At 46.7% G+C, this 228,883-nt stretch carries 221 protein-coding genes, 1 tRNA gene, 1 other RNA gene and 2 pseudogenes (2 of these 225 cut by a window edge); 138 read left to right on the top strand and 87 right to left on the bottom strand.

The window, feature by feature from the left end; all coding sequences use genetic code 11:
- Positions 1 to 789, top strand: partial view of a GMC family oxidoreductase gene (locus OCU49_RS01745; protein WP_261843311.1) — the end only. The gene continues 825 nt to the left of window position 1, outside the view; the window shows 789 of its 1,614 coding nt (coding positions 826–1,614); the start codon falls outside the window, past its left edge; its stop codon occupies positions 787 to 789.
- 17 nt (positions 790 to 806) lie between these two features.
- On the opposite strand, the gene OCU49_RS01750 is transcribed toward OCU49_RS01745, so the two are convergent.
- The gene (locus OCU49_RS01750) at positions 807 to 2,588 is read right to left on the bottom strand and encodes a hypothetical protein (protein WP_261843312.1); all 1,782 of its coding nucleotides are present in this window, start codon (positions 2,586 to 2,588) and stop codon (positions 807 to 809) included.
- A gap of 384 nt (positions 2,589 to 2,972) precedes the next feature.
- On the opposite strand from OCU49_RS01750, the gene OCU49_RS01755 reads away from it, so the two are divergent.
- The 5 genes from OCU49_RS01755 (at position 2,973) to OCU49_RS01775 (ending at position 10,686) form a co-directional block, all read left to right on the top strand.
- Positions 2,973 to 3,608 (top strand): TetR/AcrR family transcriptional regulator, encoded by a 636-nt coding sequence (locus tag OCU49_RS01755; protein WP_261843313.1) that lies wholly within the window; start codon positions 2,973 to 2,975, stop codon positions 3,606 to 3,608.
- A complete protein-coding gene (locus OCU49_RS01760) occupies positions 3,605 to 4,990 on the top strand; it encodes an efflux RND transporter periplasmic adaptor subunit (protein WP_261843314.1) in 1,386 nt (461 codons plus the stop codon). Before OCU49_RS01755 ends, OCU49_RS01760 begins: the two co-directional genes overlap by 4 nt.
- Position 4,991: 1 nt before the next feature.
- Complete coding sequence (locus OCU49_RS01765; protein WP_261843315.1) at positions 4,992 to 8,093, top strand: efflux RND transporter permease subunit; 3,102 nt, start codon at positions 4,992 to 4,994, stop codon at positions 8,091 to 8,093.
- A gap of 30 nt (positions 8,094 to 8,123) precedes the next feature.
- The gene (locus OCU49_RS01770; RefSeq protein ID WP_336605361.1) at positions 8,124 to 9,872 is read left to right on the top strand and encodes an ABC transporter transmembrane domain-containing protein; all 1,749 of its coding nucleotides are present in this window, start codon (positions 8,124 to 8,126) and stop codon (positions 9,870 to 9,872) included.
- 154 nt (positions 9,873 to 10,026) lie between these two features.
- On the top strand, positions 10,027 to 10,686 hold the full coding sequence (locus tag OCU49_RS01775) for a hypothetical protein (RefSeq protein WP_261843316.1): 660 nt from the start codon (positions 10,027 to 10,029) through the stop codon (positions 10,684 to 10,686).
- Between the two features lie 197 nt (positions 10,687 to 10,883).
- Here OCU49_RS01775 and OCU49_RS01780 read toward each other — a convergent pair whose 3' ends face one another.
- Entirely contained in the window at positions 10,884 to 11,432 is a 549-nt protein-coding gene (locus OCU49_RS01780; RefSeq protein WP_261843317.1) for an isochorismatase family protein, read from the bottom strand.
- A 108-nt stretch (positions 11,433 to 11,540) separates the two neighbouring features.
- Entirely contained in the window at positions 11,541 to 12,392 is an 852-nt protein-coding gene (locus tag OCU49_RS01785; RefSeq protein WP_261843318.1) for a HalD/BesD family halogenase, read from the bottom strand.
- Between the two features lie 367 nt (positions 12,393 to 12,759).
- Here OCU49_RS01785 and OCU49_RS01790 point away from each other — a divergent pair, with 367 nt between their 5' ends.
- Entirely contained in the window at positions 12,760 to 13,638 is an 879-nt protein-coding gene (locus tag OCU49_RS01790) for a LysR family transcriptional regulator (protein ID WP_261843319.1), read from the top strand.
- A gap of 121 nt (positions 13,639 to 13,759) precedes the next feature.
- Here OCU49_RS01790 and OCU49_RS01795 read toward each other — a convergent pair whose 3' ends face one another.
- Positions 13,760 to 14,644 (bottom strand): LysR family transcriptional regulator, encoded by an 885-nt coding sequence (locus OCU49_RS01795; RefSeq protein WP_261843320.1) that lies wholly within the window; start codon positions 14,642 to 14,644, stop codon positions 13,760 to 13,762.
- Positions 14,645 to 15,010: 366 nt separating this feature from the next.
- Between OCU49_RS01795 and OCU49_RS01800 the strand changes: the two genes are divergently transcribed.
- From OCU49_RS01800 to OCU49_RS01830, 7 genes are all read left to right on the top strand, one after another.
- Positions 15,011 to 15,922 carry a metal ABC transporter solute-binding protein, Zn/Mn family gene (locus OCU49_RS01800; protein WP_261843321.1) on the top strand — a complete coding sequence of 304 codons (912 nt, stop codon included), beginning with the start codon at positions 15,011 to 15,013 and terminating at the stop codon, positions 15,920 to 15,922.
- A complete protein-coding gene (locus OCU49_RS01805; RefSeq protein ID WP_261843322.1) occupies positions 15,919 to 16,713 on the top strand; it encodes a metal ABC transporter ATP-binding protein in 795 nt (264 codons plus the stop codon). Before OCU49_RS01800 ends, OCU49_RS01805 begins: the two co-directional genes overlap by 4 nt.
- Before the next feature lie 15 nt (positions 16,714 to 16,728).
- Positions 16,729 to 18,048 (top strand): metal ABC transporter permease, encoded by a 1,320-nt coding sequence (locus OCU49_RS01810; protein ID WP_261843323.1) that lies wholly within the window; start codon positions 16,729 to 16,731, stop codon positions 18,046 to 18,048.
- Complete coding sequence (locus OCU49_RS01815) at positions 18,045 to 18,935, top strand: metal ABC transporter permease (protein ID WP_261843324.1); 891 nt, start codon at positions 18,045 to 18,047, stop codon at positions 18,933 to 18,935. Before OCU49_RS01810 ends, OCU49_RS01815 begins: the two co-directional genes overlap by 4 nt.
- A 276-nt stretch (positions 18,936 to 19,211) precedes the next feature.
- Positions 19,212 to 20,294 carry an amidohydrolase family protein gene (locus OCU49_RS01820; RefSeq protein ID WP_261843325.1) on the top strand — a complete coding sequence of 361 codons (1,083 nt, stop codon included), beginning with the start codon at positions 19,212 to 19,214 and terminating at the stop codon, positions 20,292 to 20,294.
- Positions 20,295 to 20,303: 9 nt separating this feature from the next.
- Positions 20,304 to 20,660 (top strand): Rieske (2Fe-2S) protein, encoded by a 357-nt coding sequence (locus OCU49_RS01825; RefSeq protein WP_261843326.1) that lies wholly within the window; start codon positions 20,304 to 20,306, stop codon positions 20,658 to 20,660.
- A 78-nt stretch (positions 20,661 to 20,738) separates the two neighbouring features.
- Positions 20,739 to 21,815 carry an FAD-binding oxidoreductase gene (locus OCU49_RS01830; RefSeq protein WP_261843327.1) on the top strand — a complete coding sequence of 359 codons (1,077 nt, stop codon included), beginning with the start codon at positions 20,739 to 20,741 and terminating at the stop codon, positions 21,813 to 21,815.
- Between the two features lie 321 nt (positions 21,816 to 22,136).
- Here the strand turns inward: OCU49_RS01830 and OCU49_RS01835 are convergent.
- The 4 genes from OCU49_RS01835 to OCU49_RS01850 form a co-directional block, all read right to left on the bottom strand.
- A tRNA-Phe gene (locus OCU49_RS01835) sits at positions 22,137 to 22,212 on the bottom strand.
- Between the two features lie 139 nt (positions 22,213 to 22,351).
- A complete protein-coding gene (locus OCU49_RS01840; RefSeq protein ID WP_261843328.1) occupies positions 22,352 to 22,543 on the bottom strand; it encodes a hypothetical protein in 192 nt (63 codons plus the stop codon).
- A 146-nt stretch (positions 22,544 to 22,689) separates the two neighbouring features.
- Positions 22,690 to 24,069, bottom strand: coding sequence for an ATP-dependent RNA helicase DbpA (gene dbpA / locus OCU49_RS01845; RefSeq protein ID WP_261843329.1), 1,380 nt, complete (start codon positions 24,067 to 24,069; stop codon positions 22,690 to 22,692).
- A 154-nt stretch (positions 24,070 to 24,223) separates the two neighbouring features.
- On the bottom strand, positions 24,224 to 26,401 hold the full coding sequence (locus OCU49_RS01850) for a malate synthase G (RefSeq protein WP_261843330.1): 2,178 nt from the start codon (positions 26,399 to 26,401) through the stop codon (positions 24,224 to 24,226).
- A 506-nt stretch (positions 26,402 to 26,907) separates the two neighbouring features.
- Between OCU49_RS01850 and OCU49_RS01855 the strand changes: the two genes are divergently transcribed.
- Entirely contained in the window at positions 26,908 to 27,243 is a 336-nt protein-coding gene (locus OCU49_RS01855) for a 4a-hydroxytetrahydrobiopterin dehydratase (RefSeq protein ID WP_261843331.1), read from the top strand.
- A gap of 4 nt (positions 27,244 to 27,247) precedes the next feature.
- Here OCU49_RS01855 and OCU49_RS01860 read toward each other — a convergent pair whose 3' ends face one another.
- The 8 genes from OCU49_RS01860 to OCU49_RS01895 all read right to left on the bottom strand — a co-directional run bounded on the left by OCU49_RS01860 (position 27,248) and on the right by OCU49_RS01895 (position 32,859).
- Positions 27,248 to 27,799: a GNAT family N-acetyltransferase gene (locus tag OCU49_RS01860; protein ID WP_261843332.1), complete on the bottom strand. Its 552-nt coding sequence runs from the start codon at positions 27,797 to 27,799 to the stop codon at positions 27,248 to 27,250.
- The gene (locus OCU49_RS01865) at positions 27,796 to 28,170 is read right to left on the bottom strand and encodes a DCC1-like thiol-disulfide oxidoreductase family protein (protein WP_261843333.1); all 375 of its coding nucleotides are present in this window, start codon (positions 28,168 to 28,170) and stop codon (positions 27,796 to 27,798) included. The genes OCU49_RS01860 and OCU49_RS01865 overlap by 4 nt, the downstream gene beginning before the upstream one ends.
- 5 nt (positions 28,171 to 28,175) lie before the next feature.
- Entirely contained in the window at positions 28,176 to 29,333 is a 1,158-nt protein-coding gene (gene hemW / locus OCU49_RS01870) for a radical SAM family heme chaperone HemW (RefSeq protein ID WP_261843334.1), read from the bottom strand.
- A gap of 47 nt (positions 29,334 to 29,380) precedes the next feature.
- Positions 29,381 to 29,977, bottom strand: coding sequence for an RdgB/HAM1 family non-canonical purine NTP pyrophosphatase (gene rdgB / locus OCU49_RS01875; protein ID WP_261843335.1), 597 nt, complete (start codon positions 29,975 to 29,977; stop codon positions 29,381 to 29,383).
- A gap of 23 nt (positions 29,978 to 30,000) precedes the next feature.
- Positions 30,001 to 30,462 (bottom strand): DUF4426 domain-containing protein, encoded by a 462-nt coding sequence (locus OCU49_RS01880; RefSeq protein WP_261843336.1) that lies wholly within the window; start codon positions 30,460 to 30,462, stop codon positions 30,001 to 30,003.
- A 175-nt stretch (positions 30,463 to 30,637) separates the two neighbouring features.
- Positions 30,638 to 31,195, bottom strand: a complete 558-nt coding sequence (locus OCU49_RS01885; RefSeq protein ID WP_261843337.1) for a YggT family protein — start codon at positions 31,193 to 31,195, stop codon at positions 30,638 to 30,640.
- Between the two features lie 82 nt (positions 31,196 to 31,277).
- A complete protein-coding gene (gene proC / locus OCU49_RS01890) occupies positions 31,278 to 32,102 on the bottom strand; it encodes a pyrroline-5-carboxylate reductase (protein ID WP_261843338.1) in 825 nt (274 codons plus the stop codon).
- Between the two features lie 52 nt (positions 32,103 to 32,154).
- Positions 32,155 to 32,859: a YggS family pyridoxal phosphate-dependent enzyme gene (locus OCU49_RS01895; protein WP_261843339.1), complete on the bottom strand. Its 705-nt coding sequence runs from the start codon at positions 32,857 to 32,859 to the stop codon at positions 32,155 to 32,157.
- 116 nt (positions 32,860 to 32,975) lie between these two features.
- On the opposite strand from OCU49_RS01895, the gene OCU49_RS01900 reads away from it, so the two are divergent.
- Complete coding sequence (locus OCU49_RS01900; RefSeq protein ID WP_261843340.1) at positions 32,976 to 34,010, top strand: type IV pilus twitching motility protein PilT; 1,035 nt, start codon at positions 32,976 to 32,978, stop codon at positions 34,008 to 34,010.
- Between the two features lie 131 nt (positions 34,011 to 34,141).
- The gene (locus OCU49_RS01905) at positions 34,142 to 35,305 is read left to right on the top strand and encodes a PilT/PilU family type 4a pilus ATPase (protein ID WP_261843341.1); all 1,164 of its coding nucleotides are present in this window, start codon (positions 34,142 to 34,144) and stop codon (positions 35,303 to 35,305) included.
- A 64-nt stretch (positions 35,306 to 35,369) separates the two neighbouring features.
- Here the strand turns inward: OCU49_RS01905 and OCU49_RS01910 are convergent, their stop codons facing one another.
- Positions 35,370 to 35,984 carry a TetR/AcrR family transcriptional regulator gene (locus OCU49_RS01910; protein ID WP_261843342.1) on the bottom strand — a complete coding sequence of 205 codons (615 nt, stop codon included), beginning with the start codon at positions 35,982 to 35,984 and terminating at the stop codon, positions 35,370 to 35,372.
- Positions 35,985 to 36,164: 180 nt separating this feature from the next.
- On the opposite strand from OCU49_RS01910, the gene OCU49_RS01915 reads away from it, so the two are divergent.
- From OCU49_RS01915 to OCU49_RS01925, 3 genes are all read left to right on the top strand, one after another.
- Entirely contained in the window at positions 36,165 to 37,145 is a 981-nt protein-coding gene (locus tag OCU49_RS01915; protein ID WP_261843343.1) for a fatty acid desaturase, read from the top strand.
- 22 nt (positions 37,146 to 37,167) lie between these two features.
- On the top strand, positions 37,168 to 37,479 hold the full coding sequence (locus OCU49_RS01920) for a MocE family 2Fe-2S type ferredoxin (protein ID WP_261843344.1): 312 nt from the start codon (positions 37,168 to 37,170) through the stop codon (positions 37,477 to 37,479).
- 125 nt (positions 37,480 to 37,604) lie between these two features.
- Positions 37,605 to 38,162 (top strand): hypothetical protein, encoded by a 558-nt coding sequence (locus OCU49_RS01925; protein ID WP_261843345.1) that lies wholly within the window; start codon positions 37,605 to 37,607, stop codon positions 38,160 to 38,162.
- A gap of 63 nt (positions 38,163 to 38,225) precedes the next feature.
- Here OCU49_RS01925 and OCU49_RS01930 read toward each other — a convergent pair whose 3' ends face one another.
- Both OCU49_RS01930 and coaD read right to left on the bottom strand, forming a co-directional pair.
- Positions 38,226 to 38,474 (bottom strand): YfhL family 4Fe-4S dicluster ferredoxin, encoded by a 249-nt coding sequence (locus OCU49_RS01930; protein ID WP_261843346.1) that lies wholly within the window; start codon positions 38,472 to 38,474, stop codon positions 38,226 to 38,228.
- A 26-nt stretch (positions 38,475 to 38,500) separates the two neighbouring features.
- A complete protein-coding gene (gene coaD, locus OCU49_RS01935) occupies positions 38,501 to 38,980 on the bottom strand; it encodes a pantetheine-phosphate adenylyltransferase (RefSeq protein WP_261845298.1) in 480 nt (159 codons plus the stop codon).
- A gap of 180 nt (positions 38,981 to 39,160) precedes the next feature.
- Here coaD and OCU49_RS01940 point away from each other — a divergent pair, with 180 nt between their 5' ends.
- Positions 39,161 to 40,453 carry a M48 family metallopeptidase gene (locus tag OCU49_RS01940; protein WP_261843347.1) on the top strand — a complete coding sequence of 431 codons (1,293 nt, stop codon included), beginning with the start codon at positions 39,161 to 39,163 and terminating at the stop codon, positions 40,451 to 40,453.
- Here OCU49_RS01940 and rsmD read toward each other — a convergent pair.
- On the bottom strand, positions 40,450 to 41,094 hold the full coding sequence (gene rsmD / locus OCU49_RS01945; protein WP_261843348.1) for a 16S rRNA (guanine(966)-N(2))-methyltransferase RsmD: 645 nt from the start codon (positions 41,092 to 41,094) through the stop codon (positions 40,450 to 40,452). The two genes, OCU49_RS01940 and rsmD, sit on opposite strands and share 4 nt — an antisense overlap.
- Positions 41,095 to 41,141: 47 nt before the next feature.
- Positions 41,142 to 42,389: a hypothetical protein gene (locus OCU49_RS01950; RefSeq protein ID WP_261843349.1), complete on the bottom strand. Its 1,248-nt coding sequence runs from the start codon at positions 42,387 to 42,389 to the stop codon at positions 41,142 to 41,144.
- A 376-nt stretch (positions 42,390 to 42,765) separates the two neighbouring features.
- Here OCU49_RS01950 and ftsY point away from each other — a divergent pair, with 376 nt between their 5' ends.
- The 10 genes from ftsY (at position 42,766) to OCU49_RS02000 (ending at position 54,300) form a co-directional block, all read left to right on the top strand.
- Complete coding sequence (gene ftsY, locus OCU49_RS01955; protein ID WP_261843350.1) at positions 42,766 to 44,187, top strand: signal recognition particle-docking protein FtsY; 1,422 nt, start codon at positions 42,766 to 42,768, stop codon at positions 44,185 to 44,187.
- A gap of 57 nt (positions 44,188 to 44,244) precedes the next feature.
- Entirely contained in the window at positions 44,245 to 44,904 is a 660-nt protein-coding gene (gene ftsE, locus OCU49_RS01960; protein WP_261843351.1) for a cell division ATP-binding protein FtsE, read from the top strand.
- On the top strand, positions 44,897 to 45,934 hold the full coding sequence (gene ftsX, locus OCU49_RS01965; RefSeq protein WP_261843352.1) for a permease-like cell division protein FtsX: 1,038 nt from the start codon (positions 44,897 to 44,899) through the stop codon (positions 45,932 to 45,934). The genes ftsE and ftsX overlap by 8 nt, the downstream gene beginning before the upstream one ends.
- Before the next feature lie 227 nt (positions 45,935 to 46,161).
- Positions 46,162 to 47,019, top strand: a complete 858-nt coding sequence (gene rpoH, locus OCU49_RS01970; protein WP_261843353.1) for an RNA polymerase sigma factor RpoH — start codon at positions 46,162 to 46,164, stop codon at positions 47,017 to 47,019.
- A gap of 188 nt (positions 47,020 to 47,207) precedes the next feature.
- The gene (locus OCU49_RS01975; protein WP_261843354.1) at positions 47,208 to 47,600 is read left to right on the top strand and encodes a DUF423 domain-containing protein; all 393 of its coding nucleotides are present in this window, start codon (positions 47,208 to 47,210) and stop codon (positions 47,598 to 47,600) included.
- Between the two features lie 10 nt (positions 47,601 to 47,610).
- On the top strand, positions 47,611 to 47,811 hold the full coding sequence (thiS, locus tag OCU49_RS01980; protein ID WP_261843355.1) for a sulfur carrier protein ThiS: 201 nt from the start codon (positions 47,611 to 47,613) through the stop codon (positions 47,809 to 47,811).
- A gap of 94 nt (positions 47,812 to 47,905) precedes the next feature.
- A complete protein-coding gene (locus OCU49_RS01985; protein ID WP_261843356.1) occupies positions 47,906 to 48,700 on the top strand; it encodes a thiazole synthase in 795 nt (264 codons plus the stop codon).
- Positions 48,701 to 48,899: 199 nt separating this feature from the next.
- Entirely contained in the window at positions 48,900 to 49,571 is a 672-nt protein-coding gene (trmB, locus tag OCU49_RS01990) for a tRNA (guanosine(46)-N7)-methyltransferase TrmB (RefSeq protein WP_261845299.1), read from the top strand.
- A gap of 479 nt (positions 49,572 to 50,050) precedes the next feature.
- Positions 50,051 to 53,026 carry an NAD(P)-dependent oxidoreductase gene (locus tag OCU49_RS01995; protein WP_261843357.1) on the top strand — a complete coding sequence of 992 codons (2,976 nt, stop codon included), beginning with the start codon at positions 50,051 to 50,053 and terminating at the stop codon, positions 53,024 to 53,026.
- A gap of 143 nt (positions 53,027 to 53,169) precedes the next feature.
- A complete protein-coding gene (locus OCU49_RS02000; RefSeq protein ID WP_261843358.1) occupies positions 53,170 to 54,300 on the top strand; it encodes a glycerate kinase type-2 family protein in 1,131 nt (376 codons plus the stop codon).
- Between the two features lies 1 nt (position 54,301).
- Here OCU49_RS02000 and OCU49_RS02005 read toward each other — a convergent pair whose 3' ends face one another.
- Positions 54,302 to 55,771, bottom strand: coding sequence for an HD domain-containing phosphohydrolase (locus OCU49_RS02005; protein WP_261843359.1), 1,470 nt, complete (start codon positions 55,769 to 55,771; stop codon positions 54,302 to 54,304).
- A 342-nt stretch (positions 55,772 to 56,113) separates the two neighbouring features.
- Here OCU49_RS02005 and OCU49_RS02010 point away from each other — a divergent pair, with 342 nt between their 5' ends.
- A complete protein-coding gene (locus tag OCU49_RS02010) occupies positions 56,114 to 57,352 on the top strand; it encodes an EAL and HDOD domain-containing protein (protein WP_261843360.1) in 1,239 nt (412 codons plus the stop codon).
- A gap of 62 nt (positions 57,353 to 57,414) precedes the next feature.
- On the opposite strand, the gene ilvD is transcribed toward OCU49_RS02010, so the two are convergent.
- On the bottom strand, positions 57,415 to 59,250 hold the full coding sequence (ilvD, locus tag OCU49_RS02015) for a dihydroxy-acid dehydratase (RefSeq protein WP_261843361.1): 1,836 nt from the start codon (positions 59,248 to 59,250) through the stop codon (positions 57,415 to 57,417).
- A gap of 204 nt (positions 59,251 to 59,454) precedes the next feature.
- On the opposite strand from ilvD, the gene OCU49_RS02020 reads away from it, so the two are divergent.
- From OCU49_RS02020 to OCU49_RS02035, 4 genes are all read left to right on the top strand, one after another.
- Positions 59,455 to 59,697, top strand: a complete 243-nt coding sequence (locus OCU49_RS02020) for a hypothetical protein (protein WP_261843362.1) — start codon at positions 59,455 to 59,457, stop codon at positions 59,695 to 59,697.
- Positions 59,698 to 60,178: 481 nt separating this feature from the next.
- Entirely contained in the window at positions 60,179 to 60,472 is a 294-nt protein-coding gene (locus tag OCU49_RS02025) for a PepSY domain-containing protein (protein ID WP_261843363.1), read from the top strand.
- A 91-nt stretch (positions 60,473 to 60,563) separates the two neighbouring features.
- Positions 60,564 to 61,253: a response regulator transcription factor gene (locus OCU49_RS02030; RefSeq protein WP_261843364.1), complete on the top strand. Its 690-nt coding sequence runs from the start codon at positions 60,564 to 60,566 to the stop codon at positions 61,251 to 61,253.
- The gene (locus OCU49_RS02035; protein ID WP_261843365.1) at positions 61,250 to 62,599 is read left to right on the top strand and encodes an ATP-binding protein; all 1,350 of its coding nucleotides are present in this window, start codon (positions 61,250 to 61,252) and stop codon (positions 62,597 to 62,599) included. Before OCU49_RS02030 ends, OCU49_RS02035 begins: the two co-directional genes overlap by 4 nt.
- Positions 62,600 to 62,618: 19 nt before the next feature.
- On the opposite strand, the gene OCU49_RS02040 is transcribed toward OCU49_RS02035, so the two are convergent.
- From OCU49_RS02040 to OCU49_RS02065, 6 genes are all read right to left on the bottom strand, one after another.
- Entirely contained in the window at positions 62,619 to 63,629 is a 1,011-nt protein-coding gene (locus OCU49_RS02040) for a M48 family metallopeptidase (protein ID WP_261843366.1), read from the bottom strand.
- Complete coding sequence (locus OCU49_RS02045) at positions 63,629 to 64,660, bottom strand: YjgN family protein (protein WP_261843367.1); 1,032 nt, start codon at positions 64,658 to 64,660, stop codon at positions 63,629 to 63,631. Before OCU49_RS02045 ends, OCU49_RS02040 begins: the two co-directional genes overlap by 1 nt.
- Before the next feature lie 71 nt (positions 64,661 to 64,731).
- Positions 64,732 to 66,069 (bottom strand): amino-acid N-acetyltransferase, encoded by a 1,338-nt coding sequence (gene argA / locus OCU49_RS02050; protein WP_376787900.1) that lies wholly within the window; start codon positions 66,067 to 66,069, stop codon positions 64,732 to 64,734.
- Between the two features lie 70 nt (positions 66,070 to 66,139).
- On the bottom strand, positions 66,140 to 67,288 hold the full coding sequence (gene argE, locus OCU49_RS02055; RefSeq protein ID WP_261843369.1) for an acetylornithine deacetylase: 1,149 nt from the start codon (positions 67,286 to 67,288) through the stop codon (positions 66,140 to 66,142).
- 136 nt (positions 67,289 to 67,424) lie between these two features.
- On the bottom strand, positions 67,425 to 68,690 hold the full coding sequence (locus OCU49_RS02060) for an inorganic phosphate transporter (protein ID WP_261843370.1): 1,266 nt from the start codon (positions 68,688 to 68,690) through the stop codon (positions 67,425 to 67,427).
- A gap of 32 nt (positions 68,691 to 68,722) precedes the next feature.
- Positions 68,723 to 69,403 carry a TIGR00153 family protein gene (locus tag OCU49_RS02065; RefSeq protein ID WP_261843371.1) on the bottom strand — a complete coding sequence of 227 codons (681 nt, stop codon included), beginning with the start codon at positions 69,401 to 69,403 and terminating at the stop codon, positions 68,723 to 68,725.
- Between the two features lie 400 nt (positions 69,404 to 69,803).
- Here OCU49_RS02065 and glnE point away from each other — a divergent pair, with 400 nt between their 5' ends.
- Together glnE and OCU49_RS02075 are read left to right on the top strand one after the other, a co-directional pair.
- Positions 69,804 to 72,740, top strand: a complete 2,937-nt coding sequence (gene glnE, locus OCU49_RS02070; protein WP_261843372.1) for a bifunctional [glutamate--ammonia ligase]-adenylyl-L-tyrosine phosphorylase/[glutamate--ammonia-ligase] adenylyltransferase — start codon at positions 69,804 to 69,806, stop codon at positions 72,738 to 72,740.
- 183 nt (positions 72,741 to 72,923) lie between these two features.
- Positions 72,924 to 73,964 carry a DUF2157 domain-containing protein gene (locus tag OCU49_RS02075; RefSeq protein WP_261843373.1) on the top strand — a complete coding sequence of 347 codons (1,041 nt, stop codon included), beginning with the start codon at positions 72,924 to 72,926 and terminating at the stop codon, positions 73,962 to 73,964.
- An 80-nt stretch (positions 73,965 to 74,044) separates the two neighbouring features.
- On the opposite strand, the gene OCU49_RS02080 is transcribed toward OCU49_RS02075, so the two are convergent.
- Both OCU49_RS02080 and OCU49_RS02085 read right to left on the bottom strand, forming a co-directional pair.
- A complete protein-coding gene (locus tag OCU49_RS02080) occupies positions 74,045 to 75,214 on the bottom strand; it encodes a trans-sulfuration enzyme family protein (protein ID WP_261843374.1) in 1,170 nt (389 codons plus the stop codon).
- A 20-nt stretch (positions 75,215 to 75,234) separates the two neighbouring features.
- A complete protein-coding gene (locus OCU49_RS02085; protein ID WP_261843375.1) occupies positions 75,235 to 76,452 on the bottom strand; it encodes an MFS transporter in 1,218 nt (405 codons plus the stop codon).
- A gap of 60 nt (positions 76,453 to 76,512) precedes the next feature.
- Here OCU49_RS02085 and OCU49_RS02090 point away from each other — a divergent pair, with 60 nt between their 5' ends.
- The 6 genes from OCU49_RS02090 (at position 76,513) to OCU49_RS02115 (ending at position 83,951) form a co-directional block, all read left to right on the top strand.
- Positions 76,513 to 77,874 carry an aminotransferase-like domain-containing protein gene (locus OCU49_RS02090; protein ID WP_261843376.1) on the top strand — a complete coding sequence of 454 codons (1,362 nt, stop codon included), beginning with the start codon at positions 76,513 to 76,515 and terminating at the stop codon, positions 77,872 to 77,874.
- A 258-nt stretch (positions 77,875 to 78,132) separates the two neighbouring features.
- Positions 78,133 to 78,666 (top strand): thioesterase family protein, encoded by a 534-nt coding sequence (locus OCU49_RS02095; RefSeq protein WP_261843377.1) that lies wholly within the window; start codon positions 78,133 to 78,135, stop codon positions 78,664 to 78,666.
- Between the two features lie 120 nt (positions 78,667 to 78,786).
- Positions 78,787 to 79,947, top strand: a complete 1,161-nt coding sequence (locus OCU49_RS02100; RefSeq protein ID WP_261843378.1) for an acyl-CoA dehydrogenase family protein — start codon at positions 78,787 to 78,789, stop codon at positions 79,945 to 79,947.
- A gap of 25 nt (positions 79,948 to 79,972) precedes the next feature.
- Positions 79,973 to 82,045, top strand: coding sequence for an acetate--CoA ligase family protein (locus OCU49_RS02105; RefSeq protein ID WP_261843379.1), 2,073 nt, complete (start codon positions 79,973 to 79,975; stop codon positions 82,043 to 82,045).
- Between the two features lie 5 nt (positions 82,046 to 82,050).
- The gene (locus OCU49_RS02110; protein ID WP_261843380.1) at positions 82,051 to 82,836 is read left to right on the top strand and encodes a carnitinyl-CoA dehydratase; all 786 of its coding nucleotides are present in this window, start codon (positions 82,051 to 82,053) and stop codon (positions 82,834 to 82,836) included.
- Between the two features lie 35 nt (positions 82,837 to 82,871).
- The gene (locus tag OCU49_RS02115) at positions 82,872 to 83,951 is read left to right on the top strand and encodes a GlxA family transcriptional regulator (RefSeq protein ID WP_261843381.1); all 1,080 of its coding nucleotides are present in this window, start codon (positions 82,872 to 82,874) and stop codon (positions 83,949 to 83,951) included.
- Positions 83,952 to 84,027: 76 nt separating this feature from the next.
- Here OCU49_RS02115 and OCU49_RS02120 read toward each other — a convergent pair whose 3' ends face one another.
- Positions 84,028 to 85,023, bottom strand: a complete 996-nt coding sequence (locus OCU49_RS02120) for a branched-chain amino acid aminotransferase (RefSeq protein WP_261843382.1) — start codon at positions 85,021 to 85,023, stop codon at positions 84,028 to 84,030.
- Between the two features lie 460 nt (positions 85,024 to 85,483).
- Between OCU49_RS02120 and OCU49_RS02125 the strand changes: the two genes are divergently transcribed.
- From OCU49_RS02125 to OCU49_RS02150, 6 genes are all read left to right on the top strand, one after another.
- On the top strand, positions 85,484 to 87,253 hold the full coding sequence (locus tag OCU49_RS02125; RefSeq protein WP_261843383.1) for a phosphoethanolamine transferase: 1,770 nt from the start codon (positions 85,484 to 85,486) through the stop codon (positions 87,251 to 87,253).
- On the top strand, positions 87,246 to 88,289 hold the full coding sequence (gene waaF, locus OCU49_RS02130; protein WP_261843384.1) for a lipopolysaccharide heptosyltransferase II: 1,044 nt from the start codon (positions 87,246 to 87,248) through the stop codon (positions 88,287 to 88,289). Before OCU49_RS02125 ends, waaF begins: the two co-directional genes overlap by 8 nt.
- The gene (rfaC, locus tag OCU49_RS02135; protein WP_261843385.1) at positions 88,289 to 89,290 is read left to right on the top strand and encodes a lipopolysaccharide heptosyltransferase RfaC; all 1,002 of its coding nucleotides are present in this window, start codon (positions 88,289 to 88,291) and stop codon (positions 89,288 to 89,290) included. The genes waaF and rfaC overlap by 1 nt, the downstream gene beginning before the upstream one ends.
- Positions 89,291 to 89,357: 67 nt before the next feature.
- The gene (gene rfaQ, locus OCU49_RS02140) at positions 89,358 to 90,431 is read left to right on the top strand and encodes a putative lipopolysaccharide heptosyltransferase III (protein ID WP_261843386.1); all 1,074 of its coding nucleotides are present in this window, start codon (positions 89,358 to 89,360) and stop codon (positions 90,429 to 90,431) included.
- Positions 90,428 to 91,561, top strand: a complete 1,134-nt coding sequence (locus tag OCU49_RS02145) for a glycosyltransferase family 4 protein (RefSeq protein WP_261843387.1) — start codon at positions 90,428 to 90,430, stop codon at positions 91,559 to 91,561. The genes rfaQ and OCU49_RS02145 overlap by 4 nt, the downstream gene beginning before the upstream one ends.
- Before the next feature lie 7 nt (positions 91,562 to 91,568).
- Positions 91,569 to 92,669, top strand: a complete 1,101-nt coding sequence (locus tag OCU49_RS02150) for a glycosyltransferase family 9 protein (protein ID WP_261843388.1) — start codon at positions 91,569 to 91,571, stop codon at positions 92,667 to 92,669.
- Here the strand turns inward: OCU49_RS02150 and OCU49_RS02155 are convergent.
- The 4 genes from OCU49_RS02155 to OCU49_RS02170 all read right to left on the bottom strand — a co-directional run bounded on the left by OCU49_RS02155 (position 92,648) and on the right by OCU49_RS02170 (position 96,784).
- A complete protein-coding gene (locus OCU49_RS02155; RefSeq protein WP_261843389.1) occupies positions 92,648 to 93,805 on the bottom strand; it encodes a glycosyltransferase in 1,158 nt (385 codons plus the stop codon). The two genes, OCU49_RS02150 and OCU49_RS02155, sit on opposite strands and share 22 nt — an antisense overlap.
- A 25-nt stretch (positions 93,806 to 93,830) precedes the next feature.
- On the bottom strand, positions 93,831 to 94,832 hold the full coding sequence (locus OCU49_RS02160; protein ID WP_261843390.1) for a glycosyltransferase family 9 protein: 1,002 nt from the start codon (positions 94,830 to 94,832) through the stop codon (positions 93,831 to 93,833).
- Entirely contained in the window at positions 94,829 to 95,953 is a 1,125-nt protein-coding gene (locus OCU49_RS02165) for an O-antigen ligase family protein (protein ID WP_261843391.1), read from the bottom strand. The genes OCU49_RS02160 and OCU49_RS02165 overlap by 4 nt, the downstream gene beginning before the upstream one ends.
- Positions 95,954 to 96,043: 90 nt before the next feature.
- A complete protein-coding gene (locus tag OCU49_RS02170) occupies positions 96,044 to 96,784 on the bottom strand; it encodes a glycosyltransferase family 2 protein (RefSeq protein ID WP_261843392.1) in 741 nt (246 codons plus the stop codon).
- A gap of 254 nt (positions 96,785 to 97,038) precedes the next feature.
- Here OCU49_RS02170 and OCU49_RS02175 point away from each other — a divergent pair, with 254 nt between their 5' ends.
- On the top strand, positions 97,039 to 97,776 hold the full coding sequence (locus OCU49_RS02175; RefSeq protein ID WP_261843393.1) for a glycosyltransferase family 2 protein: 738 nt from the start codon (positions 97,039 to 97,041) through the stop codon (positions 97,774 to 97,776).
- 19 nt (positions 97,777 to 97,795) lie between these two features.
- On the opposite strand, the gene OCU49_RS02180 is transcribed toward OCU49_RS02175, so the two are convergent.
- Positions 97,796 to 98,725, bottom strand: coding sequence for a lysophospholipid acyltransferase family protein (locus tag OCU49_RS02180; RefSeq protein ID WP_261843394.1), 930 nt, complete (start codon positions 98,723 to 98,725; stop codon positions 97,796 to 97,798).
- 98 nt (positions 98,726 to 98,823) lie between these two features.
- Between OCU49_RS02180 and msbA the strand changes: the two genes are divergently transcribed.
- Together msbA and hldE are read left to right on the top strand one after the other, a co-directional pair.
- Complete coding sequence (gene msbA, locus OCU49_RS02185) at positions 98,824 to 100,617, top strand: lipid A export permease/ATP-binding protein MsbA (RefSeq protein ID WP_261843395.1); 1,794 nt, start codon at positions 98,824 to 98,826, stop codon at positions 100,615 to 100,617.
- On the top strand, positions 100,614 to 102,041 hold the full coding sequence (hldE, locus tag OCU49_RS02190; protein ID WP_261843396.1) for a bifunctional D-glycero-beta-D-manno-heptose-7-phosphate kinase/D-glycero-beta-D-manno-heptose 1-phosphate adenylyltransferase HldE: 1,428 nt from the start codon (positions 100,614 to 100,616) through the stop codon (positions 102,039 to 102,041). Before msbA ends, hldE begins: the two co-directional genes overlap by 4 nt.
- On the opposite strand, the gene OCU49_RS02195 is transcribed toward hldE, so the two are convergent.
- Genes OCU49_RS02195 through OCU49_RS02205 form a run of 3 tightly spaced genes read right to left on the bottom strand, consistent with a single transcriptional unit; the run spans position 102,031 to position 104,860 of the window.
- On the bottom strand, positions 102,031 to 102,843 hold the full coding sequence (locus OCU49_RS02195; RefSeq protein WP_261843397.1) for a hypothetical protein: 813 nt from the start codon (positions 102,841 to 102,843) through the stop codon (positions 102,031 to 102,033). The genes hldE and OCU49_RS02195 overlap by 11 nt on opposite strands.
- A 41-nt stretch (positions 102,844 to 102,884) precedes the next feature.
- Entirely contained in the window at positions 102,885 to 103,700 is an 816-nt protein-coding gene (locus tag OCU49_RS02200; protein ID WP_261843398.1) for an aldo/keto reductase, read from the bottom strand.
- Complete coding sequence (locus OCU49_RS02205) at positions 103,682 to 104,860, bottom strand: FAD-dependent oxidoreductase (protein WP_261843399.1); 1,179 nt, start codon at positions 104,858 to 104,860, stop codon at positions 103,682 to 103,684. The genes OCU49_RS02200 and OCU49_RS02205 overlap by 19 nt, the downstream gene beginning before the upstream one ends.
- Positions 104,861 to 105,025: 165 nt before the next feature.
- Between OCU49_RS02205 and waaA the strand changes: the two genes are divergently transcribed.
- Entirely contained in the window at positions 105,026 to 106,291 is a 1,266-nt protein-coding gene (waaA, locus tag OCU49_RS02210) for a lipid IV(A) 3-deoxy-D-manno-octulosonic acid transferase (RefSeq protein WP_261843400.1), read from the top strand.
- A 22-nt stretch (positions 106,292 to 106,313) separates the two neighbouring features.
- Here waaA and OCU49_RS02215 read toward each other — a convergent pair whose 3' ends face one another.
- The 3 genes from OCU49_RS02215 to OCU49_RS02225 all read right to left on the bottom strand — a co-directional run bounded on the left by OCU49_RS02215 (position 106,314) and on the right by OCU49_RS02225 (position 108,827).
- Positions 106,314 to 106,877 carry a D-sedoheptulose-7-phosphate isomerase gene (locus OCU49_RS02215; RefSeq protein WP_261843401.1) on the bottom strand — a complete coding sequence of 188 codons (564 nt, stop codon included), beginning with the start codon at positions 106,875 to 106,877 and terminating at the stop codon, positions 106,314 to 106,316.
- 12 nt (positions 106,878 to 106,889) lie between these two features.
- Positions 106,890 to 107,213, bottom strand: coding sequence for an iron donor protein CyaY (cyaY, locus tag OCU49_RS02220; RefSeq protein ID WP_261843402.1), 324 nt, complete (start codon positions 107,211 to 107,213; stop codon positions 106,890 to 106,892).
- A gap of 93 nt (positions 107,214 to 107,306) precedes the next feature.
- A complete protein-coding gene (locus OCU49_RS02225; protein WP_261843403.1) occupies positions 107,307 to 108,827 on the bottom strand; it encodes a diguanylate cyclase in 1,521 nt (506 codons plus the stop codon).
- A 258-nt stretch (positions 108,828 to 109,085) separates the two neighbouring features.
- Between OCU49_RS02225 and lptM the strand changes: the two genes are divergently transcribed.
- The 9 genes from lptM to OCU49_RS02270 all read left to right on the top strand — a co-directional run bounded on the left by lptM (position 109,086) and on the right by OCU49_RS02270 (position 115,796).
- A complete protein-coding gene (gene lptM / locus OCU49_RS02230; RefSeq protein ID WP_205657636.1) occupies positions 109,086 to 109,196 on the top strand; it encodes an LPS translocon maturation chaperone LptM in 111 nt (36 codons plus the stop codon).
- Positions 109,197 to 109,242: 46 nt separating this feature from the next.
- On the top strand, positions 109,243 to 110,490 hold the full coding sequence (gene lysA / locus OCU49_RS02235) for a diaminopimelate decarboxylase (protein WP_261843404.1): 1,248 nt from the start codon (positions 109,243 to 109,245) through the stop codon (positions 110,488 to 110,490).
- 60 nt (positions 110,491 to 110,550) lie between these two features.
- Positions 110,551 to 111,381 (top strand): diaminopimelate epimerase, encoded by an 831-nt coding sequence (gene dapF / locus OCU49_RS02240; RefSeq protein WP_261843405.1) that lies wholly within the window; start codon positions 110,551 to 110,553, stop codon positions 111,379 to 111,381.
- Positions 111,378 to 112,073 carry a DUF484 family protein gene (locus OCU49_RS02245; RefSeq protein ID WP_261843406.1) on the top strand — a complete coding sequence of 232 codons (696 nt, stop codon included), beginning with the start codon at positions 111,378 to 111,380 and terminating at the stop codon, positions 112,071 to 112,073. The genes dapF and OCU49_RS02245 overlap by 4 nt, the downstream gene beginning before the upstream one ends.
- Before the next feature lie 2 nt (positions 112,074 to 112,075).
- Entirely contained in the window at positions 112,076 to 113,044 is a 969-nt protein-coding gene (gene xerC / locus OCU49_RS02250) for a tyrosine recombinase XerC (RefSeq protein WP_261843407.1), read from the top strand.
- Positions 113,037 to 113,744: an HAD family hydrolase gene (locus tag OCU49_RS02255; RefSeq protein ID WP_261843408.1), complete on the top strand. Its 708-nt coding sequence runs from the start codon at positions 113,037 to 113,039 to the stop codon at positions 113,742 to 113,744. The genes xerC and OCU49_RS02255 overlap by 8 nt, the downstream gene beginning before the upstream one ends.
- A gap of 33 nt (positions 113,745 to 113,777) precedes the next feature.
- Positions 113,778 to 114,290 (top strand): hypothetical protein, encoded by a 513-nt coding sequence (locus tag OCU49_RS02260; RefSeq protein WP_261843409.1) that lies wholly within the window; start codon positions 113,778 to 113,780, stop codon positions 114,288 to 114,290.
- Positions 114,291 to 114,528: 238 nt separating this feature from the next.
- Positions 114,529 to 115,389, top strand: a complete 861-nt coding sequence (locus OCU49_RS02265; RefSeq protein WP_261843410.1) for a VOC family protein — start codon at positions 114,529 to 114,531, stop codon at positions 115,387 to 115,389.
- 230 nt (positions 115,390 to 115,619) lie between these two features.
- On the top strand, positions 115,620 to 115,796 hold the full coding sequence (locus OCU49_RS02270) for a hypothetical protein (protein ID WP_261843411.1): 177 nt from the start codon (positions 115,620 to 115,622) through the stop codon (positions 115,794 to 115,796).
- A 39-nt stretch (positions 115,797 to 115,835) separates the two neighbouring features.
- Here OCU49_RS02270 and nudE read toward each other — a convergent pair whose 3' ends face one another.
- Positions 115,836 to 116,387, bottom strand: a complete 552-nt coding sequence (gene nudE / locus OCU49_RS02275) for an ADP compounds hydrolase NudE (protein WP_261843412.1) — start codon at positions 116,385 to 116,387, stop codon at positions 115,836 to 115,838.
- A gap of 115 nt (positions 116,388 to 116,502) precedes the next feature.
- Here nudE and yrfG point away from each other — a divergent pair, with 115 nt between their 5' ends.
- The 4 genes from yrfG (at position 116,503) to OCU49_RS02295 (ending at position 120,404) form a co-directional block, all read left to right on the top strand.
- Positions 116,503 to 117,153, top strand: a complete 651-nt coding sequence (gene yrfG / locus OCU49_RS02280) for a GMP/IMP nucleotidase (protein ID WP_261843413.1) — start codon at positions 116,503 to 116,505, stop codon at positions 117,151 to 117,153.
- Positions 117,146 to 117,568: a ribosome-associated heat shock protein Hsp15 gene (gene hslR / locus OCU49_RS02285; RefSeq protein ID WP_261843414.1), complete on the top strand. Its 423-nt coding sequence runs from the start codon at positions 117,146 to 117,148 to the stop codon at positions 117,566 to 117,568. The genes yrfG and hslR overlap by 8 nt, the downstream gene beginning before the upstream one ends.
- A 117-nt stretch (positions 117,569 to 117,685) precedes the next feature.
- Positions 117,686 to 118,558, top strand: a complete 873-nt coding sequence (hslO, locus tag OCU49_RS02290; protein ID WP_261843415.1) for an Hsp33 family molecular chaperone HslO — start codon at positions 117,686 to 117,688, stop codon at positions 118,556 to 118,558.
- A 298-nt stretch (positions 118,559 to 118,856) separates the two neighbouring features.
- Positions 118,857 to 120,404, top strand: coding sequence for a phosphoenolpyruvate carboxykinase (locus OCU49_RS02295; protein WP_261843416.1), 1,548 nt, complete (start codon positions 118,857 to 118,859; stop codon positions 120,402 to 120,404).
- A gap of 63 nt (positions 120,405 to 120,467) precedes the next feature.
- Here OCU49_RS02295 and OCU49_RS02300 read toward each other — a convergent pair whose 3' ends face one another.
- Together OCU49_RS02300 and OCU49_RS02305 are read right to left on the bottom strand one after the other, a co-directional pair.
- Positions 120,468 to 123,182 (bottom strand): sensor domain-containing protein, encoded by a 2,715-nt coding sequence (locus OCU49_RS02300; RefSeq protein ID WP_261843417.1) that lies wholly within the window; start codon positions 123,180 to 123,182, stop codon positions 120,468 to 120,470.
- 266 nt (positions 123,183 to 123,448) lie between these two features.
- Positions 123,449 to 124,819 carry a formimidoylglutamate deiminase gene (locus tag OCU49_RS02305; RefSeq protein WP_261843418.1) on the bottom strand — a complete coding sequence of 457 codons (1,371 nt, stop codon included), beginning with the start codon at positions 124,817 to 124,819 and terminating at the stop codon, positions 123,449 to 123,451.
- Between the two features lie 168 nt (positions 124,820 to 124,987).
- Between OCU49_RS02305 and hutC the strand changes: the two genes are divergently transcribed.
- The 6 genes from hutC to hutG all read left to right on the top strand — a co-directional run bounded on the left by hutC (position 124,988) and on the right by hutG (position 132,813).
- A complete protein-coding gene (hutC, locus tag OCU49_RS02310) occupies positions 124,988 to 125,749 on the top strand; it encodes a histidine utilization transcriptional repressor HutC (RefSeq protein WP_261843419.1) in 762 nt (253 codons plus the stop codon).
- Positions 125,750 to 125,861: 112 nt separating this feature from the next.
- Positions 125,862 to 127,532, top strand: a complete 1,671-nt coding sequence (gene hutU / locus OCU49_RS02315) for a urocanate hydratase (RefSeq protein ID WP_261843420.1) — start codon at positions 125,862 to 125,864, stop codon at positions 127,530 to 127,532.
- Between the two features lie 138 nt (positions 127,533 to 127,670).
- On the top strand, positions 127,671 to 129,221 hold the full coding sequence (locus OCU49_RS02320) for an HAL/PAL/TAL family ammonia-lyase (protein ID WP_261843421.1): 1,551 nt from the start codon (positions 127,671 to 127,673) through the stop codon (positions 129,219 to 129,221).
- Positions 129,214 to 130,758, top strand: coding sequence for a histidine ammonia-lyase (hutH, locus tag OCU49_RS02325; protein WP_261843422.1), 1,545 nt, complete (start codon positions 129,214 to 129,216; stop codon positions 130,756 to 130,758). The genes OCU49_RS02320 and hutH overlap by 8 nt, the downstream gene beginning before the upstream one ends.
- A gap of 35 nt (positions 130,759 to 130,793) precedes the next feature.
- Entirely contained in the window at positions 130,794 to 132,008 is a 1,215-nt protein-coding gene (hutI, locus tag OCU49_RS02330; RefSeq protein ID WP_261843423.1) for an imidazolonepropionase, read from the top strand.
- Positions 131,998 to 132,813 (top strand): N-formylglutamate deformylase, encoded by an 816-nt coding sequence (gene hutG, locus OCU49_RS02335; RefSeq protein ID WP_261843424.1) that lies wholly within the window; start codon positions 131,998 to 132,000, stop codon positions 132,811 to 132,813. The genes hutI and hutG overlap by 11 nt, the downstream gene beginning before the upstream one ends.
- A gap of 3 nt (positions 132,814 to 132,816) precedes the next feature.
- On the opposite strand, the gene OCU49_RS02340 is transcribed toward hutG, so the two are convergent.
- Entirely contained in the window at positions 132,817 to 133,650 is an 834-nt protein-coding gene (locus tag OCU49_RS02340) for a helix-turn-helix domain-containing protein (RefSeq protein WP_261843425.1), read from the bottom strand.
- Between the two features lie 174 nt (positions 133,651 to 133,824).
- Between OCU49_RS02340 and OCU49_RS02345 the strand changes: the two genes are divergently transcribed.
- Both OCU49_RS02345 and OCU49_RS02350 read left to right on the top strand, forming a co-directional pair.
- Positions 133,825 to 134,763: a fatty acid desaturase gene (locus tag OCU49_RS02345; protein WP_261843426.1), complete on the top strand. Its 939-nt coding sequence runs from the start codon at positions 133,825 to 133,827 to the stop codon at positions 134,761 to 134,763.
- Positions 134,760 to 135,560, top strand: coding sequence for a phosphate/phosphite/phosphonate ABC transporter substrate-binding protein (locus OCU49_RS02350; RefSeq protein ID WP_261843427.1), 801 nt, complete (start codon positions 134,760 to 134,762; stop codon positions 135,558 to 135,560). Before OCU49_RS02345 ends, OCU49_RS02350 begins: the two co-directional genes overlap by 4 nt.
- A 17-nt stretch (positions 135,561 to 135,577) precedes the next feature.
- Here the strand turns inward: OCU49_RS02350 and uvrA are convergent, their stop codons facing one another.
- Entirely contained in the window at positions 135,578 to 138,400 is a 2,823-nt protein-coding gene (uvrA, locus tag OCU49_RS02355) for an excinuclease ABC subunit UvrA (protein WP_261843428.1), read from the bottom strand.
- 224 nt (positions 138,401 to 138,624) lie between these two features.
- On the opposite strand from uvrA, the gene ssb reads away from it, so the two are divergent.
- Together ssb and rfbD are read left to right on the top strand one after the other, a co-directional pair.
- The gene (ssb, locus tag OCU49_RS02360) at positions 138,625 to 139,221 is read left to right on the top strand and encodes a single-stranded DNA-binding protein (RefSeq protein WP_261843429.1); all 597 of its coding nucleotides are present in this window, start codon (positions 138,625 to 138,627) and stop codon (positions 139,219 to 139,221) included.
- A 38-nt stretch (positions 139,222 to 139,259) separates the two neighbouring features.
- On the top strand, positions 139,260 to 140,192 hold the full coding sequence (gene rfbD, locus OCU49_RS02365) for a dTDP-4-dehydrorhamnose reductase (protein WP_261843430.1): 933 nt from the start codon (positions 139,260 to 139,262) through the stop codon (positions 140,190 to 140,192).
- A gap of 54 nt (positions 140,193 to 140,246) precedes the next feature.
- Here the strand turns inward: rfbD and OCU49_RS02370 are convergent, their stop codons facing one another.
- The gene (locus tag OCU49_RS02370) at positions 140,247 to 140,621 is read right to left on the bottom strand and encodes a SirB2 family protein (protein WP_261843431.1); all 375 of its coding nucleotides are present in this window, start codon (positions 140,619 to 140,621) and stop codon (positions 140,247 to 140,249) included.
- A gap of 169 nt (positions 140,622 to 140,790) precedes the next feature.
- On the opposite strand from OCU49_RS02370, the gene moaA reads away from it, so the two are divergent.
- Positions 140,791 to 141,795: a GTP 3',8-cyclase MoaA gene (gene moaA / locus OCU49_RS02375; protein WP_261843432.1), complete on the top strand. Its 1,005-nt coding sequence runs from the start codon at positions 140,791 to 140,793 to the stop codon at positions 141,793 to 141,795.
- A 233-nt stretch (positions 141,796 to 142,028) separates the two neighbouring features.
- Here the strand turns inward: moaA and OCU49_RS23750 are convergent, their stop codons facing one another.
- On the bottom strand, positions 142,029 to 142,265 hold the full coding sequence (locus OCU49_RS23750; RefSeq protein ID WP_376787887.1) for an AsnC family transcriptional regulator: 237 nt from the start codon (positions 142,263 to 142,265) through the stop codon (positions 142,029 to 142,031).
- A 120-nt stretch (positions 142,266 to 142,385) separates the two neighbouring features.
- Here OCU49_RS23750 and OCU49_RS02380 point away from each other — a divergent pair, with 120 nt between their 5' ends.
- The 4 genes from OCU49_RS02380 to OCU49_RS02395 all read left to right on the top strand — a co-directional run bounded on the left by OCU49_RS02380 (position 142,386) and on the right by OCU49_RS02395 (position 145,819).
- Entirely contained in the window at positions 142,386 to 143,288 is a 903-nt protein-coding gene (locus OCU49_RS02380) for a DMT family transporter (protein ID WP_261843433.1), read from the top strand.
- 141 nt (positions 143,289 to 143,429) lie between these two features.
- Positions 143,430 to 144,557 (top strand): lysophospholipid acyltransferase family protein, encoded by a 1,128-nt coding sequence (locus tag OCU49_RS02385; RefSeq protein WP_261843434.1) that lies wholly within the window; start codon positions 143,430 to 143,432, stop codon positions 144,555 to 144,557.
- Positions 144,554 to 145,033: a cyclic pyranopterin monophosphate synthase MoaC gene (gene moaC, locus OCU49_RS02390; protein ID WP_261843435.1), complete on the top strand. Its 480-nt coding sequence runs from the start codon at positions 144,554 to 144,556 to the stop codon at positions 145,031 to 145,033. Before OCU49_RS02385 ends, moaC begins: the two co-directional genes overlap by 4 nt.
- Positions 145,034 to 145,057: 24 nt before the next feature.
- Positions 145,058 to 145,819, top strand: a complete 762-nt coding sequence (locus OCU49_RS02395; protein ID WP_261843436.1) for a lysophospholipid acyltransferase family protein — start codon at positions 145,058 to 145,060, stop codon at positions 145,817 to 145,819.
- Between the two features lie 48 nt (positions 145,820 to 145,867).
- On the opposite strand, the gene pspC is transcribed toward OCU49_RS02395, so the two are convergent.
- Genes pspC through pspA form a run of 3 tightly spaced genes read right to left on the bottom strand, consistent with a single transcriptional unit; the run spans position 145,868 to position 147,222 of the window.
- Positions 145,868 to 146,275 (bottom strand): envelope stress response membrane protein PspC, encoded by a 408-nt coding sequence (gene pspC, locus OCU49_RS02400; RefSeq protein ID WP_261843437.1) that lies wholly within the window; start codon positions 146,273 to 146,275, stop codon positions 145,868 to 145,870.
- Positions 146,276 to 146,299: 24 nt separating this feature from the next.
- Positions 146,300 to 146,536 carry an envelope stress response membrane protein PspB gene (gene pspB / locus OCU49_RS02405; RefSeq protein WP_261843438.1) on the bottom strand — a complete coding sequence of 79 codons (237 nt, stop codon included), beginning with the start codon at positions 146,534 to 146,536 and terminating at the stop codon, positions 146,300 to 146,302.
- Between the two features lie 11 nt (positions 146,537 to 146,547).
- Positions 146,548 to 147,222 (bottom strand): phage shock protein PspA, encoded by a 675-nt coding sequence (gene pspA / locus OCU49_RS02410; protein WP_261843439.1) that lies wholly within the window; start codon positions 147,220 to 147,222, stop codon positions 146,548 to 146,550.
- Positions 147,223 to 147,420: 198 nt separating this feature from the next.
- On the opposite strand from pspA, the gene pspF reads away from it, so the two are divergent.
- Positions 147,421 to 148,536 (top strand): phage shock protein operon transcriptional activator, encoded by a 1,116-nt coding sequence (gene pspF, locus OCU49_RS02415; protein WP_261843440.1) that lies wholly within the window; start codon positions 147,421 to 147,423, stop codon positions 148,534 to 148,536.
- Positions 148,537 to 148,599: 63 nt separating this feature from the next.
- On the opposite strand, the gene fabB is transcribed toward pspF, so the two are convergent.
- The 3 genes from fabB to ispB all read right to left on the bottom strand — a co-directional run bounded on the left by fabB (position 148,600) and on the right by ispB (position 151,592).
- The gene (gene fabB, locus OCU49_RS02420; RefSeq protein ID WP_261843441.1) at positions 148,600 to 149,817 is read right to left on the bottom strand and encodes a beta-ketoacyl-ACP synthase I; all 1,218 of its coding nucleotides are present in this window, start codon (positions 149,815 to 149,817) and stop codon (positions 148,600 to 148,602) included.
- Between the two features lie 88 nt (positions 149,818 to 149,905).
- Positions 149,906 to 150,421, bottom strand: coding sequence for a 3-hydroxyacyl-[acyl-carrier-protein] dehydratase FabA (fabA, locus tag OCU49_RS02425; protein WP_261843442.1), 516 nt, complete (start codon positions 150,419 to 150,421; stop codon positions 149,906 to 149,908).
- Positions 150,422 to 150,623: 202 nt separating this feature from the next.
- Positions 150,624 to 151,592, bottom strand: coding sequence for an octaprenyl diphosphate synthase (gene ispB / locus OCU49_RS02430; protein WP_261843443.1), 969 nt, complete (start codon positions 151,590 to 151,592; stop codon positions 150,624 to 150,626).
- A gap of 225 nt (positions 151,593 to 151,817) precedes the next feature.
- Here ispB and rplU point away from each other — a divergent pair, with 225 nt between their 5' ends.
- From rplU to proB, 4 genes are all read left to right on the top strand, one after another.
- Complete coding sequence (rplU, locus tag OCU49_RS02435; protein WP_261843444.1) at positions 151,818 to 152,129, top strand: 50S ribosomal protein L21; 312 nt, start codon at positions 151,818 to 151,820, stop codon at positions 152,127 to 152,129.
- 24 nt (positions 152,130 to 152,153) lie between these two features.
- Positions 152,154 to 152,411, top strand: a complete 258-nt coding sequence (rpmA, locus tag OCU49_RS02440) for a 50S ribosomal protein L27 (protein ID WP_261843445.1) — start codon at positions 152,154 to 152,156, stop codon at positions 152,409 to 152,411.
- A 206-nt stretch (positions 152,412 to 152,617) separates the two neighbouring features.
- Entirely contained in the window at positions 152,618 to 153,820 is a 1,203-nt protein-coding gene (gene cgtA / locus OCU49_RS02445) for an Obg family GTPase CgtA (protein WP_261843446.1), read from the top strand.
- Entirely contained in the window at positions 153,821 to 154,948 is a 1,128-nt protein-coding gene (gene proB, locus OCU49_RS02450; protein ID WP_261843447.1) for a glutamate 5-kinase, read from the top strand. It begins immediately after the preceding gene.
- Positions 154,949 to 155,054: 106 nt separating this feature from the next.
- On the opposite strand, the gene rpsT is transcribed toward proB, so the two are convergent.
- Positions 155,055 to 155,321 carry a 30S ribosomal protein S20 gene (gene rpsT, locus OCU49_RS02455; protein ID WP_261843448.1) on the bottom strand — a complete coding sequence of 89 codons (267 nt, stop codon included), beginning with the start codon at positions 155,319 to 155,321 and terminating at the stop codon, positions 155,055 to 155,057.
- A gap of 273 nt (positions 155,322 to 155,594) precedes the next feature.
- On the opposite strand from rpsT, the gene murJ reads away from it, so the two are divergent.
- The 5 genes from murJ to fkpB all read left to right on the top strand — a co-directional run bounded on the left by murJ (position 155,595) and on the right by fkpB (position 162,009).
- A complete protein-coding gene (gene murJ / locus OCU49_RS02460) occupies positions 155,595 to 157,088 on the top strand; it encodes a murein biosynthesis integral membrane protein MurJ (protein WP_376787901.1) in 1,494 nt (497 codons plus the stop codon).
- A 101-nt stretch (positions 157,089 to 157,189) separates the two neighbouring features.
- Positions 157,190 to 158,164, top strand: a complete 975-nt coding sequence (gene ribF / locus OCU49_RS02465; RefSeq protein ID WP_261843450.1) for a bifunctional riboflavin kinase/FAD synthetase — start codon at positions 157,190 to 157,192, stop codon at positions 158,162 to 158,164.
- 33 nt (positions 158,165 to 158,197) lie between these two features.
- Entirely contained in the window at positions 158,198 to 161,014 is a 2,817-nt protein-coding gene (gene ileS / locus OCU49_RS02470) for an isoleucine--tRNA ligase (RefSeq protein WP_261843451.1), read from the top strand.
- A 28-nt stretch (positions 161,015 to 161,042) separates the two neighbouring features.
- Positions 161,043 to 161,525 (top strand): signal peptidase II, encoded by a 483-nt coding sequence (lspA, locus tag OCU49_RS02475; RefSeq protein WP_261843452.1) that lies wholly within the window; start codon positions 161,043 to 161,045, stop codon positions 161,523 to 161,525.
- Positions 161,526 to 161,568: 43 nt separating this feature from the next.
- Positions 161,569 to 162,009 (top strand): FKBP-type peptidyl-prolyl cis-trans isomerase, encoded by a 441-nt coding sequence (gene fkpB / locus OCU49_RS02480; protein WP_261843453.1) that lies wholly within the window; start codon positions 161,569 to 161,571, stop codon positions 162,007 to 162,009.
- A 14-nt stretch (positions 162,010 to 162,023) separates the two neighbouring features.
- On the opposite strand, the gene OCU49_RS02485 is transcribed toward fkpB, so the two are convergent.
- The 5 genes and pseudogenes from OCU49_RS02485 to OCU49_RS02500 all read right to left on the bottom strand — a co-directional run bounded on the left by OCU49_RS02485 (position 162,024) and on the right by OCU49_RS02500 (position 164,325).
- Positions 162,024 to 162,518, bottom strand: a complete 495-nt coding sequence (locus tag OCU49_RS02485) for a hypothetical protein (RefSeq protein WP_261843454.1) — start codon at positions 162,516 to 162,518, stop codon at positions 162,024 to 162,026.
- A gap of 5 nt (positions 162,519 to 162,523) precedes the next feature.
- Positions 162,524 to 162,961, bottom strand: a complete 438-nt coding sequence (locus OCU49_RS02490) for a type IV pilin protein (protein ID WP_261843455.1) — start codon at positions 162,959 to 162,961, stop codon at positions 162,524 to 162,526.
- A 12-nt stretch (positions 162,962 to 162,973) separates the two neighbouring features.
- Entirely contained in the window at positions 162,974 to 163,747 is a 774-nt protein-coding gene (locus tag OCU49_RS02495) for a PilW family protein (protein WP_261843456.1), read from the bottom strand.
- A 42-nt stretch (positions 163,748 to 163,789) separates the two neighbouring features.
- Positions 163,790 to 163,867 (bottom strand): annotated as a pseudogene (locus OCU49_RS23755) (prepilin-type N-terminal cleavage/methylation domain-containing protein); the annotation flags it as partial.
- Between the two features lie 2 nt (positions 163,868 to 163,869).
- The gene (locus OCU49_RS02500) at positions 163,870 to 164,325 is read right to left on the bottom strand and encodes a prepilin-type N-terminal cleavage/methylation domain-containing protein (protein WP_261843457.1); all 456 of its coding nucleotides are present in this window, start codon (positions 164,323 to 164,325) and stop codon (positions 163,870 to 163,872) included.
- A gap of 208 nt (positions 164,326 to 164,533) precedes the next feature.
- On the opposite strand from OCU49_RS02500, the gene OCU49_RS02505 reads away from it, so the two are divergent.
- The 15 genes and pseudogenes from OCU49_RS02505 to thiO all read left to right on the top strand — a co-directional run bounded on the left by OCU49_RS02505 (position 164,534) and on the right by thiO (position 181,627).
- Complete coding sequence (locus OCU49_RS02505) at positions 164,534 to 165,082, top strand: GspH/FimT family protein (protein ID WP_261843458.1); 549 nt, start codon at positions 164,534 to 164,536, stop codon at positions 165,080 to 165,082.
- Positions 165,083 to 165,356: 274 nt separating this feature from the next.
- A complete protein-coding gene (locus tag OCU49_RS02510) occupies positions 165,357 to 165,941 on the top strand; it encodes a GspH/FimT family pseudopilin (RefSeq protein WP_261843459.1) in 585 nt (194 codons plus the stop codon).
- Positions 165,923 to 166,420 carry a type IV pilus modification protein PilV gene (gene pilV / locus OCU49_RS02515; protein WP_261843460.1) on the top strand — a complete coding sequence of 166 codons (498 nt, stop codon included), beginning with the start codon at positions 165,923 to 165,925 and terminating at the stop codon, positions 166,418 to 166,420. The genes OCU49_RS02510 and pilV (OCU49_RS02515) overlap by 19 nt, the downstream gene beginning before the upstream one ends.
- Positions 166,417 to 166,500 (top strand): annotated as a pseudogene (locus OCU49_RS23760) (prepilin-type N-terminal cleavage/methylation domain-containing protein); the annotation flags it as partial. The gene pilV (OCU49_RS02515) and the pseudogene OCU49_RS23760, both read left to right, overlap by 4 nt.
- A gap of 45 nt (positions 166,501 to 166,545) precedes the next feature.
- Positions 166,546 to 167,505 carry a PilW family protein gene (locus tag OCU49_RS02520; protein ID WP_261843461.1) on the top strand — a complete coding sequence of 320 codons (960 nt, stop codon included), beginning with the start codon at positions 166,546 to 166,548 and terminating at the stop codon, positions 167,503 to 167,505.
- A 3-nt stretch (positions 167,506 to 167,508) separates the two neighbouring features.
- Complete coding sequence (locus OCU49_RS02525) at positions 167,509 to 168,006, top strand: pilus assembly PilX family protein (RefSeq protein WP_261843462.1); 498 nt, start codon at positions 167,509 to 167,511, stop codon at positions 168,004 to 168,006.
- Positions 168,007 to 168,022: 16 nt separating this feature from the next.
- The gene (locus OCU49_RS02530) at positions 168,023 to 172,417 is read left to right on the top strand and encodes a pilus assembly protein (RefSeq protein WP_261843463.1); all 4,395 of its coding nucleotides are present in this window, start codon (positions 168,023 to 168,025) and stop codon (positions 172,415 to 172,417) included.
- Between the two features lie 8 nt (positions 172,418 to 172,425).
- Positions 172,426 to 172,821: a type IV pilin protein gene (locus OCU49_RS02540; RefSeq protein WP_272885312.1), complete on the top strand. Its 396-nt coding sequence runs from the start codon at positions 172,426 to 172,428 to the stop codon at positions 172,819 to 172,821.
- A gap of 551 nt (positions 172,822 to 173,372) precedes the next feature.
- Positions 173,373 to 173,918, top strand: a complete 546-nt coding sequence (locus OCU49_RS02545) for a GspH/FimT family pseudopilin (protein ID WP_261843464.1) — start codon at positions 173,373 to 173,375, stop codon at positions 173,916 to 173,918.
- Positions 173,919 to 173,937: 19 nt separating this feature from the next.
- On the top strand, positions 173,938 to 174,456 hold the full coding sequence (gene pilV / locus OCU49_RS02550) for a type IV pilus modification protein PilV (protein WP_261843465.1): 519 nt from the start codon (positions 173,938 to 173,940) through the stop codon (positions 174,454 to 174,456).
- Position 174,457: 1 nt separating this feature from the next.
- Positions 174,458 to 175,447, top strand: a complete 990-nt coding sequence (locus tag OCU49_RS02555; protein ID WP_261843466.1) for a PilW family protein — start codon at positions 174,458 to 174,460, stop codon at positions 175,445 to 175,447.
- Positions 175,448 to 175,456: 9 nt separating this feature from the next.
- The gene (locus tag OCU49_RS02560) at positions 175,457 to 176,005 is read left to right on the top strand and encodes a pilus assembly PilX family protein (RefSeq protein ID WP_261843467.1); all 549 of its coding nucleotides are present in this window, start codon (positions 175,457 to 175,459) and stop codon (positions 176,003 to 176,005) included.
- A 15-nt stretch (positions 176,006 to 176,020) separates the two neighbouring features.
- Positions 176,021 to 179,815 carry a pilus assembly protein gene (locus OCU49_RS02565; protein ID WP_261843468.1) on the top strand — a complete coding sequence of 1,265 codons (3,795 nt, stop codon included), beginning with the start codon at positions 176,021 to 176,023 and terminating at the stop codon, positions 179,813 to 179,815.
- A 12-nt stretch (positions 179,816 to 179,827) separates the two neighbouring features.
- The gene (locus OCU49_RS02570; RefSeq protein ID WP_261843469.1) at positions 179,828 to 180,271 is read left to right on the top strand and encodes a type IV pilin protein; all 444 of its coding nucleotides are present in this window, start codon (positions 179,828 to 179,830) and stop codon (positions 180,269 to 180,271) included.
- Positions 180,272 to 180,529: 258 nt separating this feature from the next.
- The gene (gene thiO, locus OCU49_RS02575; RefSeq protein ID WP_261843470.1) at positions 180,530 to 181,627 is read left to right on the top strand and encodes a glycine oxidase ThiO; all 1,098 of its coding nucleotides are present in this window, start codon (positions 180,530 to 180,532) and stop codon (positions 181,625 to 181,627) included.
- A 64-nt stretch (positions 181,628 to 181,691) separates the two neighbouring features.
- Here the strand turns inward: thiO and nadE are convergent, their stop codons facing one another.
- Positions 181,692 to 182,522, bottom strand: coding sequence for an NAD(+) synthase (nadE, locus tag OCU49_RS02580; protein WP_261843471.1), 831 nt, complete (start codon positions 182,520 to 182,522; stop codon positions 181,692 to 181,694).
- A gap of 180 nt (positions 182,523 to 182,702) precedes the next feature.
- On the opposite strand from nadE, the gene OCU49_RS02585 reads away from it, so the two are divergent.
- Entirely contained in the window at positions 182,703 to 183,188 is a 486-nt protein-coding gene (locus tag OCU49_RS02585) for a TlpA family protein disulfide reductase (RefSeq protein WP_261843472.1), read from the top strand.
- On the opposite strand, the gene OCU49_RS02590 is transcribed toward OCU49_RS02585, so the two are convergent.
- Positions 183,189 to 184,034 (bottom strand): LysR family transcriptional regulator, encoded by an 846-nt coding sequence (locus OCU49_RS02590; RefSeq protein WP_261843473.1) that lies wholly within the window; start codon positions 184,032 to 184,034, stop codon positions 183,189 to 183,191. It lies immediately after the preceding gene.
- A 198-nt stretch (positions 184,035 to 184,232) separates the two neighbouring features.
- Between OCU49_RS02590 and OCU49_RS02595 the strand changes: the two genes are divergently transcribed.
- Positions 184,233 to 186,767 (top strand): CoA transferase, encoded by a 2,535-nt coding sequence (locus OCU49_RS02595; protein ID WP_261843474.1) that lies wholly within the window; start codon positions 184,233 to 184,235, stop codon positions 186,765 to 186,767.
- A gap of 392 nt (positions 186,768 to 187,159) precedes the next feature.
- On the top strand, positions 187,160 to 187,975 hold the full coding sequence (locus OCU49_RS02600) for an AraC family transcriptional regulator (RefSeq protein ID WP_261843475.1): 816 nt from the start codon (positions 187,160 to 187,162) through the stop codon (positions 187,973 to 187,975).
- 203 nt (positions 187,976 to 188,178) lie between these two features.
- Here OCU49_RS02600 and OCU49_RS02605 read toward each other — a convergent pair whose 3' ends face one another.
- From OCU49_RS02605 to OCU49_RS02635, 7 genes are all read right to left on the bottom strand, one after another.
- A complete protein-coding gene (locus tag OCU49_RS02605) occupies positions 188,179 to 188,940 on the bottom strand; it encodes a phospholipase D family protein (protein WP_261843476.1) in 762 nt (253 codons plus the stop codon).
- A gap of 224 nt (positions 188,941 to 189,164) precedes the next feature.
- Positions 189,165 to 191,189 (bottom strand): Fe(3+)-hydroxamate ABC transporter permease FhuB, encoded by a 2,025-nt coding sequence (fhuB, locus tag OCU49_RS02610; protein ID WP_261843477.1) that lies wholly within the window; start codon positions 191,187 to 191,189, stop codon positions 189,165 to 189,167.
- Positions 191,186 to 192,178, bottom strand: coding sequence for an iron-siderophore ABC transporter substrate-binding protein (locus OCU49_RS02615; protein ID WP_261843478.1), 993 nt, complete (start codon positions 192,176 to 192,178; stop codon positions 191,186 to 191,188). Before OCU49_RS02615 ends, fhuB begins: the two co-directional genes overlap by 4 nt.
- Positions 192,172 to 192,933 (bottom strand): ABC transporter ATP-binding protein, encoded by a 762-nt coding sequence (locus OCU49_RS02620; protein WP_261843479.1) that lies wholly within the window; start codon positions 192,931 to 192,933, stop codon positions 192,172 to 192,174. The genes OCU49_RS02615 and OCU49_RS02620 overlap by 7 nt, the downstream gene beginning before the upstream one ends.
- Before the next feature lie 15 nt (positions 192,934 to 192,948).
- A complete protein-coding gene (locus tag OCU49_RS02625) occupies positions 192,949 to 193,686 on the bottom strand; it encodes a siderophore ferric iron reductase (protein ID WP_261843480.1) in 738 nt (245 codons plus the stop codon).
- Complete coding sequence (locus tag OCU49_RS02630; protein WP_261843481.1) at positions 193,676 to 195,832, bottom strand: TonB-dependent siderophore receptor; 2,157 nt, start codon at positions 195,830 to 195,832, stop codon at positions 193,676 to 193,678. The genes OCU49_RS02625 and OCU49_RS02630 overlap by 11 nt, the downstream gene beginning before the upstream one ends.
- A gap of 111 nt (positions 195,833 to 195,943) precedes the next feature.
- Entirely contained in the window at positions 195,944 to 196,864 is a 921-nt protein-coding gene (locus OCU49_RS02635; protein WP_261843482.1) for an AraC family transcriptional regulator, read from the bottom strand.
- A gap of 242 nt (positions 196,865 to 197,106) precedes the next feature.
- Between OCU49_RS02635 and OCU49_RS02640 the strand changes: the two genes are divergently transcribed.
- On the top strand, positions 197,107 to 197,568 hold the full coding sequence (locus tag OCU49_RS02640) for an EVE domain-containing protein (protein ID WP_261843483.1): 462 nt from the start codon (positions 197,107 to 197,109) through the stop codon (positions 197,566 to 197,568).
- 109 nt (positions 197,569 to 197,677) lie between these two features.
- On the opposite strand, the gene OCU49_RS02645 is transcribed toward OCU49_RS02640, so the two are convergent.
- The gene (locus OCU49_RS02645; protein WP_261843484.1) at positions 197,678 to 198,130 is read right to left on the bottom strand and encodes an OsmC family protein; all 453 of its coding nucleotides are present in this window, start codon (positions 198,128 to 198,130) and stop codon (positions 197,678 to 197,680) included.
- 102 nt (positions 198,131 to 198,232) lie between these two features.
- On the opposite strand from OCU49_RS02645, the gene OCU49_RS02650 reads away from it, so the two are divergent.
- From OCU49_RS02650 to OCU49_RS02660, 3 genes are all read left to right on the top strand, one after another.
- Complete coding sequence (locus tag OCU49_RS02650) at positions 198,233 to 199,135, top strand: LysR substrate-binding domain-containing protein (protein WP_261843485.1); 903 nt, start codon at positions 198,233 to 198,235, stop codon at positions 199,133 to 199,135.
- Positions 199,136 to 199,472: 337 nt separating this feature from the next.
- Complete coding sequence (locus OCU49_RS02655) at positions 199,473 to 199,793, top strand: type II toxin-antitoxin system RelE/ParE family toxin (RefSeq protein ID WP_261843486.1); 321 nt, start codon at positions 199,473 to 199,475, stop codon at positions 199,791 to 199,793.
- The gene (locus OCU49_RS02660; RefSeq protein ID WP_261843487.1) at positions 199,790 to 200,074 is read left to right on the top strand and encodes a helix-turn-helix domain-containing protein; all 285 of its coding nucleotides are present in this window, start codon (positions 199,790 to 199,792) and stop codon (positions 200,072 to 200,074) included. The genes OCU49_RS02655 and OCU49_RS02660 overlap by 4 nt, the downstream gene beginning before the upstream one ends.
- 1 nt (position 200,075) lies before the next feature.
- Here OCU49_RS02660 and OCU49_RS02665 read toward each other — a convergent pair whose 3' ends face one another.
- The 8 genes from OCU49_RS02665 to OCU49_RS02700 form a co-directional block, all read right to left on the bottom strand.
- A complete protein-coding gene (locus tag OCU49_RS02665) occupies positions 200,076 to 201,044 on the bottom strand; it encodes a phage integrase (protein WP_261843488.1) in 969 nt (322 codons plus the stop codon).
- A 41-nt stretch (positions 201,045 to 201,085) separates the two neighbouring features.
- Positions 201,086 to 201,772, bottom strand: a complete 687-nt coding sequence (locus OCU49_RS02670; RefSeq protein ID WP_261843489.1) for a hypothetical protein — start codon at positions 201,770 to 201,772, stop codon at positions 201,086 to 201,088.
- A 117-nt stretch (positions 201,773 to 201,889) separates the two neighbouring features.
- Complete coding sequence (locus OCU49_RS02675; protein WP_261843490.1) at positions 201,890 to 202,423, bottom strand: Hcp family type VI secretion system effector; 534 nt, start codon at positions 202,421 to 202,423, stop codon at positions 201,890 to 201,892.
- Positions 202,424 to 202,436: 13 nt separating this feature from the next.
- The gene (locus OCU49_RS02680; RefSeq protein ID WP_261843491.1) at positions 202,437 to 202,844 is read right to left on the bottom strand and encodes a hypothetical protein; all 408 of its coding nucleotides are present in this window, start codon (positions 202,842 to 202,844) and stop codon (positions 202,437 to 202,439) included.
- Positions 202,845 to 202,901: 57 nt separating this feature from the next.
- Positions 202,902 to 203,159 carry a site-specific integrase gene (locus tag OCU49_RS02685; protein WP_261843492.1) on the bottom strand — a complete coding sequence of 86 codons (258 nt, stop codon included), beginning with the start codon at positions 203,157 to 203,159 and terminating at the stop codon, positions 202,902 to 202,904.
- Positions 203,156 to 204,784, bottom strand: coding sequence for a hypothetical protein (locus OCU49_RS02690; RefSeq protein WP_261843493.1), 1,629 nt, complete (start codon positions 204,782 to 204,784; stop codon positions 203,156 to 203,158). Before OCU49_RS02690 ends, OCU49_RS02685 begins: the two co-directional genes overlap by 4 nt.
- Positions 204,785 to 204,864: 80 nt before the next feature.
- Positions 204,865 to 205,152, bottom strand: a complete 288-nt coding sequence (locus tag OCU49_RS02695) for a hypothetical protein (protein ID WP_261843494.1) — start codon at positions 205,150 to 205,152, stop codon at positions 204,865 to 204,867.
- A 68-nt stretch (positions 205,153 to 205,220) separates the two neighbouring features.
- Positions 205,221 to 205,505: a hypothetical protein gene (locus OCU49_RS02700; RefSeq protein WP_261843495.1), complete on the bottom strand. Its 285-nt coding sequence runs from the start codon at positions 205,503 to 205,505 to the stop codon at positions 205,221 to 205,223.
- Between the two features lie 101 nt (positions 205,506 to 205,606).
- On the opposite strand from OCU49_RS02700, the gene OCU49_RS02705 reads away from it, so the two are divergent.
- The 11 genes from OCU49_RS02705 (at position 205,607) to OCU49_RS02755 (ending at position 212,160) form a co-directional block, all read left to right on the top strand.
- Entirely contained in the window at positions 205,607 to 205,840 is a 234-nt protein-coding gene (locus tag OCU49_RS02705; RefSeq protein ID WP_261843496.1) for a hypothetical protein, read from the top strand.
- A complete protein-coding gene (locus OCU49_RS02710) occupies positions 205,840 to 206,082 on the top strand; it encodes a regulatory phage cox family protein (protein WP_261843497.1) in 243 nt (80 codons plus the stop codon). The genes OCU49_RS02705 and OCU49_RS02710 overlap by 1 nt, the downstream gene beginning before the upstream one ends.
- A complete protein-coding gene (locus tag OCU49_RS02715) occupies positions 206,070 to 206,489 on the top strand; it encodes a hypothetical protein (protein WP_261843498.1) in 420 nt (139 codons plus the stop codon). The genes OCU49_RS02710 and OCU49_RS02715 overlap by 13 nt, the downstream gene beginning before the upstream one ends.
- 340 nt (positions 206,490 to 206,829) lie before the next feature.
- Positions 206,830 to 207,141, top strand: a complete 312-nt coding sequence (locus OCU49_RS02720) for a hypothetical protein (protein ID WP_261843499.1) — start codon at positions 206,830 to 206,832, stop codon at positions 207,139 to 207,141.
- A gap of 52 nt (positions 207,142 to 207,193) precedes the next feature.
- Entirely contained in the window at positions 207,194 to 207,502 is a 309-nt protein-coding gene (locus OCU49_RS02725) for a hypothetical protein (RefSeq protein ID WP_261843500.1), read from the top strand.
- A gap of 26 nt (positions 207,503 to 207,528) precedes the next feature.
- A complete protein-coding gene (locus OCU49_RS02730) occupies positions 207,529 to 207,723 on the top strand; it encodes a hypothetical protein (RefSeq protein WP_261843501.1) in 195 nt (64 codons plus the stop codon).
- A 141-nt stretch (positions 207,724 to 207,864) separates the two neighbouring features.
- Positions 207,865 to 208,131 (top strand): major coat protein, encoded by a 267-nt coding sequence (locus OCU49_RS02735; protein ID WP_205657722.1) that lies wholly within the window; start codon positions 207,865 to 207,867, stop codon positions 208,129 to 208,131.
- Between the two features lie 153 nt (positions 208,132 to 208,284).
- Positions 208,285 to 209,421 carry a hypothetical protein gene (locus OCU49_RS02740; RefSeq protein WP_261843502.1) on the top strand — a complete coding sequence of 379 codons (1,137 nt, stop codon included), beginning with the start codon at positions 208,285 to 208,287 and terminating at the stop codon, positions 209,419 to 209,421.
- 2 nt (positions 209,422 to 209,423) lie between these two features.
- Positions 209,424 to 209,783 carry a hypothetical protein gene (locus tag OCU49_RS02745; RefSeq protein ID WP_261843503.1) on the top strand — a complete coding sequence of 120 codons (360 nt, stop codon included), beginning with the start codon at positions 209,424 to 209,426 and terminating at the stop codon, positions 209,781 to 209,783.
- Position 209,784: 1 nt separating this feature from the next.
- Positions 209,785 to 210,672 carry a zonular occludens toxin domain-containing protein gene (locus tag OCU49_RS02750; RefSeq protein WP_261843504.1) on the top strand — a complete coding sequence of 296 codons (888 nt, stop codon included), beginning with the start codon at positions 209,785 to 209,787 and terminating at the stop codon, positions 210,670 to 210,672.
- 231 nt (positions 210,673 to 210,903) lie between these two features.
- Positions 210,904 to 212,160 (top strand): phage replication initiation factor, encoded by a 1,257-nt coding sequence (locus tag OCU49_RS02755; RefSeq protein ID WP_261843505.1) that lies wholly within the window; start codon positions 210,904 to 210,906, stop codon positions 212,158 to 212,160.
- 370 nt (positions 212,161 to 212,530) lie between these two features.
- Here the strand turns inward: OCU49_RS02755 and ssrA are convergent.
- Positions 212,531 to 212,889: a transfer-messenger RNA gene (ssrA, locus tag OCU49_RS02760) on the bottom strand.
- Positions 212,890 to 213,096: 207 nt separating this feature from the next.
- Positions 213,097 to 213,570: an SsrA-binding protein SmpB gene (smpB, locus tag OCU49_RS02765; RefSeq protein WP_261843506.1), complete on the bottom strand. Its 474-nt coding sequence runs from the start codon at positions 213,568 to 213,570 to the stop codon at positions 213,097 to 213,099.
- Between the two features lie 194 nt (positions 213,571 to 213,764).
- On the opposite strand from smpB, the gene OCU49_RS02770 reads away from it, so the two are divergent.
- Both OCU49_RS02770 and OCU49_RS02775 read left to right on the top strand, forming a co-directional pair.
- On the top strand, positions 213,765 to 214,196 hold the full coding sequence (locus OCU49_RS02770) for a type II toxin-antitoxin system RatA family toxin (protein ID WP_261843507.1): 432 nt from the start codon (positions 213,765 to 213,767) through the stop codon (positions 214,194 to 214,196).
- A gap of 45 nt (positions 214,197 to 214,241) precedes the next feature.
- On the top strand, positions 214,242 to 214,544 hold the full coding sequence (locus OCU49_RS02775; RefSeq protein ID WP_261843508.1) for an RnfH family protein: 303 nt from the start codon (positions 214,242 to 214,244) through the stop codon (positions 214,542 to 214,544).
- Between the two features lie 78 nt (positions 214,545 to 214,622).
- Here OCU49_RS02775 and OCU49_RS02780 read toward each other — a convergent pair whose 3' ends face one another.
- On the bottom strand, positions 214,623 to 214,970 hold the full coding sequence (locus OCU49_RS02780) for an outer membrane protein assembly factor BamE (RefSeq protein ID WP_261843509.1): 348 nt from the start codon (positions 214,968 to 214,970) through the stop codon (positions 214,623 to 214,625).
- A 150-nt stretch (positions 214,971 to 215,120) separates the two neighbouring features.
- Between OCU49_RS02780 and fur the strand changes: the two genes are divergently transcribed.
- A complete protein-coding gene (gene fur, locus OCU49_RS02785; protein ID WP_261843510.1) occupies positions 215,121 to 215,546 on the top strand; it encodes a ferric iron uptake transcriptional regulator in 426 nt (141 codons plus the stop codon).
- A gap of 60 nt (positions 215,547 to 215,606) precedes the next feature.
- On the opposite strand, the gene recN is transcribed toward fur, so the two are convergent.
- Positions 215,607 to 217,283, bottom strand: a complete 1,677-nt coding sequence (gene recN / locus OCU49_RS02790) for a DNA repair protein RecN (RefSeq protein ID WP_261843511.1) — start codon at positions 217,281 to 217,283, stop codon at positions 215,607 to 215,609.
- A gap of 357 nt (positions 217,284 to 217,640) precedes the next feature.
- Here recN and grpE point away from each other — a divergent pair, with 357 nt between their 5' ends.
- The 7 genes from grpE to OCU49_RS02825 all read left to right on the top strand — a co-directional run bounded on the left by grpE (position 217,641) and on the right by OCU49_RS02825 (position 224,652).
- Positions 217,641 to 218,237, top strand: a complete 597-nt coding sequence (gene grpE / locus OCU49_RS02795; protein ID WP_261843512.1) for a nucleotide exchange factor GrpE — start codon at positions 217,641 to 217,643, stop codon at positions 218,235 to 218,237.
- Positions 218,238 to 218,399: 162 nt separating this feature from the next.
- Complete coding sequence (dnaK, locus tag OCU49_RS02800) at positions 218,400 to 220,322, top strand: molecular chaperone DnaK (protein WP_261843513.1); 1,923 nt, start codon at positions 218,400 to 218,402, stop codon at positions 220,320 to 220,322.
- A 142-nt stretch (positions 220,323 to 220,464) separates the two neighbouring features.
- Positions 220,465 to 221,607, top strand: coding sequence for a molecular chaperone DnaJ (dnaJ, locus tag OCU49_RS02805; RefSeq protein WP_261843514.1), 1,143 nt, complete (start codon positions 220,465 to 220,467; stop codon positions 221,605 to 221,607).
- A gap of 112 nt (positions 221,608 to 221,719) precedes the next feature.
- Positions 221,720 to 222,535 carry a serine O-acetyltransferase gene (gene cysE, locus OCU49_RS02810; RefSeq protein WP_261843515.1) on the top strand — a complete coding sequence of 272 codons (816 nt, stop codon included), beginning with the start codon at positions 221,720 to 221,722 and terminating at the stop codon, positions 222,533 to 222,535.
- 65 nt (positions 222,536 to 222,600) lie between these two features.
- Positions 222,601 to 223,404, top strand: a complete 804-nt coding sequence (dapB, locus tag OCU49_RS02815; protein ID WP_261843516.1) for a 4-hydroxy-tetrahydrodipicolinate reductase — start codon at positions 222,601 to 222,603, stop codon at positions 223,402 to 223,404.
- 80 nt (positions 223,405 to 223,484) lie between these two features.
- A complete protein-coding gene (locus OCU49_RS02820) occupies positions 223,485 to 223,796 on the top strand; it encodes a YqfO family protein (RefSeq protein ID WP_261843517.1) in 312 nt (103 codons plus the stop codon).
- Between the two features lie 280 nt (positions 223,797 to 224,076).
- A complete protein-coding gene (locus tag OCU49_RS02825) occupies positions 224,077 to 224,652 on the top strand; it encodes a rhomboid family intramembrane serine protease (RefSeq protein WP_261843518.1) in 576 nt (191 codons plus the stop codon).
- Here the strand turns inward: OCU49_RS02825 and OCU49_RS02830 are convergent.
- On the bottom strand, positions 224,649 to 225,212 hold the full coding sequence (locus OCU49_RS02830) for an NUDIX hydrolase (protein ID WP_261843519.1): 564 nt from the start codon (positions 225,210 to 225,212) through the stop codon (positions 224,649 to 224,651). The two genes, OCU49_RS02825 and OCU49_RS02830, sit on opposite strands and share 4 nt — an antisense overlap.
- A gap of 128 nt (positions 225,213 to 225,340) precedes the next feature.
- Between OCU49_RS02830 and OCU49_RS02835 the strand changes: the two genes are divergently transcribed.
- Positions 225,341 to 225,925, top strand: coding sequence for a CoA pyrophosphatase (locus OCU49_RS02835; protein ID WP_261843520.1), 585 nt, complete (start codon positions 225,341 to 225,343; stop codon positions 225,923 to 225,925).
- 44 nt (positions 225,926 to 225,969) lie between these two features.
- The gene (locus OCU49_RS02840; RefSeq protein ID WP_261843521.1) at positions 225,970 to 226,167 is read left to right on the top strand and encodes a DUF1289 domain-containing protein; all 198 of its coding nucleotides are present in this window, start codon (positions 225,970 to 225,972) and stop codon (positions 226,165 to 226,167) included.
- Between the two features lie 53 nt (positions 226,168 to 226,220).
- Here OCU49_RS02840 and OCU49_RS02845 read toward each other — a convergent pair whose 3' ends face one another.
- Both OCU49_RS02845 and OCU49_RS02850 read right to left on the bottom strand, forming a co-directional pair.
- A complete protein-coding gene (locus OCU49_RS02845) occupies positions 226,221 to 227,504 on the bottom strand; it encodes an HlyC/CorC family transporter (protein ID WP_261843522.1) in 1,284 nt (427 codons plus the stop codon).
- Between the two features lie 90 nt (positions 227,505 to 227,594).
- The gene (locus tag OCU49_RS02850; RefSeq protein ID WP_261843523.1) at positions 227,595 to 228,380 is read right to left on the bottom strand and encodes a cytochrome C assembly family protein; all 786 of its coding nucleotides are present in this window, start codon (positions 228,378 to 228,380) and stop codon (positions 227,595 to 227,597) included.
- Between the two features lie 282 nt (positions 228,381 to 228,662).
- Here OCU49_RS02850 and ffh point away from each other — a divergent pair, with 282 nt between their 5' ends.
- Positions 228,663 to 228,883, top strand: partial view of a signal recognition particle protein gene (ffh, locus tag OCU49_RS02855; RefSeq protein ID WP_261845182.1) — the start only. Its footprint extends 1,204 nt past the window's final position; 221 of the gene's 1,425 nt are visible here — the first part of the coding sequence; it begins with the start codon at positions 228,663 to 228,665; the stop codon falls past the right edge of the window.

The following is a 228,883-nucleotide window of genomic DNA, read 5'->3' on the forward strand; positions in this document are numbered from 1 at the left end:
CATAAGATTTCCGAAGTGCAGCATTTGCCCGCTGTTGGGCAGAATTTACAGGATCACTTATGCCTTAGTTATTATTTTCGGGCCAGTGTTAAAACTCTCAATGATGATTTTGGTTCGTTGCTGGGACAGGCGAAAGCCGGTGTGCAATATGTGCTGAACCGGCGTGGCCCGCTGTCGATGAGCGTTAATCAGGCCGGCGGTTTTTTTAAAGGTAGCAGTGCAGAAACACAGCCAAATATTCAGCTGTATTTTAATCCGATGTCTTATCAGATTCCGCCAGACCCCAAGGCGCAGCTGAAGCCGGAACCTTATTCAGGTTTCCTGGTGGCGTTTAACCCTTGCCGGCCAACCAGTATGGGAAGTGTCGAGCTAGCTTCGGCGGATCCGACTGAACCGGCAGCTATCAATTTTAATTATCTTTCCACGGAAAAGGATCTTGCCGAGGTGCAGCAAGGCCATAAACTGGTTCGCGAGCTGATGCAGGCGCCGGCATTGCAGGCAATTACTGTTGAAGAGGTTATGCCGGCAGAAAAGGCGGAAGATGCTGATTCATTACTGGCGTATTTCCGGGAGAATGCTGGATCTATCTATCATGTTTGCGGCACCTGCAGGATGGGCCCGGACAGCGCTGATGCTGTTGTTGATGCCCGTCTGCGGGTACATGGTGTCAGTGGCTTACGGGTGGTCGATGCATCGGTTTTTCCAAACATCACCTCCGGCAACACGAATGCGCCGGTGATGATGGTGGCAGAAAAAGGCGCGGCTATGATCCTTGAGGATCAGGGCTGAAATTCGGTTTCAGCCTGTCAGTTCGCGAGGTGTTTCAGGTACTCGATTTTATCCTCTTCAGCGCGTGCTTCACTGAAAAAACTTAAGGTTTCTATTAGTTGTGTGCGGGCCTGAAATGCTCCAATTTCGCCCGCTTTCACATCAGTTGCGTTGCTGGAGAGGTTGTCCAGTAACTGGCTGCCTACTGTTTCACTGTTTGTCAGCAGTACTCCAACTAAAGCATCAACCTGATCGCCGGCAAGCTCTGTAGCCTGCCAGAATTTCTCTTTCTGTTCTCCGGGCTGAGCAGCTTCGGCCTGCAGCAATGCTGTTGGATTATCCGTTTGTGCAAGGGTGTTAGTGCGCGTCAGGAACCTTGTGAATTGCTGGCTTTGGTCATCTGAATCCTGCAGAGCCAGAGGGGCTGATCCAGTGTTCAGCTGGTTGATGTCCTGTACTAGCTGGTCGCGCTGTTCAGCGTTTAACTCAGAGAAAGTAGTGTTCAACTGTGTACTGCGGCTCATGTCATCCTGATTCAGCCAGGCATCAGTCACCATCAGACGGATCATGTTTTTCTGATCGCGTTTGCTCTGGTAGTCGTCTTTTACTTCGTAGCGTGCTTCCGGGTCACCAGTATCATCACCTAACCGGCTGAGTGAGATACCTTCGCGGGTTTGATGGTTGTCACGTAGCTGATCAAGTGTTTCGATAATCTGCGGATTATCTTCCAGTTCAAGGTTTTCTGCTTCATCTCCGACCAGTGTATCAAGGCCAACCCGGGTAATTTCCAGATAGCTGCGCTGGTGGGTTGCATCCATGTAGCTGAGTTTATCTGTCATGGCGGATAGTTGTTCATCACTGAACTGATACTCAGAAATAAAGCTCATGGTGGTATCAAGCATATCCTTAAGTACCCAGGGCATTTCATTATCGTAATCGATATTCGCCCGGTCAGGTATTTCATAGCCTGTCCAGGGGCTGAAGCCACGTTCAAACCCTGACCGTGCCTGCTCGGTTAAGCCGCCGAGATAATTTAAAAAAGAATCAGTCGTTTGTTCTGAGCGACCTTCCAGACCGCTGACAACATCCTGACCTAACTGGTTATCGGAGCCGAAAATCAACAGTAGGGTGTCCTGTTGGCTGTCTGTGAATGTCTGCAGGGAATCCAGCATGGCATCCGGATCATCGGTTTTATGGATGGCGCTGACGAAGTTGTACAAATTATTAGCCGAAGGTGATGGCTGGGTATGCGGGAGGATCGCATTGGCGGTATAGGTAACATCGGCAGGTCTGCTTATTACCTGTTTGGCATAGCTGGCGGCTTGTTCCAATACTCTTAACTGTGTATCAGCAGATAAATTTGTCAGATCCGCCACGAATTCTTTGGCCAGCCTGGCTGTTGCCATACTGTAGTTTGGGGCCTGGTTAACGGTCGCCGGTGTCTGTAATTTATCAATGCTGCTGGCTAAATGACCGAGTGCTGTATCGTCCAGTGATTCTGCCAGTGTCAGAAAACTATCGTCCAGAATTATTTCGGTATTGATCAACGACTGGCGCTGCTCATCGGTGACTCTGCTTAGCAGGTTTTCAATACGCTCATTTCTCTCGTCACCAATGACGATGTATTGCTTAACAGATGCGGACTGATCCGTTTTTTGGAATGACTCAGCTCGTTGTGCATCAGGCATAGTCTGCTGTTTTTCTATGCTTGTATGGTTTGTCTGTAAGTTACTTTTCAGCTGCTTCAGAGCTGTATTTTCGGCCTGAGGGCGCAGCTGCGCAGTTTTGGTATTTGTCAGAACAGCAGAGGTAAGTTTCATGGTTCCATCCTTGTGGTCTTCAGTAATCTGAATTACCGACATATTGCTACTAATTACTGTTTCGGCCACGGATAGCATTTTTATATGCACAGATAGGGAAAATATTAGCGGTACAGAGGTTTGAGGCTGGCAACTGGCTGGATTCTATGTGTTATCCGACCTATCTGTTCCGCTTATACGCTATGAGCAGGTATCAGAAAGGCAGTGTATTCAGCTAAGGGTCGTTACTTCCTGGCTTTACATTTATTTACAAAAAGTTAACACAAGTTAATCCTAGCTTGAGGAATACTCTTGGCCGCTGTTTTTTAAAAGATAGGTTACAAGCGATAAATAAGTCGCTATTATTAATTTATCATTTGATAAATTAAATATCGGTAACCTCCTATGACTCAACTTTCAAAACCAAAGCGCGGCCGTCCTGCTGATCCTGCATTACAGGAAAAGCGTCGGGAAGATCTGATTGATGCCGCTTTTGAACTGTTACGTCATAAGAGCTATCGCAGCATTACTATTCGGGATCTGGCCAGCGAGGCTCAGACTCAGTCAGCAATGATCAAATACTATTTTGATGATAAGCAGGGGCTTTTTCTGGCGTTACTGGAAAGAATCAGTAAACAGCAACAGAGCAATTTTGATGAGGTTTGGCAGTCTGAGCAGCCTTTAAAAACGTTTATTCATTCTTCGGTAAAATTTTTCTCAGCAAATCAGCCGGTTACCCGGCTGATTGCTGACGAGGTCATTGCCGGGGATAGCGAACTGAAGAAAGCTTTCATTGCTACTTTGCCGAAACGAACCGCCGAAATGCTGCCAAAGCTGATTGCCGCGGAGCAGGACGCCGGTCACATCAGGGCGGATATGAACCCCAAATGGCTGGGTTTTTCGCTGATCAATATGATTATTACGCCGTTTGTCGCGGTACCTGTACGTGAACAGGTATGGCATATCAGTCACGAAGAAATCTCCAGTGATGCCTGGGCGGAACATGTTTATAGAATTTTTACAGAGGGAGCTGGGATATGAGCCAGACAGATAAAAAATCCTGGTTTGGCCGTTTTTGGGCACTTCCGGCAGTGGTGTTGCTGGGTATCGTAATCGCTCTGGTGATTGTGAAATCACAACCCAAAATGCAGCATCAGGTAAGTGAATCTAAAGGTGCTCCGGTGACTACCCTCCAGGTTGCTGAGTATCAGGTAAAGCCAGGCGTTACCGGTTATGGTGAAGTTGAGCCGGATATTTTACTGGATGTTCGCGCGGAAGTGGCTGGCAAAGTTGTTTACGTGCATCCCCAACTGAAACAAGGCGTTATCCTGCCGGCAGGTACTCTGGTTGTACAGGTTGATGACAGTGATTACATGCTGGCGCTTAAAAAAGCTGAAGCTACCCTGGCACAAAACCGTGCAAACTTAGCCGAGCAGGACATCACCCGACGGGATGCAGAGCTGGATCTTAAGCTGGCTAAGGATAAATTAACCTTAACGTCTAAGGAGTTGGTGAGGTTTGAGCAGTTGCTCAAGAAACGCTCGGTTGCTCAGTCGCAGGTAGATAGCCAGAGAAACGCGGTGTTGCAGGCACGTCAGGAAGTACAGAGCTTACAGAATAGTCTGGATGCTCTGCCCTATAGCACGGAAGTTCTTCAGGCACAGTTAGATATTGCTGAAGCTGAGGTGGCTGCTCAGGCGCTGAATCTTGAACGGACACAGGTACATTTACCTTTCGATGCACGTATTGCCAGCCAGTCTGTCGAGACTAACCAGTATGTAGGTTTAAATGCATCGCTGTTTTCTGCACAGACTATCGATAAGGTTTTGGTGAATGCTCAGTTTGCCTTACCGCAAATGCGCTTATTATCCCGAGGATTTGATTTGCCAACGGATGATGCTGAGGTGTTTTTGCAGGAAGGTCAGGATGCTGAGAACCTGATGCGTCGTTTAGGCCTGACAGCAAGTGTTAGCCTGGTAGGCCACGATGCGAGTGTCTTCTGGGAAGCTAAGGTTGAGCGAATCAGTAATAATCTTGATCCGGTATCCCGCACGGTAGGCGTCATTATCAGTGTAAGCAGGCCTTATGAACAGGTTGAACCGGGTATTAAACCGCCCTTAATCGATGGCATGTACATGCAGGTTGAATTGCAGGGGCGGGCTCAGCCGTTTTTGGTCGTGCCACGTACAGCGTTACATGAGGGTGAACTTTATCTGGTAGATGCAGAGCAAAAGTTGGTGAGGCAACCAGTTGAAGGGTTCCCGCAGCAGCAAATGTTACTGCTTGATCCACAGCAGGTGAGTTTACTGTCTGATCAGGTGATCACTTCGGACCTGTTTCCGGCGGTGAGCGGCATGCTACTGGAGACGCAAAAGGATACAGCAAAGCAGCAAGTGTTAGCCGACTGGCTGGAGGCGCACTGAAATGATTCGATTTTTTGCGGCTCACCCGACTGCAGCCAACTTACTGATGGGGCTGTTTTTGTTGGCGGGGATTTTAGCTTTGCCGGATATCAAACGGGAAACCTTTCCTGAAATTGATAAATATGAAATACAGGTAACCGTTGCGTATCCCGGGGCTGCTGCCACCGATGTTGAGCTGGGTATATGTAAACCGTTAGAAGATGCAATGGATGGCATCAGTTTTATGGAAGAAAAGCGTTGTGAAGCGCGTGATTCCAGCGCAATCATGACGTTGAAAATGCTTGAATCCGGTAATTTTAGTGAGTTTCTGGAAGACGTTAATTCTGCCGTCGACGGTGTGGATAACTTTCCACAGGACAGCGAAACGCCAATTGTTGCTGAAACTGGCCGCACCCAGGATGTTGTGACTGTTGCACTGACCGCAGATTTACCCCGCCGTGATTTAAAAACACTGGCAGAGCAGCTAAAGCAGCGAATGCTGCAAGCGCCGGGTATTCCGCTGGTTGAGATTCAGGGATTCGGTAAACGGGAATTTCAGGTTCATGTAGCACAGCATAATCTGCGTCAGTATGGCCTTAGCCTGCAGGATATAGCAGACAAGATCAGCGGTCAGAATGTTGATATGCCGGCGGGTGAGCTGAGTGGTCGGGATCAGGAATATCAGATTCGCTTCAGTGATGAAAAACGTACTACCGATGAATTAGCGCAGCTGATAGTCATCCGTGGTGATCAGCGCAGCGAACTCCGTTTAGGAGACATCGCGACTATTCACAGTGGTTTCGACACAGATGCCAACAAGGTGACCTACAACGATCAGCCTGCGGCGTTTCTTAAAATCAGTAAGAACACGGTTGATGACAGCCTGGATGTATTGACTGCTGTTGAGACCTTTATTGAAACCGAACAGCAAAAATTACCAGCAGAAGTACAGTTAGCACTTACTCAGGACTCCACCAGTATTATTGAGGACCGCATCAGCATGCTGGCGAAGAATGCCTGGCAGGGGCTGTTGCTGGTGTTTGCTGTGATGTGGCTGTTTTTCGGTACCCGCTATGCATTCTGGGTGGTCATGGGATTACCTGTCTCCTTTCTGGCCAGTGCCTTTGTACTGGGTATGCTGGGGATGAGTATTAATATGCTGTCGATGGTGGCTTTGCTGCTGGCGCTGGGTATTTTGATGGATGATGCCATCGTTATTTCTGAGAGTATTGGCCAGCAGCTGCGTCATGGCAAAAAGCCACTGCAGGCCGCTATAGATGGCACCAGTCTGGTTGCTAAAGGTGTGTTTTCATCCTTCCTGACGACTTTATGTATATTTAGCGGCCTGTTAAGCCTGACCGGTGATATTGGTCAGATTCTGGTCGTGATTCCTGTGGTGCTGATTTCGGTGATATCCGTATCACTGATAGAAGCGTTTTTTATTCTGCCGCACCATTTGTATCATTCACTGGAGCAGGCAGGTAAGCAAAAGGCCTCAGTGGTACGTCTCAAGGTCGACGAAGTTTTTGACCGGCTCAGGCTGAAAATAGATGCAACGGTAAATGCACTGATCCGTATTCGCTATGCATTTGTCGGTGGGGTAATCGCGTTACTCATAGTGTCGGTCAGTTTACTGGCATCCGGTGTGGTTAAGTTTTCGGCATTTCCGACGGTGGAAGGAGATATCTTACAGGCCAGGGTTCTGATGCCAACGGGAACACCTATCGAGAAAACTGAGCAAGTGGTTGCCCGGTTAAAGCAGCAATTACTGAGTATTACAGAACCGTTAAGTGATGCGCAGGGTGAGCCGGTGGTAAAAGCCGTGACGGTTAACTACGGAACCAATGCTGATGCATTTGAATCCGGTCCGCATCTGGCAACCATCAGTGTGGATTTACTGACAGCGGAAACGCGCAACTTTTCGATTAATACGCTGAAACAAAAGTGGCTTGAACAGGCTGATGCTATTCAGGGAGCCTGGAGTATTGCGATTAAAGAACCGGGTCTTGGACCTGCGGGCCGGGCAATCGAAATTCGCTTGCAGGGAGCCGATCTGGATCAGCTATCCCTGGCATCTCATGAGTTACAGGGTTGGTTGGCGGGGTACCCTGGTGTTAATAACTTGCTGGATGATTTACGGCCGGGTAAGCCTGAATTTACTTTGCATTTGAAAGACGGAGCTTACAGTCTGGGGATGACTGCACAGAGTATTGCCGTGCAGCTGCGGGCGGCATTCCAGGGCAGCAAGGTGATTGAGTCCAGTATTGGTTTAGAAAGTTATGAAGTGATCGTTGAACTGGATGAGGCTTCCCGGGATGAACTGGCCGATTTCGATAATTTTCCGATTATTAATCCGCTTAACGGCGCCGTTATTCCGCTGGGTAATGTGGCTGAAATTGTACCCACACGGAGCTTTTCACGGATTCACCGTATCGATAATCTGAGAACAGTGACTGTGCTCGGTGATATAGATGCCAATCTAAATAATACCAATGCTGTACTGGGTGATATGAAACAGAGTTTTCTGCCCGGGTTTGCCGCGCGGTATCCAGATGTGAAGCTGGTGTTGAAAGGCGAGGTGGCCGAAGGCGGTGAAACTCAGGGGTCTATGGGGACGTCGCTGCTGATGGGGTTAGCGGGTATTTTTATTCTGCTGAGTTTTCAGTTCCGGTCTTATATGGAACCGTTTATTGTCATGGTTAATATTCCGCTGGCACTGATAGGCGTCATTTGGGGGCACTGGTTATTAGGTCTGGATATAACTATGCCATCAATGCTGGGCTTCGTATCGCTGGCGGGCATTGTCGTGAATGATTCTATTCTGTTAGTCGAGTTTGTAAAACGACGTATTGCTGAAGGCATGAGTGTGCATGCGGCGGCCGCCAGAGCCAGTCATGACCGCTTCCGGGCAGTATTGCTGACGTCTCTGACGACGATTGCCGGTATGACTCCGCTGTTATTTGAAACCAGCTTACAGGCGCAAATTCTGATCCCCCTGACTGTTAGTATTGTGTTTGGTATTGCCAGTTCAACTTTGCTGGTGTTGTTTGTAGTGCCATGTTGTTACAGCATTCTGGAAGATTTTGGTCTGGCGAATTCCAGGCAACATGTTGTAGATGCATAACCCGTTAATGACCCGAACAGGACTCTGAACTTGAGTAAAATCCGTAAGCTTTCGACGCTGTTTCAACTGGTACAGTTTATGTTGCCATACCGGCGTCAGTGGCTGGGCGCAATGGTTGCTTTGTTATTTACGGCTGGTATTACTTTGATGATTGGTCAAGGGGTGAAGCTGGTAATTGATAACGGTTTTATTGCCGGCTCTGTGACCCAGTTAAACCAGGCGATTATTGTGCTGATTATCATGGCGCTGTTGATGGCCGGTGGCACTTTTGTACGTTTTTATCTGGTTTCCTGGCTGGGAGAGCGAATCACAGCAGATATACGTCAGGCGGTGTTTAATAACCTGATGGGGCTGCATACCAGTTACTTTGAAGTAAACCGCAGCGGCGAGATTATGTCGCGTTTAACGACTGATACAACCTTGCTACAGGCAATTATCGGCAGTGCTTTTTCAATGGCGCTGCGCAGTATTGTAACGACTTTGGGCGCGCTGGTGATGTTGTTTGTTACTAACGTAAAACTGAGTCTGATCATTGTCGCAGGCGTACCACTGGTCTTGCTGCCGGTGCTGTTGTTTGGTCGCAGAGTACGTACTTTAGCGCGTAAAAGTCAGGACAGTATTGCGGATGTTGGCACCTATGCGGGTGAAGCAATTCAGCAGATTAAAACTGTGCAGAGTTATACCCAGGAAGCGCAGGAAAGCCGCGCCTTTGCCCGGGAAGTAGATACTGCGTTTGGTGTTGCCCGCCAGCGTATCAGTCAGCGGGCATTATTGATGGCACTGGTCATTGTGCTGGTGTTTAGTGCTTTATCAGGCATGCTCTGGATTGGCGGTCATGATGTGATTACCGGCGCGATGAGCGGTGGTGATCTGGGCGCTTTTGTTTTTTATGCATTGATTGTCGCCATGGGCGCAGGGACTTTGTCGGAAGTTTACGGTGAGCTGCAGCGTGCGGTAGGTGCGACAGAACGGCTAATGGAGCTGCTCAATGCCGAAAGCGAAATAACTGCTCCGGCAGCCCCGGTTGATGCCGCGGAACTGGATGCCAGTCTGAGTCTGACGGATGTGACGTTTAATTATCCGTCCCGACCGGATCAGAATGCGCTGAGTGATTTCACTCTGCATATTCCTCAGGGCAAGATTACTGCCTTAGTAGGACCTTCCGGGGCAGGAAAGTCGACGGTGTTTGAGCTGTTATTGCGGTTTTATGATCCTCAGCAAGGCTGTGTCTCTCTGGCGGATACGGATCTGCGTCAGCTGGATCCGCAGCAACTGCGTCAGCAAACGGCTTTAGTTGCCCAGCAACCGTCGCTATTTACAGCTAACGTGCTGGATAACATCCGCTATGGACGAGCCCTGGCAACCGATGCTGAGGTGCAGGCGGCGGCAACCGCTGCTCATGCGCATGAGTTTATTGAGCGGTTGCCAAATGGCTATCAGAGTGATCTGGGGGAGCAGGGTGTACGTTTGTCCGGAGGGCAGAAGCAACGCATAGCGATCGCCAGGGCAATTTTGAATGATCCGCGTATTCTCCTGCTGGATGAAGCGACCAGTGCACTGGATACTGAGAGCGAACATGCTATTAAACTGGGCTTAGATAATCTGATGGAGGGACGAACAACAGTCATTATCGCTCACCGTTTATCGACTATTTTGCATGCGGATCAGATTGTTGTAATGGATCAGGGAAAGGTTGTTGCAACAGGTAAGCATACTGAGCTTCTGGAATCATCTGCATTATATAAACGACTGGCATCGTTGCAGTTCAAAGAGGCCTGATCTTGCCGTTAACTTGCCGCTTGTTGTGCAGGTAATATTATGAAAACAGACGAAAAAGGCGGTTTTCAGGCTGTATTAGAGGCGATATGAGTAGCAGACGGTTTTGGCATTAATTTTGTATATAACCTGTTTGTAACCAATAAGGACATACATCATGCAGGTTTTGACAAGCGCTCCACAAACAACCAGTCAGTCAACGCAGGCGGAAACTGCTGCCAGTAAAACGACGGAGGCCGGTACCACAACGGCTGCTGACAAAGCCACAGCAACGACATCTGATAGCAGTGGTGATAAAAAAGTGTTCAGCTCACGGGGGGAGAAATTTGCCCAGCTGAATAAAGAGTTCGATATCACAGGTTCGGATTTTAAGATTACTAATCAGTTTCTTAGCCGGTTATCTGAACTGGGTATTATTACTGAAAGTGAAGCGTCCAAGCTGACAAGTGGTTTGAATACGACTACCGGATCTACTGATACAGTCGCGGGTCTTAAAGGCGCGATTGATGCGATTTCCAGCCGGGTTAAGGATGAAGATGGCGTCTCCAGCCTGTTGAGCTTGTTGGATAACTCTAAGCAGATTCTGGATAACCTGGATGGATCAAAAAGTAAGACCTTTCCTGTCGATCCTGCCACGGCAGCAGCAGAGTTAGAGAGTTTTTTAAAGAGTGATGATGCCAAGATCCTGACAGACAAAGAGAAGGAATCTCTGAAGGATGTCCAGACCGCGCTGAATATTGCTGACAAACTGAGTCCTGAGCAGCGCACATCAGCGGAAGTCAGTAAGTATATGTCGATACTGAAGCAGTTCGGCTAATACTTCACTGGTTATTATCTTACTTAAGTAAGCTTTTGAGTAAGTTCTTAAGTAAGTTCTTAAGTCAGTTCTTGAGTAAACTTTCTGCGTTCGTCAGGCCTGCTGAGAACAGCTGGCTGACGTATCACATGACATCAGAGTATGAAAAAAACGGTAAGCAGAAAGATTCTGCTTACCGCTGTTGTATGACTGACTGTTTATAGTGCCAGAATCTGTTCGGTAGTCAGGACTTCTGCAAATTCACCCTGCAGGGTAGACAGGCTAACAGAATGAACGGTTTCAGCACTGTGCGTAATACCGTCAGGGCCGGTTACTTCGTAGGCCCATACTCCATCCGAAGTATACAGGGTGTCAAAGCCCAGGTTGCTGGCGGAGCGGGCAGCAGATTCAGCACAGTGATTGGCTGTCGCCCCGCAAATAACAACACGTTCAATATTCTTAGCACGCAGCATCTGTTCTAAATCGGTACCGACAAAGGCGCTGCTGCCCAGTTTGATAACGACTGGTTCGTCACCCTGAGGTGCTGCAAAAGGTTGTACAGCAGCTCCGGGTGCTTCTGAGAAGAATGGATCTTCAGGGTCGGTGCCGTGGTGGTGAACATGGACAATAACATCGCCTTTCTCGCGGAAAGTGCTCAGCAGTCTGGTGATGTTATCTGCGGCAGCAGGATTAGACCGCTTTGCACCGTTATTGTCGTCTTCTAAAAGTGCCATTTGCACGTCAATCACAAGTAGAGCTGTATTCATGAGTTGTCCTTTGTTTTTCAGGATCTGTAGTTATTGGAAAACAGTTAGCCTGCATCTAATCAGTTATGTATTACTTAATTAAGCAACAGGTTACTAAAATGTCAGTTATCAGGCTTTACGCGATTCGATAATTTTCTTAGCCCTTGGGCCGTAAATGCGGATGTTTATATCATCGTCAATGACGACTCCAGGCTCTTCAGCGTAGGTCAGAATAGCACTTATACGAGGTTTTGAACCTTCTATCTCGGTTACGCCGTGAAGTGAGTAGCCACCCCGGAATAAGGTTAAAGTACCGGCACCACGACTGAGTATATTTGCCTTGGAAGTATCTCCGGATAGCAACCGGGCAACGGCTTCATGGTCTTCATCCTCATCGGTACGTGAGTTTGCCAGGAAGGTAAACTCGCCACCTTTTTCAGCGGGTTGCAGTAACAGTGTCACAGTGCATTCAGTGGTATCGTAATGCCATGCATGCCAGCTGCCCGGTTCCAGCCCGACAACATTGAGTGCCTGAAACTCATCTTCGCAGCGGTATAGCGTTGGTTTTTTCTGCACCTGACGAATAAAGTCGGTCAGGATGTCGGACTTATAGAGTTGCTTAATCAGAGTATCAGCAGGTAGCTGGTCATCGGCCAGCTGCAGTGCCCTGTGGGTATATTCTTTACTGGCGGGATTATCTTCTGCCAGAGCGGCATTTGCAGCCCCCTGATAGATATTACGCTTGATAACCAGTTCTTCAGCTTCCGGTAGCAGCTGGTTAGCTTCTCCGGTCAGCGCTTCCAGCTGTTCCGGTTTAATGAAGTCTGCAAAGCTGCACCAGCCTACCTGTTCCATTTGCTGTTGGCATGCAGCCAGGAATTCAGCACCTGCGCCCTGCGTTAAGTCTGCAATAGGGTAACGCTCAAGGTCTACAATATTCAGAACAAAGTCATCTGTATTGATTAAAGGCTGTGCAGTCATACTGAAACTCCTGTTTATGATTATTTTTATGGGGCCGCTTTATTGGAGAGCTTTATGGGACAACCTTATTGGACAGTTAAGGTGCCTGAGTTGATAAATGCTTCACCGGTTATGATTGATACAGTTAGTATGTAAATCTCAGGAAAATATGAACAACGAAATAATCATGGGCTATGCGCATAGTTTTTTTATGGCAGAGCTGTTTAGTTGAGCTTGATAGCGAAGCTTTAAATAGCGCTATAAACAGTGTTAGGTAAGTTGTGCTGAATTGTTCAGAAACAGGTTATGTGGAAGCGACTTGAGAGAGAGCTGGGAAAGAGAACAGTAGTAACTGGACTGCTATTCAGCAAGCTGTGGCGGAGAGAAAATGAACAGAAATATCAACCTGAACTGGCTGCGAACTTTTGAGGCCACTGCACGTTATCTGAGCTTTACTGCTGCCAGTAAAGAGCTGGGGCTGACGCAAACTGCGGTGAGCATTCAGATAAAGTCGCTGGAAACAAAGTTGGGGCAGAAGCTGTTCATCCGGGGGCCAAAGAGCCTGGACCTGACAGAAGTCGGCAAGGCCTATTTGCCTGCAGTACGGGAGTCTTTACGGAGCTTGTCGGTGTCTACTGACGGTCTGTTTAATCCGAATCAGGCGAATACCCTGGTGGTCAGGGCTTCGGTGGCGCTGATTGTCTGGTTAGCGCCTAAGTTGCATGATTTTAAAGCTCAGTACCCTGATGTCGGCATAAAGTTTGTCACATCCATTTGGCCGGATGGTCTGGAAATGGAAGATGTGGATATCGATATTGTGTTGGCCGCAAATAATCAGCCGCATTCAAAACTGGAAAAGTTATCAGCAGAGCGGTTGGTATCAATCAGTGGTCTTCAGGTTGCTAAAGGTATCCATAGCGAAGCTGATTTGCTGCAGTGTCAGCTGGTGCAAATTACAGGATTTGAAGATCACTGGGATCACTATTTAAGCCACTTTAACTTGCGACAGGATACCAGTGCTGTAAATCTTCAGGTTGATACTTCAGTTGCTGCCTGTGAGCTGGTGGCCTGTAATCTGGGCTGTGCTGTCGTGCTTGAACGCTTTGCGCTGGGCGCTATTGAGAGTGGCAGAGAGGTGCTCTTAAGCGGCCAGGCTGTGCCGCTTAACCAGAGTCATTATTTCTCTGCTTCTGAAACGATGAAAGTGAGTAAACCCTACACCGATGCATTCAAGGCATGGCTGCGGGATATTTTTCGGGAAGAATAAGCTGTTAATAGCCCGATGTTTTTCGTTTTAATTATTTCTTGCCGAGCTGACTAGGCGGCGCATCAGATCAATGTGTCTATTGAACTGATATTTCGTTTAGATCAACCCTGTCGTGCTTTATTCAGCTGATTTTTGCAGGCAGATCAAAACGGCTTTCGGCGTCTGCTGAAAGTGTTTTTAGGCTCTTAATGGCGACATCATAGAGTTCAGTTTTGTCCGCATTCTTGCGATACACTGCCGAGACTGGCTGAAGGATTTGGGGTGCGTCTTCAACCAAGTAGAATTCACCGCTTTCAATCAGGCTTTTTGCGCGCCAGGACTGTATATATACCGAGCCTTGCTTTTCTTTCAGGTATTCAATGGCCATAGTTCCCAGCCCCATAGTTACGCCCCGGGCGGTCAGAGATGGCACTAACTCGCTATGGGCAGCATGGAACCCCGGACACCAGCCTATATATACATACTGATCGCGATCCAGCGTTTCCAGGTTACAGGGCTCGGTTGAAATCAGTACAAATTCATCATCAAACAGTTTGATAATTTCAATGTCCAACATGATGCGAGGCTGGTACATCACAGCAATATCCAGCATGTTATCGACAATATGCTGCATCATCGACATCGAATAGTCCGCTTCAATATGCAGGGCGATGTTTGGATAACGTTTGCGCATATCAATGATCCAGCGGTTCACCAGGGTCTCCCAGACACTGAATTGGGTCGCCAGCCGAAGGATGCCTTCATAGCCTCTGGGCAACGATAATTCCTGCTGAGCATGTCGCCAGATATCACAGATCTGTAGTGCATATTGCTGAAATTTTATGCCTGAACTTGTCAGTTCAGCGCCAAACCGGCCCCGGGTGAAAAGCTCGACACCGAGCGACTCTTCAAGGCTTTTAATTCGGGTGCTCACCGCTGACTGAGTTATGCACAGGCTTTCGGCGCTGCGGTTAAAATTGCGACTGCTGGCAACACTCAAAAAAGTCTCAAGCTGCTGATGGTTCATAACCCGTTACCTACTACAAAATAAATATTCAATCATTGATGCAGATCATATCTGCGCAAACAATACATTAAATTTATCTATCTTTTGAAGCGGTATATTTAGGCAATCGAAATTTTTTGTTGATGATTTGATGGCGGTGTTAAGCAAGGATTGCTGGGCTAGGTAATTTTTACCTTTAAAATCAATGAAAAACAGATGTGGCCAGCTGCAGCGACCAGTATGAAAATGATTTTTAAGGCTAGGTATAAAATTATTCAATCAAATAAGGAGATTAATACAATATAAATAATTCGTTTTTTTTATATAAGTCTCCGCTTTATAGTTTTGGCCATTGATAAATAAAAACAATAATGACAAGGCCACACTATGCGCGTATTCATTCGGGAAAAATTGCTACGGGTGATTTTTCTGTCTCTGTTTACCAGCCTGGCGTTTGCTCAGGAAAAGCTCAATGTAGTGACTACCACCGGAATGATTGCTGATCTGGTCGCTAATATCGGTGGTGAGCATGTGCGTATTAGCTCGCTGATGGGCAGCGGTGTTGATCCGCACTTGTATAAAGCAACGCAGGGTGATGTCAGTAAATTACTCAATGCTGATCTGATTATTTATAACGGCCTGCATCTGGAAGGCAAGATGCAGGATATTTTCACTAAGCTTTCCCGGCAAAAAGCTGTGTATGCGTTGGCGGATGGGATCGACCGGAATGGTTTGCTGGAGTCGGCGGATTATGTGGATCTGCCTGATCCTCATATCTGGTTTGATGTGCAGCTATGGCGTGAGGCTGCTGAGTATGTGGCTGGTATTCTAAGCCAGCAATTACCTCAGCATCAGGCTGTAATTGCGGCGAATCATAAAGCTTACAGCCAGCAATTGGTGGAGTTAGATGACTGGGTACGTGACAGTGTTTTTAGAATACCGCCTTCTCAGCGGGTACTGGTCACTGCTCACGATGCCTTCGGATATTTCGCCCGCGCTTATGATGTGGAGGTAAAAGCGTTACAGGGGGTTAATACGGCAAGTGAGTTTGGCCTTCATGATCTGAAAAAGATCCGTGAAGTGATCATTACCCGGCAGATAAAAGCTGTATTTATTGAATCCAGCGTACCGCGTAAGTTTATTCAGTCCTTACAGGAAGGGTTACTGGCAAAAGGCTATCCCATTGTCATTGGTGGCGAGCTTTTTTCTGATGCTATGGGGCCCGCAGGCACAGAAGAAGGCACTTATGTTGGAATGGTAAAACATAATGTTAATACCATTGTGGAGGCTTTGTTATGAGTCGTGCCAAGCTGACGCCGTTACAAACCGGCCGCAAAAAGAATGCTCTGCAGGTAACGGATCTTTCAATTCACTATCAGCAAAAGCCGGTGTTGTCTGATACCAGCTTTGTCATTCCTGAAGGTAAGTCTGTGGCTATTATTGGTCCTAATGGTGCGGGCAAATCAACGTTGCTAAAAGGCATGCTGAATCTTATTCCCAAGACATCCGGAAAGGTGAGTTTTTTTGGTGATCAGCTAAAAAATAAACGTCTGGCAGTCGCTTATGTACCACAGCGGGAAGAGATTGACTGGGATTTTCCTATTAACGTTTTCGATGTAGTGCTGATGGGGCGGTATGGCAAGTTGTCGCTGTTCAGCCGTCCCCGGGCTGAAGATAAGGCCATTGCTATGCAGGCACTGCAGCAAGTCGGCATGCAGGAGTTTTCCCAGCGTCAGATCAGTGAGTTGTCCGGAGGCCAGCAGCAGCGGGTGTTTCTTGCCAGAGCGCTGGCGCAGCATGCCAGTATTTATCTGCTGGATGAACCTTTTGCAGGGGTCGATATTGCCACAGAGAAAGCCATCATTGCTTTGTTCAGAGAGCTGCAGACGGCAGGTAAAACTGTTATTTGCGTGCATCACGACCTGAATACAGTACCGGATTATTTTGACTGGGCGCTAATGATCAACGCGCGATTAGTTGCCGCTGGTCCTACTGCTGAAGTGTTTACTCCGGAAAACCTGGATAAAACGTATAACGGTCGCCTGTCACTGTTAACCGAAGTTACCGAACGTTTGCATAAAGCGGGTTAACCTGGAGACACGACTATGCTGGAGCCCTTTCTGGAATTCTGGAGCCTTTCTGATCCAAATGTTGTCTGGGTACTCAGCGGTGCAGTATTGCTTGGCTCCAGCACTGGAGTAATTGGCAGTTTTCTGTTTTTCCGTAAGCATTCATTGATTGGTGATGCACTTGCACATGCTGCATTGCCGGGGGTTATGAGTGCCTTTATTTTATTTCAGAGCCGTGATCCGCTGGTGATTCTGGGGGGCGCAGTTGTCAGTAGTTTCATCGGTTTCTTTTTCATTGATTACATGAATAAGCACACCAAAATTAAAGAAGACTCGGCGCTGGCGATCGTGCTTTCGCTGTTTTTTGCGATTGGTATTTTCGAACTGACTTATATTCAGAAGTTGGATATTGCGGCTAAAAGCGGTCTCGACAAAATCCTTTTTGGCCAGGCTGCGGCACTGGTTCGGGCAGACGTCATTGTGCTTGGTATTGCAGGGTTACTGTCCTTGGCGATTGTAGTGTTGTTTTACGATAAGTTGCGGCTGATAACGCTTGATCGGCAATTTGCCCGGGCCATTGGGATGAATGTGCTGTTTTATGATCTGCTACTGACGTTTGCGGTGGTGCTGTCAGTGGTAATTGGATTGCAGATTTTTGGTGTTGTGCTGATGGCTGCTGCATTGTTATTTCCGGTGGCGGCCGGGCGCTACTGGAGTGACAGCCTGCCGTGGATTCTGGCTTTGTGTGGCATTATCGGCGCTACATCCGGCGCTGTGAGTGCAAATATATCTTATCTGGCGCCGCAAATGCCTACAGGGCCATGGATGGTGATTATCCTGTCACTGATCTTTCTTCTTTCTTTATGTTTCGCGCCTCATCGCGGCGTTATTAGCCGTTATCTGAAAAACCGGCGGCGTAACCAGCGTATTAACGATGAAAACTTATTACGCAGCTTTTATGTGATAGGTGAGCGACGTAATGATTTTGTGCGGGCGATTGCACCGGAGCAAATTCTTAGTGTCCGCAATATGAGCGGCTGGATACTTCATGAGTCGATCAGGCGCATGCAACGTAAGCGGATGATTGAACACGATAACTTTCATTACAGACTGACAACCAAAGGCCTGCGAGAAGCCGAAAAAATTACCCGTTACCATCGACTCTGGGAGCTCTACTTAACGCGCCAGGCCAATGTTGCACCAAATATGGTGCATGACAGCGCGGAAGATGTAGAGCATTTACTGACGCCTGAGCTGGAGCAGCGTATTAGTCAGGAGCTGGGTAATCCGCAAAATGATCCGCATGGCCGGACGATTCCTAATCACCAACTGGTAGCCGGAGAGCAAAGCCGATGACCCATGAATTATGGATTTTTCTCATTGCCAGTCTGATGGCGACTAGCTGTGCGCTGGTAGGGTCGTTAATGGTGTTACGTAGAATGGCGATGATTGGCGATGCCCTGAGTCATACTGTTTTGTTGGGTTTGGTACTTGCCTTTATGCTGACCGGTGAACGCTCTCTTACGGTCATGTTTGTCGGTGCGACTGTGGTGGGGTTAGTGACGGTGTTTCTAACTGACTTGCTGAACCGAATGGGTAAGCTGCAGAAAGATGCCTGCATTGGTATAGTTTTTACTTTTCTGTTTGCGTTAGCGATCATTCTTATTTCTGCGTACACCGGTGAAATAGATATTGATCAGGAGCACCTTCTTTATGGCGAGATCGCTTTCGCACCTTTTGATACATTTGAGTGGCAGGGGCAGGATGTAGGCCCGCGGGCTTTTTGGTCGCTACTGTTTGTGACTGTGGCGAATCTGCTGTTTATCGTTATCGGCTATCGGCATCTGCAAACAGTTGCCTTTAATGCGAGCCTGGCTACCGCGTTAGGGATGAGTGTTAATCTGATTCACTATGCACTGACAACAATGGTGTCGCTCACGACAGTCGCTTCCTTTGAAGCGGTGGGTGCTATTTTAGTGGTGGCTATGCTGGTTATACCGGCTAATACCGCTTATCTGTTTTGTCGTTCAATACAGGGGATGCTCATTTGGTCGGTTATTTTTGCTATTGCTGCGTCGATTAGCGGCTATTACCTGGCGGTATGGGCCGATGCTTCAATTTCGGCGGCAATTGCGATGATGTCTGGTTTTATATTTATTCTGATATTAATAACGGTCGGTCCTGAATCTGTTATCCAGAAAATAAAATTTCGCTTTGGTTTAAATAGAATGAATCTCTCATAGCGATACAGTGTTTCTTATATTAATCAGAAATATAAAAACTACTCGTTTAATTTATACGAGGGTTTTCGCACGTCAAAAATAAAATAAATTCTCAATAAAAGTATTTAAAATCAATATCTTATGTTTTGTTGCTGTTCTCGGTATTGGTTTTGGTATTGTTTGTTTTTAATCTTGTTTTGCTGTTAATAAGATAGAAATAATTCGTTTTTTTAATCGATTAAAAAAACCTAAGATCGCCTTGTTAAATAAAACAACAATAATGACAGGAGATTAAAAATGATCATCGATGTCGATTGCCACAACTATTGGAGCAGTGCTGAAGTACTGTTGCCATATATGGATAAACATCACCGTGATTACTTTGTTCGCGGTGAACAGCCAGGCCCTCGCGGGGCTTTTCCTCACGGTCATCGTCCGTGGTTACATCCGGAAGGCTTTAAGCGTGCAGATATCAATCCAATGAAGGAAGAAGATAACTACACAATTATGAAGGCCAAGCATCTTGATCATTATAAGATCGATTACGCGGTGCTGACCGGCGATGAAGCGATAGAAGCCTCTACTTTGGCTAACCCGCATTATGCGTCAGCACTGGTACGTGCTTACAACGATTACCAGGTTGAAGAGTGGTTGCCACGTGATGAGCGTTTTGTCGGTTCTATCGTCATCGCGCCGCAGGATCCACACATGGCCGCGGCAGAAATTCGTCGCCTTGGCCATCATCCTCGCATGGTTCAGGTGCTGGCTTCTCATGGTGCGACTCGCCCATACGGCGATCCGTTCTACCATCCGATATATGAAGCTTGTGCTGAAGTTGGTTTGCCGTTTGCCATTCATTTGGGTGGCCAGGGGGGGATTAACTCCAACCCGATTGGTGCAGGTCCTACGACGTATTTCTGGGAAACACACGCTATTTTGCCGCAAAGCGCGATGACCCACATGGCAAGCATGATTGCTCAGGGTGTATTCGAAAAGTGGCCAAGCCTGTACTTCGTTATCATCGAATGTGGTGTTGCCTGGGTGCCAAGCGTGTTGTGGCGTCTTGATGCAAACTACAAGGCATTGCGTAAGGAAACACCGTGGCTGAAACGTTTGCCCAGCGAATATTTTAAGGATCACATCCGCTTCACGACTCAGCCGCTGGAGCGTCCGGATAACCTGGAACACTTATGGTCGGTGCTGGAAGCAATGGACGGAGAAAACACACTGATGTTTGCTTCAGATTATCCGCACTGGGATTACGATGACATCAACAATCTGCATATCCCACCGGCCTGGAGGGAAAAAATTCTTGGCGGTAATGCCATGCAGGTTTACCAGCGATTGCAGGCTCTGGAAGCCAGTAAAAAAGCAGCTTAAGGAGTCATCATGTCTGATAACAAACATCTGGTTTGTAAAACCAACGAAGTATCTCCGGGCAATCAGAAGATTGTTCAGGTAGGCCGAATGAGCATTGGTATTTTTAATATCGATGACGGATACCATGCCATGCTCAACGTTTGCCCTCACCAGGGAGCTGCATTGTGTGAAGGTCCTGTTTGCGGTACTTCAGCGCAGACGGATAAAGCAGAATTTATCTACTGCAAAGACGAAGCACTGGTTCGTTGCGCCTGGCATGGCTGGGAATTCGACATTAAATCTGGCGAGTTTCTGGTTGATCCGAACATCAAGGCAAAGACTTTTCCGGTCAGCGTTGATGGCGACGATATTTATGTCCACATGTAATTAAACAGCCGGACCAGACCCGATATGGACCCGGCACATGCCGGGTTCATATTTTATTTTGATTAAACAGGTGCTCTGATGAATATGACACTGCTTGTGGATAACCTGCCAACCTGGCAAACCGATGAGAAAGCGGCTCGCTGTATACGCGTGGTTAATGAAACCTGGGATGTAAAAACCTTTTGGTTCAGTCTGGCGGATGATCAGCCATTACATTTTAAACCGGGCCAGTTTCTCAGCTTTACCTTTAATATTAAGGGTGAAAATGTCAGTCGTTGTTACTCCATTGCTTCTTCACCAGCACAGCCGTATCAGTTTGGCGTGACGGTGAAGCGGGTACCCGGAGGGCTGGTATCTAACTGGCTACACGATAATCTGTTCAGTGGCAGTGAAACCCGTGTATTACCGGCTACGGGGCACTTTAACTGTATTGATTATAAAGCAGATAAGTATCTGTTACTGTCCGGTGGCAGTGGCATCACCCCGGGTATGTCTATGGTTCGCTGGATACAGGACACTGGCGAGCAGGCCGATGTACATTTTGTTCACAGTGCCCGTAGCCCTGAAGATATTATTTTCTACAATGAATTGCTGGAAATTGATGCGCAGCGAAGTAATTTTCAGCTGTCCGTATTGTGTGAAGAAAAATCTCCCGGCCGTGGCTGGAGTGGCTATCGTGGCCGCCTGAATGCTGCGTTGCTGGAAAACATATGTCCGGATTATAAAGATCGTACCGTCATGTGCTGTGGGCCAGCTCCTTATATGAATGCCGTTAGGCAGATGTTGGAAAGCCTGCAATTTCCGATGCAAAACTATGTAGAAGAGTCTTTTGGTTCACCGCCTGCGGCGTCGCCGGAAATTGCTGAACCGGCGGAACACGACAATGTAAAACTGGCAACTGAAATTAGCTTTAGTAACAGTAATAAGACTGCAGACAGTACGTCGGCAATCAGTGTGCTGGAAGCTGCTCAGGCAAGCGGTGTCTGGATTCAGGCGGCCTGTCGCTCCGGTATCTGCGGTAGCTGTAAAGTATTGAAAACAAGTGGCGATGTCAGCATGGATAATCCTATGGCGCTTTCAGACAGCGATAGGGATGCTGGCTATATTCTTGCTTGCTGTGCGTATCCGGAATCTGATCTCACTATTGAGGCCTGATAGCCGTTTATTCTTCATGCTTTGCCCTTTCACCCAATGGAGCTATTCACCCTCCGCGACCATTTCATAGCGGAAGCTCCAGAGGGTTTTTTCAGAGTTCGAGTTAGATAGGCTTTCGCGTACAGTCTTAATCCGAATTGGTTTTATCTGAACAGATATTAGGGATGAAGAACGGTTTGTAGATCAGCGCATTTGAGAGAAGCGTCAGTGCCTTTAGGTCTGATGCTGCACAAGAGGGATCTTCGACATAAGGAATTTCAGGCATAAAAAATCCCAGTTCTCTTGGTGACAAGAAATACTGGGATTCTTTAAGAAATTCGTTGGTGCCCGGACGCGGAATCGAACCACGGACACGAGGATTTTCAATCCTCTGCTCTACCGACTGAGCTATCCGGGCAACGGCGCACATTAAACACTTGTCGCTTTAAAAAAGCAACAAAATTATCGTCTTAACAGGCTTTATTTCTGGATGTTCGGGTGTGATTACAGCAGGGAAGGAGCAGCCGGTGAAAGGTATTCACCGGCTTAGTTAATCCTTAGTGCAGTGCTAAGGCATCGTATTTTTTCTGAATTGCCAGCAGGGCCGGTTGGGCTTCAAGTGGCGCGTATTCAATGGCTTGTTCAAACAGTTCTTTGTTGGCTTCAGACAGGCGTTCTTCCTCTGTCATGACAGAGAGTTTTTGCATTGCTTCAATAAATTTTGGATGTTGTTGCTTCGCCGGTTTCATAGGATGCCTCCTTTAATTTCGAGCTGTAAAGTTCCGACAGCGTGAGTTGCGTACGTCGGAAAATTTCATGCTGTCGTTCTCAGTATACATGTAGAAATGCTACAGATGCATTACTGAATGTTTCAGTTAAGTCACGGTTTTGGGGATCAGAGCATTCTGACCTTGAACCGACGGCCTTTTATTTTACCTTCGATCAGGCGGCTATGCGCTTTACGGGCTTCGCTACGTTTAACGGCTACATAGGTGTTGTAATCGGTCACGTCGATCTTGCCAACGTCGCTGCCAGGGATGCCTGCATCACCCGTAAGGGCTCCAAGAATGTCTCCCGGGCGGATTTTATCTCTACGGCCTGCCAGAATTGCCAGAGTACGCATGCTGGGCTGAGGCGCTTCTGCGTGAACAACTTCCAATTCAGGAATGCTGAAGCAAACAGGCGCTTTGTTCTGGTATTCACTGATAGCATCTAACTTATACAGTTCAGATGGTTTATAGAGGCTGACGGCAGTACCCTGCTTATCGGCTCTGCCGGTCCGGCCAATACGGTGAACATAAATTTCCGGATCACGTGGCAGGTCATAGTTGATAACCAGTTCCAGGTCGCTGATGTCGAGACCGCGTGCGGCAACGTCGGTAGCAATCAGAATGGTGCAGCTACGGTTAGCAAACTGAACCAGTACCTGATCCCGTTCACGCTGATCCAAGTCACCATGTAATGCTTTGGCAAAGTAGCCAAGGTTTCTCAGGTATTCTTCAATGTCGCTGCACTGAGCTTTGGTATTACAAAACAGTACAATCGAGCTTGCCGGGTGGCGGGCTAGCAGCTTGGTCAGGCCAGACGGTTTATCAACGCCGTCAAGGCAATAGAAAAGTTCTTCAATTTTGCCCTGATCGTGAACCGCATCGACGCTGATCTCAACAGGATCGCGTTGCAGATTTTTACTGAGCTTAAGTATGTTGTCAGGGTATGTTGCTGAAAACAGCAGAGTCTGGCGCTTAGATGGCGTGTAATCAGCCACTTTGTTGATCTGTTCGTTGAAGCCCATATCCAGCATGCGGTCAGCTTCATCCAGAACCAGTGTGTGGCAACGTTCCAGATTCAGGGTGCCTTTGCGCAGGTGATCCTGAATACGACCTGGGGTGCCAACGACAATGTGAGCACCGTGAGCCAGAGAGCCTATCTGCGGGCCGATTGGCTGGCCACCGCAAAGGGTCACAACTTTCAGGTTTGACTGAAAGCGTGCCAGACGACGTAGCTCTTTAGCCACCTGTGAGCTGAGCTCACGGGTTGGGCAGAGTATCAGTGCCTGAGTGCCGAAATCCCGTTGTTTGATACGTAGTAGCAGACCAATGGCAAATGCCGCTGTCTTGCCGCTGCCGGTTTTTGCTTTGGCGATCAGGTCCTTGCCGTCCAGTGCATGCGGCAGGCTTTGCGCCTGAATAGGCGTCATGGTTTTGTAGCCAAGGTCAGCCAGGTTATCCAGCATAGATTGGGGCAGCTTCAGGGAGCTGAACAGATTATCGGTCACAGGTTTTGAATCTCAGAATCAGGGTGCTGTCTGCACCGGGGATATAATTCGGGGATTATAGCGGAAATTCGTGACAATAGGGGGTTAAACAGGAGGCTTAAACGAAAACATCCCGCCGGGGCGGGATGTTGAGATACTGCGGTAAACCTACCGATTAAGCCGGGTTCTTGGCTTTAAATTCCAAACGGCGACGGTGCAGTACAGGTTCGGTGTAACCACTTGGCTGAGTGCAGCCTTCCAGTACCAGCTCCAGAGCTGCCTGGAAAGCAACACTGGCGTCAAAGTCTGCAGCCATTGGACGATAGAGCGGATCGCTATCATTCTGTACATCAACCACTACTGCCATTCGCTTTAGCGTTTCGATAACCTGTTCTTCACTGCAAATGCCGTGATGTAACCAGTTAGTCATATGCTGTGCAGAAATCCGCAGAGTTGCACGGTCTTCCATCAGGCCAACGTTATTGATGTCCTGAACTTTTGAACAACCAATGCCGTGTTCAACCCAACGTACCATATAGCCCAGCAGACCTTGTGCATTGTTATCCAGCTCCTGCTGAACTTCTTCTGCACTCCAGTTTGGATTCTGCGCAACAGGAATGTCCAGAATGTCATCAACATTGGCACGTGGACGGCTCATCAGTTCGTTCTGACGGGCAAATACATCTACCTTGTGGTAGTGCAGTGCGTGCAGCGTTGCAGCTGTTGGCGAAGGCACCCATGCGGTGTTAGCACCGGACATTGGGTGGCCAATCTTAGTTGCCAGCATGTTCGACATCTGGTCTGGGATTGGCCACATACCTTTGCCGATCTGAGCGCGGCCCTGCAGACCACAGCCAAGACCGTTATCAACGTTCCAGTCTTCGTAAGCGTGAATCCACTTAGTGCCTTTCATATCCGCTTTGCGGATCATCGGGCCTGCTTCCATAGATGTATGGATTTCGTCACCGGTGCGGTCGAGGAAGCCTGTATTAATGAATACCACGCGGTCTTTGGCAGCGCGGATACATTCTTTCAGGTTAACGGTTGTACGGCGTTCTTCATCCATGATGCCCATTTTCAGGGTCAGTGGCTTAAGATTCAGCGCGTCTTCTATGCGGGCAAACAGTTCATTAGCAAAGGCTACTTCTTCCGGGCCGTGCATCTTCGGTTTAACGATGTACATAGAGCCTGTCGTGGTGTTTCGACGCTCGCTGTTGCCGTTGATATCGTGGCTTGAAATCAGGCTGGTCACGATACCATCCAGAATGCCTTCAGGAATTTCGTTGCCGTCTTTATCGATAATCGCTTCATTGGTCATCAGGTGGCCAACGTTACGTACGAACATCAGACTACGGCCTTTCAGAGTAACATCGCTACCATCAATACCGCTGAAAGTACGGTCTGGGTTCATGCTACGGGTAAAGGTTTTACCGTTTTTGCTGACTTCTTCGGTCAGGTTACCCTGCATCAGACCTAACCAGTTGCTGTAGGCAACTACTTTGTCTTCGCCATCAACTGCAGCAACAGAGTCTTCGCAATCCATAATGGTCGAAAGTGCTGACTCCAGAACCAGGTCACAAACACCGGCAGGATCTTGCTGGCCAATCTGGCTACTAGGGTCAATCTTGATTTCGATGTGCATACCGTTGTTAACCAACAGAATGCTGTCTGGAGAGGTTGCTTCACCCAGGTAGCCGACTAACTGGCTGTTATCCTGTAATTCAGCGTTGCCATCAGTCAGGGTAACGGCCAGTTTGCCGTCCTGAATGCTGTAACCTTGTGAGTCTTTGTGACTGGCGTCACCAGAAAGTGGCGCGGCCTGGTCGAGAAGTTCGCGGGCGTAAGTAATAACGCGTGCGCCACGTACCGGATTGTATTCTTTGCCTGGCTCCGCACCGCCTTTGTGACTGATAGCATCTGTACCATATAAAGCGTCGTACAGGCTGCCCCAGCGCGCATTGGCTGCGTTTATTGCGAAACGCGCGTTCATGATAGGCACTACAAGCTGTGGGCCTGCCATGGTAGCCATTTCAGGATCGACGTTTGAAGTAGTTGCGGAGAAGTCTTCGCCTTCAGGTAACAGGTAACCGATTTCCTGCAGGAAAGCTTTGTAAGCAGCAAAGTCGAAACCGTTATCACGGTTAGCTTTGTGCCACGTGTCGATTTGCGCCTGAATAGTTTCACGCTTAGCCAGTAACTCACGGTTACGTGGTGCCAGATCATGAACGATGGCATCCAGTTTTGACCAGAATTGATCCTGGCTGACTTCAGTGCCCGGAAGTGCGCGTTCGTTAATGAAATCGTACAGAACTTTAGCGACGTCTAGATCGCCAACCTTAACCCTTTGAGTCATTTGGATGTGCCCCATTGTATGTGTGCCGGTTCCGGTGAGAGGCGGCCGGGTCCGTCGTTATCATTTTTTATTTCAGTGCCTGACGTCGCTGTGCTGGGCGACATAAATGTCTGGTACTGGCGGAGTCATTGTATGTGGCCGGATAGTGCTATTACCGGCATATGATTCCGCTATGTTGCAAGTGCGTAAAGATACAGGAAACAAAGCTTACTGTCCTTACCCGCGATGCTAAGGTATGAGAAAAGTTTCCTATTGTAAAACGTTGTTTCTGATAAGAGTTGCTAAGTCCTTATATTCTGGGGAATTCAAGCGTTTTCATATTATGAAACTGTGCGTTTAGGGAAGGTTGTTAAACATTTTCATAACAGTTTTCCGGTAAAGGGGTGCAGGTACTTGCAGAGGTGTTGATTTGCCTCTTGTATCAATGACTTGCCTAATCAGGGCTATACTTAGGCAGAGAGAATTGTTTTCTACTCCTTGCTGACTAAACATTCGAGGGGAATAAGGTGACGCAAATAACGCTTGAAGGGCATTGTGAGCCTTGTAGCGCAGCCACTGAAGCGTTAACCGCTAAGGCTGCCAACCGTTTGTTAGACGAAGTCTTGCCTGAGTGGCAACTTGATCTGGCAGGGGTGAGTATTTATCGGAATTATCGTTTTAAAAACTATCATCAGACGATGGCCTTTGTGAACGCGGTGGCCTTTATTGCACACCGTGAAGGGCATCATCCTGATCTTGAGGTCGGCTATAACCATTGCCTGGTACGTTACAGCACGCATAGTGTCGGTGGGCTATCAAACAACGACTTTGTATGCGCTAAGCTGGTCGACGGCTTGCTTTGAGTGCTCAGGCCTGAAGTGATTTTTGCATAGACAGGTTGACGAGTGTCTGACCGTGGCGGTGAATACGGTTTTGTTGACCAGGAATAAAGCCACGCCGCCGAAAAAATGTTTCCGCAGACATAGATGCGTCTACTTTAAGAAACTTCGTTTTCTGCTTTTGTGCATGTGCTTCCAGGTGCGTGTATAACTGGCCGGCGATTCCCCGTCCCTGATAATCAGGATGTGTGTAAGTGCAGTCAATATATGCGTAGCTGTTGGCTTGTGGTTCTGGGAAGGCTGATTTATCTGTATCAGTTTTATCAAGCGGCAGGTACTCCATAAAGGCGACAATCTTGCCGTCTTTGACTGCGATGAAAGTCTGTTGCTGATCCGCTGCAAGCATGCGAGCCTTCCAAAAAGCGTAGTCTGGTGGGGTAGGTGCCCAGGCTTCCTGTTGTTCGGGGCTATAAAGTTCCGTATCAATAGAATGCACAGCGGCGTGAAACAGGTCAGCCAGTTGGTGGCTGTCATCCGGGGTAGCCAGTGTGATATGCAGATCATCCAGTGAGTTATTCATCCCTGTATCCTTTTACGTCGCAGAAGTAATAGCAGTAATTTGCGGCCTGAGCGCATCAGCGGATAGCTGAGTCTGGCTCTTAATGGTGAACGAAATAGCCAATGATTGAGGCGGTTGAATATACCTGACTGGCTGCCGAGCAGTGCGAGCATATGTAAAGCCTGTGCGCCGGTATATTGTTGCTCATCCAGCCTTAATACCATTTCGTTATCAATATTTATACCTTGCTGCTGCAGTGATCGCAGCAGCTCAGGGTGCTCACGGGCGTTAATAAGCTCCAGTTGACCGACATCTTCACGAATGCGCAGCAAGTGTGTGTAATGCTCACAGGCGGGGCAGGAACGGTCATAAATTAGCTGAATCAGTGCCATGCTGATCAGTCTGCCAGAAAACTTTCCAGCAGATCATTGAGAAACAGGCGGCCCTGCTCTGTCGGGGCAATGCGCTGCGGATCATCTACCAGTAAGCCACGACTGCGCAGCTGCTGCAAAAGAGGTGTTATCTGGCTGAGTGGCATCCCTGTCGCGGGTGTGTACAGATCAGCACTTACGCCTTCATGTAAACGCAAGGCATTCATCATGAATTCAAAGGGCAGTTCTGCTTCAGTAATTGCCTGCAGGCCGCTGAGAGGATCTATTGCCTGCATATAGGCTTTGGGCTGACGGTGTTTCCAGCGTCGCAGAATCTGATTTTGGTCCGCGAGTGTGACTTTGCCGTGGGCACCTGCACCTATACCTATATAGTCGCCAAACTGCCAGTAGTTAAGATTGTGTCTTGCGGTCTGACCGGGTTGGCTATAGGCAGATATTTCGTATTGTTGGTAGCCGTGTGCGGCTAGCAGTGCCTGCCCCTGTTCCTGAATATCCCAGAGTGTTTCGTCCTCTGGCAGGCGAGGTGGCCGGCTATGAAACTCGGTATTAGGCTCAATAGTCAGCTGATACCAGGATAAATGTTCAGGGGCCAGGTCGATAGCTGTCTGCAGATCATTCAGAGCCTGCTCAGGTGTTTGCCCAGGCAGGCCGTGCATCAGATCAGTGTTGATGTTGGTGAAGCCAATCTGACGTGCGGCTGCGACAGCATGTCGGGCATTTGCACTGTTATGAATACGTCCCAGAGTTTGTAAGTGCTGGTCGTTGAAACTTTGAATGCCAATTGAAAGCCGGTTCACGCCAGCTTCAAGGAAACCTGCAAAGCGTTCCTGCTCGAAGGTGCCTGGGTTGGCTTCCATAGTGATTTCAGCATTTGCCGCCAGTGGCGTACGTTCGGCCACGCCCTGCAGGATGTTTCGCAGGGCTTGCGGAGAAAACAGACTGGGGGTGCCGCCACCAATAAAAATGGTTTCAATTTCTCTGCCCTGTACTGCGTTGAGTTCAGTTTCCAGATCCCGCATCAATGCTGCGGTATAGGCTTTTTCAGGCAGGCCTTCCGTGTCATCGCTTTTGACTGCGTGAGAGTTGAAATCACAGTATGGGCATTTGCGTATGCACCATGGGATGTGAATGTAGAGAGAAAGTGGCGGTAATTGCAGTGGCATGGGAATTCCGGGAGGGCTATGCCTGTCGCTATAGCCCTGGATTGAGGTTACAGATAGGCGGCGATATTTTCGATCAGTTGCCGAACCGCTTTACCTCTGTGGCTAAGGCTGTTTTTTTCTGCAGGAGGTAGTTCTGCAGAGGCTTTGCCTAATTCAGGAATATAGAACAGTGGGTCATAGCCAAATCCATTGTCTCCGGATGGTTTGCGCAGAATCTCGCCTTCCCAGCTGCCCTGGCAGATCAGGGGAGTCGGGTCTTTAGCGTGGCGCATATATACCAGTACACAGCGGAATCGAGCCGTGCGTGGCTCATCACGAACAGCAAGTTGTTGCAACAGCTTCTGGTTATTATCTGAATCGGTGGCATTCGGACCGGCAAAGCGGGCGGAATAAATACCTGGTGCGCCGAGCAGGGCGTCAACTTCAAGCCCTGAGTCGTCTGCCAGTGCAGGTAAACCGGTTATTTCACAGGCATGGCGGGCTTTAATAATGGCATTTTCAACAAAGCTTAAGCCGGTTTCATCGGCATCTGCCACGGCAAACTCAGACTGTGGGACGACTTTTACGCCCAGTTCACCGAGTACTTGGTTGAACTCTTTAAGTTTTCCCTGATTGCCGCTGGCGAGAACGATCTTCTGAGTCATTGAGCAATATTCCCTGGCTGTCTTTAGTCTGCGTAGAAGCGCTGTTCAAATTTGATATTGGCGGCTGCACTGTTTGGGTCAGGCTGAACCTGAACATTAAAACGCAAAACCTGATCATCTGTGAATGCATATTCAGCAATGTAATACAGCGCATTAGTTTCACGGATCTGGCGGAATTCCAGTGGCTGTACCTGCGAAGTCAGATTAGTCGCTTTACCATTCAGCACGGCAACGACAGGCTTAGTTGAACCGTCCGCCTGCTTTTCCAGCACGGATACGTTCAGTAGTCCACGGGTTTTACCGCGTTTTATGCCGTAGCTCTGGGCTACTTTAGGTTGCAGGAAAGTACTGTTAAAAGCGTTGTAGTGAACTTCGTATTTGCCCTGAGTGATCTTTTGTTCCGCCAGGCCCTGCTGGCTGAACAGTGTCATGCTAAGAGCCAGTAAACTGGCGCCTAATGTTTTGAAATAGTTAGAGCGTTTCATGATGTAACCTTTATTCCCGCACAGAAGCTCCCGTGACCGGAGAATTTCTCATGCTGTTCTGATCCGCCGAAGACTAGCTGAGTAACTCTTCAGCTGAAATCCTTTAATCGGTGTATCTTACTATTATAGAGGAGGACGCCGCAGTTGCTGCTACGGCGATTGACCGAAGTGCGTTTTACAGCGCCATGGCTGTAAGGCTTTTTAACTGGGAATTCAGAATCTGAATGATGATAAAGATCAGGATCGGCGAAAGATCCAGACCTCCCAGAGAAGGCACTACTTTACGGGCCAAGTTGAAAACTGGCTCGGTCAGTTGAGTTATTAACTGCGGCCCGGGGTGATAACTGCCAGGCGCAACCCAGCTGATAATCACTGAGCCCAGTACCGCCCAGAAGTAAATGTCCAGGATAGAGCTCAGAACAGTTACACCGGAAATTATTGCTATGGTCGGTAAGTTAGTGCCGACGCCATGGCCTTGCAGTGTCAGTATCAGCAACCAGCCAGCTGCATGAATGATAAAGGCCAGTATCAGTGGCGTGATATCTATATTCGCAATACGAGGTATTGCTTTCTGCAAAGGGGCTAACGGCACTGCTGTAAGCTTAACTACGGCCTGCGAGATCGGATTGTAATAGTCGGCTTTGGCTACCTGAAGTAAAAACCGTAATACGATCATGAAAGCATAGAGTTGTACGATCAACTGGATGATAGAGCTGGTCGGATCCTGTCCCATATGAATTCAATTCCTGTTAAACATATTTGTATGAATACGAGTATAGAGCCTTTATAGCTGTCAATGAACAGAATAGAGGTGTCTATTTGGCTAATTCTTCAGCCATTTCTTCCGCACGGTTATAGCAAGCCTGCATAGCAGTGCCGAACATGTCTTCCAGCCCCTGGCTTTGAAAGCTCAGAATTGCCTGCTCAGTAGTACCTTTTGGAGAGGTAACACGACGGCGCAGTTCAGCTGCATCCACGTCACTCTGACTGGCCATCTTAGCGGCGCCCAGTGCCGTTTGAAGTGTTAGCTCCCGGGCTACCTCTGGGCTCAAACCGAGTTTTTCTCCGGCGGCAGCCATCGCTTCCATGACAAAGAAGTAGTAAGCAGGGCCGCTTCCTGATACGGCAGTGACTGCACTGAGTTCTGCTTCTTGCTGAACCCACAAAGCGATACCGATAGTTTTTAAAATAGCTTCGGTTTGCTGTTTTTGCTCAATCGTTACTTTCTCGTTTGCGTACAGGCCGCTGGCGCCGGTTTGCACCAGGGAAGGGGTATTCGGCATGCAGCGTACAATTGCAGTATTGCCACCCAGCCAGCTATCCATACTGTCGCAGCGAATTCCGGCGGCCACAGATACAATCAGCGGCTGGTTGCTCTGAACTGTTGCTGCCAGTGATTCAGCAACGCCTTTCAGAATCTGGGGTTTAACTGCCAGCACGACGATATCAGCAGCAGCGCATGCTGCCTGGTTGTCAGTGGTGGTTTGCAGGCCTTGCTCATGCAAATAAGCAAGGCTTTCGGTACGGGTGGCGGTAGCCCATATATTCGCAGCAGGGTAACCGCTGTTTAGCAGCCCGCCGATAATTGCCCGAGCCATGTTGCCTGCGCCGATAAAGGCCAGTGTTGGTTGCGCACTCATAATTTTATCCTTGTATCAGGCCTGTATTTGGCGGCCTTATGTTATGCATTCTTCAGGCTTTCTGGCTGTAATCACGGGCACCAAAAATAGCAGTACCAATACGTACCATCGTTGAGCCTTCACTGATTGCGGCAGTCATATCACCGGTCATGCCCATCGATAGAGTATCCAGCCGGGCTGTGGGATTAGTTGCGCGAATTTCATTGAGCAGTGCAGACATCGCTCTGAAAGGTAGCCGTTGTGCTTCAGGATCGCTGCAGGGGCTGGGAATCGCCATCAGACCACGCAGCGAGATATTCGGTAGCTGCAGTATCTGGTTGGCCAGTGCAACTACGTCTTCAGGTAAAACACCTGACTTGCTTGCTTCACCACTGATGTTTACCTGTAGGCAGATATTCAGCGGTGGCATGTTTTCCGGACGTTGTGCACTCAGTCTCTGGGCTATTTTTAGACGATCAACACTGTGTACCCAGTCAAAGCTTTTGCTGATTGGGCGGGTTTTATTGGATTGAATAGGGCCAATAAAGTGCCAGCAAATATCCAGGTCCTGAAGGAGTTCGATTTTATCCAGGCCTTCTTGCAGATAATTTTCGCCAAAGTCCCGCTGGCCCGCTGCATATGCCTGGCGAAGATCGTCAGCCGGTCGGGTTTTACTGACTGCCAACAGGCATATTTCGGCTGCATCGCGACTGCTGTTTTCAGCGCTTTGCAGAATTTGCTGCCGGACAGTATTCAGGTTCTCTGTGATTTTTATCATACGGGTGTTTAAGGAACATTGGCTTGAAAGTTTATATTCTGCTACATATAAGGGCGCGATTGAATAGCTATACTTGTTTTACAAGTGTTTATACCCTGTTGATGTACTGAGGCTTTATGGATATTACCGAATTACTTTCTTTCACTGTTCAGCAAGGCGCTTCTGATCTACATATTTCTGCAGGCATGCCACCGGTAATTCGGGTCGATGGTGAAGTCCGGCGTATCAAGCTGCCTTCCCTCGATCATAAACAGGTCCAAACGCTGATTTACGACATAATGAATGATAAACAGCGTAAGGACTACGAAGATCTGCTGGAAACAGATTTTTCTTTTGAGGTACCAAAACTGGCCCGTTTTCGTGTTAACGCTTTTAACCAAAATCGTGGCGCTTCAGCTGTTTTCCGGACCATTCCTTCTAAAGTTTTGACCATGGAAGACCTGGGGTTGGGTAAAGTATTCTGCGATCTGGCAGAAAAGCCCCGTGGACTGGTATTGGTAACAGGGCCTACTGGCTCAGGTAAAAGTACCACTTTGGCGGCTTTGGTGGATTATATTAATGAGACCCGTCAGGATCACATTCTTACCATCGAAGATCCGATTGAATTTGTTCACGAAAGTAAAAAGAGTCTGATTAACCAGCGGGAAGTACATCGGGATACGTTAGGTTTTGACGAAGCACTGCGTTCTGCGTTGCGTGAAGACCCTGACGTGATTCTGGTGGGCGAGATGCGGGATTTGGAAACTATTCGTCTGGCGCTGACTGCCGCGGAAACCGGTCATTTAGTGTTTGGTACCTTGCATACAACGTCTGCAGCCAAAACTGTTGACCGTATTGTAGATGTGTTCCCTGCGGCGGAGAAAGCCATGGTGCGTTCGATGCTGTCAGAGTCTCTGCAAGGCGTTATCTCTCAGACGTTGTTGAAAAAACCACAAGGTGGCCGGGTTGCCGCTCATGAAATAATGATAGGTACTCCGGCAATTCGTAACCTGATTCGGGAAGACAAAATCGCACAAATGTATTCAGCAATACAAACCGGTGCGGCTTTTGGTATGGTTACTCTTGATCAGTCGCTGACTGATTTGCTTAGTAAAGGCCTGATCAGTCGCGAAGCGGCACGTGAAAAGGCACTTAATCCAATGAACTTCTAGTGATGCTTTGGTCACAGTTTGTAGTAGTTGAACGGTAATTAACTATTTCTTACGCGGGCGCCAGGGGTTTTTAAGCGCTGACAGGCAACGATAGCCGCCGTGTATTTTGCGATTTTTGGTTGGAGAACCAGGTGGATATTACTCAGCTCTTAAAAATTATGAATGATCGCAATGCCTCTGACTTGTTTGTGACCGCAGGTGCCAGGCCGAGTATCAAGGTGGATGGTACGCTTAAACCATTGACTAAAGAGGCGTTAAAGCCTGACCAGGCCAGAAAGCTGACATGTAGTACGATGAATGATCAGCAGCTGGTTGAATTCGAAAGTACCCGTGAGTGTAACTTTGCCATCAGTGCGCAGGGGCTGGGTCGATACCGCGTAAGTGCTTTTTATCAGCGGAACTCGCCGGGAATGGTATTGCGTCGGATTAATACCAGTATTCCGAGCATGGAAGATCTTTCTTTACCGCCGGTGCTGAAAGATCTGGCGATGGCTAAGCGCGGATTGATTCTATTTGTAGGTGGTACCAGTACCGGTAAATCCACGTCACTGGCTTCCATGATTGATTACCGTAATACCAATAGCGGTGGTCACATTATTACCATTGAAGATCCGATTGAATATATCCATGACCATAAGCAGAGTCTGATTACTCAGCGGGAAGTAGGTCTGGATACAGACTCTTTTGAAGTCGCGCTGAAGAATACCCTGCGTCAGGCTCCTGATGTTATTTTGATGGGTGAGATTCGTACATCTGAGACGATGGGGTATGGTCTGACTTTTGCTGAAACCGGTCATCTGTGTATGGCCACCATGCATGCTAACAATGCTAACCAGGCACTGGACCGCATTATTAGTTTTTTCCCGCCTGAAAGTCATGCTCAGGTGTGGATGGATTTATCGCTGAACCTTAAGGCTATTGTTGCTCAGCAGTTGTTGCCAACCCGCGATGGTAAGGGGCGCCGGGCTGTAATTGAAGTAATGATTAATACACCTTTGATTCAAGACCTGATCCGTAAAGGCGAAGTACATGAGCTGAAGGAAGTCATTAAAAAGTCTTCTAATCTGGGTATGCAGACCTTTGATCAGGCGCTGTACGATACCTACAAAGAAGGCATTATTAATTACGATGTGGCGCTGGCGCACGCGGATTCAGCTAATGACCTGCGTTTGATGATTAAGCTGAATGCGTCTGAGAATGAAGTTGTCCCTGATGACGATACAATGAATTTCTCGTTGCAGGATGAAGATGATTACATCGCCAATGAAGGCAATATCCAAGTAAACAAAATGTAATTTATTGCGATTAAAAAAACCGGTCACAGTACCGGTTTTTTATTGTCTGCTGGTTGTGGGTGAATCAGCTATTGAAACACCCCTGAATGTAACTCTTGCACGCCTGTGTGGCATCGTCAGTGCTGAGTTCGTTCTTATTCAGAGCGATATTACTCCACAGGCCATCCAACAGCGCTAATAAGCCGAGAGTTGCCTGTTTCGCGGGTAGGCGCAAATTGCTCTTGATTCCTGAGTGACCAAATAATTGCAGATAAAAAGCCATCATTTGCCGGTTGTTATCCTGAATGATCTCCCGGTAGCGCTCGGTGTAGCGGCTGGCGCTGGTGAAAGCCTGCCAGGCTGCAAGTACATCGGTATCAAAGCCCGGAGGCTGAAAGCTGGCAGCCGCGCAGCGGTGGATAAGTGTGAGTGGGTCACTGGCAGTATCAGCGCCTATCTGACGTTTAATGTCTAATGCGTCACTGAACATTTTACTCAGGCAGGCCGCAAGTAAGTCTTCTTTACTACTGAAGTAGTGAGCACTCATGCCTCTGGATGCTCCCGCTTCAGCACAGATTTTCGCAATAGTTGCGCCTTCGACGCCCTGCTGGGCAACCGTTCTCACACTGGCTTCTAACAGGCTCTTACGCCGAAATTCGCGGTTTTCGACTTGAGTCAGTGGTCGGGAAAATTCTTTCATATCAGTTGTTTGTGCCTGTTTTAAGCGGCAATGGTGATTTTGTTTTAAGCATTATAACCGGTAAAGCATAAAAATTATGTTGCATGAAATAATTATGTTGATTGACATAACTTTGTTATTTGTCATAAGTTTGCAGCTGACTTTACCCCGTAACAAAAATAATAATGCGAGGATATACGTATGAGCACTGAGCAAGGTTGGTATAAACCGGATATTGATAAAAAAGTACTGAAGCAACTGATGCGTCGGGATAATAAACCTGCGTTGCTGCAGTTTGGTTTGTTCTTTGGTTTGTTAGCGGGCTTAGCCGTTGCTGTGCTGCTGAGTTGGAATACAAGCGGGTGGTGGTTGCTCTACCTGCTTTACTGTGCGGTATTCGCATTTGCTACATCAGCTGTGCATGAGTTATGTCATGGCTCTCCGTTTCGAACTCGCTGGTTAAATGAAATAAGTCTGTTTATTACTGGCTGGATGATGCAGATGGAGCCGGTTGCGGCCCGCTGGGGGCACGCCGGACATCATACTTATACTCATTTTAATAAAGGCGACAGCGAGCTGGCGCTGGCAAACCCGCTCAGCTGGAAAGAGTTTTTGGTACAGCTCAGTGGTGTAGGTGCTATGCATCGCTATTACGCTGAGATGCTGATGCTCTGTTGCGGTAAACAGGTAGCACGGATTCGCGGCATTATTCCGCAGCAGGAAATGCGTCAGGCGCAGCGCAATGCCTGTCTGATGGTGTTGGGCTATGTGCTGGTTATTAGCTGGTCTGTGCTTGCTGCCAGCTGGCTGCCTGTCTTATTGCTGATGTTACCGCGAATAATTGGTGGCCCTGTGGTTGGGGTGTTTAGGGTAACTCAGCATGCCGGGCTGGCTATGGATATTCAGGACCACCGCATGACAACCCGGACGTTTTACACGAATCCGTTATTTGAGTTTCTCTACTTCAATATGAACTATCACGTCGAACATCACATGTTCCCGCTGGTGCCTTTCTATAATTTAAAGAAGCTTCATGAGGCCGTGAAGGATCAGTTGCCTGTACCGCTTGAGGGTATGGATGCAGTTATGACTGAAATTATTCATGCCATTCGTATGCAGCGCAGTCATCAGGGCTATTTTATAAATAAGTTGGCCACAGAGTCGGCACAGACAGCAGTTTAATTTTTGAAGACGGAGCCAGAACATGAACTATATCGACGTATGTGACATTGAAGATATCGATGCAGAAGACGTGATGCGGTTTGATTACGGAAATGAAACTTTCGCAATTTATCGGACAGAGACCGACTATTTTGCTACCGCAGGCCTGTGTACCCATGAAGAGGTACATCTTGAGGATGGTCTGGTGATAGATGATGTTATCGAGTGTCCGTTGCATCAGGGGCGCTTTAATGTGCGTACCGGGGAGGCGTTGAGTGCACCGGCCTGCGTGAATTTGAAGACATACCCTGTAAAGGTCGATGGTCGGCGGGTGATGATGGACATTGATGGCTAAGGGCCTAAGCACTGTTAGTGCATGTCTTTGTCTGGGGCGTGATTTTTTCAGAGCGGCGTTGTGATCTTATGTCTGGCGAGGCATAGTGCTGTTCCCTCAGCTAGCACTGGCTTTAGGAATCGGATATGCAGCGCATTATTCTGGCAGATATCTTTGGTTATACCGAAGCGCTACAGACACTGGCGGATCAGTTACCGGGTGATAGCCTGATACTGGACCCTTATGCAGGTCAGCCAATGGCTTTGCTGGATGAAGCTCAGGCCTATGAATGCTTTCAGACATACTGCAGTGTTGAAACCTATGCTCAACAGCTGAGTATCGCTCTGGAGCAATTAGCTGATCCGGTAGATGTCATTGGGTTTAGTGTCGGTGCTGCTGCACTCTGGCATGTGTTAGGGAGTGTGGCACCGGAAAAAATCTCTAATGCGACTGGCTTCTACGGTAATCAGATTCGGCATGCTCTTAATATAGAGCCTCAGGGGGCTGTAACCTTGGTGTTGCCTGATTCGGAAAAACATTTCTCGGTGGCATCATTAGCTGTTTCGTTAGAAGTTTATCCACAGGTAAGTTTAGTGCGAACACCATATTTTCACGGCTTTATGAACCCTGCTTCTGCGAACTTCTCAACGCAAGGTTATGCTGAGTATCTGCTTTGGTTACAGCGAAAAAGTAGCGAAAGATAAAATGAAGACATAAAAAAACCTGCCAATAGCAGGTTTTTTTGCTCGTAAGTAGGCAGTATTTTATTACTGACCAGTCAGCTGCTTGTACTTATCCATCAGCTGATCTTCAGACTCAACGTGATCCGGATCTTTAGGAATGCAGTCTACAGGGCATACTTCAACACACTGCGGAGTATCGTAGTGGCCTACACACTCAGTACATTTCTTTGGATCGATTTCGTAAATTTCGTCGCCTGGAGCGATCGCCTCGTTCGGGCACTCCGGCTCGCATACGTCACAGTTTATGCATTCATCTGTGATGATTAATGACATCGTAGCTACCTCACTAGCTGTTAGTATTAGTGCCCGAAACGGCGTTTCAATGCTTGATTGACCGTTGGGTGCACAAATTGTTCTACATCCCCTCCCAGGCTCGCAATTTCCCTAATAAGGGTAGAGGAGATGAAAGATAAATGTTCTGCCGGCGTAAGAAACATACTTTCGGCAGCAGGTGCCAGATGACGATTCATGTTCGCCAGCTGGAACTCGTATTCAAAATCTGACACGGCTCTTAGCCCACGCAGAATAATATTGGCGTTATGCTGGGTGACTAATTCCGCAAGCAGACAGTTGAAACCTATTACTTCGACATTGTCTAAGTGGCTGGTGACAACTTTTGCTAACTCAACACGCTCGTCCAATGGCAGCAGTGGTGCCTTTTTGGGACTGGCCGCGACAGCAACAATCACCCGATCGAAAATACGGGAAGCCCGTTCGATCAGGTCGTTATGTCCATTTGTAATCGGGTCAAAAGTACCCGGGTAAACCGCAGTATTCATGTTTAATTCACAGCTGTTCTGCATAAATGAATATTAGCAAATCCGCAAGTGCGCGATATTAGCTGAATTGGATGGAGTTCACAAATACAATAATGGAATTGGAAATTGTATATTGGTTATAAGAACTATTTTTTTAATTCCAATGCGAAATAACCATTTTAGCTTTACGGGAATCCCGAAATGAAAGTATTTCAATGTCTTAGTCAAAGTCGTGGTAGAGGCTGCCTGAGAATATTGATGTTGTTGCTGGGTGTGACGACGTTAAGTGGCTGTCAGGTACTGCAAAGTATCGATAAAGGTTTGTATGACGTCGCTGAAGCAGTTACTGAAACTGATCGTGTCACCGGCCAGCGAGCCTTAAGTACGGCAAATCGTAATCAGCAGATTGCGCTGGGTAATCAGTATGTCGATAAACTACTGCAGGATGAGCAGAAACAGGGCCGAAAGGTCGACAGTGCGCTTGATACCCGGCAGTACCGGCGCCTGGTACGTATATTTGACCGTATACATCCTATCTCGCATTTACGTCAGGAACGCTGGAAACCGGTGCTTATAGACCGGGATTCATTTAATGCATTTACAACTGGTGGGACATACATCGTAGTGCATCTGGGGCTTATGAAGCAGTTAAATGATGCAGAAGTTGCTGCTGTGGTTGGACATGAGATTGCACACACTGTAGCGAATCATGTTGCAGAGCGGCAAACCCATCAGCAACTCAGTGGGCTGACATCGTCCAGTGCAGTACGTCGTAAGGGTTATCAGGCCGCTTTTACACATGAACGGGAGCGGGAGGCGGATCGTATAGGTATCCTGTATTCAGCATTGGCTGGTTTCGATCCATATGCGGCAAGTCGTATCTGGCAGCGACAGTATCAACAACAGGGTAATGCCCGCAGCTTGTTTGCGCATGATCATCCGGTAAATGCTGAGCGTTCTGCAGAGGCGAAAGCAGTGGCTGATAAAGTAAAACAGTATTATCGCGCCGGTAAAGTGAACCCTCAGGCGCATGCGTTGCTGGATAATAATACTCTGTGGCAGAAGCGTTCTAACCGGCATGCTGAGAGTGCTGGGGAAGGTGGCGGAGTCGCTGCTATCTTATCGACGGCTGTTGGGGTAATGGCGGAGCATCAGCAGGCGAAGCAGGAAGAATATCGGCAGGCGCAGCAAGCGCAGTTTGTAAGATCTGTGCAGCAAAGTATGCGCCTGGAAGAACAGCGTTGGTTGAATGATCGCAGTTGGCAGACGCGCTGGCACTACACCGGCAATTTGAAACTGCACAGTGTGGTGATGGGCATAATTGCGCGCGATAGCCAGGGTAAAACTTATCGTTTTGTGGGTCATCACAAAGGTGTATTAACGCCGGGCCAGCGCTTTAATGTAAGCTTTATGCTTAATAAAAATATGACGCTGAATCAGTTAGAACGTATGCAAACGCAATACTATCTTGATGATGCACTGCCAGTTCGTTAGACGTCCGGGGCTTCCCGCATATATAAACGGTAAGTGACCTGACCGGCATTCTTTTCTCTGTGCAGATGCCAGTTGTCGGGCACCTGCAGCACAGTCAGCTCAGACTCCGTTTCTACATAAATCATGGCCCGCTTAGTCAGTAATTCCTGTGATTCAAGCAGTTCACAACAGGCTGCCGCCAGCTCTTTACGAAAAGGTGGGTCCATGAAAACCAGATCGTATTGCGGGTCATCGCTGTTTTGTTCACTGCTTTGCTGGCTGAGCCAACGTTGTACATCTGCCTGAATAACGTTGCCATTGCTTGCGTTCAGTGTTTGCAGATTGGCCTGAAGTTGCTTAGTTGCGACCGCGGATAAATCGATCAGTGTTGCCTGGCTGGCGCCGCGGGATAGTGCTTCTAATCCCAGTGCGCCGCTACCGGTGAACAGATCAAGGCACTTTGCGCCCGGCACATAAGCAGAAATCCAGTTGAACAGTGTTTCTCTGACCCGGTCAGGTGTTGGCCGTAAACCTTCAATTGCTGGGAAACTCAGCTTTCGCCCCCGCCACTCACCAGCAATGATTCGCAATTGTTGATTGCCGCTTTTGGCTGTGTCGTTTTTTTTAGTAGCTGGCCGCCGGCCAGGCGCTCGTCGGGACATGAGCTGATTTTCCTGATTTGATAATAAATAGACCGCGGGATTATACGTTAACGGGCGGGCAGATAAATAAATTGCTGCTCATTTGTGTTGAGCATGTTGTTCAGCTGCTCGCGTACCTGGTCATTTCCGGTGTCAGACAGGCGGGTCGCAAAACCGGAAATGTAATCCAGTGGCAACTGGTAGAAGGCCAGAGTGTTAAGTAAAGCAAGTTGTGCCGGTTGCTCGCTCATCTGCTGTAAAAAATTATCTTTGATCATTGTCCTGGTGGCATCAATAACGTCATCGCTGGTGGCGGCAAGTAAGCGTTTATTGATAGGGGCCAGCTGATCGGTATCAGCGGGTGGGCGCTGGCCATACAGTAGCAGTGCAAAATACCCTTGCCGATCCAGAGATTTCCAGATCAAGCGTGATGACACCTCTGGTTGGATAGTAGGTAAAGCGCGTTGCAAACTCTTTACTGCGATAAGTTGGGCCGTGAAGTTTTCACTTTGTCTGCCAGGAAGTTTCTGGCCAATCAGCGTATAAGCTTCGTTACCTGTCGCTGGCAATGTCTGACGTTGTATAAGTCCCTGTGAAGCAAGGCGCGGCGCGGCAAATTGCTGGCGTGCAGGGAGTGCTGCCGCAAGAGCTTGTGCAGCTGTTGCTGCGTCGGGTCCATGAATTGCCATATACAGGTTGTCAGTGCTGAGAGTGTTATTGGCCCAGGCAGAAAAGCGTTGCAGTGGATGAACGGATGAGTCATCGGTTAGTGTAGCCGTTAAAACACTGAGCAGATGATTTTCTGACGCCTGGTTTTCCAGGTACTGCTCAGCTTTAAGGCGTGCCCATTCAGCTTCTGTTCCTGTATTCAGGTCACTGCGTGATAGTGTTTTTATCAGATGTTGCTGTAGCTGCGTCAGCTGGTCGGTATTAATGGCCCGATTCGCCGGGATACTGAGCAATAAAGTGAACCGGTCGTCTTGTAAAGAAAGTTGGATATTTGCTTGTAAAGGAGCGAGTTGCTCAGCGACTTCTTGACTGGAAAGGGTGTGTTGTATGCGTTTAGCGAGCAGTTTATGCAGCAGTTTTTGCTGGTCGTTAAGTGCCGGGCCGAGTGCAAAAATCATTTGCACAGATAAATCTGCAGCATCGTTCAGATCAGTAAAGTACACCGGCTTATTTTCGATACGCTGAATGTCCAGATAATCATTTGTATCGCGTCCGGACGCAGACAATAAAACGATTGCAATAGCGATTACCCAGAGAAGTACTTTCAGGTAAGTGCGGTTGAACATTGGTTGGTATGTGTCTGCCATTCTGGAAATAACCTTTGCTGCTGACTTAAGGCTGATTATTGTGCTGCATAGTTACATGTTTTGGCTTTTTTCGCAGCTATAAAGCGGTTTTGAAAAGTGCTGAAGGAGCTGCATAAATATCGCTTTTGGAATGTCGGTGCTGTCCAGTGGTTAAATAAGCGCCGTATGGTAACATAGCGCACTTTATCAGCGCCTGAGCAACAGGCGGCAGAACTGCGGTTCTTTGCTAAGTCTTTGTTGCTGTTTTGAGTCAGTAAGGCGCTGTTTCCGGTTTCAGGTCCTTTATGCTGATCAGCAAATCTCCGGAAATATCAGAATTGCCCGGGTATAGCGCTCTGCCGATGTGCTGCCCTGAAGATTGCCGACAGGAATAGCAATGTTTAAAAAGTTAAAATCATTATTTTCATCAGATACTGCCAGTGAAGAAAAGCTACAGCAACCAGCGGTAGACGAGTCCCAGCCTATAACCGAAGAGCCAGCAGTTGAATCGACAGCGTCGGCTGATGTTGAGGGGGGCGTAGAAAAAGATGTTGTCGGGCAGGAAACCGAGCAACAAGCTGAAGCGCCGGATGTTGATCCGACGGCGAATGAAGTGTCGACTGATACAGCAGAATCAGATTTGGTTACGTCCCAGGAAGTGGCTGAAACTGTTATTGAGCCAGAGCCAGAGCCAGAGCCAGAGCCAGAGCCAGAGCCAGAGCCAGAGCCAGAGCCAGAGCCAGAGCCAGAGCCAGAGCCAGAGCCAGAGCCAGAGCCAGAGCCAGAGCCAGAGCCAGAGCCAGAGCCAGAGCCAGAGCCAGAGCCAGAGCCAGAGCCAGAGCCAGAGCCAGAGCCAGAGCCAGAGCCAGAGCCAGAGCCAGAGCCCGAAGCTAAACCAGAGAAGAAAGGTCTTTTTGCCCGCATTAAGAGCGGCCTGACGCGTACCAAAGCGAACCTTACTGAAGGTCTGGGGAATATTTTCCTGGGCGCGAAAGAAATCGATGATGATCTGCTGGAAGAAATTGAAACACAGCTGCTGATGGCTGATGTTGGGGTTGAAGCAACCACTGAAATCATCAAACGTCTGACCGATAAAGTTAGCCGTAAGCAACTGGCGGATGCAGATGCCTTGTATGTGGCACTGAAAGAAGAATTAGCTGCATTGCTGAGTAATGCAGAACAGCCACTAACTGTCGATAGCAACAATGGTCCGTATGTCATTCTGATGGTGGGTGTTAACGGTGTAGGTAAAACCACCACTATAGGCAAGATGGCTAAACGTTTTCAGGCCGACGGTAAGTCAGTTATGTTGGCTGCCGGTGATACATTCCGGGCCGCAGCGGTAGAGCAGCTTCAGGTGTGGGGTGAGCGAAATAATGTGCCTGTTGTTGCGCAGCACACCGGTGCCGACTCTGCTTCAGTTCTTTACGATGCACTGCAGTCAGCACAGGCAAAGAACGTTGATATCGTGATTGCTGATACAGCGGGACGGTTGCAGAATAAAGACCATCTGATGCAAGAACTTGAGAAAGTTGTTCGGGTCATGAAGAAGCTGGATGTTACTGCACCACATGAAGTGATGCTGGTACTGGATGCCGGAACAGGTCAAAACGCAATGAACCAGGCGAGTCAGTTTAAAGATGCCGTAGGTGTTACTGGCATTACCCTGACGAAGCTGGACGGTACTGCTAAAGGCGGGATTATCTTTGCCATTGCTAAGCAGCTGGAATTGCCTATTCGCTACATTGGTGTGGGTGAGCAGGTTGATGATTTACGCCCGTTCCAGGCGGATGAGTTTGTTAAAGCACTATTCGATTAAGCGTTTAGCTGTACAGGGCTGCTAGCCAGGTCTGACCGCATATTATAAGGCTGCTTCATGATCAGTTTCGATAATGTCAGTAAGCGTTACCCGAACGGCTACGATGCCCTGAGTCAGGTTGATTTCAGTCTGCGACAAGGGGAGTTAGCTTTCCTGACTGGTCATTCCGGTGCAGGTAAAAGTACTTTGATGAAACTGATCATGCTAATGGAACGGCCAACTAATGGTCGGGTATTAGTTGGCGACCAGGATCTGGCCACCTTAGGTGACCGGCAAATTCCTTATCACCGGCGCAGAGTCGGCGTGGTGTTTCAGAATCATCAGTTACTGTTTGACCGTTCTGTCTTTGATAACATCGCTTTGCCTTTGCGCATCTGTGGTTATGATCCGGATGACGCCGCCCGCCGGGTACGGGCCGCTCTTGATAAGGTTGGCCTGCTCAGTAAAGAGAAAATGAATCCGGTGGTGTTGTCGGGTGGTGAACAACAGCGTATCGGTATCGCCCGTGCGATTGTGCATAAGCCGCAACTGCTGTTGGCGGATGAGCCTACCGGTAACCTTGATCCCAAGTTATCGATGGAAATCATGCGTCTGTTTCAACAGTTTAATCAGGTAGGCACAACAGTATTGATCGCCAGTCATGATCTGGGACTGATTGGCCGTTTACCTCACAGAGTGCTGACGTTGCAGCAGGGGAGGCTCGTTAACGATGGCTAATCAACCACGTACTCCCCGTGCTAATCCGCCGAAGGGTGCTTCACGTATCCAGCCAACCCAGAAACGCGATGGCAAAGTTGTTCGCGGGGCTGAACAGCACCGGCTTAAGGTTAAAGATAAAAGTCGCAGTTATCTGCGTCATCACGGTGATGTTGCCCGTGAATCGTTTGATTCCCTGTTACGTTCGCCATTGACCACGATTATGACCCTTGCTGTACTGGCGATTGCACTGGCTTTGCCGGCGACTCTTTATACCGGGCTTAAAAACCTGCAGGAACTGAGTTACGGCTGGCAGGGCGATCCGCGGATTGCACTGTATTTGCAGGAAGATATTGATGATGTACGTGCGGAGCAGCTTAGTCGTGAGTTACTGCTCCGGGAGAATGTGGCTGCTACAGAACTGATCAGTGCTGAGCAGGGGATGCTTGAATTTAAACAGGCGTCAGGATTTGGGGAAGTATTCGACTTCCTGGAAGTAAATCCTTTACCTGCGGTTATTATGGTACTGCCAAAAGATTTATCTACCGCTATTGTGCCGGTACTGCAGGCGCAATTGCAGGCATTAGATGAAGTTGAAGAAGCAAATGTTGATATGCTCTGGGTACAGCGGCTTGAAGCTTTTGTGGTGCTTGCCCAGCGTGGTGTCTGGGTTTTGTCCGGACTGTTTGCATTGGCGGTATTGCTGGTGGTTGGCAATACGATTCGACTGACGATCGAAAACCGCCGTGAAGAGATTGTCATTGCTAAGCTGGTTGGAGCAACGGATGCTTATGTTCGCCGGCCGTTTTTATACGATGGTTTCTGGTTTGGCATTGCCGGTGGAATACTTGCATGGCTGTTAATTCAGATCAGTCTGTTGCTACTGGATGCGCCGGTCTCTCATCTGATTACTTTATACAGCAGTAACTTTGAGCTTTCCGGGTTAGGTTTTATTGAAACATTCTGGTTACTTTTAGCCAGTATCCTGTTGGGATCTCTCGGTGCATGGCTGGCTGTTGGCCGTCATTTACGGGCAATTCAGCCAACCTGATGCCGCTGTATTAAGATAAATACTGAGAATAGGTGTGAAACTGTCCACAGAGGCTTGCCTTTTGCAGTTTGCGCCGCTATTTTTACTCATCCGTTTTTGTCCCTGAAGCTTGTGGATAAGATTACGGATAGCCTCATTGAACTTTTCCATCAGGGTTAAGTCTATTTAGGGGCTACATAGTAACGTTTTATTAAACCCTGATGTTTTATAGAAATTGAGGTCGTGTAATGGGCAAAAGCCTGCAAGTCGTTGAAGCATTATCCCCGGGCCAGAATCTCGAGGCATATGTTCGCTCGGTTAGCGCAATCCCTGTTTTGTCAGTGGAAGAAGAGCGTGAACTGGCGGAACGTCTGTATTACAAGAATGATCTTGAGGCGGCACGCCGTCTTGTAATGTCGCACATGCGTTTTGTCGTGCATGTGGCAAAGAGTTATTCCGGTTACGGCCTGTCTCAGGCAGATCTTATCCAGGAAGGTAACGTTGGTCTGATGAAAGCGGTTAAGCGTTTTGATCCCCGCGTTGGTGTACGGCTGGTATCTTTTGCAGTGCACTGGATCAAAGCTGAAATGCATGAGTTTATCCTGCGTAACTGGCGCATTGTTAAGGTCGCGACTACTAAAGCACAGCGTAAGATGTTCTTTAATCTGCGCAGCAAGAAGAAGACGCTTGGCTGGCTGAATAATGCTGAAGTTAAAGCTGTCGCTGAAGATTTAGGTGTTGATCAGGCGGTTGTCCGGGAAATGGAAGGCCGGATGAGCAGCTCTGATATGGCATATGATGCTCCGGTAGGTGATGACGATGAGCGTGCTTATCAGTCTCCCGCATATTTCCTGGAAGATCATAGCAACGATCCTGCTCGCCAGGTTGAAGACGAAAACTGGGAAACTGATTCCAATACCCGTCTGGCGAATGCTATGTCGCAGTTGGATGAGCGTAGTCAGGATATTCTGGCGCAGCGTTGGTTAGCAGAAGAGAAATCTACTTTGCATCAACTGGCTGCACAGTATCAGGTTTCGGCTGAGCGTATACGTCAGTTGGAAAAGAACGCAATGAAAAAGATTAAGGTAGCGATGCTGGAGGCCTGATGTACGCAGAGTGTACAGAGGTTATTGAAAGTTACCCACTTTAGTCCAAGTAAATGATCAGTAAGCCGTAAGCTTTTCAAGAGCTTGCGGCTTTTTTGTATATGTGGATCAGTCACTAGTTTCAGTCTGGTTGCTGCGCTGTTCGAAGTTTCCCGTTAAAATATCCGTCCCGACCGAGGACCTGAATTATGAATGCCCGTCTGAGTCTGATTATCGCGTCTGTCAGCGGTATGTTGGTGGTTGCACTGGGGGCTTTTGCCGCCCATGCACTGCGCAATCAGCTGAGTGAGCGTTTTTATGATGTCTGGCAGACAGCCGTTCAGTACCAGATGTTTCATACCCTGGCGCTGTTAGCGGTTGGAATTTTGCTGGTACGTCAGAACTGTTTAGGTTTACGTCTGGCTGCCTGGTTGTTTATTGGTGGTATGTTATTGTTTTGCGGCAGTTTATATTCGCTGGCGCTAACCGGTATAACGACTTTAGGCATGATTACTCCATTAGGTGGCTTACTGTTTATAGTGGGCTGGCTGATGTTTGCGCTGAGCATGTTTCGCGCGTCGAAAAAACTTAATGACTGTTAGGCAAAGATCAATGCAAATCCAAGTAAATGGCGACATCATAGATGTAGCAGATGATATGACACTGGGTGCTCTGTTAGCGCAGATGGATCTGGGAGAGCGTCGTGTCGCAATCGAACTGAACCTGGAAATAATTCCTCGTAGTCAACATGCTGAAACGCAGCTGTCTGCGAATGACCGGGTTGAAATTGTTCATGCGATAGGCGGTGGTTAAACGTCGTTTGCAGGATAGTCGTAATCAATAGACAGGCATTGCCGCCTCTGGCAGAGCAATGTGTTAATAAGAATTTTAAGTCAGGATATGTGACATGGCTGAGCAACAGAATGATTCGCTGGTAATTGCCGGTACAACTTATAACTCCCGTCTGCTGGTTGGCACGGGTAAGTATAAGGATATGGATGAAACCCGTCTGGCAATTGAAGCCAGCGGTGCTGAGATTGTAACTTTGGCGGTACGCCGTACCAACATTGGCCAGAATCCTGACGAGCCAAATTTGCTGGATGTGATTTCTCCTGAAAAGTACACAATTTTGCCGAACACTGCCGGTTGCTATGATGCTGCTGATGCTGTGCGTACCTGTAAGCTGGCCCGTGAACTGCTGGATGGTCGTGATCTGGTGAAGCTGGAAGTTCTGGGCGATCAGAAAACCCTGTACCCAAACATTGTTGAAACACTGAAAGCAGCTGAAGAGCTGGTGAAAGATAATTTCAAAGTGATGGTTTACACCAACGATGACCCGATTGTGGCTAAGCAGTTGGAAGAAATGGGCTGTGTAGCTGTTATGCCGCTGGGTTCTTTAATCGGTTCTGGTTTGGGTATTCTTAATCCGCATAATATCCGCATTATTATGGAAAATGCTAATGTACCGATTCTGGTTGATGCCGGTGTAGGTACGCCTTCTGATGCTGCTTTCGCAATGGAAATGGGCTGTGAAGGTGTATTGATGAATACTGCGATCGCTGCTGCTCAGAATCCTGTATTGATGGCGAGCGCAATGCGAAAAGCAATTGAAGCCGGTCGGGAAGGTTATCTGGCAGGCCGGATGCCAAAGAAAGCCTATGCCAGCGCTTCTTCGCCAATGGAAGGCTTGATCGTCGGCTGATTCAGGCTTATCCTTCATGGTAAAGTATATCGCACGGCTCAGGTCGTGCGTTTTTGTTTCCAGAGCAGTACTGATGTTATGCAGTACAGTATTAAGTTAGTTGAAGGCACGCATGTCACAAGAGCACAACGACCCGCAAAATTCCGAGCAAGATCAAATCGATTCTAACCCGAGTGAAACTCCGCAAGGCGAAAAGTATATGCGTACTGTTCGCAGCTTTGTGGTTCGAGGTGGGCGCATGACTGAAGGTCAGGAGCGCGCTTACAGTGAAGTATGGCCAACGATGGGATTAGATATTGAGCAGGGAATGCTGGATCTGACTGAAGTTTTTGGCCGTGAGGCGCCGGTTGTGTTGGAGATTGGTTTTGGCATGGGTGACTCTCTGGTTGCTATGGCAAAAGCAATGCCGGAAAAAGGCTATATAGGTGTTGAAGTGCATCGTCCTGGTGTTGGGCGTTTGTTGAACAATGCGAGTGAGGCCGGACTGACGAATATGCGCGTATTCTGTACCGATGCGCTGGATGTATTAGCGAAATGTATCCCTGATGGCAGTTTGGATACTGTGCAGTTATTTTTCCCGGATCCCTGGCATAAGAAAAAGCATAATAAGCGCCGTATTGTGCAGCCTGCGTTTGCTGAAACTATTCGCAAGAAGCTGCGTGTCGGCGGTCAGTTCCACATGGCAACTGACTGGGAACCTTATGCTGAGCATATGATGGAAGTCATGAGTGCTGCCCCTAGTTATGCAAATACACAGGGTGAGGGTGAGTATTCTCCGCAACCTGAATGGCGTCCAGTGACTAAGTTTCAGAGACGTGGTGAACGTCTCGGACATGGTGTCTGGGACCTGATTTTTGAACGCACCGATTAATGATAAAAAGAGCGCCAGTGGCGCTCTTTTTTTGCCTTTAATATACCTGTAGCAGAGCCTGTTTTTGCCTGTTTATTAATTTGATTCCCGTCCTCTTATCTCCAATGGCAGTGCTGCGATTCATCTGGTCGCAGATTATTTATCGAACTTGCCGCTGTCGGTTCTTTTATTTTGTTAATTATTTGGTCGCTGTTATTTTTCAGCAGGCCTGCGCACGTAATTGAAACAGCGTAATTGTCGTTACTGAATATCGTTTCGTCGTAATTAAGTGTGTCAGCCTCTGCAACCTGCCCTAGCATGTATGAATCACTTACGAGCCATATTTGATAAATTTTGTTTATTATAGGAAACAAAATTTCCCAATGGGAAATGTTTTTGCTATAAGTACAAATCCTATAAACGCGACTTAAGGCAGAAACAGGCCAAGATCAGAGATTTTGCAGTGTTTCTGAGACACAGTTTTAGCAGGTATTAAACATATGGCTTCTATTCAGCAGCTCAAAAGCGCACGCGATAAGGCGATCTCACTTACCCAGAATGGTCTGCCGCCAGCGACTAAAAACCAATTCTTCGGTGTTGGTCCTATCACTGATATGACACTAAACGAAGTAGACGCCCGTTTACTGCGCTTTGAGTTTGATGCCTGGTTGGAAGCTAATTATCCGAAACTGGATGATAAAGGTAATCGTATCGGCAGTTTCACAACTGCTGAAATTGGCCGGGGTATGCACCGTGGTTATCCGGCGGATAAAGTACTCAACGATATGATGCGTGAGATTCACCGCTACTTTGGCTTCCCTAAGTCGAACAAAATGGCGGTTGGTCTGGGTGGCGGTCACAGTGGTTTCACTGCAGCTGCTATTCACATGGTTACCGCGAATGATCCGGAACAGATCGTATTCATCGATACACCTAAGCCTGAGTCTGAAGCTGCGAAAGCAGGCGGGTTTTTCCGTCAGTCCTGGGGGACTCAGCTGACTGAATTGCACCGTTTTGCAACTAATGGCGATGAAAGCCGGCTGATTTTCGCCGAAGGTGAAGGTAGCATCCCAAGCGCCGAGTTTCTGAAAGAACGTGGTGTTAAGCTGTTTTTCGGCGTCGGTCACGAAACGACTGGTGCAACTACCTATACGGAAGAAGAGATCCGTAACCTGTTGGCCTGGATTGATATGAATCCGGCTGAACACCACGCTATTATCGATGCAACATCGCTGTTAGGCGCAATGCCATGGGCTGATGATCTGGTTGAGCAGATGACGGTTAAGTGCAACATGTTCATGCCGTTCCAGAAAGCGATTGGTGGTGTGTCCGGTTATTACGTTATTTCCCTGACACCCGTTGCGTTGAACCTGATTGATGAAAATCAGAAGGATCCGTCCTGGGCGATCCCGCGTCAGCTGAAAATTGCTGTGCCCCGTGATGCAAAAATGCCACTGACCAGTGAGAAAACCACTGAGCTGGGCCCAATCTATGACGCTGAAAATGACGTCATGAAAGGCGGTATCATCAACACGTTCAGTACTCTGGCGTTTGCAGAAACTACATTTGCGATTCTGCGTAACGAAAAGAACATCGGTGATGTTAAAACTCTGAATGAGCGTTCCCGTACAAACCGCGACATCGTTAACAACTGGATTGCTGCCAGTGACCTGTTCCAGCTGGGCGTCGAACGTGAAACAGCCCGTGGTGCGGCAGTAACCCTCCTCAAAGTAACTGATTCTGATATCGATGACCTGGCAGTACACGAGCGGATCATTGTGAAGTCCAAGCAGATGTTGGGCTATGAAGGTATTACCCACAGTGACGGCAGCCACGAGAAAGGTCTTGATGCTGCCCGTTATGTAAACGCGTTTCCGGGTTCTCCGGGGGATTACCGCGCCTGGATTGGTGGTATCCGCCCACAGGAAGATATTTCCGCCTTGCTGGAGAATATTCAGTTTTGCTATCTGCGTGCCAAAATTGCAGTGATAGAAGAGCTGCTGGACGCTGCTGGTGAAGGCTACGACAGTGCCGTAGTTTCTGCCGCGGACGGCAATACCCGTGTGGATGATGCTAACCGTGCTTATAAGGTGCTGGTAGCTGACCTGATCGGTATGGTTTTCGATGCTGACGGCAATGCTGATTACAGCGAAGTGAAAGCATACATTGAATCAAAAGGCGGTGAATTCCACCTGGGTGCTGCTGGTGATGACGCAGCACTAGCTAAAGGTAAGCTGCACTTCTTCTATCAGCCAGAGCTGAGCCGTGAAGATGAGCTACTGGCGCAAACAGCTGAAGGTCAATACGACGCTGTAATTGCAGCTGCTACTTTCCTGCCTGCGGCCTCTAAGTTTGAACTGGGTGGCGTACGTATCGGTGCCGGTACTGGCAATATGGGATCTGCAAGCTGGGGTGGCGGTAACGGTGACGGCGGTGTTGCACCGTTGATGAATACGCCAAGCTTTAACTCCCGTGCAACTGCGCAAACAGCGATGAAAGCTTTGCTGAAAGTTCTACCTGATCTGCAGGTCGAGAAGATGCACGAGCTGGTTGTTGCCGGCGATTTCGATACTGGCAAGAACCTGGCTGAATATCCAACTACCAAGCTGGAAGGTAAGCGTCTGGCAGTTATCGGTTACGGTAACATTGGCCGTGAAGTGGCTAAGCTGGGTGCCGCATTTGGTATGCAGGTGACGGTTTATGCACGTTCGGTACATCAGCAGTGGATTGAGTCTGAAGGTTTTGCCTTTGCTGCCAGCATTGTGGCAGCCGCTAAAGATGCAGACGTGATCAGCCCGCACACCGGTTTGGGTGCACTGAATGCTGATACCGGTGTGTTTAGCAATGCAGGTATTATTAATGCAGAAGTGTTCTCTGTGATGAAGCAGGGCGCAGTACTGGTTAACTACGACCGCGGTGAAGTGGTTGATATTGATGCACTGGATGCTGCACTGAGCAGTGGTCAGATCAGCTATGCAGCGATCGATGCTGACCTGTTCAAAGATCCTGCCAGTGGTGAGCTGTTTGGCCCAATGGTGCCGTACCGTAATATTCATCATAAGCATGAAGGTAAGATGGAGCTGTTACCACATGCTGCAGCGGATACTGAGCACATGTCTCGGGTGGAAGGCGCCAAGCAGGCTGTGGATCAGATTTACGGTGTGATCCAGTTCGCTAAGGTAACTAACCTGAAAGGCGATCTGCCGGAAGGTTACAGTAATGCCGGTGCTAAAACTGTTAACGGTGTTGGCAAAGTATCTGCCAGCAGTGTTTCGACTCTGGATGATGCACAGCTGCAGCAGCTGAGCGATGCCGCTCATATGATGGCAGCATATTGGGGAGCGATTAATGCTACTCAGGATGCTGATCGCCGTGCTGCGCTGGTTGCAGAGTACAGCGAACAGATGGTACTTCAGTCCAATGTCTACGGTACTTTAATGCAGCAGTGTGGTCTACAGGGCCCGTTTGGCGAGTAACGGCTACTGAGCGATTATAGCCGCTTGTAGTTGTTGTGTGGTTAGCAATAAGCAATGGCAAGTAGGTTATTATAAAGCCGTTTCAGGATTGATATCTGAAACGGCTTATTTGTTTTTGTAACATGAATGCCTGGAGGCAGGACGTGGCTAACATTATCAGACAGGACTTGCAGACTATGTTCACTGCGGGCGTGGATGCAGTGTCCGGATTTTCTGCTACTCGCAACGCGGTAGCGCAAATGGCTGATTTTCAGCCAGATCAGATTGTGGCTGTTGGTAAGGCTGCCAGTGGTATGTGTGCAGGTGCACTGGATGCACTTGCGGAGCTGTGTCCGGCACTACTGATAACTAAGTATCAGCACACCGATCAGGTGATGCACGACCACTCACAGGTTACCGTGATGGAAGCAGCACATCCGGTGCCTGATGAGCAGTCATTGGCTGCCGGGGAAGCGGCGCTGAATACGGTTACAGCGATGCCGTCCGGCAGTAGGCTTCTATTGCTGGTATCAGGCGGTACATCGGCGCTGGCGGAGTCTCTGCCTGCGAATATGAGTCTGCAGCAGTGGCAGGCACTGACCAGTGAAATGCTGGCGGCAGGCTATAATATCGGCCAGATTAATGCGCGGCGTAAAGAAACGTCGCTGATCAAGGATGGTAAGTTGCTGGCAGCTTTCAACGGAGCTGAAGTGCGGGTGCTGGCGATCTCTGATGTGGAAGGTGATGACATTGCTGTAATCGGTTCAGGTACCGGAGATACTCATCGGGCAACAGCAACTGCCAGTGTGACGTTGATTGGCACCAATCAGGTGGCCCGTGATGCGGTGGAGGCGCAGGCGGTAGCGATGGGCTTTACGGTTAAAACTAACCGCGAATGTATGTATCAGGATGTAAATCAACTGGCCGCGAATCTGTCGGATGAGCTGCTGGACGCATCTCCCGGCGTCTATATTTTTGGCGGTGAACCTACTGTTGAACTGCCGGAAAATCCGGGTAGTGGTGGCCGCAACCAGGCGCTGGCGCTTGGGTTAGCCAAGGGGATCCGTGGTCGGCATGACATCCATATACTGGTTGCCGGAACGGATGGCAGTGACGGTCCCACCGATGCTGCTGGCGGTATTGTTGACGGGAAGACCGTGACGGACATGACTGTGGCCCGGGATGCATTACAGCGGGCAGATGCAGGTACCTATCTGCGTGACTGCGGGGATATTTTTATTACCGGTCCGACCAATACAAATGTAATGGATCTGGCAATTGCAGTGGTTAGCTGAATTAGCTGGCCTGTTGCATTGCTTTGTCGGCAAACTGTTCGGCGATGTCGATAAACTGTTGTTCGGCAGTCAGGAAGGCGTCGACGACGTCCGGATCAAAATGACTGCCGTTCCCCTCCAGAATGATCTGTTTGGCTTTTTCGTGACTGAAAGCGGGTTTGTAGACCCGCGCAGAAATCAGTGCGTCATACACATCTGCCAGCGCCATCAGGCGGCCGGATACGGGAATATCGGTACCGCTTAAACCATTAGGGTAACCACTGCCGTCCCATTTTTCATGGTGGGTCAGGCTGATTTCGCGGGCATATCTGAGGAAGTCGTTAGTACCCAGCTTTTCTTCCGCAACCGACAGAGCATCCGCGCCTATTTGTGGGTGCTGCTTCATTATTTCAAATTCTTCATCGGTGAGTTTGCCGGGTTTTAGCAGGATACGGTCCGGAATGCCGACTTTGCCAACATCATGTAAAGGCGCAGATTTGTAATAGAGTTCGATCGTGTGGTCATCCAGCGCGTGGTTATAGCCGCTGTTTTTCCGCAGTGCTTCAGCCAGCGCTTTAACGTAGTTCTGGGTGCGCAGAATATGGCCGCCGGTTTCGTTATCCCGGGTTTCGGCGAGGCTGGCGAGGCCTAGTATGCTGGCATCCCGGGTGATGCTTAATTCCTGGGTGCGATTTTCCAGAGCAGTGATCATGTTGTTTGTTCTGACAGCCATCAGGCCGAACTCATCATTACTGGTGACCGGTACTTTAATATTCAGCTCACCTTGTGATACCTGTTCCAGAACATGGTTTTCAGCACTGATGAAGAATTTAAGATTGCGCGAATAGCCGGCAATAATGGTCAGAATGTAGGCCATAATAATCGCGACGACAAAAGATATTTCTATGAGTATATAACGCTGAGAAGTTTCTAGTGGAATTGCATCGCCAGTATGTATTAGCCATTCCAGATCTTTGTTGATGACCAGAAAGACTACGCCAATCACAGAAAACGCACAGATTGCTGCAAACCAGGTGAATTTTTGAGTCAGTGGATAGGGTGTTTCATCTGGCTCGATATGTTCGCCGGTCTGTTGTAATTTGGCTGCGATTTTATGTTCTCTTGCCAACGCAAGATCGCAGGCAATCATGAATCCGAGAACGCCCATACCCACCAGGATTTTTCCGCCGCTCTCTATTGGGAAATCGTAACGCAGTAAATTATAAGCACCCAGCGCCAGCGCTCCAGCCAGAAATAAACCTAAGTCCAGTTTGAACTGGTAACTCACCTGTTGTTTTATCGGCTGCTGATTAACATTGTTTTCCAGCAGCAGGCGTAACCCCCACTGTAAGCTGAAAACCAGTAATATGGGTAATAGCAGTTGTAATGGAGAAAGTGAATCGAGGAAAGGACAAACCTGAATGCCGTAGAAAGAAAACAGTAGCAGGGCGAGCAGGTAATGGACGTTAGTACGTCGTGAAATTGAAGTCATAAATATTTGCCGGCTTATCGTCGCTGTGAGTGATCTCCGCTGCCTTTCAGATGCAAATAATAATGCCTGCGGGAGCACTCAGGGATAGATTGCTGATATTGCTTCCTGCATATGCTCAACTGATCACACAGAGTAGACGAAGTCGCTTGAGAGTTTCAACTGTTCAGCGCTGCTTAGCTGTCAAACTGGGAAGTCTGTTGAGTTGTCTGTAATGCTTAACGAAAAAAATGTGCTTGAATTGAGTAACTTTGCTGAATACGTGCCTTATGAGAGTGAATTATGCCGGGTATACTAAACCTGACCGAGTAGCATAAATGACTAATTATTGAGGATGTCGGCAGTATGATAATGAATGCACAGAATGAGGCCAGCCAAAGCTCTCAGGTGCTGATGGCACGACAGCCTATTTTTAACAAAAGTCAGGATGTAGAGGCATACGGTCTGCTGTATCGGACAGAAGACGGTATGTTACCCGCCGAGTTTACCGATGAAAAAGCGACATCATCCGTCATTCTGAACAGCTATGCGGTTGTCACTACTAAAGACGGTGAAAACCGACGGCTGCCCTTTTATATCAAACTCACAGAAGCCATGTTGTTATCCGGGGCAATTCCGGCTCTTCCAAAAGAGCATTTTGTCTTTGAATTATTACGTGAAGATGGCTCTTCCAGAGAGTTGATAAAAAAAGCCAAAGAGCTGAAGCAACAAGGTTATCGTTTAGCGCTGACTCATTATAACGGTGATAAAGAACAGACCGCGCTGTTGGATGCCGTCACTGTTGTCAAAATTGATATTCAAAAACATGATAGTGAGCAACTTAAAAAACTGATTCAGTTTGTGCGTCCTTATCATGTCGATATTCTGGCGGACAAAGTTGAAAATCAGGATGATTTCAGGCGATGCCTTGAGCTTGGATTTAATCTGTTTCAGGGATTCTTCCTGTGCAAGCCTGTTGACATTAAAGGCAAGGCTTTGGGTAGCTCTAAAGCAATGATTATGCAGTTGCTGGCCGAACTGGATAATCCGAACGCCAGCGCTGATTCGATTGAGCAGATCGTGATTAACGATCCGAATATGACCTATAAGATTCTTCGTCTGGTCAATTCTGCTGCTTTTTCCCGACCAAAAGAAATCCAGTCATTGTCCCATGCGATTGCTCTGATCGGCATGAATCAGGTTAAGAAATGGGCAACTTTGTTTTTGCTGAGTGGGCAGTCAGGTAAGCCGGCTGAACTTACCAGGATGATGCTGATTCGTGGCCGGATGTGCGAATTACTGGCTGAGATGCTGAATTACGAAGCGCCAATTAATTTTTTCATGGTAGGGCTGTTGTCGCAACTGGATGCCATGATGGATATGGATATGCATTATCTGTTGGATCAGGTGCCGCTGCGTGAAGATATCAAACAGGCGATACTGACCCGGGATAATCAGATGGGAGCAGTGCTTGAAGAAGTTGCCTGTTATGAACGGGCGGACTGGGACTGTATGAAAGGATTGCTGGATAAACGCTTCTGTGAAGTAGCTTACCGCCACAGTCTTGACTGGTCAGAACAGGTGCTGGCGGCACTTTCAGAGTAATTGTTTTAAGATATAAAAAAGGCAGCCATCGGGCTGCCTTTTTACGTTTAGCTTGGCGTTGATCAGTCTAGCTGAGACAGATCGCGCACTGCGCCTTTATCTGCTGACGTTGCCAGCTTAGCGTATGCTTTCAGGGCGGCGGAAACACGGCGAGGGCGTTCTTCCACTGGCTTCCAGCCTAACTTGTCCTGCTCAACACGACGTGCAGCCAGTTCTTCATCAGACAGCAGTACGTCGATGGTGCGGTTCGGTATGTCGATACGGATCTTGTCACCGTTGCGTACCAAGCCAATTGCGCCACCTGCAGCTGCTTCAGGTGAACAGTGACCAATAGACAGGCCAGAGGTACCACCAGAAAAACGACCATCGGTGAGTAGGGCGCAGGACTTACCCAGGCCTTTTGATTTGATGTAGGTCGTCGGGTAGAGCATTTCCTGCATACCAGGGCCACCGCGTGGACCTTCGTAACGCACGATCACGACGTCACCGGCTTTGACCTTGTCGCCTAGCACATTCTCGACTGCCTCATCCTGAGATTCGGTGATGTGTGCAGGACCTTCGAATACATGGATGGATTCATCGACACCCGCTGTCTTCACTACACAGCCATCGAGCGCGATGTTGCCGTAAAGTACGGCGAGGCCGCCTTCTAGGCTAAAGGCGTTATTGATGTCGTGAATACAGCCGTTCTTGCGGTCAGCATCCAGTGTTGGGTAGCGTGTTGCCTGACTGAACGCCGTCTGAGTTGGGATACCAGCAGGGCCCGCTTTGTAGAACTTCATCACTTCCGGCGTTGGACTGCGCATGATATCCCACTTATCCAGCGCGTCTTTCATTGTGGCGCTGTGGATAGTCGGCAATTGCGTGTGCAAGTTGCCCGCACGGTCCAGCTCACCGAGAATCGCCATGATACCGCCAGCGCGGTGTACGTCTTCGATATGGTAGTCCGGCGAGTTAGGGGCAACTTTACACAGCTGTGGAATCACTTTAGAGAGACGGTCAATATCCTGCAGAGTGAAGTCCAGCTCTGCTTCCTGTGCAATCGCCAGCAGGTGTAAAATAGTGTTGGTGGAACCACCCATGGTGATATCCAGTGCGACACAGTTTTCAAATGCCTCATAACAGCCAATGGAACGCGGCAGTACCGAGTAATCATCCTGCTGATAGTGGCGCTTAGTGATGTCGACGATGGTGCGTCCAGCTTCCAGGAACAGCTGCTCACGATCGGCGTGGGTAGCCAACATCGTGCCATTACCAGGCAGAGACAAGCCCAGTGCTTCAGTTAGGCAGTTCATTGAGTTGGCGGTAAACATACCGGAGCAAGAGCCACAGGTCGGACAGGCGCTGCGTTCAACGGTGAGGACATCTTCATCGCTCACATCGTCGTCGACCGCAATAATCATGGCGTCAACCAGGTCCAGCTTCTTCTCGCTGAGTTTGGTCTTACCGGCCTCCATCGGGCCGCCCGATACAAATATCACTGGGATGTTGAGGCGCATGGCTGCCATCAGCATACCCGGTGTGATTTTGTCGCAGTTGGAAATACAGACCAGTGCGTCAGCACAGTGAGCGTTGACCATGTACTCTACTGAGTCTGCGATAATGTCACGGGACGGCAGAGAGTAAAGCATACCGTCATGACCCATCGCGATACCGTCATCAACTGCGATAGTGTTGAATTCTTTTGCTACACCGCCAGCTTTTTCAATTTCACGGGCAACCAGTTGACCCATGTCTTTAAGGTGGACATGTCCGGGTACAAACTGGGTAAAAGAGTTAGCAATGGCGATGATTGGTTTTTGGAAATCATCATCTTTCATGCCAGTCGCACGCCACAGGGCGCGGGCACCTGCCATATTACGGCCGGCAGTAGATGTTTTTGAACGATATTGTGGCATGCACAGATCCTCAAATCAGTGGTCGCGAGCCTCTGGCTGGAGCGTTATGACAAGGTCAAAGGCGCAGCACAAGCTCTTATTGTTTTGCTGGGAGTATACCAGAAAGTATCATGCAGATAGCTGAAAATAATGTTGCCTGAGTCGCTATAATCATAGGTCTTTTAGTTGTACTACAGATGTAAATATAGCGGAGAGAGCAGCATCATGAATGAACCACAGAAATTATCAGCTGACAGGTGGCTACAACGTTTAATGAAAATGGGTATACCAGTGGCTGTTATCAGTGTGCTGTGCCTGTGGCTTGCCTGGCTGTTGCAAAGCTCTGCGCTGGGAAGCGTATTTATTATCACAATGTTGATTGCCTTAGGGCTGGGGTTTACGTATAACATTCGTCTTGTAATTCTATCTTTACGTGCCAGAAAAGCAGCTAATCTTAAAGATAATTAGTTCAAGCATTTGTTTGAATTCTTCCGGAGCGGGAACGCTCTGAGATTCTTTGTTGTCTATGTTTGAGCAGGCGTGTCCTGCTTGATTCAGAATGTACTGTATGAGCAGTACTACATTACTAAGTTGTTTCTGAACTGACTAAACTGATGAATGCGGCCAGTGGTATCTGTGGCTATCTTTATGAGTGTCGTAGTGGTCGCGTTATAAATGGTTCTTGTCATCCAGTTCAGACCTGATTAAGTGCTACAGCAAGATAATTATTTACAGGCGCAATGAATGATTATTTGCACTCTGCTTTTGGTGACTGGTGTGCCCATTATGGGTTTTAACCGGCCACTTCATGAGTATAATGCTGGAGCATTTTTGCACGGTAAACAGTATTGCTGACTTATAAGGAAGTACGCGCCTCATATGGAACCTGAACCCGAGCCAAGAATTGCGGGCCCTGTCCCGATAAGAATCGAATTAAGGTGAAAATAGTATGTACCAAGCTCTGCAAAATACTTTCCAATCCCTGACGCTGGTCGTTTTGCTGGGGATACTTGCCGGTCAGGCGAGTGCAGAGCTGTTTGTGCCATCGACTGCGGTGGTTGTGTTGGCTGCAGATACCAGTTTGCAGGCGGCAGCTAAACAGGTAAATACTAAGTATGGCGGTGAGGTAGTTAAGGCCGAGACTGTCAGTAAGGAAGGCAAGCAAGTACATCAGATTCGCTTACTGATTGATGGTCGGGTAAAGAATGTTGATATAGATGCGAGTTCAGGAAAAGAACTGTAACTTGCATCTGCCTGCCGAATCTGGTCCTCTCTCTGGTATATATTTCTTCAGTTTTAGCCCACCAATGGGTATTGATTTTAAGGAGTGATGGATGAAACTTCTGGTTGTTGAAGACGATAGTGATTTAAGGCGCCAGCTGGTTACCGCACTGACGAATGCCGGTTATACCGTGGAAGAAGCGGAAGACGGTCAGGAAGCAGTGTATCTGGGAAGCGAGTTCCCTTACGACCTGGCGGTTGTTGATATAGGTTTACCGAGCATTTCAGGTGTTGAAGTAATTCGTAAGTGGCGTGATGCCGATGTGAATTTTCCAATTATTATTCTAACCGCCCGAGGCGACTGGCAGGATAAAGTGGAAGGGCTGGAAGCTGGCGCAGATGACTATCTGGTTAAGCCTTTTCATATGGAAGAACTGCTGGCTCGTCTTAATGCACTACTGCGCCGTGCTGCAGGTCATGCTAAACCGATGATGGCGTTTGGTCCGCTGGAGCTGGATACCAGTGGTCGGGTTGTAAAACTTAACGGTGAATCCGTCAAACTGACCAGCTATGAATACCGAACGCTGGAATATCTGGTATTGAATGCTGGTAAAGTGATTTCAAAAACTGAGCTGACAGAGCATCTCTATCATCAGGATTTTGACCGGGATTCTAATGTGCTGGAAGTGTTTATCCGCCGTTTACGGCAAAAACTCGATCCGGACCAGTCTCTGCAGCCTATCGCTACAGTAAGGGGCCTGGGGTATCGATTTGACCTGACGTTAACTTCTGATCAGGCATGATGCCAAAATCTCTGCGGGCACGCTTGTTGCTCGCATCTCTTTTACTATTGCCAGTGTTTTTTGGTCTAACCGGATTTGCTTTACAGCAAGCCTTCAGCCATAGCCTGGCGACTGCTGAAGAACAGCGCCTTAAGTTACAGCTTTATTTGTTGCTGGGCGCAGCAGAACCCTCCTCTGATGGCATCAGTATGCCAGCGACACTTCGTGAACCCCGTTATAACCAGATTGCTTCTGGCCTGTATGGCGTATTGCATGAGGGTAGCCATTCCCTGATGTGGCGTTCAGAGTCGAGCCAGTTACTCAATGACGATTTGCTTGAACGTCTGGGCCGCACTGAGCTGGAAACAGGGATGGAATCCTTTTATGAGTTGACTGAAGATGCGCTATTTGTCTATCAGTTCGGCTTACTCTGGGATATCGAAGGCGTAGAGAAGCCTTATTTGTTTACAGTGCTCGAATCTAACAGTTTCGTGAAAGCAGAACAGAAAGCATTTAACACTCGCCTCTGGAGTTGGCTGGGGGCTGCGATAGTACTTTTTCTGTTAGTCGAAGCGATTATTATGCGCTGGGGCCTTATGCCGCTTAACCGGCTCGCAAAGGATCTTAAGTCTATTGAGCACGGTCACAGTGATCGCTTGCAGGGAGAGTATCCGAGCGAAGTTCAGGTGGTGACCGATAATCTGAATCTGTTAATTGAAAATGAGCGCAAACAGCGCGAACGTTACCGGAATACTTTGGGGGATCTGGCACACAGCCTGAAAACCCCACTGGCTGTTATTCGGGGTGCCCGGCAAGAAGGCCTGGATTATGTTGATTTTCAGAATCTGGTTAATGACCAGGTCGTGCGGATGGATCAGATTGTTCAGTATCAGCTTGCCAGAGCTGTTAAAAGTCAGGGGCGTCGGCTGGCGAAGCGGGTTGCAGTTGAACCGCTGATTAAACGTATGGCGTCTGCCTTACAGAAGGTGTACCGGGATAAAGGCATCGATGTTGTTCTGGAGCTGAAAGATTTCCAACTGGCGGCAGATGAACGGGATTTAATGGAGTTACTTGGGAATATTCTCGAGAACGCTTTTAAATACGGTGATTCCAGGGTCAAAGTCAGTATGTCGCAGGCTGAAGGTATGCTGCGTATTGATATTGCTGATGATGGTGCAGGAATATCACCTGAGTTGCGCCAAACCATACTCAAACGTGGTCAGCGGGCAGATACTTCCGCCCCCGGACAGGGCATTGGTCTGTCCGTGGCGGTAGATATTCTCAGCAGTTATGGTGGTGAACTACGGATTTCAGAATCACTGTATGGCGGTGCATTATTTTGTCTGATGCTGCCATTAAGTTACTGATTTGTTTCTGTCTTCGAGATTATTTAGCTTTGAGTTTCTCTATTCGCTCTGGTGTAGAAGGATGGCTGGAGAACCAGTCGTTAGTACCTTCTTTGTGCTCTTTACTTAACCGTTCTAACAGATTGCCCAGGCTCATTGGATCATGCTGATGTTGTATCAGAAGGTCTTTTGCGAAAGCGTCAGCTTCCAGTTCGAAGGTCTGAGAATACTGGCTTTCAACTAATATGGTTGGCAATGCCGCCAGTATTGAACTGGCGGTACTCATGTCACCGGTGACCACTATGATGATGAGAGGAAGGGCGCTGCTTTGTAATGCTCTGCGTAAGCCGTGGCGCATATTTACATGGCCAATTTCGTGGCTCATTACTGCAATTAACTCTTCATCATTGCCAGCCAGTTTAATAATCTGATCGGTGAAAATGACGCTGCCGTCAGGCAGTGCAAAAGCATTCGGGCCAACAGCGCCACCGTCGCGGAAATACAGTTTATAGTCAAAGCCGTCATCCCGACTGGCTATGAGCTTGTTGAACGCATCAGTTAATTCTTCACGGCGCTCAACAGAAAGTGTTGAGGGCTCAAAGATGTAATTGTCCAGTGTGCTTAGTGTGTGCTTACTGACTTCCTGGTTAACGCTCACTGGAAGTAAAAATGCTACCTGTCGGGCTGCAGATGGCAAGCCGTAGGCAACTCCCCACCAGACGAATAAAGCGACACAGATGACTGAGGCAAACGCATAGCGGTAGCTGTTTTCCAGTTGGTGAATCCAGCTGAGCCGGTTGTCACCTGCAAAGCGGTTAATTAACTCATCAACCGGATCATTTTCTCTGGTTTCGAACCGTAAACCGTTAGGTAAATCCAGATATCTCGATGTGCTGCCAATACGGGGGCTGATAGTTAATTCCGACCAGTGGCAGCCCCGCACACTCAGTTCAGGGCATTCGATAAAAATGTCCCCAAGAGTATCTATCGACAGCTCTGCCGGATGGCTCTTTGAGGTATGACCATCAAAGAGCCTGCCTGAAAGTTGCATCAGATGCCAAACTCCAGATCCATGACATCGCCGAGTTCTTCGCCCAGAGCGTTTTGTTTATCAGAAGCTCCACGGGTGAATTCTTCCAGATCGCCAGTCGCGATAAACTGCGTACATTCAGCTTTGTAGCGGGCCATACGAATGTGTGTCCAGGGAATGAGTAAGCCAAGACTTATCATGATTGCCAGTGTATTCGTGAGTAACAGCCATAGAAGCTTACGGGCTTTGAGTGAGCTTTCAAAGCTGTGTTCATCCAGCTTGGTACTGTTCATCGTGGCGTTGATAACACGTGAGTGTACATATACATATACGGCGTAATAAACAGGCAATAATGCCATACCTATAAATGGTGCTATCGGGTCGTTTTCAATGTTATTTATCACACCGCTGTTGAATATGTAGCCGAGGAACCCTGCCAAGGCAGCAATGATCACAACAGCGCCGATGAAGCAGGCGAAATATATTGGCTTGGCACTGAGGTTACTTTTGAAGCGGGTTTTACCGTAGCTGCTGTTATCTATATACCAGCGATTCTGAATCGCCATTATCAACGGATAAACCAGGTAAAGAGTGAATGCGCTGAGTAACGGGAACAATAGATAATTACAGAATGCCTGACCGTAAGTACCATGAAAGTTAAAGCTGAGATTACGGTAGCGGGTGTTTACAGCCCGGAATTTCAGCGACCGGCAGATAAGCCAGGGCAGAATAATCAGGAAAGCAATGATGAATACTGGTGTGATCAGCGGGAAAAATGTTGTACTGACGGAATAGATAATGATCACGAACACAGCCAGTAAACGGCCCTTAAGGATTGTTATTGGCTTGGCTGTATATTCGAAACTGCTGCCTGCCAGCGTCGTATTACCATAGAAATACTGATGGGTACGTACTTTAGCCCAGGCGGAATATATACCCAGCGTCAGAATTGTTAGGCAAATGTTAACGATCCATATTTTAAAGAATTCACCGCTTTTGCCATGAAATTCAAACGGATGTACCGTCGGGTGTTGGGGAAGGTTTTGAGACATGGGGAACGTTCCTTGTGGTGCGCCGACGTCCTCGTCAGCGCTGTTTTTAATACATTGTATAGCTCGTCAGTCTAGACGAGCTGTTTTGCAAATACCTTAGAGTTACGTTGGAAGTTGTATAAAGCCTGCTTTTCTCCAGGCAGGTCCTGAATATTCATCTGGACGAACCCCCGTTCCAAAAACCAGTGAGCGGTACGGGTAGTAAGTACAAATAGGCGCTCAAGTTTTTGTGCGCGAGCGGCCTGTTCAACGCCTTCTAAAAGCTTTTCGCCGCGGTTACCGCCCCGGTAGTCTGCTGCTATAGCCACGCAAGCTAACTCGCCGGTTTGTTCTTCCGAGAAAGGGTACAACGCCGCACAGCCAATGATTGCACCGTCGAGATCAATAACGGTAAAGCGGTCAATTTCTGCTTCAAGACGTTCACGGGAACGACGGACCAGCACTCCGGCTTCTTCCATTGGCTGAATCAGTTCCAGTATACCGCCAACATCTTCAATGTTTGCCGGGCGAACCTGTTCATAGGACTCTTCGATGACCATAGTGCCGGTGCCGTTTCGGCTGAACAGTTCGGTGATCAGTGCGCCATCTTCTTTGTAGCTGATCAGATGGCCCCGGGAAACACCCTGTTTACATGCCTGGGCTGCAGCAGCCAGATGACGGGAAATATCCGAAGATGTTTCGGATGGATCTGTAAGCCGCGCCCGGTACTGATTCACCAGACGCTCAGCGGTATCAGCCAACAGCTCTGAACGCAATTGGTCTTTACTGTCGGTCACGCCGTTGTCAGCGCCAAAGAGTATCAGTTTGTCTGCTTTGACGGCGATAGCTGTCTGGGTAGCGACATCTTCCACAGCCAGATTGAAAATTTCGCCGGTAGGTGAGTAGCCTAGGTGTGATAACAACACGATATGGTTGTTTTGCAGCTGGTAACGGATAGCTTCTTGATCGATACGGCGAACTTCACCGGTGTTACACAGATCCACACCTTCATAAATACCAGCAGGTTTTGCTGTGACGAAGTTACCGCCGCAGACTCGCATCTGTGCGCCGTGCATGGGAGAGTTTGCCACCCCCATGGACAACTTCGCTTCAATTTCAGCTCGTAAATAACCAACTGCTTCAATAACGCATTTTAGTACCGCAGCATCAGTAATACGCAGATCATGATGAATGCGGGTGTCTATTTGCTGTTCTTGTAAGCGTTGCTGTAATTGTGGTCGGGATCCGTGAACCAGAATCAGTTTAACTCCCAGGCTGTTAAGCAGGGCGATGTCGTGAACAATGTTCGCGAAGTTGTCATCCGCCAAAGCGTCGCCCGGCAACATCAATACAAAGGTTTTACCCCGATGTGCATTGATGTATGGGGAACTGTGGCGGAACCAGTTCAGATATTGGGTCAGGTCGTCGATCACAATGATAAATCAGTCAGTTAGCAGGTTATGTGTGTAAGGCTAAGTGTTCTGTGGATAAAAGCAAGATTCAGAGGCAATACTTGCCAATTAACTGCCGCAAAATGTCCACTGTTGGCCGAATTTGATCCATTGCCAGGTATTCATCCGGTTGGTGAGCCTGATCAATTGAGCCTGGTCCCATGATGATAGTATCCATGCCCAGCGACTGTAAAAACGGCGCTTCAGTGCCAAAAGCGACTGTTGTAGCAGAGTGGCCTGTTAGTTGTTCAGCACAGCGTACCAGTTCAGATTGTTTGTCGTTCTGAAAGGGTAATATTTCAGGAAACAGGCGATGGTTATTGATGCTGACACCAAAGCGTTCAGCGACCGGCTGCAGGCGCAGATCAATTGCCTCGCGAAGATTGTCTATATTCATGCCCGGAAGTGGCCGCAGATCGTATTCAAGATCACAGCTACCGCAAATACGGTTTGGATTATCACCACCATGTATACAGCCCAGATTTAGCGTTGGAACTGTGACCTGAAAAGCGCTGTTCTGATAATTCTGCTGCAGTTCCTGGCGAAAGCTAATGAGCTCACCCAGTACGGAATGCATTGCTTCTAATGCATTATTACCCAGGCTGGGATCCGAAGAATGACCCGCTTTACCTGTGATTTTAATACCTTCCATCATCATGCCTTTATGCATGTGAATCGGCTTTAGCCCTGTAGGTTCGCCTATGACAGCGTAGCGTGCTTTTGGATAACCGGCTTCAGCCAGTGCCCGGGCACCGTCCATTGAGCTTTCTTCATCAGCGGTGGCTAAAATGATCAGAGGCTGCTGTAAAGGTGTGTCAGCATAGGCTTTGGCCGCTTCAATAGCGATAGCAATAAAGCCTTTCATGTCACAGCTACCGAGACCGTAGAAACGGTTGTCTTTTTCAGTCAGTTTGAAAGGATCTGAATTCCAGTGTTCTGCGTTGTAAGGCACGGTATCAGTATGGCCTGACAGAACCAGTCCGCCCGGGCCGCTGCCCAGTGTCGCGATCAGGTTTGCCTTACCTTCATGATTTGCCAGCGGCATGATTTCAGTGCTGAAACCAAGCTCACTGAGCCAAGCTTCAAGCTTGTGAATCACCCCAAGGTTGCTTTGATCAAGATGCGGCGCGGTACAGCTGACGGAGGGTGTGCCAATTAACTCGGTGAGCATAGTAAGCAGTGATGGCACAGTGGACATAGCAACTCCGTCGCAGAGGAAATAAGAACCAGTATTGTGCAGGCTTTAAGGCGGAGCGTCCAGATGAGAGGATTGGATAGCTAAAAACGAAAAAAGCCGGCATACGCCGGCTTTTTAGATCAATCTGTAATATTTCTTAGCTGAACATACCTTTCAGCATGAAGAAGAACATAATCGCCAGACCCGCACCTGCCGGCAGTGTTACTACCCAGGATGCGAAGATAGTACCGATAACCCGTAAATTCAGTGCTGACAGACCACGCGCCAGGCCTACACCCAGTACTGCACCTACTAATGTGTGGGTAGTGGAAATTGGCAAGCCAGTGCCTGATGCGAATACAACGGTAGTTGCTGCTGCCAGAGTGGCTGCGAAGCCGCGGCTTGGCGTCAGTTCGGTAATATTGTTACCAACAGTTGCGATAACTTTATGGCCGTACATAACCAGACCGGCAACGATACCGCCGCCACCTAATAGCAGGATCCATACAGGCATTGCTGTTTTCTGTGCCACTTCACCGGCAGAGGAAACAACACCTACTACTGCAGCCAGAGGACCTACCGCGTTAGCAACGTCGTTAGAACCGTGGGCGAATGCCATTGCGCAGGCAGTGAACATCATCAGTACGCCAAACACTTTTTCAACGCTGGCAAAGTGATATTCTTTGTCGTCTTCTTTGTTGGCTTTGATCTTCTTCAGCATAGTGATGCCGAGTAGCATAGTAACAGCGGCTACGCCGGTTGAAATAAGGGCGCTAGTGCCGAAACTCAGGTCCAGACCAATGTGTTTCAGGCCTTTGGTGAATGTCACCATAGAGATCATGAAACCCACCAGGAAGATGTAATAAGGCACGTACTTCTTGGCGTTTTTAAATGGCTCTTCTGTATCCAGTATCAGCCTTTGTACGCTGCGGAACAGGAAGAAGGCTATTAACCCTGCGGTGACGGGTGAGACAACCCAGCTGGCAACGATTTTGCCTACTTTGCCCCAGTTAACCGCATCTACGCCTACACCTACTGCGGCGAAGCCAACAATGGCACCAACAATGGTGTGAGTAGTTGATACAGGCCAGCCAAAGGCTGTTGCAACTAATAGCCAGATACCGGCGGCTAACAAGGCCGATAACATGCCGTACACCAGCAGCTCTGGTGTTCCGGAGAGCATTGCCGGATCAATGATGCCTTTACGGATGGTTGCAGTTACTGCGCCACCTGCCAGGTAAGCACCGGCAAATTCGAAAACGATAGCGATCATGATCGCCTGTTTCAGAGTAAGTGCCTTGGAACCTACAGAGGTACCCATAGCGTTGGCTACGTCGTTCGCACCGACGCCCCAGGCCATAAAGAAGCCAAAAATACATGCCATGATGACAAGGATGTCACCGTATTCTGCGATAATGGTCATGGAAATTTCCTATCGGGAAAAAAGAGAAAACGTTACTTGGCCAGTAGCAGCTGTAAACGGCTGCCTACCTGTTGAGCTTTGTCTGCCAGATCACCTACCAGATTAATAATCTGATACATGAACATGGCATCAATTGGGTGCAGTTCTTTTTCTACCGTGAATAAAGCCGAGCGGGCCTGACGTTCCATTTCGTCTGCATTGTGTTCGAGATCATCGATCTCGTGGATCATCTGTTCCACTACGTCCACTTCATGACCGCTGAAACCAGAAGTCACCAGTTCATCCAGTCCGTTCAGCGCTTTTAGCGCCTGAGCAGAAGTTTTTAGAGATACTGCCAGATAATCTTTCATGATTGGCTGAATCGCTTCAGGAATGCTCATCTGACGTCCCAACATCAGACCTGCGATATCTTTTGCACGGTTGGCAATTTTATCTTGCATGCGCAACAGGTCCAGCAGATCAGTACGGGGTACTGGCAGGAACAGGCCGCGAGGCAATTGCTGACGAACATCCTTTTTCAGGGTATCGGCTTCATTTTCCAGACGCGCGATATTTTGCTGCAGGCGTTCAGCTTCTTTCCAGTCGTTGGCCATTACAGCATCAAAGAATGGAATCAGTTCAATGGCACAGGCATGCGCTTTGGCAATGTGTTCCTGCATCGGCTTGAATGGGGAGCTGGCAAACAGCTGAAAAATCGAGTTGTTAGTAACCATAATAGGGCTCTTTTTTATTCTCGCTCAGGGCAAAATTGGCGCGAGTATACGCGGCCTTTTAGTAGCTTTGTAGTAAAAATGACACGAAATAGTCACATCTGAGAAGGCTGAAACTGACAATTTTCAAAGGCGGTGATGTAAGTCTATGAATCTAATGATTTTTATTAGATTTTCTTAAAATGTCTATAAGGCAAAAAAAATTGTTATTCAGAAAGTTCCCGGGTTTATATGAGTATTTTTAACAGAACTGCCTGAGTATCAGTGACTTAACTCAGTAAGAGTGATGACAGAGTTAGTCAGATGCGTGGATATCAGGTAAATTGGCTCTGACCGACCGCAATACAAAAGCTGCTGTGCGACTTCATTGGTTGTACAGGAGGTTCTACAAGAGTGACGGAACATGCCTACACCGAAAATTGATACTTTACCTACCAGTCTTCAGGAGTTTGTACAGCAACGCTGGCAGCAACTGGAGGAACGCTGTTCACTGGAATTACTGGATACTGCTCAGGTTGCGGATCTGGTCACAGTGATTGTTGGTAGTGATTATGTGGTCGATCAGTTTTCCCGTCATTCTGATGTATTTACCGAGTTGCTTAGTAGCGGTGACCTTTACCGCAGATTTTCGCTGGATGATTATCAGCAGCAACTGAGCGCACGGCTTGAGCCTGTTGACACTGAAGAGCAGCTGCATAGCGTGTTACGTAAATTCCGTCAGCGGCAAATGATCCGCATTATCTGGCGGGATTTGACCCGCAGTGCCGATATGCGTGAAACCACCGGAGATTTATCCGATCTTGCAGATACCTGTATTGATTTAGCACTGGGATGGTTGCATGAAGAATGCTGTCGTCGCTGGGGAACACCATACTGTTATGCCAGTGAAGGACAGGCCGCTGAACCTCAGCAGCTGATTGTACTGGGGATGGGCAAGTTGGGCGCGCATGAGCTGAATCTGTCTTCCGATATCGATCTGATCTTTGCCTATCCGGAAAAAGGTGAAACCCGGGATGGGCGTCGTTGCCTGGCGAATCAGGATTTTTTCAGTCGTTTGGGTCAGAAGCTTATTCAGGCGCTGGATAATATTACCGCTGACGGTTTTGTGTTCCGTACCGATATGCGTTTGCGGCCTTATGGCGCAAGTGGTCCGCTGGTATGCAGTTTTGCCGCGATGGAAGAATACTATCAGGATCAGGGGCGGGACTGGGAACGTTATGCCATGATCAAAGCTCGAGTAGTGGGTGGCGATAAGATAAAAGGGGCGGAATTACAGGATATTCTGAGACCGTTCGTCTATCGCAAATATATCGACTTCAGTGCTTTTGAATCCCTGCGTAGTATGAAGGAAATGATCAACCGTGAAGTACGACGTAAAGGTCTGAGCGGTAATGTGAAGTTAGGTGCCGGTGGCATTCGGGAAGTAGAGTTTGTTGCCCAGGCATTTCAGCTGATCAGGGGAGGGCGTGATCCACGCTTACAGCAACGTGAGTTACTGAATATTCTGCCATTGTTACCTGAGTCTGTTGGTATGCCGCAGCAGGCAGTTACAGAACTAACGGATGCCTACATCTTTTTGCGTAATGCTGAACACTGCATACAGGCCGTGGCCGATAAGCAGACACAGGAACTGCCACAGGATGACGCGGGTCAGCAGCGTCTGGCCTGTAGCATGGGATGCACAGACTGGGCTGACTTCTTAGCTTTGTTGGATGTGCACCGCGACCGTGTAACAGAACACTTTGGCCATGTGATAGCGCCGGCGGAAGAAGAGGGCGACGAGGATCATAATCAGGATAAAGAATGGTTGCTCCTCTGGCAGGCGGAAGATGAAGAAGATGGCGGCCTGAATGTATTTGTAGAACATGGTTTTGATGAGCCGGAAGTGGCTTGTAAATATTTTAATGATCTGAAGTCCAGCCGTGGTGTGCAGATGATGCAGGCAATTGCCCGTGACCGTCTTTGTGCAGTGCTGCCGCGGCTAATGCATGATGTCGCGCAGGTAGATAATGCGGCAGAAACACTGGGCCGTGTATTGCAGTTGATACGGGCAGTGCTACGCCGTTCGGCGTATCTGGTGCTGCTGGCTGAAAACCCCGGTGCACTGAAACAGTTAGTACGTTTATGTTCTGCCAGTGCCTGGTTTGCAGAAACTCTGACTAAACAGCCGGTTTTACTGGATGAGCTAATTGATCAGCGGGCGCTGTATAACCCACCGACCAAAGATGAACTGCGGGCGGAACTGCGTCAGCAGTTATTACGGATTCCTGAAGAAGATACAGAACAGCTGATGGAAGCGCTGCGATACTTTAAAAGTGCTCACGCTTTACGGGTCGCCGCGGCTGATATCACAGGTGCATTGCCATTAATGAAGGTAAGTGATTATCTGACCTGGCTGGCAGAAGCTATTCTGGAAGTTGTGCTGGATATGGCATGGCGTCTGATGACTGAAAAGCATGGTGTGCCTTTTAAAAGGGCTGGTGTGCCTTGTGATCCTGACTTTATTGTTGTTGGTTACGGCAAGATGGGCGGTATAGAGCTGTCTTATGGCTCAGATCTGGATCTGGTTTTCGTTCATGACGCTGAACTTAGCCTGTTCACGCCGGGTGATAAATCTATTGCTAACTCGGTGTTTTTTACACGTCTGGGACAGCGGATTATCCATATCCTGAATACATTCACGGCAGGGGGGCAGCTGTATGAAGTAGATATGCGCCTGCGGCCGAGCGGTAATTCCGGCTTACTGGTCAGCTCCTTACGTGCTTTTGAGGAATATCAGCAGAAAGAAGCCTGGACCTGGGAGCATCAGGCATTGGTCAGAGCGCGGGTAATAGCTGGTTCAGAAGAGCTGGGTAAGCGGTTTGAATCAGTACGTGAGCAAATAATCGGAAAACCACGTGACGTACATGAACTGGCTGATGAAGTGGTGAAAATGCGTGAGAAGATGCGTACTCATTTGGGATCTTCTGAGAAAGAAGCGGAACAGGCTTTCAATCTGAAACAGGACCGTGGTGGCATTGTCGATATTGAGTTTCTGGTGCAGTTTTCAGCACTGGCTTATTCAGCTAAACACTCTAATCTCATGGAGTTTACAGATAACATCCGTATTCTGGATGCAATGGAAGCCAGTGGAGTGATTGCGCCGGCAGAGGCTGATATTCTGCGTGAAGCCTATAAAGCTTTCCGGGCATTGGGTCATCGCCAGACCTTACAGGATAAATCCAATACCGTGAGTGATCATGATCTGGAAGACTACCGGGAAGCTGTGACTGAGCTTTGGCAACGGCAGGTGCTGAATCATGCAAGCCCTGACGTATTGGACAATAGCAGTCAGGCATAGAGTTTTTAACTGAATTCGTTGGCATTAAATAAAAACGGCGACTTAGAGGTCGCTGTTTTTATTTGTAAACCCGTATTTTACTTGGGTTGTGATGGATTTGGTTTAGTAGGTTTGATTAGTATTCAGTAGCCGGAAAGCTGTTTGTGCCACACTGTTAATACAGGTTTAAAAGGGAGATAGATTATGCCGGTATCAGCATCTGGTTTAAAAGATGCGGTTAGCAAAGGTTTGTTGCGGGAAGAGCAGTTAACACCTTTATTAAGTCATCTGCGGGACTGGGATGCGGCCCATGGCCAGCAGCCAAGGTTTGATTTTACCCACTTACTTTATTATCTGGGTGGTTTGATTGCCATTGGCGCCATGAGCCTGTTCATGAATCTGGGATGGGAAGAGTTCGGTGGCTGGGGCATTGTTGGGTTATGTGCCATCTATGCGTTGGCAGGCCTGCTGCTGACTAATCGTTTTCGGGATAAAGGTTATCTGATTCCGGCAGGTATCTGTGCCGCGTTTGTGCTTACACTGACGCCGCTGGCAGTTTATGGTTTCCAGCAAGGGATGGGCTGGTGGCCGGATGATACGGTATATCGTGAATATCATCGGCATATAAAGTTTTTATGGATTTACATGGAACTGGCTACCTTGCTTGCAGGTGCAATACTACTGTTTAGCTATCGTTTCCCATTTTTGATGATGCCGGTCGCTGTGACGTTATGGTACATGGCTATGGATCTGGCGGAGCTGGTTTTAGAAAACGGTTTTGGCTGGCAAGAACGACGCATGTTTACCTGTTGGTTTGGTCTAGGTATTACGCTGTTTGCTCTTTGGGTGGATATTCGTGCTCGACGTAGTCTGGATTATGCTTTTTGGTTGTATCTGTTTGGTGTATTAGCTTTTTGGGGTGGGTTGACCGCTCAGCATTCAGACAGTGAACTGAATAAGTTTTTGTATTTTTGTATGAGTGTTTCGCTGATTGGCTGTGGCGCAGTGCTGATGCGAAAAGTGTTTGTTGTCTTCGGCGCGATCGGTTGCTGTCTGTATCTGGGGCATCTGGCGAATGAGGTATTTAAAGACAGCTGGCTATTCCCTATAGCGCTGACCTTTATTGGTTTGGGAATCATCTATCTGGGTATTCTCTGGCAAAAGAATGAGCAGGACATTACTGTTTCTGTTCGTCGTTTTTTACCGGCCTCTATTCGAGATTTATTGGAAGCCCGTCATGGCTAAACAAGCAGCTAAGCTTGAGTCTAAATAAAAAGCCCGTGGTAGGACGGGCTTTTTATTAACAGTAAAAAGTTATTGGCTTATCAGGTTGAAATAGCTTCCAGTGCATGATCAAGCTCTGCAATCAGATCTTCTACTGCTTCGGCTCCTACGGATAAACGTAATAAACCTTCGGTGATACCCACCGCATACTTCTCTTCTACAGGCATGCCGCCGTGACTCATAGTGAAGGCGTGATTAATCATACTTTCCACACCTCCTAAAGAATCTGCCAGAACAAAATATTTTAGTCGGCCGATGACTGCTTTTGCTTCTTCAAGACCACCTTTCAGGCGAATGGCAACAACCGCACCGCCGGTTTTCATTTGTTGTTTGCAGAGTGCATGTTGCGGGTGGCTTGGCAGTCCTGGGTAAAATACCTGCTCTATCGCCGGGTGCTGCTCCAGATGTTCTGCAATAGTCTGCGCGTTGCTACTCTGGCGCTGCATTCGCAGGTCCAGTGTCTTCAGTCCGCGCAGGGCAAGGTAGCTGTCGAAGGGGCCCTGAATAGCGCCGACTGCCATAGCGATGTATTGCAGACGCTTATGCAGTTCTGGGGTTGCTGCAACGACAGCACCGCCAATCAGATCTGAATGCCCACCGACGTATTTGCTGGTGGAATGCATGACCAGATCAATGCCGAATTTTATTGGCTGCTGGTTCCAGGGAGAAGAAAACGTGTTATCTACGCAGGTAAGGATTTGATGTTGCTTGGCTAACTCAGCAACACTCTGCATGTCTACAAGTTTAAGCAGTGGATTTGTCGGGCTTTCAATCCAGATCAGGGCTGTGTTGTCCTGAATGGCTGCTTCTACGGCGGTAAGGTCGTTCAGATCGACGTAGCTGGTGGTGAATCCAGACGTTTTGCTACGGCAATCTTCTAATAAACGAAAAGTACCACCATAAACGCTGGCGGTTACTATGACATGAGCATCCCTGGGTAACAGCTCCATCACAGATGCCGTGGCTGCCATACCAGAAGCACAGGCAATGGCACCTGCGCCACCTTCCAGCTCCGCCAAACAGGACTCCAGCGCATGACGGGTTGGATTTTCGCCGCGGCTGTAACCGAACTCCTGTGGTGCGCCGATATTTTCTTTGATGAATGAACTGGCGGTGACCACCGGCGGCATAATTGCGTTGTAGGCCGGATCTTTCTGCTCTCCGGCATGGATAACCTGAGTAGCGAATTGTGCGTGTTTAGTGTCAGACATAGTACTTTCCAAGTTAATCATCAGCTGATGGCGACAGCATGTTGTTGGCGGCGTTTCAGTTTCCAGCTTATCAATAATATCAGTCCGGGTGTCAGCAATGATATTGCTAACCAGTTAGAGTTTTCCCAGCCAATCCAGACGAACAGAGCGCCGGCTGAAAAGGCCCCGGTAGCATTGAGGAAAGCAACGGCAGATTCGTTGATGCCCTGCATACGGTGAGCGTCTCCGGGTAATCGTGCTACCAGGCTACTGCCGCCGACATAAAGCATGTTCCAGCCGAGGCCGATACCAATTAAGGCAGCGAGTACACCATTATAAGTCGGTTCGTAAATAGCTATTAGCATAGATGCCAGCATCACCAGATAACCGCCGAGAATAACCGTGCTTTCACTGGTGCGGGCAATTATCCGTCCCATAAATAATGAGGGCAGGAACATGGCTATAACGTGCCACTGAATAACCTGCATAATATCGCTGAAAGGCAGCTGCAGAGCGTTCAGTTTGAGGGAGGACTGCATCATCAGCATGGCCATAATCATGTACCCGAAACCGGATGCATAGATAGCAACCAGTAATGGCAGTATGGGGATTGCATGTTTTTCCTGTGGGTCTGCAATGGCTCCAGCATATTCCTGGGCTGCTTCGGGTTGAGGCTTTTTACGTTCATTGCGTGACAGTATTGCAATGACACTGAGAAACATTGCCATCAAGATACCCAAGGCAGAGAAGCACAGGTAACTGGCGGCAAACTCCTGATCAACAATAAAACTTCGGCTGTTGCTGGCGATGGCAGGGCCTACAAAGGCTGCCAGAATGCCGCCCAGTGTAACCAGTGACAAAGCCCGTGACTTCATTGAATCATCCAGGCCTTCTGTTGCGGCAAAGCGAAAGAAAGCAAAGGTGCTCAGGCTTACCCCGAAGAGAATATGCGCCAGTAAATTGATGTTGAATGATTGCTGCAATATTGAAAAGTAACCGGCAATTCCTGCCAGAAACAGCGTACCACTGCCAAATAGAAAAATTTTTAGTCTGCCGAATCGCTGCATTAGCATTGCTAACAGGTATGAACAGGCGATGACGGTTGCGAACTGAATACCGTAAGGCAGTGTAGATAATTCGCTGCTGGGTGCCAGAGCCTTACCAACAATGGGTGAGACTGATACAGAAATGACTCCACAGGTCAGCGCGATGCCCTGGGTCAGGAAGTACAGCCATGTTTTGATCTGTCGCGGGGACATAGTCAAGCTCCGTTTATTCATTTCCCACTGGTGATAAGAAATTCTGGCATGCTATATTGCATGACACAATTTATTTATTGCATGACATACAATATGTGGTATCCGGAAAAAACTGACAGTCGTATGGGCGTTAATGAATTGGTATTTGCCATTGAAGAGGCGATTACCTGTCACGAACTCAAAGTAGGAGACAGGTTACCGCCCCAGCGAATTCTGGCATACAAGCTGGAAGTAAATCCCACAACGGTTTCCCGTGCTTATCAGAGAGCTGCTCAAAAAGGGCTGGTAGGCGGCCAGATTGGTCGTGGTACTTATGTGCTGGGAAACAGCAATGCAGCAATGTTTGCGCAGGCTATTGGTGCCAGCGATGGCCTGAAAATTAATCTGTCGATTAATAAACTGCGCTGTGACGATGTGATTCTGAAGCTGAATAAGCAGATCGAAACAGTGAATACTTTGGCAAGTACGCCGCAGTACTATGAATACATTTGTAATGATCTGGTATTGCGTTTTCAGCGTGCGGTGAGCCAGTGGCTCGAAGCCTGCCGTGAGGTGCAGTTTAGTGAGGACCAGATTCTGGCACTGCCGAGCTGTCAGTATGCTCTGCAGATGATTTTTATCCGGTTACTGAACCGTGGTGATGCCATTCTGGTCGATGAGTTTACTGCCCCGGGAATCATTACGGCTGCTAAGCAGCGAGGTCTGCGGATGTTTATCTGTAAGGGTGATGAACAGGGTATCACTCCGGAAGGGCTGGTATCAGCTGTTAAGCAGACAGGGGCCCGCATGCTGGTCACTATTCCTTCGCACCATTCTCCGCTAGGGTTTACTCAGACAGAAGCGCGTCGCCGGGCACTTGCAGGCGAAATCCGTCGTCTGGATCTGTTACTGGTTGAGGAAGATATTTATGGCATGTTTGCTACACCAGCACCGATAAGTGGCTATGTTCCGGAGCAAAGTTTGCTGGTGTCCGGTTTTAGCAAATGTCTGAGTGGAGGACACCGGGCATCATTTATTGCGTCGGCTAATCCGGTTCTGCAGAAATTGCGGGATAACATTGTAGAAACAGCCTGGCTGGTATCTGCCAGTGCGGCCAGTCATATTATTACTGCGATTGAGCATGGCTTGATAGACAAAGCAGTTCAGCACTGTCTGGCTGAACTGAAACGCCGTAACTTTCAGCTAAACAAGCGTCTGGGGCTTGATTTACCCTTATCTTCGCCACATCACTGGCTGGCAAACAGTATTCTGGATATCAGTGGCTTGAAAGCGGCAGGTGTGGATGTTGCTGCGGCCAGTCATTTTTCTGTAAATCCTTTGGAAGACCCTTTGAGTTTCTGTCGGCTCAGCGTTAATGGGGTAGATGATGAAACCTTCGAGCAGGGTCTGAATTTACTGTCGGGCTTTGTTCGGAAGTATTGATGCTGGTGGGGTTGAAATGGTTATTGTCAGACAGAGCCTTGATTAAGTTAAGACCGCCTTTTGGCGGTTTTTTTATAGGTCTTTTTCACAGGTGTAGCTGAAGAAGGTTTTGTCGTTTAAGTGCAGGTTTATGTGACATATAGGTCATGTTGACTACGTTTCTAAAAGCCAGAATGCGTATATCCGATAACAAAAATAAACCGGACGTTCAGTATTTGAGGTTAATCTTTCGACTGAATATCCATACCGGAGATACTCATGGATAATGAGATTTATCTGTCCCGCGAGTACCAGCGTTACTCAAATGGCGACACTATAGGTGCGCCGCTTCAGCTATACCGTTGTGATGTATCCCCTGACTGGGTGGATTATAACGGTCATATGAGTGAGTCTTTTTTCCTGTTTGCTTTTGGTGATGCTTCCGATGCTCTGTTCCGTTATGTGGGTATTAACGAAGCGTACCGGGCGTCAGGTAATTCTTTTTATACCGTTGAAACCCACATCAATTACTTCCTTGAAGCCTCAGAAGGTGAGCCGCTGTATTTCACCACTCAGTTACTGGGATTGGATGAAAAGCGGCTGCACTTTTTTCACAGTATGTATCACGGCGAAACCGATGCACTGTTGGCAACCACTGAACAAATGCTACTGCATGTGGATATGGAAGCCGGAAAAACAGCTCCAATTCGCCCTGAAGTTCATGATGTGCTGGTGAAAATTATGGAATGTCACCAGGACATGCCTAAGCCGGCACAGGTTGGCAGGGTGATGGAAGTCAAAGTTAAGAAGTAATCTCCTTGTTGCGGTAGCAGCAAGTTAAATATTTTCAGCGAATAGAATAATTGTCTGATCCGCCTGGCCGGAGGGATGCTGCTGTTCGCTTAACTGATAAAGAAGAGAAAAGGTGCCCTTATGGAGTTTTCCATCAGCAGCGAACAGCAGATGATCATCGATACCGTAAAAGCGTTTGTGGAACAGGAGCTGTATCCGCATGAAGCTGAAATAGAACGTACCGGTATTCTCAGTGACGAAGTGCATGAAAAGATTAAACAGGCTTCACTTGAGTGTGGTTTGTATGCGGCGAACATGCCAGAGGAGCTGGGTGGCGGTGGTCTGGATGCTGTCACTCTGACGTTACTAGAGAAAGAACTTGGCCGGGCGAGTTTTGCCCTACAGTACATCGTTGCGCGTCCGAGTAATATTTTGCTGGCCTGTGAAGGTGAGCAGCGGGAGAAGTATCTGTTACCGGCAATTAGAGGTGAAAAAGTGGACTGTCTGGCGCTGACAGAACCTGACGCTGGCTCCGATGTGCGTTCTATGAAGTGCCGGGCAGAGCGGGACGGCGATCACTTTATCATTAACGGCAGTAAGCATTTTATCAGCCATGCGGATGTGTCTGATTTCGTTATCTTGTTTGCTTCTACCGGTATCGAAGATACGCCACGGGGACCAAAGAAGAAAATTACCAGCTTCCTGGTCGATATGGGAACGCCGGGCTTCACAGTTGAGCCAGGTTATAACAGTGTGTCTCACCGGGGCTATCAGAATTGTATTCTGAACTTTGATAACTGCCGTATTCATGAATCTCAGATTCTGGGCGTGGAAGACCATGGCTTTGATGTTGCGAATGAATGGCTGGGTGGTACCCGCCTGTCGGTAGCGGCTATGTGTCTGGGACGGGCTGAGCGGGCATTGGAAATTGCCACTCAGTGGTCTGCTGAACGTAAACAGTTCGGCCAGACGATTGGTAAGTTTCAGGGCGTTTCATTCAAACTGGCAAATATGTCACTTGAGCTGAAAGCCGCTGAATTGCTGACGATGCATGCGGCCTGGAAGCTTGATCAGGGCAATATGACTGATACTGATGCTGCTATGGCCAAGTTAAAGTCCACCGAGATGCTGGGGATGGTTGCGGATGAAGCAATCCAGATTCTTGGTGGTATGGGGCTTATGGATGAGTTGCCGTTGGAGCGTATCTGGCGAGACCATCGGGTTGAACGGATCTGGGACGGTACCAGCGAAATTCAGCGCCATATTATTTCCCGTGCATTGCTGCGTCCTTTAGAAGCTTAAGGTTATTTGGCAGAGGAGGGTGTCTATGTCTGAAATCGATAAGAACCGTTTTGCCCGTTTGCTTAAGCCCCGTTCCATTGTGGTATTTGGTGGTGCGGGCGCCCGTTATGCCATTGTCGAAAGTCAGAAACTGGGCTTTGATGGTGAGATTTGGGCGGTACATCCTAAGCATTCTGAGATGGCTGGTGTTAAGTGTTATCCGAGTATCGCTGATTTACCGGGCATACCGGACGCCGCGTATGTCGCTGTGAATGCGGATGCAGCACTGGAAATTGTTGGCCAGTTGAGCGAAATCGGCTGCGGTGGTGCTGTGCTGTATGCCTCTGGATTTGCTGAAGTTGGTGAAGAAGGTGCTGAGCGTCAACGTGAACTGGTAGCACGGGCTGGCAGTATGCCGATGATTGGGCCTAACTGTTATGGTGTATTGAATTGCCTGGATAAAGCCGTTCTTTGGCCAGATCAGCACGGTAGCCAAGCTGTGGATAAAGGTGTGGCCGTCATCACGCAGAGCGGGAATATCGGTCTGAATATCACGATGCAGCGGCGTGGTTTGCCATTGGCCTTTATGTTTACCATGGGGAATCAGGCTAATGTCGGTGTTGCCGATGTGATTGATGCCTTATTGGATGACCCACGAATTACCGCGATTGGCCTGCATATAGAAGGGCTTTCCGATATCCATCATTTTGATACGGTGTGTCGGCGAGCACTGAGGCAACGTATTCCTATCGTGGCTGCTAAAAATGGCCGCAGTGAAGCTGCTGCCAAAATTGCTATGAGCCATACAAGTTCACTGACGGGCTCCGATAAGCTATTCGATGCGTTGTTTAAACGCTTGGGGATAGCCCGGGTCGATACCTTGGAAGAGCTAATCGAAACGCTAAAGTTGGTGGCGATTGCCGGGCCGCTTCAGGGTAATAAGGTTGCTTCTATGAGTTGCTCTGGCGGTGAAGCTGGTGTGATGGCTGATCTGATTGAACGGCATAACTTGCAGTTTCCGCAGATGAATGAAGCGCATCAGGTGAAAGTAAGAGAAACCTTAAGTGAATATGTAAGTGTTGAAAATCCTTTGGATTATCATACTTTCATCTGGGGTGATGTAGCGCGTAAAACAGCAACTTTCAGTGCCATGATGACTGCCGGCTACGATGCCACTATGTTATTGCTAGACTGGCCAAGCTTTGATGATGCTGATCCGGCTCCCTGGAATGCAGCCATGCAGGGGTTAATTAATGCGAGTCTGGCAACTGGCCATCAGGGCATTTTGCTGGCGTCATTGCCTGAGTGTTTACCTCAGTCTGCAATCGATACCTGTGTTGAAGCGGGTGTAGTGCCAATGATTGGTCTGGATACTTGCTTACGGGCCTTGTCAGCTGCCTATGAAATCGGTATCCGTCATCAGCAGGCTGAGCCTTTGCCGCTGTTACGCAGTGCTGTTCTTCCTGATGATACAACAGGCAGGAATATTGATGAGTACCTGGGAAAACGGGCGTTAGCTGGCTGTGGTTTGCAAGTACCTTTGGGCGAGCTTGTTGGCAATGCTGAAGAAGCCGTCACTTGTGCCGAACGTATTGGTTATCCGGTTGTAATAAAGGCGGTGAGCAATACTATCGTGCATAAAACCGAACAGGGTGCTGTAGTACTTTTTCTGCAATCAGCGGATGAGGTTCGGGCTGCAATAGACAAAATTGCACATTTGAGCGACGTATTTCTTGTTGAACAAATGCTGACCAGTAGTGTGGGTGAGTTGATCATTGGCGTCACCCGGGATCAACAGTTCGGCCCGTCACTGGTCGTTGGTTCTGGCGGTATTATGGTGGAACTGCTGAAAGACAGTGCCACCTTGTTATTACCAACCACTGAAACAGAGGTGCGTGAGGCAATAACCGAATTGAAAATGTCGCCGCTGTTAACCGGGTTTCGTGGTAAGCAGAGTGGAGATATAAATGCCTGTGTCAGTGCTGTTATGGCAGTCGCGGAATACGCCATTCAACAGCGAGATACTTTATTAGAACTGGATATAAATCCGTTACTGGTGGCTCCTGAAGGTCAGGGGGCATATGCGGCGGATGCCTACATTCGTATTTGTGAGGAATAAGTGCCATGAGTGAAGCTTTACAATTGGTGCGTAATGGCGCCATTCTTGAAATAACACTGAATCGCCCGAAAGCTAATGCTATTGATGCTCAGACCAGTGCCGCGATGGGGGAAGCATTTCTGACGTTTCGGGATGATCCTGAGTTGCGAGTTGCGATTATTACTGGCGCTGGTGAAAGATTTTTCTCAGCGGGCTGGGATCTCAAAGCAGCAGCTGAGGGTGAAGCTGCCGATGCGGATTTTGGTAAAGGTGGCTTCGCAGGCCTGACAGAGATCTTTGACCTTGATAAACCTGTTATTGCCGCGGTGAACGGTTATGCGGCGGGTGGTGGTTTTGAACTGGCGTTAGCGGCAGATATGATTGTCTGTGCGGAACATGCCATGTTCTTTTTGCCAGAAGCAGGTCTGGGCATTATTTCTGATAGCGGCGGTGTATTACGCTTACCTAAGCGTTTACCCACAGCAATTGTAAATGAAATGCTGATGACCGGACGAGCGATGGATGCTGCTGAAGCGGCTCGCTGGGGGCTAGTGAATAAGGTAGTCAGCAGTGATCAGCTTATGGAGAATGCCCGTGAGCTTGCTGAGCAGATTGTTGCCTGTGCGCCAATGTCGATTGCGGCGATAAAAGAAATTACCCGCACGACAGCTGAAATGACAGTCGAAGATGGTTATAGCTATATTCGTAGTGGTGTTTTGAAACACTATCCGGATGTGCTTCATTCTGAGGATGCACAGGAAGGACCACAGGCATTTGCTGAAAAGCGTGATCCAGTGTGGCAGGGTAAATAAGGCTTGAGTTGACGCTTTGTGAGAGGGCGCTTGGAATGACGGCAAATACTGAAAAGGTTATGCCTGCTATGGAAGCTGATGTTTCGGCAAAAAACGTTTCGGAAGCTATTGCTCCGGAGAGAATCGGTTTTCTGTTGCAGCCGCGGTTTTCGATGCTGTCGTTATTTAGTGCGCTGGAGCCATTACGGGTTGCTAATCGTTTTGGCGGTAAGCTGTTTAGTTGGCATTTCTTTTCAGTTGACGGCGAATCGATTGTTTCCAGTAGTGGTATTCCTGTTGCCGTTGAAAGTGGCATTGATCAGATAGCTAATTTTCCGGTCATGTTTGTTTGTTCCAGTTTTGAGCCTGAGGCTAGCCTGGATAAGCTTTTACTTAACTGGTTACGTCGTCTGGATCGTCAGGGGACTGTACTGGGGGGGATTGAAACTGGCTGTTACGCGCTGGCGCATGCAGGTTTACTGAATGAGCACAGAGTCGCATTACACTGGGAAGCCCGTTCAGCATTTACAGAGAGTTTTCCGCGGTTAACGACTTCAGAGCAACTCTATCAGGCAGACAGTAAGCGACTTACCTGTGCGGGAGGGATCTCTGCAATGGATATGATGTTGCATCTGATTCAGAGTCGCCATGGCGATGCTCTGACCGCGCAGGTGTGTGATGCTTTTATGCATGATGGTATGCGTCAGTCCAGCCAGTTACAGCGCATGCAAACCGTAGAACGCTTTGGTATTCGTCATGCAGATGTCGCTGAAGTTATTGAGCTGATGGAGCAGAATTTAGAAGAGCCCCTTACTGCATCTGAATTGGCGCAGTTTAGTGGTGTGCAGCTGCGTCAGTTGGAACGGCTTTTCCGTAAACATTGTCATGATACGCCGACCCGGTTTTATCTGCGGTTACGATTGGAGCGGGCCAGACAGTTACTTAAGCAAACACAGATGACCGTGGTAGAAGTAGCGGTAGCCTGTGGCTTTCGTTCACCAGAGTATTTTTCCCGGCGCTACCGTGCAGTATTTGGTATGGCGCCCAGAGAGGATCGTAAAATGGCCCCGGAATTGTCACGGATGGCATTGGGACAAAACACTTCTGTTGATGACGTTGTTAATTACGCGTTGTAACAATAATACAGGCAAAAAAAAGCGAAGCCTTACGCTTCGCTTTTTCTTTAGGCACAGCCAGTTTTAAACTTTACGTTTAAACCTTAGTTAGCCATCCGTGCTTATCTTCAGCCTGACCCCACTGAATAGCATTCAGTGCCTGACGTAGCTTAACAGTTGTTTCGCCAACACCGCCATTGCCAACTTTGAACTCCTGACCTTTATGGATCAGTGTGCCTACCGGTGTCAGTACTGCTGCCGTACCGGACAGAGCTGCTTCACAACCAGGCTTAGCTGCACGTTCCAGTAATTCGTCAACGGTAAGTTGACGCTCGGATACTTTCATACCCATATCACGGGCCAGTGTCAGGATGGAATCACGGGTAACACCGTGTAGGAAGCTTTCATCCAGTGCTTTAGTGATAACTTCATCACCGTCGATCAGCAGAAAGTTCGCCGCACCGGTTTCCTGAACGTCACCATCCGGACAGAACAAAACCTGATCAGCCTGAACTTCTTGCTTAGCGCGCATAATAGGATTCAGGGCACTGGCATAGTTACCACCACTTTTAATCATACCCATGTGTGCTGCGCAACGGGCACCGTCTTCTTCCAGTAGCAGGCGCAAAGTTGTATCGCCGCCTGAGAAATAATCACCTACTGGTGACAGCAAAATATACTGTAAAGATGTTGCTGTTGGTGCAGCAGCTTTGCCAATTGCAGGTTCAGTACCAACGTGAGTAGGACGAACATACATAGATCCTGGTGGTTCTGGTACATCACTGGCGAAGCGGGCGACGATATCCAGAATCATTTTTTCAGTCGCGGCTTCATCAATTTCAGGCATTGCCAGCAGACGGCTGCTCTGAGCAAAGCGTGCAATGTTTTTATCCATGCGGAAAATCTGAATGGAACCGTCGGCGTGACGGAAAGCCTTCAGACCTTCAAAGCAGGTGCTGGAGTAATGTAATACATGTGAGCCAGGGTGCATCTGGATGCTATCGCTGCTAACGACTTCAGCATCGCTCCAACGGTTCCCATCGAATTGAGAAATTGCCATTTCAGGCATGAATACAGTACCAAACGCGGCCATTGACTACCTCGGAAAATTAAAACGCCAAACAAGCAAAGGCGAATGCACGCGGTATGAAGAGTAAAGCCCTCAGTGAAAACTGGGTGCCTGCAAAAAAAGGATACATTTGCAGAGAATGGGCGTTGCTATATAGCCGGCTGCCGGAGAGGGCGTCGTGCAAAACCTTGATTAAATATAAAGAGCCTGATTGTAACACCGGCGCTGGAAAAGGGAATTGGCCAGCTTATAAAAAAACATGAAACCAGTTGCTGCGTCGTATGCTCTTATCATTAAGCGGAAAACACCGGAAAAAGCCGGTGAAATCGGGTTTTTCATAGTATGTCGGTGTTAACTTTTCTTACCAGCTAGTATTATTTGCGGCGCAGTCTTTAGGTTTCTGTTGGGCTGTTTATTTTTGAATGTCAGTAACAGGTTTTATCGGCGTTCAGTTTTGCGGTAACAACAGGTTTTTTTAGATTATATGTATAACTTATTTTCCAGACTTTCTGCTTTAGCTACTGCCGCCCCTAAACGGGCATTTTGTGCCATCCTGTTATTGGTGCTGGTCTTCGATCTCGTTTTTGTTCGCGACTTAAGTTGGTTACTGGAAAATTTTCAGGGTAAACGTTTTTTTGTTAACTACGGTTTAAGCAGTCTGGCGCTGTTTTTACTGGTTATTATGTTGCTGCCTCTGCGAAATACATTGAGTCGCGGCATTGTTATTGCGCTGATACTTATACCTCAGTTAGTACAACTATCGTTTTTTGCAGTGTATCGAAATTTTGTCTCCGTATTCGATTTACGGTTTGTCGCGGAAGATCCACTGCTTACTCTTATGCTTTGGGTAGACAATGCTGCGATTGTAAAACCATTGTTGCTAATCGCACTCGAATTACCCTTACTGATTATCCTTATGCGTTTACCACTACGGCCCCGCTGGTGGGCGCGGGGGATTTCTGGTGTGTTTGGTAGTCTGTTATTTCTGCTATTGGCATTTAACTGGTACGGCATTACTAAGTTCCAGTTCAGCAGCCTTGCATATATAGGTGCCTTTCCCGGGTTAATTGAGCAACAGGTATTTGCCGCTAAACTGGCTGAAAAACCCGAGTTGGATAAGCAGCAGTTGAAGCCAGATGTGCCTAATATTGTTTATGTGGTCGGTGAGTCACTGGCGCGTGATCATATGGGTGTATATGGATATGAGCGTGACACTACACCCCGGTTGCAAGCACTGGTCGATACCGGAGAGGCGATGACGTATAACAACGCTGTGAGTATCGGTACCCGAACACTGAGTTCTGTGCCTTATATGCTGACCGGACTTCAGGGCATAGATCCTTATGGTTTGGTATACAGTGTCCCGACAATTTTTAATTATGCAAAAGCGGCCGGTTATCAGACAGCACTGATTACAGCGCAGGATTTTCAGTGGCGCAATGTTGATCAGATTTTTGTCGATCAGGATATGGATTTCTTTCAGGAAGGAACTGCTTTTAGTTCTGAAATATCTGTATCGATTGGTGCGGATGATATGAAAGTGCTAAACGAAGGTATTATTCCGTATCTGCAACAGGCAAAAGCATTTGATAAGCCATATATGCTGGTTACACAGATGAATGGCAGTCACTATCCGTATAACGAACATTCACCATTATCAGCTAAGAAATTTTTACCGGAGAAAGAGCCGAACGGTCAGAATGCTTATGATAATACAGTTGTGTATACAGATATGTATCTGGCAAAGCTGGTTGAGGCTGTTCGACAAGATGATCCGGATGCCTGGGTTTTTTATTCGACAGATCATGGTCAGGGTGTTGCCGGTGACGAAACACGTTTCAATGGTGGTTATGAGTTACCGACAATCTTCAATGCTATGTTGGTATTTCCTCCGCAAAGCGCGCTAAATATACTTGCTGTAAATGCTGATCGTCCGGTAAGTCAGGCTGATATATTTGCTACGGTTCTTGGGCTGATGGGGATTAATCCAGTTACACCGTTAGATGGCATAGATTTACGTCAGCCGCTGTCGAAAGAGCGCCTGAGAGTTGTATCTGCATACATGAAGACATTACATAATGAGCCGAACGCTTTTCTGGTTTTTCCTGATATGAGTGGTATCCGTATTGATTTTGAACGAGATAATGCAGTACTTCAGGACGGCGAAACGGTAAAGCGTTTCAGTAGTTTACCGGAAAAGTATCAGGAAATTTTCAAGCGTCGTTTACATCCAGAGAACATTGGCAATGAATAGATTGCTAGTTGTTGGGCCGTCATGGGTTGGCGACATGCTAATGAGTCAGGCCTTGTATCGCCGCCTTAAAGCAGATAATCCGGACATACAGATTGATGTACTGGCGCCTGACTGGTGTCGTGCAGTTCTATCCCGTATGCCTGAAGTAAATCAGGCAATTGTGATGCCTGTTGGCCATGGCAGTTTGCAGTGGGGGATACGTAAGCAAGTAGCATCTGAACTCGCACTGGAAAAATATGACTCGGCGATAGTGCTGCCTAATTCTCTGAAGTCTGCGTTGATTCCATGGATGGCAAAAATCTCTCAAAGGCGTGGCTGGCATGGAGAGATGCGCTATGGATTACTTAATGACCGACGTAAGCTTGATAAAGATGCCTTTCCGATGATGGTGCAGCGATATGCTGCATTAGCTGAAATGCCCTGTGACAGTGCTGACTCTCTGTTACCTGTTTTATCACCTCAGTTGCATGTTGATTCAGAACATCAGCAATTACTTACTGCGGAATATGGCCTGGAGTCAGGGATGTTTGTGGCTTTCTGCCCCGGTGCTGAATTTGGCCCGGCGAAGCGTTGGCCTGATTACCACTATGCTGAACTGGCTGAGAAATTGATTGGAAAAGGATTTCAGGTTGTATTATTTGGTTCAGCAAAAGATGCGGAAGTGACGGCGCAAATATTGTCAAAGCTAAAACAGTCTGAATATGCTGACGCTGAACGGTGTGTTGATCTGGCAGGTAAAACTAGCTTGCAAGATGTCATTGATTTACTGGCAGCAAGTGCCGTGACTGTCAGTAATGATTCGGGACTGATGCATATAGCAGCAGCCGTTAATGTGCCTGTGATTGCTTTATATGGTCCAACGAGCCCTGGCTTTACGCCCCCACTTTCTGAAAAAGCAGAAGTTATTCGCCTGATTGATGGTTTCCATAAGATTCGTAAAGGCGATGCCGAACAGGGATATCATCAGAGCATGATTGATATTACGCCTGAGCTTGTATTAGAAAAGCTACAGGCGTATTTACCGGAGTTGGCCTGATGAGAGTTTTGGTGGTCAAAACTTCTTCAATGGGTGATGTAATACACACGTTACCAGCTTTAACAGATGCCATGCGGGCAATACCAGGTATTCAGTTTGACTGGGTTGTTGAAGAAGGGTTTGCTGAAATTCCAGGCTGGCATCCTGCGGTTGATCAGGTCATTCCTGTTGCTATTCGCCGTTGGCGTAAACAGTTACTGAAAACCTGGCGAAATGGTGAGTGGCAGCAATATAAAGCACGTTTACAGATACAAAAATACGATTATGTAATAGATGCTCAGGGATTATTGAAAAGTGCTTTGCTGGTTACACGGTTAGCTCGTGGGAAAAGAGTAGGGCTGGATAAAGACTCCGCCCGTGAGCCTTTGGCTAGCTGGTTTTATGATCAGTCCATTAATATATCGAAGAATATGCATGCAGTTGAGAGGACACGCAAATTATTTGCAGGAGCACTTGGATATGCGCTGCCTGAGGAAAAGGGCGAATATTGTATCCGTGATAGTTTTATCGCCGGCGAGATTGATGCTGATAAGTATTTAGTGTTTTTACACAGTACAACAAGGTTTGATAAGCACTGGCCAGAAGTTTACTGGAAGCAACTAATAGGATTGGCCACAGAAGCTGGTTGGACAATTTGCTTACCTTGGGGGAATTCTGAAGAGAAAACCCGAGCAGAACGTCTGGCGGACGGTATTGCTAGAGTAAAAGTGCTGCCAAAGCTGAATCTTAAGCAGGTGACAGCAGTATTAGCAGGTGCTGAAGCTTGCGTCTCAGTTGATACTGGTTTGTCTCACATGGCTGCAGCACTAGATCGGCCAAATATTACGCTTTTCGGCCCGACTGATCCGGGATTGGTCGGAGGGTATGGAAAGCAGCAACTGTCTCTTGAATCCAGAAACTATTCAAATGGTGACCAGACAGTTGAGCCTAAAATTTTTGCCAGTTTAACGGCCGATGTTGTTTGGCATGAGCTGCAGAATAACCTGGCTGCTAATGTTTGATTTTTTTGATAGTAACTAGTGTAGCCGTCAGATGAAAGCTAGTTCTTATCCAAACGGAATATGAAAAATGACTAGAATAGTCGATCTATCAAAGTGCCAGCGGGTACTGGTAACAAAGCTCAGACATCATGGTGATGTCTTACTCAGCTCACCGGTGTTTCAGGTATTAAAAAATCATTTTCCTCATTTAGAAGTTGATGCGCTGGTATATCAGGATACTGCTCCTATGTTAGCTGGGCATCCGGCTATTTCCGAAATGTTTTGCATCGATAAAGCCTGGAAAAAATGTGGTGTGATTGGCCATCTGAAAGCTGAGTTAGCTTTAATTGGGCAGTTGAAAGAACGTCAATATGATCTGGTTATTAATCTTACTGAAAATTGGCGCGGTGCCTGGTTAAGTCGTCTGCTTAAACCTCGCTATGCAGTTGTTCGTAAGTATTCATCGCGGGGAACTAAATTATGGAAGAACAGTTTTACTCATCATTATCCGTCCCCTGTTGGTAACCGGCGTCATACGGTAGATATGCATTTAGATGCATTGCGGCATATTGGTATACAGCCGTCCCTTGAAGAGGTTGCGTTAGTGCTGGCTGTTGACGATCTGGATAGGCAGAAGGTTATCGATAAATGGCCACGCTTTGAAGGATATAAAAAAGTTGTTTTGGTGCACCCAACTTCACGCTGGTTATTTAAATGCTGGCAAGTTGAAAAAGTAGCTGCAGTTATTGACTTTCTGGTTGCTGAAGGACATGAAGTAGTTGTTACAGCCGCACCGGTTGATAAAGAAATGCGTATGGTTGAAGACATCTTGCAGCTTACTAACGGTAAAGTGACGAATCTTGCGGGCAAACTGACGTTGAAACAATTAGCTGCTGCAATAGGTAATGCTGATTTATTTGTTGGCGTAGATTCGGTGCCTATGCATATAGCAGCAGCAATGCAAACACCTGCAGTTGCCTTGTTTGGCCCCAGTGGTGATATTGAGTGGGGCCCCTGGCGTAGCCCTGCCCGGGTGATTACAACAGACTTTTCTTGCCGGCCTTGTGGTTTGGATGGTTGTGGTGGCAGTAAGGTGAGTGACTGTCTTACCAGTATTAGTGTACAGCGTGTATGTGATGCTTCTCAGGAGTTACTTATATGACACGTTTGGCGATTATTCGACAGCGTTATCGGAGTGATGGCGGCGCTGAGAGGTTTGTGTCGCAAGCATTAATTGCATTGAGTGAAAATTCGCAGCTTGATGTTAATGTTATTACTCGCTCCTGGGAAGGAAAGCCTACGACGGAATACCAGGTTTTTAAATGTGACCCTAAAGTATCCAGTAGGATTAGTCGTGAAAAAGACTTTGCAACTTGTGCTCTGAATGTAATTGCTGAGGAAGGTTTCGATCTGGTGCAGTCTCACGAGAGAATACCTGGATGTGATATTTATCGGGCAGGAGATGGGGTTCATAAAGTATGGCTGGAGCAGCGCTGTCGCATTCTTAATCCTATTCAGCGTTTTTGGCAGGGGCTGAGTAAGTACCATAAATATGTTCTGAGCGCTGAGAGGGAAATGTTTAATCATCCTCAATTGAAAGCTGTGATTTGTAATTCAGATATGGTTAAAGCAGAAATTCTACAGTGCTTTAATGCACCGCCTGAACGTATTCATGTGATCCACAATGCTGTGGACAGTGAGCGTTTTTGTCCCGTTATCGATGCTGAAAAAAAACAACTCCGTAATGACTATAAGCTACCTGAAGAAGCAAATATTGCTATTTATGTCGGATCGGGGTTTCAGCGAAAAGGTCTTGACGCTGCTATAAGAGCTGTTGCCTTGTCGGGTAAATATCACTTGCTGGTCGTTGGTAAAGATAAAAAACAATCCCGTTATGAGGCTTTGTGTAAGATGTTAGGTATTGCCGATAAAGTACATTTTATTGGTGTGCAACAAGATACGTCGCCATTTTATAAACTTGCTGACGTGATGCTGCTACCAACGTTATACGATCCATTTCCTAATGTTATTCTTGAGGCCATGAGTAGTGGTTTGCCGGTTATTACATCCACAAAATGTGGTGGTGCTGAGTTTATTGAGAATGGCCGGGAAGGCTTTGTTACAGATGCTTTAGATACTGCAGGGATTAGTGAGGCTTTGCTAACATTGGATGATGTTGAATTACGTAAGAGTTGTGGTTTTCAGGCGCGTAAAAGAGTCGAAAAATATGATAATCGTTACTTGGCTGATCGATTGTCGGGGCTTTATCAACAGTTACTAATTTCGGCATGATTTTTATATGAGTCGATTATCTGCGCGTTTCTATACATTTGCCCGAGTGCTTTCCAGATTGCCAGGACACCTTCTGCGTAAGCAAGAAAACTCTCCTAAGCGAATTCTAATTGCACATTATTTGTTACTGGGGGATACCTTGATGCTTACGCCATTATTGGCGAAGCTGCGCGCTCAGTATCCTGATGCTGACATTTTTATGACAGGCCAAAAGGCGGCAGCGGCATTATATGCTGATAAACCTTACGGTGTGACGTATTTACCCTTTCATCCGAAAGATGCTAAGAGTATTCGGCGTTTAATTGCCGGCGGCCCATATGATTTGGCATTAGTTCCCGCTGATAATCGTTACAGTATTCTAGCGTACGCGATGGGTGCGAAGTGGATTGTGGCATTTAGTGAAGATAAACCCGGTTATAAAAGTTGGCTGGTAGACGAAGCCATTTCTTATCCAGATGCACCGGCACACTGGGCTGATATAAATACCTCGATGATCCCTGGTGACTATCCGGCTTCTTTTCAGGCATCAGACTGGTCTTTTTCTGTTGATTCTTTACCACATATACCTAAGTCTTTTTTTGTTTTTCATGTAGGGGCAAGCTCTGATTTAAAACTGTGGCCGGCAGAACGTTGGCGAAAGCTGGCTGACAAATATAAAGAGGCTGGATTTAGTATTGTCTGGAGTGGTGGTCCTGGAGAAGAAAATATCGTTGCTGAAATAGGCTGTCATGAAGATGAATATGATTTTTCAGGAAAATTAACGCTTATAGAGTTGTGTTGTTTATTGCAGCAGGCATCAGCAATGGTTTGTCCTGATACCGGAGTTGCACATTTAGGGCGTTTGGCAAACACACCAACGGTATGTTTGTTCGGCCCTGGTGCGCCGGAAGTGTTTGGTAACTGCAGGTTTTGGTCGCAAGGGAATTATATTGCTCTGCGCCGGCCTATTAGTTGCCGGGATCAGAATATGATGTTTAAGCGTAAAATTACCTGGCTACAGCGTTGTAATCGCAATGTGGACAGCTGTAGCCGGGCAGCGGAATGTATGAACATCATCACCATTGATGACGTAAGTCAGGCAATCAATCAGTTATTACCCGCTGATTGATTTTCATAATGGCGGATGTATTGCGATAGTGAGTTGTTGATAGAGAACTTTTCCAAATAAGCGTCGGTAATCTCAGGATAGCTTTCCAGAGCTTTACGGATATTTGTAGCCAGTCCTGCAACATCATCGGTAGGCGACAGAAAAGTAGAAAATTCATCAATCAGAATTTCGGAAGGGCCAGTTGGGCAATTTGTGCTGATAACTGGAGTACCTACTATTAATGACTCAATTAGTACTGTTGGCAGGCCCTCACTGTCTGAAGACATCACAAATAGGTCAGCACCTTTCACCCAGGCATAAGGATTGTTTTGAAAACCTGGTAAAATAACTTTATCTTCAATTCCCAGTTCTTTTATGAGTTCCATCATTTGCTTGTACCAGCGCTCATCTGATGCTGTGTATGTACCGCCTATTAAGACAAGCTTCTGGCTGATATTAGCTTTAGCATAAGCTTTTAGAAGTAAGTCCTGTCGCTTACGATTTTCAAACTTCGCAGCATAGATGATGTACGGTTCCTGAGGCTTTAGTGCAGGATCAATTGGTTCTGCAGCTTTGCTGCGAAGTAGGTCAAAGTCAAAAGGATTATAGATCGTTGTAAGAGACTTAGGTTTGACACCTACCTGGTTAACGAGCTCACCTTGCAAGGCATTAGAGACCGTTACTATATGGCGATTACTATAGATACTGCGGAACTTTTGGATCCAGCGAAATTGGCGAATAATTTTTTTGAGACCAGTTTTGTTGCCAACTTTTGTTTCAATATATTTCACCATTGAATTACGATAACGAATAAATACAGGATCAAGTTTTGCCATTTTGCTCAGGCGATCCATATCTTCAGCATTAGATGTAAAGAAGTTAAATTTCTTACCATCGGACTCGATTCTTGTTACCGTTGCTTGCAGCTTTTCAGATAAAAGTTGCTTGTTACGCCAGCGGCTTTCCGCAAGAACACCATTTTCGCTAAGGTGGTGTATTGTGAATGGTACATCGGAGGTTTGATGCTGTTGCTCGTTTTTGACCAGAATGATGTGAACGTCATGGCCCAGTTTTGCAAGTCCTCCAGCAAAGTTAAGTACTACCCGCTCTGCGCCACCGCCAATTAATGAATCTATCAGTAAACCAATTCTAAGCATGGGATCTTCCATTGAGCTTTATGTATTAAAAGTATTGAGAAATTGCGTCGAGTACTGTGTCAGTGCTGACGTCGGATAGCGGTTCGCGATAAATGAGTTGGTGCTCACCCCATGGTCGCCAATCAGGTGCTCCTGGATAGCCAAAGAATGCAATCACTGGGCGTTGGAGCCCGCTAGCCACGTGCATTGCTCCGCCGTCACTACAAACGACTAATTGCATCATAGAAAGACCTGCCATCAGCTCCCGTAGGTTTTCAGTGCGATAAGGGATGATGGGGTAGTTACTGTCGAGTAGAGCTAGTAATTCTTCTAGTTTTTCATCATCGCCAGGGTGTTTTGGATCGTTTTTAGACCCGGGGCTCCAGAAAATTGCGGCTGGAGATTTGTGCTTTTGTTGGTATTGATTGATTAAGTCTGCAAATTTCTGGCTAGACCACTGATTGCAGGTTTTTCTAGCGCTAATGTGAAAAGCCGCGATTTTATCTGTTTTAGAGTCTACATTATAAGTTGCTAAAAAGTTTTTAGCTTGAATTAATTCTGTTTCGCTGCATCGCAATTTAAGACTGGGTGCGTGTTTAATATCTAATCCGGCAATACGAATAGATTTTTCTACCTGATGCAATCCATCCAGTGTTGATGGTGCAATAGGAGAGGATATTTTTAAGTTAGCAGCATCGACACCAACTATTTGCCTTGCACCTGACTGTTTTGCAAGAGCAAGTCCATGTTTGTCGAGGGCTGGAGTTGCAAGGATAGCAAGGTCAATGGGCTCCCTGCGTAGGCGCCATAGCATTTTTAGACGCTCTGTATAGATACTTAAAAGACTTCTATTACCCCTGTGCTTTGCTTTAACATACGTGCAGATTTCGTCTAAATCATCATTTTGTTCAAGAACTGGGGCATTATAGCTACAGGCAAGTAAGCGAATAGTAGCCTTTGGATATTGTTTTCTGAGCATTGATATTAGCGGCGTTGTGCAGACTAAATCACCAATGTTGTCTCTGCGAACTACTAAAATATTCTTCATGTGCAGTGCTTGTCTTGAATTGATGTTTCTTTATTCTGGGTAATATTTGCTATTAATAATCCAATCAATATCCAAAAAATAATTATATTATTTCGAATGAAAAAGTCATCAGTCATGCTTTTTAGAAAAAATGCTGTCGTAATGCTGATGCCAATAATTCCAGCGTGTATTGTTTCAGTGTTTTTTGTTGCTTGGTAAAATCGTTTGCATGGGATTAAATATAATAATAGGAAGAAGAAAATTCCTATAAAACCAATTTGAAGGGTTTTATTTAATATTACATTGTGTGCATGCATTTTATATGCTGGCTCGAAGCTTTTTGGCATTTTCTCTTTTAATGCAATGCTGGGGACTTCATAACCAAAACCTAGTCCTTTTAATGGAGAGGTAAATGTCGACTTTATATAGAAAGGCCATATTAATTCTACTCTCGGATCGTTTTTGATCGCGGTGATACTATTGTTAATAGAAAAGTTATTGTCGTTTCTGATGTTTATTGATAGTGCGCTACCTAGTAACATTAGCATTATTAAGAGGCAGCTTAGTATTTTGCTTTTTTTATAAGTTTTTAAAGTAATGGTCATGCTAATAATTATTGCTATAATGATCATCGCCATGCGGTTTTGAATTAGATAGGCCGTATACAAGCTAAGAACTATGAGTATGATGTTACATGCTTTTAACAGCACATGCTGCGGGATAAAGAACAAAGAGTAAAGTAAAATTGTTAAGGATATAGTTATAAGCGTAGATGTATCCCCTACTAGTTGGTAGTACTGGGTTAATGGAGGGTAAAAGCTGAGTTTGAAATTTATTGCAAGAAGTAATGCCAGTATGTAGCCTGTAAATAAACTTATGATGATCGCTGCTCGAGTTCTTTTGTTTATATATAAAATAGGTATTATTAAAAAAGTTAAAAAGGGGTAAATTAATTCTTTTTTTATGGATGACAAAGAACGCTCTATATCAGCAGACCAAAATGTGGAAAGTAGAGCGATTATAATAAATGCTATCCAAATTGAAGTTTCAGATTTAAATTTAAAGATGTTTTTATATTTGTTTACATTGATTACTAATAATAAAGCTAGAGATGAAATTGACGCTCCTTGCGTATCACGCATGAATAAGGTGATTGTAAATATACTGCAAAAAAATATATTTAAATATAGTAATACAGTTGTTTTTATATTTCTTTTGGTTATGTGCATTTTTTATTTAAGGGCTCTGACTTTTGCGTATTTTATAAATGAATTAAAGCAACCAATGCAAATATGAACCAGTCCTGGAACGCCATCCCTAAATCCTTGGCGAACTAAATAAAACTTAATAAACCTTATAAGTGGGCTCATGATAAGCTTAGTACTGCTTATGTTTTTATTATTCTTGGTTAAAATGTCGGCTTGAATGCTTGTATATTTATTTTGCTTTTCAATATACTGGTGTAAGGTTTCTTGAGAGTAATGCAATATATCATTTTGTAATGATTTGATAGGAGCGTTACATATTACCTTCTCATGTACGGAGTCTTCGCTCCAAAAAGCTTGTTGACGATCAAATAATCGTAAGCTCATGTCGGGATAACCCTCGCCATGGCGAAGCCAGCGGCCCATAAAGCGATTGCAGCGAGGCATTTGGCATGCTGCTGCATTGGGTTCCTGCATGAAATCTTGAATTTCTTTGGCTAATTCGGGGCTGATTCGTTCATCTGCATCCAGGCATAATACCCAGTTATTTGTTGCCTGTTCGACAGCGAACTGTTTTTGTTGTCCGTAACCAAGCCAGCTTTGATTGATGACTTTTGCTCCAAGTTTGAAGGCTAGCTCGGTCGTCGTGTCTGTGCTGCCAGAGTCGACAACGATAATCTCATCACAAAAGGATAGTGAAGAGATACAGTCTGCAATATTATTGGCTTCGTTAAGGGTAATGATGACCGCTGAAAGATATGTGGCCAAAGCCGACTCCAGTATGAGTATCTAGGCTTTTCAGTTTCATGCCTAGCTTGGCGCGCCTGAAAATCAAACCCAGGATTGTACATTAAAGTCGTGTTGCATCCCAGATTTGTGCTGAGATATATCAAGCTTACTGAGTTTACGATGTAATGATGATTGGTGAGAAGTGATAGATGTACAGAACAAGCGGAGTTGCTAAAATAGCACGTTGTTTTGTAGGTCTTTATTGGATCTATAGTTAGGGCTTTTGAGTATTTATGAAACTATCAGTATGTATTTTGACGTTCAATAGTGACCAGACGCTCGGGCAGTTGCTGGCTCAGGTAATGAAGCTTGAGCAGGAAGTAATCGTTGTTGATTCTGGTAGTTCAGATAAAACGCTTGAAATTCTTGCAGGCTACGAAGATCGTATACATGTGTCTTGCCGTCCCTATAAATGTCATTCTGATCAGATGAATCATGCAACTTCTCTGGCAAGTAATGACTGGGTGTTATGTCTGGATAGCGATGAGTTGCCGAGCGATAGTTTTATCAAAGCTGTACAAAACATAATTGAAGATCCTGGCCAGTACCCGAGGGGCCGGGTTGGACGTATTCGCCGTAACTGGTTTGTTTTGGGGAAGAAAGTGCATGCGATGTACCCCTGTTCAAGCCCTGATTTCGTAGTGCGTTTATATGATCGAACTATCTGTCGCTTTAACGATAGTGTTGTAGATGACAAAGTCATTGGCTTTGATGAAGATTTTGTTATTGAAGGTTGGGTAGATCATCATACTTTTGAAACTGAGGCTGCAATGGCGCGTAAATTGGACGCTTATGTACGGCGAGTGAAGGCGAATGGAAATGAACGGAGGTCGTGGCTGAAGGCAGCAGGAAGTGCGACAGCTGCTTTCTGGAAATGGTATTTCGTGAAAAAAGCATTTCTGGATGGTGGTGTTGGTTTAAAAACAGCTAAATATGCTGCACGGTATTCATTTCTAAAATACCGTGCCTGATTGTCTCTGTCATTGATGGTTAGCAGTTGTTAGCTTTATACAGTTTCTGATTACCGTCAGGCTGTGTCTTGAAGCGTTTATGTACCCACATATATTGGGAAGGCGCTCTGCGTACGCAGGATTCTATTGCGTAATTAATTATTGCAGCATCCTTGGTCTCATCTCCAGATGGAAAGTTTTCGACGGTTTTGACTTCCAGTGTATAGCCGCTGTTGTCAGCGTTCCGCTGACAGCAGAGTAAAACTAAAGGTGAGCCGTTTAGCTTAGCCATCTTGCTGGTAGCTGTAATTGTACAGGCGGTCTGACCAAAATAAGGGACGAAAACTGAGCCTTTTGCGCCCAGGTCCTGGTCCGGGGCATACCAGATACAATTGTTTTTTCGCATGTGTCGTAGCATTTGGCGGGTTTTATCACGATCCAGTGGTTCGCTAAAGCGGCTGCGGTGCCTGCAAAAAAACCAGTCCATCAATGGATTGTTGTGGCGGCGATACAGAGTGCTGACGGGAACGTCATAGAATGAAAACAGTAAGCCACATAGGTCAATCATAGAATAGTGGCCACCCATCAAAATGACGCCATTACCTGCTTCACGGGCAGTGTGTAATATTTCAGCGCCTTTCAGGGTGGTTATGCTGCGAAAGAAGTTTTTATTGCCCCAGTAAGCCCAGGTCATCTCTACCAGGCCGCGGCCATTATTATGGAAGACTTCTTTGACCATTGCTTGCTGCTGTTTAGGCTCAAGCTCTGGAAAGCACAGACGGATATTTACTTCTGTAACCCGGCGTCGTTTCGGCATTGAGAAATAAAGTAGATTACCGAGTTGTTTTCCGAACCACAGGCCTGATTTGAATGGCAGAAAAGCCATAAATCTGAGTAGCGCTAATCCTAACCAGATAATCCAGTATCGAGGTGCTAAAAAATCCTGCCAATGCGCGTCTTTATTGCCCACAAGTTATCCAGATGTTGTAAAATCGCTCATTATAAAGTTCAGCGTTGGCGAACACTAGCGCCATCGTCTTTTCGTGACTATCCAGAGTTATATGCATTTTGAAGAAAGAAAGCAGCTTAGATACCTATTTTCGCCTGTTGGCTTACTTAAAGCCTCATTGGCCCGCTTTTGCTTTAAGCGTTGTTGGCTTTTTTATTTTTGCAGGCAGTCAGACGGCTTCTGCTAAATGGTTGGAAATGTTCGTTGATTCCATTGAAAAAGGTCAATATGACAACCGTACCTTGTTGGCATTAGGGATTATCAGTATTTTCTTTGTCCGTGGTGTTGGTACGTTTTTAGGTAATTACGGAATATCTTATGTGGCCCGCTTTGTTGTGCATTATTTACGGATAGATTTATTTGACCGGTTAATGGTTTTACCCAGTGAATTTTATCATAAGCATTCGTCCAGCGAGCTGTTAGCTCGTTTGACATACAATGTAGAGCAGGTGACCGGAGCTGCAACCGATGCGTTGAAAGTAGCTATTCGTGAAGGTCTGACGGTAGTTGGACTGTTTGGCTATATGTTGTATCTGAACTGGAAGCTGACATTGCTATTTCTGGTAATAGGGCCTGTCGTTGGGGCTGTAGTCGCTTTTGCTTCAAAGCGAATGAGGCGGATAAGTAAGAATGTTCAGGGCACTGTCGGAGATATTACTGCTTCTGCAGCTGAGGCGATTAAAGGCTTTCAGGTCGTCAGAGTATTCGGTGGAATAGAGTCGGAAACAAAACGTTTTGAGCAGGCCAGTCAACGTAACCGTCAGCAATATATGAAGATGGTCGTAACTCAGTCGATTACAACACCTATCGTTCAAATGCTGGTTGCTGGTGTTATTGCTGTACTGACTTTTTTGGCAATGGAGCCCAGCTTGGTACAACAAATGTCGACAGGTGAGTTCATAGCTTTCATTTCGGCAGCATCCCTGATGGCAAAGCCTATTCGCCAGTTGACTGAAATTAATGCGACAATTCAGAAAGGACTGGCAGCAGCGCAAAGTCTGTTTGAAATAATTGATACCGATGCTGAGCGGGATGTTGGCACAGAATCTGTTTCACGTATACGGGGGCAGTTAACGTTTAAAGATTTAAGTTTCCGTTACCCTCAGGCTGAGAAACTAACACTACGTAATATATCTATGAATGTTCAGCCGGGCGAAACGGTTGCTTTAGTGGGTAAATCCGGTAGCGGAAAAACGTCATTAGCAAACCTGTTACCACGTTTTTATGATCACTTGGATGGTGAACTGCTAATAGATGGAATGCCTATAGAGTGTATTGGTCTGCTTGATCTGCGACGACAAATTGCGTTGGTGAATCAGCAGGTTGTACTGTTTGATGGCACGATTGCTGAAAATATAGCCTACGGAGCCTTGGCGCAAGCTTCTGAGGATGCTGTTTTGGCAGCCGCCGAAGCTGCACATGTGATGGAGTTTGTTAGACATTTGCCTGATGGCTTAGAAACGGTTGTCGGTGAAAATGGCATGCTGCTATCTGGTGGTCAGCGACAGCGTATTGCGATTGCCAGAGCAATTCTTAAAGATGCTCCCATCTTGATTTTAGACGAAGCAACATCCGCACTTGATACTCAGTCAGAGCGGCATATTCAGGACGCTCTGGAGAATGTCATGCGGGGCAGGACAACTCTGGTCATTGCGCATCGTTTATCCACTATTGAGACGGCTGACCGGATTTTAGTTATGGATGATGGTCAGATTATTGAGCAGGGCTCTCATCGGGAACTGTTGGCGCAGCAAGGAGTCTATGCGGGATTACATCGTTTGCAGTTTAGTGAGCAGCAATCAATTGCGATAGAAAGCCATTCTGAGCAGATTACACAGGAAAAAGATTCATGAAATTTGTAATGCCACGTTTTGATAAGGCACAGGTATTAGTTATTGGTGATCTGATGCTGGATAGATACTGGCATGGACCTACGTCACGGATTTCTCCTGAAGCACCTGTACCAGTTGTAAAAGTAGAACAAAGAGAAGACAGGCCAGGTGGTGCAGCCAACGTCGCACTGAATATTTCTGCTTTAGGTGCTGGTGTATCACTTATTGGTTTGGTTGGCGAAGATGAAGCTGGCAGCGCTTTGGAAACTCAGTTAGCGTCTGCCCGAGTTAACTGTCAGTTCTGTACCAGCAATGATGAACCAACCATTACCAAGCTAAGGGTAATGAGTCGCCACCAACAATTGATTCGCCTGGATTTTGAAGAGCGTTTTGCGGCTGATTACAGTGCTGATTTACAGCAGCAGGCTGAGGCATTATTACCTAATGTTGGTGTGATGATTCTGTCTGATTATGACAAAGGCACGCTGAGTGATCCGCAGGCTTTGATTGCTCAGGCCCGTATGGCTGGTGTGCCGGTATTGGTCGATCCTAAAGGCAGCAATTTTGAACGTTATCGTGGTGCAACTTTATTGACGCCTAATCTAAGCGAGTTTGAAGGGGTAGTTGGTGTCTGTCAGTCTGAGCAGGAATTAGTGGCTAAGGCTCAGCAGTTAATTGAACAGCTGGAACTAGAAGCTCTTTTAGTCACCCGAAGCGAGCAGGGTATGACACTGATCCGTGCTGATCAGAATGAAGTGCACTTTCCGGCGCGTGCCCGTGAAGTATTTGATGTGACTGGCGCCGGAGATACGGTAATTTCAACGTTGGCCAGTGCTTTGGCTGCCGGTGAGCCGCTTGATGCTGCTACCGGTTTAGCGAATATAGCCGCAAGTATTGTGGTTGGTAAGCTGGGTACTGCTGCTATCAGCGCCCCTGAATTGCGGCGGACAGTAAACCGGGAGCTGGGAGCTGAACGGGGTGTCGTGAGCGATGAACAGTTGTTAATTGCTTTAGATGATGCTCGCGCCAGTGGTGAAAAGATTGTTTTTACCAATGGTTGTTTTGATATTTTACATGCTGGCCATGTGGGCTATTTGAAGCATGCCCGGGCGCAAGGTGATCGTTTGGTGCTTGCTATTAATGATGACGAATCAGTCAAGCGTCTGAAAGGTGAGGGGCGGCCTATTAATCCTGTAGAACGTCGTAAAACTGTACTGGCAGGACTTGAGGCGGTCGACTGGGTTGTTAGCTTTAATGAAGATACACCTGAGCGCCTATTAGAACAAGTACGTCCTGATGTGCTTGTGAAAGGTGGCGATTACGGTATTGAAGGTGTTGTTGGCGGTGAATTTGTTAGCAGCTATGGCGGTGAAGTCAAAGTACTATCATTCCTGGATAACTGTTCTACGACGGCTATTGTAGAAAAAATTCAGTCTAAAGACTGACGTCTTTGCATTGTCTGGCAAAAACTTCACTTAAACGTGTGTTGGCGGGAGTGGGGTGTCGCTGATAGCTCCCGTCAGTGTACTTGCCCAGTTCATGGATCTGCTGGTTATGCAATTTAGCCAGCCAGAGTTCATCATTTAAAACGACATCTAGCTGTTTAGTTGTCTGGTTAAATTCTTCTTCTGCATGTAATAGTGATAAATGTGTTTTCGGTATTCGGGTAATTTCTAAAGGATACACCAGTTGTGCTGAGCAAGTATGGCTGTGGATATAGAGCATAGGGTTGCCGGGAAGCCGTTGTTTATTCATGTAAATATTAGTTTGTGGCAGGTGTAGTGGATTCCAGGGGCTGCTCCGCAATTCTAGTGATACTTCGTCGCAGTAATTCAGTTCACTATAAGGCGGTGCCAGTAAGTCGTTATTGAGACGGCAGCGGGCGAAAACCGGGCTATTTTCAAGTAAACACTCTTCTGCTATTTCCTGTGCCAGTGTCAGGTAAGGATTATGCAATTGTTCTTCAGGTATATATCCCGATGGAAGCTTTAGTTGCCAGTGGTCGTCTTTAAATTGTCGAACTAGAATTAGATAGTCGGTATCTTGATGTTTGAGGTGTAATTGTGCAGAAACACCCAGGTTTGCATAGGTGCCGGGGATTGTGCTGTCACAGTGCTTACGACGTGCCTGCAGAGTTTGAAAATTGATGAGCTCGCCGTATGGCGTTATGTTAATACCCTGAAGATAAGGGCTCAGTTTTATTGAACGGGTATGAAAGAGCCGGGGATCTTTGTGAGTAATGATCATAGCTGGCTCTCCTGAGTATCTAAAATGCGTCAGTCAGATATTTATACCATGGTTTCTATCGCACGCTTGACGGCCGCAACATTTTTTTGCAAATGATCCGGGTTGATTGTACCTACTATGGCGCTGTGAACACCTGGATGTCGAAATATGAAGTTGAAGCTTGCTAGTACAGGGTCTTCGCCTTCGTTTAGGCACAAGTGTCCAGAGGCAAGAGCTTTTTTGATCAGAATCCCTTTGTGATGTTGATGCGCATAGTCCAGTACAGCGGCTTCTTCGGGTTGGTTCAGGTTGTAAGTCACCATGGCGCAGTCTGAGCGTTTCAGGGTTTCAATGCCCCCTTCAACGGTTTTTCCTGACATGCCGCCTGCGCGAATTTTACCTTCGGCTTTCAAATCGTTCAGAACGTCCAGTGCTCCAAATTCATTGATGATTTGCATATCGTTACCATCGGAATGAATCAGAACAATATCTATATAGTCTGTTTCCAAACGGCGTAAGCTGCGTTCGACACTGCTGCGGATGTGCTCAGGTGTGAAAATATATGAGGACTCACCGGTGGCAGAATCAAATTCTTCGCCAGCTTTACTGCAGATCACCCATTTCGCTCGCTGTCCGCGAAGTAATGGGCCGAGTCGTGTTTCGCTGTTGCCGTATGCAGGGGCAGTATCAATCAGGTTAATACCCAGGTCCTGACATAGTGCTAGCAGCTCGGAAACCTGATGGTCATCAGGAATCTTGAAACCATTAGGGTATTTAACGCCCTGGTCCCGGCCAATTTTCACAGTGCCTAAACCAACAGGGCTAATCTGGATATCAGTACCGGCCAGTGTGGTTTTAATCAAAATAAAGTCTCCCATACAGGTTCTGCCACCTGTGCGCCAGGCAGCTGTATATCAGTACTGGCAGTGATGGGTTTGACGCCTTGCTCATCCAGTAATTTGAGGATTTGATCGCTCATATCCGGTGCCAGAGCCAGTTTTGTAGGCCAGCCAATGATGCCGTTATTTACTGCTTGTGCGAAGGCGCTGTCAGGTCGAGTAAGAGCTGACTGTTTTGGTTCTGCGCGATCGATGCGCAAGGTTGCCCAACGGGCATTAGGTAATTCAATCCAGGGAAGTAAATCCTGTAGCAGTTTTTTTGCATGAATGATCTGTTCTTCAGCAGAGCGTTGAACGCCTGTCTCAGCTAAGTCGCCACCAAGATACCAGGCCTGTTCGCCATTGGTGGTTGGATGACTTGTAATCGTTACCAGTGGTTTGCTGCCAGCACCTATACAATGGGCAAAAACGGGTAAGTTAGCGCTATGCCTGACGACAACCATGTGTAATGGGCGACGTTGCATTTCTGGTTGAGGAATTTTCCATTGTTGCAAAAGTTGTTCGCTGCCTTCTCCTGCCGTCAGAATATAGCGTTGTGCCGTTAGACGTAATTTCTTGTCAGGCAGCTCTATCGCTTCTACTTCGCCGTTGTGACTGATAATTCTTAAGTCATCTCTAGAGACTTTAAATACCCGTTTAGCGTATGGCTTGCTGAGTGCACTGATAACGCTGGGTACATTGAGCACCAATTCGTTTAGTTTATAGAGGCTGCCGCGAAATTTTTTGTGTTGAAAGACTTCAGGCCGATCCTCAGGACTAATGTCATCAACCCTGCCTTTCAGTGCTTTACTGGCAAAGAAGGTAGTCATTTTTGAAGCTAAAGAGCCTTTAGACCAGAGGTAGTGAGCTTTAGATAGAATCTCAGCCTGACTCAGGTCTATTTCGCCATTACCCTGAAGGCATTGGTGCCAGCGCTTTGGCATGTCAGCAATGGCATTTGCGGCCTGGGTCAGTGCTCCGTTGAGCGCATATTTCGTGCCGCCATGAATAATACCCTGAGAGCGAATGCTTTGGCCTCCGCCGAGCTCATCCGATTCCAGCAAAATAACGTTATAGCCTTGCTGTTGCAGGCGGTTTAATAACCAGAGGCCGGCGATACCGCCGCCAAGAATGATCAGGTCTGAGTTTATGGTCTGCATGATACCGCTTAATTAAAGTCTGTTATGGCTGTGATTATATCTGCTTTTTAGTAGCTGAAGGTAGATAAGCGTAGTTGGAGTACGCTGTTTAATTCTTTCGGGGCTGCTAGAATCAGACCTCTTTTTTTAACTTCAGTTGCATCTGGGTGAGGCCTGTCCGAGTTTATGTTCCGTATTTTATATAGTCTGATCCTTTACCTGCTTACGCCGGTTATTCTGTTGCGTCTTTGGCGTCGGGGACGTCAGGCGCCTGCATACAGGCAGCGCTGGGCTGAACGTTTCGGTTTTTATTCGAAAGAGACTATTGTTCCCGAAGCACCTTTATGGATTCACAGTGTGTCAGTGGGTGAAACCATCGCAATAGCGCCTTTTGTGGAACACCTGTTATCTGAGTATCCTCACACTCCTGTTTTGATGACGACGATGACACCAACTGGCAGTGAAAGAGTTGTTTCTATGTTTGGTGATCGTGTTACACACGTTTATTGTCCTTATGATTTGCCGGATACGCTGCGACGCTTTCATCGTTTTTTTAAACCGCGGGCCTGTGTGATAGTGGAAACAGAGCTCTGGCCTAATCTGATTCATAGCTGCGCAAACAATAATGTGCCTGTTTTAGTCGCTAATGCACGTTTGTCTGCTCGGTCAGCCAGAGGCTATCAACGCTTTAGTTGGTTAACCCGGCCAATGCTGGAGGCAGTGACGACCATTGCCGCTCAGAACCCGGTCGACGGTGAGCGTTTTATATCTCTTGGTTTGGCAAAAGATAAGTTAAAAATAACAGGAAGTATTAAGTTTGATATTGAACTTGATCAGGACAAACTCTCTTTAGGAGAGAGGTTGCGTTTGCAGTGGGGTGAGCAACGACCTGTATGGGTAGCCGCCAGTACCCATGATGATGAGCACCGTCAGATTCTTGCCATACATAAGGCATTGTTGGAACAGTTTCCGACCTTAGTGCTTGTTTTGGTTCCCCGTCATCCTGAGCAGTTTTCAATTGCTGGTGATTTAGCGAAGGAAACTGGTCTAAAAGTTTGCCGGCGCAGTACTGGTGAAGAAACAGATACTGGCACTCAGGTATTTATAGGCGACACCCTTGGCGAGATGTTGGGGTTTTGCGCTGCGGCGGATATTGTCTTTGTTGGTGGAAGTCTGATTGAGCGTGGTGGCCATAATCCACTGGAGCCGGCACTGCTGTCACGCCCTGTTTTGGTAGGCCCTTACTATTTTAACTTTCAACAGATCACTGATCAGTTAGAAGCTGCCGGTGCACTGGACGTACTGCCCGATGAAACTGCATTGCAGAAACGATTATCTGAACTGTTGAGTGACTTACCGCAGGCTCAGGAAATGGGTGCTAATGGTAAAGCGTATCTGGATGAAAATCGTGGTGCGTTAGCACGTTTGTTAGCGCTGGTTACTGCTCTGTAGTATTCCAGCGCTGATGACGGAATCAGATCTGTGTGCTGACTCTATCCATCTCTTCGCATAGCCAGTGGCCGACAAAAATATGTACTTCCTGGACGCGTGCTGTTTCATCACATGGTACGCAGAGGCAGTGATCGGCGATATCTTTTAATTTACCGCCGCTGGAGCCTGTCCAGGCCCAGCAGGTAGCGCCGATTGTTTTAGCGGCTTTAATTGCATCTATAATATTGGCGCTGTTACCGGAAGTAGATATGCCAATTACAAGATCTTTTGGCTGGCATAACGCCTGCATTTGCCGGGTAAAGACAGTGCTGAAATCGTAGTCGTTAGCGTGAGCTGTCAAAATAGATGTATCTGTCGTGAGTGCGATTGCTGCCAGAGGCTGTCGTTCAGCCTTGTAACGCACGACAAACTCTGCCGCGAGGTGCTGGCTGTCAGCGGCACTGCCACCGTTACCCATGAAAATTAGCTTGCCGCCAGCTTCAAACGTTTCGGCAATTTGTTCTGCCAGCTGTTCTGTAGTGGCCTGGATACTATCCAGCTTGTTAAAAACTTCCTGGTGACGTTGCAGAGCATTGCTGAAAGACATGTTTAGTTCCGTTCAAATATCAAATTCAAAAGTTTCGCCAGCCTGTTCAGCGAACACAGTGTTAAGGACTGCTTGCAGAGTTTCACCATCGCTGTCACGAATCCAGGTCTGCTTCTCTTCAGCATAGTCGAAATGGAAACCGCCGCTGCGGGCTGCCAGCCATAACTGTGTTACTGGTGTCTGGCGGGTAAAAATAACCTGCGACTGATTTTCGCAGATAACCGTTAAAACTCCACCGTTATTGACATAGTCCATATCGGTACTGGCGTCATCCAAAGCTTCTTCAATAGCAATAAAAGTATCGTCGACGCGCTGATTAAATTCGGATTCATTCATAGTGGGTATCTGCCTGGCATTTTTACGTGGGGCGATTATATACAGATGCACTGTTGAGAGCGATTATTATTCCATTAGTTCCATTGAGGGGGCTTAACTCTGTTCGACCGCTAAGTAGCGATTTCTACCCTCACTTTTGGCTGTTAATAGTTGTTCATCTGCTAGCTGAACCAGTTCATAAGGGGACTGAGCATGAGTATTGGCGGATGTTGCAATACCGATACTGACGGTAATGTTTTGAATGTTGTCATCGCCCTTGTGAGGGTTTTCATCGTTCAGCAGTTTTTGAAGGTTTTCAGCAACTTGACTCGCACCCTGTATGTGGGTCTCTGGAAGTAGTAGAACAAATTCTTCACCGCCATAACGGAAAGCCATATCTGCCGGGCGGTTGATGGACTTTGCAATGAGTTTTGATGTTTCCCGCAAACAGTTATCACCAGCCAGGTGCCCATGTTTATCGTTGTAGCTTTTGAAATAATCAATATCGATGATAAGTATCGATAAAGGGCGTTTAGCGCGGGTTACGCGTAGCCATTCCAGCTCCAAAAAGTGTTCAAATTCGCGGCGATTATAAAGTTGCGTCAGATGATCTCTGTTTGATAGCTGCTGATACTGATCGGCAAGTTGCTTGAGGGTTATCAAGCGTCGTGCTTTAGCTGTAAATACTTCATGCTGTAATTCAGGATGCAGATACTCGCTATAATTTAGCTGGTAGCTGAGAATTTCACGACAAGGCGCATATTCGGTATCGAGAAAAATAACTGATAGTTGTTGTAAGTTACGTTGCTGAATCAGCTCAAGACAGCTCTTGTTGTCTATCTGGTCGGGTGTGCCGGTAAATAATGCTAAGTCGAGGTTTTCCGGGCCGTTCAAATGATCTGCTAATTGTTGATAACTGCTCAGAACACGAATGTCGTATTCATTTCGTAGTGGTTCAATAAAGTGCCAGTGCAAGGTAAGGGAACCCAGTAAAGCAATAATTGGCCGGGGCTTGAAGCTACAGCTGGCAACTTCGCAGGAGTGCGTTTTTTTATTACCGCTGAGGTAGGCGAGAATTTCTGTAATGCTGGATAACCCCAGCATGGCTGGACTTTTATGGTGCTGTAATATTGGTATTCGTCGCTGATAAGCAGGTTTTTCCCAGCCAGTTTGCCAATCTCTCAGTAAAGCTTCGCGCTGTTCCAGATTATAGTTTTGCAACTGGCTGGATATAATCCCGCACTCAGTGAGAATTTCCAGTAAGACTGCTTCCTGTGCAATGTCTCTTCCCTGTTGCCACAGTGTGCGATAAACCGCTAGCCGGAATTCGGCCACTTTTTCAGGCTGTAAAAGTTCCAGGCTGGCTACAAGCTGGTTAGCGCGACGGGTGTTTGAGCGTATAGGAGGGAGTGCGATATGTATCTCAGGCGCACGGTGGCGGACCGTTGCAACTTCGCTGGCCAGTTCTACCTGTTCTTCCAGAGTGAATTCATGAATCTGAGCGTAAGGCGCGTGTTCTATTAACCGCCACTGGACGTTGTCTAACCATTCATGTTCAGCAAGGTGTTCGTGTAAGGCGTAGCAAAACGGACAGTTAAAGTCACCGTAAACGGTATTGTTACCAGGATATGTCATAAAGTCTGTTTCCGTTACTACTATTGCGATACAGCTTAATCTTAGGGTGTGGAAGTTGTGTGCTGCAAGCTTGTAGACGAGATTCATGCAGGATATGCCTGAAATTTGCTGTCTTAGTGCAGCTATCTGGTACTTTTCTTGTGAGGCTGTAGGTATAATCGTGCGTTATTTGTGCGCAAAGCCGGGATGGCGGGTGATACCTGTTTCAGAATCTGTGGCGGCGTTAAGTCAGAATAATCACCAGAGAGAAATCAAACGATGAAACATTGCTGGGTTGCTGTGTTTATCAGTTGTATTTTATTGGCAGGTTGTGGCCAGAAAGGCCCGCTGTATTTGCCCGATGAGGCTCCGCAAACGGAGCAAAACTAAATTTCTTTGCGTGATCTCACGCAAACAGCAGAAGTAGAAAAATAAGATGGATAACTTCGAATACCGAAATGGTGCGTTATTCGCAGAAGATGTTGCGATCAGTACTATTGCTGAAGAGTTCGGTACGCCGGCTTATATTTATTCCCGGGATGCGCTGGAGCGTGCTTATCTGGCGTATGCGCAGGCACTTGAAGGCCATGATGCGCTTGTATGCTATGCGGTGAAAGCGAACTCCAATATTGCTGTATTGAACGTTTTAGCACGTTTGGGTGCTGGTTTTGATATCGTTTCAGAAGGCGAGTTAGAGCGTGTGCTACAGGCTGGTGGTCAGGCGGAGAAAATCGTTTTTTCCGGTGTTGCCAAGCGTGAGTCAGAAATGCGTCGTGCGCTGGAAGTGGGTATTCATTGTTTTAATATTGAGTCTGAAGCTGAGCTGGACCGTCTTAACAGCGTTGCTGAAAGTATGGGCAAGGTTGCACCGATTTCTCTGCGGGTAAATCCAGATGTTGATGCCGGAACGCATCCGTACATTTCTACCGGCCTGAAAGACAATAAGTTTGGTGTTGCCATTGAAGATGCTGCACGTATTTATGCTTATGCTAACAGTTTGAGTCATCTGAATATTCAGGGGCTGGATTGCCATATTGGTTCTCAGTTAACAGAAACCGCGCCGTTTATTGATGCGCTGGACCGTTTGTTAGTTCTGATTGATACACTGGCAGAGCAGGGCATTACGATTCATCATCTGGATTTAGGTGGTGGTCTGGGTGTCTGTTATACAGATGAAGTACCGCCAACTCCGCAGGCATATATAGCAGAGGTTCTTGCTAAGCTGGGGGATCGTCCTCTGAAACTGGTATTTGAACCGGGCCGTTCAATTGCTGCCAACGCTGGGCTGCTGATCACTAAAATTGAATTTCTTAAGTGTGCTGAGTATAAGAACTTTGCCATTATTGATGCGGCTATGAACGATATGATTCGTCCGTCTCTGTACAGTGCTTACATGGATATTATCCCTGCTCAGGTGCGTGACACAGGTGAAAGCCGCGTTTACGATCTAGTTGGGCCTGTCTGTGAAACCGGCGATTTTCTGGGTAAGGAGCGTGAGCTGAATATTCAGCCGGGTGATTTACTGGCGGTATGCTCTGCAGGTGCTTATGGTTTTACTATGAGTTCCAATTACAATAGCCGTAACCGTGCGGCAGAAGTCATGGTTGATGACAATCAGGTACATTTGATTCGTCAGCGGGAAACTCTGGCTGATCAGTTACGTGGTGAGCAGCTTCTTCCTTAACGCCTGTGCGCAACCGGTTGATCAGTTTTGTTAGAGTGTTACATCAAGTAAGAGAGCACTATGTTAGTCAGATTTACAAAAATGCATGGCCTGGGGAATGATTTTCTGGTGTTGGATATGGTCACCCAGAAGATTAAACTCAACTCTGCACTGGTGGCGAAACTGGCCGACCGGAATTTTGGCGTGGGTTTTGATCAGCTGTTAGTGGTTGAACCGCCGACGAATCCTGATATGGATTTTCGTTATCGCATTTATAATGCTGATGGCAGTGAAGTTGAGCATTGTGGCAATGGTGCCCGATGCTTTGCTAAGTTTGTGCGTGATAAGCGACTGACTGCAAAAGACCGGATTGCTGTTGAAACTCAAAAAGGTGCAATTTACCTGACAGTCACTGAAAATCTGGATGTTGAAGTGGATATGGGGGCGCCGGTACTGTCGCCTCAGGAAGTACCGTTTCAGTCCGAGGTTCAGGCGGTTACTTATCAGTTAGATGCTGAAGGTGCGACGCATGAGATCAGCGCTGTATCAATGGGTAATCCTCACGGTGTTCTGATAGTCGATTCTGTTGAAACAGCACCAGTAGAAACCCTGGGGCCAGTACTGGAAGCACACACGCAGTTTCCGGCTAAAGCGAATATTGGCTTTATGGAAATTGTCGCCCGTGATGAAGTGCGGTTAAGGGTGTTTGAGCGTGGTGCAGGGGAAACTCTTGCCTGCGGGACAGGTGCTTGTGCAGCGGTTGTTGCGGGGCGCTTACGTGGCCTTTTGGATGAAACCGTTAAAGTATGTTTGCCAGGTGGAGATCTCAGTATTTCCTGGCAAGGTGATAACACATCGGTAATGATGACCGGGCCGGCAACAACGGTGTATGAAGGGCAGATTTATTTATGACAACTGATGCAGTTGAGGTTCAGAGCGAAGTATCTGAACAGCAGGTTATTGATTATCTTAAACAACATCCGGACTTTTTTACTGGCAATGAAAATTTGCTGGAAAAGTTATATGTGCCCCATCAGCGGGGTAGCAGTGTATCGCTGGTTGAGCGTCAGACGTCTCTGTTGAGGGAAAAGAACCGCGAACTCTATGATTATCTGAGTGATCTGGTTGGCGTTGCCCGGGAAAACGAGATCCAGTTTAAGAAGACCAAAAAAATGGTCGTGTCTTTACTGGAAGCAGAAACGCTGGATGACGTTGCCGTTGCTGTTGAAGAATGTCTGTGTGAGGAGTTTCACAGTGATACGACGGCATTACTGCTTTTCGGGCCTGCTCGGGATGATGTGAATAATCTGCGAATCATGCCGCGGGAAGATGCTACTGTTATTGATGCGCTGGCAGACAGTTCACAAACCAGTTGCGGAAATCTGACAGAGTTACAGAACGAGCTGTTATTTAAGGAACATGCGTTTAAAGTAAAGTCTGCTGCTGCAGTACCGCTGGTTAAAGGTGAAACCCTAGGTTTACTGGCGATTGGCAGTTATGACAGCGAATATTTTCAGAGTAATCAGGGAACCTTATTTCTTGATTACATAGGTCAGGTGTTGAGCCGGGTTGTTTCGCATCTGTTACGTCGGTCTGAGGGATAGGCTTGACGGCTGAGCTGCCGGATCTGGCGCGATCAGGTTTTTTTAACTATCTGAGCGCTGAGCGGCAGTTGTCTAAACACACGTTAGATAATTATCAGCGTGATCTGCAAAGACTTTGGGAATATCTGCAGTTACAGCAAATTTTTACCCCTTCCGAATCGCCATGGCACAAAGTGCTGCCGCAACATATTCGTGGTTTTGTCGCCGCTGTGCATCATCAGGGGCTTGGCGGTAAAAGTATTCAGCGGGCATTGTCTGCTATCCGCACTTTTTATAAATACCTTCATCGTGAAGGGTTGGCGAAGGCTGATCCGGCAGCGGGTATCCGTGCGCCTAAAAGTCCTAAGCGTCTGCCCCAGACACTGGACCCCGATCAGCTAAGCAGTCTGCTTGATCAGCCACTAGGTCGTGATCCACTGAGTCGTCGTGATCATGCGATGGTTGAACTGTTGTACTCATCAGGCTTACGGCTGGCTGAGTTGGTGAGTCTGGACTTGTATGATCTGGATTTCCAGGATGCGAGCCTGCGGGTTATTGGTAAGGGGCGTAAAGAGCGAATGCTGCCTATTGGCGACAAAGCGATGCAGGCATTAGAGCGTTGGCTGGATTGCCGTGATAAGCTGGCCAGACCTGAGGAAATGGCTGTATTTGTCAGTCAGAGGGGGCGGCGAATATCAGCACGCAGTGTACAGTTAAGGCTAGCACGCTGGGGTGATTATCAGGGCAGTGACAGCCGGGTTTATCCACATCGTCTGCGGCATTCTTTTGCCAGTGATATGCTGGCATCAAGCGGTGATCTGAGAGCTGTTCAGGAGTTGCTGGGCCACTCAGATATAGCAACCACTCAGGTATATACCCATTTAGATTTTCAGCATTTACTTGATGTCTATGACAAGGCGCATCCCCGGGCGAAGCGCCAGTCGGGCAGTAAGCCGGCCCGTAAACCAAACAAGCAGGATTCCAATGATTAAGTGTATTACCTTCGATCTGGACGATACCCTCTGGGCTGTTGATCCGGTTATCACACATGCCAATAATACTCTATACGGCTGGTTAGATGAGCATGCCCCGGGGTTCACCCGTGAATATCAGGTCGGTGACTTTCCGGCGCTGCGTGAGCAGGTTTTGATGGCTTTTCCTGAAACAGCTCATAGCGTGACGTTAATTCGTTTACGTCAGTTGGAGATTGGTTTACGTCAGGCGGGTTATAGTGAAACTGAAATTGAAGTATTAGTGCCGCAGGCATTTGATATTTTTATTGCAGCGCGTAATGAAGTCACTTTTTTCCCATATGTGACAGAGATGCTGAGTCAGCTGAAGGAGTACGAATATCGTATTGGTGCGTTGAGTAATGGCAATGCAGAAGTAAACCGTGCGGGCTTAGGTGACTGGTTTGATTTTGCACTGAATGCTCACATGGTAGGTCATGAAAAACCACATCCTGCTATGTTCCAGCAAATGCTGGCCAGTGAGAAGCTTCGCCCTGAAGAAGTTATTCATATAGGTGATAACCCAGACCATGATGTTGCCGGTGCGCAGCAATTGGGCATCCGAACCATTTGGGTAAATTTAAAACAAGGTTCGCATAAAACGGGTGAAACTGCTGATCAGGTGGTAACCTGTTTAAGTGAGGTATTTGATGCGGTTACGGCAATTCGTGCACAGAGTTAAATTGCGCCGCAGCCGGAAATGAAAGGAATGCTTATGTCAGGACAGCTACGTAACCAGATTAATATGACTTACGATTCGGCAGAAGACCGGATTATGATTCGGGCAACCGATCAGGGCAAGGAATACCGGGCCTGGTGGACACGTCGGTTAGCGCTGCGCATGAGCAATCTCTTCGTGGAGCAGGAGTTCCCTACAGAAAACAGTGATAGCCATCTGGCGCCGGATCAACGTCAGGTCCTGGGCGATATGGAGAAGCAGGGAGCTATCCAGAGTGCCGATTTCGATACACCCTTTGAAGAGGCTGCTATTGATTATTATCCATTAGGAAAGGACGGAATTCTGATTCAGCGCATTGATGTAAAAGTTGATGGGAAGGTGGTTAAGCTGGTGATGCTGCCAGCGGATGGTGAAGGCCTTACTCTGACTTTACCGCCAAGTCAGCGCTATTCTTTTGAGCATATGTTACATCAGGTGATGCAAGCAGCAGACTGGCATTTGGCGGCTATTCTGCCGACGACTGAAGCCACTGATATCGTTACGCATTAGTGGTTCTTTAAAGTCACAATGGCTGGCTGTGTCTGAGAGGAAATTCAAAACACAAACACCCCCACAGCCGATATATCCGGTAATGAGCTGGTAAAACCTTCAGATGATTTTAATGCGCTGGTTGCGATGATGTCAGCCGCAATTGCAGTACCTGATAATAAATAAACCATGTAAGTGTGATTCAGATTGGCTCGGTTAGAATGCCGGCATAGAGTGCACTTTCTCAGCAGGTGAATTTATGCGTCATATACATAAGCACAGTTTACGGGTGGCAGACGTTGCTCGTAGTTGCGAGTTTTACCAGGTATATCTGGGCATGAGTCTGATCAGTGAGTACCAACAGCAGGGGAAGCACTGTTGTCTGTTGGGTTACGTTCGCAGCCCTGAGAGTATGCCGCCTACTTTATTGGAACTGATCGAAACAGAAGACTTTGTCTGTTTACCGGGTGCTGTGCCTGCCGGTTACTGGAAGATAGCTTTGTCTGTAGTTGATGTAGATGTAGCCAGGCAGTGCCTGACTGAAAAAGGTATTGAGGTCACACCAACCTGTCAGGTGCCAGACGTAGCATATCTCTGTCATCTGAATGATCCGGATGGACATTGTATAGAGCTTATCCAGCACAGGTTCGAGGTTAATCATACACCGCAGCCTAAAGATGACCGTTACCCGTTAGGGAGTGAAGCGGTGTTTTCACTGATCACTTACCGGGTAAAGAATCCTGAGCGCAGTGTGGCATTTTATCAGGGCTTAGGGATGCGGCTTTTATCCCGTCAGGATGTCGGCTTTGCCGGGTTTACACTGTATTTTCTTGGCTATAGTGACGAGTCTTTGCCGGATGAGGATATCTGCGCAGTTGGTAATAGAGAATGGCTCTGGCAACGGCCTTATACGTTAATTGAGTTGCAGCATAACTGGGGAACAGAGCAGCAGGATGCTTTTGCCTATGATGTCTCTCCGGAAACTGGTTTCGTGGGAATCGAACTAGTGAGTAACGAGCCTGAACTGCTGGCTCAGGCAGATCAGTCTGACACTGATGCGCCGGTATATTTCGACCCTGACGGCTATCGTATTGATGTCAGGCAAATCTGCGTTGAATAAGAATGTGTCTTTATCTCTAAGTCTGTTCAGGCCTGTATAGACTAAAGTCGTCTCACGGCTGATGCGTGCTTCTGAATAGAATAGAAAGCCTGTGATTTTGCAAAATAATAATAACGGTGGCTATTGTGGGTAAGGTATTTCTTTGGATCAGCGCAGTACTTTTAGTGGTTTATACCATGAAAACTCAATACCTCACTTCCTCTACATGGCAACCTTTTAAAGATGGTTGCATGGCTTCGGAAGAGGCCACCGAAGCACAATGTAGCTGTCTAGCGGATTATGTCCATAAGCACTTCAGTGATCGTGAAGTGCAGGAAATTATGAACCAAACGGTGACAGATCCTGCTATGCAGCAGAAGATTGAAGGTATTGTTCGGGTTGGTTCCCGTCAGTGCCTCAATCCTTAATAACTAACTTAAGGTGTAGATAGGCGAAGGCAGTCGTCTTCAGCCTGCTTCTATTTTAAGCCGGTCACGTACCATATAGAGTGCAGCAATGGTGCGCGCTTCAGTAAAGTCATCCCGGGCGAAGAGTTCATCCAGTTGCGACAGCGGCCAGTGAACGACTTCCATGTCTTCAGGTTCATCGCCTTCCAGTTTACAGGGGTAAAGATCACGGGCCAGTACAGTTGTGATCTTATGGCCCATATAATTTGGCGCAGAAGTCATTTCTTTAACACTGACAATGTCCCGGGCACCGAAGCCTGCTTCTTCTTTTAGCTCTCGGTCGGCGGCGATGATAGCGTCTTCACCCGGATCAATAAGCCCTTTGGGTAATGTCAGCAGATAGTCTTCTACGCCAACCGCGTATTCTTTAATCAGAATGATGTTATCTGCATCATCCAGGGCGACGATCATGACTGCGCCATTACCGCGAACAGCCAGGCGTTCATAGGTTCGTTCCACGCCGTTGGAGAAGCGTAAATCAACCGCTTCAACTTTGAATAACCGGCTTTGAGACGGCTGGCTGATCTTCAATATTTCGGGTTTTACGGGCATACTCTTGCGTTTCCTTAATCGTACCGGGATTTAACGGTTGCCTGGTGAGCGAGCTGAAGCGGATTATACTTACATCTGCTGGCAATAATATTAACCCTCTGGCTGTAACATTCCTATGGATTGGCAAAATATAGATACAGTGCTGTTAGATATGGACGGCACCTTGCTGGATCTGCACTTCGATACCTATTTCTGGCTGGAGCATGTGCCAATGCGCTATGCCCAGTTACATCAGGCTGATGCCGCTGAAACCAGGGCTTGGCTGCTGAAGCGCCTGCGTGAAGAACGGGGGACGCTGAACTGGTATTGTCTGGATTACTGGAGCCGTGAGCTGAAGATTAATATCGCGGAACTGAAACATGAAGTGCGGGATAAAATTTCTTTCAGACCTCATGTACAGGACTTTCTTGCGCACCTGCGGGAAAAACAGATGCGTACGCTGATCGTTACTAATGCGCACCGAGATGGTCTGAACCTGAAAATGCAGGAAACGGGGCTTGATAAGCTGGTGGACGACATTATCGTTTCCCATGATTTCCAACTGCCCAAAGAAGATCCACAGTTCTGGCATGAAATGCAAAAAGTTGAGCCTTTTAACCCGGCCACGACCTTACTGGTGGATGACAGTCTGCCGGTACTGGAGTCTGCCCGGCAGTTTGGCATTGGTTATCTGTTGAGTATCTATCAGCCTGACAGCCAGCAACCGAAACGCGAAATTGATGATTTCGCCGCTATCCATCATTTTGACGAGATAATCCGTGGCTAAGCAATCTACCAATAGTAAAAGCACGGCAGCGCAGGGTGCTGATTCCAAAGTGCGTTTAGATAAATGGCTTTGGGCCGCGCGCTTTTTTAAAACCCGGGCAATTGCCAAGCAGGCAGTTGAAGGTGGTAAAGTGCATTACGAAGGCCAGCGGGCCAAATGCAGCCGGATTGTTGAAGTCGGAGCGGAGCTTATTATCCGGCAGGGCTTTGATGAGAAAAAAGTAATTATCGTGGCTATATCAGAACAGCGCCGTGGAGCCTCTGAGGCTCAGCTTCTCTATAATGAAACCTCTGAAAGCCAGGCCAAACGTGAGTTAAGCGCTGAACAGCGTAAAGCTATGCGAGGTAACCTTGGTCCTGATGTCCGGCCAAATAAGCGTGATCGTCGTCGGATTATGCAGTTTAAAGACCAGTAATCGAGCATTTTTCGTACAGTTTTATGCTAGAATGCCGCCCTAATTTTTTCTCTGATGTTAGCTATTCATTCTGTGAGAGTAATGTCAGGGGTTACCGACTGTTTGTTTGAGAGAAGCATGAGCAATCCAGATCAGATCCAACGGGTTCTTTTTGATAATGCCGACATTCGTTGTGTTGTTGCCGGCGTAGATACTGCATATCAGGAAGTGATACAGCGTCACGGCTATCCGCAAGTTATCCAAAATGTATTGGGTGAAATGATGGCTGCTGTGAGCTTACTTAGCGCTACGTTAAAATTTGAAGGCCGTTTATCTATACAGGCGCAAGGTAGTAACAATGTAAAAGCCCTGATGGCTGAATGTAACCATCAGCGCGATTTACGGGCAATTGCCCGTTTTGAAGGTGAGTTGCCGGAAGAGGCTGAGCTGAAAGAGCTGATTGGCGATGGCCAGTTGGTTATTACAATTGAGCCTGAAAACGGTAAGCGTTATCAGGGGGTTGTTCCTCTTGACGGCGATCATCTTAGCCAGTGTCTGGAGGAGTACTTCTCCCGTTCTGAACAGTTACCTACACAGATTCATCTGGCGACTGGTGAAGATAAGGCAGCTGGTTTTCTGATTCAGGTTATGCCGGTAGAAGGTGACCGTAAAGATCAGTGGGAGCATTTTAGCCAGTTGGCAGCCACGTTAAGTGATGATGAGCTTTTGAGTCTCGACAATGAGACTATTTTACGACGTTTATTCCATGAAGAAGAATGTCGCCTATATGAGCCGGAGTTACTGCGTTTTAACTGCGATTGTACCCGTGAGCGTACAAGCCATGCTTTGCAGTATTTAACTCAGGATGAGCTGGAAGAAATTATCCGGGAAGAAGGCAAGATCGAAGTTAACTGCCAGTTTTGTAACGAAAACTATCAGTTTGATCAGGCAGATATTGTACAAATGTTTTCTATCACCGCAAATGTGAAGCCTTCTGATCAGGTACACTGATTAGTTTAGCGAGTACCGGGATGTGAAACCTCATCCCGTTAAAGCTGACCGAAAGCGACTAATGGACCCCGTATAAAGCAAATAGGAATGGCTCTCAGTCATAGTTTTTCAGACTCTTTTTTGACATAATACGCGTCCGATAAAAATAAGATCCGCCGGCGAGTGTCGGAGCAGGACGAAACAGTTTTACTCCTCTGTGCATGGGGGTAGTTGGTTGATAAAACAACTAATTGCGCACGGAGACGAATAACTTTCCAGGTAATTATTTTTTTTGGCTGCAGGCCAAGGGAATCCAATAATGAGCAAAGACACCGTGAACACTGTACACGTCAATATGAGCCCGGCTCAGTTAGTAGAACGAGCTATTCAGCGGGGAGAAGGTACCCTGGCTGATTCTGGTGCTCTGGTCGTAAAGACTGGCAAGCGTACAGGCCGCTCACCGATGGATCGTTTCATCGTTGATGAACCTAGCACTTCTGATGCTATCCAGTGGGGCCCGATTAACCGTCCTTTTGACGGCGATAAGTTCGACGCCCTTTGGAATCGTGTTGAAGAACACCTGGCTGAGCGCGAGCATTTTGTTTCAACTGTTCATGTAGGTTCTGATCCTAATCACTACCTGCCAGTTAAGATGAGCACAGAAACTGCGTGGCAGAACCTGTTTGGTCAGAACTTGTTCATTCGTCCGGAAGAATATAACCAAAAATCAAAAGAAGAATGGCAAATCTTCAACGCTGCAGGTTTCGAATGTGTTCCTGAGCGTGATGGTACTAACAGCGAAGGCTGTGTGATCATCAACTTTGCTAAGCGTAAAGTACTGTTGGCTGGCATGCGTTATGCGGGCGAGATGAAGAAGGCAATGTTCTCGGTGCAGAACTTCTTATTGCCAGAAAAAGACGTGCTGCCAATGCACTGTTCTGCAAATATCGGTGATGACGGTAGCACTACACTGTTCTTCGGTCTTTCCGGCACGGGTAAAACAACGTTGTCTGCGGACCCTTCACGTTACCTGATCGGTGATGATGAGCACGGTTGGGGCAAAGGTGTAGTATTTAACCTGGAAGGCGGTTGTTATGCGAAGACAATCAACCTGAGTCAGAAGAATGAGCCAATCATTTGGGATGCGATCCGTTTCGGTGCAATCGTTGAAAACGTTACTCTGAATGATTCACGTGTAGCTGATTATGCTGATACAAGCCTGACTGAAAATGGCCGTTGTGCTTATCCACTGAAGCATGTTGAGAAGCGCTCTGCGACCAATATGGGTGGTGAGCCTAAGTCTATTGTCTTCCTGACTTGTGACCTGACTGGCGTTTTGCCACCGGTATCTATTCTGTCTAAGGAAGCGGCTGCTTATCACTTCCTGTCTGGTTATACGGCACTGGTTGGTTCTACTGAAATGGGTTCAGGCGGTGGCATTAAGTCTACTTTCTCTACCTGCTTCGGCGCTCCATTCTTCCCACGTCCTGCAAGTGAGTATGCTGATCTGTTGATCAAGCGTATTGAAGAATTCGACAGCCAGGTTTATTTGGTTAACACTGGCTGGACTGGCGGTGCTTACGGCGTTGGTAGCCGTTTCAGTATTCCTACGACCCGCGGCATTATCAGCGCCATCCAGAATGGCGAACTGGCTGGCGTAGAAACAGAACACCTGGCAGGTATTAACCTGACTGTTCCTAAGGATGTACCGGGCGTTGATAACGCGCTGCTGAATCCGCGTGCGACTTGGGAAGATAAAGGTGCATACGATGCAACTGCAAATGATCTGATCGGTCAGTTCACTTCAAATTTTGAAAAGTTTGAAGGTGTTTCTGAAGCGATTATTCTGGCAGGCCCACAGCGTTAATTCGCTGTCGTTATAAAAAAGGCGCTTACAGCGCCTTTTTTTGTGCCTGAAATTTAGCATCGGTTATTTCAATAAAACGGCTTCACCGGGTAAAGTCTGCTGCGCCTGCCATTCAACCGGTGCCTGCCATTGTGCGACCCAGCTGGCAATCTCTCCTGCAGGCATAGGACGGGCAATGGCGTAGCCCTGTGCAAGGCAGCAGCCGAGTGAAAGCAGCAATTCACCATGTCGAATACTTTCAACGCCTTCAGCAACTAACTGTTTATTGAACAGCTTCCCAAGATGGATGATACCTTTGAGCACAGTGAGATCTTCAGTGTCGGTGAGCATGTCCATGACAAAGCCACGGTCAATTTTGACGATACTTGCCGGTAGCTCTTTCAGGTAACGCAGGGATGAGTAGCCTGTCCCGAAGTCATCTAACGCAAAATTTATTCCGAGCTTGATGCAGCTTTGCATTGTCCGGGATACTTTATGCAGATCCCGAATAATACTGCTCTCCAAAACCTCCAGCTCAATATAACTCGGATCAATCTCAGGATAGCGTTTTAACAGTTCTTCGAGTCGTTCAGTAAAGTTGTCCTGCTGTAATTGCCGGGGGCCAACATTAATACTGATTGATAGCATATTTCCTTGAGCATGCCAGCGTGCAAGCTGACGTAAAGCTGCATCTATTACCCACTCGCCGATATCAATCGCCAGTGCGTGCTCTTCAGTCATAGGCAGGAAATGTGCAGGTGATAACAAGCCTTTCTGCGGATGCTGCCAGCGTATTAATGCTTCAACACCAAACACCTGAGAGGTACGCATATTTACCTTGGGCTGGTAATGAAGTACAAATTCGTTATTGAGAACTGCCTGTTTCAGACGCTCGACTTCTTCATGCTGGTGCTTAATATCCCTGGCTAAATCAGAATCGAATATGTGATAGCGGCCTTTACCTGCAAGTTTCGCCTGATACATTGCCTGATCGGCCTGGCGGAGTAATTGCTCTGCGGTTATATCTTCCTGCTGTGGATAAAAAGTTACACCCAGGCTAGCTGATACTTTGAGCTCCAGATTATTGATATAAATCGGTTCGTTGGTAGCTTTTAATAAACGCAGCAGATAGATTTCGTATGGCAGCCCCATTGGTAAATCGACAAAAATAGCGGCAAATTCATCACCGCCAAGCCGGGCAACGGTATCTGTTTCCCGCAGGGCAAACTTCATACGCCGGGCGATTTCTACCAGCAGTTGATCACCAACCTCATGCCCCCAGGTATCATTAACCGCTTTAAATCCATCCAGATCGAGATAGACAATTGCCAGGCTCAGGTTACGACGTTTAATTTGTAGCATGCCGTGTTCCAGACGGTCGGCAAGAAGTAATCGGTTGGGTAAATTAGTCAGCGCATCATAGTGCGCAATACTGCGTAACTGTTCATCTTTAAGCTTCTGATCAGTAATGTCGTAGAAGAGAGCGACATACTGCTGAAGATTTCTGTGAGTATCGCTAACAGCGTTGATGGTCAGCTTGAGTGTCCGGGAAGCATTATTCGCGTGTGTGGTTTCTAACTCGCCTTCCCAGTGACCATGTTCCTGAAGAGACTGGTACATCATGAGCGCTTCATCGGTCTCATGAAATTCCCAGAAGAGGTCGCGTATATTCTGTCCAACTACCTCATTGTGGCTATAACCGGTGATATGCGTATAAGCATCATTAGTGTCCAGTAATGTGCCCTGAGGACTAATTATCATGATGCCTTCACTGGTATGTTTAAACACGCTGGCAGCCAGGCGCAGTTTTTCATGGGACTTTTTACGTTCTGAGATATCCCGGATAACTCTGACATAACCTAGAGGTTTCCCCTGAGGGTCTGTCATTACTGTCGCCAGTGTTTCTCCGCTGAAAGAAGAGCCGTTGGCACGTCGGTAGTCTGCTTCGTAGATGGCTGCATTGTGGCTGTTTTCTGAGTATTGCAGGTCCTGATATGCGGCGATATCTTTGGATTGCTTGTAGAGCCTGTCTGCATCACTGTCGATGAGTTCATTCAGACTGTAGCCAAACAGGGTTTCGCTGCCACGGTTAGCGTTAATAATTCTGCCGTCGGGGTTCGCGCAAATGATGGCATCAGAAATGCCGTCGAAAATAGATGATAGAGTTGCTTCATTTTCTTCCGCTTGCTGGCGGGCTTCGTGGCCCCGGCGCATAGATTTATACAGAAGTATTATGAGGATTAGCAGTAATACAATCGAACCGCCCATCGCCCAGATGACTTGACGGCTCTTGCTGGCAATTTCATCCGTCTGTACGTCCACCATAGCTTCCAGCTGGTTCTGGTAATGGCCGATAACCTTATCCATTTTAGGTGTGACAGGCGTCACAATTGAGTAGAGCAGTACTTTGTTTTCCGTTTGGAGGGGAACTGTTCTGATCTCAACTTTTCGATTACTGCCGTCGGCCATTAGATGTCTGAAGATAAAAAATTGTCGGCCTTCCTGACGGGCCAGTCTTACTTCTACGGCAACTTGTTTTGGCGTTAACATGTTAAGATCTGCAACGCTCATGTTTTCAAGCGTGGCCTCTGAGTGGCCGTAAAACTCCGCCGCTGCGGGGTTGGCATTAACTATTTGTTTACTGTCGGCATCAATTAGTAACATGACTGAAGGATGTTTATCGAATGCTTGCTCAAATACAGGCATATCGGTTTGAGCATTGGCAGGAAGGATGTAGCAAAAAGTGAAGGCGTATAGCAAAACGCGAAACAAAGAGTTTGCCTTCGGTATTGATGTCATGATTCAGTCCGCTAAAAGTTATCTGATCAGGACGGAAGCCAGAATATGTTGAAATTCCTTGTACGATATTCAGGGCTTCCGGCAAATTGACCGGTATGCTCATCCTGAGCCGGCAATACCTGCGGTACTGTGTACAGGTATTTATCTAGATAAAGTTGTAGCACATCAATCGTTCGTTTTAATAGTTACAAGTCACCATTATATGAGGTTGTAATGCCCTGAAATAAGAGATTTCTCAGGGGCTTAGATGAACCGGGTCTCAGGTTTTACAACTTAAGGCGGTGCTGCAGGGCAATATAGCTTTCGCGGCTGGTTTGTTGATGTGGATGCTGTCCGGAAAAAATACGTTGCTGCCCGGCAATATATACGTCTTTCACCGGATTTTCCCTGCAGGCGAAAATCCAGCGGTTAAGTAACTGGCTAGGTTGTGCACCGGCTATTTCAGCAAGTTCATTATTCAATGTCATGAAGTCTGCCCGGGAGCCAGGACAAAGACCGCTTTGAATGCCGGCAGCCTGGGCACCGCCTTGCAGGCAAGCGTTAAACAGATAGTCCCCTACCGCCGGTTGCTCCGTTGTATATAGCCGATTACGTTGCTGGGCTTGTAGCCGTTGACTGTATTCGAGAAGACGTAATTCTTCAGCGACCGACAGGCCTACGTGGCTGTCAGAGCCGATTCCAATACGACCCTGTTCTGCGATAAAGCTTTGCGCCGGGAATATTCCGTCCCCTAAGTTTGCTTCAGTAGTTGGGCATAAACCTGCAACAGCCTGGGAGCGGGCAAGTTTGCATATTTCTTCCTTATTGAGGTGAGTAGCATGAATCAGACACCAGTCAGGAGTGACGTTGGTATTGTTAAAAAGCCATTCTACCGGGCGCTGCCCGTAGTGTGCTAAGCAATCGCTGACTTCTTTTTGCTGTTCGGCAATGTGAATATGCACAGGTATATTGTGTTGCTGATGGGCCAGAATTTGATTGATCTGTTCCGCATTGACTGCCCGGATGGAATGAAAACAGAGTGCTAGTTTTTGTGTCAGTGAAGCTTGCTTTACCTGCGGAGCCAGAAGCTCGTGAAGACGAAGGTACTCATCGGTTGCATGATAAAAACGCTGTTGAGCCTGATTGCAGGGCTGTTCGCCAAAGCCTCCGTAACTGTAAAGCACTGGCGCAAGCGTGATACCCAGCCCGGTTGTGTCAGATGCCTGTAGTAAGCGCCGGTTCATTTCTGCCGGGTCGGAATATCGCTGACCATCCGGTGAGTGATGTAGGTAATTGAACTCCACAACCTGACCATAGCCAGCCTTTAGCATGTCGATATATAACTCGGTAGCGATAGTTTCGACATCGTCAGGAGTGAGTTTGGCAACCAGTTTATACATGGTGTCTCGCCAGCTCCAAAAGTTATCATTCGGATTAAGGCTTACTTCACTCAATCCTGCCATTATGCGCTGGAAGGCATGAGAATGAAGGTTTGTCATCGTTGGTAATACGGGGCCGTTTAATATGCGCGCATCAGCTGGAGGAGGCTGGTTTTCAGCGACTCTTATAATCTGACCCTGGCTGACTTCAATAAAAACGTTCTTCTGCCAGCCGGAAGGCAGAAGTGCCAGAGGGGCAAAGAATATTTGATGGGACATGGTGAACTCCGCAGCGGATAATTCCGGTTTTTATAAATTGATATACCTTGTATATACAACTTTTTATCTTGGTGTTGCAAGCTTTTGCCGTATAATTCAGTGACGTTCTGAGCAGCAGCCAATACATCGTTTTTAATTTTTGCTGCTAATACGCAAGCGGAGTAACAGATGCGCCAGCAGTCTCAACATTTAGCCGATGAACTTAAAACCAGCCTTTCTGAAGGTAACGGACCTTTGTACGAACAGCTTAAGCAGGCGATTGCCAGCCGGGTTCGGGATGGTAGTTGGGTTGCGCTGCAACGTGTCCCTTCTGAAGCGGAGCTGGTTAAAGCACTAGACGTCAGCAGGATGACGGCCAACCGGGCGTTGAGAGAGCTGACAAGCGAAGGGATTCTGCAACGACAGCAGGGCGTAGGTACTTTTGTAGCAGAAAAAAAACTCCCTTCAGCCTTGTCTGAAATACATGATATTGCAGAAGAGATTGACAGCCGTGGTAATCAGCATCGGGCTGAAGTGCTTTGTCTTGAGCGGGCAAAGGCTTCACAGCAGGAAGCTCTGGGGCTGGGGGTGCGTACCATGCATCCGGTATACCGGTCTGTGTTATTACATTTTGAGAATCAGCTGCCTATTCAGCTGGAATCCCGGGTGATCAATGCGGAGTTGGCACCGGAATATCTTGAACAGGATTTCACCTGCATCACACCTTCTGCTTATCTGAGCCGTATTGCCCCTTTAACTGAAGGTGAGCATTTGGTGGAAGCCGTTCTGGCAACACCACAGCAGGCCAGTTGGCTGCAAATGGATTCTACCGAGCCCTGTTTGCAAATACAGCGCCGTACCTGGTCCCGTGGGGAGTTAGTAGCCAGTGCGCAGCTCCTGTCTCCGGGCAGCCGGTTCCAGCTATTTGGTCATTTTGGACGTAACGCCTGATCTTGATGTAAGCCACTACACTTATAAGTAGATATCGTACAGCTTGATTTTAAGTTGTATATACATGTATGCTGATTTGAAAATGAACTATTAAGTGTTTCAGGAGCATGTCATGGGCAGTCTCGACCGATTTCGTGAAGGGGATATCATTGCGCCAACCGGTACCCGGCTAAATGCTAAGAGCTGGTTAACGGAAGCGCCTTTACGAATGTTAATGAATAATTTACATCCGGATGTAGCTGAGAATCCTCATGAGCTGGTGGTATATGGTGGTATTGGCCGCGCTGCCCGTGACTGGAAAAGTTATGACGTGTTGGTGAATACACTTAAGAATCTTGAGACAGATGAAACGCTGTTAGTGCAGTCTGGTAAGCCGGTGGGGGTTTTCAAAACCCATGAAAATGCCCCGCGGGTATTGATTGCAAATTCTAATCTGGTGCCTCACTGGGCGAACTGGGAGCATTTCAATGAACTGGATGCTCAGGGGTTGGCAATGTATGGCCAGATGACAGCCGGTTCCTGGATATATATTGGTAGCCAGGGGATTGTTCAGGGTACTTATGAAACCTTCGTAGAGGCGGGGCGCCAGCATTACGCCGGCAACCTGCGCGGCCGGTGGATTCTTACTGCTGGTCTTGGTGGCATGGGTGGCGCTCAGCCGCTGGCTGCTTCACTTGCCGGTGCCTGCTCTCTGACGATCGAATGTCAGCAAAGCCGAATAGACTTTCGTTTACGGACCCGTTATCTGGACGAACAGGCAGCTGATCTTGATGATGCTCTGGCGCGGATAAGTGCACATTGTGAAGCTGGGCGTGCGGTGTCTGTCGGTTTATGTGGAAACGCAGCTGATATTTTGCCGGAAATGGTTAAGCGGGGTGTGCGCCCGGATATGGTGACTGATCAAACCTCAGCCCATGACCCGTTAAATGGGTATTTACCTCAGGGCATGAGTTGGGAAGAGTATCGCCAACGGGCAGAAACCGAACCTGCCGAAATTACCCGTCTGGCTAAGCAGTCTATGGCAGTACAGGTAAGTGCGATGCTGGCATTTCAGCAGCAGGGTATACCGACATTTGATTACGGTAATAATATTCGTCAGATGGCCCTGGAAGAAGGTGTGGATAACGCCTTTGATTTTCCTGGATTCGTACCAGCTTATATTCGTCCGCTGTTCTGCCGGGGTATTGGTCCATTCCGTTGGGTTGCTTTATCTGGTGATCCTGAAGATATCTATAAAACTGATGCCAAAGTAAAAGAAATTATTGCTGATGATAAGCATCTGCATAATTGGCTGGATATGGCCCGAGAGCGGATTCAGTTTCAGGGACTGCCAGCACGTATTTGCTGGGTAGGTTTAGGTCAGCGTGCAAAGTTGGGGCTGGCCTTTAATGAAATGGTGCGCAGTGGTGAACTGTCAGCGCCGGTTGTTATTGGTCGTGATCATCTGGATTCCGGCTCGGTAGCCAGCCCTAACAGGGAGACTGAAGCCATGCGGGATGGCTCAGATGCAGTGTCGGACTGGCCACTGCTGAATGCTTTGCTGAACACTGCGTCTGGTGCGACCTGGGTTTCTTTACATCATGGTGGCGGGGTTGGTATGGGTTTCTCGCAGCACTCTGGAATGGTGGTTGTTTGTGACGGCACAGCTGAGGCCGATGAGCGTATTGCCAGGGTACTGACGAACGATCCTGGGACTGGCGTTATGCGGCATGCAGACGCTGGTTATCCCGAAGCCATTGCTTGTGCTAAAGAGCAAGGGCTGCATTTGCCAATGCTTGAGTGAATGTTCTAACTGTATGTTTTGGAATGTTTATTTTGGAAGTGTGGCCGGTTGTTAGTTAGAGGCTTACTGTTGAGTAATTCATAGTTAGAGCCTTTGGCTATAGTGTTTTAAGTACAGAAAAATAAGAACGGAACGCATATGCAGGCAAAGGTGGTATTTGATCAACAACTTCGCTGGCAGGACCTGGTTGATGTGGCAGACGGGGCAACACTGGAAATTAGTGGCAGTCGCTGGTTGAGGATAGAGCGCGCCCGCAATGCAGTGATGGAAATGGTGAGTCAGGGAACGCGGGCATACGGTATTACCACCGGGCTTGGTGATTTATGTAACCACATATTGGCACCCGAACAGTTGGCTGCGATGTCACGGGGAACAATTCTGAATCATGCCTGTGGCGTAGGGCCTTTGCTGGAGAAACGTCAGGTGCGGTCTATTATGGCGGCAGCCGTTGCTAATTATAGCCATGGTTATTCGGGTATTTCTGTGGAGGTTGTTAAAGCTCTGTTGGCGATGCTGAATGCCGGTGTAACACCGCAAGTGCCTGAACAGGGGTCGGTCGGTTATCTGACGCATATGGCGCATATTGCGTTGCCATTGTTAGGGACTGGTGATGTGGAGTATCAGGGGCAGGTAATTCCGGCCACTGAGGCATTTCAGCTAGCTAATATTATGCCGCCACAGATCGGACCAAAAGATGGTTTGAGCCTGGTGAATGGTACGCCATGTATGACCGGGCTGGCGTGTCTGGTGGCAGCTGATACTGAAAAGTTGTTGAGTTGGTCGGACTTGAGCGCTGCGTTGAGTTTTGAAGCCTGTGGTGGTCAGTTGGCCGCGTTTGGCGAGCTAAATCTGGCTCTAAAGGCTTCACCTGAGGTGAGTTTGGTTGGCCAGCGGTTGCGAATATTTCTGAGTGACAGTCTGTGGCTGGCCTCCCGGCAGGGACAGCGCACCCAGGATGCTCTCAGTCTGAGGTCTGTACCGCAGATACATGGCGCTTGCCGACAACAGTGGCAAAATTTTTCAGAACTGGTGACGCGAGAATTAAACGCGGCGACAGATAATCCGCTGATACTTGAGCAAGAAGGTGTGTTTAATGTTGTTTCGCAGGCAAATCCTCACGGTGAGAGTCTGGCGCTAGCCAGTGACGCATTGGCGCCTGCATTAGCAGAGTTGACCTCTGCTGCAGAGCGTCGCAGTTATCGACTGCTTAATCCTCAGGTCAGTGGCTTGCCGGGATATCTTACGGATGAAGGCGGAATCAGTTCAGGCCTGATGATAGTGCAGTATGTCAGTGCTTCTTTGTGTGCGGAAAACCGTCGTCATGCCTCGCCAGTGTCAGTGGATAACTATGTTACGTCAGGTTTGCAAGAAGATCATCTGAGCTTTGGCTCCAGTGCAGTATTAAGATTATTTAAGCAACAGGCGAATTTGCAAAAAGTACTGGCAATTGAACTGATGTGTGCTGCTCAGGCATTTGACTTTATAGCAGTGAAGCATCGACAGGAAAGTAATGTTTTCAGCCGGGGAGGCTGGGCACTCTGGCAACAAGTACGCCAGCAAATTCCTCATTACACCCGGGAACGCTGGGTGGCAAAAGATATTCAGCGATTAGATGAATTATTGGCGGATTCGGCCATGCTTCAGCAACTGGAGCAGCAGGCGGGTATAGGAGAGATACAGAATGTTTGAGTTACAACTGATTCCCGGCAGTCTGACATTGGCAGATTTACGTCAGATCAGCCGTCGCCGGTTGCGTCTGGGGCTGGATTCTGCTGCTGTGGCTGGTATTGATGCCAGTACAGAAGTGGTTAACCGTGTCATTGAAGAAGACCGTACGGTATACGGCATCAATACGGGGTTTGGTCTGTTAGCGAATACGCGGATTGCCAGTGAGGACTTAGAAACCTTGCAGCGAAGTATTGTGTTATCCCACGCTGCTGGTATCGGCGAACTTATGAGTGATGCCACGGTGCGTCTGATGATGGTGCTGAAGGTTAACAGTCTTGCCCGGGGGTATTCGGGTATACGGCTCACGGTTATTGAAGCGCTGATCTGCCTGCTGAATGCGGAAGTCTTTCCCTGTATTCCGAGTAAAGGTTCTGTTGGTGCTTCCGGTGATCTGGCGCCATTGGCGCATATGAGTGCAGTGTTACTTGGGGAAGGTCAGGCGCGTTATAAAGGCGAAGTTATTTCGGGACAGGCGGCACTGGCAATTGCCGGTATTGAGCCGCTGACGTTAGCGCCTAAAGAAGGTTTAGCGTTACTTAATGGTACTCAGGCATCGACAGCTTTCGCGTTAGAAGGATTATTTCATGCGGAAGACCTGTTTGCTTCCGGCGTGGTTTGTGGGGCTTTATCAGTTGAAGCAGCCCTTGGCAGCCGCCGACCTTTTGACCCGCGTATTCATGCTGCCAGGGGGCAGATCGGCCAGATTGACACCGCGGCGGCGTTTCGCAGTTTACTGAACGATAACAGTGAGTTGGGAGAGTCTCATGTTGGTTGTGAAAAAGTACAGGATCCATACTCGCTGCGCTGCCAGCCGCAGGTAATGGGAGCCTGTCTGGATCAAATCCGTCATGCCGCTCAGGTGCTGGTGATTGAAGCTAATGGGGTTTCGGATAATCCGTTAGTCTGTGCGGCAGAAAACGATATTATTTCCGGCGGTAATTTTCATGCCGAGCCGGTTGCTATGGTGGCTGATAACCTGGCAATAGCGATAGCTGAAATTGGCTCGCTGGCGGAGCGACGAATTGCTTTGCTGATTGATAGTGGGTTATCTGGCCTGCCACCTTTTCTGGTTGATAACGGCGGGGTTAACTCGGGCTTTATGATTGCTCAGGTAACTGCAGCGGCACTGGCCAGTGAAAATAAGACGCTGGCACATCCAGCGTCTGTAGATAGTTTACCTACCTCTGCTAATCAGGAAGACCATGTTTCAATGGCGACTTTTGCCGGTCGGCGATTACGTGACATGGCAGAAAATACCCGGGGTATTCTGGCGGTAGAGTTACTCAGCGCTGCACAGGGGCTGGATTTTCGGGCGCCAGTTAAAACCTCAGAGCGACTGGAGCAGGCTAAGTCAGCTTTGCGTGCCCGGGTGCCTTTCTATGACCAGGACCGTTATTTTGCGACAGATATCGCGCAAGCAAATGAATTGCTTGCTGAAGCGCCACATAATGAATCTATGCCGGAAGACTTGCTGCCCTCGCTGTTGGCTGGTCACTGATTACTAAGTGCTGATCATTAGCATAGGAGTCTTGAATGTATAATCAGAATTGTCAGCATCTTTGGTACGGGTTTCATGCGGTGACAATGCAGGGGGGCCATTATAACGTTATTGAAGATGCTGCAATTGCTGTAGATGAAGGTGTTATCAGCTGGGTAGGATCGTTTGCTGATTTTTCTGGTCAGGCTGATCAGGGAACTGATCTGGGTGGTGGTTGGGTGACGCCAGGGCTAATCGATTGCCACAGTCATATTGTTTTTGGTGCAAATCGTAGCCGTGAATTCGAATTGCGCTTACAGGGCGCAAGTTATGAAGAAATCGCCCGGTCCGGTGGTGGTATTGCGAATACAGTAAAGTCCACACGGCAGGCTAGTGAAGCTGAGTTAATGAAACGCGCCGAGTTACTATTGCTAGATTTGATGGCTGATGGTGTGACGACCCTGGAAATAAAATCCGGTTATGGCCTGGATCTGGAAAATGAAAGCAAAATGCTACGTGTTGCCCGTCGGTTGGGTGAGCAATGGCCTGTGGATATAGTTACGACCTGCCTGGCAGCTCATGCGTTACCTCCGGAGTTCAACGATGCAGATACATATATTGATTACCTTTGTGACACTCTACTACCTGTAATCGCGGAGCAAAAACTGGCTGACGCTGTTGACGGCTTTTGTGAAAAAATAGCCTTTTCGCCTGAGCAGATAAAGCGTTATCTGCAAACCGCTGCGGAGCTGAATTTACCACTGAAGCTACATGCCGAACAATTATCTGCATTGGGTGGCAGCCGTATGGCCGCTGAGCTGGGCGCTTTGTCAGTGGATCATCTTGAGTATGCAACGGAAGATGATGTTAAGGCGATGGCAGAGCATGGCACTGTAGCGGTCATTCTGCCGGGTGCTTATTACATGCTGAAGGAAACACAGCAGCCACCAATCGTGTTGTTGAGAGAAAATAATGTGCCAATGGCGCTGGCCAGTGATGCTAATCCGGGATCATCGCCAGTACGGTCATTGCGGTTGATGATGAACATGGCCTGTAGTTTATTTGGCTTTACGCCAGAAGAGGCCCTAGCGGGTGTTACATGTCACGCCGCACGTGCTCTTGGTCTGCATGACAGCCATGGTACGCTTACGCCTGGTAAGCAGGCAGATTTCGTTTGTTGGAACATAGAATCACCAGCTGAGCTAAGCTATTGGTTAGGGGGACGCCTGAACAAAGCCAGAGTGAAGCGAGGTGTACGCCGTGATATCTGATCCGTTTGAGTTTACGCCGGGGACAACACCGCTGCTGGTCAGCATGCCACATTCCGGTTTGCAATTAACTGATGCAGTGGCCAGTGGTCTGACTGCATCAGCCTTGCAGCTGGCTGATACTGACTGGTTCATTCCCGAGCTCTACAGTTTTCTGAGTGATCTTGGGGTAGGTGTAATCCGCGCCAATTATTCCCGCTATGTGCTGGATCTGAACCGTTCGCTGGATGATAAACCTTTATACGAGGGCAAAGTGACGGGGTTATTTCCCGATATCAGTTTTGCCGATGACAGTTTGTTTTTGCCCGGTCAGGAACCGGATGAAGATGAGCGAGAAAGGTATAAGAAGCAGATCTGGCGACCTTATCACCGACAGTTGCGGGATGAGCTGGACCGGCTTAAAGCAGTACATGGTAATGCCATGTTATTTGACGCGCACAGTATTGCCCCACGGGTGCCTATGTTATTTGATGGCCGCTTACCTGATTTTAATTTTGGCAGTAACAATGGCGCCAGCTGTAGGTTTGGTTTAGCCACTCAGCTGGAAGCGTTGACAACAGCGGATGGTCGCTTTACCTGCGTAACAGACGGGCGTTTCAAAGGTGGTTTTATTACCCGCCACTTTGGACAGCCAGCGGAAGGTATTGAAACTTTGCAGTTAGAGTTGTCGCAAGGAACTTATCTGGCTAACTCAGCCTTTTCTGCAAAGCGTTTCGATGCTTATCAGTTAGATCCACAGAAGGTGATACATGTGCAGCCAGTATTGCGCCATATTATTGAGCATTTACTGGATGCCTTACAGCACTGAAGGCTAAATTGTTTGTTTGATATCCAGGCATTGTTGGCTTGCCTGATGCGGTAATACATCAGCGACTCTCACCAGATGGTCGAAATGTTTCGAAAGTCCGCTGATTTGCTCGCTGCCAGTTACCATCAAATAGGTACCCCCCAGATAAATGGCTGCCCGCTGATTACCAAATACGGTTAGCGGCGCTGAGTAATGTTTCAGCCGGTCATAAAAGTGTACCCGCAGAGTGGGATAGTGTTCATCTATCAGTCGCGCCATATAGTCAAACTGTGCTTTACGCAGTGAACGCGGGATTTGTTGCCAGATACCATGGCCCTTAGCCAGTTCATAGAGCGCCTGTACGGGCATGCATATTTCCAGATCATTGCCTCTTTCCTGAACCGTTTTAAGTAAGTCTTCACCGAAGTTATAACGGGGAGAGGCTCTGTGTGGCTCGAGTTCATGATTAACCAGTTCAGGCAGGCTAAGCATGTCTGGCAGATATGCCGGCACATAACGGGTTTTACCGCCGTTAATTTCAGCACGCCACTGAGTGAGCGGGGAGTGTTGTGCCTGGTCGGGTATGAGTTCTATTTCAGCACTGCTGGATACCTGCAGGCTGGCGTCGCTGGCTCCGGCAACTCCCAGTAACCAGTCGATTGAAACACCTTGTGCTGCGGCTATACGCATTAACGCTTCAGCGCGGGGCAGACGCAGGTTGGCGGGATCCAGAAACTGGCTCATCGCAGAGCGGTCCAGCTGACATTGGCGGGCAAATTCACTGGGGTTCAGACCAGATTGCAGTAGCAATTGTTTCAGGCGTTCACGAAACAGCGGTGCTATCTCTCGTTTATCCATGTTCCCAGCCGTTCATAATCATTGTCTTGTTGTTATATAAATATGATTGTTTTTGTATTTATACAACAAAATATTATTAGTGATGTATATCTTATGCATAAATTACAAATTCACAAATAGCCTCAGTTAATGTCTGGGCATATGCTCTTCTTATTGATAGTTAAGGAGTTATGTATGCACGCCACACGGGGAATTCGAATTGAATGGCCAACTTTGTTGCTGATTGTCAGCTGTTATAGCTGCTGGTGGCTGGTAGTGTCGTTTAGCGATTGGATTGCTTTATTGTGGCTGTTCTTACCTTTAATTCTTGCGTTGCAGTCGTCGTTGCAGCACGAGGCATTGCATAATCATCCTACTAACTGGCGGTGGCTGAATGAAGCTTTAGTATTCTTACCGGTAGGTGTTTTTCTGCCTTATGAGCGGTTTCGGGATACGCATCTGATACATCATCAGGATGAAAATTTAACGGATCCGTATGATGATCCTGAATCACATTATTTTGATTCTCAACAGTGGCAGGCAATGCCGACTGCTCTGAGGGATATATACAATTTTAATAACAGCTTGCTGGGGCGAATACTGATAGGGCCTGCGGTGTCTTTATGGTTGTTTTATAAAAATGATGTACGGTCAGTGGTTTCAGGAGAGTGGAATGTAATCCGGGCATATCTGATGCATTTGTCAGGGTTGGTACCGATGCTGTGGTGGTTATCTGAAGTTGCTCAGGTGAGTCTCTGGCTCTATATATTGTGTGCTTATGCAGGATTGTCTGTTCTGAAAATTCGCACTTTTCTTGAGCATAGAGCGCATTTTTCAGTGGCAGCGCGTACGGTGGTCGTTGAAGACCGGGGATTACTGGCATTTCTTTTTCTGAATAATAATTTACATGCGGTGCACCATCAGCACCCGGGCGTAGCCTGGTACCGCTTGCCAGCACTATACCGGGAATGTCGTGAGCAGTTTCTGGCAGATAATCAAAATTATCGCTATTCCAATTACCGTCAGGTATTTAACGAATATTTTTTGCAAGCGAAAGAGCCGGTCTCGCACCCATATATGCCTGCTATACCTGATGTTTTGCCGCAAAATAATTCCAGTGAGGTAATTGGATGATCGCGCGTTTACCTATGTATGACTGGCCCGAACTGAAATTCCAGCATGAGGCTTTATGGCAGCACTTAGCAGCAGTGTTACGTGAAGACTTACCAGAAGAGATTACTGTTCCGGAGTGCCTGTTGGAAGATGGTGATCAAGTTCAGCAATGGCTTTCTGAGTCACTATTGGTGGGGCAGACGTGCGGATTACCTTTTGCACAGGGCCTTTATAAACATACCTGCTTATTAGGCAGTCCTGTATATCGGTTGGAAAATTGCAGTGACGGTGAGTATTACAGTGTCATCGTTACGGGTGCGGATATAGATTCAGATGCAATTTGTTTTGAGCAATCGGAAGGTGCTATTGAAGAGGGGCAAGGTTTAAGAGCAGCTATTAATGCCAGGGATTCTCAGTCTGGATACTCAGCTTTGTTACACAGCCTTAGCAGAAACGCTCTGAGCCAGTTATGTATTTCTGGCAGTCATAGACAGTCGATTCAGATGCTGGCAGCTGGTGAGGCGGATGTTGCCAGTATAGATGCTGTTAGCTGGACACTGGCGAAACGTTATGAACCTGCTGCTAAAACATTAAAAGTAGTTGGGTATAGTCAGCCGACGCCTTGTCTACCGATGATTACAGGGTTGGGAGTATATTCTGCATGCATCAGTGAGAGTCTTATACGAGGTTTAGCGTCGCTGGATGATGCACTTAAGGACGATTTATTGTTGGAGGGACTGATGCCGCGAAAAGCAGAAGAATATCTGTTTCTGTCGCCCCGGCTGACCAGGGCGAAACAGAAACATAATATTGCTTAAACTTAATGCTGCTGAACTTAGCGCTCCAGCAATGGTTTGAGGAACTGGCCTGTATAGGAATGTTCCGTATTAGCTACATCTTCCGGAGTACCTGTAGCAATGATATGACCGCCTTTGGTGCCACCCTCGGGGCCTAAATCAACAATCCAGTCTGCTGTTTTTATAACATCAAGATTGTGTTCGATAACCACGATAGTGTTGCCGTGATCACGTAACCGGTAGAGTACATTGAGCAATTGCTGAATATCATAGAAGTGCAGACCTGTGGTCGGCTCATCAAGGATATAGAGTGTTTTGCCTGTATCCCGTTTACTTAGCTCTTTAGCCAACTTAACCCGTTGTGCTTCACCACCAGAAAGCGTAGTCGCTGCCTGGCCGAGGCGGATATAGCTGAGACCAACGTCGATCAGGGTTTGTAAACGACGTGACAGAGCAGGAATAGCGTCGAAGAATTCGCGGCCGTCTTCAACCGTCATCTGCAGCACTTCATCAATGCTCTTGCCTTTATATTTTACTTCCAGAGTTTCGCGGTTATAACGCTTACCTTTACAGACATCACAAGGTACATAAACATCTGGCAGGAAGTGCATTTCTACTTTGATAACCCCATCACCCTGACAGGCTTCACAGCGGCCACCTTTGACGTTGAAGCTAAAGCGCCCCGGCTTGTAACCACGGGCGCGTGCTTCCTGCGTGCCAGCAAATAATTCCCGAATAGGTGTGAAAATGCCGGTGTAAGTGGCTGGGTTAGAGCGAGGTGTGCGGCCAATCGGGCTTTGGTCGATATCGATGACCTTATCCATCTGCTTTAGGCCGTCAATCTCATGATGCGGCGCTGCATCCAGCGTTGTTGCCTTATTTAGTTCTGTGGCGGCCAGTGGATATAAGGTGCCGTTAATCAGGGTAGATTTACCGGAACCGGAAACGCCGGTAACACAGGTCAGCAAGCCCAGAGGAATTTCCAGATTCACTTCGTTAAGGTTATTGCCTGTTGCGCCCAACAACTTCAGCCAACGGCCGTCAGGAGAGTTGCGATCGCTAGGAATCTCGATTTTACGGCGACCTGAAATATAGTCACCGGTAATCGAGTTTTTATTATCCATGACTTGCTGTGGTGTGCCCTGGGCGATAATCTCACCACCGTGTACGCCGGCTCCGGGACCTACATCAATGACGTGATCTGCCAGTCGAATGGCGTCTTCATCGTGTTCAACAACGATAACGGTGTTACCTAAATCCCGCAGATGGATCAGTGTTTTTAGCAGACGATCATTGTCGCGCTGATGTAATCCGATTGAAGGTTCATCAAGTATGTACATTACGCCAACTAAACCGGCACCAATCTGGCTTGCCAGTCGGATACGCTGAGCTTCACCGCCGGAAAGTGTTTCAGCACTGCGTTCCAGTGACAGGTAATCCAGGCCGACATTTACCAGGAAAGCCAGTCGCAGGCGAATTTCTTTGACAATTTTGTCAGCAATTTCGCCCCGTTTGCCGTCCATTTTCAGCGTTTCGAAATAGTCATAACAATCGCCAATGGCCATCTCAACAATTTGTGGGAGGGTTTCGGTGGCAATGAATACGTGACGGGCATCACGGCGTAAGCGGCTGCCATCACAGGACGGACAAGATTGCATATTGATGTATTTGGAAAGGTCTTCACGGACCATTTCTGATTCGGTTTCCCGGTAGCGGCGTTCCAGGTTGTTAAGCACCCCTTCAAATGGGTGTGACTTGCTAATGGAATCACCACGGTCATTCAGATACTTGAAGGCGATATTGTCTTTGCCGCTACCCTGTAAAATGACTTTTTGCTGTTTAGCACTGAGCTCGCCAAACGGGGTGTTGATATCAAATTCGTAGTGGGCCGCAACAGCTTTAAGTTGCTGGAAGTAATACAGAGCACGTCGGTCCCAACCACGGATTGCGCCTTCGGAAAGTGTCAGGCTTGGATCACTGACAACTTTTTTCGGATCGAAGAATTGCTTAACACCCAGACCGTCGCAGGCAGAGCATGCGCCATGTGGGTTGTTGAACGAGAACATTCGGGGCTCAAGTTCTTGAATGCTGTGTCCACATTTTGGACAGGCAAAACGTGCAGAGAACACCATGTCTTCGCCGTCACCGTCCATATAACAGACAGTGGCAATTCCATCGGTGAGATTTAATGCAGTTTCGAAAGATTCAGCAAGACGCGCCTGCATATCCGGGCGTACTTTGAAACGGTCAACGACTGCTTCAATGTCGTGCTTTTTGTTTTTATCCAGTTCAGGAGCGCTATCGATGTCAATCACAATGCCATTAATACGAGCGCGGACAAAACCCTGTGTTTTCAGCTCGCTGATGGTATGTAAGTGCTCACCTTTACGGCCCTGAACGATAGGCGCCAGAAGCATAAGCTTGCTGCCTTCCGGCAGTGCTAACACCTGATCGACCATCTGACTTACGGTCTGAGCTGCCAGGGGTAAATCGTGATCCGGACAACGTGGTTCACCGGCACGGGCAAACAGTAGTCGCAAATAGTCATAAATTTCGGTGATGGTACCGACCGTTGAACGGGGGTTATGCGACGTAGACTTCTGTTCAATGGAAATCGCTGGTGACAGCCCTTCGATGTGATCAACATCGGGCTTTTCCATGACGGACAGGAATTGCCGGGCATAAGTAGACAGCGATTCGACATAGCGCCGCTGACCTTCAGCATAGAGGGTGTCAAAAGCCAGCGATGATTTGCCAGACCCGGAAAGTCCGGTAATGACAACCAGCTTATCGCGGGGAATTTCGATATCGACATTCTTAAGATTGTGGGTACGGGCCCCGCGAACCAGGATTTGTTCCATCAGTGTGTCCGACTTGTGCGCAAAAAAGAGATGATTATAGTGGCAGACGTGCCTGAAAAGCATCCTAAATCCTGAGATGTCCTGAAACATTATTTGGTAGATGTTCAGAGGTCTAATTATGCTATGCTTGGCGCCAGGAAAATGAATCGGCCAAAGTTAAGGCCGAACCAAGATCAACAGATGCAATATAGCCCCGCAGGACGCTGAGGGGAGTGGAGAATTCAATGGCACGCGGTATTAACAAAGTCATTCTGATTGGTAACCTGGGTAACGATCCGGATACTAAATATATGCCCAGCGGCAATGCCGTAACTAATATCACTGTAGCGACTTCAGAAAGCTGGAAAGACAAGCAAACTGGTCAGCAGCAGGAACGTACGGAATGGCACCGTGTAGTGTTTTTTAACCGGTTGGCTGAAATCGCCGGTGAATACCTGCGCAAAGGTTCTAAGGTGTATTTGGAAGGTTCGTTGCGTACCCGGAAGTGGCAGGGGCAGGACGGACAGGATCGTTACACAACTGAGATCGTTGCCAGCGAAATGCAAATGCTGGATGGTCGCGGCGGTGATAATAACGGCGGGTACCAGCAGTCACAGGGCGGTGGTTTCCAGCAGCAAGCACCACAGCAGCAGGCACCTCAGCAGCAATATCAGCAGGCGCCACAGCAACAACAGCAACAAGCTCCACAACAATATCAGCAGCAGGCGCCTCAGCAACAACAGGCTCCTCAGCAGCAGTACCAGAAGCCGCCTCAGCAGCAAGCACCAGCTCCACAGCCTGCGCCGGGTATGGATGATTTCGACGACGATATCCCATTCTGATCCATTGTTCTGTGTAGTGAGTGAGGTAATCTGTAGTCATGCTGAAGGCGTTTATTTCCCAGCCAGCTAAATTGCTTATTATTGGTGCTGACAGTCAGATCGGGTATTTCCTGAATCTGGCTGCGCAAACTGATGCTTTTTATATTCCGGTACCTTTTACCGATGCGGAACTGGATATAAATAATCGTCAGATGCTAGAGCAGCGGCTTGATGAAGTTCAACCAGACTATGTGATCAATACTTCCGGTTACAATGATGTTGATCAGGCTGAGCGTGATCCTGATGAGTGCTATCGGCGTAACACAAAGGCTGTTGAAACATTGGCAGTTGCTTGCGCTAAACGTGACATCGCGGTACTGCACTTATCATCGGATTATGTGTTTGACGGACATTATGCCAGTGGTTATGCAGAGGCTGATGAAGCTAAACCTCTGGGTGTCTATGGCGATAGTAAATGGCGTGGTGAAGAAGCTTTGCGCCAGACGTTGGAACGTCACCTTATTCTAAGGGTAAGCTGGGTTTTTAGTCCGGTTGGTGATAACTACATGCAGCGTGCTTTGCGTCAGGCCCGCGAACAGTCTGTAATTTCTGCAGCGGATGACAGGCGCGGATGTCCAACATCTGCGGCAGACATTGCCCGGGTTATTATTGCAATGCTTAAGCAAGTGCATAATGGTGCAGATGTTTGGGGTACCTATCATTATTGCGGTGCAGAAGTCACTTCACGCTATGGTTTCAGTGAAGCGGTTTTGGCGGCAGCAGGTCAGTTTGAAGATTTTCGAGCAGAAGAAATTCGTGCCGTACCTTCGAAAGATTACGGAACAGATACCGAGCGTCCGGCGTCTTCAGTACTAGTCTGTAAGAAGTTGTTGAATGCTTTTGGTATTCGCCAGATTCCATGGCGACATGAGCTGATTAATGTTGTGAAAACGTTGTATCAGCCAGTGGCCGAGCAGGACGCTCAATCGTAGGGTTTATCAGCAGCACCGGTCGGTGCTGCTAACCTAGTTTGTCAGAAAAATAGCTTACCAGGGAAATGGCATGTGGCTACGTGCGACAGCAAAGATGTAGCCCCAGCAAGCTAAGGCCAGAATCAGTGCCATGGTACGAATCGCTTTAGTCTTACCGCGTTTCAGTGCCATCGTTCCCAGTACGATGTAAGCAATAAGCCCTCCCAGCTTAGCTGTTAACCATGCGTCGACAAACGGATACTGGCTTATTGTGATGGTCAGGCCAACCGCTGTTACCAGGAGCAGAGTATCAATAATATGCGGTGCAATTTTTACCCAGCGGCGTTGCAGGAGGTTGTTATCGGTCAGCATCCAGAAGCCGCGGATAGCGAATGATAATAGGGTTAACATGGCACAGGTCATGTGCAGGTGTTTTAATAGCATGTACATAGGTCTGTTTGGCTCTTAATATAATCGTTTCTATATATGGCGCTGTTACATAAACATTGTCGCTATATATAGGTATAATCGGGTTTGTGAGCAGTGCTCCGCTTCTTTGATGAAGGCGGCTCATTCTCACTGATTTACTCACCAGAAGCCAGTGTGGCGGATTTTAGTTATGACACAATCTACATCTTCTCAGCCAGTTTTAGTCGATAAGTTCGGTCGTCGGGTCGAATATGTACGCTTGTCTGTTACGGACAGGTGCGATTTTCGCTGCGTGTACTGTATGGCTGAAGAGATGGAGTTTTTGCCCCGTGAACAGGTGTTGTCGCTGGAAGAAATTTATAATCTGGCGAAAAGTTTTACGGATCTTGGTGTAAACAAGTTACGCCTGACCGGTGGTGAGCCGTTGGTTCGTAAAGGTGTGCTGGGGCTTATCGAGAAGATGGGGCAGCTGCCAGCTGAGTTGCTGATTACTACTAATGGTTCGCAGTTGACTAAAATGGCGAAAGATCTGCAGCGGTTTGGTGTGGATCGTCTGAATATCAGTCTGGATAGTTTGCAGCGTGATAAATTTCAGCGCTTAACACGCAGTGATCGTCTGCATCAGGTGCTGGCAGGTATTGATGCTGCCTGTGAGGCTGGTTTCAAGGGTATTAAACTGAATGCAGTAGTGCTTAAAGGCCGTAACGATGACGAGGTTGTCGATTTGGTTGAGTTTGCCCGTGACCGTGAAATCGATATTACCTTTATTGAAGAAATGCCGCTGGGAGCGATTACTGAGCATGATCGCGCTGAGTCGTATTGTTCCAGTGATGAAATACTGGCGATGATTTCAAAGCAATACGAGTTGCTTTCCACGACAGAAAAAACCGGTGGTCCTTCTAAGTATTATCGAATGAGTGATAGCCGCAGTAAGATTGGTTTTATTTCACCACATAGTCATAACTTTTGTAGTGAATGTAACCGTGTACGGGTAACTGTTGAGGGGCGTTTGCTGCTTTGTCTGGGTAATGAGCATTCGATGGATTTACGCGAGGTCATGCGAAATAATCCAGACGATAATGATTTGCTTAAGCAGAAGCTGATCGAGTCTATGGATCTTAAGCCTGAACGTCATTATTTCGATCTGGATGCTGAGCCTCAGATTGTTCGTTTTATGAATATGACCGGCGGCTGATTTAGCCGCGTATCAGGGCCGGTAATCGTCGCGGCACAGGGCTTTTCTTAACAATAGCGCTGCTAGTTTCAGCCCGCTCCACAATGTGATTCAACTGCTCGTCCAGGTCGCTGATTGAACGTAAAACTAAGCGAATAATAAAGCAATCTTCTCCCGTCCCCTTATCGCACTCTATTCACGCTGGCATTTAGGTCAGACGTTCTTCAAGTTTATGCAGTTGTCCGGGCAATAGTTTAACTCTTGCCAGTGATGTGAGTGTAAAGCCTGGTTTTTCGAGATCTACCTAAATGGTATAGCGAATAATAACTCCCTGTTCTTCGAGCGTTCTTAATGCGTTCTGCAATGCTTGGTGCAGACATGCCTATCTGATTAGCCAAGCTGCTGACAGATTGACGGGCGTTGTCTGCTAATCGCTTGATAATTTCTATATCGATACCGTCAGGTATATATGTTTTTGAAGTCAAAGGCATAATTGATGATTTACCACTAATTCAAAGGTGTTTTGCTTTATTGGCTCATGTTTACTTATAGATGATTATTTTGGCCAGCGTAAACTGTTTGTATTTCAGGCGATGCTTTGAGGGAGTGGGATGAATTTAAATCGTCGGCAGACCGGTATTGTAGAGATGGTCCTGGCTATGGGGTTGTCTGGGACGCTTGGATATTTTGTACTGGAGGCGAACTTACCTGTATGGAATATCGTATTTTTTCGCTGTGTCTTTGGGTTGCTGGGCTTGGGTATTTATTGCTGGTGGCGAGGCTTTCTGACGCCGTGGCCGTTGGCTGGGCGGAATTTGTTGTTTGCTTCTCTGGCTGGTTGTGCTCTGGTTGCTAACTGGCTACTGCTATTTGGTTCTTATCAGTATGCTTCGATATCGCTGTCGACAGCTGTATATCATACCCAGCCATTTTTTCTGCTTTTACTGGCTAGGCTGTTTTTTGCTGAGGCTTTTGATCTTCGAAAATTACCCTGGTATCTGATTGCTTTTGCTGGTTTGTTGCTGATTATTGAGTTTCGCTGGAGCGGGTTGGAAAACTCACAACAATTGCTTGGGTTTCTGATGGCACTGGGGGCGGCGGTACTCTATGCAGTGACGACCCTGTTTACGCGTCAGGTAGAAGGGGTTCGACCTGAAGTGATAGCGTTATTGCATGTGATGATCGGCAGTGTGCTGCTTTTGCCGGTACTGGATTTAACTGCGTTGCCTGTGTTGGCCAGTCAATGGTGGTGTCTGATTGTGTTGGGATTTGTGCATACCTGCCTGATGTACATTTTTTTATATTCTGCCTATCAGAAATTACCAGTAGCGTTGATTGCGATACTGGCGTTTTTATATCCTGTGATAGCAATACTTGTGGATTATCTTATTTACGATCAGTCCTTAAGTGTTCTGCAGTGGCTCGGAATTATGGCTGTGCTGTTTTCTGCCACAGCAATGAATGCCGGTTGGTCACCGCTCAAGTGGCGAATGAAGCAAGCAAACAAGGTATAACCTGGGGTCATGAGGATTTTCGGGGGAGTTAGCGAAGTTTTATGACGAAAGGTTGGCAAAAGACGATAGAAATGGACTGAAATTTTTGCCGTCTCGCGGTAAAATAGACTGTTTAAGTTTGTAGTTCGCTGAGGAGCCTTGATGGCTGAGTCAAACATCCCGAATGATCCGTTTCAGAATATTCGTCCGTATCATGACCGGGAAGTAAATGTTGTTTTGAATAGACTGATCCGTAACGATGAGTTTATTTCGGCAATTACCCGTTACCAGTTTCCTAAGCTGGCATCCTGGTTAGGTTTTCTGCTTAAGCCTGCGATTCGTATTTTTTTGGCGCAGAAAATTGATGAAATTAAAACGGTGGCGAACTTTCAGGGACTGGTTGCGAGCTACATGGAAAAAATGATCAGCCGGACCACTACGCGTCTTAGCTGCTCAGGATTCGAAAACCTGGATGGTGATGAAGCGTATCTGTTTATTTCGAATCACCGTGATATCGCTATGGACCCTGCGTTTGTGAATTGGGTATTACATCAGAATGACAGGAATACAGCGCGTATCGCGATTGGAGATAACTTACTGCGTAAGCCTTACGTGTCTGATCTGATGCGGTTGAATAAAAGTTTTATTGTTAACCGCTCGGCTAAGGGACGTGAAGTGTTGACTGCGCTTGGACAGCTCTCGTCATATATTGATCATTCTTTGGTGCAGGATGAGCAGAATGTCTGGATTGCTCAGCGAGAAGGCCGGGCTAAAGACGGTAATGATGCGACTGATCCTGCGATTTTGAAAATGTTTTATATGTCGCACCGCAAACAGCGGTCTTTTAAAGAGTTTCTCGACCGGGTAAATATTGTGCCTGTTTCCATCTCTTACGAATATGATCCTTGCGATTCGGCTAAAGCCAATGAATTGTGTGCTAAGCAGCAGGATGGTAATTACGAGAAAGGTCAGTTTGAAGATATCGAAAGCATTGTGCAGGGTATTACCGGAAATAAGGGGCATGTACATGTAGCTTTTGGAAGTGTGATCCGGGACATGGAAACACCAGAAGAGTTAGCTGCAGAGATTGATCGGCAGATTATAGAAAATTATCATTTGCACCCGTCTAATCTGATTGCTGCTGGAGAGGAAGATGCGTCTGCTTCATCTCAGGAGCGTAATCAGTTTGAAGAGCGTTTACAGGGGTTGGAACCTACAGCAGCAGAAATTTTGCGGCAGATGTACGCTAATCCGGTAAAAAACAAACATACCCTGCAGGAGGGTGTATGACAGGTTTGACTCATCTTGATGAGAATGGACATGCCAATATGGTGGATGTGTCTGAAAAGGCGGTTACCAGCCGCGAAGCGACTGCGCAGGCAGTTGTAAAAATGTTGCCGGAAACCTTGCATATGATCACCGCCGGAGAGCATAAAAAAGGTGATGTGATTGCGGTTGCGCGGATTGCTGGTATTCAGGCAGCAAAGCGTTGTTCTGACCTGATTCCGCTGTGTCATCCATTAATGCTTAGTAAAGTGAAAGTGGAGCTGACGCCTCAGCCTGAAAATAGCTGCATTGTTATTCATGCGACCTGCAAACTTGCAGGGCAGACGGGTGTCGAAATGGAGGCCTTAACTGCAGCGACTGTCGCGGGTCTGACTATTTATGACATGTGCAAAGCTGTGGATAAAGGTATGGTCATGTCTGATGTGATGTTGCTGGAGAAAAAAGGCGGCAAAAGCGGACACTGGCAGGCTGACGTTTAATTATTTATCAAGGAATACACTATCGTGACCGCTGAGCAAGTGCCTCCTACCGAGTCGGCTTCGGTTTTAGCTTATATTCGGGCTAGCCTGTTTTATGCTGTTTTTTATCCGGTAATGTTCGTTTATTCATTGTTGTGTGTGTGTGTGGGCTGGGCGTTACCTTTTCGTGCCAGATTTCGGCTAATTACAGTTATTAATTTTTTCTGTATGTTCTGGTTGCGTTTAACTTGCGGTGTGAAAGTTGAAATAGAAGGGCGTGAAAACCTTCCGAAGAATGGGGCTTATGTCGTTGTGGCAAATCATTCGAGCGAATGGGAAACGTTCTTTCTGCAAACTTTGATACGTCCGCAGTGTACGGTTCTCAAGCAGGAGTTGTTACGTATTCCAGGGTTTGGTTGGGCGCTGGGTATGCTGAAGCCAATTGCATTGGATCGTAGCAAGCGTCGTGGTGCGCTTAAGCAGCTTATTACGCAGGGTAGAGAGCGTTTAGAGGAAGGTATTAATATTGTTATATTTCCTCAGGGTACGCGTTTGCCTGTTGGTCAGTTAGGGCGCTTCAATAAAGGTGGGGCGATGTTGGCTGCGGCTAATAACGTGCCTTTAGTACCTTTGGTTCATGATGCTGGTTTGTATTGGCCGGGTAAGAGTTTTGTGAAGCGTTCGGGTACCGTCAAGGTCATAATCGGTAAGCCAGTGGAGCTGGATGAGCCGAGTGTTGACGCGTTACATGATCCCTCGGTTGAGTGGATGGAAGCCCGGATGCGGGCTTTAAGAGTCGTTGATTAACAGATAAAACAAACCCCGCAATAGCGGGGTTTTTTGTGGCTGTAAGCTTTACAGGTCGTTAATTTCTTTATTGAACTGATACTTCTTTGAAGTCACGTAGCCTTCCATGCCGCGAAGCTTTTTATCAAGGGCTTGTAAACGTTCGTGAATGTCTCTCAAGCGCTCACTGGCAGGTTTTTGGTAGTTAAACAGTCCGTTATCATGGTGTTGCTGTTGTTTGCTCTGAAAATGAGCTGAGGGTCGTTTAGCCAGTAAAAAAATACCGGCGATATAAGCGATAACAAATAGTTGCGATACAAAAATAAACAGGCTGATTGCAATTAGCCGGGCTACCCATACAGGGATTTCAAAGTATTCGGCGAGCCCGGTGCAGACGCCTGCCAGTGGGCCGCGTTTTGGATTTCGATAAAGGTTGCGGTTATAACCATTGGCTTTGTTTGCTGTATTGTCCTGCATAATTCTCTCCTTAAATGTGACGGGTCAGTGCTGATCCCGTCGCCAGCCCTGGTGCTGGTTGTCAAGAATGCGCTCAAGGCTGTCAATGCGCTCTTCCAGCCCGTTAATGGTGTTTGCCATGTTTTCCATCAGATGTTGGTCATCATCGGAAAGCCCGCGATTTGATTTGTGTTTGCTCCAGTAGTGGAGAATCAGCCACAGTGGTGCGACAACGCTGAGAAACACTACCGAGGGCACAAAGAAAAATGCCATTGCTGTCATCGTATTTCCGCCTATTCAGCTTTACTGTTAATTTTGCTTTTAATGGCATCCAGTTCGCGTTCGATATCATCAGCTGCTGCCAGATCATTAATCTCATCGGCCAGGTTGGTTTTGTGTGTCTTACCCATATCGTAAGATTCTACCTGGCCTTCCAGGTCATCAAGACGACGCTCATACTGTTCAAACTTTTCAAAAGCACGGTTGAGAGTCTCGCGATTTGTTTTTTTACGGATCTCAAGACGAGATTTGCCAGTCTGTTCACGTAACAGCAGTTCTTTCTGCTTGCCTTTTGCGCTGGCAAGCTTTTCCTGCAGCTGGCTGATTTCATCATTAAGTACGTTGAGTTGCTCGCTAAGAAAGGTCAGTTCATTATCGCCAGCTTCAACCGCTTCTTCAGCGCGTCGTTTTTCTATTAAAGCACCTTTTGCAAGATCTTCGCGGCCTTTGCTGATTGCCAGTTCGGTTTTGTTGAGCCAGTCGTTGGCTTCATCCTGGAGCATTTGAATGCGACGTTCGAGTTCTTTTTTATCTGCAATGATCTTTGCAGATGTGCTGCGAACTTCGATAAGAGTGTCTTCCATTTCCTGAATCATCTGGCGAATCATTTTTTTAGGATCTTCTGCGCGATCCAGTAGTGAAGTCAGGTTAGCGTTAACAATGTCCTGAAAGCGGGAAAAAATGCCCATGGTTATCTCCTTGATTGCATTGTTCGAAGTTAGTTGTCTGAGATGTATATAGCGAACTCTGTGCCAGTTCTAAAAAAATAATCCTAATAGGCTGAAAAATAAGAGATTTATTGTTTTAAGTGTGAGGCCTGATTGTTTTTTGTTGGTTTATATAGCTATTATTAGGTCTATAAAGCTAACCAAGTGGTTTTATTGGCTATGAATATTCCCGCGATTATTGGTGATTCACCTTTGTTTGATCAGGTTTTGGAGCGATTGAGTCTGGTAGCTCCGTTACATAAGCCTGTGTTAGTGGTTGGTGAGCGTGGTACAGGTAAAGAATTGATGGCGCAGCGACTGCATTATTTGTCGGAGCGCTGGGATAAGGCATTTATTAAGCTAAATTGTGCTGCTTTAAGTGAGTCTTTATTAGAGTCTGCATTATTTGGTCATGAAGCCGGAGCGTTTACCGGAGCTAATAAGCAGGTGAAAGGTTGTTTTGAAAGAGCAGATGAGGGCACGCTTTTTCTGGATGAGCTGGCGACGGCATCCGTGAGAGTGCAGGAAAAGCTATTGCGGGCGATAGAGTACGGCGAGATAGAGCGTTTGGGTGGGCAGCAAACCTTACAGGTTGATGTCAGGGTTGTGGCTGCGACCAATGCGAACTTACCTGAATTGGCTAGTCAGGGGCGGTTTAGGGCTGACTTATTGGATCGTCTGGCGTTTGATGTTTTGCACTTGCCGCCTCTGAGGATGAGAGATGGCGATGTTCTCTTGCTTGCAGAAAGCTTCGCAATGGCAATGTGTCGTGAGCTAGAGCGTCCAGTCTTTGCGGGGTTTGCTGTAGAGGCGAGGCGGCAGTTGTTAGGTTATGCGTGGCCGGGAAATATTCGTGAGTTAAAGAATGTAGTTGAGCGGAGTATCTATCGGCATCAGGATTATGAGCAGCCTTTATCTGAAATAGTGACAGATCCTTTTCGCTCTCCATGGACTGAAGATAGTGTGTCGGAGGTGCAGGCTACAGAGTATTCTGATACTTCTGGCAAGGGTATGTTGGATGTTCGGAAAGGTGTTGAAGCAGCAGGGTGGGCTGAAAAAGATTTAGTAGAACGTAGCTTTAATGGTGTTGGGGCTTCAACAGAAGGTGGTGAAAATTGCGTTGGTGATATGAAGGCTCAGGTTGCACGCTTTGAGCAGCAATTAATTGTCAGAGCTTTGAGGCTTAATCATTATCAGCAGAAGCATACAGCTGATAGTTTGGGCTTAACCTATCATCAGTTGCGGGCGTACTTGCGAAAATATCCGGGATTATTGTCGGACAAAGTAGCTGATTAGTTTTTTAAGTGCGAAAAAAAAACGGGGCTTTAGCCCCGTTTTGTATATAGGAGTAAGGCTTGCTTAGCTGTCCAGCTTCTGGAATACCAGAGTGGAGTTCGTGCCACCAAAGCCAAAGCTGTTCGACATGACGCGTTGAAGGTCAACGTTGTCTTTGCGTTCAGTAACGACTGGCAGGCCTTCAGCAGCAGGGTCTAGCTCGTCTACGTTTGCAGATGCACAAATGAATTTGTTTTCCATCATCAGCAGGCTGTAAATTGCTTCCTGTACGCCTGTTGCGCCCAGCGAGTGGCCAGTCAGGGATTTGGTTGAGCTAACCGGAGGCATGTTTTCGCCAAAGGTTGACTTCATTGCCTTGAGTTCCTGGATGTCGCCAGCAGGTGTGGATGTGCCGTGAGAGTTGATGTAGTCAATGCTACCGTCAACAGTGCTCATTGCCTGTTCCATGCAGCGCTGTGCGCCTTCGCCTGAAGGTGCGACCATGTCGTAGCCATCAGATGTAGCGCCGTAGCCAACCAGTTCACCGTAGATTTTTGCGCCACGTGCTTTAGCGTGTTCGTAATCTTCCAGTACCAGCATGCCGCCACCACCTGCGATAACGAAACCATCACGGTTTGCATCGTAAGCGCGGGAAGCTTTTTCAGGTGTTTCGTTATATTTGCTGGACAGTGCGCCCATTGCATCAAACATAACACTCAGGGACCAGTGAAGCTCTTCACCGCCGCCGGCAAAAACAATGTCTTGCTTGCCTAGCTGGATTTGCTCCATTGCATTACCAATACAGTGTGCACTGGTAGCGCAGGCAGATGTAATTGAGTAGTTAACGCCTTTGATTTTAAATGGTGTTGCCAGGCATGCGGAAACAGTGCTGCCCATAGTGCGGGTTACACGATATGGACCAACGCGACGTACACCTTTGCTGCGCAGAATGTCAGCTGTTTCAACGATGTCAGCTGAAGATGCGCCGCCGGAGCCTGCAATCAGGCCGGTGCGAACATTGGATACCTGGTCTTCTGTGAGGCCTGCGTCTTTAATGGCCTGATCCATAGAAAGGTAAGCATAAGCAGCTGCATCGCCCATGAAACGAACCAGTTTGCGGTCGATCAGATCGCTATAATCCAGATCTACGCTACCGGCAACATGGCTGCGGAACCCCATTTCCTTATATTCTTCCTGAAACTTGATACCTGAACGGCCCTGTTGCAGTGAATCTAAGACGGTTTCTTTGTCCGTGCCCAGGCAAGAAACGATACCCATTCCGGTAACTACGACGCGTCTCATAGGATGCCTCTCTATATTACTCGTAAATTATTTGGTTGCCTGCATTCTAGTTGAATGCAGGCTATGAAGAGTTGCTGATAATCTGGAATCAGAAATTCTCAGTTGATGTGAACAGGCCAACACGCAGATCGGTTGCGCTGTAAATATCGCGGCCATCAACGGAGACTGTTCCATCAGCAATGCCCATAACCAGTTTGCGTTCAATGACGCGCTTCAGGTCGATGGTGTAAGTAACTTTTTTAGCGGTTGGCAAGATTTGACCGGTGAACTTTACTTCACCTGATCCCAGAGCGCGTCCACGACCCAGGTTGCCGCGCCAGCCCAAGTAGAAGCCTACTAACTGCCACATTGCATCAAGGCCTAGGCAGCCTGGCATAACAGGGTCTGTTGGAAAGTGACACTGGAAGAACCACAGGTCCGGATGGATGTCGAGTTCAGCAATGATCTGGCCTTTGCCGTATTTGCCGCCTTCGGAGTTGATGTTGACGATGCGATCCATCATCAGCATGTTGTCGATTGGAAGCCGGGCATTGCCTGGGCCGAACATCTCGCCGTGACCACATGACAGCAGTTCGTCACGGTTAAAAGAAGAAGGTTTAGTCATTTGAACTGTTGATCCGTAAATTTAAGCCAAAATATCGGCTGATTATACCGGCTAAACTCGTCAGTATCACGGGTTGAATTGCTAAATTCCGTATTATTGCAGTCGCATAATATAAATGAGAATTATTATTGCAATTAGGAGCTTGCCGGTGTTTCCCGTTATAGGGGCTGAGCCTCTCGTTCAGAAAGGCTTAATGTCTGAGTTAGCTGCTTCGTTTAACGGCTAAATCTGCCAGTTGAATCATGGTCGCTTTAAATGAAGAATCAGGTAAAGCATCAAGCGCGGCGATTGCCTGGTCAGCTTGTTGATATGCCTGGGTGCGAGCGTATTCGATGGCGCCAGTCGCGTGAACGATATCCAGTACTGGTTGCAGGTCTTCTAAGCCGCCTTTGCGAATTGCGCGGCGAATCAGTTTGCGTTGTTCGTCGGTGCCTTCGCGCATTGCGTGGATCAGTGGTAGCGTTGCTTTACCTTCTGCAAGGTCGTCACCAACGTTTTTGCCCATTTCTTCAGCGGTACTGAGGTAATCCATAACATCGTCGATTATCTGAAAAGCGATACCTATGTGGCGACCAAATAAGCGCAGGCCTTCCTGCTCTTCTTTAGTTGCGCCAGCAAGAATTGCTCCAGACTCTGTCGCAGCTTCAAACAGCATGGCTGTTTTTCCCAGAATAACCTGCATGTAGGCATCTTCAGTGGTATCCGGGTTTTTTGCGTTCAGAAGCTGAAGGACTTCTCCTTCAGCTATGATGTTGGTGGCATCGGAGATGACTTTCATTATCTCCATGCTGTTAAGTTCAACCATAATCTGGAATGCGCGGGAGTATAGAAAGTCACCGACAAGTACGCTGGGGGCGTTACCCCATTTAGCATTTGCGGTTGAGTTGCCACGGCGTAAATCAGAATTATCGACAACATCATCATGTAAGAGTGTTGCTGTATGAATGAATTCTATGACCGCTGCCAGTGAAACATGTTGCTCGCCTTTATAGTTGGCAGCGTTAGCGGCCAGTAGTACAAGTAATGGGCGAATGCGCTTACCACCGCTTTCTACGATGTAGTGCCCAATCTTTTCGACTAGCGGAACACCTGAATGCAAGTGGTTGATTATGTAGTCATTTACCGCTTCAAATTGCGGTTCAATAAGAGGGTTTAGCTGATGTGGCTGCATGTCACGTAGTGTTATTGATACGGAAGTTAGGCCAGCATGCTAGGGGGGTTGTATAGCGGTGTCAAGAAAAGCCCAAGGCAGGGAATGTTGGGCTTGTGGTTGTCAGTTGACTTGTATATAATCTCGCGCCCTAACCCATCCAAATTCGCTCCCTATTATATGGCGCTGCCATTAGAAATAGGCTTCTACAACAGTAGCAGGGCGGGTTTTAAACCGGAGAAAGAAATGTACGCAGTAATCGTGAGCGGCGGTAAGCAATACCGCGTTCAAGAAGGTCAGACGCTGAAAGTAGAGAAGTTACACGCTGAAGCGGGTGCTAGTATCGAATTCGATCGCGTTTTGCTGGTAGCAAATGGCGATGACGTTAAAATCGGTGCGCCGGTTGTAGCGGGTGCTAAAGTTGTTGGTGAGATCGTTGATCACGGCCGCGCTAAGAAAGTTCATATCATGAAGTTCAAGCGTCGTAAGCACCACATGAAGCAGATGGGTCACCGTCAGCACTTTACTGAAGTTAAAATTACAGGCATTAGCGCCTAATTAACCTGAATAGGAGACTGACAAATGGCTCATAAGAAGGCAGCAGGTAGTACGCGTAACGGTCGCGATTCCGAGTCGAAACGCTTAGGTGTTAAGCGTTTTGGTGGTCAGGTTGTTGTGGCTGGTAACATTCTGGTTCGTCAGCGCGGTACTAAGTTCCATGCTGGTGAAAACGTTGGTATCGGCAAAGACCACACACTGTTTGCGAAAGCAAATGGCGTTGTGAAATTTGTTGTTAAAGGCCCGCAAAAGCGTAAGTACATCACGATCGAAACCGCTTAATCGAGCTTTAAACGTATTCAAAAAGCTCCGCCGCGGCGGGGCTTTTTTTATGTCTTGTGTGTATGGATAGCGGATAGGCTGCTTATTTTGGATGGCGGCAGTATATTGTAATGATGATGTCTGGTGGCGTGCTGTTGAAAGGGTTTCCGAGGAAGTGTTTTCAACAGTGAGTTGAGAGACATCCGGTCCTGAATGGAGGGATGAAGATGAAGTTTGTAGATGAAGCAAGTATTACCATTGAAGCTGGTAAAGGTGGTAATGGTTGTATGAGTTTTCGGCGTGAGAAATATGTCGCCAGAGGTGGTCCTGATGGTGGCGATGGTGGTGATGGCGGTTCGGTGTATGCTGAAGCTGATGACGCGCTAAATACCTTGATTGATTACCGTTTTCAGCCGCGTTATAAGGCTGAAAATGGTCATAATGGCCAGAGTCGGAATTGCACTGGCGCGAAAGGCGAAGAGTTAGTTCTTAAGGTGCCTGTTGGTACAACTATTGTTGATGTAGATACTGATGAGGTTTTGGCGGATCTGACCAAAATTGGCCAGGTTGAGAAAATTGCTCAGGGTGGTTTTCATGGCTTAGGTAATACGCGCTATAAAAGCAGTGTTAACCGGGCACCACGTCAGACAACTAATGGTAGTTTGGGTGAAACGCGTAACATCAAGCTTGAGCTGAAGGTGCTGGCTGATGTTGGCTTGTTGGGTTTGCCTAATGCTGGTAAGTCGACCTTTATTCGTTCCGTGTCAGCGGCTAAGCCTAAAGTGGCGAATTATCCGTTTACAACGCTGGTGCCAAATCTGGGTGTAGTGCGTACAGAGAAGCATCGTAGTTTTGTGATTGCAGATATTCCTGGGATTATTGAAGGTGCGGCAGAGGGTGCGGGTCTGGGGATTCGTTTTCTGAAGCATTTGGCGCGTAACCGTATTTTGTTGCAGTTAGTAGATATGGCGCCGTGGGATGAGTTGACTCCACCGGAAGCGGCTCAGGTCATTGCGCATGAGCTGGAAAAATTTAGCCCGACTCTTGCTAGTCAGGAGCGCTGGTTGGTGTTGAATAAGTTGGATATGGTGCCGGATGATGAGCGTGAAGAGCGCTGTCAGGCTGTGGTTGATGCGTTGGGCTGGGAAGGTCCGGTTTATCGTATTTCAGCTCTGAATAAAGAAGGTACTCAGATATTAGTTCAGGATATTCAGCGCTATTTGGATACACGGGCTGAGTCTCTCATTGAGAATCCAGAGCTGGTTGAAGAAGAGGCTAAGGTTCGCCGGATGATTGATCTGGAAGGGCGTGAGCGTATTGAGCAGATGCGTGAAGAAGCTCGCGCTAAGCGTCGCAATGATGATGGTCTGGATGACGATGATTTCGATGATGATGATTATGATATTGAAGTGGAATACGTGCGGGAGTAAATGGTGAGCGAAGCGCGCAGCAAGCTTGGTAAAACCCGTCGCTGGGTAGTGAAGATTGGTAGTGCACTGCTGACAAATGACGGTGAAGGACTGGATCAGGCGGCGATTTCCCGTTGGGTTGATCAGTTGGCACAACTCCGGCGTGATGGTGTTGAGGTTGTGCTGGTTTCGTCGGGTTCGATTGCAGAAGGTATGACGCGACTTGGTTGGTCGGATCGGCCTCATGAGGTCTATAAGCTTCAGGCTGCAGCAGCGGTTGGTCAGATGGGCTTAGTGCAGGCCTATGAGTCTAATTTTCAACGCCATGATACGCATGCGGCGCAGGTGCTTCTGACACATGAAGATCACTCTAACCGTAAACGTTATCTGAACGCGCAGGCGACTCTGAGAACGCTGATTTCCATGGGTGTTGTGCCGGTAGTTAATGAGAATGACACGGTTGTTACTAAAGAAATACGTTTTGGTGATAATGATACGCTGGGTGCGCTAGTTGCGAACCTGGTTGAGGCGGATGCGCTGATTTTGCTGACTGATCAGCAGGGTTTGTTTACGGCGGATCCTCGTTATGATCCTGAGGCGACGTTGATTTCGGAGGCGCGTGCCGGAGATCAGTCCCTTGAAGCGATGGCTGGTGATGGTGGCAAACTTGGGCGTGGTGGTATGGCGACTAAGGTTCGGGCGGCTAAGTTAGCGGCGCGATCTGGTGCTTTAACAGTTATTGCCAGTGGCCGAGAAGATAATGTGTTGCTTAGGCTGAAGGCTGCTGAGGATTTGGGTACTTTGTTGTCGCCCGAGCAGTCGCCAATGGCGGCGCGAAAGCAGTGGATTGCTGGGCATCTGCAGGCTCGCGGGACATTGACGCTGGATGCGGGGGCTGTGAAGGCGCTGGTGTCTGGTGGTAAAAGCTTGCTTCCTGCCGGGGTTAAGGCGGTTGAGGGTAGTTTTTCCCGTGGTGAGATGGTTGTGCTGATCGATGAGTCTGGAATGGTGATGGCGCGGGGTCTGGTGAACTATGGTATTGAAGATGCTGTGCGGATTATTGGTAAGCCTAGCGGTGAAATAGCGTCTGTGCTTGGGTTTATGGGTGAGAAGGAGTTGGTTCACCGGGATAATCTGGTGTTGGCTTAGTTGGCTCCGTAGTGCGCTCGTCTTGTAGTTGAGAAGATGCTTACTGTAAATTTAAGATATAAAAAAACCGGCAAGAGCCGGTTTTTTTGTATGTGTACAATGCGCTTTATGCAGCCAGCAGTTTGATGCGGGCGTTTAAGCGGCTCTTGTTACGTGCAACCTGGTTCTTGTTGAACAGGCCTTTGTTTACTGCGCTGTCCATAATTGGCTGAGCAGTAACGAAAGCAGCTGTAGCAGCAGCGTGGTCGCCAGCTTCGATAGCAGCAGTTACTTTCTTAACGTAGGTGCGAACCATGGAACGCAGGCTAGCGTTATGTTGACGGCACTTCTCAGCTTGACGAGCGCGTTTGCGGGATCCTGCGGAATTTGCCACGATCCGACTCCTTTAATGAATTAGTTAAAATTACCCGGCTAGTTAGCCCGTTGAATAGGGATTGCCAGTATCGTTTTTTGAGACGCGAAATTATTCCTGTTTGTGCGTCGTCTGTCAATAAATGCAGCAATTTAATTATTCAGGCGTTATTATCTGCCGTAAATTTCCAGTCAGCAGGACTAAAACTTGAGTAAAGGCACGGATCAGCAAAATTCTACGAAAAAGTTAGCGTCTTCACCGGGCTTGCTGCGTTCCAGTGCAATAGTGGGGCTGATGACCATGCTGTCGCGTGTACTTGGGCTGGCGCGTGATGTGGTTGTTGCGAACTTCTTTGGTGCCGGAAGTGGTGCAGATGCCTTTTTTGTGGCTTTTAAAATTCCAAACTTCTTGCGCCGTTTATTTGCTGAAGGGGCTTTTTCCCAAGCGTTTGTGCCAGTGCTTTCTGAGTACCGGACGCAGCAGGATAAGGCAGCAGTAAAAGAACTGGTCGACCGTGTTACCGGTACTCTGGGTGTGATTTTATTGTTGGTGACAGCGCTAGGTGTATTGGGTGCGCCTGTTTTAGCGATGATTTTTGCACCGGGTTTTTATTTGCAGGGCGGTGAGCGATATGACCTGGTCGTCGATATGCTGCGTCTGACGTTTCCCTATTTGTTGCTGATATCGTTAACGGCCTTGGCTGGCAGTGTGCTTAACAGTTATGAGCGTTTTGCGGTTCCAGCTTTTACGCCAGTGTTGCTGAATTTATCGCTCATTGGTGCCGCTGTATGGCTGCAGCCAGTGTTTGATCAGCCGGTGATGGCGTTGGCGTTAGGGGTGCTGATTGCCGGTTGTGCTCAGCTGCTATTTCAGATGCCGTTTTTATGGCGCTTGCAGTTATTGCCTCGTCCACGAATTGATCGGCAGCATGAAGGTGTGAAGCGCATAATGGTGTTAATGATACCGGCGCTTTTCGGTGTTTCGGTCAGTCAAATCAACTTGCTGTTAGATACGCTGTTGGCTTCGTTTCTACAGACTGGCAGTGTTTCCTGGCTATATTACTCTGATCGATTGGCGGAATTACCGCTGGGTGTCTTCGGTATTGCTATAGCGACGGTTATATTGCCGAGCCTCTCCCGTAAGCATGCGGAGAAGTCGACAGATCATTTTGCTAAGACATTGGACTGGGCAATGCGGATGGTGTTGCTAATCGGTGTGCCAGCTGCGCTGGCGTTACTGGTGTTGGCTGAGCCACTTATTGCTACTTTGTTTCATTATGGTGAAATGCAAGACCGTGACGTGATGATGGCAGCTATGAGTCTGCGGGCTTATGCCTGTGGTCTGATCGCTTTTATGCTGATTAAGGTTTTGGCACCAGGTTATTTCTCCCGTCAGGATACTAAGACCCCTGTGCGGATTGGTATTATTGCGATGGTTGTGAATATGGCGCTGAATCTTGCGCTTATAGGTCCGCTGGATCATGTGGGGTTGGCGCTTGCTACAACGTTGGCGGCGTTTCTTAATGCCGGTTTGTTGTTGCGCGGATTGCGTCGCGAAGGTGTGTTTGTCTGGCAGGCGGGCTGGGGCTTGATGATATCGCGTATTTTGCTGGCAAACGGGCTTATGGTGGCGTTGTTGTACTGGCTAGTGGCGGATGCTGCTTTATGGCTCGAGTTCTCAATGTGGCAACGAATTGGTCAGATGACTATGTTGGTTGGATTGGGTGTGTTGCTATATTTGGCGACTCTGATTATTACCGGGTTGAGAATGCGTCATTTACGGCCCTGAAAATGACGCAAAAATAGTCATGTATCGCGGTACTCCGGGAAGTCTATCTGAGGTATAATTCCGCGCTGATTTTTCTGCTACTGATGAGTTGAATGCTGTTTATGGAACTGATTCGAGGCCTGCACAATCTCCGTGATACGCACCGTGACTGCGTTGCGACGATTGGAAATTTTGACGGTGTTCATTTGGGACATCGTCAAGTGCTGGGTCAGTTACAGCGCAAAGCTGCAGAACTGCAGTTGCCGTCAGTAGTTATTATCTTTGAACCACAGCCGCAGGAGTTTTTCTGTGGCGATAAAGCTTTACCCCGAGTGACACGCTTTGGCGAAAAAGTTCGCTTGCTGGAACAGCAAGGTGTCGATCGAATTGTTTGCCTGACGTTTAATGAGCGTTTACGAACAATGACCGCAGAAGCTTTTATTCAGCAGTTATTGCTGAATGGCCTGGCAATTAAGCACTTGGTGGTTGGTGATGACTTCCGGTTTGGCTGTGATCGTGCCGGCGATTATAAGATGCTTTGTGAGAGTGGCGTAAAACATGGCTTTAGCGTTGAAAATACCGTGACCTTTGATGTCGACGGTGAGCGCGTAAGCAGTACCCGTATTCGCAAAGTACTGACTGAAAACCAGCTTGCTTTAAGCAGTCGGTTACTGGGACGTAATTATCGCGTTACCGGGCGGGTTATGCACGGTCAGGCGTTGGGGCGGCAGTTAGGTGTGCCAACGGCAAATGTGCGGATGCATCGCTTTCCCTGCCCTCTACGGGGGGTGTACGCAGTGAATGCTCATCTTAACGGTGGTCAGGTGCTTCAGGGTGTATGTAATGTTGGCATGCGGCCTACTGTGAATGGCACTAAACCTGTTCTTGAGGCGCACCTGTTTGACTTCTCAGGTGACCTGTATGGCCAGTTGTTAAGCGTAGAATTTAAGCATTTCATCCGAGGTGAACAAAAGTTTGCAGGCCTGGATGAATTGAAAGCACAGATTTTTGCAGATATTGATGCTGCCCGTGCATTTTTGCCGGCAGTAATTAAAACCGAATTAACAAATATTTCATTCAAAGCAGTAAAGCTTTGAGGGAATAAACAGAGATCCAGAAGCGATACCACGATGACCGATTATAAAGCGACTTTGAACTTGCCGGAAACGGCCTTTCCTATGCGTGGCAATCTGGCTCAGAAAGAGCCGCAGATGCTGAAACAATGGCAGAAGATGGATCTGTACCAAAAAATTCGTCAGGTTAGTGAAGGTCGCGAGAAATTTATTCTGCATGATGGCCCTCCGTATGCAAACGGCGATATTCACATTGGCCACGCAGTTAATAAGATCCTTAAGGATATCATTGTTAAGTTCCGTACTCTCGACGGATATGACGCACCATATGTTCCGGGTTGGGATTGCCACGGACTGCCGATTGAACACAATGTTGAAAAGAAAAACGGAAAGGCTGGTGTTAAGTTATCGTTCTCTGCGTTCCGTAAGAAGTGTCGCGAGTATGCTGCCCGTCAGGTAGAAGGTCAGAAGAAAGACTTTATTCGTCTGGGTGTTTTGGGTGACTGGGAAAACCCATATCTGACTATGAACTTCGGTACTGAAGCGAACATCATTCGTGCGCTGGGTAAAATTGCTGAAAATGGTCATTTGGTAAAAGGCTATAAGCCAGTCTACTGGAGTGTGGTTGGTGGTTCAGCGCTGGCGGAAGCTGAAGTTGAATATCAGGATAAAACTTCGCTGGCAATTGATGTGCGTTTTGCACCGTTTGATATAGATGCCTTCCTGGGATGTTTCGGACAGCTCAGTGGTGAAGGTGACGCTTCAGTTGTTATCTGGACCACGACTCCCTGGACCTTGCCTGCTAACCAGGCAGTTTCTCTGAATGCAGAACTTGATTACGTATTGGTACAGTGTGATGCCGGTGCGGGTGTTGAACGCCTGCTGCTTGCTGAAGCATTGGTTGAAGAAACGATGGGCCGCTATGGCGTTGAAGACTATCAGATCGTTGGCCGCTGTACAGGTCAGGCGCTGGAAGGTCAGATGTTAGCGCATCCGTTTTATGACCGTCAGGTACCGGTAATTCTGGGTGAGCACGTGACGACCGATGCGGGTACCGGTGCTGTTCATACTGCACCTGATCACGGTGTAGAAGATTTCAATGTTGGCCGCGCTTACGATATCGGTACGTTAAATCTTGTAGCTGGTAATGGTGTATTTGTTGACGCCGCCGGTGAGTTTGCCGGTGAGCACGTTTACAAAGTTGAAGATAAGATTGTTGCTGCGCTCGAAGCGAATAACCGTCTGGTTTTGCAAAAGAAATTCAATCACAGTTATCCACATTGCTGGCGTACAAAAACTCCGCTGATTTACCGTGCGACACCGCAGTGGTTTATCAGTATGGAAAAGGAAGGTCTGAAGACTAAAGCACTGGATGCAATCAAACAGGTTGAGTGGTTCCCTGGTTGGGGCCAGAACCGTATTGAAGCAATGGTCGAGCAAAGCCCTGACTGGTGTGTATCACGCCAGCGTACCTGGGGTGTGCCTATTGCATTGTTCGTGAATAAGAATACTGGTGAATTGCATCCGGAAACGCCGCGTCTGATTGAAACAGTTGCGTTGGAAGTTGAGAAAACCGGCATCGATGCCTGGTTTGATCTTGAAGCGGAATCCCTGTTGGGTGATGAAGCCGATCAGTATGAGAAAGTGCTGGATACTCTGGATGTATGGTTTGATTCAGGTGTTACACACTTCTCGGTACTGGACAGTACTGATGGTCTGGAATATCCGGCGAATATGTACTTGGAAGGTTCTGATCAGCACCGTGGCTGGTTCCAGTCTTCGTTGAAAACAGCGATTGCTATCAAAGGAACAGCGCCTTACAAACAGGTACTGACACATGGTTTTACCGTTGATGGTGATGGCCGTAAGATGTCTAAGTCTGTGGGTAATGTGGTTTCTCCACAGGAAGTTATGAATAAGTATGGTGCAGATATCCTGCGTCTGTGGGTAGCATCGACTGATTTCAGTTCTGAAATGACAGTATCTGATGAGATCCTTAAGCGTACGGCTGATGCATATCGCCGGATTCGTAATACAGCTCGCTTCCTGTTATCTAACCTGAGCGGTTTTGATCCGAAAACAGATTTGGTAGCACCGGAAGATATGGTGGCACTGGATCGCTGGGCGGTAGACCGTACTGCTCAGCTACAGGAAGAATTAATCGGTCATTATGACCAGTACCAGATGCTGCAGGTATATCAGAAAGTTTCTCACTTCTGTTCTCTGGATCTGGGTGGTTTCTACCTGGATATCATTAAAGATCGCCAGTACACCGCTAAAACTGATTCTGTTGCGCGTCGCTCTTGTCAGACTGCTTTATTCCATATCATGGAAGCGCTGGTACGTTGGGTTGCACCAATTCTTAGTTTTACTGCCGATGAGATTTGGCAGCAAATGCCGGGTGAGCGTACTGAGTCTGTTCAGCTGACTACCTGGTATGAAGGTTTGTCTGGTTTGACTGAAGATGCTCAGCTAGGACGTGATTTCTGGCAGCAGGTTCTGGCAGTAAAAACTGCTGTGAACAAAGAGCTGGAGAACCAGCGCAGTGCAGGCAATATCGGTGGTAGCCTTGAAGCGGAAGTGACGTTGTTCTGCTCCGATGAGTTACAGGCTCAACTGAATAAGCTGGAAGATGAGTTGCGTTTTGTTCTTATTACTTCTCAGGCAGCGGTGCGTCCATTGGCTGAAGCGGGTGATGTTGTAGTCACTGAGCTGGAAGGTTTGAGTGTGCAGGTTGTGAAATCTGAACAGGCTAAGTGTGAGCGATGCTGGCATCATCGTGAAGATGTTGGGCAGAATGCTGACCATGACGCTTTGTGTGGCCGCTGCGTAGAGAATGTCAGCGGTGCAGGCGAACAGCGTAGTTTTGCCTGATTTGGCGCCGATAAACAGGGAAAGTAACATGACTTTGTTTCGCTCAACGGCACTGGTATGGCTATGGTTAGTTGTACTGGTGCTTGGCTTGGATTTAGCAACTAAAACGCTGGCGGATAATGTATTACCTTATGGTGTGCCGCATCCGCAGTTGCCAATTTTTGATCTGACCTTGTTGTATAACAAAGGTGCTGCTTTTAGTTTTCTGGCAAATGCCGGAGGGTGGCAGCGCTGGTTCTTTACGGCTGTCGCTGTGGGAATGAGTGCTGTGTTGCTGGTGTGGATGTATCGCACACCACGTAATCAGCTTTGGCTGGGCAGTGCTTTGGCGTTGGTAATGGCTGGTGCGCTGGGAAATTTGTTTGACCGTGTCGTCTACGGCCATGTCATTGATTTTCTGTCTTTCCACTATCAGAACAGATATTTTCCTGCATTTAACTTTGCTGATGTCGCGATATCCTGCGGTGCATTTATGCTGATTGTGGATATGTTCCGTCAGGAATCGAAATAGTATAAATCCTGTATTCAGGGTTAGATCTTAACTGGAGTTTTCTATGTCATCTTCTGCAATTGTTGATAACAGCCGGGTTACTTTGCATTTCGCAATTAAGCTGGCGGATGGTCAGATAGTTGATTCTAATTTTGAAGCAGAGCCTGCTGTTTTTTCAGTGGGAGACGGGCAGATGTTGGAAGGTTTTGAGCGTGCTTTGATTGGCTTAAGTAGCGGTGATGAGAAGCAGTTTGAGATTTTGCCAGAACAAGGTTTTGGGATGGCGAACCCTAACAATATGCAGAAGTTTCCTCGCAGCCAGTTTAAGGATATGGAACTGGAAGAAGGTTTAGTTATTTCTTTCAGTGATGCCGGTAACGGTGAATTACCAGGTGTAATTAGTGAATTTAATGATGATAAAGTGACGGTAGATTTTAACCATCCTCTAGCCGGCCAGACATTATTATTTGATGTAAAAATCATTTCAGTAGAAGCTGCTGAATAAGTAGTAACTCCTTTCTATTCTTCCCTCTGAAACAGCCATGTTTGTCTTATGGCTGTTTTCTTTCTTATTTTATAGATTGCGGACAAACGAATTGTTTGCAGTGTCTCTGTCTGTATAACCCGTATATGTATTTTGTAGCGCGTGCTGATGTTAGCGGTTTTGAGATTTTTCGGTTGTATCTTTTCGAGCAGGTATTGATTGATTGAGGTATCTGTTTTGGCTGCTGTGAATGTTTGATATCTATCTTCACTTAGCGTGCTGTTTGCTCTGCACCTGCCTGAACTACAATATTTATCGAAAGGTAGCAGATATTCCGCTTCAAGAATTTTTTCTGTACGCCGGAGTGTTTGCTGGGCCTGAGTGATGAGTAATTGCTGTTCCTGATGGCGGCTGGTTGTTTCTAAATGAAGCTGCGTGTTTTGCCAGCTGAGTATGCTGAGCCAGCTAATGATGGGTAGAAAAAATAGCAGAGTAAATAAAACCGCACCTTGCTGCTTATAAGTATTCATCAAGATTACCAGCAAGTTTGTTTTGGTGTCTTGTGATAGTTTGTGTGAGTTTTTCTGCCGATGTGGTCCAGCGTTAAATCTCCACAATCATCTTGTAGTTGACGTCCCTGGCGCTGAGCCATCAACTGATAAGTATCTTGCTTTGCTTTTGTTACCATCAATCGGTAAGCCGGATGTTTCAAAGCCTGTATAAAAGGCTTGTTACATATAAGTATTGGTTCAGAAGGAAGAGGGGATGGAGCTATGTTTGCGTAGCTACGTACGGTTTTGTAATGCAGAGTTAATTCCGTTGAACAGGCTAGTAATAGCTGTTTAGCCTGTTCACGGTTAGCTTTCAGTTGATGCTGAATATATGAAGGGTAAGCCAATAAAGCTAATAAACCGATTACTGTTAGCGTGATCATTAGTTCAATGAAGCTAAAGCCTATAGAGTATTTTTGCATACAGAGTTTCTCTTATCGCAGACGGTTATAGATAGGAATGACTGTGCTAAATGTTTTCTTAAGTCGGTCATTATTGTTTTGGCTTTGATGGATAAGAGTGTTGGATCGAACTGTCAGGGTTATTTGTACGCTGTGGATTTGTGCTAAATCGCCAATCTGGCTGATAGGTAAATAGCGTTCCGGGCCAGGAATGCTATCTGTATTTTCTCCATAGAGAATCTGCATTTGCTCGATATCTTCCAGTAATGCCTGCGCATATCCTGTGTCATATTGCCGGTATAGTGTGGGTTTTCCGTTGCTGAGTCTGAGCTCGTATTTAATGTGCACCACTAGATATACGCTGGATTCTAAAGGGTAAATGTATTGCAATTTCGAAGACAGATTACCCGTAGTGTCTGGTTTTTGATTGTGGAAAAGGGTGTTGTTTACTTTGCGTGAAATAGTGAATATATCCGCGCCCATACAGTTTGTTATTAATGCTGTCTGGTGTGTTTTAAGGGATGAGGATTTAAGCTGTATGGGGCTGCTTTTACGCTGCATCTTTTGGTCTAGTGGATAGGCCGGTTCGACAGCCCGTAGGATGCTGATGCTGTCACTTTTATTAATGCCCGCATCGTCCCTACCTGTTATGGCGAAATAAGGCGAATACATATTGTTATTCGATCCATTGTGGATAACCTGATTATTATCACTACAGCCCCAATAAGCTGCCTGTTGTATATCCTGCCGAAGAAAATGTAATGCTGCCCAGCCGCTTTCAATGAGTTCTTGCTGTGCGCTGTTCATTAGGAAGTTTCTATGGCTAAACAGAGCGTACTGAGTTACCAAGAGTATAAGTAGCAGGCTGAGTGCCATTGCTATCATCAGCTCAATCAGGCTGAAGCCCCTTTGTGTAATAGCAGGCATGATTAAAAGCTAATGTAGTGATAAGCGTTATGTTTTCCAGAAGAATCCTCCCATCGTATTTTCAATACCATGAAATGATTTTTTAAATTGCAAAACAGCCCTGAGGGGGAGTCTGTAGGGCAAATGCTCCCTTTTCCTGAAGGTAATGCTTTTGTAATTTGTTGTTGCCAGCTATACAGAGCATTCTTCGCCTGTTCCTGATAAGTGCAGCCAGGTTGTTGATAGCAGTTGGGGTGATGTCTAGCTGGTTGTTGGAATGTACCGTGAAGCGCAGCAAGTGGATTGGACTGGATATGTCCTGCCATAAATTGGTTAAGGCTAAAGGCTTGTGCTTCCTGTAATGCAAATCGTGACAATTGCTGAGCATAAATTTGCGATACGCTTATGGCAATTAACGTTACGCTGGTAATTGACAGCGATACCAGTACTTCGATGAGCGTGAATCCTTTCTGGCTCATAATAATATCCTTATATTTTTTACTCTTCCATGAGTATGTTTTACTGACGTTCAGATCAGAAATGTCAATATAGAGTAGGAATACGGATTTTTCATATTAATTTTAGTCGGCAGGCTTTTAGGTAAGAGCAATTGTTCTAACGTGCTACAAAGTGATTTAATACAGTTGTTTTATTTTGGTCTGCTGACAAATCTCAGGGATTGAGAAAATGTTAATAGCTAAGGAGCAAAGGGTTTACTGTGCTATTCAAGGATTTACGCTGATTGAGCTACTCGTCATTGTCAGTGTTGTCACTTTGTTAGTCACAGTTGCAGTGCCAGGATATCAGAGTGTTAAGCAGTATATTGATATTCAGGGAAGCAGCCGACAGCTGGTAGCAGCTATTGCGGTGGCCAGAGCTAATGCGATTAATCTTGGGCGCCCGGTAGTATTGTGCCGACGGCTAAGCTTAGAGACTGAGCTTTGTGCTGGTAATAAAGTTAACAGCAGTGGTAACTGGGGTAATGGCTGGCTTATGTTTATAGATCTGGACAAAAATCAATTGTACAGCTCTAAGGATCAGTTGCTGAAAACAGACTTTAATATAGCGAACCAGTGCACTATTAAAGGACGTGGAGATTTTCTGAGCTTTAAGTCAGATGGCCTGCTACGTGGCAGTGGTAACGGTACATTTACCATAAGTTGTGGAGTGCTGTTTCAAACGTTGATTGTGAATGTATTAGGGCGAGTGAGATATACAAGTGTGGTTAAAAAGTAACCATGTTGAGTGGTTGAGTATAGGGCTTTCGTGCCCAGGCTACTAATTTTGAGGTATGCTGTAACTATTACCCAGTTTGGGTTTTGGGTGGTGGGGATGCTAATGCTTTTGATGATACTGTTTGAAAACAATGTATATGTAAAAAATTTTGAAAGTTATTATTACGGTTAATGAGTTTTCCTGTGCAATAAGAAAGATGGTTGTATATTTTTTTGTGATCGGTTGATGATTTTATGTAATTGATATAGTTGATTTTACAGAAGAGATGATAGCTTTGCATAAGTCCAGACAAGTAGGGTTTACATTAATAGAATTGATGATTGTGCTCGCAATCGTTTCGATATTGTTGCTTGTTGTTGCGCCAAATTTTGGCAGCTTTGTGGCTGATGGTCGGGTTAATACTGCCAAGTCAAAATTGCTTTCCAGCATAGCTCTTGCCCGTTCGGAAGCGATAACTCGCGGTGGACAGGTTATTATTTGCCGTGCCAATGCTGCTGGGGATGATTGTGCAGGAAACGGAATAGCTGCTAACTCAGAAAGTTGGAGTGATGGATGGTTGGTTTTTTCTGATGTGGATACTGATGAAGCACTTGATGCCAATGAGCTGCTGCTAGTTCAAACTGACCTTGCTGAGCAAACAACAATACAGTTTGCCAGGGATGACATGATTATTTTTGGTGGTCAAGGGCTGCTCACTGATGCAACCGGGAATTTATTCGTCCTAGCCGATCAGGAGTTTATTATTGGTGATACCGCAGATGCTTCTGTTGAAACGGGTTTGTCTATTCGCTCAACGGGCCGGGTTCGTTCATGCGCTGATTGGAAATTGAGTACTCATACATGCAACGACAGCAATTAGGTTTTAGTTTAATAGAAGTGATGATTGCTCTGGTTGTGTTATCACTTGGTGTGTTAGGTATGGCAGCCTTACAGACAACTGCAATTCAGCAGAACCAAAGTGCATATATGCGAAGCCAGGCTAATCAGTATGCATACGACATAATCGACCGGATGAGAGTGAATTCAGGAGCTTTAAATAGCTATATGGATCAGTCGAGTGGCACTGAAGATTCAGACTGTGTTAGTTATAGTGGAACTGCCGCTGGTTGTACTACAGTAGAGATGGCAGGCAATGATCTTTTTGAATGGTTTGCATTGCTGCAACAGGATTTGCCGGGTGGCACCGGGCGAATTTGTCGAGGCACTGTTGCTTTTGCTCCAATTACACTAGTACCAGATTGTGTGGATGTGGCGAATAGTCCAGTTATTGTTTATATCTGGTGGGACGATGACAGGGATGGCGGAACTGTGACCTTGTCTGTGAGTAGTGAATTATGAACAAGGTGAATGGAAGTCGTCAGTCAGGTCTATCAATGATTGAATTAATGATAGCCATGGCAATTGGTTTATTTTTGACTGCCATTGTGTTGCAAGTCTTTGTAGGGAGTAGGGTTACATATTCTATGCAGTCGGGTTTAGCTCGGTTACAGGAAAATGGCCGTTTTGCCACGCAGTTCCTGACGCAGGATATAAGACAAGCTGGGTATATGGGGTGCTCCACAAATAACTCGGTTGTTTCTACCGTCATTGATGATGGTGGCGGACTCTATGACTTTATTGATTTTAGTAATGCCCTGGAAGGGCTTAATAATGTTGATGGAACGAAAATCGATAACACAATTACACCGCTTGCCGGGACTGATGTTATCACCATCAAATATGCTGATAATTCGAGCAGTTGTACGGTAGATTCTCACAACCCTACAGCTGCTTCGATTAAGTGTGATGCGCCACATTCATATCAGAAGGGTGATGTATTAATTGTATCTGACTGCAGTCACACTGGGATATTCCAGCAATCGAATACCAATAACAACGCTACAACTGCAACGATAGTACATAATACCGGTCAGGGAACGCCGGGCAACTGTACGAAAGGTTTGGGGTCTCCGTTGGACTGCTCAACAACGAATGGTACAGCCTATGCATTCCCTCCTGGCGCATCGGTGCTTAAGTTTCAGTCATATCGATACTTTATTGCTGAGAATCTTTCCAAAGAGCCTGCGCTCTTTCGTCAGGGGATTCAGACGAACGGTGGGGCAACTTTAGCATATGCAGATCCAATCGAACTGGTTGAAGGGGTTGAGGATATGCAAATTCTTTATGGTATTGATGACGGTTCCGATAACGCTCCTGATCGATATGTAGATGGTACTACCGCGAATGGAAGCTTTGACGACGTAACTGCTGTGCGTATTAGCCTACTACTACAGAGTAATGAGGAAGGAATAGTTTCTGGTACTCAGACAGTCCCCTTCCGTGTTGCTAGCGGAGCAAGTGTCGCGGGTCCCACGGCAAACTATTCAGATGGCCGTTTGCGAAAGGTCTTCACCACAACAATTGCGATTCGGAACAGGATCTAAGCTGTGTGTAAAAAGTCTGAGAAAGGTGCAGTTTTAGTCGTCAGCTTTATCATCTTAGTGGTGATGACAGTCATTGGGCTTGCCGGTATGGAAATAACAGGACTGGAAGAAAAAATGGCAGGTAATGCCCGGGATCGTAATATTGCTTTTCAGGCCGCTGAAGCAGCGTTGCGAGAAGGGGAAGACTATCTTGAGAGTCAGGTATTACTTCCGGCTTTTGATGGTAGTCAGGGGTTGTATGCATTAACAACGGATGGCACTAAAAACTGGGAAGGGGTTACCTGGACGAACGGTAGCCAGGTGCGATTGGCGAATACCGGTATTAACGGTTTAGCTGCAACACCTGCTTATATTATTGAAAGTTTAGAGTCAGCAGGTGCAGATGACAGCCTTGAAGTAGGAGGCGCCAAAGGGGCTACCAATTTTTACCGTATTACGGCAAGAGCTGTTGGTCAGACTGATTCCGCAGAAGTAATTCTCCAAAGTGTATATAAACGCTGAGGAAGGGAGGCGAATTGTGTTTACTAAACGAAAGATAGCCCGTTGGTTTTTTGTGGTTTTGATGGCCGTGCCAACTATGTTATTTGCTGCAATTTCTCAGGATCCATTGTTTCTTACGCAGTCGGCCGCCCCCCGTGTGATGTTTGCGATGTCTAATGACCATCAGTTATCTGTCAAAGCTTATACAGATTATACGGACTTAGATGGCGATGGCTTAATCGAGAAGAGTTATCTTGATACTTTTGAATATTATGGCTATTTCGATAGTTTAAAATGCTACAAGTATGACAGTACAGATAAGAGATTTGAGCCTGATGGTAGTGCCACCGGCACAAATAATCATTTTTGTGCAGCAAGTAACCAGTGGAGTGGCAACTGGCTTAACTGGGCAACAATGACCCGAATGGATGTTGTTCGGAAAGTGCTGTACGGGGGTAAACGTGCTGTCGATGGTAGCGAAACTGTTTTAGAAAGAGCCATGCTGCCGAACGATGTGCATGCATTTGCAAAGGTATTCAGCACAAGTACGACGGCGGAAATGAAAAATTTCACGCCATATTCCAAAACGGATATTACAGTATGTAATACGTCATTTATTAATGGGGTTTCTACCTCCTCTATTTTAACTGGTGATCTATCAACTGCGACATTTCCTCCGTTGTTACAGGTGGCAGATGGCAGTTATGCCCAGTGGGCGCAGTCTGAAGTGCACCAATGTATGTTTAGGCCGACGGGAGACACTAATAATGCGATAAATGGTAGTCGGCCATTTGAAGTTCAGCGTTTAATGAATCCAGATGCGGTAATGCGGGTTCAGGTATGTGTTGCTGGAAGTGAAGAAGCGAACTGTAAAACATACAGCAGTAATTCTAAACCTACTGGTATATTGCAGCAATATGGCGAGGATTCTGCTGCACTTAAAATGAATTTTGGTTTAATCACTGGTAGTTATGAAAAAAACACCGCTGGTGGGGTATTAAGAAAAAATGTCGTGCCTTTTATAGGTAATAGCAATAATGATGATGAAGTAAATACAACGACGGGCATTATCAATTATTTAGATGCCAGTTTAACCTCTGCTCAGCGAAGTAATTATGCGCAAGGGATTATTCATACTCTGGATTCGATTCGTATATCCGAGCGTAATACTTCAGGTAGAAGATATAATTGTGCATCTTCCCCTTGTAAGGATTGGGGAAACCCGCTAGGTGAGATTTACTTAGAGGGTTTACGTTACATGTCAGGGAAAACATCAGCAACAGCTGCATTTGATGCTAATGATGCTAATTTTGTAGACGACTTAACAAAGGCTGCTAGTTGGGTTGATCCGCAACCAAGTACTGAGTGGTGTGCAGACCTGTCGATGATTACGCTTTCGACAGGGTTAAACTCATACGATACAGATCAATTAACCAATGATATTGGTCTGTCGGTTAATACCTGGACAGATAAAGTCGGCACCGCAGAAGGTATAGATGGTAAAGACTTCTATATAGGGGAAGGCTCTGCCGATCTAAATAAGCAGTGTACTGCTAAAACAGTCGATTCCTTAAGTGACGCTAAAGGTATTTGCCCTGAAATACCCACTCTGGCAGGAGGTTTTGGAATTGCGGGAATGGCGTATTACGCAAATACGAATGACATACGTACAGATATTACCCCTTCTAATGGTGATACTCAGACGCTGACCACTTATGCCGTCTCTTTGGCTGAAACCTTGCCAAGAATTCAGATTCCTCTCAGTAATGGAAAATCTATTGATATCCAACCAGTATGTACGAATAATTCTAAAAACGCTTTATGTAGTTTAACTGACATGACAGTACTGGAGCTTAATGCCGATGGAACTAAAGGTTCTGTTGATATCAGTTGGGAAGATGCGAAGTGGGGTAGTGATTATGATATGGATTACATTCAAAACATCACTTTCTGTGCAGAGAGCGCGTGTGCCACTAATCCTGGTGTAGAAATGATTTCTGTTGTTACTGAAATTCGACAGAATGTAACAAGTTCAACGAGGCGATTAGGTTACAGGGTTATTGGTTCGAGTGATGATCAGACATACCTTCCTTTATTGAAGCATATCCGTCAAGATTACACATATCAGGCGCCAGCACCAGCTGCAACTTCTGGCAATACTTTAAGTGATTTCGCGGGTAACAAGACTTGGAAGCAAGGTGTATCCGTAGGTAGTTATTTTGAAAACCCATTATGGTACACCGCAAAGTATGGCGCCTTTAAAGATAATGATGGTGATGGTACGCCTATAGAAGCAGGCGACAATACCGAATGGGACGCAGATGGTAATGGCGTACCTGATGGCTTTTTTAATGCCAGAGATCCGTCAAAACTATTTGCTTCGCTTGGTAGCATTTTGCAGAGCATTGTTGCCAGAGATTCTTCCAGTTCGACAATAGCAACAAACTCTACCCGGCTGGATACTGACTCTAAAGTGTATCAGGCGCGTTTCACCAGCGGGAGTTGGGATGGTGATATCTGGGCGTATGCTTTGGATCCGGTTAGTGGAGTCCTATCTAACCCTAATACGCCAACCTGGAAAGCGTCTGAACTGATTCCAGCTGAAAATTTGAGAGATATCTTTACGTCAACAGGTAGTGTTAGTTCTGGTGTTGCATTTGAACATACAAATTTAACAAGTACTCAGAAGGCTCAGATTACAGCAGCACAGGTAAACTATATTCGTGGAGACAGAGCAGGTGAGGGTTCTTCCGTCCGCTCACGTGTGTCTGTGTTAGGTGACATCATTAACTCTGACCCTTTATATACTGGGCAGGAAGACTTTGATTATTATCAACTGGAATTGGATGTTAATGGTCTGGCGACCTACGATGATTATTTGCGGGGCACGGTAGTAAACACTGATAAAGGCGTGCGGCAAGCAATGATTTATTTCGGTGCCAATGATGGAATGCTACATGGAATAAGAGGTTCAGGCGTAGTTGGAAGTTCAGGTACTCCCTGTAATGTTGCAAGCAGTGACTGTGAAGGCGAAGAAGTCTTCTCTTATATTCCTAAAGCTTTATTTAACAAATCTTATGATAATAATAAGGGGTTAAAGGATTTAGCGTCACTTAACTATGCGCATCAGTATATGGTTGATGGTTCACCTAAAGCGGGTGATGCATTTATTAAATTTGAAGGCTCGACAAAGCGCTGGGGCACTGCCCTAGTCGGAATATTGGGTGCCGGAGGAAAAGGAATTTTTGCATTGGATGTGTCGAATCCTTTAAGTTTCGATGCCAATGATGTGCTTTGGGATCTTGGTGAGTCGGATTTTGGCAGTAACGGTAATGGTAGTTATCTTGGCTATACCTTCAGTCAGCCTACTATTGTGAAGTTGGCGAATGGTGATTGGGGAGCGGTATTTGGCAATGGCTATCAAAGTGATAGTCGTGAAGCTGCTTTACTGATAGTGAATCTTGAAACGGGATTACCTATTGCTGAGATTGCAACGGGAGAGATAGGAACTGTTGCTGAGCCAAATGGTTTATCTACTCCTATCGTGATTGATACAGATAATGATCGTGTTGCGGATACTGTTTATGCTGGTGATCTGAAAGGAAATTTGTGGAAGTTTGATATCTCAGATTCAAATACCAGTAAGTGGGCAATTGCAATTAAGCAAGGCAATACTTATAAACCTTTATTTACGGCATGTTCCGCAGCTACTTGTACAACAAGCAACCGTCAGCCGATTACTTCAAAACCGCAGGTTGCAAGTTCAACCGGTAGCGGTGTGATGGTGTTATTTGGTACCGGAAAGTATTTTGAAACAGGGGATAATCTGGATACCTCACAGGTACAGACATATTATGGTATTCGGGATACGGGATCCGAAGTGTCAGGGCGAGGAGACTTGGTGGCTCAGACAATAGATTATCAAGGCGCAGCTACAGGTTTGAATTATGAAGTTCGGGTTACGTCTGATAACAGCGTAGATTATTCAGTTAAAAGTGGCTGGTATATGGATTTGATTTATAACAGTCAGCAACTGGGAGAACGTGTAGTTGCTAATTCTTTAGTGCGTAATGGCAGGGTTATTTTTCCAACTCTAATCCCAGAAACAGATGCTTGTTCGTTTGGTGGAAATAGTTGGCTGATGGAAGTGGATGCTCAAACAGGTTCAAGATTAAGTGTTTCACCATTTGATCTGAACGATGATGGTGAGATCGATGTGGGGGACTTTGTTGATCATGATAATGATCCAAGTACGCCTAAGGTTCCCGTCTCAGGTAAAAAATCAAAGGTAGGTATTATCAAAACACCTGGTGTTATTTCTACTGGAGCTGATGAGAAAAAGTACGCATCAGGCACAACAGGTAATATAGAAGTAACGACAGAGTCGGGTGGAGATACATTAGGACGTCAGTCCTGGCAGCAAATAAAGTAGGATTGTAGATGTTTAGAATGAAAGGATTTACGTTACTTGAATTAATGATTGTTGTTGCAATTATTGGAATAATAACAGCAATTGCATACCCGTCGTATCAGTCATATCTGCAGGATACACGGCGTGCAGATGCTCAGGGTAGTCTGCTTGAGCTAGCTCAGTGGATGGAACGAGAATTTACAGTCAACGGGACTTATCAGGATGGAGGTGGGAATCCTACTCTTCCATTTGTTACATCACCTAAAAATGGTAATGATACTTTCTACAGTTTGACAGTGGCAGCTTCTGCGGCATCATTTGTGCTGACTGCAACTACGTCCGGCGCACAACAAGGAGACAGGTGTGGTGCGATGACGCTTGCCAATACAGGCGCTAAGGGTGCTGCAGTAAATGATTGTTGGTAGTACTTATTAATTTAGGTTCATATTCCGGATTGTTTCTGAAGATTTTTGATGGATTTTTTAAAAAGAGAGCAACATGAAGCATTCATTAATGTGGATGCAGAAACATGGTATAAAAGTAATATTAATTAATACCTAATAATGCTTAGGTTGAAAAATATCGAGTTAATACGCAGTAGTCGGAAAAATGATGGCGTTGATACACGGTTGAATACTCATGGAAAAGCTGATTTTCAGTATGATTTACTGATTGTTACCGTGATAAATGTATCGAGTAAGAATGTTGTAGGTTAGAGTTGATTGTCATATCATGTATGAAATACGTTGATCTAGATTTTGTTGTGCCATTCAGGGAAGAGGGCTTAGCTAATCTGATGACAGTTTCTTTTTTAGATTAGATAGACGTAATATTTCTGTTTTTATTTATATCCTTCCCTGCTTTTCAAGCACCTTCGTTATTGAGTGATTTATGAATATTTATAAATCTACTCGATACCGGATTAATTTTTGTAGTTAGTAATAAATAGATAAGCGTTATCTTGCGGTGAAATGTAATGGAATACTCATCGAAAAAAATCACACTCGTGAATTCTATCAATGGTTTTACGCTTGTTGAATTGATCGTCACTCTGGCGGTTGGTGCAATTTTGTTAACGATTGTTATCCCCAGCTTTACCGTACTCTTTCAGAATAGTCAGATTTTAACTCAGCGACAGTCACTGCAAACGACAATTGCGTTTAGTCGGGATGAGGCCGTACGTCGAAGTACACCTGTTTCTGTATGTGGGAGTAGTAATCAGACGGTCTGCGATGGTAGCTGGCAGAATGGTTGGATTGTTTTTACGGACTCTGACAAAAATGGGGTGAGGAAACTTGGCGAGAGGATTCTACAGGTTTCTGAAGCGGTTTTACCTAATACCTTGAAATACATCAATCAGAATAATAAGAACTACGTAAGTTTTGATAGCTTGGGCTTTTTGCAAAAACAATTGGCTGGTACCTTCATTTTTTGTGACAGTAGGTCAGGTAAAAATGGGATAGGTATTAATATTAATCAAAATGGACGTAGCCAGGTAGTTAATAAATTAGTTTGTCCTTAAGGGAATAAAGGCAAAAAATATGATTTGGAAACATAAGGGGTTTTCACTAATAGAAGTGCTTATTTCTATTTTTGTTATATCTGTGGGTTTGCTAGGAGCAGCAGGTTTACAAATAAAAGGTATTCAGCAGGCGAAAAGTTCGTATCTGCGTTCGCAGGCGAGCATTATTGCTTATGACATGGCAGACCGTATGCGGGCCAATCCTGTGGGGCGGGTAAACGGTAATTATAATTTACCGGTCGCTGTAAGGGATGCTAATTGCTTGGTGACAGTAGGGTGCTCAACTGCAAATTTGGCGAATCATGATTTTTTTGAATGGACAGGTAATGGTGCAGCCTTAAATGCGATAAGTGATATTTTGCCAGGTGGAAGAGGAATTGTATGCATAGATAGTACGCCGGAAGATGGAGATTTAGTCAACAACGGCTGTGATAACGTCGGCAGCGTATATGCCATAAAAGTATGGTGGACGGATGACCGTCGCGAGGAAGTTGCTGCAGATCGAATTAAGCAATTTGTTACTACGGTAAGTTTTTAAGATGTTTGTCTTAAAATATTCTCGCAGAGGTTATGCACAGCGTGGTCTGAGTATGATTGAGCTGATGGTTTCTATGGTCATTGGTTTGGTGATTATGGGAGCTGTATTACAAGCATTTTTGAGTACCAACCAGTCTTATCGAATACAGAATGCCCAGTCTCGTATACAGGAAGATGGGCGGGCCGCAATTCATTTTGTTGCTCAGGATATACGTGCAGCAGACTTCTGGGGGTGCCTGCCAAATAAGGCAGTGATTAAAAATCAGTTGGATTCGAAGAGTCCTGATTACGTTCCTCTAAGTTATGATTATGCCGTAAATCCCTCGGTCAACGGAATAGAAAACAACGGTGTTAATAGCAGCGACAGCCTGATACTCAGGGGGGCAGCCAGCACTGGCCATCAATTAGCTGCAGCGGGTATGGCTAATGTCACATCTGATATTGTTATTAAAGCTAATATGGGACTGTCTCAAAACCATATAGTACTGATAAGTGATTGTCTTAGTGGAGATATTATTCAGATAACGAATAATCCTGAAGTAACAGGGAGTGCTACTCTTCAGCATGGTAATAAGCCAGATCCGGCTATTACACCGGGGAATGCACGGGCAAGTCTTTCTACAGCTTATAGTAGTAACGCAGAAGTGTTTACTCTGCAGAATACAGCTTACTCAGTCGTTATGTCTGGAGGAGCTCCTACATTGCAACGTAACGGTTTGGATTTAGTACCAAACATTGAAGAGATGCAGGTGTTATTTGGTGAGGATACCGATGCAAATTTCAGTGCGAATTATTATGTTAGTGCCAATAATGTCGTAAACATGGATAACGTTGTCAGTATCCGGGTAGCATTTTTAGTTCGTTCAAACCTAGATAACCTGGTTATTAATCCACAGGTATACAATTTTGATGGCCGCACTATAACCGCTCAGGATAATCGTATTCGTCACGTTTTTACTACTACAGTGTCAATTCGAAACCGAGGTCAGTAGAGAAAATTTATGAGAAAGACAGTGCCGCCAGGGAAGGTAGCCGGAAGAGAGCGTGGAGCAACATTAATAGTTGCGTTGATCTTTCTGCTTATTATTGTTGTTGTTTCCATGAATGGTATTCAAACGACTGTGATGGAAGAACGTATGGCCAGTAATACTCGCCAACGGAATTTAGCTTTCCAGTCTGCTGAAACAGGGCTTCGCGAAGCAGAAAAGTTTATTAATAACCTGACTAATATTGACGACTTTGGTGAGGCGGCTGGATTACTTTCTGCCAGTAATAGTGAACCTGTTTATTTTTCTGCTGCAACTTGGGTAGATGGAAAATCTGTGCAGGTGGCTTCAGGAGCTGTAGGTAATCTTTATGGTTTAGAAGAGTATCCGCGCTACATCATTAAATATCTTGTTGAAAATAATGCTGATGGTATTTCTGACCCCGAATATCAAAATGACAATTCATCCGATAAGGTGGCGGTCTTTAAAATAGTTAGCCGTGGTGTAGGGGGAAATAAGACTACCTCGGTTGTTTTACAATCTAATTATGGCAAGCGTTTATAGCAGGGAGCTAATATTATGCGTTGTTTAACCTTTTTAATTAAGCAACTTTACGGGCTGCTTTTTATTGTTTTAGGTTTTTCTGTTTCGGCTGCTAAATTGGATATTAGTCAAAAGCCATTATTTACCACGAATGCCGTAAAGCCAAACTTAATTATGGCGTTAGATGATTCTGGCAGTATGGATCTGGAAGTGTTGTTTAATACCAATGGCGGCGAACTGAGGTGGGATAGTTTTAGGCAGAGCGTTGTAAATAATGGGATGTTGAATAAGTCAGGAGGGAGGAAGTTTTCATATTTATTCCCTAATGGATTAGGTATTGGTAAACAGCAATATGATGACTCTGCAGTGCCTCCGATTGAACAGTATAGTTTTGCCCGGAGCTATCTGTATAACAAAACTTTCTATAACCCAAATGTTACCTACTTGCCCTGGGTAAGTAATGGTTCAGTTATTTATTCGAATATTGATCCGACGGCTGCGCCAAGCGATCCTGTAATTGGATCATCAACAATAGACTTAACTCTGGAGCGGGCAAGTATTACTTACAAATTTTACTTTCCCAACGGCATGGCTATACCGGCAGGTGTCCAGTTATATGGAAATAAAAAATGGCGTAAATTGTCTGAAGAAAGAGCTGTAAATGTACAGGGTGGAGGTCAGTCGTATGCAGTTAAGTATTTTCCTGCAACTTATTATGTGCCGGTTGCTGACAATAAGGAGGGTGAAGAAAACCAGACTTATAAAGTAGGATTGCAAGCCAGAGTTTGTGATAGTCATGATTTGCAGGCGGCATACTATGCTATCTATGAGCGTAATCCTAGTCGCTTAACTGGCGTTGATTCTTTAGGGCCAGATGGACGATGTTTACAAAAAGTTCAAATAACTTCAGATCGAAATGATTATCCTCATGATGGTAATCGGTTGGATTGTGCAGATAATGCAAACTGTACCTATACAGAAGAGCTTCAAAATTTTGCTAATTGGTATAGTTATTACCGTAAGCGTCACTTAACGTTGCGTGGCTCAATGGGGCAAGCGTTGAATAGTATTACGTCAATAAGGGTTGGCAATTTTACGATAAATAAACGTACAGATGATGTGGTGATGCGTGATTTATCAATACCAGATGATGTGTCAGCGTTATATGACTCTTTATATAGCATCGTTGGTGAACGTCAGGGTACACCAAACCGGTTAGCTTTAAATTATATAGGGAAGCAATATCAGCGAAAGGATTCTTCCGCACCAATTCTTGAAGCATGCCAGCAAAACTATGGATTGCTGTTTACTGATGGGTATAACAATCGTTTCAGTAATTTTAGGCTCTTAAATGATGACGGGAATGCAAAGCCACCTTATAAAGATTTAGCGAACTCAAATACTCTTGGCGACATTGCCATGCATTATTACAAAACAAACTTACGCGAAGATCTTAAGCCATTTGGCCAGGTACCTGTGACAAGTGCTTGTCCCACCTCGACAATTGATTCTCTGGATTGTAATACTAATTTACACATGAATACTTATGCTGTTGGGTTTGGAGTTAAAGGGGAATTATTTGGTAAAAATTATCATAAAGTAGCTGATGCTTATCAAAATTATCCTATATGGCCTAATACCTCTAGATCGGATGAGCGACAGGTTGATGACTTATATCATGCGGCTGTTAATGGGCGGGGAGAAATTTATAACGCTTCTTCTCCTGAAGAATTACAGGCTCAGCTCAAAAGCGCCTTTGTGGATATACAATCGAAGACAGGCTCTGCTTCAGCAGTAACTTTCAATACTTCTACCTTAGAAGAAGACAGCGTTGTGTATGTGACATTATTCAATTCAGCGAGCTGGAGTGGTGATATACAGGCATATGCATTAGATGGGTCTGGGGATTTTATAGCAGATGAAGATAAAGAGTATCTGTGGTCTGCAGCAGAGCTACTTAATAAGGGCGAGCCGGTATTCTCAGAGCGAAAAATTGTTACCTATAGCGGTGCTCAGGGAATACCGTTTAAATGGGATAAGCTTAACGCAGCACAGCAGGATGATTTAAAACAAGTGGTTAGTAGCTCCGTGACGGAGCAGGATGTTCTGGATTATCTGCGTGGTGATAGAAGTAACGAAGCTGCCGGTAAACTAAGGGTACGAGAGAGTATTTTAGGTGATATTGTTTCCAGTAGCCCGGTATATGTTGGTAAACCCAATGAAAACTGGCCTGCTAAAGCCCCTTTTCCCACTGAAGACGGCCAAAAGTTTTCGGATTTTAAGAAAGCTCAGTCTGAGCGAAAAGCAGTGATATACGCAGGAGCAAATGACGGCATGTTACATGGTTTTAATGCTCAGAATGGCCGGGAAGTAATCGCATATATTCCTGCGTCTGTTTATTCCAATGAAACTAATAAAGGTCTGCATTATCTGGCTGACCCACTATATTCACACCGATATTATGTAGATCAAACTCCGACGGCAGCTTCAGTATATCTGGATGTTACAGCTGACTCAGTGGTTAATCCGATCTGGCAGACGGTTCTGCTGGGTGGTTTACGTGCAGGCGGTAATAGTTTGTTTCTGTTAAACATTACTGATCCAAAAGAGTTTTCTCAGTCTGATGAGAATGCTAATACACTGGCTTTATGGGAGTTTAGTCATCCCGATTTGGGAAATACTTTTAGTCAGCCTTTAATTGCTATGATGGAAAATGGACGCTGGGCAGCAATTTTGGGTAATGGATATAACGCATCTGGAAGTGGAGAGGCTTCACTTTTTGTTGTTTATCTGGATGGCGGGCTAGATGGTATCTGGACAGATGGTAACGGAGGAACTGATCGCGATTATATTATGATTAATACTGGTGTAGGTTCTGCTGAAACACCTAATGGTTTGGCTACTCCCGCTGTGCTCGATTTGGATAAAAATGGAGCTGCAGATCGGGTGTATGCAGGAGACTTAAAGGGGAACATGTGGGTGTTCGATTTAAGTGATGCTTCGACGCGTGATGATCCTCAAGTACAACCAGATTGGAAAATTGCTTATATGGAGGGGGCGGCAACTCCCCGTCCTTTGTTTATTGCTAAAGATTCGGAAACTAATGCTCAGCCAATTACGACTAAGCCTCGGGTATTACGTCATCCAGAGACAGTATTGAGGTCTTCTAATACACCGAATCTGATTGTGATGTTTGGTACCGGAAAATATTTGGAAGCTGCCGATATTAGTAATACTTCTACACAAACTTTTTATGGAGTATGGGACAGCGGAGTAGGGGATCTCGGACGGGATGTGTTGGTGCAACAAAGAATAGGTACCGTGAATATGCCTAATAGTAGTCAAAGTTACCGTACGTTGACGAATCGAGCTGTAAACTATAGCAATAAAAAGGGTTGGTACATTGATTTGCCTGATGTAGGGGAGAGGATCATTGTTAACCCAGTACGCCGGGGGAAGTTTGTGTATTTTAATACTGCAGTTCCCAGTGCGGATGCCTGTTCTGCCGGAGGTTATGGGTACTTAATGGTGGCAAATATAGCTACGGGTGGAGCATCGAGTTTGTCTGCTTTTGACACCAATAATGATGGCAAGATTGATGTATCGGATAGTATTAGTGGCGAAAATCCAGCGGGTAAAAAATTTACTAAAGGCCTGCCATCCAGTTCACGTTTTTTGGGGAATAATTCCTATACCGCAGGAACGGATGATCGCGGTGGAAATAACAATAGCTCTAATCAAAACTGCAAAGGAAGTACTTGTAAAGAAGTCGTCCCTGGCTTAGCTGGATTACTCACTGGACGTTTATCCTGGCAAGAACTTAAGCCTTAAATGGATGTGATGATGAGATACCACAAAGGCTTTTCTTTATTGGAATTGATGATTGCCGTTGCCATTGTTGGGATTATCAGTGCGTTGGCTTATCCTTCTTATATTGAATACGTAAAAGATACCCGCCGTGCAAATGCGACTCTGGCATTAATGAGTCTGGCTGGTGATATGGAACGCTATTATACGACGGAGAGTTCGTATGTCGGTGCAGCGTCAGGGGCGTTGCCTGCGATACCTCTGTTTGGGCCTGCTTATAGCCCGGTCGATGCTACTAATGCCGCTGCAGCAGAATATAATCTGCGTATAACTTCCGCTGCAGTAGATGGTTTTATTATTCAGGCACAGAGAACAGGAGTACAGATAGGGGATGATTGTGGTAACTTTCAACTCACTCAAACTGGCGCTAAAACGATTTTCAACCAGGCTACAGGATTGACTTCGGCCGATTGTTGGTAGTTTATCGGTTGTCGGTATTCTTAAGTATTTTTTTAACTGCTGTGGATAGTCTGATGGCTCCCTGAATAGTATTGATTTGGCCATTGCCGTGCTTTTACCTGACGCTACACTGATTAGCGTGTAGCAGTTTTTCTTTGTTTTAACTCACATTTGGCACAGCTCAATATTCCGGGCTGTTGTTCCTGTTACACTCGCGTTTATTTTTCAAAGAATGCAGTCTTGCTGCAATCTGTTGTTGATTGTTTTAGGAATGAGTCCATGTCTGATGTATTAATTGTTGGCGGTGGTGTCATCGGTATGATGACCGCCCGCGAACTGTCACATGCCGGAATGAGCGTTCAGTTACTGGATATGAATGCCTGTGCGAAAGAGTCTTCCTGGGCGGGTGGTGGCATCGTTTCCCCGCTTTATCCGTGGCGTTATTCTGAACCGGTAACCCGTCTGGCGACCTGGTCACAAAGTTCTTATGTACATTTAGCGCAACAGTTGTTGGAAGAGACGGGCTTTGATCCGGAGCTACGCCAGAAAGGTATGTTTATGGCTGCAGTTGATGATGCTGATGAGGCTCTTAACTGGGCTGGGCAGTTTCATCGACCTATGGAGCAGGTAGATGCCAGTTTCCTGTATGAGAAAGAGCCTAATTTAGCACCAGGGGTACAGCAAGCTTTATGGATGCCTGAGGTCTGCAGTATTCGTAATCCGCGTTTAGGTCGTGCTTTGCGTCGCTCTGTTGAGATGGACGAGAATATCACGCTGGTGGAAGAAAGTCGGGTCACCGGTTTTGTGCTTGAGGGTGAAAGGATTGTCGGTGTAAGCAGCGAGAAGGGAGAGTTTCGCGCAGATAAAACTGTTGTCTGTGCCGGTGCATGGAGTGGTGAGTTACTGCAAAAGCTGAATCTGAATTTACCGGTAGAGCCGGTTAAAGGTCAGATGATGATATTCAAAGCAGAACCGGGCTTGATTAATCGCGTTGTTTTGATGGGGGGGCGTTATCTGATTCCCCGAAACGATGGTCGTATTCTGGTTGGCAGCACACTTGAACGGGTAGGTTTCGATAAACAGACGACTGATGAGGCGCATGATTCGTTATACGCAACTGCTTTGTCTATCTGTCCGAAACTGAAAGATTATCCGGTTGAATATCACTGGGCGGGTTTGCGTCCTGGTTCACCTGAAGGAGTACCGTTTATCGGTGTAGCTCCTGGTTATGAAGGGTTGTATGTCAATGCTGGCCAGCATCGTAACGGTCTGGTTCTGGCACCGGCTTCTACCCGCTTAATGGCTGATATTGTACTTAAGCGTCGCCCGATTATTGATCCTGAATTATATACTCTGACAGGGCGTTTAGCTGATTAAGGTCTAGATGTATTACATAAAAAAGGGTGGCTGAATAAGCTACCTTTTTTATGTCTGGCAGTTTTTAATCGTAGATAGTTGGGATTGGCTGGCGCTTGTGTTCAGTACGCTGATAAATATTTATCAGCTGGGATTCTACTTCGTTTGAAACTGGCTTGCCTTCGAGGAAGTCATCAATTTGATCATAGGTCAGGCCCAGTGCAGCTTCATCAGCTTTTTGTGGCGCTTCGCACTCTAAATCTGCAGTTGGCGTTTTATCTACAAGCATGGCGGGTGCTCCTAAATGCTTCGCAAGCGCCCGAACCTGGCGTTTACTTAAGCCAAACAGTGGTGCCAGGTCACATGCACCATCTCCCCACTTTGTATAGAAACCGGTAATGTTTTCCGCTGAGTGGTCTGTGCCTAGTACCAGTCCGTTCAATAGCCCGGCTACTTCATACTGAACAACCATGCGGGTGCGTGCTTTAACGTTACCTTTGGCGAAGTCTACCAGACCGATATTGTCTGGCATGCTGCTGATATTGACTAACGCTTCAGCAGTGGCACTGTGAATACCATCTGCTCCTGGTTGAACGTTAACAGTCAGACGCTCGCTAGGTTGGATAAAATCAAGTGATGCCTGTGCATCCTCTTCATCTTTTTGCGTACCGTATGGCAGGCGGACAGCGATAAAACGATAACCCTGGTCGTTATCAGAATTTAGCTGGTTTATTGCCAGTTGTGCCAGCCGGCCGCAGGTGCTCGAATCCACACCGCCACTAATACCGAGGACTAAGTGCTTACACCCGGATGCTTGCAGTCGCTGTACGATAAAATCGGTACGACGTTGGATTTCAGCGGCAACATCAATCTCAGGTTGAACGCACATGGCGGCAACAATGGCACATCTGTCCATGGGGATCCTCGGGTATTTGTCTGGTCGGTAGTGAGTGCAATTCTATGTTATCTGCCGGAGTGGCGGAAGTCTTCGTCGTTGCGTTCTTTATATATAGAGAATCCATCTAATGGTGGCCTGAACTTCATTCCGGGAGCTTTATCACAGAGTCAGGTGATATCTGAATCAGGAGTGATAAAAATGAATAAATGCCGGGTGTTAATTTCAGTCTGGTTATTAATGATGTTTTCCCTGAGCGCTCAGGCAATGGCGTTGAAAACCTGGGAGGGGGAAGATAGTTCTTTGCAACAACAGGTAGGCAAGGGAAAGTGGTCTGTGGTGATCTTTTGGCGTCATGATTGTGAGTTCTGTAAACGGGAAGTACCTGGTTTGTCGGCCTTCCATGAGCGTAATAAAGATTCAGTTGCAGAAGTTTTAGGCGTAAATATTGATGGCTATGCGAATAAAACTTTAGCGGAAGAATTTGTCGCTGAGAACAAGCCTACTTTTCCGTCTGTGATTGCGGAGCTGAGAACTGTAGGACTAAGCTTTCAGCAATTAACTGAAGAGGGGTTACGCGGAACTCCAACATACATGCTGTTTAACCCTGTTGGCCAGTTGGTAGCCATTCAGCCAGGACTAATCGATCCCATTGATATTGAAACGTTTATAGCTCAACGTTCCTGATTAGCCAGAAATTTTCTGCAAAGCCAGTAATGCCTGATTAACCAGTGAAGGGTTATGAGGTTCACGTGCATAAGTTGCGAAAATAGGGCGTTTAAATACAGGTGCATCGGTTACCTGATATAAACGCCGGTTCTGTAGGTAAGAGCCGACAGTACGCTTAGGTAAATATGCGCTGCCACCATTAGTCAGTAGCCAGGGAAGGCCTGCTTCACCCAGTCCACAGGTTTGCAGACTATTTTTCAAATGTGGCAAGCGTTCTGAATGTGCCGCATTGTAGCCCCAGCCCCAGTCGATATAGAGATAGTCTTCAGCGGTGATCTGATGGGCTAGGTGAGGCTTGTTGGCAACCATAATAAGATCATCAGAAAGCACCTGCTCTACAATTAATCCTGAGGTGGCATCAGCCACAAAGATCAAACCAATATCCAGGGTGCCTGCTGCGACCTGAGTAACGATCTCGCTGGAATAATCTGCACTCATATGCAAAGTGAGCTGGCTATCCTGACGACGGAGTTCGCTTCCCCAGCGGTGCAGGAGATCATTTGCCAGCGTATTGTGTGTCGCTATTCTCAGGGTTCCGGCACTATGTTCGCTACGCTTTACATCTGCTTTCGCATGCTCCCAGCGTTGCTGCATTATTTGAGCGTGTTGATAAAAACGCTCTCCGGCAAGGGTCAGTGTCATTCCTTGCGCACTACGTTCAAATAGTGGCTGATCTAACTGGCTTTCCAGTTGCTTTATTCGTGAGCTGACAGCCGACTTCGTGATACATAACAGCTCTGCACAGAGGCTTAGACGTTTAACCTCTGCTAGTGTCAAAAAAGTTTTAATAGACCAGGTGTCCATGCATTGCTCCGGATATGTTGATGGCAATGAATATTGTGTATTTTTTGAATTTAGGCGCTATAGCGATCAAAAGTCCAGAAAATTGATGGTATTTATGCGTTAAAAATAATTGCACATTAGGTGCTGAATAATCCGCTATTCGCTTATAACTCAATTTTTTAGTATGGATGCAAATAAGCATAATTTCCGGAGACGGTGATGAAACAGACTTTTGCATCGACACGGCCACTGGCTGGTTATCGGGTAGTAGATTTTGGTCAGTATATAGCAGGGCCAGCGGTTGCCATGATGCTGGCGGACCAGGGGGCTGAAGTTATTCATATAGATCCACCTGGTGGTCCGCGTTGGGATAATCCTGCTGATGCTATCCTTAATCGCGGAAAATACCGAATCACGCTGGATCTTAAGTCCGAAAGAGATTTAGAAACAGCGCGCGAACTGGTTAAGAATGCTGACGTGCTGGTGGAAAATTTTCGGCCAGGTGTAATGCAGCGCCTGGGGTTGGGTGCAGAAGATATGCGCCGCGTAAATCCGGCTCTGGTGTATTTGTCCTTGCCCGGGTTTTCTGAGAAAGATGAAGAACTTGCCGACACTGCTGCCTGGGAAGGTATTATTGCCGCAGCGGTTGGGCAATATACGGATATGGGGCTTAACCGTATTCTGATGGGGATTAATCCATCATTTTCACCGTTGCCACTGGCATCTGCTTACGCGTCTGTATTAGGGGCTACTTCAGTAACCCTGGCGCTGTTTGCCCGAAGTAGTCATGGCCTGGGCGATCGTATTGAAGTACCAGTCTCTGCTGCTTTGATGGAAGGGTTGGCGTACAACTCTATGCATATACATGGTTTGCCTGACCGCTACAAATCCCCGCGGGAATTAGAAATTGAACGTCGGAAAAACACCGGAGAACAACTGAATCTGGAGTATCCGGATTTGCAGGAGTTTTTGGATCCGTTTTATCGCACTTACATGTGTGCGGATGGCAGGCCATTTTACGCTGTTTGTTCTTCTCATACCCGGCATCCGCAAGCCTGTTTAGAGGTATTAGGCTTATGGGATGAAATACAGGCAGCTGGAATACCCACTCACAGTGCGTATCTGGATCAGGCTGACTGGCCCGAAGGCGCTGAATGTACACTTGTGTCTTATCCTCTTTCAAGAAAATGGGCGGATTTTGTTTCATCACGTATGAAGCAGGTTTTTGCGACCCAGTCAGCGTATGAATGGCAGCAGATATTCGGGGATGCCGGTGTACCTGGCTGTGCGCATCAGCTTACAAAAGAGTGGTTAAATTCAGAGCACGCACTAGCTTGTGGCAGTGTTCTGGAAGTGAATGATCCCCGTTATGGCTTGATGCGCCAGTTGGGTAATATTTGCTGGCTTGGCGGTGATGCCTCTGTTGTGGATAAACGTGCAGCAGGTTTACCCGGACAGGATAATGATATTACTTCTGATCTGTTGGCCGCCTGGGAGAATGGCTCCCGCGTCGGAATTGGGTCAGCTCAAAAAGTAACGAACGGCTGGCTAGATGGCATCAGGATTCTTGATCTGACCAATGTTATTGCCGGACCAACTATTGCCGGAACCTTATCTCGCTTCGGAGCAGAAGTGATTAGCATCGATCCACCAAAACCTTCATTGGACCCATGGAACAGTACCGTATTTGGTATGCAAGCGAATCAGGGTAAGCAAAGCCTTTTGCTGGATTTAAAAAGTACACAGGGTCAGGATACGTTACAACGCCTGCTGCCAAGCATAGATGTGATTACGATTAATGCCAGTGATGCTCAGCTAAAGCGTTTGGGATTATCAATGGCTGAATTGCAGGCCGCTCACCCACAGCTGATACTTTGTCAGTTTGATGCGTACGGCGGCCCGTTGCTTGGACCGCGCAGTGATCATCCCGGATATGATGATTTGGTACAGGCGACTACCGGGATAATGAGCCGCTTTGGCGGTGGAATGGACACACCAGAAGAACATGCACATTTTGGCACAATCGATGTGCTTGGCGGATACTGTGCAGCGCATGCCATAGGTGTTGCGTTAGTAAATCGTGCCAGGGGCAACGGAGGCAGTTTGGCACGCAGTTCACTGATTGCTGCCGGTCAGTTAATTCAGACGCCTTTCATGTACGATTATGCGGAAAGAACCCCGTTCAATGAACCGAGTGGCCGCTATATTAAGGGACAGGATGCGCTGTATCGTTGTTACCGTGCTGCGGATAACTGGTTTTTTCTGGCGGTTGATCGAGGCACTAAGTTGGCGGCCTTCGGGGCATTGATCAATCAGGAAGTCGATCCGGAAAATTTGTCATTACTTGATAGTAACCTTGAAGAATTGTTTGCGACGCAGGCTGTTGCGCATTGGCAAGGAGTATTCGCGGCTGAGGATATAGCTTGCCAGCCATTGTTAAGCATGGGGCAATGGCGTGAAAAACACCTAATGTTAGCTGATGGATACAGCAAGGCTGTAGATCTTGCGGGGCCAAGTAGTATTGCCTTTGTGAGCTATGCTGATCATCCCTGTGGATACAGAGTAGATTTAATTGCGCCTAATGCTATTCGCCCTACCGATGCGGATGTGATTTTACCAACTGCAATGCCAATGTATGGCGCAGATACACGTCGTTTGTTAACGGAGTTGAATTTTACTGAATCGGAAATTGCAGAAATGTTAGCGCAGGGAGCAGCAGCTACCCATTGGAGTACAAATTACCTGCCGTTATAAATATTATAAAAAGCACAGTTGAGCCTGTATTTTTACGGGCTTTTTTGCAGGAGTAGTTTTTTACAGAAGAAGTCAGAGAAAACATAAGGCGTAAAAGCCCCATAACACCCGGGACCCCGGGGCTGGGGCAGTCGTTCAAGATAACATCGAAGAAACCGGGTTTCGGTCGATGAAAACTACTATTGAACTGGTTAAAAATCATAGAGGTTGTTTAAAAAGTATTCAACCACAGATAAATTAAGTGTTTATCTTGGGATTGCCGTCTGATTTTTGCCTAATTGCAATATTTTACAAGCCTTGGTCTTCGGGCTCTGCTATAGATAAGTGTAAGTTTTAATGGCGTGATTACAGGTAAGTCTGTTGGTTGCGTACTGTTTGTAGTGAGATGTCTAATGCAAGATCGAATTGAATATCAGCATGTAAATGACATGCCTGGCCTGGTGCTGGGGGATGGCTGTTATTCAGAATTTCGGTTTGAGCCACATTACCATTTGGACTACCACATTGGTCTGGTGATAGATGGTGTACAGAGGCAGCGTTTTCAGGGGCAAAGTGTTCTGTTGGGGCAAGGGCGGATTTCGGTCATGCCACCGGGTGAAATTCATGACGGGCATGGTGAGCATAATGAGAGTTATCGGATGAAAACATTTCGTCTTGCTCCAAAGCTGCTTTGTGATGATATGAGTGATGTATCCGGGCTGACTTTCAATCCAGAACTGGCCGGAGATATGTTGGAAAGTCCGCGTCTGGCTGATGGTTTATTGCGCTTACACGGGAGCGTTTTGCGGGGGCGTGATGTTTCTCTCGGTACAGAAAGTTTATGGTTAGAATTACTTGCGGTATTGATCAGTCAGTTACAACCCGTCAGTTTTACTGAGATTAAAGGTGGGCTGAGTAATCAGCACTGGCAATGGGTTAAGGAGTATTGTGATGCTCACCTGGCAGAAAAAATAAAGTTAGAACAGTTAGCCGTACTATGTGGATTGAGCCGGTTTCAGTTCCTGCGTCGCTTTGAACGGACGACTGGACTGACGCCTCATGTATGGTTAATCCGGCTTCGGTTAGAGCGTGCATGTTTATTGTTGAGTGCGCCGGGCGTGTCTATTGCCGGGGTTAGTCAAAGTGTGGGGTTTTATGATCAGAGCCATTTTAATCGTGCCTTTAAACAGGCATATGGTGTGGCACCTTCAGGTTATGTGAATCAGTAACTCTGTTACCACTTACCTAACGGGTAAGTGTTCCGTTTTACATACATCGCATTTTTCATTGTCTGGTAAATACTGATGCTGGCTTAATGTAAGACATCAGATTAACTGCGTTTTTGAGTTATATGGGAGATGTTGGTGAGACGTCAACTTTGCTGACTATAAAAAAACAGGCAGCCGCTAGGCTGCCATAAAAGTAATGCTGATTAGTTGCTCAGCATTGTGTGGAGGTTTAGATCCGCAGGCCACAGGAAATAATGACCGCTGGAGTTTTCGTGGAATTCTGCGCCAATATCCATGCTCTTTTCGGTAAGTTCATCCCGGCCATTTTCAGTACTGATAAAGCCTGATGCGCGGAGCGATGTCAGTAAGCGCTGAGCGTTAGTCTTATATTTGGTTGCTAATAGATTTGTGCTGATTTTTTCTTCGTCTGTTAGCGGCTGCGTGGGTGTTAGCAGTGTCTGCGTAACTGTTGGCATATATAGAGGCTGTTTGTTCTCTGACGTCGTCAGATCTACAGGTTGTAATGTGGGTATCTGGTATTGTTCACTGCCTATGCGAATGAGGCGCTCAGCTTCTTTCACTGAATCAGTATAAGCATCTTTGTCATCTTTCTTTGAAAGCAGAATGCTCATTTCATAGTTGTTTACCTGACTGAACTCATAAAGGTTCATACTGCTGACAATACAATAAGATTCGTTGAGATAGCATTTTGCGTGTAAATCATCACAAAAGAGTAATTTAATTTTGGTGCTGCTTAACAACCAGCTCTTTTCGTTCTCGTGAAGCTCCTGCTTACCATAAACAATGTGAAATGAGACTCCCTGCAAAATAGCATCTTCAATGAGTTTCTTTATGCGTTTATTAAGTTTCAGGTAGGGGCTTATGAGCACAACATGTTTGCGCGCTTTGCTGATCAGATTTTCCAGTACGAAGTTTGTAGCACTGGTGTTTAAAAGCTTCGCCATTGTCTTTCCTTCTACCCACTTGCGGGTAAGCTTTCGCTGTTTTTGCGTTCATATCCCCCGATATGTATTTAATGTAGCACGATTATTTTGTCGCTATTAGCTGACAGTCAACGTGTTTTCAGGATTGCGAAAACGGAAATTCAGGCGGTGTAATTATTGCTGCTTTGTTACTGTTTAAATACAGGGCGACAAGCAGAATATTCCTGTTGTCGCACAGGTAAATTTTAATGACGGGCTCTGCTACGAAGTAGCAAAATAATAAAATAGCCGCCTCCGAGAGCAGAAGCTAATGTGCCAGCAGCTATTTGGCCGGGATATAGCAAGTTTCTGCCTAACCAGTCTGCCAGCATCAGTAAACTGGCTCCTAGTAAGGCTGCTGTTATTAGCTGGCTGCGGGCAGACTGTGCGCCGAGCAGGCGAGCCATATGAGGGGCCAGCAGACCGATAAATGCAATCGGGCCCAGCAGAGCAGTGACCAGAGCACAGGCGAGAGCGACAATTGAGAGTAAGCACCAGATACTGCTTTCTACTTGCATACCTCTGCCCTGCGCCAGTGGTTTGCCGATACTCAGTAAGGTAAGCCAGCGGCTACTCAGCAAGCCGAGCAGTAAAATCAGTAAGCTACCTGTGAGCAATATAGCTGCTTGTGGTGCTTCTACACGATAGGTACTTCCGGCCAGCCAGCCGAGAATTGTATAGACATTTTCGCTGCCATTAGCCAGTGCAAACTGAATAAGTGCTTCCACTAGTGCAGTCAAAGATATGCCCAATAAGATGATAGCCGCCGGGGAAAATTGCTGCCGCTTTGCCAGACTTAACAGAATTAATAACAGGCCCGCGCTGCCGGCCAGAGCAATGAAGGGGCCTGCACTGGTGAGTGGTTCTCCGAATAGAAGAGTGTATAGCACCAGAGCAGCACTGGCCCCGGCGGAAACGCCGAGTAGGTCCGGGCTGGCAAGCGGATTGTAAATAAGCCGTTGCAGCAAAGTACCGGCAACAGCCATTGCAATACCGGCAGCCATCGCAGCGACAATACGGGGAGATCTGAGTTGCCAGTCAAAACTGTTTGGCCAGCCCCATTGCCAACTTATGCCGGTATGGTTTAAAAAGCTTGCCAGTATAAAGCAGCTCACTGCGGTGAGTATTATTATGACCCACTGATAGATGCCAATTCGACGCACAGGCAGAGCTTGTAAGCTAAGTTGATCTTCAGCACGAAGCTTTTTTAATGCCAGAGCGATCAGTACAGGTGCCCCGCAAATAGCAGTTGCTGTACCGGTAGGAATGATTTCTATTGTCCAGAGGCTGAGCAAGCGGGCAAATAAGTCTGCACAAAGCAGTAGCAGTGCCCCAAGTAAACTGCTGAGCCAAAGTTGGTCCCTGGCGCTGCGGGCACCGCAAAGGCGCGCAATATTTGGTGCGATTAAACCTATAAAGCTGATAATTCCTACGGCGGTTATAGATGCTGATACTAGCCAAAGCGTGGCAATGAATAAGACTAAAAGTACCGGTGTTACGTTTAAACCTCTGGCGCCAGCGCTCTCCTGACCGAGTTTTAACAGCTGCAACAGACGTGGGGCAAGTAATAAAACGGGTATTGCAATCAGGAGTTTGGGCGCTAACCAGCCAAGCCATTGCCAGTCGTTCTGAGCCAGGTCTCCGGCTCCCCATATGAACAGCTGCTTTGCATGCTGATCCCGTAACAGAATGATGGCGCTGGTAATTGCTCCTAATAAGATATTAACCGCCATGCCTGCGAGTACTACAGGCAAGCCTGAAAGCTGTCGAATGCCGGCAATCGCCAATACCAGACCCATAGATAACATAGCGCCAGCCATCACCAGCACTGAGGTTGTGTCTGGATTCAGGCTGGGAAACCACACACTGACAACTATCAGTGCCAGCCAGGCACCGGAAGATGTTCCTAAGGTAAGTGGTGAAAGCAGAGGGTTCCGGGTGACCTGTTGCAATAAACTGCCGGCCAGCCCTAAAGTTGCACCAACAAGCAGCGCAATAATCAGCCGTGGAAGCGTAGCAAACAGATAAACAAACTCCGCAAATTCGTCAGGAATTTGTCCGTTAATCAGCGACCATTGCTGAGCAATGGACAGCTGTGTGTCCAGTTGTAAGTAGGCACTGCCAATCAGCAGTGTTAGTAACAAAGTAAAAGGATAGCGCTGTCTGAATAGAATCTGCAGCCAGTCATTGGCTGGGTTTGGTTTTATGGAAGTAGCTGCGCTGCAGGTCATGAAACTCTCCGCTTATTATCAGAAAGCTTGTTTCCAGACGTCTTGTTTCCAGACTTTTTGTTGCCAGAAGTCTTTTTTTCAGAGAGTTCAATCGGAGCTATCTTTAACAGGCTATCTGTTAACGTCTGAGCAAGATACTTCAGCGACATAGCACCGCCATAAGTCCAGGTAGCAGGTACTGCCTGAATATGTCCTTTGCGAACAAAAGGCATTGCTTGCCAAAGTCTGGAAGCTGCAAGCTTGGGCCATTGGGCGAAAGGCTCAAAATAGAGCACTGTGCCTTGCTGAATTTTGCTAAGTTCCAGTACACGTTTTTGCACTAATCCCCACTGACTATTTGGTTGAGGTAATGCTGGTGAAATGCCCAGTTGCTCCAGTGCGTATTGACTCATTGAGTTATTACCGTAGATATACACCGAAGAAGGGTTGGCAAAACGGACAGTCGTTACTTTTGGTAATTGCCCGGAATATGCTTCTGACAGTTGTTGGCGCAGGGTACGAAACTCTTCCTGCATGGCCTTGAGCCTTGTTTCAGCCAGTTGTTGCCTGCCGAAGAGTTGTGCCAGTTGACGATAGACCTTAATAGCGGCTTGTGGATTACTGTGTTCTGCACTGAATGTTTTGAAAAACAGCACCGGCGCAATTTTTTCCAGTCGCGGGAGTATGCTGTTATGTACCTCATTTATAAGAATTAAATCCGGTTTCAGGCGGGCCAGTTTTTCTAAGTTAGGTTCACTGCGGCTGCCCAGTTCTTCTATCTCTGCCGGCAGGGCGGGTTGCCGGACCCATACTTCGTAACCTGCCTGGTCTGTCATGGCCAGCGGTGTGATGTCTAGTTCAAGCAGTTGTTCGGACAGGGTCCAGTTTAAACTGGCAATACGCTGCGGCGTGGCTTTAAATGATTGCGGTCCACGGCTGTCTTCAATTGTAATTGCGGCCTGAATAATTGTACTGAAGCTGAGCAGACTGATGAGTAGAAGCTTCAACATACTACAGCAACCTTATTATTCTGATGATTCAGAAGCTCGATATTGACGTTGAACAGATTGCTTAATGATTGCTGGTTGGCAAACTGCTCGATGTCTCCCTGAAATGCCAGCTTGCCCTGCTTTAATACGATTACCTGACTGGCAAAGCGAAGTGCCAGGTTGATGTCATGCAGTACGATGATGACACCGCGGTTATGCTGTTGGTGAAGTTCTTTCAGCATGCTCAGTAATTCGTATTGATGTGCAAGATCCAGAGCAGCAGTGGGCTCATCGAGAATAAGTACCGGAGATTCCTGAGCCAGTAACATAGCTATCCAGGCCCGCTGTCGCTCTCCTCCGGAAAGTTGATCAACTAAGGTATTGGCAAAGTCAGCGACGCCTGTTTGGAGCAGCGCCTGGGTAATTTTATGATTGTCTTCAGCAGAGTAGCGGCCTAATAATCCCCTCCATGGGAAACGGCCTAAACGTACTAACTCTTTTACTGTCAGGCCGGGGGCATCAGGCAAGTGCTGTGGAAGGTAAGCAATTTCCCGGGCCAGTTGTCGCTGTTTAAGTTTATTGAGAGGTTGCTCGTTAAAATTAATCCCACCCTTATCCGGATGAACCTGTCGGGCCATTAAATTCAGTAAGGTCGATTTACCTGAGCCATTATGGCCAAGCAACAGCGTGAAGCTATCAGAACTGATCTGTAGATGGTCAATATCAAGAATTTGTCGTTGGTTACGATGTATCTGGATATTATCGAGTTCAAACATAGTGAAAATCCGGCTTTATTCAGGAGTTGTATTAGGACGGGGGCAGTTGACGCATAATTCGCCATCCAGGCGTTTGTAGTGCATACAGCAACTGAGACGGATAAGTTGTTGGTTACCATCAAACTGCATACCTCTGGGAGGCAGTTGAACCGCTTCCAGCCACAAAGGCAGATGGGCACGGATTTCAATTTCAGTAAACGACCCAGAGATCTTTGGAACTCTGGCAAGCGCACTTGTTAACTGATCGCTAAGCAAGGATTTCGCCAGTTTTGGGCGCAGTGTGCAGACTTGTTGTAACTGCTCCAGCAGCGAGTGCGTAAGTGCGTTCAGTTCTGCTCCGGCACGCACTATGAGTTGTGGACTATTCCCCTTAAACCAACATCCGGGTGGCAGGGCGTAGCCGGCGACAAGACCATTGTTTAGCTTCTGAGCTATCTGTTGCAGAGGTGGTATTGCTGACAGGCCATAGACGGCAGTTATTGCGATGAGTATTGGTTGCCATATCAAAAGTTCCCAGCTACGAACAGACCAGTAGCTGCGACCAGCTTCAGGATAATAATGTTGCCAGTAATTATAGAGTTCGTTCAGGCTTGACTGAGGAGTGCAATTGCGCCGAATCACATAACCGAACGGTTCACCAAGGTGGCCGCAAAGTAAAGGATTCAGCTGCTTAGTCATGCTAAACAGCTGTTCATAGAGGATATCTGGCGGTGGAGTACCGCCAGAGAGTTCATGAAATGTCTCAGAATTCATATTTAAGGGTAGCTTCAATGGTTCGGTCAGCACCGAACCAGCAGTTATTTGCATCAAAACAGCTGACATTTCGCTTATCAAACAGGTTGTTCACAGATAGATTGAAGCTGGAACCTTGCAGGCTGCTGTTATAAGCGCCTAAATCCAGATTCATAGCCAGATCGACCAGTGTATATCCAGGAACTTTACGGGTGTTTGCAGCGTCCAGCTGGGTTTTACCAACGTAGCGAATACCCGTGCCCAGGCGCATGGCGTTGCTCAGCTGATAGTTTGTCCATAGGGTTGCTTTGTTTTCAGGCACCCATACAGGTGTTTTACCTTGCAGGCCTTTGTTGTCCTTTGTGAACTCCATATCCAGAACGGTTGCTGTGAAATCGACGCTGAGCTGATCGCTCAGATCACTGCTGATTTCAAACTCGATACCCTGAGAACGCACTTCACCAGCCTGTATTTGATCTAATGCGCCACCGGATGGATCCCGGGTCAGAACGTTTTCTTTCATGATTCGAAAGGCTGACAGTGTGAAATTAGTATCGCTACCCAGGGGCGCAAACTTTATGCCTGTTTCCCACTGATGGCTGGTGGCCGGTTTAAATACTTTGCCGTTACGATCACTACCACCGACTGGCTCAAAACTTTCCGAATAGCTAATGAACGGTGCCAGGCCGTTATCAAAGTTATATAGTGCGCCGATCCGGCCAGAGAAGTTGGTTTGTTCTATGTTGTTGTTAACTGCAGCGTTATATTTACGGCCCTTTTCAGTGGACTTATAGTCATCGTAGCGACCACCGGCGATGACTACCCAGTTACCCAGGCGGATTTGGTCTTGCAGATAAATACCCACCTGCTTGCGCTCAATATCAAAATCACTGCTATAGACTGTGTTGGTCAGGGTCATTCCAGGGTTAATCTGGTGGTGATCTGGCGCAAACAGATCAATCGTTGCAGTTGCCGCATCCTCATATTTAATGTTGGACTTAAGCCTTTGGAAATCTATACCTGCCAGTACATTGTGCTCGATATTTCCCAGTTGAACACGGCCAGATAGCTGGTTATCCACAGTGAAGCCTTTGGATGACTCATCAGTCAGATAGGCGCGTCTGTTAAGAGTGCGGTTGTCAGCAGCAAAACTACCACTGTGATAGGTGTTTTTTTGTAAAGCATCGGCGTCCATAACGCGCGCGTTATGCAGGAATGTCCAGTTATCATTGAATGCATGGCTTAGCTTATAGCCAAGTAATGTGACATCCCGGTCATAGACATTCCAGTTTGCATCGCCAGCAAAGCTGGTAGTAGGTAATTCGCCATTAGGGTTACTGAATACAGAACCCGCTGCGGGTACTGTATTGTAAATACCAGCAGCAGGATCCTTCTGTGTGTACAGATTGAAGTTCAGTAATGTCTGGTCTGTTAGCTGCCAGTCGACTGAACCTGCAATGAGGTAACGTTCTTCTTCAGCAGTGACAGCCTGGCTGTCTTTTTGGCGGGCTAATCCGGTGAATGTATAGGATAAGTCCTCGCGGCCAGCAATACTGCCTGTCTTATCGATGGTGGTTTGACGCAGATTATTGCTGCCAATCGAGGCTGATATACTGCCGGTTTCATCATGGTTTGGTTGCTTTGCTATGATATTGACCATGCCCCCTGGTGGCATTGCACCATACAGAACAGATGTTGGGCCTTTGAATATTTCTATCTGCTCAATGGCAGCTGCATCTATCTGAGGTTGTAAATTCCAGTCGTTAAACAGTAGGGGTAAACCGTCATAAAAGTTTTGTGCATTCTGGAAGCCTCTGATAGTGAACTGATCCATTCGAACCACGCTGCCACCCCGGAGCTCAGTATTCACGCCTGGTGTATACCGCATTGCTTCGTTTATTGAGCTCACACCGCGCAGGTTAAGTTTTTCCTGATCGATAACGCTTATGCCCTGAGGTGTCTCTTCCGGTTCCAGGGAAGATTTAGTACCAGTGTTACGGTATGTCTCAGCAATAATGACAATATCTTTTTGCACTTGGTTTGTAGCCTGGGTGCCCGATTGCCCGTCGGCGAGGACCGTTGATGGTAATGCTGCAGTAATAGCCAGCGTCAGTAAATTACGCGTGGTTGGCGCGAGAAGTGAAAGTTGAGAGCCTGTCGACAGCATTGTGGTACCCGAATTACAGAAAAGTTGATGAAAAAGAAAACAATTCTTATTTCGGTAAATGATAATGAGTAGCTGAATGACGAACTTAACCATTTGGTGCAAGTTTGGTTGTCAGAAGCGGATGGATGAATCTGCAGAGCTAACAGGCATCCAGTATTCCATGTAAGCGTCGGCGCATTGCGGGTCAAAATTACGGCCGTAGACTTCAAGTTCGTAGCCATTTTCGCCTTTATAGCCTGATTCTGGTAACCAATTACACAGAAACCATTCCAGTGTTTTATCTACGTTTTTAACGTGGCCGCGATAGGGAATTACTGCATAGGTTTGTTCAGGAATTTCAACACACTGTAGCAGGGAGCAAAGATCTTCAGCCGGATTTTTAAAGCAGGCCCAGTAAGGGAGGTTGCTCGTAGCTTCTTCTGCATTCAGGTTTATTACGCCAATATTATCGAAATGACAAAAGGCATCTATTGGCACACAGCGAGCCAGCTTTGTCCAAATTTCAGGAACCTTCTGGTCGTAATTAGGTGTTTCTGAAAAGAGCCCGTCAATGTGGCCACAAACGCCGTAAAGCTTTGTAGCCGGGCGGGTTTCAATTTTTACCTGCAACAGCTTCGGTGGTAGTTCTGGTTTAAGGCGGTCGGGGCGGCTCAACGATAAGGGCTGGCGTAGACCCTGAAATTCGCCACGTTTACGGTATTTACCCGGAGGGCAGCCGTATTCTTTTCGAAAACTGCGGTTAAAACTGATCTCAGATTCAAAACCACAATTGAGCGCAATATCTAATTGACGAAGTTTGGTCGTCAGTAAAAGTTTGGCAGCAGTACTCAGGCGAATGCCTCTGACATACTGAGCAACGCTCATCCCGGTTTCTCTGTCGAATACTCGCTGGAACTGCCAGCGTGACCAGCAACTCAGCTCGGCCAGGTTATCCACAGTAAGCTGTTGATCCAAGTTTTCTTCAATATACTGAAGTGCCCGTTGAATACGGGCAATTTGTGGAGGGCTGGTTTCAAAGGCTGGTGTTGCCACGGCACGGATCTCACTGGAAATGTCTGAAGCTGATAAGCCGACCCTGGCTTTGACTGTTTATTGATCAAATGATCAGACGGGATACTAGCGGGTTTGCGAATGGGTGTAAATGAGAATTGTTACTGTTTGTTTTGATTTGCGGATCATTAACAGAATCTTGATGTACTTAGTGGCTGTACAATCTGACTGAGTAAAAATATGCTAGGACGGCTCTTAAGCTTTGATTACCTGAGGAAATACAGATGCAGTATTGGTTATTTAAATCTGAACCTGATGCGTTCAGTATTGATGATCTGGCAGCAATGCCTGACCAGACAGAGCATTGGGACGGTATTCGAAATTATCAGGCACGTAATTTTTTACGTGATCAGGTTAAGCTGGGGGATCAGGTGTTTTTTTACCATTCCAGCTGTAAGGACGTTGGAATAGTGGGTGTTGCTGAGGTAGTCAGGGAAAGCTATCCGGATTTCACGCAGTTTGATCCTGAGTCGAAATATTATGATCCGAAGTCTTCACCGGACAAACCACGCTGGGTGATGGTGGATATCAAGCTGAAGCAGAAATTCAGTAAAATTCTGCCGTTGAAAGTCATAAAGGCGATGCCAGAAATTACAGAAGTCGGTCTGGTGAAAAAAGGCCATCGGCTATCGATAATGCCTGTGACAGATATTGAATGGCAGCTGTTGCTGGCGGCAGCAAACTGAAGCTTTTAGCGGTTGTCAGTTTGAACTGCCTGCGTTTTTAATTACCCTGAGGTCTGAATCGCATAAGTGGTGCGCTAGATATTTAGGTATGTGGCCTAAAAGCGATTAGCTATTTAATTCTTACTTCGGTAAGTACTGAATTAGCAATAAAGCAGGCGTTGTGCGCTTTATGATGCAGCTCAGCTATTTTCCCTGCGTCAGGTTGTTCGCCACTGAAGATGATCTTAGGCTGTAATGTTACTTCCGTCATGGCTAACCTTCCTTCAGCATCTTTGCTTAAAATACCTGTTGCTTCATCGGTATAGCTATCCACTATTAGCTTGGCCCGTGACGCAAAATCCAGGAAAAACAACATATGGCAACTGGACAGTGAAGCCACAAATGCCTCTTCCGGGTCGACATTATCAGCTTCAGACATGGGTAAAGGTACGATGTGTGGGGAAGATGACGCTGGTACAGTAACGCCACCATCAAAACGCCATTCATGTCCCCGGCTGTATTTACGGCTTAAAAAATCTTCCTCTTTTCGCAGCCATTCCACCGTCGCATAGTATTCAGACATAATTACTTCCTTTAATAAAACTCATGTTGAGTGAAGTTTGAGATAGAATAAAAGGCGCTACAACCGATTTTATTTCAATCCTAATTAACTAAAGCTCATATCATGTTGTTATCCCGAATTTCACTGGCGTCTCTGAGGACCTTTTCTGAAGTGGCCCGACAGGGTTCTCTCAGCCTGGCCGCTGAACAGCTTTGTATCAGCCCAAGCGCTGTTAGCCATCAGATGAAACTGCTTGAACAACAGCTAGATACGGCATTGTTTATTCGCCGTGCCCGTGGTGTTGAGTTAACGGGGGCTGGTAAACATTTAGCTGAGTATGCCATACGTTCTATGTTGCAGCTTGAACAGGGGTTACAGCGGGCAACGCAAGCATCACAGCGGCAATTATCTGTTGCTGCAATTCCTGCGATAACACAGTTGTGGTTGGTTCCTAAACTGCATCGTTTTTATGCACTGCACCCGGATATTGAACTCTCAATTATTGATCAGGATGCTTTGACTGATTTTAATCAGCAAGCTGTTGATCTTCATCTGCACTTTGGCAGCGGTGAATGTATAGGGTTGAAAAACGAGTTGCTAATGCCTGAGTGGGCAGTACCTGTTTGTCATACGGATTTATTAGCAAAGTTTGGCAGTGCAAATGAGTTGTTAGAAGCGGACAGTACTCGCCGTTTAACCTATACCGGTTTTGATGAAGACCGCCCCGGCGGGCTTAACTGGTCTGGCTGGTTTAATCAGGCAGGCTTGAGCCTTAATCCAAATCAGGCGGTCACTCACTTTAATCATCTTGCGCCATTATTTTCAGCAGCCAGCTATCGACAAGGTATTGCACTTGGTTGGCAACAACTCATTCAGGATGAGCTTCAGGCTGGTCGTTTAGTTGCCCTGAGTGAGACCCGTGTGCATCTTAAGTACAGCTATTATGCAATCGCTCCTGAAGTGCATTTCGAACGGGACGTTGTGAAGCTGTTTTTAGCCTGGATCAGGGACGAATGTAGGAATTGATGCTAAGAGCGGTGCAGTGAGCAGCAATGCATAAAAAAACGCCTCACAGGAATAGTACCTGTGAGGCGTTCTTTTATGCATTTGGTGGAGGTGGCGGGTTTCGAACCCGTTCTGAGCACCTATCAAACTACATAAGTTGTTGTAATCCTTTCGTTTGGGTATTGTCACCTATCAATGCACCAGCACTTTTTTAGGTGTAGTGTGGACACTTTGTGGACGTTTAGGTTTGCAATAGATTCTGATCATTATGTGAATTGTTAGTTGCTGTTTGCATTGTGATAGTTATACGTTGATTTGACATACAGAAGTTATCATATATGATAACTAGGGACGGAATGTGACTTGGAATGTTGATTTTTATGATGGTGTAGCGGAAGCCATTTTAGATATGCCACCAAAGATTCAAGCTCGAATGCTTAAGTTGTTAGAAATGATAGAAAAGCATGGAGCTAACCTTGGCCCTCCTCATACTGAATCAATGGGTAATGGGCTTTTTGAAATTAGAGCTAAAGCAAAAGAAGGAATAGGTAGGTCGTTTTTTTGTTACATGGAAGGCACTAATATTCAGGTGTTACATGCTTTTGTAAAGAAGACTAAAAAAACTCCTAAGAAGGACTTGGATTTAGCAACGGATAGAATGAAAGAGGTGAAAAAATGAACTTACAAGCATTGAAGCAGCGCTCTCTTCAAAATGAAGATGTTCGTAAAGAGTATGATGCATTGGAAGGTGAGTTTGCACTTATCAATCAATTACTTGAAATGCGTAAGGCTGCAGGATTAACACAAGAGCAAGTAGCTGCGGTGATGCATACAAAGAAAAGTAATATTAGCCGCTTGGAAAAAGGTGGTGTTGCGCCGAAAGTTGACACTTTGAAACGTTACGCAAATGCTTGTGGTTATGAACTAAATCTTACGTTTCAGGCTAGAGCGGCAGGGTAGTTTATTGTATCAATGGATTTAGTTTAACAGCATCCTGTAAGTGATCGGGTGCAAGGTGAGCATACCTCATGGTCATGGTAATCGTACTGTGACCCAGGATCTTTTGCAGGGTGAGGATGTTGCCGCCGTTCATCATGAAGTGGCTGGCGAAGGTGTGACGCAGAACGTGTGATGCCTGACCTTTAGGTAATTCAATGCTGGTTTTCTCCAGTGCTCGATTGAAGGCTGATAGAGAGAAGCCAAACAGCTTATCTTCTGTCCGTTTCAGTATTTCTTTTTCCAGATCCTGTGATATTGGTATATAGCGGTTCTTGCCGCTTTTGGTATCGGTGAACTGGATCTGTCCGTTTCTTATATGGCGTTTCTGCAGTGACTGGGCTTCGCCCCAGCGGCAACCTGTGGATAAACAGATCTTACTGATCAGCAAGGCATCAGAGTGTTTGATAGTACTTAGTAGCTCTTTGATCTGTTCAGTGGTCAGGTAGGCCAGTTCAGTTTCTGCGATCTTGATGGGTTTAACGCCTTCAAGTGGATTTTGATAGTTGATCACCTTAGTGCTGATTAGCTCGTTGTAGATGGCCTTTAGGTACGTTAAGTGGTTGTTTAACGTCTTTGGTTTACAGCCTTCCTGCAACTTAGCGTTACGGTATTCAATGAACGCATTAGGGGATAACTTAGCGGCTTTAGGGTTACCCATCACTAACGCCATCGCATCAGCTGCACGCTTACGCCGTGTACCGTCTCTGAGATTGATACCGCGATTGTTGTACCAAACTTCTATTAAATCCTTTAACCGACGGGTATCACCATTCGGATTCCACGCTTTGCCTTGAGTAGCTAAAGATTTTATATGTAGTTCGTAGCGTTGCGCTTCCGCTTTTGTATCAAACTTTTTACGTAGACGCGGGCCATCCCGACCTTCCGGACGGATATCTAGTAGCCACTGGTTGTCTGCTTTTTTGATGGTCATGTTTTATACATCGAGACCGTAACTACAAAGACATGGGTTTTTTATTCTACTTCTACGTATTCCCATATATTTTCTTTTCTATTGTATAATTGAATGGGTTTTAAAAAAAAGTTTAATATTTTTGTTAGTTGTGATTCTAGCCTCTCTATTTGTATTATTGTGTTTCTTACGGATGCTACTAATTCTGGATAACGTCTTGTTTCTCTAGTAATAAAATTTCCTAGGTTAATTGTTAAAGGTTGGGGGCTGTGCTTCTCATTTTCGTTGGTCTCTCTTTTTGGGTTTCCTTTGAAGAAGTTTTTTAAAGCTGTTTCGTCGATTAAAACTTCCATTATTTTTTGATAGCAATCAAGAACGCTATATTTCCATCGAATAGAGCCACCTATTATTAAGGTTTCATTAGTATTCGATTTTAGTTCACCTGATATTAAATAGAGTTCTTTTTGAAATTCATATGATGCTTTTCCAAACTCGTATGAGTGTTTGTCAAGCTCTTGTCCTCGTTGTCTATTTGATATTAGAGTTTCGTCTAAGTGGCCGCAGTTCATTTCTATAATTGTTGTATATACCTCATATAGTCTATTATCATAACTATTCATTCTTATCTCGAGTTCGTTCTGCATACTCGTTTTAAAAATTCTTTTCATTACATTATCTATTGTTCCTATTATGTCACCAAAAATATGATCACCCTGAACAGGATCTTCTTTTGTTGCACTATCGTTCATACGTGATGAAGTTCTGTATACAGATCTTCTGAAAGTATTATTTTCCATGATTATGCAAGGGAGGTCATATAGGTATTCATTGTAATAACTCATGATATATTATGACTCTTAATGATTTTATTGAGACATCAGTGCTTTTGATTCTAGCGCTGAATTTGTAACGTTATATTTTACAGTTATACCTTTTTTAATAGACCCTCCTATATCTTCACTATAGTATGTAGTAGATATGGAGGTATATGTTAGAGATATTTTCTCAGTTACTTTATCATCTGCTTCGTTATGAATAGTGTAACTTGATATTCTTGATTTTTCTAAAGTAATAATTAAATATGGAATCGATCCTGTTCCATCTCTTGCCGACTTTGTTAAAAGTATGTCTATGTTTTTTCCATCAGGGCCTGGTGAAAATAGAAATGTGTTTAAATAAGGAGTTGCACCATCAGCTTCTCTAGATATATTTATATCACTTAAGGCTACGATACCTTTGTCAGAGCTATTAGCATTACCTACATCAACTGAAACTCCTCTTGAGGCATGCCAGTTAATAGTCTCGATAGCGAAGAATCCTTTTTTGCCTGAAATTTCTCCAATTGTAGCCGCACCTTCAATCGTGTTTATACCTTCTATGCGCATGTAGTCAGATGCCATAATGATTCCTTGGTTATTTAATATTATTGACGAGATACCGTTTAGTGCATCGAATGAGCACAATTAGGAAAAAGCATGCTCCAGCTATTTTCAAATTAAATACTAAGAGCTGATCTGGCATGTGAGCGAATGCTGCTTTGAAGTCGTTATGAAACTTCAGGCCGAGAATGATTATGGCTATATACAGGATGATTTCGTACACAGACCAAGGGGCTTTCTGGTACTGAGGCTGACCGGGGATGGCATCCATAGTGGCAGGGGGAAGTGATGGCGTAGGTTGAGCGTCGTCCGTTTCATAAGCCAAGCGGCTTTCTCTGAAGCGTCCTTTAATGACGTTGCTCTTTTTGGTTTCTTGCTCTTCGAGCTTATCCAGCTTTTCTGCAAGTTGTTTGCGATAGTAATCGCGATCATCAATAGCCATACCACTTCCTTCCTTATCCTTGTGGTTTGTAAGTCCTTTTACCAGTTTTCTTCTTTTTTATATAGGTTTGTTTAGTTTTAGGTTGTTACTGAGATTGATGCTGAGGTTGCTGTACCAAACCTCTATCAAATCCTTTAACCGCCGGGTATCACCATTCGGGTTCCAGGCTTTACCCTGAGCGGCTAAAGATTTGATATGTACTTCGTATCGCTGTGCCTCAGCTTTGGTATCAAACTTCTTACGCAGACGAGGGCCGTCCCGTCTTTCTGGACGAATGTCGAGTAGCCATTGTTTGTCTGCTTTTTTGATGGTCATGTTTGAGCGGTATTAAATAATTCAATACATTCTTTATTATTATATTTATCGGTATGTGAGAGTGTATTATTATCTAATTTTATGTCATTAGGTAACATGTCTAATGCATAATTTATATTTATAGTTGCTAGACTTTTAAAGTGTAATTTAATTTTTAGAATTGTAAATTTATGTAATTTGTCAGCGTTGTTATTTGAAATTTCTGAGATATTTAATCTATAAACCTGAAGCATTATTTTTATCATTGAAGGATATCTATAAGAATTCAAATTCAGATTTGAAATTATTTGTTTTTTAATCATGTACTGCATTTTCTTTTCAAATGCTATATGGAATTTGAATTTTTTATCAACATTATTGCAAGAAAAAATAGATGTCCAAATCTGGCTAAGTAATAATCTTATATCATCGTCATTGTTATCTATTCGTGATATGCAGTCTAAATATTTATAGGCTGTTTGAGATGTTATATCTACAATAGATCTGTTTTTTATTGTGTATGTTTCTTTGATTGGTTTTGGATTGTCGTGTAAAATGATTTTTGTATGAGAAAATATTTTACTGAGCTCTAACGTTACTTTTGTAAGATGTAAATAGTGTTTACTATCTCTTAATGTTTTGTTGGGCTTGTTAGATAGCTTTGATGTTGTTAGCGAAATAATCTTTTCAATTTTATAAAAAGCATTTTTCATTCCTTTTGTAATAGATAGTGATTCGTTTTCTATTTGTAAATATAATGACTTTTTTACACAATCCATATATTTTTGTATTTTCCATTCAGAAATATTATCTTCTGATATTTCCCATCCTAAAAAAGGTGTGTAGTCGCTATTTATAAAGCTGATATCTTCAAATACTTCTTTTGAAAAAAATTCAAAAAGTCCTAATCCAGATAAACTGTGCTCTCTTAGTAATAAAGAGTTTTCGTTACTGAAAGATTGATTAATGATTTCTTGTAGTAAAAAATAACCAATACGATGGTCTTTAGATTTTTTACATTCTCTTATGATTTTTAGTGTTGTTGATGGAGCTTGGCAAACTAAAATACTACAAAAATACTTATCTGATAAAATATCTAGTATGTTTAATGCACCAATTGATCTTTTATTAAAGGGAGAATTGGTTACGTCATATTCTTTTGCTGACTCAAATATATCGGAAATGGATTCTAAAATCTCTTCTGCAAATGATGCTATAACTTCATTATTTCCCTTAGCTATTATTTCTAAAGTTTTTTGTGTGAATTTCTCAGGGTTAGAATTTCTAAAGCTTGCTGGTTTGCTTATTATAATTATAAATATTAATGTTACTGCTATTAATATTATTGATGACATCAATTCCCAAAATATTGGATAGCCTATAATGATTATTGCTTTTCCTGGCAGGATAGGAAGAATTGTAGAAATTATTATCCCGGAAGCTGCTATTGCTGTGAAAAGGAATAAAGCTGGAATTGTTTTATCTCTTACTTCTATCCTAAATCTAACTATGGGTGTAATCAGTTGCATTATTGCAATATATAATGCAATTACGGAAACTAGTGTACCCAGAGAAAAGTAAACTGTTGGCAGTGATGGGTTATATGAGCATTGACCTAGTAGCTCGACTCCTAAACATGTTGGCATGATTTCCATTTCTATTTTAAGTTGTATTCAGTGTATGCGCTCAGCTGACTAGGCTAGCCAGCGTTTCCTTATTCTTTACGCTATTGCGTATCCGTTCCTGTTTCTACGTAGCTATCAGCTACATCTTCAGTCTCTGGGCTGATCTGTCCTGCTTCTGGAATTGTTTTTCCAGTTGCTAACCAATAGACATATTTAGGAAAGGCTTCATGTATCTTCCCTATCTGTTCATTATTGAGTTTTTGTTTTCCGTGGTAAAACTGTTTTATGGTGTCTTTGCTTATACCGGTCAGGTTACTGAAGACTATAAAGCGTCGTCTTAGGTTTCTTGTTATGGAATTGATCAGTATTTGTAGGTTCTTTCTTTGCATGATTCTCTCACTATCCTTGTGCATGCGCCCCGCTGACTAGGTTAGCCAGCGTTCCCTTATCCTTTGCGCTATTGCGTATCCATCCCTGTTTCTCCGTAGCTATCCGCTACTTCTTCGATCTCAGGACTTATTTGTCCTGCTTCTGGCATTGTTTCTCCGAACACAAACCACATTTTATATTCAGGAAATCGATCACTGATTGCTGTGATGTGTTCTTCGTTGAACCGTTGTTTTCCATCTAACAAGCTTTTAACAGTATTTCTTTTGATTCCAGTTTCTCTTTCGAAATCAACATGTTTGGTTCGTTCGCTTGTAGTTGCATTAACTAAAACTATAAAGCGATCCCGCATCATAGATATTATTTCCCTAGGTAATAATTGACTAGGTAATAAATACCTAGGTATTATTTCCCTCGACAAGAAGGAATCTTACACACACAGTTGAGGATATAGGCATGGGTTCTCAAGTACAAATTTCTCCCGATCAAATTATAGGTGTAGAGCGCGTGATACTGGTGGATGTACCAGCAGTAACCGTCAGCGAATACGCCCGTAGAACAGGACTTTCACTCTCTGTTGTCCGCTCTCAGGTGGCTGACCGCCGAATTCCCGTTATCCGTCAGGGTAAACAGGTGCTGGTTAACCTCATGGCGCTGGGCAAACAAGCCATAGAAGCGGAGGTGTACTGATGTCCGCCACCGTTACCACACTGGATACCTTAAAGAAGGTCGCCGTTCCCATTATGCGCCCCTGTAAGTTCGCTGAACTCACCGGCGTATCTGAATCAACCATTCGCGGCATGTTAGACCGCGAAGAGTTACCAGCCGTCCAGCTGGGCCAAACAGGGAAGGGCAAACGTCCTACCCGATACATCAACATCGTTGCTTTATATGAGCTATGCGAAAAGGAGAGCGCATCATGGACCAGTTAACCGTTCCATCCGTACCGGAAGTACACCCGTCAACGAATCAAATAGAAATGCTTTCGGCCATGGTGTCGGAAGTCTCAGCTGAAGTATTCAGCCTGACAAAGCAGGGCGTACAGATCGATCTGATGTTCCAGGCGGATAAAGGTATCCGTCTCAGAATTTGTGCGCCGTTATCAACTCAGTCGCAACTCATCGCGTATTCAATGATTGCTGCAGTTAAGAAGTCATTCTGTGGCCTGCATGAACGCTATGTCGCCTGTTATATCTACTTCGACGAAACCATCGAAGATTGCGCCACCTTTGAACAGGCAGATAAACAGCTGCAGCAGTGGTTTACACAACTCAACACCGTACACCGGCACATCAAGATGTTTCAGTGCCAAACCCTCTCCGCAAAAGCAGGTAATTGAACGTTAAAAGCCTTCACAGGTAATAAGCGTTCATTACGTGCTGGGGCGTGGGGAATGCCCTCCCCACGATAAATAAACGGCTGGCATCCGTTCCAAAAACTGCCCCCGCTCAGTCTACCCATGCCGGGGGTGAGCGGGTTATTACCCGGCAAGTTATTCGAAGCTGCTTTTTTAAGCGTGATTGCGCTGTTTCCTTCGCGTTTAAAAAAGTGGCCTGCCCGGCCGGCAAAGAGGCCTAACGAACAAAAGCAGGGGAGTAGTGCCATGCAACGGAAGATGAAAAGAGCTGACATCCTCTCCGCTGCTGAACGTGGCTACTGCCTGCTATGTGGAGGCACAAATGGACAGTGCAATTGTTTACAACCTTCCTTGGTACTCAGCCCTATTCATCTTGGTCATGTTTCCGGCTGGGGCACTGATGCTGCTCTTTCTGGGGTATGCAATGGATCAGGGGAGTCCGGGATATCGAAGTGTGATTCCCTCCATAGGGAAGCTCCTTTGGGACTGCTTCACCTATGTGAGAGTTGCCGTGCTGTTACTGCTTTTGATCCAGACACTGATCTGGGTCGCTGCTCCTGTGGAGTCATCCTTTTTCACAAAATTAGACCTGCTGTTCTCCCAGAAATGGATTTCAGCGATTTACTCAACGTAGAAGACTTGCCGCGTTCAGCGCTGCGCAAACCCAAAATTTACAGGTGAACACTATGAACATGAATTTTACCGGCACCGTGATTCAGGCCAAACGTTACAGCATGGACGGCAATCAAGGCGCGTCCATCTTCCTCACTCAACCAACGGATGGGGATAACCCAGACGTGTGCGGCTTAGAGATTATGAAGATGAGCGCTGATTACAGCGTAGTCGAACTGCTGAAGAACGTTCTGCCATGCGAGTGCGACATCGTGGCGAAGCCCGTGGCGGGCGCGCAGCAAAAGATGGCGTTCAAGCTGGTATCGATCAAGCCAAAGACCGATTCCCCTACAGCTAAACAACCACGTCCAGCTCAGTCGTAACACTGAGCCGGAAATAGGTTAACCCTATGAAATTTTTCCTCCTCGGTTTCTTCGGCATCATCTTCTTGGTGTTGCTGTTCACAGAACCCGCTGCGGCTTTAACCAAAGCACAGGACGCTGCCAATTTGGCCAAAGTGACCGAGGAAACAAATTCAATCATCGTGCAATCCACCTTAGGCCTCGCTTACTGCTTGGGCTTTGTGGCCGGTTCGATGAGATGAATGGGAGGTTGGTTTGACGTTAGATCAATTTCTCGCTGAGTACAGCGGCCACATTCTTGGGGCATTTGGACTCGGTTGGGGCAGTGCTGTCCTGATAACGTACTTCAAACAATGGTTAGAAAAACTGTAAAGGAGGCTCCTATGCCTGATTTTGTGAAGAAGCAAAATGCCGCGGTTAGCACTCTGGTTGCTAACAAAAAAGTTCGCTCTGTTGTCGCTGGCTTTATCGCAATGGGAATGACCATGCAGGAAGCTGCTGCCGCATTACCTGCTGCGATTGGTACCCAGTTGGCTGCGATTCAACAGGATGGTCTGGACTTGGCTGATCTGGTTTGGCCAGTGGTAATCACGCTCTTCGGTGCGCTGGTTATCTTCAAACTGTTCAAGCGTTTCGGTTCACAGATTTAAATCTGTTATGCCCAGCGATCAAAGGGGTTCGGGTTATCCGCGCCCCTTTTTTTACCTCTGAAATTTGTGAGGTGTTGTTATGAGTGGTTTTTTTATTATTGGATTTTTGGTGTTGGTGATCGTGTATCGAATTGCCAGAGATCAGGATCAGGGGTGATTGATATGCGTTATGTTCTGTTGATCATTATGTTGTTCTCGCCCTCAGTATTTGCGGCGGATACAACGGCAAAGGTTCAGGCTAAAACGGTAATCGGTGTGCGAACTGCGCAAGGCACTGCTTATGTAAAAGTCGATACTAGTTTGCTCAGGCTACCATCTGGCACAAAGACCTTTAAGAAAATAGAAGTACCTTATTCAGTGGCCCGTCTACGAGAAATGATGAAAGGTAAGCTTAATCCTGCGCATGTTGCTGCAGCGGCTGCATTGGCGGCTGTGCTTGATGGAGTTGATTACTCTATAGATGAACTCACGGGCCAGATCATGAAGGTAGAGAAGAAGCCTTTTAGTCAGACCGGACAGCAGTTTTACGCAGTTGTAACGCCGAATATAAATTTTGGTCTGACACCTGAGGCTGCTTGTACGCAAGGTATTAGAACAGCTAACGGTAAAAAATATTGTGGTCCCGGCTATAACGCAATATTGAGTGTTAATTGCGCGACAGATCCAGGTAAAACAGCTTCATTTTGTGCACCTGGCTTTGAGGTCGATACTCATACACCCGCAACGGATGCCCAAGTTGTTGATCTTGTGATGGCTGCTTTTAATAATTTAACGCCTGCTCAACAGCGAATGTTTTTCGAAGACCTCGCTGGTAATCCTGCCATCTCTCCTGAACTTGCCGAAGCGTTACAGGCTGAAGCGGATCGTCTCAAAGCGGCGGAGGGTTTAGAAAGCGCAGATGTTGAAAATCCTAATGGTGAGACGGATACCGAGAATAAACCTCAAGAAGTAACGGTTACCGATCCTATCGAAATTGATGGCTCTGAAATCGTCACTGATAAGCTCCCCGATGATATTTTTAATAGCTCTGGTGATTATTCACCGTTAACTGGCTTTTTAGGCTCCTTGCCTGAATTGCCGGAACTCGATCTGCCAAACTTTGGCTTAGACTACAGCTCCAGCTGTCGAACCATCACGTTTGCCCATAACGGAGCCAGCGTGCTTTTCCCTTCTTCAGCTCAGTGCGACAAGCTAAAAGAAGCTAAAGAGATTGTAGGCTGGTTTATATCCGTCATTACCATGTTTGGTATTGCTTGGCTGATCCTGGGTAACCGTAAACCGGGAGTATAACCATGGGTAAATTATCTGAATTATTACGTCAGTTATTCCAGTCAGGCGTTGAATCTGCAGCCTCTGGTTTTCGCATGGATATTGCTTACAGGATGATCCTTCTAGGAGCCATCGTTTCTGTTGTAGGTGTTTTCTTTGTGGTTATTCAGGGCGCGATTGGCACGTTGAATTTCTTTACCAATGATTGGTTGGATATTGCTATGTCTTGGTTTGTACCTTACCAGACACCAATTTGCTTAGCGGCATTGGCAACCGCACGCATTGCCCGGGCGGTTTTAGATTACCACCTGATGTTGATTTATGGCGGTATGTCGGCCGGATCATCGCCGGGCAGTAAAGGGACGTTAGGAGGAGGGCCATAAGATGGAATTTCGATTTGTTACCGGCAAGTTAGGCACAGGTAAAACATTAGTGGCTGTTGGTCATGCTGCTGTTTGCCTAAAGAAAGGAAAGATGGTCGCCACCAATGTCGACTTATACCCAGAGCACTTCTCTAACAAGCACAATAAATCTACACGTATATACCGCTTACCGGATCATCCCACGCCGGATGATCTGGAAATGCGACCTCTCGGAAACCCCACGCTCGTACTCGGCCCGGATGGTTCATACCGTCCCGGTCCTAAGTATGACGAAAACCAAAACTCACTCTTATTACTGGATGAGTTAGCGCAGTTCCTGAATACCCGTAACTTTGCCAGCAAAGACCGCACCCGGATGATTCAATTCCTCGTACTGCTGCGTAAGAAAGGTTGGGATGCATGGTTCATTGTTCAGCACATCGACATGGTGGATAAGCAGATCCGGGAAGGTCTGGCACAAGAGACCGGGTATTGCAGAGATATGTCGAGAATTCCCATTCCGATTATTGGCCAGCTCTTCAGGCGTATTACTGGCAAAGCGCTTACGTTTCCCAAGATCCACAGGGTCACATTCAGAGATGGTTATTCCACTGATGGCTTAGTACTGGAAGTGCGTAATTACTCCGCCAGTGCTGTTCAGATGATTTACAACACTGCTCAAACACTGAGTCCTGATTACGTACCGACATGGGCGCATAACCATTATGAGAACGCCGGACTCCATTGCTTATTAACCCCCTGGCATTTAGTCGGTTACAAGTTGCCGCCCAGAGTACCGTTACGAAAGCGCATAGAGCATGCAGCAGTTACAGGATTGTTCGCGATCTGCTCAGTGATAGTGACGCTTTTTCCTACAACCAAACCTTACTTCACTAAGCCATCATCATGAGCTCACTAAAGCCCATGTATGGCGCGCCAGTTGTTTTCCTGAGACTTGATAAGTGGCTGCAGCAAAGCAGCTATAAGGCTAATTACACGACCTGCGAGCAGGCTGATGGGTGCGCAGCATCCCTGAAGACTGCGCGCGGGGCGCGGAAACGACCTGTGTAGCACGTTTAATAAAACTAACCATAAATGCACATGTAACTAAATAGAACCAAATACACATTAGGGGCATCTGATGAGCAAGCAACACTTCCAACGTTTTGATGAAAATTTTGCTGAAACCAATACTGGACGCCAATTTATAGACTCACCGGGTCATGTTGATCTGGAATCGATGAATATTTTGTACAGTTCAGTGGATACCGTTCGTCAGTTGTACAAACTCAGACTCAAAGAATCGATCATTGATGATTTAGGGCTGGCACTGGAAGGTATTCCGGGCGGAAAAGTTGTCTATACTTTTGGTGGGTACCAATGGATGCTTCGTCGGGGTGGTGCATCTGGCTACCAGTTCAGCCTTCAAAACGCTGAATTGGGTATAGTTCTCCTGTTAAAAAGCCGTTACGCCAAGTTAGAGGCATCCGGTACTCATCTTAAGATAGAAGTCTCTCCAAAGATGATCTTTGATAACACGCCTGAAGACCTCCAGATCGTGTTAAACAGCTACGCCGATATGCTATCCGTTGATAGTCTATACTCCCCTGCGGGTGTTGCTATTCACTTAGCGTGTGACCATCAAGGATGGCAACCGGCAAAGGACTTCGTAAGTAGCATTACCTGCAGATCAAGACGGGTATCAGACCGCTCTGGTATCAGTGAACTCACATTAGATACGGATATATGTACCGTTTACGGTGCTGGCCAGTCCTACCTGTTTGGGTCTGCATCCACTCTTCAGTTTGCCCTGTATAACAAAAGCAAAGAAGCCCATTACTCTGACAAACTTGATTACTTTAAAGGCCGTTGGAATACCAAAACGAAAGACTTCTTAGAACCTCTATATAACCCTGAAGAAACCGTATGGCGTGCAGAGATACGTTTTTCACACTCTGTTATCCATCAGTTCGCATTAGCCAATCAAACCACCATCAATACCTATGAAGATGTCATTAAACATCTGGGCGGCCTATGGACATACGGCCTTAACAACTTCCGCTATGACTACAACTCACGGTTCATCCATCCTGTATGGACAGTACTAATGACTGAAGCCGGCTTTGATCAGTTCGAAACTGGGTTTGAATATCGTAGAGAGTATAAAAAGCCAGGTGTAGGTAATGAACGTAACGTCACGATCGCTCTGGGTAACCTGCTATCGGTTTATGCCCGTAACAAGTTCCCTGCCCATTATGCCTTGAAGTGCATCAAGCGAAGTGGCTTATATCTTGATTTAATGGGTTATTTTAGGAGTAGAGGGTTAGACCGATCTGATTTGTTGAAATATATCGAAGAAAGTTTGATACAGAGGAGGTTGGCATCGAAGGTGGCTTAGTAGTTACCGAATTATCTTCCTGGCCAGTGGATAGCAAAGTATAGATAAAATAAGCCAAGCTATGCCCATATATTCTAAGACGTCTCCTGCGGGTTTAATCTGTATCGCCATCATGATAACTAGTGCAATGAACATAAGACCGAAACTGATAATGATTGAGCCGATGACGTACTTCATGTTGGTTACCGTTATCTTGGTGAATATAGGCTGCCGAGATTATCATGAATTAGATGGCTTTTATCATTAGTTGTAGATAGAAGTTAGGTTTTTATCTTGTAAGTTGATGCAAAAAAAAACCACCTATCGTGTGGACGATAAGTGGTCGCTTTTAAGTTAAGTATCTGTAACTTATTGATACTTAAGCAGTATTTGGTGGAGGTGGCGGGTTTCGAACCCGCGTCCGCCAATCCTCTGCCTTCAGATCTACATGCTTAGACTCTTCTATTAAGTTAACTCATGGACGGCCCGAAGGTCAGGGCGTTTAGAGCGAGCCTCTTTAGTTTTAACCGTTCAGCTTGAGACAAAGCATCCGGGCGATTCTATCTCGAATGACACTGCAAAATCTTTAGTTATAGACACCTAAAGCGCAGCGCTAGCGGGCTTATGCCGCTAGAGCGTAGTTATCGTCGTTTGCAACTATAACAGTTGTAGTAAGGGATTTACGTGATTCACTACACTCACGACATGCACCAAAGGGTTCGCAATCAGCGTCGAAGCCAAGTCACCCCCTGAAGCGGGCAATTATAATGATTTTTTTTGAAGAAGCAGCAAATAGTTAGTGCTTTTAGTGTTTATTTACAGCTGGTTGGGTTGTTGACTCTTAATCGGGGCTCAGAGTCGTAGCTCAGAAATAGATAACGAGGTTAAAGTGGGAGTAATGCGGGATTTGAGATATAAAAATAAAGGGCAGTGAATTCAGCCCTTTATCAGGTGTGTTTACTTAGCTGCCATGAGGCGCTGTTTTTGACGGTCCCAATCGCGGTTTTTCTCAGTGTCACGTTTATCGTGCAGTTTTTTACCGCGGGCCATTGCTACTTCACACTTCACTTTATTGCTTTTCCAGTAAAGGCTTAATGCAACGCAGGTGTAACCTTTTGCCTGAGATGCGGCAATCATCTTTGAGATCTGGCGGGCGTGCAATAATAGTTTACGCGGCCGTGTAGGATCTGCGACAACGTGAGCACATGCTGTCTTCAGTGGAGTGAAATGGGCGCCGATCAGCCAAGCTTCGCCTTTGTCAAAAATGACGTAGGATTCAACTAGCTGTGCGCGTCCATCGCGAAGGCTTTTTACTTCCCATCCTGTTAACGCCAGGCCTGCCTCGATTTTCTCATCAATATGATATTCGTGACGGGCTTTTTTGTTTTGGCAGATGGTATTGCCGCTGGGTTTTGTTTTCTTCTTTGCCATGGGGCGCGATTATATAGGGGTATGTGGGAAAAGCAATCTGGTGAAGTTGAGGTGCTGGACAGCTTTTTATGTGGAATCTGAGGTTAAAGTTGTAATTGTGATGCGAACCCCCGAAAATAGCCGGCCTTGTTTGAACAGCAATGTCTGTAGTTGCTGTGTGGTGTTTAATAGCAGGTAAGGTGTTCGGAGAGAAAATGACACAGGTAGACCGTAGCGCTTTGGTTTTGCATACCGCAGAACAGATGTTTGATCTGGTAAATGATGTGGCGGGTTATCCGGAGTTTTTGCCCTGGTGTACCGGCACAACAGTACATGAGTCTTCTGAGTCCATTATGCAGGCCAGTTTGCATGTGGCTAAAGCCGGTTTGAAATATAGTTTTACGACTCGAAACGATTTGCAGCGCCCCGGTGAAATAAGGATGTCGCTGGTTGAAGGGCCGTTTTCTAAGCTCACGGGTGTATGGTTGTTTACGCCTTTGAGTGATGAGGCATGTAAGGTCAGCTTAAATCTGGAGTTTGATTTTTCCGGAAAGCTGGCCAGTTTGGCTATGAGTAAAGTATTTAACCAAATGGCAGCGACTATGGTGGATGCTTTTGTTAGTCGTGCCGATCAGGTGTATGTTTAATTTATAGTTGCTGTCTGTGGCAACAGTTATCAGGTTTATAGCGATATGATCAGTGTAGAAGTGGCGTATGCCTTACCCCATGAGCAAAAAATCGTTTCTTTACAGGTACAGGATGACTGCTCGGCCTACGAGGCTGTCGTTCAGTCACGCATTGTGGAAATGTATCCGCAGATAGATATTGATAATGATCCGATGGGGATTTTCGGTAAAGCGATCCGTAATCCTAAGGATGTGATTTTAAAAGAAGGCCTGCGGGTTGAAATTTACCGGCCTTTGATTGCAGATCCTAAAGAAGCGCGAGCCAAACGTGCAGCTAAGGCGAAAGCTGAGAAAGATGACGACAGTTAATAATTGGTTGTGTCGTATGTACAAAAAAGCCAGCGCTGAATATCAGGGCTGGCTTTTTTGATGGCAGAGACTACTGTTTTATTGAGTAGTCTGCTTGTTGCCGCCTGGGCGGAAGTCACCGGCAAGGCCTTTCAGAATACCGGTTTCTTTATCAAACTCGAGGGTCAGGCGTTCATTGGTAATGCTGCCGTCCGGTTGTTTGTTATTATAAATGTAATCCCAACGGTATTTGTTGAATGGGTCGGTCAGTAACGGCGTACCAAGTACATAACGTACCTGATTGATGGTCATGCCCGGACGTAACTGGTCAACCATTTCCTGAGTGACTACGTTACCCTGAGGGATATCAATCTTGTAAACACCGGGGAATTCAGCACAACCGCTGAGTAAAATTGCGGTCAGAAGAGCAATATATAGTTTTTGCATGGGTAAATGACTTCCACTTTCGGGCATAAAATCAGATAATCAGTTTAGAACTTCTGAATGAGTTCAGTTGTTGTTATGAGACTGGGCTTATTCAAAAGTTCGAAAAAATAAGTCTATCATCCGTTGCGGTCAACATCATAGAGAAAGATTATGGCACTTGAAAATCAAGAATTAAGAAAAGCAGGTCTTAAAGTTACTCTGCCCCGGATCAAAATTTATCAGATCCTTGAGAAGGCTGGTGAAAGCGATCATTTCAGTGCTGAAGATATCTACAAAATTCTGCTGGAGCAGAGTGAAGATGTTGGATTGGCGACTGTATACCGGGTACTGACTCAGTTTGAAGCTGCAGGTCTGGTAAGCCGTCATCATTTTGAAGGCGGTCATTCCGTTTTCGAATTGAGCAAGGACGAGCAGCACGATCATATTGTTTGCGTAAAATGTGGCAAAGTACGTGAATTTACTGATACCAACCTGACTAAGCGCCAGGATGAGATTGCTGAAGGCTTAGGCTTCACTGTTACTGACCGTACCTTGTACCTGTATGGTGTATGTAAAGAAGGCTGCGAAGCTAAGTAAGCTTTCTCAGATGTAAAAAAAACCGGCTCTGGCCGGTTTTTTATTGTCTGTTTACAATTCTTAGTGAGGGCGGGTAATACTGAGCATTTCTTTGGCGTGTTCACGTGAAGTATTGGTAACATCAATACCACCAAGCATACGTGCAACTTCTTCAACTCTCTCATCGGAACTTAGCATATTGATCTGTGTGTGAGTGTGCTTCTTGCCGGCTCGCTTGCTGACAAACAGGTGCTGATGCCCCTGAGATGCAACTTGTGGCTGGTGTGTGACACACAATACCTGACTATGTCCGCCAAGCTGGCGTAACAATCGTCCTACCACTTCGGCGATGGCGCCGCCTATGCCAACATCTACTTCATCAAATATCAGCGAAGGTGTACTGGCTGATTGTGCTGTGATTACCTGAATTGCCAAACTGATACGTGACAGTTCACCACCGGATGCAATTTTATGCAGTGATCGTGCTGGTTGGCCTTTGTTTGTTGAAATCAGAAATTCTATTTCTTCTAGCCCGTTTGGATTTAACTGACCTTTTTCATAAGCGGTGAGTTGTACGTCAAGATTAGCGGCAGGCATACCGAGATCATGTAGCTGCTTATTAACCTGTTTGTTCAGTTTGCGGGCAGTACGCTCACGGACTTCACTGAGACGCTCAGCAAGTTGATAGTAACCTTCCTGTGCTAACTGTGCTTGCTGTTCAAGGGCATCGAGCTCCTGATCAGACATTGACAGATCTGCCAACTCAGCTTGTAGTGCGCTTAAATGATCGCTCAGTTCTTCAGGTGCAATACGGTGTTTGCGTGCGAGGTCGAACAGACTGCTGAGGCGATCTTCGACAATAAGCTGGCGTTCTGGGTTTAATTCAACCCGGCCGAGATATTGATTCATCTCCTGGCTGGCTTCTTCTATCTGAATTTGTGCACTGGTCAGCATTTCCATTGTCTGACGAATCGAAGGTGATTGCGCTTTCATATTGCTGAGCAGATGCTGGCACTGGTTCAATAAGTTAAGGCAGTTACCGCCTTCGCCGTCCTGAGTTATTTGTAGCAGTTGCTGACCTGTTTGGATAATTTCACCTGCGTTGGCCAGCGTTTGCTGTTCACTGACGAGGGATTCAAATTCACCGCTTTGAATTTGCAGTGTTTCAAGCTCTTCAACCTGATAACTAAGTAACTGGACTCGGGCTGCCTGTTCTTCGTTTTGTTGCGAAAGTGTTTTGTGTTTCTGATCAAGCAAGCGCCATTGCTTGTATTGCTGACGGGTTTGTTTAACCAGGCGGGTTTCGCCTGAGAAAGCATCCAGTAAGTGTCGGTGATGATCTTTTTTAAGCAGGCGCTGATGTTCGTGTTGACCATGAATTTCAATTAAATATTCGCCCAACTGACGTACTTTAGCGATTGGACAGGCGGTGCCATTTATATAACACCGTGAACGGCCTTCTGCGGTAACAACGCGACGAAGAATGCACTGATCATCCTGATTCAGCTCCTGCACAATTAGCCAGTCTCTGGCGGTTGGAATTTGACTAATATCGAAGTCAGCAGTGATTTCTGCCCGTTCTGCACCGTTGCGGACGGTGCCGCTGTCGGCGCGTTTGCCTAAGGCGAGCCCCAGAGCATCGAGCATAATTGACTTGCCGGCACCAGTCTCTCCGCTCACAACGGTCATGCCGTTGTGAAGTTCTAAATCGAGCTGTTCAACAATGGCGTAATTACGAATGTTTAACTGTGTCAGCATTCTTCTGGCCTCAGGAAAAAGTGCGCTTATTTTTACGTACTGCTGTATCGCGTATTGACGTCGGCCAACCTGGTATAAATGACGTATGTTCAACGGAGAGGTTGAGTGACGTATCACTGTATGAGCTGTGTTTTTATACAGTGTTTTTTAATTTATAAGCCATTCCCTTATCAGACGCAATATGTTTTCTCGTCAGGTGTTAAAAAAATATGTCTTTTTACTTGAATCTTGCCGGCACAGCCCCATATATGTCTGCAACGTTATTTACCCCGTTACTAAGCTGTGCGGGTGTAAAGATTCCTTTTGTGAAGCAGTGGTCGACAGGCTGTTGCAGACAGAAATATCTTGGAGAAACAGATGGCAGGTGAAGATAAAGTTCAGGCTGATGCGGCGCAAGAAGGCGCTGAAGAAATTCTTGAAACCGTAGAAGGTGTTCTGGCGGATGAAGAAGAGTTACTGAACACTGCTGCTGAAGGTGAGCTGGATGTGGCTGCCTTACAAGCATCCGTAACAACTCTGGAAACTCAGGTTGCTGCGCTGAAAGATCAGGAGTTACGTACTCAGGCTGAAATGCAGAATATTCGCCGTCGGGCTGAAATGGATGTTGAGAAAGCGCATAAGTTCGCACTGGAGAAATTCAGTAATGAATTGTTGCCTGTTCTGGATAGCCTGGAGCGTGCAATTGAAGCAAGCCAGTCTGATGAAGAGGCGGTGAAAGTACTGCGTGAAGGTGTCGAGATGACACTGAACATGTTTGTTGCCGGTCTAGAAAAGTTCAAAGTTGAGCAGATTAACCCAATGGGTGAAAGCTTTAATCCTGAACTGCATCAGGCAATGTCTATGGTGCCAAACCCTGAAGTGCCTGCGAATAATGTTATGGCGGTTATGCAGAAAGGTTACACCTTGCATGGTCGCTTGATTCGTCCGGCTATGGTTGTCGTGTCCAAGGGATAAAAATGGCCTTCTGTGACAGTTTATCGCAGAAAAACGCATAAAAGCCGTAAAAAAGATCCGGTTTTGGCTTGAAAGCATGAAAACCGGACATATATAGCAAGCAAGGCTTTATTACAGAATTTTCGTCCGTCATACCGGGCACAGAAAGATTGGAGTTTTACAATGGGTAAAATCATCGGGATCGATTTAGGTACCACTAACTCATGCGTTGCAGTACTGGACGGTGAAAACACTAAAGTTATTGAGAATGCCGAAGGCGATCGCACCACTCCTTCCATCATCGCTTACACAGGTGAAGGTGAGACTCTGGTTGGCCAACCTGCAAAGCGTCAGGCAGTAACTAACCCGATTAATACACTGTTTGCTATTAAGCGTCTGATTGGCCGTCGTTTTAAAGATTCTGTTGTTCAGAAAGACATCAGCATGGTGCCATACAAAATTGTTGAAGCTGATAACGGCGATGCCTGGGTTCAGGTAAATGACAATAAAATGGCTGCTCCACAGGTATCTGCAGAAATTCTGAAGAAGATGAAGAAGACTGCTGAAGACTACCTGGGTGAAACTGTTGATGCAGCAGTAATTACTGTTCCGGCTTACTTCAACGATGCGCAGCGTCAGGCAACTAAAGATGCCGGTAAGATCGCTGGTCTGGAAGTTAAGCGTATTATCAACGAGCCAACTGCTGCGGCACTGGCTTACGGTATGGACAAGTCTAAAGGCGATAAGACTATCGCTGTATACGATCTGGGTGGCGGTACTTTCGATATCTCTGTTATCGAAATTGCTGAAGTAGACGGCGAGCACCAATTCGAAGTACTGGCTACTAACGGTGATACGTTCCTAGGTGGTGAAGATTTCGACCTGCGTCTGATTGAATATTTGGCAGACGAGTTCAAGAAAGAATCTGGTATCGATCTGCACAACGACCCTCTGGCGCTACAGCGTCTGAAGGAAGGTGCTGAGAAAGCTAAGGTTGAACTGTCATCTGCCCAACAGACTGACGTAAACCTGCCATACATTACTGCTGATGCAACAGGTCCTAAGCACCTTAACGTTAAGATTACCCGCGCTAAGCTGGAATCTCTGGTTGAAGAACTGGTTGAGCGTTCACTGGAACCTTGCCGTATCGCGTTGAAAGATGCTGATTTGTCTGCTTCTGAAATTGATGAAGTAATCCTGGTTGGTGGTCAGACACGTATGCCAATGGTTCAGGAGAAAGTATCTGCTTTCTTCGGCAAGTCACCGCGTAAAGATGTTAACCCGGACGAAGCCGTAGCAATGGGTGCTGCGATTCAGGGTGCGGTACTGGCTGGCGACGTTAAAGACGTTCTGTTGCTGGACGTAACTCCACTGTCTCTGGGTATCGAAACTATGGGTGGCGTTGCTACACCGGTTATCGATAAGAACACCACTATCCCGACTAAAAAGTCTCAGGTGTTCTCAACTGCTGATGACAACCAGACTGCGGTAACAATTCACGTTGTGCAGGGTGAGCGTAAGCAAGCTAGCTCAAACAAATCTCTGGGTCGATTCGACCTGGCTGATATTCCGCCAGCGCCACGTGGTGTTCCACAGGTTGAAGTTACTTTCGATATCGATGCGAACGGTATCCTGAACGTATCAGCTAAAGATAAAGCGACAGGTAAAGAGCAGTCTATCGTGATCAAGGCTTCTTCTGGTCTGAGCGATGATGAAATCGAACAAATGGTAAATGACGCCGAAGCGAATGCTGAGGAAGATAAAAAGTTCGAAGAGCTGGCTCAGGCGCGGAACCAGGGTGATGCAATGGTTCACTCTGCGAAGAAGACTCTTGAAGAAGCCGGTGATAAGGCGACTGAAGAAGAGAAAACTGCCATTAACGCTGCTGTTGAAGAGCTTGAGGGTGTATTGAAAGGTGAAGATAAAGAAGCTATCGACACTAAAACTGCTGCACTGACTGAAGCAATCTCTGGCCTGGCTCAGAAAATGTATGCTGATGCACAGGCTGCTGAAGGTGCTGAAGCCGGTGCTGAAGATGCTCAAGCAGAGCCAGCAGATGATGCGGTAGATGCTGAATTTGAAGAAGTGAAAGACGATAAAAAATAAGTCGTTCTGATCTGAACTGATGATGCAAAATAAACTCAGGTAGGTAGCTGCCTGAGTTTGTAAATATACAGCGCGGGCCGGTCCCGCGTTGTCGCGTTTTTAACAAGTGCTAACTGAGCACCGACGACAAGCGAAACAGATTATGTCGAAAAGAGACTTTTACGACGTTCTGGGTGTTGATAAAGACGCCTCAGACCGGGATATCAAGAAAGCGTTTCGCCGGATGGCGATGAAGTACCACCCGGACCGTAACCCGGACGACACTGAAGCGGAAGACGCTTTCAAAGAAGTCAACGAAGCGTACGAAGTGTTGTCAGATCAGCAGAAGAAAGCTGCATATGATCAGTATGGTCATGCAGGTGTTGATCAGAATGGCATGGGTGGCGGTGGCTTCGGCGGCGGTGGTGCTGGCGGTTTCAGTGATGTTTTCGGCGATGTCTTTGGTGATATTTTCGGCGGTGCAGGCGGTGGTGGCCGTCGTCGCAGTCATGTGCAGCGTGGTGCCGATTTACGTTACACCATGGATCTGACGCTTGAAGAAGCTGTTAAAGGTTGCGAGAAGACTATTACAGTACCAACTTTGGTTGGTTGTAATACTTGTGATGGCAGCGGCGCTAAGCCGGGAACCAGTGCTAAGACTTGTGGTACCTGTGGTGGTATCGGTCAGGTACGGATGCAGCAGGGTTTCTTCTCAGTTCAGCAAACGTGTCCAACATGTCATGGTGAAGGTCAGGTTGTATCTGATCCTTGTAATGACTGCCATGGTCAGGGGCGGACTGAAGAAACTAAAAAATTATCTGTGAAGATTCCGGCTGGCGTTGATACGGGAGACCGTATTCGTTTGGCAGGAGAAGGTGAAGCCGGTACTCACGGTGGCCCTTCTGGTGATTTGTTTGTACAGATGAGTGTGCGTGATCATGCGATTTTTGAGCGTGATGGCAAGCATCTGTTCTGTGAAGTGCCGATCAGCTTTATTGATGCTGCCTTAGGCGGTGAGCTGGAAGTACCGACACTGGAGTCCCGTGTTAAGCTGAAGATTCCAGCGGAAACCCAGACAGGTAAGTTATTCCGTCTGCGCGGAAAAGGAATTAAGCCTGTTCGTGGCGGCGCTGTGGGCGACTTGTTGGTGCGGGCGATTGTAGAAACGCCGGTTAACCTGAGTAGCCGTCAGAAAGAGTTGTTGCGTGAGTTTGAATCTGCGATGGATGAGAGCCAGCAGCACCACGCACCAAAGAAGACTGGTTTCTTCGACAGTGTGAAGAAGTTCTTCGAAGATATGACCTAAAATATAAGTATGGGCCTGCCGAAAGCAGGCCCTGCTTAGCAAGAGATTAAAGGCTCCTGCGAGTATCTTAGCCCGGCAGGGGTGTCTGTAGCCGTCAGATAGAGAGCCTGTTATGAGTGATTGGCCAGTGGAACCAGATGCTTTATGGCAGCTGATTCAGCAAGAAGCGCGCGAAGAAATTGAGCGTGAACCTTTCCTTTCAAGTTTTTTCCATGCCAGTATTATTGGTCATAAAAGCCTGTGTGCCGCCGTCAGTTATCTGCTAGCCAGCAAATTATCTGATGATGTTATGCCTGCGGTTGCTTTGCGTGAGCTGATCGATGAAGCGCTGCGGGCTGATTCCGGTATTCTTGATGCTATCTGCCAGGATATTGTGGCTGTCCGTACCCGGGATCCGGCAATTGAACGTTTTACAATTGTCTTGCTGTATCTGAAAGGTTTTCATGCTTTACAGGCGTATCGTATTTCGCATTGGATGTGGAGTCAGGGGCGTTCTTCTATGGCGCTGTATATTCAGAGCCGGGTCAGTTCAGTATTTCAGGTTGACATTCATCCCGCCGCTCAGATCGGTCATGGTGTAATGTTTGACCATGCAACCGGTATTGTTGTTGGTGAAACCTGTGTGATTGAAAATGATGTTTCAATTCTTCAGGGCGTTACTCTTGGCGGAACAGGTAAAGAAAGTGGTGATCGCCATCCGAAAATTCGTGAAGGTGTTCTGATCGCCGCCGGTGCCAAGATCTTTGGTAATATCGAAGTTGGTAGAGGTGCCAAGGTAGGTGGCGGTTCTGTCGTACTTGATGAAGTGCCGGCGCATACAACGGTTGTGGGGGTGCCTGCAAAAGTGGTTGGTCGTCCGGAGGTGGCTAAACCCGCACTGGATATGGATCAGCAAGTGCCATGTGAGCAGCCATGCGCACCTGAGTAATTAGCGCGTTCAGTATTGTGTTTATACCGGCCCGGTTTCTCCGGGCTGTTTATCAGGATTAAGTAATGATTCGAGTAGCAGTTGCCGGCGCCGCCGGACGTATGGGTAAAGCGAATATTCAGGCTGTTGAAGCGGCGGATGGTATGCAGCTGGGTGCGGCTATTGTTAGCCCAAAAAGTAGCCTGATTGGTGCGGATGCCGGTGAGTTGGCAGGCGTAGGTAAGCTGGGTGTTGCGCTGTCTGGTTCATTGGGAAATGTTATTAATGATTTTGATGTGCTGATCGACTTTACGTCTCCGCAGGTTACGCTGGCCAACATGGCCTTATGCGCTGAGCATGGAAAACGAATTGTTATTGGTACTACGGGTTTGACGCCTGAAGAGCGTGCGGAGCTGGATAGCTACGCAGATAAAATGCCGGTGGTCTTTGCATCTAATATGAGTGTTGGTGTGAATCTGAGCTTTAAACTGCTGGCGATGGCTGCCAAAGTTTTGGGTGATGATTATGATGTGGAGATTATTGAAGCTCATCACCATCATAAGGTGGATTCACCATCCGGTACTGCTTTAAGTATGGGAGAAGCTGTTGCGGGCGCTCTGGGCCGTGATTTGCGTGAGTGTGCTGTCTATGGCCGGGAGGGTCAGGTAGGTGCCAGAACACAGAAAGAAATCGGCTTTGCGACAGTCCGTGCTGGTGATGTGGTAGGTGATCACACTGTATTGTTTGCCAATGAGGGTGAGCGTTTGGAAATTACGCATAAGGCTAGTTCGCGTCTGACTTTTGCTAAAGGTGCAGTACGGGCAGTAAGCTGGCTGAATGAGCAGTCTGAAGGTGTTTACAGCATGCAGGATGTGCTGGATCTGAATTAATCCAGATAACTGGATTCTAAATAAGCCTCGGTCATTGCCGGGGCTTTTTTGTTTTTGAGATGCGTTATGTTGGGGCTGATATGTATAAGTTATGTTTCTTTGTACCTGAAGATAATCTGGAAGCTGTTAAAGAAGCGCTGTTTGCGCAGGGAGTTGGCCGGATTGGCGATTACGACAATTGCTGTTGGCAGGTGCTTGGACAGGGGCAATTTCGTCCGTTGTCTGGTAGTCGGCCCCATATTGGCTCGCATGATCAGACAGAGCGATTGGCTGAGTGGAAGGTTGAGATGGTTTGTGAGGATGGATTAATAAGTGAAGCAGTGGAGGCTTTAAAGCGAGCTCATCCTTATGAAGAGGTTGCTTATGAGGTGTATAAGTTGGCTGATTTTTGATATTGGAAAAGGTTTTGTTTGATTGTTTATAATTTTTTAAGAGTTATTCACGCTTTCTGTGCGTAACCCTGTGGAATAGATTTGCATAAGGTTCTGATAAGGATCTTAAGGTGTTGAATTTAAAGCTATATTTTTACTTGTGCCTGTGGTGATCAATGGCTCTTAAACAGCGGTGGTTAAAGTAAAAAGTATCCAGTTTTTCTGTGGATTAGCTTGTGTATAACATCTTTATGACTTGCTAATAACGGCTGCAGCCCATGAACTGTAAGGGGTTTGTAAATTGGCGATAAAAAGATCAGTAGAATTTAAGTGGCTCATTGGCTTTATAGGTTTGCTGTGGCTGATTGAGTGGGTGAACCAGATAACGGGCGGTGGGTTGCGTATCTACGGCTTGATTCCCCGGCATTTTGAATATGTCTATGGGATTGTGACTGCGCCACTATTGCATGGTGGTGTGGGGCATCTGCTGGGCAATACTGTGCCGTTAGTGTTATTGGGCATAATGGTTATTCAAATCAGATCAGTGCTTATTATCAGTGCTTTCGTCATATTACTTAGTGGTTTGCTGGTCTGGTTGTTTGGTCGAACCAGCATTCACATTGGGGCGTCTGGTGTTGTGATGGGGTATTGGGGATTTTTGCTTAGCTATGGCTGGTTTACCCGATCATTTCGGGCTGTGTTTTATAGTGTGATTACAATTCTGTTATATGGTGGATTGATCTACACCCTTTTGGACTTCAGTGAGCAGGTGAGTTTTGAAATGCATATCGCTGGTTTTGTGAGTGGTGTTATCTGTGCGTGGTGGCTGGCAAAGTGCAAGCCACCACGGCGAAAGCAAAAACAAAAGGTAAGTTAAGCTGAAGCTTTGTTTAGTGGTCGCTTTGAAGGGGTGTTGATTTCGAAGTGGCGGAGTGGGAATTGCTGATTTTGACGGTCTTCAAAATAGCAGCGCAAAGCGTTGGTTATACTTTGGAAGGCGATGTCTTCCCAGGGGATATTGGCTTCAGTGAAGAGTTCTACTTCCAGGCTTTCTTCGCCTGGGAAAAAGTCGAGATCATCCAGTTGTGCCAGGTAAATCATCTGTACATGGCTAATGTGAGTCATGGATGTAAGGCTGTAGAGTTGTAAGCTGCTGACTCTCGCGTTAGCTTCTTCAAGAGTTTCCCTGCTGGCAGCCTGTTCAGTGGATTCGTTGTTTTCCATAAAGCCGGCAGGCAGTGTCCAATAGCCGATACGTGGTTCGATAGCCCGCTTACAGAGTAATACTTTGTCTTCGAATACAGGCAGGCATCCGGCAATGATTTTTGGGTTTGAGTAATGAACTTCTTCGCAGCTGTTACAGACATGCCGTGGGCGGTTGTCCCCGGCCGGTACTTCAATACGGATGTTGGCACCGCAGCTGCTACAAAATTTCATATAGACCCCTGAGTATTTAGATAAGGTTCTGAGTGTACCTGAAAATATCCCCGGTTAGCGGTGTTGGTGCGACTAAACTTTCCTTGCTGCGCCGGGTATGATGAAAGCATACGCAAGGTGGAGGATATATGATTCAGCAGTTAGCTCGCCGCTTACATGCCAGCTCGCCAAGAATGCTTCAGCATGATGGGCCGGAGGCGGCTGTGCTGGTAGCGTTAACTAAGAGTAATGATCCACAAGTAGTGTTAACCCGGCGTACTAAACATTTGTCTTCGCATGGGGGTGAGGTTGCGTTTCCGGGAGGTAAAAAAGACTTTGAAGATTTTGATTTACTGACGACTGCATTGCGTGAAGCACATGAAGAGGTAGGGCTGCCGCCCGAACAGGTTGAAGTTTTGGGGACGCTGAGCCAGTCAATGTCTAAGCATGGTTTAAGGGTTACGCCATATGTGGGACTGATTGATCCTGATACGGATTTAACACCTAACCCTGCAGAACTGGATGAGATATTTACTGTGCCTCTGAGTTTCTTTCTTGAAGATAAGCGACATCGTACAGATGCTTTTCAGTTTCGCGGTAAAACTCACTATGTGCCGGCGTATGAATATCAGGGTAATATTATTTGGGGGCTGACAGCCTGTATTTTGGTGGAACTTCTGAATATTGGTTTAGATGCCAAAATTCCGGTAAAGCCACGCCCTGAACATCAATAATAAATAAAGCAGCAATGTTGCTGTAAGAAAGAAGAGCTCTAGTAATGACTGAACAATCGACTCCTGTCCGTTCTCCCTGTACCGGTGTTTGTGCGCTGGATGAGCAGGATTTATGTATCGCCTGTCGTCGTAGTGGCATGGAAATCGCTGAGTGGGGTGTAATGAGTAATGCACAGAAGCTGGGTGTGTATGGGTTGATTCGTGAAAGAGAATTAGCAGATCAAAAAAAACGCTCCGGTTGAGGGAGCGTTTTAATAAAGTTCGGAACGGACTTATCAGAAGCTACTAACTATAATTAATTATCGTCGTCATCGTCATCATTACTTTCCAGCTGAATAATGCGAATAGTCTTTATAAGGTTGGCTGTTACCTGAAGCGTTTCTATCCGGTAATTACCGATCATCAGACAAACATTAGCGTCAGGTATTGATTCCAGAACTTCAGTCATCAGGCCGTTAATGGTTTTAGGACCATCTGTTGGTAAATTCCAGTCCAGGGATTTATTCACATCCCGAATGTTGGCAGTACCATCAATAAAGAAGCTGCCATCTTCCTGACGGTGAATGTCCTGGTTTTCTTCTTTATCGTTGGTCGATAGTTCACCAACGATTTGTTCCAGAATATCTTCAAGTGTTACCACGCCCTGGATATCGCCGTACTCGTCGACAACCAATGCTATTCGCTGGCCGGCCTTTTGGAAGTTCAGAAGCTGGGTCTGCAGTGGAGTGCTTTCAGGCACAAAATAAGGTTCATGAATAACCTGTAAAATAGCCGCCTTGGTTACCGCGCCTTGCTGAAATACCTGTGCAAGGTTGCGCATATGGAGCATACCTACCACTTTATTTACTTCACCCCGGTAAACCGGCAGGCGAGTATGGTTGGTGGTGCTGAGTTGTTCGATGATGACTTCTATATCGTCTTCGAGGTCGATACCGATAACTTCATTTCGCGGAATCATGATGTCGTTAACGGCAACGTCATCAAGTTCCAGTACACCCAATAGCATTGATTGGTTGCGCTGTTGCAGGACTGCGCCGGATTCGTTTACCAGAGTACGTAGCTCTTCGGTGCTTAGGTGGTGATGGTTACCTTCAGAAACCTTAATACGAAACAGCTTTAACAGGCAGTTAGTAATACCGTTTACGATCCATACAAAAGGGTAAAGCAGAATTAACAGAGGTTGGAGTATATAAGAAGCTGGAAAGGCGATTTTATCCGGATGCAGTGCAGCTACCGTTTTAGGGGTGACTTCTGCAAAAATCAGAATTACCAGTGTTAGAGAGGCTGTCGCGATTGCGATGCCAGCTTCTCCCCACAAGCGAACAGCAACAATCGTCGCAATCGCTGATGCGAGAATATTCACGAAGTTGTTGCCGATCAGAATAACGCCAATCAGGCGGTCAGGTCGTTGCAGTAGTTTACTGGCTTTGGTTGCAGCCCGGTGTTTGTTCTTCACCATATGCCGCAGGCGATAGCGGTTTAATGACATCATGCCCGTTTCGGAGCTGGAGAAGAAAGCAGAACAAAAGATAAGAAACAACAGAACTCCCAGCAGGGAGCCAATCGATGCGTCGTCCAAGAGGCGAAACCTTCGCTTAATTATTGAGCAGCCATTTTCAATACAAGCTGATTTTAAGTCAAGCTTTGTTAGCTGCCCTGAGGATAAGGGTTACAGCAGTTCGAGTACGAACTTACTGCCAAAAAATGCCAGCATTAGCAGAGTGAAGCTGCCAACGGTCCAGCGAACGGCTTTCTGGCTGCGCCATCCCATCACATGACGACCTATAAGCAGGACTACATAGAGTAACCAGGCAATGATTGACAGTGCTGTTTTATGCACAAGATGCTGCGCAAATAAATCGTCAAAAACCAGAAAACCTGTCACCAGTGAAGCTGTGAGCAGTATGAAGCCTGTCCAGATCATTTCAAATAGCAGCTTTTCCATGATCTGCAGTGGGGGCAGGGATTTAATTAGTCCACGTGTATGGTGATGCTTCAGCTGATATTCCTGTTTAGCAAGCAGTACCGCCTGAAATACCGATAAGGTGAAAATGCTGTACGCCATGATGGAAAGCAGAATATGAATAACCAACCCGGTTTCAAAGTCTTTGGCGATATTTGTATCTGGAGCGAACAGGGCGAATATCAGTGAGATTGCTGCCATTGGGAAGACGCCAATAAACAGGTTGTCTATCCGTTGTCGCAGGCTGCTGAGTAAAACCATTGCGACAACCAGCCAGGCAATAAGAGAGCCGACGCTGAAGAAGTCCAGATGAATACCCATTGGGCGGTGCAGATCCAGGAAGACGGCATAGCTATGAGCGGCGAAGGCGGCGAGAGCAATACCTTTCACTTTGGTAGGCGAGAATCTATTGCCTTGCTGGAGGTTTTTGACCTGCATAACAGCAGCGGCCAGGTAAATAATAATTGCACTTGCGGTGAATAGGATCAGCATGTGTATAGGGTGCTCTTTCAGGTGTCGGATGAAGCGCGACACAGAACTTAGAAACAGATAAAAAATTAGTCGAAAATACTTGCCGTCAAGTTTGTCACAAATATCAAGGTGATGAAATATTTTCCATTGGTACAGATCAAACTCTGTGCAGGCTAAAGCGATAAGTTTGCGTATTGGGTTTATAAACCGGGGTGCTGTATAATGTCGCCATCTTTTATTTCAGGTTACGTCGCCGGACAGTAATTGCGCCGAACCGCTATCAGCCATCAGGGCAAGAGTAATATGTTTGAGAATCTGACGGATCGCCTGTCGAAAACGTTACGGGCAGTGACTGGTCAAGCCAAGCTGACCGAAGACAATATTAAAGGTACTTTGCGTGAAGTGCGCATGGCCCTGCTGGAGGCGGATGTTGCGCTGCCAGTTGTTAAGGCATTTATCGAACGCGTAAAAGAACGTGCTGTCGGTCAGGAAGTCAGCAAAAGTCTGAGTCCTGGGCAGGTTTT

Origin of the sequence: Aliamphritea ceti (genome assembly GCF_024347215.1) — a bacterium.
Classification (GTDB): Bacteria; Pseudomonadota; Gammaproteobacteria; order Pseudomonadales; family Balneatricaceae; genus Amphritea; species Amphritea ceti.

Excerpts from the sequence above, each read along its gene's own strand:
- OCU49_RS02260 (WP_261843409.1), top strand. The coding sequence starts at position 113,778 with ATGTCAGGACAGCTACGTAACCAGATTAATATGACTTACGATTCGGCA.
- OCU49_RS02520 (WP_261843461.1), top strand. The coding sequence starts at position 166,546 with ATGCAGTCGGGTTTAGCTCGGTTACAGGAAAATGGCCGTTTTGCCACG.
- OCU49_RS02045 (WP_261843367.1), bottom strand. The coding sequence starts at position 64,660 with ATGTCTCAAAACCTTCCCCAACACCCGACGGTACATCCGTTTGAATTT.
- coaD (WP_261845298.1), bottom strand. The coding sequence starts at position 38,980 with ATGAATACTGCGGTTTACCCGGGTACTTTTGACCCGATTACAAATGGA.
- OCU49_RS01950 (WP_261843349.1), bottom strand. The coding sequence starts at position 42,389 with ATGGCAGACACATACCAACCAATGTTCAACCGCACTTACCTGAAAGTA.
- fhuB (WP_261843477.1), bottom strand. The coding sequence starts at position 191,189 with ATGACCTGCAGCGCAGCTACTTCCATAAAACCAAACCCAGCCAATGAC.
- OCU49_RS02090 (WP_261843376.1), top strand. The coding sequence starts at position 76,513 with ATGACACAATTTATTTATTGCATGACATACAATATGTGGTATCCGGAA.
- OCU49_RS02730 (WP_261843501.1), top strand. The coding sequence starts at position 207,529 with ATGAAATTTTTCCTCCTCGGTTTCTTCGGCATCATCTTCTTGGTGTTG.
- OCU49_RS02195 (WP_261843397.1), bottom strand. The coding sequence starts at position 102,843 with ATGATCATTACTCACAAAGATCCCCGGCTCTTTCATACCCGTTCAATA.
- OCU49_RS01750 (WP_261843312.1), bottom strand. The coding sequence starts at position 2,588 with ATGAAACTTACCTCTGCTGTTCTGACAAATACCAAAACTGCGCAGCTG.
- OCU49_RS01780 (WP_261843317.1), bottom strand. The coding sequence starts at position 11,432 with ATGAATACAGCTCTACTTGTGATTGACGTGCAAATGGCACTTTTAGAA.
- dnaJ (WP_261843514.1), top strand. The coding sequence starts at position 220,465 with ATGTCGAAAAGAGACTTTTACGACGTTCTGGGTGTTGATAAAGACGCC.
- OCU49_RS02850 (WP_261843523.1), bottom strand. The coding sequence starts at position 228,380 with ATGCTGATCCTATTCACCGCAAGTGCAATTATTATTTACCTGGCCGCT.
- OCU49_RS02385 (WP_261843434.1), top strand. The coding sequence starts at position 143,430 with ATGGCTGAGTCAAACATCCCGAATGATCCGTTTCAGAATATTCGTCCG.
- OCU49_RS02060 (WP_261843370.1), bottom strand. The coding sequence starts at position 68,690 with ATGACCATTATCGCAGAATACGGTGACATCCTTGTCATCATGGCATGT.
- OCU49_RS02075 (WP_261843373.1), top strand. The coding sequence starts at position 72,924 with ATGCCGGTATCAGCATCTGGTTTAAAAGATGCGGTTAGCAAAGGTTTG.
- OCU49_RS02660 (WP_261843487.1), top strand. The coding sequence starts at position 199,790 with ATGAACTTACAAGCATTGAAGCAGCGCTCTCTTCAAAATGAAGATGTT.
- OCU49_RS02370 (WP_261843431.1), bottom strand. The coding sequence starts at position 140,621 with ATGTACATGCTATTAAAACACCTGCACATGACCTGTGCCATGTTAACC.
- OCU49_RS02630 (WP_261843481.1), bottom strand. The coding sequence starts at position 195,832 with ATGCTGTCGACAGGCTCTCAACTTTCACTTCTCGCGCCAACCACGCGT.
- hutU (WP_261843420.1), top strand. The coding sequence starts at position 125,862 with ATGGGCAGTCTCGACCGATTTCGTGAAGGGGATATCATTGCGCCAACC.
- cgtA (WP_261843446.1), top strand. The coding sequence starts at position 152,618 with ATGAAGTTTGTAGATGAAGCAAGTATTACCATTGAAGCTGGTAAAGGT.
- OCU49_RS02545 (WP_261843464.1), top strand. The coding sequence starts at position 173,373 with ATGGAATACTCATCGAAAAAAATCACACTCGTGAATTCTATCAATGGT.
- OCU49_RS02165 (WP_261843391.1), bottom strand. The coding sequence starts at position 95,953 with ATGCGTGATACGCAAGGAGCGTCAATTTCATCTCTAGCTTTATTATTA.
- ftsY (WP_261843350.1), top strand. The coding sequence starts at position 42,766 with ATGTTTAAAAAGTTAAAATCATTATTTTCATCAGATACTGCCAGTGAA.
- OCU49_RS01825 (WP_261843326.1), top strand. The coding sequence starts at position 20,304 with ATGTCTGATAACAAACATCTGGTTTGTAAAACCAACGAAGTATCTCCG.
- OCU49_RS02780 (WP_261843509.1), bottom strand. The coding sequence starts at position 214,970 with ATGCAAAAACTATATATTGCTCTTCTGACCGCAATTTTACTCAGCGGT.
- OCU49_RS02340 (WP_261843425.1), bottom strand. The coding sequence starts at position 133,650 with ATGGATAAACGAGAGATAGCACCGCTGTTTCGTGAACGCCTGAAACAA.
- OCU49_RS02115 (WP_261843381.1), top strand. The coding sequence starts at position 82,872 with ATGACGGCAAATACTGAAAAGGTTATGCCTGCTATGGAAGCTGATGTT.
- OCU49_RS02030 (WP_261843364.1), top strand. The coding sequence starts at position 60,564 with ATGAAACTTCTGGTTGTTGAAGACGATAGTGATTTAAGGCGCCAGCTG.
- OCU49_RS02560 (WP_261843467.1), top strand. The coding sequence starts at position 175,457 with ATGAGAAAGACAGTGCCGCCAGGGAAGGTAGCCGGAAGAGAGCGTGGA.
- OCU49_RS02300 (WP_261843417.1), bottom strand. The coding sequence starts at position 123,182 with ATGACATCAATACCGAAGGCAAACTCTTTGTTTCGCGTTTTGCTATAC.
- OCU49_RS02715 (WP_261843498.1), top strand. The coding sequence starts at position 206,070 with ATGGACCAGTTAACCGTTCCATCCGTACCGGAAGTACACCCGTCAACG.
- OCU49_RS01930 (WP_261843346.1), bottom strand. The coding sequence starts at position 38,474 with ATGTCATTAATCATCACAGATGAATGCATAAACTGTGACGTATGCGAG.
- trmB (WP_261845299.1), top strand. The coding sequence starts at position 48,900 with ATGCGTACTGTTCGCAGCTTTGTGGTTCGAGGTGGGCGCATGACTGAA.
- OCU49_RS01760 (WP_261843314.1), top strand. The coding sequence starts at position 3,605 with ATGAGCCAGACAGATAAAAAATCCTGGTTTGGCCGTTTTTGGGCACTT.
- OCU49_RS01900 (WP_261843340.1), top strand. The coding sequence starts at position 32,976 with ATGGATATTACCGAATTACTTTCTTTCACTGTTCAGCAAGGCGCTTCT.
- OCU49_RS02080 (WP_261843374.1), bottom strand. The coding sequence starts at position 75,214 with ATGTCTGACACTAAACACGCACAATTCGCTACTCAGGTTATCCATGCC.
- pilV (WP_261843465.1), top strand. The coding sequence starts at position 173,938 with ATGATTTGGAAACATAAGGGGTTTTCACTAATAGAAGTGCTTATTTCT.
- OCU49_RS02085 (WP_261843375.1), bottom strand. The coding sequence starts at position 76,452 with ATGTCCCCGCGACAGATCAAAACATGGCTGTACTTCCTGACCCAGGGC.
- uvrA (WP_261843428.1), bottom strand. The coding sequence starts at position 138,400 with ATGGAACAAATCCTGGTTCGCGGGGCCCGTACCCACAATCTTAAGAAT.
- rfbD (WP_261843430.1), top strand. The coding sequence starts at position 139,260 with ATGCTGAAGGCGTTTATTTCCCAGCCAGCTAAATTGCTTATTATTGGT.
- OCU49_RS01985 (WP_261843356.1), top strand. The coding sequence starts at position 47,906 with ATGGCTGAGCAACAGAATGATTCGCTGGTAATTGCCGGTACAACTTAT.
- moaA (WP_261843432.1), top strand. The coding sequence starts at position 140,791 with ATGACACAATCTACATCTTCTCAGCCAGTTTTAGTCGATAAGTTCGGT.
- OCU49_RS01815 (WP_261843324.1), top strand. The coding sequence starts at position 18,045 with ATGACCCATGAATTATGGATTTTTCTCATTGCCAGTCTGATGGCGACT.
- lysA (WP_261843404.1), top strand. The coding sequence starts at position 109,243 with ATGGATAACTTCGAATACCGAAATGGTGCGTTATTCGCAGAAGATGTT.
- OCU49_RS02110 (WP_261843380.1), top strand. The coding sequence starts at position 82,051 with ATGAGTGAAGCTTTACAATTGGTGCGTAATGGCGCCATTCTTGAAATA.
- cysE (WP_261843515.1), top strand. The coding sequence starts at position 221,720 with ATGAGTGATTGGCCAGTGGAACCAGATGCTTTATGGCAGCTGATTCAG.
- OCU49_RS02735 (WP_205657722.1), top strand. The coding sequence starts at position 207,865 with ATGCCTGATTTTGTGAAGAAGCAAAATGCCGCGGTTAGCACTCTGGTT.
- proC (WP_261843338.1), bottom strand. The coding sequence starts at position 32,102 with ATGAGTGCGCAACCAACACTGGCCTTTATCGGCGCAGGCAACATGGCT.
- hemW (WP_261843334.1), bottom strand. The coding sequence starts at position 29,333 with ATGCCACTGCAATTACCGCCACTTTCTCTCTACATTCACATCCCATGG.
- OCU49_RS02215 (WP_261843401.1), bottom strand. The coding sequence starts at position 106,877 with ATGTCTTTCAGCAATGCTCTGCAACGTCACCAGGAAGTTTTTAACAAG.
- OCU49_RS02035 (WP_261843365.1), top strand. The coding sequence starts at position 61,250 with ATGATGCCAAAATCTCTGCGGGCACGCTTGTTGCTCGCATCTCTTTTA.
- rplU (WP_261843444.1), top strand. The coding sequence starts at position 151,818 with ATGTACGCAGTAATCGTGAGCGGCGGTAAGCAATACCGCGTTCAAGAA.
- OCU49_RS02095 (WP_261843377.1), top strand. The coding sequence starts at position 78,133 with ATGGATAATGAGATTTATCTGTCCCGCGAGTACCAGCGTTACTCAAAT.
- OCU49_RS02700 (WP_261843495.1), bottom strand. The coding sequence starts at position 205,505 with ATGATGCGGGATCGCTTTATAGTTTTAGTTAATGCAACTACAAGCGAA.
- OCU49_RS01775 (WP_261843316.1), top strand. The coding sequence starts at position 10,027 with ATGCAGGTTTTGACAAGCGCTCCACAAACAACCAGTCAGTCAACGCAG.
- OCU49_RS02120 (WP_261843382.1), bottom strand. The coding sequence starts at position 85,023 with ATGGCCGCGTTTGGTACTGTATTCATGCCTGAAATGGCAATTTCTCAA.
- OCU49_RS02820 (WP_261843517.1), top strand. The coding sequence starts at position 223,485 with ATGTATAAGTTATGTTTCTTTGTACCTGAAGATAATCTGGAAGCTGTT.
- OCU49_RS02645 (WP_261843484.1), bottom strand. The coding sequence starts at position 198,130 with ATGTCTGAATACTATGCGACGGTGGAATGGCTGCGAAAAGAGGAAGAT.
- OCU49_RS01880 (WP_261843336.1), bottom strand. The coding sequence starts at position 30,462 with ATGAAACGCTCTAACTATTTCAAAACATTAGGCGCCAGTTTACTGGCT.
- rpoH (WP_261843353.1), top strand. The coding sequence starts at position 46,162 with ATGGGCAAAAGCCTGCAAGTCGTTGAAGCATTATCCCCGGGCCAGAAT.
- OCU49_RS02830 (WP_261843519.1), bottom strand. The coding sequence starts at position 225,212 with ATGAAATTTTGTAGCAGCTGCGGTGCCAACATCCGTATTGAAGTACCG.
- OCU49_RS02625 (WP_261843480.1), bottom strand. The coding sequence starts at position 193,686 with ATGAATTCTGAGACATTTCATGAACTCTCTGGCGGTACTCCACCGCCA.
- OCU49_RS02595 (WP_261843474.1), top strand. The coding sequence starts at position 184,233 with ATGAAACAGACTTTTGCATCGACACGGCCACTGGCTGGTTATCGGGTA.
- OCU49_RS02295 (WP_261843416.1), top strand. The coding sequence starts at position 118,857 with ATGAGCAAAGACACCGTGAACACTGTACACGTCAATATGAGCCCGGCT.
- pspA (WP_261843439.1), bottom strand. The coding sequence starts at position 147,222 with ATGGGCATTTTTTCCCGCTTTCAGGACATTGTTAACGCTAACCTGACT.
- OCU49_RS02705 (WP_261843496.1), top strand. The coding sequence starts at position 205,607 with ATGGGTTCTCAAGTACAAATTTCTCCCGATCAAATTATAGGTGTAGAG.
- moaC (WP_261843435.1), top strand. The coding sequence starts at position 144,554 with ATGACAGGTTTGACTCATCTTGATGAGAATGGACATGCCAATATGGTG.
- OCU49_RS02125 (WP_261843383.1), top strand. The coding sequence starts at position 85,484 with ATGTATAACTTATTTTCCAGACTTTCTGCTTTAGCTACTGCCGCCCCT.
- OCU49_RS02270 (WP_261843411.1), top strand. The coding sequence starts at position 115,620 with ATGGCTTCGGAAGAGGCCACCGAAGCACAATGTAGCTGTCTAGCGGAT.
- OCU49_RS02100 (WP_261843378.1), top strand. The coding sequence starts at position 78,787 with ATGGAGTTTTCCATCAGCAGCGAACAGCAGATGATCATCGATACCGTA.
- OCU49_RS02675 (WP_261843490.1), bottom strand. The coding sequence starts at position 202,423 with ATGGCATCTGACTACATGCGCATAGAAGGTATAAACACGATTGAAGGT.
- ftsE (WP_261843351.1), top strand. The coding sequence starts at position 44,245 with ATGATCAGTTTCGATAATGTCAGTAAGCGTTACCCGAACGGCTACGAT.
- proB (WP_261843447.1), top strand. The coding sequence starts at position 153,821 with ATGGTGAGCGAAGCGCGCAGCAAGCTTGGTAAAACCCGTCGCTGGGTA.
- OCU49_RS02750 (WP_261843504.1), top strand. The coding sequence starts at position 209,785 with ATGGAATTTCGATTTGTTACCGGCAAGTTAGGCACAGGTAAAACATTA.
- OCU49_RS02010 (WP_261843360.1), top strand. The coding sequence starts at position 56,114 with ATGATAATGAATGCACAGAATGAGGCCAGCCAAAGCTCTCAGGTGCTG.
- OCU49_RS02105 (WP_261843379.1), top strand. The coding sequence starts at position 79,973 with ATGTCTGAAATCGATAAGAACCGTTTTGCCCGTTTGCTTAAGCCCCGT.
- argE (WP_261843369.1), bottom strand. The coding sequence starts at position 67,288 with ATGTCCACTGTGCCATCACTGCTTACTATGCTCACCGAGTTAATTGGC.
- OCU49_RS01850 (WP_261843330.1), bottom strand. The coding sequence starts at position 26,401 with ATGACTCAAAGGGTTAAGGTTGGCGATCTAGACGTCGCTAAAGTTCTG.
- waaA (WP_261843400.1), top strand. The coding sequence starts at position 105,026 with ATGTTCCGTATTTTATATAGTCTGATCCTTTACCTGCTTACGCCGGTT.
- OCU49_RS01805 (WP_261843322.1), top strand. The coding sequence starts at position 15,919 with ATGAGTCGTGCCAAGCTGACGCCGTTACAAACCGGCCGCAAAAAGAAT.
- OCU49_RS01995 (WP_261843357.1), top strand. The coding sequence starts at position 50,051 with ATGGCTTCTATTCAGCAGCTCAAAAGCGCACGCGATAAGGCGATCTCA.
- cyaY (WP_261843402.1), bottom strand. The coding sequence starts at position 107,213 with ATGAATGAATCCGAATTTAATCAGCGCGTCGACGATACTTTTATTGCT.
- OCU49_RS02150 (WP_261843388.1), top strand. The coding sequence starts at position 91,569 with ATGAGTCGATTATCTGCGCGTTTCTATACATTTGCCCGAGTGCTTTCC.
- OCU49_RS02345 (WP_261843426.1), top strand. The coding sequence starts at position 133,825 with ATGCACGCCACACGGGGAATTCGAATTGAATGGCCAACTTTGTTGCTG.
- OCU49_RS02690 (WP_261843493.1), bottom strand. The coding sequence starts at position 204,784 with ATGCCAACATGTTTAGGAGTCGAGCTACTAGGTCAATGCTCATATAAC.
- OCU49_RS02620 (WP_261843479.1), bottom strand. The coding sequence starts at position 192,933 with ATGTTTGAACTCGATAATATCCAGATACATCGTAACCAACGACAAATT.
- OCU49_RS01915 (WP_261843343.1), top strand. The coding sequence starts at position 36,165 with ATGAGCACTGAGCAAGGTTGGTATAAACCGGATATTGATAAAAAAGTA.
- OCU49_RS01800 (WP_261843321.1), top strand. The coding sequence starts at position 15,011 with ATGCGCGTATTCATTCGGGAAAAATTGCTACGGGTGATTTTTCTGTCT.
- ilvD (WP_261843361.1), bottom strand. The coding sequence starts at position 59,250 with ATGCCACAATATCGTTCAAAAACATCTACTGCCGGCCGTAATATGGCA.
- OCU49_RS02305 (WP_261843418.1), bottom strand. The coding sequence starts at position 124,819 with ATGTCCCATCAAATATTCTTTGCCCCTCTGGCACTTCTGCCTTCCGGC.
- OCU49_RS01785 (WP_261843318.1), bottom strand. The coding sequence starts at position 12,392 with ATGACTGCACAGCCTTTAATCAATACAGATGACTTTGTTCTGAATATT.
- OCU49_RS02840 (WP_261843521.1), top strand. The coding sequence starts at position 225,970 with ATGACTGAACAATCGACTCCTGTCCGTTCTCCCTGTACCGGTGTTTGT.
- OCU49_RS01920 (WP_261843344.1), top strand. The coding sequence starts at position 37,168 with ATGAACTATATCGACGTATGTGACATTGAAGATATCGATGCAGAAGAC.
- OCU49_RS02160 (WP_261843390.1), bottom strand. The coding sequence starts at position 94,832 with ATGAAGAATATTTTAGTAGTTCGCAGAGACAACATTGGTGATTTAGTC.
- yrfG (WP_261843413.1), top strand. The coding sequence starts at position 116,503 with ATGGATTGGCAAAATATAGATACAGTGCTGTTAGATATGGACGGCACC.
- fabB (WP_261843441.1), bottom strand. The coding sequence starts at position 149,817 with ATGAGACGCGTCGTAGTTACCGGAATGGGTATCGTTTCTTGCCTGGGC.
- pspB (WP_261843438.1), bottom strand. The coding sequence starts at position 146,536 with ATGACAGCAATGGCATTTTTCTTTGTGCCCTCGGTAGTGTTTCTCAGC.
- nadE (WP_261843471.1), bottom strand. The coding sequence starts at position 182,522 with ATGGACAGATGTGCCATTGTTGCCGCCATGTGCGTTCAACCTGAGATT.
- OCU49_RS02650 (WP_261843485.1), top strand. The coding sequence starts at position 198,233 with ATGTTGTTATCCCGAATTTCACTGGCGTCTCTGAGGACCTTTTCTGAA.
- OCU49_RS02665 (WP_261843488.1), bottom strand. The coding sequence starts at position 201,044 with ATGACCATCAAAAAAGCAGACAACCAGTGGCTACTAGATATCCGTCCG.
- OCU49_RS02590 (WP_261843473.1), bottom strand. The coding sequence starts at position 184,034 with ATGGACACCTGGTCTATTAAAACTTTTTTGACACTAGCAGAGGTTAAA.
- OCU49_RS02320 (WP_261843421.1), top strand. The coding sequence starts at position 127,671 with ATGCAGGCAAAGGTGGTATTTGATCAACAACTTCGCTGGCAGGACCTG.
- OCU49_RS02775 (WP_261843508.1), top strand. The coding sequence starts at position 214,242 with ATGATCAGTGTAGAAGTGGCGTATGCCTTACCCCATGAGCAAAAAATC.
- OCU49_RS02585 (WP_261843472.1), top strand. The coding sequence starts at position 182,703 with ATGAATAAATGCCGGGTGTTAATTTCAGTCTGGTTATTAATGATGTTT.
- OCU49_RS02200 (WP_261843398.1), bottom strand. The coding sequence starts at position 103,700 with ATGGGAGACTTTATTTTGATTAAAACCACACTGGCCGGTACTGATATC.
- pilV (WP_261843460.1), top strand. The coding sequence starts at position 165,923 with ATGCAACGACAGCAATTAGGTTTTAGTTTAATAGAAGTGATGATTGCT.
- OCU49_RS01765 (WP_261843315.1), top strand. The coding sequence starts at position 4,992 with ATGATTCGATTTTTTGCGGCTCACCCGACTGCAGCCAACTTACTGATG.
- hutI (WP_261843423.1), top strand. The coding sequence starts at position 130,794 with ATGTATAATCAGAATTGTCAGCATCTTTGGTACGGGTTTCATGCGGTG.
- OCU49_RS02670 (WP_261843489.1), bottom strand. The coding sequence starts at position 201,772 with ATGAACGATAGTGCAACAAAAGAAGATCCTGTTCAGGGTGATCATATT.
- ribF (WP_261843450.1), top strand. The coding sequence starts at position 157,190 with ATGGAACTGATTCGAGGCCTGCACAATCTCCGTGATACGCACCGTGAC.
- OCU49_RS02725 (WP_261843500.1), top strand. The coding sequence starts at position 207,194 with ATGAACATGAATTTTACCGGCACCGTGATTCAGGCCAAACGTTACAGC.
- OCU49_RS01820 (WP_261843325.1), top strand. The coding sequence starts at position 19,212 with ATGATCATCGATGTCGATTGCCACAACTATTGGAGCAGTGCTGAAGTA.
- ftsX (WP_261843352.1), top strand. The coding sequence starts at position 44,897 with ATGGCTAATCAACCACGTACTCCCCGTGCTAATCCGCCGAAGGGTGCT.
- OCU49_RS02565 (WP_261843468.1), top strand. The coding sequence starts at position 176,021 with ATGCGTTGTTTAACCTTTTTAATTAAGCAACTTTACGGGCTGCTTTTT.
- OCU49_RS02145 (WP_261843387.1), top strand. The coding sequence starts at position 90,428 with ATGACACGTTTGGCGATTATTCGACAGCGTTATCGGAGTGATGGCGGC.
- OCU49_RS02680 (WP_261843491.1), bottom strand. The coding sequence starts at position 202,844 with ATGGCTATTGATGATCGCGATTACTATCGCAAACAACTTGCAGAAAAG.
- nudE (WP_261843412.1), bottom strand. The coding sequence starts at position 116,387 with ATGCCCGTAAAACCCGAAATATTGAAGATCAGCCAGCCGTCTCAAAGC.
- OCU49_RS02640 (WP_261843483.1), top strand. The coding sequence starts at position 197,107 with ATGCAGTATTGGTTATTTAAATCTGAACCTGATGCGTTCAGTATTGAT.
- OCU49_RS02485 (WP_261843454.1), bottom strand. The coding sequence starts at position 162,518 with ATGAATACTTATAAGCAGCAAGGTGCGGTTTTATTTACTCTGCTATTT.
- OCU49_RS02720 (WP_261843499.1), top strand. The coding sequence starts at position 206,830 with ATGGACAGTGCAATTGTTTACAACCTTCCTTGGTACTCAGCCCTATTC.
- pspF (WP_261843440.1), top strand. The coding sequence starts at position 147,421 with ATGAATATTCCCGCGATTATTGGTGATTCACCTTTGTTTGATCAGGTT.
- hldE (WP_261843396.1), top strand. The coding sequence starts at position 100,614 with ATGAAATTTGTAATGCCACGTTTTGATAAGGCACAGGTATTAGTTATT.
- OCU49_RS01755 (WP_261843313.1), top strand. The coding sequence starts at position 2,973 with ATGACTCAACTTTCAAAACCAAAGCGCGGCCGTCCTGCTGATCCTGCA.
- OCU49_RS01795 (WP_261843320.1), bottom strand. The coding sequence starts at position 14,644 with ATGAACCATCAGCAGCTTGAGACTTTTTTGAGTGTTGCCAGCAGTCGC.
- ileS (WP_261843451.1), top strand. The coding sequence starts at position 158,198 with ATGACCGATTATAAAGCGACTTTGAACTTGCCGGAAACGGCCTTTCCT.
- OCU49_RS02025 (WP_261843363.1), top strand. The coding sequence starts at position 60,179 with ATGTACCAAGCTCTGCAAAATACTTTCCAATCCCTGACGCTGGTCGTT.
- OCU49_RS02835 (WP_261843520.1), top strand. The coding sequence starts at position 225,341 with ATGATTCAGCAGTTAGCTCGCCGCTTACATGCCAGCTCGCCAAGAATG.
- rdgB (WP_261843335.1), bottom strand. The coding sequence starts at position 29,977 with ATGACTCAGAAGATCGTTCTCGCCAGCGGCAATCAGGGAAAACTTAAA.
- grpE (WP_261843512.1), top strand. The coding sequence starts at position 217,641 with ATGGCAGGTGAAGATAAAGTTCAGGCTGATGCGGCGCAAGAAGGCGCT.
- thiS (WP_261843355.1), top strand. The coding sequence starts at position 47,611 with ATGCAAATCCAAGTAAATGGCGACATCATAGATGTAGCAGATGATATG.
- rpmA (WP_261843445.1), top strand. The coding sequence starts at position 152,154 with ATGGCTCATAAGAAGGCAGCAGGTAGTACGCGTAACGGTCGCGATTCC.
- OCU49_RS01885 (WP_261843337.1), bottom strand. The coding sequence starts at position 31,195 with ATGGGACAGGATCCGACCAGCTCTATCATCCAGTTGATCGTACAACTC.
- ispB (WP_261843443.1), bottom strand. The coding sequence starts at position 151,592 with ATGCAGCCACATCAGCTAAACCCTCTTATTGAACCGCAATTTGAAGCG.
- OCU49_RS02615 (WP_261843478.1), bottom strand. The coding sequence starts at position 192,178 with ATGTTGAAGCTTCTACTCATCAGTCTGCTCAGCTTCAGTACAATTATT.
- rfaC (WP_261843385.1), top strand. The coding sequence starts at position 88,289 with ATGAGAGTTTTGGTGGTCAAAACTTCTTCAATGGGTGATGTAATACAC.
- OCU49_RS01790 (WP_261843319.1), top strand. The coding sequence starts at position 12,760 with ATGAACAGAAATATCAACCTGAACTGGCTGCGAACTTTTGAGGCCACT.
- hutH (WP_261843422.1), top strand. The coding sequence starts at position 129,214 with ATGTTTGAGTTACAACTGATTCCCGGCAGTCTGACATTGGCAGATTTA.
- OCU49_RS01830 (WP_261843327.1), top strand. The coding sequence starts at position 20,739 with ATGAATATGACACTGCTTGTGGATAACCTGCCAACCTGGCAAACCGAT.
- OCU49_RS02540 (WP_272885312.1), top strand. The coding sequence starts at position 172,426 with ATGTTTAGAATGAAAGGATTTACGTTACTTGAATTAATGATTGTTGTT.
- dapF (WP_261843405.1), top strand. The coding sequence starts at position 110,551 with ATGTTAGTCAGATTTACAAAAATGCATGGCCTGGGGAATGATTTTCTG.
- OCU49_RS02380 (WP_261843433.1), top strand. The coding sequence starts at position 142,386 with ATGAATTTAAATCGTCGGCAGACCGGTATTGTAGAGATGGTCCTGGCT.
- OCU49_RS02755 (WP_261843505.1), top strand. The coding sequence starts at position 210,904 with ATGAGCAAGCAACACTTCCAACGTTTTGATGAAAATTTTGCTGAAACC.
- dapB (WP_261843516.1), top strand. The coding sequence starts at position 222,601 with ATGATTCGAGTAGCAGTTGCCGGCGCCGCCGGACGTATGGGTAAAGCG.
- fur (WP_261843510.1), top strand. The coding sequence starts at position 215,121 with ATGGCACTTGAAAATCAAGAATTAAGAAAAGCAGGTCTTAAAGTTACT.
- OCU49_RS01895 (WP_261843339.1), bottom strand. The coding sequence starts at position 32,859 with ATGATAAAAATCACAGAGAACCTGAATACTGTCCGGCAGCAAATTCTG.
- fabA (WP_261843442.1), bottom strand. The coding sequence starts at position 150,421 with ATGACTAAACCTTCTTCTTTTAACCGTGACGAACTGCTGTCATGTGGT.
- rfaQ (WP_261843386.1), top strand. The coding sequence starts at position 89,358 with ATGACTAGAATAGTCGATCTATCAAAGTGCCAGCGGGTACTGGTAACA.
- OCU49_RS02555 (WP_261843466.1), top strand. The coding sequence starts at position 174,458 with ATGTTTGTCTTAAAATATTCTCGCAGAGGTTATGCACAGCGTGGTCTG.
- OCU49_RS02600 (WP_261843475.1), top strand. The coding sequence starts at position 187,160 with ATGCAAGATCGAATTGAATATCAGCATGTAAATGACATGCCTGGCCTG.
- hutC (WP_261843419.1), top strand. The coding sequence starts at position 124,988 with ATGCGCCAGCAGTCTCAACATTTAGCCGATGAACTTAAAACCAGCCTT.
- OCU49_RS02225 (WP_261843403.1), bottom strand. The coding sequence starts at position 108,827 with ATGACATATCCTGGTAACAATACCGTTTACGGTGACTTTAACTGTCCG.
- OCU49_RS01860 (WP_261843332.1), bottom strand. The coding sequence starts at position 27,799 with ATGAATAACTCACTGGATGATCTGCATATCACACTGGCTACCCCGGAT.
- OCU49_RS02500 (WP_261843457.1), bottom strand. The coding sequence starts at position 164,325 with ATGAGCCAGAAAGGATTCACGCTCATCGAAGTACTGGTATCGCTGTCA.
- OCU49_RS01840 (WP_261843328.1), bottom strand. The coding sequence starts at position 22,543 with ATGAAACCGGCGAAGCAACAACATCCAAAATTTATTGAAGCAATGCAA.
- glnE (WP_261843372.1), top strand. The coding sequence starts at position 69,804 with ATGCCTACACCGAAAATTGATACTTTACCTACCAGTCTTCAGGAGTTT.
- rsmD (WP_261843348.1), bottom strand. The coding sequence starts at position 41,094 with ATGTCCCGACGAGCGCCTGGCCGGCGGCCAGCTACTAAAAAAAACGAC.
- dnaK (WP_261843513.1), top strand. The coding sequence starts at position 218,400 with ATGGGTAAAATCATCGGGATCGATTTAGGTACCACTAACTCATGCGTT.
- OCU49_RS02350 (WP_261843427.1), top strand. The coding sequence starts at position 134,760 with ATGATCGCGCGTTTACCTATGTATGACTGGCCCGAACTGAAATTCCAG.
- OCU49_RS02040 (WP_261843366.1), bottom strand. The coding sequence starts at position 63,629 with ATGCAACTTTCAGGCAGGCTCTTTGATGGTCATACCTCAAAGAGCCAT.
- OCU49_RS02255 (WP_261843408.1), top strand. The coding sequence starts at position 113,037 with ATGATTAAGTGTATTACCTTCGATCTGGACGATACCCTCTGGGCTGTT.
- OCU49_RS02695 (WP_261843494.1), bottom strand. The coding sequence starts at position 205,152 with ATGCAAAGAAAGAACCTACAAATACTGATCAATTCCATAACAAGAAAC.
- OCU49_RS01975 (WP_261843354.1), top strand. The coding sequence starts at position 47,208 with ATGAATGCCCGTCTGAGTCTGATTATCGCGTCTGTCAGCGGTATGTTG.
- OCU49_RS01925 (WP_261843345.1), top strand. The coding sequence starts at position 37,605 with ATGCAGCGCATTATTCTGGCAGATATCTTTGGTTATACCGAAGCGCTA.
- OCU49_RS02065 (WP_261843371.1), bottom strand. The coding sequence starts at position 69,403 with ATGGTTACTAACAACTCGATTTTTCAGCTGTTTGCCAGCTCCCCATTC.
- OCU49_RS02505 (WP_261843458.1), top strand. The coding sequence starts at position 164,534 with ATGTTAATAGCTAAGGAGCAAAGGGTTTACTGTGCTATTCAAGGATTT.
- OCU49_RS02710 (WP_261843497.1), top strand. The coding sequence starts at position 205,840 with ATGTCCGCCACCGTTACCACACTGGATACCTTAAAGAAGGTCGCCGTT.
- ssb (WP_261843429.1), top strand. The coding sequence starts at position 138,625 with ATGGCACGCGGTATTAACAAAGTCATTCTGATTGGTAACCTGGGTAAC.
- OCU49_RS02490 (WP_261843455.1), bottom strand. The coding sequence starts at position 162,961 with ATGCAAAAATACTCTATAGGCTTTAGCTTCATTGAACTAATGATCACG.
- OCU49_RS01940 (WP_261843347.1), top strand. The coding sequence starts at position 39,161 with ATGAAAGTATTTCAATGTCTTAGTCAAAGTCGTGGTAGAGGCTGCCTG.
- OCU49_RS02265 (WP_261843410.1), top strand. The coding sequence starts at position 114,529 with ATGCGTCATATACATAAGCACAGTTTACGGGTGGCAGACGTTGCTCGT.
- lspA (WP_261843452.1), top strand. The coding sequence starts at position 161,043 with ATGACTTTGTTTCGCTCAACGGCACTGGTATGGCTATGGTTAGTTGTA.
- recN (WP_261843511.1), bottom strand. The coding sequence starts at position 217,283 with ATGCTGACACAGTTAAACATTCGTAATTACGCCATTGTTGAACAGCTC.
- OCU49_RS02770 (WP_261843507.1), top strand. The coding sequence starts at position 213,765 with ATGACACAGGTAGACCGTAGCGCTTTGGTTTTGCATACCGCAGAACAG.
- lptM (WP_205657636.1), top strand. The coding sequence starts at position 109,086 with ATGAAACATTGCTGGGTTGCTGTGTTTATCAGTTGTATTTTATTGGCA.
- murJ (WP_376787901.1), top strand. The coding sequence starts at position 155,595 with ATGACCATGCTGTCGCGTGTACTTGGGCTGGCGCGTGATGTGGTTGTT.
- OCU49_RS02745 (WP_261843503.1), top strand. The coding sequence starts at position 209,424 with ATGGGTAAATTATCTGAATTATTACGTCAGTTATTCCAGTCAGGCGTT.
- OCU49_RS01865 (WP_261843333.1), bottom strand. The coding sequence starts at position 28,170 with ATGGCACTGATTCAGCTAATTTATGACCGTTCCTGCCCCGCCTGTGAG.
- OCU49_RS02605 (WP_261843476.1), bottom strand. The coding sequence starts at position 188,940 with ATGGCGAAGCTTTTAAACACCAGTGCTACAAACTTCGTACTGGAAAAT.
- waaF (WP_261843384.1), top strand. The coding sequence starts at position 87,246 with ATGAATAGATTGCTAGTTGTTGGGCCGTCATGGGTTGGCGACATGCTA.
- thiO (WP_261843470.1), top strand. The coding sequence starts at position 180,530 with ATGTCTGATGTATTAATTGTTGGCGGTGGTGTCATCGGTATGATGACC.
- OCU49_RS02205 (WP_261843399.1), bottom strand. The coding sequence starts at position 104,860 with ATGCAGACCATAAACTCAGACCTGATCATTCTTGGCGGCGGTATCGCC.
- OCU49_RS02020 (WP_261843362.1), top strand. The coding sequence starts at position 59,455 with ATGAATGAACCACAGAAATTATCAGCTGACAGGTGGCTACAACGTTTA.
- OCU49_RS02005 (WP_261843359.1), bottom strand. The coding sequence starts at position 55,771 with ATGACTTCAATTTCACGACGTACTAACGTCCATTACCTGCTCGCCCTG.
- fkpB (WP_261843453.1), top strand. The coding sequence starts at position 161,569 with ATGTCATCTTCTGCAATTGTTGATAACAGCCGGGTTACTTTGCATTTC.
- OCU49_RS01910 (WP_261843342.1), bottom strand. The coding sequence starts at position 35,984 with ATGAAAGAATTTTCCCGACCACTGACTCAAGTCGAAAACCGCGAATTT.
- hslO (WP_261843415.1), top strand. The coding sequence starts at position 117,686 with ATGAGCAATCCAGATCAGATCCAACGGGTTCTTTTTGATAATGCCGAC.
- OCU49_RS02175 (WP_261843393.1), top strand. The coding sequence starts at position 97,039 with ATGAAACTATCAGTATGTATTTTGACGTTCAATAGTGACCAGACGCTC.
- OCU49_RS02685 (WP_261843492.1), bottom strand. The coding sequence starts at position 203,159 with ATGACCATCAAAAAAGCAGACAAACAATGGCTACTCGACATTCGTCCA.
- OCU49_RS02155 (WP_261843389.1), bottom strand. The coding sequence starts at position 93,805 with ATGCTTAGAATTGGTTTACTGATAGATTCATTAATTGGCGGTGGCGCA.
- OCU49_RS02245 (WP_261843406.1), top strand. The coding sequence starts at position 111,378 with ATGACAACTGATGCAGTTGAGGTTCAGAGCGAAGTATCTGAACAGCAG.
- OCU49_RS01810 (WP_261843323.1), top strand. The coding sequence starts at position 16,729 with ATGCTGGAGCCCTTTCTGGAATTCTGGAGCCTTTCTGATCCAAATGTT.
- OCU49_RS23750 (WP_376787887.1), bottom strand. The coding sequence starts at position 142,265 with ATGCCTTTGACTTCAAAAACATATATACCTGACGGTATCGATATAGAA.
- OCU49_RS02570 (WP_261843469.1), top strand. The coding sequence starts at position 179,828 with ATGAGATACCACAAAGGCTTTTCTTTATTGGAATTGATGATTGCCGTT.
- pspC (WP_261843437.1), bottom strand. The coding sequence starts at position 146,275 with ATGCAGGACAATACAGCAAACAAAGCCAATGGTTATAACCGCAACCTT.
- OCU49_RS02495 (WP_261843456.1), bottom strand. The coding sequence starts at position 163,747 with ATGAACAGCGCACAGCAAGAACTCATTGAAAGCGGCTGGGCAGCATTA.
- smpB (WP_261843506.1), bottom strand. The coding sequence starts at position 213,570 with ATGGCAAAGAAGAAAACAAAACCCAGCGGCAATACCATCTGCCAAAAC.